Origin of the sequence: Pseudorhizobium banfieldiae, assembly GCF_000967425.1 — a bacterium.
Taxonomy (GTDB): domain Bacteria; phylum Pseudomonadota; class Alphaproteobacteria; order Rhizobiales; family Rhizobiaceae; genus Neorhizobium; species Neorhizobium banfieldiae.
The window spans coordinates 1250339-1469245 of record NZ_FO082820.1 but is presented as its reverse complement, the minus strand read 5'-3'; the positions used below and the strand labels follow the sequence as shown (position 1 = coordinate 1469245).

The window sequence follows — 218907 nt, the reverse complement described above, 5'->3', positions numbered from 1 at the left end:
GACGGGGAGAGGGGTTGGTCGTCGAACTGCCCCTCATAGGCCTGGCTTGCTGCCAGCCGGTCGGTGAGGCCGGGCAGCGTCAGACCGCCGATGATGGTCTTGGCGGTCGGCATCCCGACCCAGAGTTCGCGCGGCGCGTTGATTGCGCCACGATAGATTTCCTCGGCGATCGCCTCCGGCGCGAAGACGGGCGCAACCGGCCGCGGAGCATGCTCCATCTTGCAGCGGGCCCAGCTGAACTGCGGCGTGTTGACCGCCGGCAGGTGGACCATGGTGAGCCGGATCGGCGAGCTGTCGTGAATGAGTTCGCTACGAAGCGAATCGATGAAGCCGCGGGTCGCGGCCTTTGCGCCGCAATAGGCGGCCTGCAGCGGGATGGACCGGTAGGCGAGTGCGGACCCGATGCAGACGATCGTGCCGTGGCCCTGCCTGCGCATGTGCTGGAGGGCCGCCATGGTGCCATGGACCTGCCCGAGATAGGTGACCTCCGTCACCCGCCTGAACTCGTCCGGCTCCACCTTGTCGGCGGGACCGAAGACCGTCACCATGGCATTGTTGATCCAGACATCGATCCGTCTCCAGGTGGCGACAACCTGGTCTGCGGCCTGCCGGACGGCCGCGGCATTGGCCACGTCGACGGGTATGGCGATTGCCTGTCCGCCGAGTGCCCTCACCTCTGCTGCGACGGCATCCAAGCGCTTTCGTCCTCGTGCCAGAATCGCCACCCGCCATCCGCGCCGGGCAAATTCCAGTGCGACGGCGCGACCCACGCCAGCCGACCCTCCGGTGATCACGACCGTGTTCCGCTCCGCCGAAATCTCCATCATCAGCCTCCTTTATGCAGCCGAAGGCTACAACGCCCAATGACACCAGATGTTCACCGGCAGCGGGCCAAGCCGGGGGCTGCCCCCGGCGCCAGGCGCGGCAGGATCGGAGATAAAAATGGCCGGCATCGGGTGCCCGATGCCGGCCTGAAGCGTCGCGATCTACGGAAGATTCTAGAACTTGTAGTTCACGCCGGCCTTGATCGCGTGGTCGCTCAGGTTGGTCTCGTTGGTCGAGGTGCCGTTGAAGCTGCGGACGTCGCCCGTGCGAGTGTAGTTGTACTCGACACGGCCGGAGATCTGGTCGTTGAACTTCTGCTCGACGCCTGCGCCCACCAGCCAGCCCGGCTTCCAGCCGTCAGGGCCTTCCGCCGTGGACGTGTCGCGCAGGCTGGTCATGGCTGCGCCGGCGGTACCGTAGATGAGCGTGTCGCCAAGCGGCGCGCCGACCTTGGCCTTTGCGGCAAGGCGGTAACGCTCCTTGAGCTCGCCACCGGGAACGTTCACTTCGGTATCGCCCATGTGGGAGAGTTCCAGTTCGCCGCCGACCACGGCGCCGCCCATTTCGGCATTGTAGCCGCCCTGGATGCCGCCCATGAATTCACTATCGCCGGAGAAGGGGCGGAGGTTATCAGAGCTCGTGCCGATATGCCCGCCGACATAGGCGCCGGTCCAGCCGCCGGACGATGCGACAGGCTCGCTGTAGGAAGGCGTCGGATCCGAATAGGTGAGGTCCGCGGCCAGGGCGGGGCTTGTGGCGAATGCGGCGACAAGCGCCAGCGCATAGGACTTTCTGGTCATGATCTACTCCATACACAGCCCGCGTGTTAACACGATGCGAGCGTTACTCAGGTTACACACACTGCGGCGGACGCGGCCGCCTCACAGCCCCGTCAGGCTGCGCCGCCGGCAGGTTCACACTGATTTTCATGAATTCTTAAACGGTCTATTAATGTCGCGCGCCCGGCAGGCGTTGTCGCGATCAACAACTGTAACAAGACCGAGAGCGCGGCCAAAGTGGCCGCGCCCGACGTTGCGTTCGGCGCGTCTGCAACCGCTACTGCAGGAAGCGCGGCACCGGCGCCGTAGCCTCGACGGAAATTCCGTTGACATGGTCGGGAGCAGCAGCTGCTTGGCCGGCATCGAGCCCGGTCGCCACGACGGAGACCCGAAACTTGCCGTCGAGCTCGCGGTCGAAGATCGCGCCGACGACGATATCGGCGTCGTCCATCACCTCGTCGCGGATCCGGCTTGCGGCCTCGTCCACCTCGAACAGGGTCATGTCGGAGCCGCCGGAAATCGAGATGAGCACGCCCTTGGCGCCCTTCATGGAGATCTCGTCGAGCAGCGGGTTGGCAATTGCCGCCTCGGCGGCGACGAGCGCGCGGCCGTCGCCAGAGGCTTCGCCGGTTCCCATCATCGCCCGGCCCATGCCCTTCATCACCGACTTCACGTCGGCGAAGTCGAGGTTGATCAGGCCCTCCTTGACGATCAGGTCGGTGATGCAGCCGACGCCGGAGAAGAGCACGCGGTCGGCGGTCATGAAGGCGTCGGCAAAGGTGGTCTTGGCGTCGGCGATCCGGAAGAGATTCTGGTTGGGGATGACGATCACTGTATCTGCGGCCCGGCGCAGTTCCTCGATGCCGGCCTCTGCCGTCTTCATGCGGCGGTTGCCCTCGAAGGTGAAGGGCTTGGTCACCACACCGACGGTGAGGATGCCGGCATTGCGGGCCGCCTGGGCAATCACCGGTGCTGCGCCGGTGCCGGTCCCGCCGCCCATGCCGGCCGTCACGAAGCACATGTGGCAGCCGGACAGGTGGTCCATGATCTCGTCGATCGACTCCTCAGCAGCGGCCCGGCCGATCTCCGGCAGCGAACCGGCACCCAGCCCCTCGGTGACGGCGGTGCCGAGCTGAATGCGACGTGTCGCCTTCGATGTCGCAAGGACCTGCGCATCGGTATTGGCCGCGATGAACTCGACGCCCTCCAGTTCCTCGACGATCATGTTGTTGATGGCGTTGCCGCCGCCGCCGCCAACACCGATCACCGCGATCTTGGGCCGCATTTCGGTGATCGTCTGTTTCTTGTCTTCCGGCATGGAGTGTCCCTTTGCGCCACAATTCCTAGTCGGCACCACCACCCGGAGCACCGAATCGATATGCACACTAAGACTGCAACAAGGCAGACGGTGGGCAAAAGGACAAGAGATCGCCCAGTTCCACAGGATCCGCCTCGGAAGGGTCAGGACCAAAAAAAGACCCTGCCTTGGGAGAGGCAGGGTCAGGACTGGAGGTCATTATCGTTCTTGTGGTGGCGGCAGGGGAAACGCCACCTCTTATTCTCAGTAGGTCCGGGCTTCGCGCTGCTCCTCGCGCCGGCGCCAGTAACGAAGGCGCATGCGGGGTGCGATCCGCTTCGCGATGAACGGCGCCACCACGAAGGAGAACACGATCCAGGCCGGCAGGAGGAACTTCATATATTCCGCCAGCGCAGGGATCGACAGAATGGCGATGGCACCGAAACCGAAAACCACCGCATTCACCATCATCGATGCGATGACGGTCAGATAGGTATTGGTCCTGATCGGTTCCATGGTCGGCCTCTTCAAGTCGTTCGACTGGAAAACCCGCGAAACGCAATAGGGTTCCACTTTTCCTTAACCGGACTGGGATAGGCTGCCGAAAATCCAATGGCATATCCGAGGCAGACGTGGCAGCACCCTCCTTTCGTTTCAAGCATTTCGACCTGAAGGGGCAGCGCGGCGGGACGGTGATCGAGGTCACCCTCAGCGCCGTCAACAACGTGCGGCTGATGACAGCCGGTAATTTCCAGCGCTTCAAGGAACTGCTCGACTTCAAGTATGTCGGCGGCGTGGCCAAGAAGTCGCCTATCCGCCTCGTGATACCCGAGGACGGTCATTGGCACCTGATCGTCGACATGGAAGGCCATCACGGTCTTGCGGAATGTTCCGTCAAGCTGACGCCGCCGGCAGCAGCCGCGACGCGCAGGGCCTCCTAGGGCTCGCCTCGCTCCTTGCGAAGCTTCGCCCACCAGTCCAGCCGCTTGCGGATCTCGCGTTCGAAGCCGCGCTCGGGCGGGTCGTAATAGACCTGTCTGCCCATCTTCTCCGGAAAGTAGTTCTGTCCCGAGAAGGCGTCCGGCTCGTCATGGTCGTAGCGATACCCCTGCCCGTAACCCTCGCCCTTCATCAGCTTGGTCGGCGCGTTGAGGATGGGCTTCGGCGGCAGCAGCGAACCATTTTCCTTCGCCGCCCGCATAGCCGCCTTGAAGGCCGTATAGACGCCGTTCGACTTGGGCGCCGTGGCGAGATAGACGCAGGCCTCCGCCAGCGCCAGTTCGCCCTCGGGTGAACCCAGATAGTCATAGGCATCCTTGGCCGCATTGCAGATCACCAGCGCCTGCGGATCAGCAAGGCCGATGTCCTCGACGGCCATGCGCACAAGCCGCCGCCCGAGATAGAGCGGGTCCTCGCCGGCATCGAACATCCGCGCCAGATAGTAGAGCGCGGCATCGGGGTCGGAGCCGCGGACGGACTTGTGCAGCGCGGAGATCAGGTTGTAGTGACCGTCCTGGCCCTTGTCGTAGACGGGGGCGCGCCGCTGGACGATCCGGGTCAGGCCTTCGGTGTCGAACACCTCGTCTGCCCGCGCTGCGCGCCAGACCTCCTCGGCGAGCGTCAGCACCGCCCGACCGTCACCATCCGCCATGCGCAGCAGGCTGCCACGGGCGTCGGGATCAAGCGGTAGCGGCTTTCCCTCCGCCTGTTCGGCCCGCTTCAGCAGTTCCTCGAGGCTCTCCTCGTCATGCGGCTGGAAGGTCAGGACACGGGCACGGGAGAGAAGCGCCGCGTTGAGCTCGAAACTCGGGTTCTCCGTCGTGGCGCCGACGAGGATGATGGTCCCGTCCTCCATGACGGGAAGAAAACTGTCCTGCTGGGCGCGGTTGAAGCGATGGATCTCGTCGACAAAGAGCAGCGTCTGGCGGCCTTCCATGCGTCGCATGCGCGCCGCTTCGAATACCTTCTTCAGGTCGGCCACACCGGAGAAGATGGCCGAGATCTGTTCGAAAGCGAGCCCCGCCTCCCCGGACAGCAGCCTTGCGACCGTCGTCTTGCCGGTCCCCGGTGGCCCCCAGAAGATCATCGAGCCGAGCGAACCGGAGGATATCATCCGCCGCAACACGCCATCCTCACCGGTCAGGTGGTTCTGCCCGGTGACTTCGCCCAGGGACTTCGGCCGCAGGCGATCGGCAAGCGGCCGGCGTCTCGCGACCTCCTCCGGAACCTGCGGCGCAAAGAGGTCGCCACTCATCGGAAGAACTGCCGGATCCGCTGACCGTCCCGCTCGATCTCGACACGCCAGAAGCCCGGATCGTCATCGAGCATGTCTTCCATGGCGCGGGTCGAAGGCACGGCAACGCCGTTCAGCGATACCACGATGTCACGCGGGCGGAAGCCGAGGCGGCTGCCCGGCGAGCCGCGGGCGACATCGACCACCACGACCCCGGTCTTCTCCGCCTCCATTCGCAGTTCCTGTGCCAGCCGCGGAGAGAGATTGGCAACACGCAGACCGGCAAACGGATTGCGGCCCTCCAGCAGCCGTTCGTCACGGGCAGGTGTTTCCGGTGCCGTATTGAGGGCGATGGAGATCTCGCGAACCCCGTTCGCGCGAACCGTCAGCGCAACTTCCTTGCCGAGTCCTGCGGTTGTCAGGCGGTAGCCGAGCGCATCGGGGTGCTCGACTTCGATCCCATTGACGGCGGTCACCACTTCGCCCGGCCTCAGCCCCGCTTTGTCGGCCGGACCGCCTTCCACCACTCCGACGACAAGCGCACCACGCGCTGCCTCCAGGCCAAGCGCCTCGGCGACGTCGGATGTCACCGGCTCGAAGCGTGCGCCGATATAGGGCCGCTCGAATGACTCGTCGCCCTTCTCGGCCGCGGCGAGGAATACCTTGACCAGATTGCCGGGGATGGCGAAGCCGATACCGTTCGAGCCGCCGCCGCGCGAGAAGATGGCGGTGTTGATGCCGATCAACTCGCCGTTCATGTTCATCAGCGCGCCCCCCGAATTACCGGGGTTGATCGAGGCATCGGTCTGGATGAAGAAGCCGAAATCTCCGGGCGTGACCTGGTTGCGCGCGAGCGCGGAGACGATGCCGCTCGTCACGGTCTGCCCGACGCCGAAGGGATTGCCGATCGCGAGCACCAGATCGCCCACCTCAACCGCATCGGAATCGCCGATCGGCAGGACAGGAAAATCGTCGCGTCCACTCACCTTCAGCACCGCGAGATCGAGGCTTTCGTCCTTGAGCAGTACTTCGGACGCAAACTCGCGGCCGTCGGCGAGCGCGATCCGGATATCATCGGCGCCCTGGATGACGTGATGATTGGTCACGACGAGCCCATTGTTCGATACGATGACCCCGGAGCCAAGCGACGATTGCTTCTCCGTGCGGTTTGGCATGCGCTGGCCGAAGAACTGCTCGAAGAAGGGATCGCCGGCGAATGGGTTCAGCCGCTGGACGACACGCTCGGCGTAGACATTCACCACAGCTCCGGCTGTCTGCTTGACCAGAGGCGCGAAGGACAGCTGGACTTCAGTCTGGCTCTTTGGCACCGCCTTCTCTGCCTGCGCATGGGCCGCGACGGGTTGAAGGAGCAGAAAGGCAGCAAAACAGGCCGACAGGCCCATCCGAATGGTCAGCATGTGATTCCTCGCTTCGAATTATCGTCCCGATTTGTAGCGCCGCAGGCTAGAAAGGAAAGGTGGCTGAACGAGGATAGGCGCCGCCGGCACGATGTCTGCGCCGCGAGGTGATGAGCCTGATGTGGGGCGCCGTCTGTCGCCTTGCGACTAGCCCGACAAGCAGAAGGCGGCGACTGCTGCGGCCAGCAATCCGCCCACACCGACGAAGGCGAGACTGCGCCGGCGGTCCTGGCGGGAAGACGCCCCGCCGGAATAATCGAAGCGCTCGTAGACCACGTTCTTCATCGGCAGACCGAGGTCGAGCAGCGTGTCGGAGACAGCGGAAACCATGCCGCCCGGACCGCACATCAGCGCGACGCAGCCCTTCGGGTCAAGCCCCTCGAGGAGCTCTCCAAGGCGGGCATGATCCAGGCGACCGACCGCCCCATCCCAGCCGGCTGGGCCTTCTTCGCTGATCAGCAGCGTCTTCAGGTCCAGTACGGCACCGGCGGCTGCAATCTCATCGAGACAGGCGAAGTTGGCCGGTGCCCCGACGGCATAGGCGACGCGCACCGGCCGTCTGTCGCGGCGCGCCACCATGTCGCGCAGGATGCCGACGATCGGCGCGATCCCGACCCCACCGGCAACCAGCAGGACCGCATCGCCGGGATGAGCCTCCAGCGCAAACTCGCCGTACGGCCCATCGATACCGATGGGCGTGCCGGGCTTCAGGCTGCCGATCTGGCTCGTGAAGTCCCCCACCTCCTTGATGATCAGGCTGATGCCCGGGCGGCTCGGACTGTCGGCGATGGAGAAGGGATGATCGAGCAATGGGAATCGCCTGTCGCCCTCCGTCATCCAGACGAACTGGCCAGCGTGATAAGCAAGTTGCGGCGTTCCCGGGTCAGGCTGGATATCCAGCTCCCACAGGCGGTCGGCGCGGCGGGTCACCGCCTTGAGGCGCCACGGGTTGCGGTGCAGTTTCAGCCAGCGGTAGCCGTAGAGGGTCGCAAGCACGATGATGATCACGCAAGCTACCCCTAGCCAGTAGACCCCGACCGGCCCCGTGGCGGCGAAGCGCCCGGTACTCACTGCATGGTGCAGCCCTCCCCCGATCGCTATCGCCCCGAGAACCAGATGCGTGCCCCTCCACAGCTCGTAGCGCCATGGGAGACGATTGCGCAACGCAGACGACAGGACCAGCATCACGAGCGCAATCCAGGCAACAACACCGCTTCGGTAATGTGGCAGGGTCAGATAGGCGGTGAGACGTTCCCGTCCGAAATGCTGGCCGTCGAGCCAGGTTGGCGTGACATAGAGGATGGGATGGAGAACGACAGCGAGCAGGATCCACCAGGCGGCCATCTTGTGAAAGGCCATGATCTTGTCGATGCCGAGCCGGCCGGAGACGACCTCGAAACGCCCCGAAGTGACGAACTGTACCGCCATGGCGGCGACCGCGCCCATGCCCAGCGCCGCCGCCAGCCTCTCCAGCGGATCCGCGGGTGCCACATGCGCGACCAGCGAAAGCGCGAGCGGCGTGGCGCAAAGCCCAACGTAGATCGCGGCAAGAATGCCTGCCGGCAGACGGGGAAGCCTTTGAGTGGACGAATGCGTCGCAGAAGGTATGGCTGGCGATACGGTGTCTGTCATCGGTTCCTCCTTCCGGCTCTTGTAGCAGCCGCCTACGCTGCGGAATTGATCTCGGTCATATGCAGGCAAGGCATGCTGGTCCACTGTGCTAGCATCGCCACGACATGCTACCGAGGAGGATCCCATGACGCCGCGAAGACTGGCGCAACTGTTCACTGTTGTTTCTGGCCTAGCAACACTTCTTGCATCGCTGTTCGCCAGCCTTCCTGCGCGGGCGGACGAGGAGGCCCCGGTCACCCGACTGATCGAGGAATGGCTCTCGTCACCGCATGGCAACTATCATTCGCGCTCCTTTACCTACTGGAACAAGGAAGGCGAGGTGCCGACGAACTGCGCCACCTGTCACTCGGAGACAGGTTTCCACGACTTCCTCGGCGTCGACGGCAGTGCCGCTGGGACAATCGACCGGGCGGGGGTGATCAACTCACCGATCGGCTGTGCCTCCTGTCATACCAGCCAGGCCCATGCGCTCGATTCCGTCCGGTTTCCCTCCGGCGTCGAGGTCACCGGCCTCGGCAACTCTGCCACCTGCACCGTCTGTCACCAGGGCCGTCAGTCCGGTGCAGCCGTGACCAAGGCGGTGGGGCAACTCCCGGAGGATGATGTCTCCGCCGATCTCACCTTCATCAATATCCACTATGCCGTTGCAGCCGCCACGATGCATGGCGCAGACACGGCGAGCGGCTATCACTATCCCGGGAAGACCTATGCCGGACGCTTCCAGCATGTACCGAGCGCCAACACCTGTGTCGCCTGTCACGACCCGCATACGACAAAGGTGGCGGAAGACAGCTGCATGAGCTGCCACCGCGGCGTCGGCAACACTCGCGACATCCGGACCCGGCATACCGACTTCGATGGCGATGGAAACATCCAGGAGGGTGTGCACGGCGAGATCGCCACCCTGCATGGAAAGCTCTACGAGGCGATCCAGACGTATGCCAAAGCGATCCTCTCCTCACCGTTTGGCTATGCCAAGGGCAGGAACCCCTACTTCTTCAGGGACACGAACGGTGACGGCGAGATCAGCGACGACGAGGCGGTGCGCGGCAACCAGTACAGGTCATGGACCCCTCGCCTCCTGAAAGCGGCCTACAACTATCAAGTCGTGAGCAAGGACCCCGCCGGTTATGTTCATAACCCCGCCTATCTGCTGCAGTTGCTGCACGACAGCCTGGAAAGCCTTTCATCAGCGGTCGAGGTCGACATGGCAGCCTTCCGCCGCCCGTGAGCTGTCACGAAAAGACCGCCTGCTTGATGCAGGCGGTCTTCAATGCTCGTCTTGGGGGTTGATGCTTATTCCGGCAGGATGCGGACAGCACCCTTGTCGGCGCTCGCCGCGAAGGCCGCATAGGCCTTCAGCGCCGTGGTGACATTGCGCCGCCGCGGGGCGACGGGTGTCCAGCCGGACTTGTCCTGCTCTGCACGGCGGTGCGCAAGTTCGGCATCGGAGACCGCAAGATTGATGGTGCGGTTGGGAATGTCGATCTCGATCATGTCGCCTTCCCGTACCAGGCCGATCGCTCCGCCCTGGGCAGCCTCAGGCGAGCAGTGGCCGATCGACAGGCCGGACGTACCACCGGAAAAGCGGCCGTCGGTCACCAGGGCGCAGGCCTTGCCGAGGCCCTTCGACTTCAGGTAGCTGGTCGGATAGAGCATTTCCTGCATGCCCGGCCCACCCTTCGGACCTTCATAGCGGATGACGACGACGTCTCCTGCCACCACCTCGTTGTTGAGGATCGCCTTGACGGAGGCATCCTGGCTCTCGAACACGCGCGCCGGACCGGTGAACTTGAGGATGGATTCATCCACGCCAGCCGTCTTCACGATGCAGCCGTTGAGCGCGATGTTTCCGTAAAGCACCGCCAGCCCGCCTTCCTCAGAGAACGGGTTCTTGACGGAGCGGATGACGCCATTGTCGCTATCGGTGTCCAGTTCATCCCAGCGCGAGGACTGAGAGAAGGCGACCTGCGTCGGGACCCCACCCGGTGCTGCCTTGAAGAAGTTCCGGACCGTCTCGCTGTTGGTGCGGGTGATATCCCAACGGTCGATCGCGTCGCCGAGCGTGGCTTCATGCACAGTGTAGCACTCGCGGTTGATGAGGCCGCCGCGTTCGAGTTCGCCAAGGATGCGCATGATGCCGCCGGCGCGGTGAACGTCCTCCATGTGAACGTCGCTCTTGGCGGGCGCAACCTTCGACAGGCATGGGACGCGGCGCGACAGCCGGTCGATGTCGTCCATGGTGAAATCGACGCCGCCTTCATAGGCGGCTGCGAGGATGTGCAGCACCGTATTGGTGGAACCGCCCATGGCGATGTCGAGCGTCATGGCGTTCTCGAAGGCTTCCTTGGTGGCGATGGAGCGCGGCAGAACGCTCTCGTCCTCCTGCTCGTAGTAGCGGCGGGCGAGATCGACGATCAGGTGCCCAGCCTCGACGAACAGGCGCTTGCGGTCGGAATGGGTGGCGAGCGTGGAGCCATTGCCCGGCAGCGAAAGGCCGAGCGCTTCCGTGAGGCAGTTCATCGAGTTGGCCGTGAACATGCCCGAGCACGAGCCGCACGTCGGACAGGCGGCCTGCTCGATCGCCTGAACATCGGCATCGGAAATCGAGTCGTCAGCCGCGGCGACCATTGCATCGACGAGATCGAGCGCGACCGTCTTGCCCTGCAGAACGACCTTGCCCGCCTCCATCGGTCCGCCGGAAACGAAGACTGCGGGGATATTGAGCCGCATCGCGGCGTTCAGCATGCCGGGGGTGATCTTGTCGCAGTTGGAAATGCAGACCATGGCATCGGCGCAGTGGGCGTTCACCATGTATTCGACGGAGTCGGCGATGATCTCGCGCGACGGCAGCGAATAGAGCATCCCGTCATGGCCCATGGCGATGCCGTCATCCACCGCGATGGTATTGAACTCCTTGGCAACCCCACCGGCCGCCTCGATCTCGCGGGCAACCAGTTGGCCAAGATCCTTGAGGTGCACGTGGCCGGGGACGAACTGCGTGAAGGAATTCACCACCGCGATGATCGGCTTGCCGAAATCACCGTCCTTCATGCCGGTCGCGCGCCACAGGCCGCGCGCACCAGCCATGTTGCGGCCGTGGGTCGTGGTTCTGGAACGGTAGGCGGGCATAGGTTCTCTTCCTCGGTCATGTTCTTGGAACGCATCTGGCACGGGCAGCACCCGGCAGCTTTGTCATTTTCCTACTCCAACACCCGAAAGGTGTCACTATCAGGGGAGCGGAAAACGGTACTCTGCGGTACGCCTCACGCGAATGTGCCTCTCGTTCTGTTGACTGACGCTGTGAAACCAATCTTCAGCGCGCTACGTATAAGAAGAAAATAGCTCCCAGGGAGACCGTCATGCCTGCCTATCGCCCGCCCCGCATCAGCGCCTCGGAGATCACGCCCCGCGAGGTCTACATGTCGCGCCGGAAGTTCATCGGAACCGCCGCTGCCGGTGTTGCGATGCTGGGGGCCGGATCGGCAATCGCGGCCCCGCTCGCGGCATCGACCAGTCAGTTCTCGACCGACGAGAAGCTCACACCGAAGGAAGCCGTCACCACCTACAACAACTTCTATGAGTTCGGCACGGGCAAGGGCGACCCGTCGGAGAAGTCGCAGCACTTCAAGCCGCTGCCATGGTCGGTGAAGGTGGACGGCATGGTCGGCAAGCCGAAGGAATTCGGCATCGAGGAGCTGATGAAGATGCAGCTCGAGGAGCGCGTCTATCGCCTGCGCTGCGTCGAAGGCTGGTCGATGGTGATCCCATGGATCGGCTTCCCGCTTTCGGTGCTCCTTGACCAGGTCGAGCCGCTCGGCAGCGCCAAGTACGTCTCCTTCGAGACCGTTGTGCGGCCGGAAGAAATGCCCGGGCAGACCGGCCTCTTCCAGCCGCTCGAATGGCCATATATCGAGGGGCTGAGGCTCGACGAGGCCCGTCACCCGCTGACCATCCTCGCTGTTGGCCTCTACGGAGAGACGCTGCCCAACCAGAATGGCGCTCCGATCCGGCTGGTCGTGCCATGGAAGTACGGCTTCAAGAGCATCAAGTCGATCGTCAAGATCTCGCTCGTCGAGGAGCAGCCGGAGACCACCTGGAAGAACTCCAACGCGCGTGAATACGGCTTCTATTCGAACGTGAACCCCGAGGTCGACCATCCGCGCTGGAGCCAGGCGACGGAGCAGCGGATTGGCGAAGGCGGCTTCTTCAAGGTCGCCAACCGTCCGACCCTGATGTTCAACGGCTATGGCGAGGAGGTCGCCAGCCTCTACGAGGGGATGGACCTCAAGGCGAACTACTGATGGCCGGCATTCCCGCCCTGCCCCGCCGCCTGCACGGGCCCAGCATCTGGGCGCTCTATGCCATCGGCCTCGTGCCGGCCGCCTGGAACTTCTACCTCGGCGCAACCGGTGGCCTGGGCGTCAATCCGGTCAAGACGTTCGAGCACCTGCTCGGCATATGGGCTCTGCGCTTCCTCATCGCCACGCTTGCAATCACACCCCTGCGGGACGTCCTTGGCCTCAATTGGCTGCGCTACAGGCGGGCGCTGGGCCTGCTCGCCTTCTACTATGTCCTAATGCACTTCAGCGTCTGGCTGATCCTCGACCGCGGGCTCGATTTCGGCTCGATCGGTGCCGACATCGCAAAGCGCCCCTACATCACCATCGGCATAGTCTGCCTGGCCTGCCTCCTGCCATTGGCACTGACCTCCAACAACTGGTCGATACGCAGGCTGGGGCAGAGGTGGAACGGGTTGCACCGGCTGATCTACCCGATCGCACTGGGTGGCGCGCTGCACTATTTCCTGGCGGTCAAATCCGTGACGCTGACACCCTTTGTCCACATCGCCCTCGTCGCCTTGCTGCTTCTCTACCGACCGCTACGCAAGCCATTCCTGAACTGGAAGCGAGGCAGTCCGCGCCTGGCGCGCGCCAGCAGATGACGAAAAAGGCCGGGCATTTCTGCCCGGCCTCCAATCTTTCCGCGATACGGGCTACCGATTAGGCAGCTTCGGCTGCCTCAGCTTCAGCGGCAACGCGAGCCTTGTCGGCCTTACCCTTGGCATCGACATCGCGCTCGACGAACTCGATGACGGCGAGCGGGGCGTTGTCGCCCTGGCGGAAGCCTGCCTTCATGATGCGCAGGTAGCCGCCGTTGCGGGTCGCGTAACGCGAGGCGATCGCATCGAACAGCTTGCGGACGGCGTCCTGGTCCTGGATCTGCGAGATCGCCTGACGACGGGCGTGCAGGTCGCCGCGCTTGCCGAGCGTGACGAGCTTCTCGACGATCGGACGGATTTCCTTTGCCTTCGGCAGAGTGGTGACGATCTGCTCATGGGTGATGAGCGAAGCCGCCATGTTGGCGAACATCGCCTTGCGGTGGCTTGCGGTACGGTTGAGCTTGCGGCCGGCTTTTGCGTGGCGCATGTCTGGTCTCCTTCACTTGCAGGCATTCGCCTGCAGTCTGACTTGTTAGTATTGGTCTTCGTAACGCTTGGCGAGATCTTCAATGTTCTCCGGCGGCCAGGCGGGAACTTCCATGCCAAGATGGAGGCCCATGGATGCCAGAACTTCCTTGATCTCGTTCAGCGACTTGCGACCGAAATTCGGAGTGCGCAGCATTTCCGCCTCGGTCTTCTGGATGAGATCGCCGATATAGACGATGTTGTCGTTCTTCAGGCAGTTCGCCGAACGGACCGAAAGCTCCAGTTCGTCGACCTTCTTGAGGAGCGCCGGGTTGAAGGCCAGTTCGGTAACGGCTTCTTCCTCGACATCCTTCTGCGGCTCGTCGAAGTTGACGAATACGCCGAGCTGGTCCTGAAGAATGCGGGCAGCGAATGCTACCGCGTCTTCGCCGGTAACCGAGCCATCGGTCTCGATGGTCATCGTCAGCTTGTCGTAGTCGAGAACCTGTCCTTCACGGGTGTTCTCCACCTTGTAGGACACTTTCTTGACCGGCGAATAGAGGCTGTCGACCGGGATGAGGCCAATCGGCGCATCTTCTGCACGGTTACGCTCGGCCGGGACATAGCCCTTGCCGTTGTTGACCGTAAACTCCATGCGAATCTCCGCGCCCTCGTCGAGGGTGCAGATGACGTGGTCGGGGTTCAGGATCTCGATGTCGCCAACCGTCTGAATGTCACCAGCGGTTACGGCACCGGGGCCCTGCTTGCGCACGACCATGCGCTTTGCGTCGTCGCCATCCATCTTGATGGCGATTTCCTTGATGTTGAGCACGATGTCCGTCACATCTTCCCGAACGCCGGGGATGGAGGAGAACTCGTGCAGGACGCCGTCAATCTGGACCGCGGTGACAGCAGCACCGCGCAGTGACGAAAGAAGAACGCGGCGCAGAGCGTTGCCGAGCGTCAGGCCGAAGCCCCGCTCAAGCGGCTCTGCAACCAGCGTTGCCTTGGTACGACCGGACGAGGTGAACTCCACCTTGTTCGGCTTGATCAGTTCCTGCCAGTTCTTCTGGATCATGTTTTAAACCTTCCGTTCGTTGCCACCATCCAATCGTGGCAACCGAGCATGAGAAGCACCGAGTTGGGCATTGCCATTCGGCGGTACGGCAAAACCGCCAGACTTCGACGGGCGAAGTAAGGCGGTATTACGCAAGTTCAATGCGATCGGCCCGAAGGCCCGCCGCATCCGACTTAGACGCGGCGCTTCTTGCGCGGACGGCAGCCGTTGTGCGGGATCGGCGTCACGTCACGGATCGAGGTGATCATGAAGCCGGCAGCCTGCAGGGCGCGCAGAGCCGATTCACGGCCAGAGCCCGGGCCGCAGACTTCGACTTCCAGCGACTTCATGCCGTGCTCCTGAGCCTTCTTGGCGCAGTCTTCGGCAGCGATCTGGGCGGCGAACGGGGTCGACTTGCGCGAACCCTTGAAGCCCTTCGCACCTGCCGACGACCAGGCAATCGCATTGCCCTGTGCATCGGTGATGGTGATCATCGTGTTGTTGAAGGTCGAATTGACGTGGGCAACGCCCGACGTGATGTTCTTGCGTTCGCGACGGCGGACGCGGGTGGCTTCCTTGGCCATGGTCTTCCTTTCGTTGATCTCGTCACCGCCGTAGTTCCAGCGGCTCCACCGGGACCGGACCGAGATCCGGCACCAAACTCAAAAAGAGGCCAGCGACGTGGCGCCAGCCTCCCCTCACCCGGAAACTCCGGGAAATTACTTCTTCTTACCGGCGATTGCCTTTGCCGGACCCTTGCGGGTGCGGGCATTGGTGTGCGTGCGCTGACCGCGGACCGGGAGGCCACGACGATGACGCAGGCCACGGTAGCAGCCGAGGTCCATCAGACGCTTGATGTTCATCGAGGTCTCGCGACGCAGATCGCCTTCGACCTGATAGTCGCGGTCGATGGTTTCGCGGATCTGCAGGACTTCAGCATCGGTGAGCTGATGAACGCGACGATCGGCCGGGATACCAACCTTCTCGACGATTTCTTGTGCGAATTTCGGGCCGATCCCGTGAATATACGTCAACGCGATAACGACGCGCTTCGCAGTCGGGATGTTGACGCCAGCGATACGTGCCACGTCTATTCTCCTTGCGTTCCAGTTGCCATCCGGCAAGTGGTACTTCTTCCATGAGAGCAGCCGATCGAAGGCCGCCAGTTCAAATCCGAAACAAGTCAAAGGACCGGACCCGGATACCCTCGTCGGGACGTCCGCACCGATCGCATCAATGTCGCGAGTTGGCGCGGTGTTAGCGGAATCGGTTAAAAAAAGCAACCGGCCCCGCCAAGATTCTTTAGGGGCAACCGCCGCTCAGAGCGCAGCGAGCACCTTTTCGATTTCCGCCGTCACGGCGTCCATCTCGGCCATGCCGTCCACGGACTTCAGCTTGCCCTTCGCATAGTAGTAGCCGATCAGCGGTGAGGTCTCCTTGTAGTAAACCTCGAGGCGCTGGGTCATCGTCTCCGCATTGTCATCGGGGCGACGCTTGAAGTGAGTCGAGCCACACTTGTCGCAGACACCTTCCTTGGCCGGAACCTTGTCGGTGTCATGGTAGACGGCGCCGCACTGGGCGCAGGAATAGCGGCCGGACACCCGGCGTATCAGCTCCTTGTCGTCGACCTTCAGCTCGATGACTGCCGAAAGGTCCAACCCCTTCTCCCGCAGCATGCTTTCAGTGGCGTCTGCCTGGACGAGCGTCCGCGGAAAGCCGTCAAGAATGAAGCCGTTGGCGCAGTCTGGCTGGTCTATGCGTTCCGAGACGATGGCGATGACGATATCGTCGGAGACGAGCTTACCTGCGTCCATGACCGCCTTGGCGCGTTTGCCGACGTCAGTCTCGGCGGCTACGGCCGCACGCAGCATGTCACCGGTGGAGAGCTGGGGGATACCATGCTTCTCCACGATCCGCTGGGCCTGGGTCCCCTTACCCGCGCCCGGCGGCCCCAAAAGAATCAGTCTCATCGTCCCCTCTTTCCTCCACGCAATTTCGACTTCTTGATCAGGCCCTCATATTGTTGGGCAATAAGATGACCCTGGATCTGAGCGACCGTGTCGAGGGTTACACTGACCACGATCAAAAGCGAAGTACCACCAAGGGCTAATGGAACGCCGGTGCGGGCGATCAGGAGCTCGGGCAGCACGCAGACAAAGACGAGGTAGGCAGCGCCGACGACGGTGATACGCGTGAGGACATAGTCGATATACTCGGCGGTCCGCTCGCCCGGACGAATGCCGGGGATGAAGCCGCCGTGCTTCTTCAGGTTGTCGGCGGTGTCCTTCGGATTGAAGACGATCGCCGTGTAGAAGAAGGCAAAGAAGGCAATCAGCAGGCCGTAAAGAACCATGAAGGCCGGCTGGCCGTGGCCGAGTGCCGAGATGATCGTCGTCGCCCAGCCGGGCATTTCAGAATTGCCTGCGAAGCCTGCAGCCGTCGCCGGCAACAGGAGAAGCGACGAAGCGAAAATCGCCGGAATAACGCCCGAAGTGTTGAGCTTGAGCGGCAGGTGCGACGTATCGCCCTGGAACATCCGGTTGCCAACCTGGCGCTTCGGGTACTGGATCAGCAGGCGGCGCTGCGCACGCTCCACGAAGACGATCAGCATGATCACGGCGATCGCGACCACGATGACGGTCAGGATGAGCGCCGTCGACAAAGCGCCGGTTCGGCCGAGTTCCAGCGTGCCGGCGAGTGCCGTCGGCAGAGCGGCGACGATGCCCGCGAAGATGATGAGCGAAATGCCGTTGCCAATGCCGCGCGCGGTGATCTGCTCACCGAGCCACATGAGGAACATCGTACCGCCCAGAAGCGTGACGACCGTCGAGATGCGGAAGAACCAGCCGGGATCGGCGACAATGCCCTGGCCGCTCTCGAGCCCGACAGCAATACCGTAGGCCTGCAGCGTGCCGAGAAGAACGGTGCCGTAGCGGGTGTACTGGTTGATGACCTTGCGGCCCTGTTCGCCTTCCTTCTTCAACGCTTCCAGCGTCGGAACGACGGACGTCATCAGCTGCACGATGATCGACGCGGAAATATAGGGCATGATGCCGAGCGCGAAGATCGCCATGCGCTCGACCGCGCCGCCGGCAAACATGTTGAAGAGGCCAAGAATGCCGCCAGCCTGGCCGCGGAACGCTTGCGCATAGGCCTCGGGATTGAGCCCGGGTAGCGGGATATGCGTACCGAGGCGGTAGACGAGCAGCGCGGCGAGCGTGAACCACAGCCGCTTCTTGAGATCCTCAGCCTTGGCGAAGGTCGAGAAATTGAGGTTGGAGGCAAGTTGTTCCGCTGCAGAAGCCATGCATCTCTCCGCCTGACCAATTCCGGCGGCGGAAATCCTGCCGGGTCCGGAATGCAGTCCAAATTCAGTTTCAGATAACGGGCGGGAATCGCTGGTGCGATCGGTGCCTCACCCTGTTTTCCGTATGGTTCCGGAATGCGCCGGCCTGGCGACCGGTCCCGGAATCGTGAGGCTCACATATGGGAGCAAAATCGCCCGGTGTGAAGCACTCCGGGCGATCTTAAACGGTTTATTCCGCGGCTGCGGCTTCCGGAAGCTTGATGGAGCCACCGGCCTTTTCGATCTTCTCGACAGCAGCCTTGGAGGCGCCGGCGGCTTCGATCGTGACCTTGGCCTTGAGCTCGCCGCCGGAGAGGATCCGGACGCCGTCCTTCGGGCGACGGATGATGCCGGCAGCCTTCAGGGCAGCCGCATCGATCGTGGCCTTCGGGTCAAGCTTCTTGGCATCGATCGCCGTCTGGATACGGCCGACGGAAACCGTCACGTATTCCGATGCGAAGATGTTGGTGAAGCCGCGCTTCGGCAGACGGCGGTAGATTGGCATCTGGCCGCCTTCGAAGCCGTTGATGGCAACGCCGGAACGAGCCTTCTGGCCCTTGACGCCGCGACCGCCGGTCTTGCCCTTGCCAGAGCCGATACCGCGACCAACGCGCTTGCGATCCTTGACCGCGCCTTCGTTGTCTTTGATTTCATTCAGTTTCATGATGACTTCCCCCGTCTCACTTCTCGTCGACGACGCGAACGAGATGCTGGACAGCACGGATCATGCCGCGAACCGAAGGAGTATCCTCCAGGGTGCGGACCCGGTGCATCTTGTTGAGGCCCAGACCAACCAGCGTCGCACGCTGAACTGCCGGACGGCGAATGGGCGAACCGATCTGCTCGACCGTGATCGTCTTTGCTTCAGTCTTCTTCGTAGCCTTAGCCATGGGTCAGACTCCTCTTATTCTTCAGCAGCGTTGCCGGAGGCAGCGCGGCGAGCCTGGAGCGTTGCATACTTGAGGCCACGCTGGGCTGCGACGTCCTTCGGATGGACCTGATGCTTGAGGGCGTCGAAGGTAGCGCGAACCATGTTGTAGGGGTTCGACGAACCGGTCGACTTCGCGACGACGTCATGAACGCCGAGCGTCTCGAAGACCGCGCGCATCGGGCCACCCGCGATGATACCGGTACCGGCCTTGGCAGCGCGCAGAAGCACCTTGCCGGCACCGTGACGACCATTGACGTCGTGGTGCAGCGTACGGCCATCGCGCAGCGGAACGAAAATGAGATCGCGCTTGGCAGATTCGGTTGCCTTGCGGATCGCTTCCGGCACTTCACGTGCCTTGCCGTGGCCGAAGCCTACGCGGCCCTTCTGGTCGCCAACGACGACGAGGGCGGCGAAGCCGAAACGACGGCCGCCCTTAACAACCTTGGCAACGCGGTTGATCGCGACCAGCTTGTCGACGAATTCGCTATCGCGCTCTTCGCGGTTCTGGCGGTCGTCGCGAGAACCTCTTCTTTCTTGTGCCATTGTCCTTTTCCTTTTTCTTTTCCGGGTGCAATCGGCAGATTACAACGTGATCCGAATACGGATCGGGGTGCGGATAACCGCATTTCGCCCGGAACCGATGAAGGCTCCGGGCGAAATTCCTTAGAAGCTGAGACCGCCTTCGCGGGCAGCTTCGGCCAGTGCCTTGATGCGGCCGTGGTAGATGAAGGCGCCGCGATCGAATACGACCTCCTTCACACCGGCCTTGGTCGCACGCTCTGCGACAAGCTTGCCGACAGCGGCGGCGGCTTCAACATCCGCACCGGTCTTCAGCTTCGAGCGCAAGTCGGCGTCGAGCGTGGAGGCGGCAGCAAGCGTGCGGCCGGCCACGTCATCGATGACCTGGACATAGATGTTCTTCGACGAGCGATGAACCGACAGGCGCGGACGGCCGTTGGCGACCGCCTTAATCTGGCGGCGCACGCGGCTCGCGCGCTTTGCAAGTGCTTCTTTCCTGCTAGCCATTTCGCGTGATCCTTACTTCTTCTTGCCTTCCTTGCGGACGATCCGTTCCTCGGCGTACTTGACGCCCTTGCCCTTGTAGGGCTCCGGACCGCGGTACTCGCGGATTTCCGCGGCTACCTGACCGACCTGCTGCTTGTTAATGCCGGTGACGACGATTTCCGTCGGCTTCGGCACGGCAATCGAAATACCCTGCGGCGGTTCGTAGACCACGTCGTGGCTGAAACCGAGTGCCAGCTGCAGGTTCTTGCCCTGCAACGAGGCACGATAGCCGACGCCGTTGATCTCGAGCTTACGCTCAAAACCGTCCTTCACGCCCTTGAAGATGTTCTCGATCATCGTCCGCGACATGCCCCACTTGGAGCGGGCATCCTTGGAATCGTCGATCGGGGTCACCGAAACGGCGTTATCGTTGAACTCAACCTTCACTTCGTCATTGGCGACGAAGAAAAGCTCGCCCTTCGGGCCCTTGGCAGTCACTTTCTGGCCTTCAACAGAGGCCGTAACTCCAGCAGGAACCGGAACGGGTCTTTTACCGATACGAGACATTTTGTTATCCTGTCTGTTCGCTATGGAGATCCCTGCCCTGTCTTAGAAGACGGAGCAAAGAACCTCGCCACCAACGTTCTGTTCGCGAGCCTGGTGATCGGCCATCACACCCTTCGGAGTCGAAAGGATGGTGATGCCGAGGCCGTTCGCGACCTGCGGAATGGACTTTACCGAGACGTAGACCCGGCGGCCCGGCTTGGACACGCGGCCGATCTCACGGATCACCGACGCGCCTTCGTAGTACTTCAGCTCGATTTCGATCTCGGACTTGCCGTTACCGTAGTCGGTCTGGGAATAGCCGCGGATGTAGCCTTCGGCCTGCAGCACGTCCAGGACGCGAGCGCGCAGCTTGGAAGCCGGCGTCGTGACGGAGGACTTGCGACGGGCAGCGCCGTTGCGGATACGGGTGAGCATATCGCCCAGGGGATCAGTCATGGTCATCTAACGATCTCCTTACCAGCTCGACTTGACGATGCCCGGCACCTTGCCGAGATTGCCCAGCTCACGAAGCGCGATACGCGACATCTTGAGCTTGCGGTAGAATGCGCGCGGGCGGCCCGTGACTTCGCACCGGTTACGGATGCGGGTCTTGGAGCCATCGCGCGGCAGCGAGGCGAGCTTCAGGGTTGCCTGGAACCGCTCTTCGATCGGCAGTTCCTGGTTCATGATGGTTGCCTTCAGGGCAGCGCGCTTGGCGGCCTGCGTGGCAACGGTCTTGCGGCGGCGCTTGTTCTTTTCGACTGCGCTAGTCTTCGCCATATCGGAGTTCCTTTTCTACGCTCGTCGTTACGGTTACTGACGGAACGGGAAGTTGAACTCTGTAAGCAGAGCCCGGGCTTCGTCGTCGGTCTTGGCCGTCGTGCAAACGATGATGTCCATGCCCCACATCTGATCAACCTTGTCGTAGTTGATCTCCGGGAACACGATGTGTTCCTTGATGCCCATGGCGAAGTTGCCACGGCCGTCAAAGCTCTTCGGATTCAGGCCGCGGAAGTCGCGAACGCGCGGAAGCGCGATGTTGACCAGGCGGTCCAGGAATTCATACATGCGCGCGCCGCGCAGGGTCACCTTGGCACCGATCGGCATGCCTTCGCGGACCTTGAAGCCAGCGATGGAGTTGCGGGCGCGGGTGATGACCGCCTTCTGACCGGAGATTGCGGCCAGGTCAGCAGCAGCAACGGTGGGCTTCTTGGAGTCGGCAGTCGCCTCACCCACACCCATGTTGATGACGATCTTCTCCAGCTTCGGGATCATCATCTCGTTGCTGTAGGAGAACTTCTCCTTCAGAGCGCCACGGATCCGGGAAACATATTCAGTCTTGAGCCGCGGCTCGTACTTTGCCTCAGCCATCGATCACATCTCCCGTACGCTTGGCAACTCGCACCTTCTTACCGTCGACAACCTGGAAGCCGACGCGGGTCGGCTTGCCGTCCTTCGCGACGATCGCGATGTTCGACAGATGGATGGATGCTTCCTTGTTGATGATGCCGGCTTCCTGCGTCTGCGTCTGACGCTGGTGGCGCTTCACCATGTTTACGCCGCGCACAACGGCGCGGTCTTCCTTCGGCAGGACCTGCAGGACTTCGCCGGTGCGGCCCTTGTCCTTGCCAGTCAATACGACAACGTTGTCGCCCTTGCGGATCTTTTGCATCGCTATCGCTCCCTTACAGTACTTCTGGAGCCAGGGAGATGATCTTCATGTGGTTCTTGGCGCGAAGTTCGCGCGGAACCGGTCCGAAGATACGGGTACCGATCGGCTCTTTCTTGTTGTCGATGAGGACCGCCGCGTTGTTGTCGAAGCGGATGACGCTGCCGTCGGCACGACGGATGTCCTTGGCGGTACGCACAACAACCGCCTTCATCACGTCGCCCTTCTTCACGCGGCCGCGCGGGATCGCTTCCTTGATCGAAACGACGATAACGTCGCCGATCGAAGCGTACTTGCGCTTGGAGCCGCCCAGCACCTTGATGCACATGACACGACGTGCGCCGGAATTATCCGCCACGTCGAGGTTTGTTTGCATCTGAATCATGTCAGGTCGCCTTTTTCTAATGACCGGAACGACCGGGCGCGCGAACGCCCCGATCCGGCTTATGGACAGAATTTCATTGTGCGCGGGATGGATCTTGCCAAGGTGGTTTCCTGTTAAGGACCTTCCCTGCGCTCAAAGCAAAAGAACGCTCGTTGCCGAGCGTCCTGCGCCGATGGCGTGCTTCATACAGATATTTGCGCCAGAAGCAAGGCCCCGGCGCAAATTCGTCTGGAATCAAGCCTGGGCGGATACAACCGTCCAGCGCTTATCCTTGGAGATCGGCGCGCATTCCTGGATGGAAACTACGTCACCTACCTTGTACTGGTTGTTCTCGTCATGCGCCTTGTACTTCTTCGAACGGCGGACCGTCTTCTGAAGCAGCGGGTGCGCGAATCGGCGCTCGACGCGGACAACAACGGTCTTCTCGTTCTTGTCGGAAACTACGACGCCCTGCAGAATGCGTTTCGGCATATTGTTCTTCCTTAAGCCTTGGCTTCTGCCGCCTTCTGGCGGGCAATGGTTTTCAAGCGGGCGATGTCCTTGCGAACTTCGTTCACTCGCGAGGACTTCTCGAGCTGGCCGGTGGCCTTCTGGAAGCGCAGGTTGAACTGCTCCTTCTTGAGCTCAGCAAGCTTGTCCTTGAGTTGGTCGGCCGTGAGGGCGCGAACGTCTTCGGCTTTCATCCTAGCCTCTCCTTACTCTGCGATGCGCTGAACGAAGCGGGTCTTGACGGAGAGCTTGGCCGAACCGAGGCGCAGAGCCTCGCGAGCAATCTCTTCCGACACGCCGTCGATCTCGAACATCATCCGACCAGGCTTGACCTTGCATGCCCAGTATTCGACCGAACCCTTACCCTTACCCATACGGACTTCGGTAGGCTTCGCGGTGACCGGAACATCAGGGAACACGCGGATCCACACCCGGCCAGCACGCTTCATGTAACGCGTGATGGCACGACGGGCCGCTTCGATCTCGCGTGCGTTGACGCGGTTCGGTTCCTGAGCCTTGAGGCCGAATTCGCCGAAGGCCAGCTCGTAACCGCCCTTGGCCACACCCTTGATGCGTCCCTTGAACTGCTTCCGGAACTTTGTACGCTTTGGCTGCAACATTTTCTTACTTCTCCGAGCTTATCTTTCGCCAGCGTTGATCAAGCGTTTTCGCGTTCGCGGCGACGATCGCCACGTTCACGGCTTGCCGGACCCTGTGCATCGCCTTCCAGCGCACGGCGTTCGGAAGCCATCGGATCGTGCTCCAGGATCTCGCCCTTGAAGATCCAGACCTTGATGCCGCAGATGCCGTAGGCGGTTTCAGCTTCGGCCGTACCGTAGTCGATGTCGGCGCGCAGCGTGTGAAGCGGAACGCGACCTTCGCGGTACCATTCCGTACGGGCGATTTCCGCGCCGCCAAGACGACCGCCGCAGGTGATCTTGATGCCTTCGGCGCCAAGACGCATTGCAGACTGAACAGCGCGCTTCATGGCGCGGCGGAAGGCCACGCGACGCTCGAGCTGCTGGGCGATCGACTGGGCAACCAGCGTCGCATCGACTTCCGGCTTGCGAACCTCGACGATGTTGAGGTGCGTTTCGGAAGACGTCATCTCGGAAAGCTTCTTGCGGAGCTTTTCGATGTCGGCGCCCTTCTTGCCGATGATCAGGCCCGGACGAGCGGAGTGGATCGTCACGCGGCACTTTTTGTGCGGACGCTCGATGACCACCTTGGCGATACCGGCCTGCTTCAACTCGGACATCAGATACGCGCGAATCTTCAGATCCTCGTGCAGCAGCTGGCCGTATTCGGCATTGTCGGCGAACCAGCGGCTATCCCAGGTACGGTTGATGCCGAGGCGGAAGCCGATCGGATTGATTTTCTGGCCCATTATGCGGCCTCCCCTTTTTCCTCGACTTCGCGAACGACGATCGTCAGGTGCGCGAACGGCTTCTCGATACGAGATGCACGGCCGCGACCGCGAGCGTGGAAACGCTTCATGACAATCGACTTGCCGACGTATGCTTCCGATACGATCAGGCTGTCGACGTCGAGGTCATGGTTGTTCTCGGCATTGGCGATTGCGGACTCGAGAGTCTTCTTCACCGTGCCTGCGATGCGCTTGCGGGAGAATTCCAGCTCAGCAAGCGCGCGGTCGACCTTCTTGCCGCGGATCAGGGCGGCAACGAGGTTCAGCTTCTGCGGGCTGACGCGGAGCGTGCGGGCAACGGCTTGCGCCTCGTTGTCCTTCAGCCGGCGTTCGGTCTTTGCCTTCGCCATCGTTACTTCCTCTTCGCCTTCTTGTCCGCGCCGTGACCGTAGTAGGTCCGGGTCGGAGAGAATTCGCCGAACTTGTGGCCGACCATGTCTTCGTTGACCGAGACCGGCACGTGCTTGCTGCCGTTGTAGACACCGAAGGTGAGACCGACGAACTGCGGCAGGATCGTGGAGCGACGGCTCCAGATCTTGATCACTTCACTGCGGCCGCCTTCACGAACCTTCTCAGCCTTCTTGAGAAGATAGCCGTCAACAAACGGGCCTTTCCATACTGAACGAGCCATTCCTGACTACCTCTCTTACTTCTTGCGCTGATGGCGCGAACGCATGATGAACTTGTCGGTCGACTTGTTCGAGCGCGTACGCTTGCCCTTGGTGGGCTTACCCCACGGGGTGACGGGATGACGGCCACCCGAGGTGCGGCCTTCACCACCGCCGTGCGGGTGGTCGACGGGGTTCATGACGACACCGCGGTTATGCGGGGTCTTGCCGCGCCAGCGGGTACGACCAGCCTTGCCGTCGTTGATGTTGCCGTGGTCCGGGTTGGAGACGGCACCAACGGTCGCCAGGCAGGAACCCGGCACCAGGCGCTGCTCGCCCGAGTTCAGGCGCAGGATGGCCATGCCCTGGTCGCGACCGACGAGCTGAACATAGGTACCGGCGGAACGTGCAATCTGCCCGCCCTTGCCCGGCTTCATCTCGACATTGTGGACGATCGAACCGACCGGGATGTACTGCAGCGGCATGGCGTTGCCGGGCTTCACGTCGACAGCCTTGTCGGACGCGATCACCTTGTCGCCGGCAGCGAGACGCTGCGGAGCAAGGATATAAGCCAGCTCACCGTCCTCGTACTTGACGAGGGCGATGAACGCCGTGCGGTTGGGGTCGTATTCCAGACGCTCGACCGTGCCTTCGACGTCGAACTTGCGACGCTTGAAGTCGACCAGGCGGTAGGTACGCTTGTGACCGCCGCCGATGAAGCGGGCGGTGATGCGGCCGAGGTTGTTGCGGCCGCCGCTCTTGGAGAGACCTTCCGTCAGCGCCTTGACCGGCTTGCCCTTGTGGAGACCGGACCGGTCGACGATGACCAGCTGGCGCTGGCTCGGAGACGTCGGGTTGTAGCTTTTCAATGCCATTGTTCTTTACCTCAGAGTCCGGTGGAGACGTCGATGGTCTGGCCTTCGACCAGCGTGACGACGGCCTTCTTCACGTCCTTCTGCTTGCCAATAAAGCCGCGGAACCGCTTTACCTTGCCCTTGCGGACCAGCGTGTTCACGGCCTTGACCTTCACACCGAACAGCGCCTCGACGGCAGCCTTGATTTCCGGCTTGGAAGCATCCTTGGCAACGTTGAAGACGACCTGGTTCTGCTCCGATACCAGTGTCGACTTTTCGGTGATCGCCGGCGAGACGATCACATCATAGTGGCGAAGATCGGTCACTTGAAACGCTCCTCTAGAGCTTCCACCGCAGCCTTGGACAGCACGAGCTTGCCTCGACGCAGGATGTCGTAAACATTGATGCCCTGAACCGGCAGAACATCGACGTTCGGGATGTTCTGGGCGGCGAGCTTGAAGTTGTTGTCGAGTTCGGAGCCACCGATGATCAGCGCATTGGTGAGGCCGAGCGACGCGAACGAACCGACAAGCGCCTTGGTCTTGGCTTCGGCAGCAACCAGATTGTCGATGACGATCAGGTCTTCAGCCTTCAGCTTGGCCGAGAGGGCGTGGCGCAGCGCCAATGCACGAACCTTCTTGGGAAGATCGTGAGCATGGCTGCGGACGACCGGGCCGTGAGCCTTGCCACCGCCACGGAACTGGGGAGCACGAGCGGAGTGGTGACGAGCGCGGCCCGTACCCTTCTGCTTGTACATCTTTGCACCGGTGCGGGAGACTTCCGAACGGTTCTTGATCTTGTGGGTGCCCTGCTGCTTCTTGGCAAGCTGCCAACGAACCATGCGGGCGAGAATGTCTTCACGGGGGTCGAGGCCGAAGATCTCATCCGAAAGGGAGACCTTGCCAGCGTCTTTACCCTCGAGGGTCTTGACGTTGAATTCCATGTGCTTGGCTCCCTTACTTCGCAGCCGACTTGACGGCGTCGCGAACAACGATCCAAGCGCCCTTGGAGCCGGGGACGGCACCCTTGACGAGGATCAGGCCGCGGCCTTCGTCGGTAGAGACAACTTCGAGGTTCTGGGTGGTGACGCGCGTCTGGCCCATGTGACCGGCCATGCGCTTGCCCTTCCAGACGCGGCCCGGATCCTGGTTGGAACCGGTCGAACCATGCGAACGGTGCGAAACGGACACACCGTGCGTGGCCCGCAGACCGCCGAAGTTGTGGCGCTTCATGGCGCCGGCAAAACCCTTACCGATCGAGGTACCAGTTACGTCCACCAGCTGGCCGGCTTCGAAGTGCGAAGCCTTCAGCTCGGTGCCGACATCGATCATGTTGTCTTCGGAAACACGAAACTCGACGAGCTTCGACTTCGGCTCGACTTCGGCGACGGCAAAATGGCCGCGCAGCGCCTTGGTCGTGTTTTTCACCTTGGCCGTGCCGGCACCCAGCTGAACAGCCGTGTAGCCGTTCTTTTCCTTGGTGCGATGAGCAACGACCTGGCAGTTTTCCAGCCGCAATACCGTTACCGGGATATGTTCCCCAGCGTCGTTGTAGACGCGGGTCATTCCCACTTTCTGTGCAATTACACCCGAACGCATCGGTTCAATCCTTCTCACTCAGCTCGAGGCAGCAGCCTCAGAGCTTGATCTCAACATCGACACCAGCGGCGAGATCGAGCTTCATCAGCGCGTCTACCGTCTGCGGTGTCGGATCTACGATGTCGAGGAGGCGCTTGTGCGTGCGCATCTCGAACTGCTCGCGGCTCTTCTTGTCGATGTGGGGGGACCGGTTAACCGTAAACTTCTCGATTCGGGTCGGAAGCGGAACGGGGCCCCGGACACTAGCACCGGTGCGCTTCGCCGTCGACACGATCTCGCGCGTGGAAGCGTCGAGAATACGATGATCGAATGCCTTCAGGCGAATGCGGATATTTTGGCCGTTCATTCGACGTTATCCTTGTTCTTCGTTAGCCACATGCACGCAATACGGCACGGGTTTTTCTTTCACCTAAGGCGGACCACCGGTTTCAAAGATCGAAGGGGACACCGGGGCGCGGGATCCCTTTCCACTCTCCGGGCCGATTGGCCCACCTTATTGTTGATTGCAGTTCCCTGCCCCATTCGAAGCAGGGGCAAATCGCGCTCGCGCGCCATTTGCTACATTTTCATGTCATAAGCAAGTCGCCACCGGCGTCTTGCTTAAAGATTCTGCCACCAAAGGCGCAGAGCAGCCCTGCGCCTTTGGCAAACCATTACTCGATGATCGATGCGACGATGCCGGCGCCGACGGTGCGGCCGCCTTCGCGGATGGCGAAGCGCAGCTTTTCTTCCATCGCGATCGGAACGATCAGCTCGACGTCAACCGTGACGTTGTCGCCAGGCATGACCATTTCCGTGCCTTCCGGAAGCGTCACGATGCCCGTCACGTCCGTCGTGCGGAAGTAGAACTGCGGACGGTAGTTCGTGAAGAACGGCGTATGACGGCCGCCCTCTTCCTTCGTCAGGATGTAGGCTTCTGCCTTGAACTTCTTGTGCGGCTTGACCGAACCCGGCTTGCAGAGAACCTGACCACGCTCGATGCCGTTGCGGTCGACACCGCGAAGCAGCGCGCCGATGTTGTCGCCGGCCTGGCCCTGGTCGAGCAGCTTGCGGAACATCTCGACGCCCGTGCAGGTCGTCTTCGTCGTCGGACGGATGCCGACGATCTCGATTTCCTCACCGACCTTGATGACGCCGCGCTCGACGCGACCCGTGGCAACCGTGCCGCGGCCCGAGATCGAGAACACGTCTTCGACCGGCATCAGGAACGGCTGGTCGATCGGACGCTCAGGCGTCGGGATGTAGGCGTCGACAGCAGCCATCAGCTCGCGGATCGCGTCTTCACCGATCTTCTTGTCCGAATCTTCCAGGGCAGCAAGAGCCGAGCCCTTGACGACCGGAATGTCGTCGCCCGGGAAGTCGTAGGACGACAGGAGTTCGCGCACTTCCAGCTCGACGAGTTCGAGAAGTTCTGCGTCGTCGACCTGGTCGACCTTGTTGAGGAACACGACGATCGCCGGAACGCCAACCTGACGGGCGAGCAGGATGTGCTCGCGGGTCTGCGGCATCGGGCCATCGGCAGCCGAGCAGACCAGGATCGCGCCGTCCATCTGGGCAGCACCGGTGATCATGTTCTTCACGTAGTCGGCGTGGCCGGGGCAGTCGACGTGCGCATAGTGACGGTTGGCCGTCTCGTACTCGACGTGCGCCGTCGAGATGGTGATGCCGCGCGCCTTCTCTTCAGGAGCGGCGTCGATCTGGTCATACGCCTTGAACTCGCCGAAGTACTTCGTGATCGCTGCCGTCAGCGACGTCTTGCCATGGTCAACGTGACCAATCGTGCCGATGTTGACGTGCGGCTTCGTCCGCTCAAACTTGCTCTTTGCCATTTCCGGCTCTCCGTTCTTTAGCCCCTTGCGGGAGAATGTTCTATGGGTTCAGAGGGATACCCCGGTCACTTCTGACCGGAGTACTTTGCCTGGATTTCCGTTGCCACGTTGGACGGGACCGGAGCGTAGTGGTCGAACACCATCGAGTACTGCGCGCGGCCCTGGCTCATGGAGCGCAGGCTGTCGACGTACTTGAACATGTTCGCAAGCGGCACGTGCGCGTTGATGACAATCGCAATGCCGCGCTGTTCCTGGCCCTGGATCTGACCACGACGGGAGTTCAGGTCGCCAATCACGTCGCCGACGTAATCTTCCGGCGTGACAACCTCAACCTTCATCATCGGCTCGAGAAGCTGGGCACCAGCCTTCCTGGCTGCTTCACGGAAGCAGGCACGTGAGGCGATTTCGAAGGCAAGAACCGAGGAGTCGACGTCGTGGAAGGCACCATCGATGAGGGTCGCCTTGACGCCGAGCATCGGGAAGCCAGCCAGCGGACCAGAGGACAGGACGCTCTCGATACCCTTCTGGACACCGGGGATGTATTCCTTCGGAACTGCACCACCGACGATCTTGGATTCGAAGACGAAATCTTCGCCGTCCGGGTTCGGTTCGAAGACGATCTTGACGCGGGCGAACTGGCCGGTACCACCGGACTGCTTCTTGTGCGTGTAGTCTTCTTCCGTCTGGCGTGTGATCGTTTCGCGATACGCAACCTGCGGAGCACCGACGTTGGCTTCTACCTTGAACTCACGACGCATGCGGTCGACGAGAATGTCGAGGTGAAGCTCACCCATGCCGGCGATGATCGTCTGTCCGGATTCCTGGTCGGTCTTGACGCGGAAGGACGGGTCCTCAGCTGCCAGACGGTTGAGCGCGAGGCCCATCTTTTCCTGGTCGCCCTTGGACTTCGGCTCGATCGCGATCTGGATGACCGGCTCGGGGAACTCCATGCGCTCGAGGATAACCGGCTTCAGGGGATCGCAAAGCGTGTCGCCCGTCGTCGTTTCCTTGAGACCAGCCAAGGCAACGATGTCGCCTGCAAAGGCTTCTTCGATGTCTTCACGGCTGTTGGAGTGCATCTGCAGCATGCGGCCGACGCGCTCGCGCTTGTCCTTGACCGTGTTGAGAACCGAAGAGCCCTTCTCGAGCTTGCCGGAGTAGACACGGGTGAAGGTCAGCGAGCCGACGAAGGGGTCGTTCATGATCTTGAACGCCAGCATCGAAAGCGGCTCGGAGTCGTCAGCGTGACGCTCGATCTCAGCTTCGGTCTTGAAGTCGATGCCCTTGATCGCCGGAATGTCGAGCGGCGACGGCAGGTAGTCGACAACCGCGTCGAGGAGCGGCTGAACGCCCTTGTTCTTGAACGCGGTACCGCAGAACATCGGGTGGAACTTCACGTCGATCGTGCCACGGCGAACGAGTGCGCGGATCTTGTCGTTGTCCGGCATGTCGCCGTTCAGGTAGGCTTCCATCGCTTCTTCGTCGATCTCGACAACCGTCTCGATCAGCTTCTCGCGATATTCCTCGGCCTTTTCCTTCATGTCGTCCGGGATCTCGACGACATCCCAGGCAGCGCCCAGGGACTCGTCGCGCCAGACGAGCGCGTTCATCTCGATCAGGTCGACAACGCCCTTGAAGTCGCTTTCAGCGCCGATCGGCAGCTGCATGACAACAGCCGTCGCGCCGAGGCGGGTCTTGATCATCTCGACCGAGCGGTAGAAGTCGGCGCCGGTCTTGTCCATCTTGTTGCAGAAGATCATGCGCGGAACATGATACTTCTCGGCCTGGCGCCAGACGGTCTCCGTCTGCGGCTCTACGCCGGCATTGGCGTCCAGCAGGGCGATCGCACCGTCGAGAACGCGCAGCGAACGCTCGACTTCGATCGTGAAGTCGACGTGGCCGGGGGTGTCGATGATGTTGAAGCGGCGCATCTTGCCGTCGCGACCCTTCCAGAAGGTCGTGGTGGCAGCGGACGTGATCGTGATGCCGCGCTCCTGCTCCTGCTCCATCCAGTCCATGGTGGCTGCGCCATCGTGGACTTCGCCGATCTTGTGCGACTTGCCCGTGTAATACAGGATACGCTCGGTCGTCGTGGTCTTGCCGGCGTCGATATGCGCCATGATACCGAAGTTTCGGTAGTCTTCGATTTTATATTCGCGAGCCATAGGACTGCCTTTCGAAATTCGATCGGATGAAGATTACCAGCGGTAATGCGAGAAGGCGCGGTTGGCGTCGGCCATCTTGTGCGTGTCTTCGCGCTTCTTGACGGCGCTGCCGCGGTTGTTGGCGGCATCCATCAATTCACCCGAGAGGCGATCGATCATCGTGGTTTCGTTGCGCTTGCGGGCTGCGGCGATGAGCCAGCGGATCGCAAGAGCCTGACGGCGCTCCGGCCGAACATCGACCGGAACCTGGTAGGTTGCACCACCGACGCGGCGCGAACGGACTTCGACATGCGGAGCGACGTTGTCGAGAGCCTGGTGGAAGATTGCCAGGGGCTCCTGCTTCGCCTTGTTCTGCACGGAGTCGAACGCACCATAAACAATGCTTTCAGCCACGGACTTCTTGCCGTGGAGCATGATGGCGTTCATGAACTTGGTGACGACCAGATCGCCGAACTTCGGGTCCGGGTTGATCTCACGCTTTTCTGCACTGTGACGTCGGGACATACTTCTCGTCTCTCAAGAGTTGCAGGCGCTTTATCACGCGGAGAACCTCGCGCAGCGCCGAATAGAATGAAATCCGAAGGATTACTTCGGACGCTTGGCACCGTACTTGGAACGGCGCTGCTTGCGGTTCTTGACACCCTGGGTATCGAGGACGCCGCGGATGATGTGGTAGCGAACACCCGGCAAGTCCTTGACGCGGCCGCCGCGGATCATGACCACGGAGTGCTCCTGAAGGTTATGCCCCTCGCCCGGGATATAGCCGATGACTTCGAAGCCATTCGTCAGGCGGATCTTGGCGACCTTACGCAGAGCCGAGTTCGGCTTCTTCGGGGTCGTGGTGTACACGCGGGTGCAAACGCCGCGCTTCTGCGGATTCTCCTGCAGAGCAGGAACCTTGTTGCGCTTTACCTGTGCCTGACGCGGCTTGCGGATCAGCTGGTTTACGGTAGGCATATAACCATCCCTTGCAAAATCTTCTTCCAAGCCCTTTCGGGCCAATCTGATGCCGTCTCCGGCGGCGACACACACATTCATGCGCAAAACGTGGCCCTATCCGAAATCCGGATGGACCACAGAAGGCAGAGGACGCATTCCTCATGCGTCATGCGTGCAGCATTCGTGTCTTCAACGTGCGTCTGGAACCGCGTTTGAGACGTACTCCGGGACGAGTCGTTCCGGACGGACAAGCCTCACGTCGCTTCCGATGGTGGGGCGTTTACTGTTTTAGCCCCTCCCCGTCAAGACCGAGGCGGAAAATAATGGCTTTCAGCCCTTCCAAGCGCCGGTCGACGACATAAAGTTAAGACTTCACCCCGCATTGCGCAAGCGAGTGGGCGCAGTCCACCTTCGATACTTTGCGAAGCCCCGCGATGCGCCTACCATCCAGCCAACGGGGACTCAAGGTGAGTCCCGCCCGACAAGTACCCAACGGAGTTCAGTATGGTGACCGCCCCCGACAACGATAACAATCTGGAAGGACCAATGGTGTTCATCATCATCGGCAAGGCCTATGAGAGCAAAGACATGCAGGGTATTGACCTGCACATCATGCTGCAGGCGCCGGATGACGATTCCGCCGTACGCGAGGCGCTGAACGCCCTGTCGGAAGAGGGTTTCGTGGAAGCAGACCTGGACCAGATCGGCGTGCTGCAGGAAGTGCCGCTCGAAGAGCCGCACGCTTCCGCCTATCAGGGTGCGCTCGAGGGCGAAGTTGCCATTATCCGTTTTGCCCCATGAATCAGGAGCACCCGCCGGCGCGCCGGCGGGTGCTCAACTCATTCAAGCAGCATTTTCCCTTACTGGGAGGACGGGATGATGCTGATTGGCCTCGGGGTTTCGGCCGTCTCGGCCGGAAGGATCGGATAGGTGATTTCCGGAACCCTGCCTGTCAGCGAATTGAGGAACGCCACGATCAGGTCGATTTCCTCATCGGCGAGATTCTCGCCCAGTTGCGATTCACCCATAATCGCGACCGCCTGCTTCAGATCCCATACCTTGCCTGAGTGGAAGTATGGCGCGGTAACGGCGATGTTGCGCAGGGGCGCTGCGCGGAAGACGTAGGAATCGTCCGCCGTTTCCGTGACCATGAAGCGCCCTTGTCGTTCTCCGGGAGAACATCGGCGCCCGGTCTTTCGACCAGACCGAAGGGATAGTAGCCCTCACCACCGACGTTGATGCCGGCATGGCACGCGGTGCAGCCCTTGTCGATGAACAAGGACAGCCCCTGCTTGGCTTCCGTCGTCATCGCATCGTTGTCGCCATTCAGGAAGGCATCGAAGGGTGCAGGCGTGATGAGCGTCGCCTCGAAGGCTTCGATCGCCTTGGCAAAGTTGTCGAAGGTGACCGGATCTTCCTCATCCGGAAAGGCCGCCTTGAACCAAGCGACGTAGTCGGGCATCGACTTCAGCATCGCAATGACGTTGTCCGGCGTGTTGGCCATTTCGACTCCAGCCTGGACCGGCCCCTTGGCCTGGGCCTTGAGATCGTCGGCGCGGCCATCCCAGAACTGGGCGATGTTGAAGACCGCGTTCAGCGCCGTCGGCGAGTTGCGCGGGCCCTTCTGCCAGCCGTGGCCGATCGAGGTCTCAAGGTTATCGTCCCCGCCCGTCGCCAGGTTATGGCACGAGTTGCACGAGAAGACGCCGGATGCCGAGACGCGTGGGTCAAAGAACAGGGCCTTGCCCAACTCGATCTTTTCCGGGGTGATCTTGTTGTCCCTGACCGAAGGAATCGTCGAAGGCAGGGGTTTGAACAGTTCGAGCGCGGTTTCCCTCAGATCTTCGGGAACCGGCTCGGCTGCGATTGCGGCTGTCGCCAGCAAGACGCCAAGGGCGACCGACGACATGAGCTTTTTCATTTGAGTCTCCGTTCTTGAGTGAACATGACTCAATCTAGAAGGCTTCCAAGGTAGCGCCTTGCCATAGGTCAACACTTCAGAGGTCGCTAATGCTCCATCGGCTCCAGAATGCGAAAACGCCCGGATGAACCGGGCGTTTTTTGTTCTTCAAACAGGTGATTACAGCACCGATCACTCGGCGGGCGTGTTCTCGCCCGACAGTTCCTGCAGCATCGGCGTTGCGGCCGAAGCACCCGAGCTCTTGCGGCGCTCCTCGAGGATGAGGTCGTCGCGCGAGGTGGCGATACGGCGGATCTGGGTCATGGTGCCGCCCGTACCGGCCGGGATCAGGCGGCCGACGATGACGTTCTCCTTCAACCCCTGCAGCGTATCGGTCTTTCCGGCGATCGCAGCTTCCGTGAGAACCTTGGTGGTTTCCTGGAAGGATGCGGCCGAGATGAACGACGGCGTCTGCAGCGATGCCTTAGTGATGCCGAGCAGGACAGGTTCGCCCGAGGCCGGCTTCTTGCCTTCCTCGACCAGCTGATCGTTGACGTCGTCCAGTTCAATCCGGTCGACATTGTCACCGACGATATACTGACTGTCGCCTGCATCGGTGATTTCCACCTTCTGCAGCATCTGACGGACGATGACCTCGATGTGCTTGTCGTTGATGACAACGCCCTGCAGTCGGTAGACTTCCTGGATCTCGTTGACGAGGTAGGAAGCCAGAGCTTCCACGCCCTTGATCGCCAGGATGTCGTGCGGCGCAGGATTGCCGTCGAGGATGTAATCACCCTTCTCGATGTAGTCGCCATCCTGAAGGTGGAAGGGCTTGCCCTTCGGGATCAGGTATTCGACCGGCTCGACACCGTCTTCGGCAGGCTCGATCATCACGCGACGCTTGTTCTTGTAGTCGCGGCCTAGGCGGATCGTACCATCGATCTCTGCGATGATGGCGTGATCCTTCGGGCGACGAGCCTCGAACAGTTCGGCAACGCGCGGCAGACCACCGGTGATATCCTTGGTCTTGGCGCTTTCCATCGGAACACGCGCAAGGACGTCACCCTGGCTGACCTTCTGGCCCGGCTCGACGGACAGGATCGCGTCGACCGACAGCATGAAGCGGGCTTCGCCACCACGGGCGAGCTTCATGATGTTGCCGGACGCATCCTTGATGACGATCGCAGGCTTCAGGTCGGTACCGCGCGGCGTCGACCGCCAGTCGATGACCTGACGCTTGGTGATGCCGGTCGATTCGTCGGTCGATTCGGAGACGGAGATCGAATCGACCACGTCTTCGAACTGAACGGTGCCTTCGACTTCCGTCATCATCGGGCGGGTGTAAGGATCCCACTCGGCCAGACGCTGGCCGCGCTTGACCTTGTCGCCATCGTCGACGAACAGCTTGGAGCCATAGGCCACGCGCTGCGAAGAACGCTCAACCCCGCGCTCGTCCAGAATGGTGATGGCCATGTTGCGGCCCATCGCCACCAGAACACCTTCCGAATTGCGGAGGATGTTGCGGTTCTTGATCTGGACGGTGCCCTCGTAGGAGGCTTCGAGGAACGACTGGTCAACAACCGTTGCCGTGCCACCCAAGTGGAACGTACGCATGGTGAGCTGCGTGCCCGGTTCACCGATCGACTGTGCAGCGATGACGCCGACGGCCTCGCCCATGTTGACCGGCGTACCGCGTGCAAGGTCACGGCCGTAGCAGACAGAGCAGACGCCCGTCTGGACTTCGCAAGTCAGCGCCGAACGGATGCGGATCGACTGGATGCCAGCCTTCTCGATCTCGATGACATCGGGCTCGAGGATCATCTTGCCGGCATCGACGATCCGCTCACCCGTGACCGGATGATCGATGTCGTCAAGCGCCGTACGACCGAGGATGCGGGCTCCCAGCGACGCCACGACCTGGCCGGCATCGACGATGGCCGTCATCGTGAGGCCCCTCTCGGTGCCGCAATCGACCATGTTGACGATGCAGTCCTGCGCGACGTCGACGAGACGACGGGTCAGGTAACCGGAGTTCGCCGTCTTCAAGGCGGTGTCTGCGAGACCCTTACGGGCGCCGTGCGTCGAGTTGAAGTACTCGTTCACGGTCAGGCCTTCCTTGAAGTTCGAGATGATCGGCGTCTCGATGATCTCGCCCGACGGCTTGGCCATCAGGCCGCGCATGCCGCCCAGCTGGCGCATCTGGTTCGGAGAACCACGAGCACCCGAGTGCGACATCATGTAGATGGCGTTCATCGGCTTCTGGCGGTTGGTTTCCGGATCGAACTCGACAGCCTTAATGCGGGCCATCATGTCTTCGGCAACCTTCTCGGTCGCCTTGCCCCAGGCGTCGACGACCTTGTTGTACTTCTCGCCCTGAGTGATCAGGCCGTCGTTGTACTGCTGCTCGTATTCCTTCACCAGAGCTTCAGTGTCACCGACGATCTTCACCTTGGTTTCAGGGATGATCATGTCATCCTTGCCGAAGGAGATGCCGGCCTTGCAGGCATTGGTGAAGCCGAGCTGCATGATGCGGTCGCAGAAGATCACCGTGTCCTTCTGGCCGCAGTGACGGTAGACCGTGTCGATCATCTTGGAGATGTTCTTCTTGGTCATTTCCTGGTTGCAGATGTCGAAGGGTACGTTCGGGTTCTTCGGCAGAAGCTCACCGATGATCATGCGGCCAGGGGTCGTCTCGTAGATCTTCGAGACGGGCTTGCCGTTCTCGTCGACCGTCTTGAAGCGGCCCTTGATCTTGGCGTGCAGGGTGACGACCTTGTTCTCCAGAGCGTGATGCAGTTCGCCCATGTCAGAGAAGGCCATGCCTTCGCCCGGCTCGTTCTGGTTCTGGATCGACAGGTAGTAGAGGCCGAGAACCATGTCCTGCGACGGAACGATGATCGGCGCGCCGTTCGCCGGATGCAGGATGTTGTTCGTCGACATCATCAGCACGCGGGCTTCGAGCTGGGCCTCGAGCGACAGCGGCACGTGAACGGCCATCTGGTCACCGTCGAAGTCGGCGTTGAAAGCCGTGCAGACGAGCGGGTGCAGCTGGATTGCCTTGCCTTCGACCAGGATCGGTTCGAAGGCCTGGATGCCCAGGCGGTGCAGCGTCGGTGCGCGGTTCAGGAGGACCGGATGCTCGCGGATGACCTCATCAAGGATATCCCAGACTTCCGGCTTTTCCTTTTCCACCAGCTTCTTGGCCTGCTTGACGGTCGAGGAGTAACCCTTGGCGTCGAGGCGGGCATAGATGAACGGCTTGAAGAGCTCGAGCGCCATCTTCTTCGGCAGGCCGCACTGGTGCAGCTTCAGTTCCGGACCGGTCACGATGACGGAACGGCCGGAGTAGTCGACGCGCTTGCCGAGAAGGTTCTGGCGGAAGCGGCCCTGCTTGCCCTTGAGCATGTCGGAGAGCGACTTCAGCGGACGCTTGTTGGCGCCGGTGATGACGCGGCCACGACGGCCGTTGTCGAACAGCGCGTCCACAGATTCCTGCAGCATGCGCTTTTCGTTGCGGATGATGATGCCCGGAGCGCGCAGTTCGATCAGGCGCTTCAGACGGTTATTACGGTTGATGACGCGACGATAGAGATCGTTCAGGTCAGACGTCGCAAAGCGGCCGCCATCGAGCGGGACCAGCGGACGCAGGTCCGGCGGGATCACCGGCACGACCTTCATGATCATCCATTCCGGACGGTTGCCGGACTCAATGAAGTTCTCGACGATCTTCAGCCGCTTCATCAGCTTCTTCTGCTTCAGATCCGACGTGGTATCGGCAAGCTCGGAGCGCAGATCACCAGCGATCTTGTCGAGGTTCATGGAGGCGAGCATCTCGTAGATTGCCTCGGCACCGATCATGGCGGTGAACTGATCTTCGCCGAACTCGTCGACGGCGATCATGTACTCCTCTTCGGAAAGAAGCTGGTTCTCCTTCAGAGACGTCAGGCCCGGCTCCGTCACGATGTAGTTCTCGAAATAGAGAACGCGCTCGACATCCTTCAGCGTCATGTCGAGCAGCGTCGAGATGCGCGACGGAAGAGACTTCAGGAACCAGATATGGGCAACCGGAGCGGCGAGCTCGATATGGCCCATGCGCTCGCGGCGAACGCGCGACAGCGTGACTTCAACGCCGCACTTTTCGCAGATGATGCCCTTGTACTTCATGCGCTTGTACTTGCCGCACAGGCACTCGTAGTCCTTGATCGGGCCAAAGATGCGGGCGCAGAAGAGGCCGTCACGCTCGGGCTTGAACGTACGGTAGTTGATGGTCTCCGGCTTTTTGATTTCGCCGTAGGACCAGGAGAGAATCTTCTCGGGGCTCGCGATCGAGATACGGATCGAATCGAAGTGCTGTGCCGGCACCTGCGGGTTGAAAAGATTCATGACCTCTTGGTTCATGCCTATCTCCTTACGGGGCAAACGCCCTCAACTTGCGATCATGACCTTCCCAATTCCCGGGACGGAAAGTCTGTCGCTCAAAATGGTCATAGCCGCAGAATGCGGCGAAACTTCCCCTGCCCTTTCAGCTCTGGCCGAACGGGAAGAGAGCGGCGCGCGCCAGCCTGTAGCGCGCGCCCTGTCGGAGATTATTCGGCCGCGTCCGGCAACTGGCCTGCCTCGGCGTCAACCTTCGAGTTTTCAAGCTCGACGGAGAGGCCAAGCGAGCGCATCTCCTTGACGAGAACGTTGAAGCTCTCCGGAATGCCGGCCTCGAAGGTGTCGTCGCCGCGGACGATCGCTTCGTAGACCTTGGTACGACCAGCCACGTCGTCCGACTTCACGGTCAGCATTTCCTGCAGCGTGTAGGCGGCGCCGTAAGCCTCGAGAGCCCAGACCTCCATTTCCCCGAAGCGCTGGCCGCCGAACTGCGCCTTGCCGCCCAGCGGCTGCTGGGTCACGAGCGAGTACGGACCGATCGAACGGGCGTGGATCTTGTCGTCCACGAGGTGGTTCAGCTTGATCATGTACATGTAGCCGACGGTCACCTTGCGGTCGAAGGCCTCACCCGTACGTCCGTCGTAGAGGACGGACTGGCCGGACGAATCGAGGCCTGCCTTGCGCAGCATGTTCGAAACGTCAGCTTCATGCGCACCATCAAAGACCGGAGTGGCGATCGAAACACCGCGCTTGGACTGCTCGGCGAGCCGAACGAGCGAGTCATCGTCGAAGCTTGCGACTTCGTCGTTGGCCACGCTGGCATACACGTCCTTCAGCTCACGCTTCAGGTCGCTGATGTCGTTCGACTTCTTGTATTCCTCGAGCATCTCGCCGATGCGCTTGCCCATGCCGGCGCAAGCCCAGGCGAGGTGCGTCTCGAGGATCTGGCCGACGTTCATGCGCGACGGCACGCCGAGCGGGTTCAGGACGATGTCGACATGCGTACCGTCTTCGAGGAACGGCATGTCCTCGACCGGAACGATGCGCGACACGACGCCCTTGTTGCCGTGACGGCCGGCCATCTTATCGCCCGGCTGGATCTTGCGCTTCACAGCGACAAAGACCTTGACCATCTTCATGACGCCCGGAGGCATTTCGTCACCGCGCTGGACCTTCTCGACCTTGTCCATGAAGCGCTGTTCAAGGCGCGACTTGGATTCATCGTACTGTGCCCGCAGAGCTTCGATCTCGCCCTGGACCTTCTCGTCCTCGACGGCGAACATCCACCACTGCGACCGCGGGTACTCCGAGACGACGTCGTTGCTGAGCTCGACGCCCTTCTTGAAGCCCTTCGGGCCTGCGACCGACTTCTGGCCACGCAGCATGTCGATCAGACGACCGTAGACGTTACGGTCGAGGATCGCCTGCTCGTCGTCGCGGTCCTTGGCGAGCTGCTCGATCTCCTCGCGCTCGATCGCCATGGCGCGTTCGTCCTTCTCGACGCCGTGGCGGTTAAACACACGCACTTCGACGACGGTGCCGAAGGTGCCCGGCGGCATGCGCATGGAGGTGTCGCGGACGTCCGATGCCTTCTCGCCGAAGATGGCGCGCAGAAGCTTTTCTTCCGGCGTCATCGGGCTTTCACCCTTCGGGGTGATCTTGCCAACGAGAATATCGCCCGGCTGCACCTCGGCACCGATGTAGACGATGCCGGCTTCGTCGAGGTTCTTCAGCGCTTCTTCCGATACGTTCGGAATGTCGCGGGTGATTTCTTCCGGACCAAGCTTGGTGTCACGCGCCATCACTTCGAATTCCTCGATGTGGATGGAGGTGAACACGTCGTCGGATACGATGCGCTCGGAGAGCAGGATCGAGTCTTCGTAGTTGTAGCCATTCCAGGGCATGAACGCGACGAGCGCGTTACGGCCGAGGGCCAGATCGCCGAGGTCGGTCGAGGGACCGTCCGCGATGATGTCACCCTTGTTCAGAACGTCACCGACGTCGACCAGCGGGCGCTGGTTGACGCAGGTGTTCTGGTTCGAACGCTGGAACTTCTGCAGGCGATAGATATCGACGCCGGAACGGCCGGCCTCGAGATCTTCCGTGGCGCGAATGACGATACGGGTCGCATCGACCTGGTCGACCACGCCGCCACGACGGGCAGCAATGGCAGCACCGGAGTCACGCGCGACGACCGGTTCCATGCCGGTACCGACGAACGGAGCTTCGGCGCGAACCAGCGGCACGGCCTGACGCTGCATGTTCGAGCCCATGAGGGCGCGGTTGGCGTCGTCGTTTTCCAGGAACGGAATGAGAGCGGCGGCGACCGAGACCAGCTGCTTCGGCGAGACGTCCATCAGGTTGATGGTGTCGCGCGGGGCAAGCATGACTTCACCGGCATGACGGCAGACGACGAATTCCTCGACGAAGGAGCCATCGCTTGTCAGTTCCGCATTCGCCTGGGCAACGTAGTACTTCGCCTCTTCCATGGCCGAGAGGTAAAGCACGTCGTTGGTGACCTTGCCGTCGACGATCTTGCGGTACGGGCTTTCGATGAAGCCGTACTTGTTGACGCGGGCGAAGGTCGCAAGCGAGTTGATCAGACCGATGTTCGGGCCTTCCGGCGTCTCGATCGGGCAGATACGGCCATAGTGGGTCGGGTGAACGTCGCGAACCTCGAAGCCTGCACGCTCACGGGTCAGGCCACCCGGGCCAAGAGCCGAAAGACGGCGCTTGTGGGTAATTTCCGAAAGCGGGTTCACCTGGTCCATGAACGGCGACAGCTGCGAGGAGCCGAAGAATTCGCGGACGGCGGCAGCAGCCGGCTTGGCGTTGATCAGGTCCTGCGGCATGACGGTGTCGATCTCGATCGACGACATGCGCTCCTTGATCGCACGCTCCATGCGGAGCAGGCCGAGACGGTACTGGTTCTCCATCAGCTCGCCGACGGAACGAACACGACGGTTGCCGAGGTTGTCGATGTCGTCGATCTCGCCCTTGCCGTCACGCAGCTCGACCAGCATCTTGACCACGGCCAGGATGTCTTCCTTGCGAAGCGTGCGGACGGTGTCCGGAGCGTCGAGGTCGAGACGCATGTTCATCTTCACGCGGCCAACGGCGGAGAGGTCGTAGCGCTCCGCATCGAAGAACAGCGAGTTGAACATGGCTTCGGCCGATTCCATGGTCGGCGGCTCGCCCGGACGCATGACGCGGTAGATATCGAAGAGCGCTTCCTGACGGTTCTCGTTCTTGTCCGCGACGAGCGTGTTGCGGATATAGGCACCGACGTTGATGTGGTCGATGTCGAGGATCGGGATCTCGGTAAAGCCGAGGGCCATCAAGTCCACCAGGTTGCCCTTGCGTTCGCCGGACTTGGCATCGACTGCCATCTCCAACTCTTCGCCGGCTTCCATGTAAACTTCGCCCGTTTCCGGATTGACGATGTCTTCAGCAACGAAGTTGCCGACGAGGTCTTCGTCGCTGGCGCGGAGGGCCTTCAGACCCTTGTCGGTCAACTGACGAAGGAGGCGCGGCGTGAGCTTCTTGCCGGCTTCCACGACCACTTCGCCGGTGTCGGCGTCGATCATGTCGGACAGAGCCTTGGCGCCCTTCAGCGTCTCGGGCTGGAACGGAATCCGCCAGCCGTCGCCATCACGGACGTAGTCGGACTTCGTGTAGAAGGTCGACAGGATCTCTTCGCCGTCCATGCCGAGCGCCATCAGCAGCGACGTCGCCGGAATCTTGCGGCGGCGGTCGATACGGGCGTAGACGATGTCCTTGGCGTCGAACTCGATGTCGAGCCAGGAGCCACGGTACGGAATCACGCGGGCGGCGAAGAGCAGCTTGCCGGAAGAATGGCTCTTGCCCTTGTCGTGGTCAAAGAACACGCCAGGCGAACGGTGCATCTGCGAGACGATGACGCGCTCGGTGCCATTCACGATGAACGTACCGTTGTCGGTCATGAGCGGCATGTCGCCCATGTACACGGACTGTTCCTTGATGTCCTTGATGGACTTCGCGCCGGTATCCTCGTCGATATCGAAGACGATCAGACGCAGCGTCACCTTCAGCGGCGCGGCATAGGTGAGATCGCGCTGGCGGCACTCCTCGACGTCGAACTTCGGCGGCTCGAATTCATAGGAGACGAATTCCAGCATGGAGGCGCCGGAAAAGTCGGTGATCGGGAACACCGACCGGAAGACTGCGTTCAGACCTTCGTCCGGACGGCCACCTTCTGGCTCTTCCACCATGAGGAACTGATCGTAGGACGCCTTCTGGACCTCGATGAGGTTCGGCATCTCAGTGACTTCGGGGATCTTACCAAAAAACTTGCGTACGCGCCTGCGACCATTGAACGTAAGGGTCTGAGCCATCGTCGCTCCTTCAAAAATGCATCCGGGCCTACAACGGACGGGATTCGCTGGCCAGTCGATCCCGTCAACATGGGTGTCAAACTCGTCCCGCTTTTCGAACTGCCGGCCGGATTGCCGAGCCTTTCGAACGGGGACCATCCTCTTGAGAACCCATTACCCAAAAGCCGTTTCACGGGCTTTTGGGTAATAAGTTCAGGGGAATGAGCGATGGGAGAGGACTGTCGTCCCCTCCCGCCGTATTCCGATATTACTTAACGTCGACCTTGGCGCCGGCGTCCTCAAGCTTCTTCTTGAGGTCAGCAGCTTCAGCCTTGGAAACGCCTTCCTTGACAGCCTTCGGGGCGCCTTCGACGAGGTCCTTGGCTTCCTTGAGGCCGAGGCCGGTGATGCCACGGACTTCCTTGATGACGTTGATCTTGTTGGCGCCGGCATCCGTGAGGATGACGTCGAACTCGGTCTTTTCTTCTTCGGCTGCAGCCGGAGCAGCACCACCGCCAGCAGCAGCAACAGCTACCGGAGCAGCGGCAGAAACGCCCCACTTTTCTTCGAGCATCTTGGACAGCTCAGCAGCTTCCAGGACGGTCAGCGAGGAGAGGTCTTCAACGATCTTTGCGAGATCAGCCATTTTCATATTTCCTTTTGTGTTCGGTTCGAACTGGTTCGATGATTACAGCGAAAAACCGCCTTACGCGGCTTCGTCCTTCTTTGCGTAGGCCCCAAACACGCGAGCAAGCTGAGCTGCCGGTGCCTGAACAACCCCAGCGATACGCGTTGCCGGCGTCTGGATCATGCCCAGCAGCTTTGCGCGCAGCTCGTCCAGCGAAGGCAGGGTCGCAAGCGACTTGACTGCATCGGCGCTGAGCGTGGTTGCTCCCATGGAGCCGCCCAAGACAACGATCTTGTCGTTGGTCTTGGCGAAATCCATGACGACCTTCGGAGCGGTGATGGGATCTTCGCTGTAAGCGATGAGCGTCTGACCCTTGAACAGGTCCGACATCCCTTCCGACTCCGTGCCCTGAAGAGCGATCTTGGCCAGACGGTTCTTCGCGACTTTGACGGTGCCGCCAGCAGCGCGCATCTTCGAACGAAAATCGTTCATCTGCGCAACTGTGACACCAGCATAGTGGGCCACGACAACCGAACCGGAAGCCTTGAAGACTTCGTTCAGCTCCGTGACAAATTCGCGCTTTTCCGCTCTTTCCACTGTCTGTCTCCAGTTGACGGGACCGCAATCCTGCAGGCCCCATCGGTTTGCCTTTGCCCCAAGGGATCTCTCAATCAAGATCCCAAGCGACGCTTGAGGATCCTGTCCCCTCGCACTGTCGCCGAAGCGGCTCCAGGCACAAGGCACACAAGGCTCGAACCGAACATCCAGACGCGATGTCTGCGATGAAATCCGTTCTTACCCGTCTCATGCAGGCAAAGTGATTAAGGACGAACCACCTGCAATCTCGGACAGGAAATCCAGGTTTCCCTGGACATTCCCGGCCCCTAAGGACCGGGAATTCTTTGCCGGAGCCACAAGCGGCTCCGCTTGTTCGTCTTAGGCCGTAACCGTCGACGGATCGATCTTGACGCCCGGACCCATGGTCGAGGAGATCGCCACGCGCTTGACGTAGTTACCCTTGGCGCCGGCGGGCTTTGCCTTCATCACGGCATCAGCGAAAGCCTTGATGTTCTCTTCGAGCGCCTTGGCGTCGAAGGAGGCCTTGCCGATGCCGGCATGGACGATCCCAGCCTTCTCGACACGGAACTCCACGGCGCCGCCCTTGGAAGCCTTGACGGCCCCTGCGACATCCATCGTGACCGTACCGACCTTCGGGTTCGGCATCATGCCGCGCGGGCCGAGCACCTTGCCGAGACGGCCGACGAGCGGCATCATGTCAGGCGTGGCGATGCAGCGATCGAAGTCGATCTTGCCGCCCTGGACGATTTCCAGCAGGTCTTCCGCACCGACGATGTCGGCACCGGCAGCCTTGGCTTCATCAGCCTTGGCGCCACGGGCGAAGACGGCGACGCGCACATCGCGGCCCGTGCCGTTCGGCAGGTTGACCACGCCGCGGACCATCTGGTCGGCGTGACGCGGATCGACGCCGAGGTTCATGGCGATCTCGATGGTTTCGTCGAACTTGGCGACTGCCCGTTCCTTGACGAGGGAAATCGCATCCGACAGCGCGACCAGCTTGGTCGGATCGATGCCTTCGCGGATCTTCTGAATACGCTTTGCGAGCTTAGCCATGATCAAGCCACCACTTCCAGGCCCATGGAGCGGGCGGAGCCCTCGACCATTGCCATTGCGCCTTCGATGTCGGCTGCGTTGAGATCCTTCATCTTGGCTTCGGCGATCGTACGCACCTGGGCCTTGGTGATGGTGCCGGCCTTGCCGCCCTTGCCGGGCGTCTTCGAACCGGACTGGATCTTCGCTTCCTTCTTCAGCCAGTAGGTTACCGGCGGCTGCTTCATCGCGAAGGTGAAGGACTTATCCTGGTAATAGGTGATGACGCACGGAATCGGCATCCCCTTTTCCATTTCCTGCGTGGCGGCATTGAACGCCTTGCAGAATTCCATGATGTTAATGCCACGCTGACCAAGTGCGGGGCCAATCGGCGGGGACGGGTTTGCCGATCCTGCCTTGACCTGCAGCTTGAGCTGGCCTGCAACTTTCTTAGCCATTTCTCTCTGCCTTTCTACTCTGACCGGTGTCCCGGCCAATGACTGCCGGCAAGGCCGGCGGCTGCGGTTGCGTGGTCGGATCGGTTAAGGCCCGGCTTCAGGCCGCCGTCTCCCACGCGGTTCGGAGAGTTGCCCCTCCTTGCGATCAGACCTTCTCGACCTGACCGTATTCCAGTTCAACCGGGGTCGCGCGACCAAAGATCGAAACCTCGACCTTGAGGCGCGAGCGCTCCTCGTCGACATCCTGCACGGTGCCGTTGAACGAGGCGAACGGACCGTCGGATACCCGAACCTGCTCGCCGATCTCGAAGCTGATCGAGGACTTGGGACGCTCGACGCCTTCCTGGACCTGGCCCAGGATGCGCTCGGCCTCGAAATCCGGGATCGGGACCGGCTTCGAATCGGACCCGAGGAAACCCGTCACCTTCGGCGTGTTCTTGATCAGATGGTAGGCTTCGTCGGTCAGGTTCGCCCGCACCAGCACATAGCCGGGGAAGAACTTGCGCTCCGAATCGACCTTGCGGCCGCGACGGACCTCCACCACCTTCTCGGTCGGCACCAGGATCCTTTCGAACAGATGATCAAGGCCCTTTTGGCGCGCCTTGTTCTCGATGTCCTCGGCAACCTTCTTCTCAAAATTCGAATATGCGTGGACGATGTACCAACGCGCCGCCATCTTCATCTCCACAATCAATTGCCGATGTTCAGCACAAGGCCGATCAGCCAGCCGATAAGCTGGTCAGCAGCAAAGAAAAACAGCGCAGCGAATATGACCATCAGTAGGACCATCGCAGTGGAGATCATCGTCTCCCGGCGCGAAGGCCAGGTAATCTTGGAGGCCTCGGAGCGAACCTGCTGCAGAAACTGTACTGGGTTGGTCTTGGAAGCCATCGATGTCCACGCCATTACGGCACGTAAAGCTGATCTCGTTCAGCCCCACGCACCGCGTGTCTGTTTTGCCCTACATAGACTCCCATTCCCGCTTTCACAAGAGGGAATCGATGTCCGATGAAATTCGCCAGCCGCACGACCGACAGCCCCGCCCTTCGACGCCGCCGCGACGGTCCGCGCAGCGGAAGGACTGGCAGGGGCAGCCGGGCTTGAACCGACGACCTGCGGTTTTGGAGACCGCCGCTCTACCAACTGAGCTATACCCCTTGATCATCCCCGCGACGCATCGTGCCGCCGGAACAGGCGGGTTAATATTCAACTTGCGTGGCAATGACAAGCATTATTCGCGGCAAAAAGCCCCTGCCCCGGACTTTCTTCCCTGGCCCGAGGTCACCGCCCGGTGAAGCACCTCGCGCGGCCCGCCCCAACGAAAAAAGCCCCGCCGTTGCTGGCGGGGCTTTCGTATTTCCCGTGAGGGATAAGTCGATTACTCGATGATCGAGGCGACGATGCCGGCGCCGACGGTGCGGCCGCCTTCGCGGATGGCGAAGCGCAGCTTTTCTTCCATCGCGATCGGAACGATCAGCTCGACGTCAACCGTGACGTTGTCGCCCGGCATGACCATTTCCGTGCCTTCCGGAAGCGTCACGATGCCCGTCACATCCGTCGTGCGGAAGTAGAACTGCGGACGGTAGTTCGTGAAGAACGGCGTATGACGGCCGCCCTCTTCCTTCGTCAGGATGTAGGCTTCTGCCTTGAACTTCTTGTGCGGCTTGACCGAACCCGGCTTGCACAGAACCTGAACCACGCTCGATGCCGTTGCGGTCGACACCGCGAAGCAGCGCGCCGATGTTGTCGCCGGCCTGGCCCTGGTCGAGCAGCTTGCGGAACATCTCGACGCCCGTGCAGGTCGTCTTCGTCGTCGGACGGATGCCGACGATCTCGATTTCCTCACCAACCTTGATGACGCCGCGCTCGACGCGACCCGTGGCAACCGGTGCCGCGGCCCGAGATCGAGAACACGTCTTCGACCGGCATCAGGAAGGGCTGGTCGATCGGACGCTCAGGCGTCGGGATGTAGGCGTCGACAGCGGCCATCAGTTCGCGGATCGCGTCTTCGCCGATCTTCTTGTCCGAATCTTCCAGTGCAGCAAGAGCCGAGCCCTTGACGACCGGAATGTCGTCACCCGGGAAGTCGTAGGACGACAGGAGTTCGCGAACTTCCAGCTCGACGAGCTCGAGAAGTTCTGCGTCGTCGACCTGGTCGACCTTGTTGAGGAAGACGACGATCGCCGGAACGCCAACCTGACGGGCGAGCAGGATGTGCTCGCGGGTCTGCGGCATCGGGCCATCGGCAGCCGAGCAGACCAGGATCGCGCCATCCATCTGGGCAGCACCGGTGATCATGTTCTTCACGTAGTCAGCGTGGCCGGGGCAGTCGACGTGCGCATAGTGACGGTTGGCCGTCTCGTACTCGACGTGGGCCGTCGAGATCGTGATGCCGCGCGCCTTCTCTTCAGGAGCGGCGTCGATCTGGTCATACGCCTTGAACTCGCCGAAGTACTTCGTGATCGCTGCCGTCAGCGACGTCTTGCCATGGTCAACGTGACCAATCGTGCCAATGTTGACGTGCGGCTTCGTCCGCTCAAACTTGCTCTTTGCCATTGAATGCTTCCTGTGGACTGATGTGGACCCGGCGCGCGGGTTTGGTGTGGCCGTTTAAGGCTTTCGCTCAAGATGCGCAAGACATAATTGCTTGCGGCCTCGGCTGCGGAGAAGGAGAGCTCACCGTCGCCTGCGCGGGGGTGCTAGGGGCGGGCCGCCAGAACCTTGAAGCCTTCAGCTTCGAACAGGGCGCCCGCCTCGGCTGACTTGAGAAATTCGAGGCAATCGGCCGAAGCCGAACTTCCGCCGTCCTTCAGCAATGCCACTGGATAGACTATGGGCGGATGGGTATGCTCGGGAAAGGTTCCCACCACGGCGACGCCCGGATCCGCCTTCGCGTCGGTCCCGTAGACGATGCCGTAAGGGGCTTCCCCGCGGGAGACATATTGGAGGGCGGCGCGAACATTCTCTGCCCCGGCAACTCTCGATTCGACCACATCCCACACACCCAGCGCCTGCAGGGCAGCCTTGCCATAGCGGCCAGCCGGAACGGCATCCGGCGAAGCCATGGCAAGCCTGCCATCACCGAGGAGGCCCAGAAGGTCGAAGCCTGGAGCGATTGTGACGCTCTCCGCGCCGCTGGCTGCGATCAGAACGATACGGTTGCCGAGAAGATCGGTGCGGCTGCCGTCCTGGATGAGATCCCGTTCCTCAAGATAATCCATCCATTCGGCATCCGCTGAGATGAAGACATCCGCGGGCGCACCTGCTTCGATCTGCTTGGCGAGTGCCGAGGTGGCGGCATAGGAAATGCTGGTCTGGATACCGCTTTTTCGGGTCCACGCTGCGCTCACCGCGTCGAGCGCGTTTTTCATGCTGGCCGCCGCGAAGATGGTAACGCGCTGCTGCGCCGCCGCCGGCGCCGCAGGTGCCAGCTGGAGGGAGAGGATGGATATGAGGACGGCGAGAACACGGCCAACAATCCGCTTAGTCGGCATAAAGCTCCCACCCCTGTTCTTAGACTGTGACGCCGCGCCACCTTATGGGGCATCCACGGCGGACGGAAGGCCTCATCCACCGTCCATCGGCCAAATGCCCACCGCAAGATGCGCCCATAGACCGAGCGCTGCGAGTGCAACGGCGGCCGATATGAGCAGCCTGCCACGGCCACTCCTCACAAGGCGAAATCCGAGCTCGGTCGAGAGCCAGCCGGTGCCCAGAAGGGCCGCCGCCGCCGCGAAGTCTTCCGCGCCCCAGTTCACCTCCGAAGTGAAGCGCATGGCGATCATCGGGACGAGCAGCACCAGAGCCGAGAGGATCAGGAATACCATCCGATACCGGCTTCGATGCCTTTCAGATTGAATATGCTCCTGCATCACGCCCTCCATCCAACGCCAAAGCGTTGGACACTCCTGTGGCAAATCCAAGGAATCGCCGCAAACAAGCAGCAGAAGACATGTGGTCGTACACTGGAACCGTTATCTATGGGGAAGCTGGAGCGGGTAGCGTGCTACCAACTTCCTCCGGAAAGCCCGGAAACGTGGGATTTTCCCACCAATGATTTTCGATTTGTGTCCTGACGCAGGTACTGGTTTGTGTCCTGAAGTTTCGGCCGAGATCGAACCCTGAAACGCAAAAAGACCCCGACGCCGAAGCGCCGGGGCCAAGTCACTCCTTGGGAGGAGCAGGGAACTATTCAGCGACGACGGGCGAGCCGCCGCGCTTCTCGCCACCACCTGTCACCAGGCAGCGCGTTTCACCGGACACCGCATACTGGACGCCCCCTCCTTCTGGAGGCGGGCATCCAAGGCGGGAATCGGAATACGACTTCCACGTCCGCATGGACTCGGTCATCTCAACGACGTTGACGGAGACGCCGATGTAGAAGCCGATCAGGATGAGGATGACCGCTCCGATGGCGATCGACAGCCAGCCCTTGTCGAACTGGAGCCCCTTGGCGGTGAGGTTCGGGCTCGCCTGCATCAGCGCAAAACCGACGGCATGGCATGCGCGGCCGAAGTTGGCAGAGGCAGATCCAATCCAGTCGGGTGGCTGGCCGGCTGCGGCCCACAAGAGACCGTAAGCGCCAGAGAAGACCGACCCGAAGGAGATCAGGAACACGCCATAGATCGCCAGGTGGCTGCCTCTCCCCCTGCCCTCAGGGTCTGAGCTGCGCCATCTCTTCACGACCACCAGGTACGTCTCCGGGGCGTACTCGAGCATTGCCAGGGTGGCGGAAACGAGCAGCATCAGAGCGCATGCGATCGACAGGTAGGGGTTGGTTACGAACGGGGCGAAGATCCAGTAGGCGGCTACGAGGGACAGGGACGCCATGAGCAGATAGTTAGGCTTTTGTTCTTGCGCCACGGTTGGCCTCCAGCATTATCATTGCCTGCGTCATGTTGTTGAGCACCCGGTTGGTCGACTCCGAGACCTGCACATTCTGTCTCACCTCGCCAGCCAGCTCCTTCGTGACTTCCTCCAGCCTCTCCCTCTCAGCGGCAAGGGCGCTCGAAATACGGCTTCTGTTCTTGGCGAGCGTCCGCCCACCGACGAGTTTCTCGAAGAAGGAGGACAAGCTCATTGGTGACGCATCCTCTCCTTGACGAAGTCGAACAGCCTCGACGTCGTTTCGTGGTGGGTTCTAGCGAGCTCGAACATCTTCGCCACATGCTCCCCGGTTGATCGGATCTGCTCAGTGTTGGCGCTGACGATTGCCCGGGTCGAGGCCCCCTCGTCGGCGTACTTGCGCACGTCCTCGAGGTGGTTGGCCTGAGACTGCGTCAACTGCTTCAGAAGAGACTTCGCCCACAGGAACAGGGCGACGATCCCCGCCAATGCCAGCACCAGCAGGGAACCGAGGAGAGGGTCATAGTCGACCAGGGTCTTTGTTGCATGGAGGACAGACGTCTCATCCATCGGTTAGCTCCTTACCGCTGGAGGCTGCCCTCAGCCTACCTTATCGCCTGTGTTCCGAGGAGATCCGGAACCTTACTCATGATGATTTCGCGCAGCGCTTCGGAGTGGACGCCGAGCTTGTCCAGCGCGTCGGGGTTCTTCTCCTCGACGTAGCGCATGGCCTCATCAATAACCGCGCCGGCGACATGCGCCCCTGCCGGGAGACCCGCCCTTACCAGAGCGTACTTCAGGGCGTTCGCTGCCGACTGATGCAAGGCATCCCGCAGCTTCGCCTCAAGCGCAGCCTTCTGGTTTTCGTCGCTCACCTTCAACAGCGCGATGAGCCGGGCACTCAGCCAGGCGACGAGAACCGGCCCCACTGTCGAGATGAGCAGGACAATGACGGGCTGCACGATGGTCCAGATGTCGTACCAGACCGAGGACGGGGAGATGACAGGCTCCGCGTCAACGACCTGAGAGAATGCCGGCCACGCCACGAAGGCAGCGAGAGACAGCACGATGCAGAGAACGGCGATATGAAGGGGGTGACGCATGGTCTCAGTTCCTTGCTGCGGCCCGAGCGCTTCTCGTGGCCTGGATGAAGTCGGCGTAGGCGTTGGCGACGATCAGCGGGAGATCCTCAGCCTTCACACCGTCGGGGTCGTTGCACACCGCAGCGAGGGCGCCGTAGGCAACCTCGACCTTGGCGACGGTGCGGGGCGACCACTCTCCCGCCACGGAGGCAACCACGAAGGCGGCGTAGGTGGCTTGGGAGATCCGGCAGGTGGTGGCCACGTTGTTTTCCAACGAGCCATCCAGTGTGGTGCAAGCGGACAGCGCAAGCGCCGCCGTCGCCACCAGTGCGAGGTTTTTCATGTCGGTGTTCCTTTTGAGCTGAGTCAGCGAGCCAGCGTCGAAAGCTGGTCCTTGCGGACATCGAACGAGGGGCATGCCTTGGATGCGTACTCATTGTGCCCGCTGACCTTGCGGACCGGGAACTTGGCTGCGAGCTGCATGGTGAGCCACAGCAGGGAGGATCGCTGCGCGTCGGTGCGCGTGTCCTTTGCCTTCTGGCCGTCGGCCGCGAGCCCACCGATGTAAGCGATGCCGACGGTGCCGGTATTCCGGCCGCTGACATGGGCGCCGACCTGGCCGATGGGTCTGCCGGCTATGACCCGTCCGTCCCGGTAGACCAGAAAGTGATAGCCGATGTCCGACCATCCGCGCTGCTTGTGCCATGCCCGGACGTCGTCGACCGTGAAGTCTTTCCCCTCCGGCGTGGCCGTGCAGTGGACGATGACTTCCTCGATAACGCGGGACGTGTCGAGGATCCTCACGCTCTTGGCGTTCGGCGGCGGCGCTGGCGAGACAGAGGTGGGCCCCGTCTCTGGTACCGGGGAGACGATCGCCCCCTTCGCTGGCTCCGGCCTGCCTGGCTTCAGCGGTGCCACGGTCTGCTTCAGGGCGGCGAGCGTCTGAGGCCCGACCTTTCCGTCGACAACCAGACCGCTCTTCTCCTGGAAGTGCCTGACTGCCTTGTCCGTCTTGCCGCCGAAATCACCGTCGACCGTCAACTTCGGCTTGGCCGGGGTCTTGTTGAGGAGCGTCTGCACCTCCTCGACTGCCTTGCCCTTCGAGCCGAGCTTGAGAAGCGTTGCCATAGTTCACCTTTGAAAAGAAAAAGCCCCGGCGGTGAGGCACGGGGCTTAATGACAGGGTCGCTGCCCGCCCTGGGTGGAAGGAGGGCGGGCAGCAGATCACGGTCGCTCGTGACCGCTCATTCCCAAAGCTGACGTGTCGGCCTGGGCTGAGGTGCTTGTACGGTAGCGGCCGGCAACTTGATGGTTACGCCGGCGGGCAGGACAACATCGAGAAGGACGAGGTGAGGGTTCAACTCGTAGATCTCTTCGGTGTGCTTGGCGTGAACGCCGAACCTGGCGTAGGCGACAGCGTCGACAGTGTCGCCGTCCATGGTCACGTAGATCGTCGACCCATCCGCAGCCGTGAGGAACCGGTCCTTCATTCGTCTCCGCCCTCCTCTGAGGTTGTGCCGCACTGGAGCGTGTTGGTGTACGGGGATCCGGAGCTGAAGTTGTGCGTCACGGTCCGGATGCGCCACTCCCCATCCACCCGCGTGCGGCATCCGGTGACGTCGGCCCATGCCTCAGCCATCGCGAACGGATCTCCGTCTATGGTGAAGGTCGCCTCCCCTTGCATTCGGGTGAGCTCCTTCGCCTGCGACTCCGCTGCCTCCTTGGCTTCCGCCTCGTTCTGGAAGGCGCTCCGGATCAGGAACTTCGGCCCCTCGAGTCCGGTGGAGACAGAGACAGATGCGCGCTCGTTCTTGTCGCGGTCGTAATAGGTGGCCTCCACCTCGCTGTGCTTCGGCTCGTCCCTCTCGGTCACGCTGTAGTCGAGGAGATTGTACCCCTTGGCCACCCTGATGCGATCGAGTTGCGCGCCGCTGGCGCTTCGCCCTGCCCCCTTGATCGCCACCACCAGGTTCATGGCCTTGACGGTGACGGAGGCGTTGATCTTTCCGCTGATGCGGGTCAGGAACTCAAGGCCGTCTTCTTCGGCCTGCGCCTCATACTGGTTTTCGATCGCCTTCAGCTTGCTGTCCATCTTGAGGGTGAGACCAATGCTCGAGGCCACCTCCTGAAAGATGTCGCCGTAGGTGGGGAAGTCCTTCTTCGGGTACGCCTTCGGCTCGCGCTGCTTGGCGAGGGACTTCGCCGCTACAGACTTGGCATCGACCGAGATCTTCTGCGGCCAGCCGGTGTAGGTGACGCTGTCGACGATGAAGAGACCGAAATCCCTGAGGTTCCCCTCGTAACCGCCGATAGGGTTGAGCACGACGCCGGTGCGCGGTGCTTCGACGCTGCCGTCGATGTCGTCGATCTCCAGCTGCAGCGTGTCGGCCGACAGGCCTTCGCTGTCAGTGATCGTCATCGTGATGCCGACGCCACGGAGATTGTCGGTGACGTCCTTCCCGTCAGCTTTGATGTAGAAGACGGGAGTGGGCATCAGAAACCAAGCCTCAATGACAGACTGAAGTTGATGCCGGCGACCGCCGCCTGGATGGCGAGCGACCGAGCCGGCGATGGGTCTTCACGCATAAGCGACAGGTTGGCGACGACCATGCACGGCGTGCCGTGGGTGTCGAAGATCGTCTCCTCGTCGTCGATCGAGATGGCCGTCCACATCCCGAAGATGTTCATGCCGTTCCCGTTGATGTGAACCAGTGGCAGCGGCGTCAGCGCGTTGACCGCCTGTCTCACCGCTGCCAGCTGGGTCAGGCCGCGCTTGTTGAAGTGATGGGGGTGGAAGGTGGACTCGAGGTTGATCACCTCATTGCCCGGGCCGAGCTTGTGGAGAGGAGGAGTCGCCCCGATAACCGGCTGCGGCTCCACCCGTGGCTGGACGGACCGCCGGATCGTCTCGACCGAATAATTCGGTACCGTGAACCGGTACGGTCCCCATGCCATCAACATCACGTTTCTCCATACTTCATGCCGCCAAAGGCGGTCTGCTCTGCCCTGCCGAGAAGACGATCGAGCTCGTCGATGATGGTCTTGGCGTCGTCCTTCGTAGCCCCACCCTTGAGGTGGAAGTGGTTGGTCATCTGAATGACGCGGCTGCTTCCGCCTCCGCTCCGTCCCGACTGCCAATCCCTGTTGGACGTGATGTGCCCGTCCTGCGTAGGTGTGAAGGGCTCCGGCCCTTCCTCGCCGACCAGGTACGTCAGCCCCTTCTTGACTGGCCCACCCTTGGCTCGAGCCCCATCAATGCCGTTGTCGTTGCTGCCCTGAATGTTCGGCACCGCCACCGGCTCATTCCCACCGGTCACGAAGTTGATCGCATTATCGATGGTGATGCTGCCGATGGCGGCCCGTATCCTGCCAGGGATGCCTCGCACCCAGCCCATGAACTCCTCGAACTTGGCGACGGCGCCGTCCCACAAAGACTGGATCATCTGGAGGCCAGCATCGTAAAGCTGCTGCCCCTCAGCGATGAGGTCGTTCTTCATGCGGACGAAGCCGTCCTTGCTCTCGGCGATGAAGCGGTCGAGTCCGGTATGGAAGTCGGTCACGAGACCGTTCCACCATTCCTCGAAGTTGAACCACCCGCCCTTCATGCGGCTCCAGAGATCCTGGAACTGCTGTATGTTGTGCTCCATCGCCACGACTTCGCTCTCGATGAAGGCGGCGAAGCCCTCCCCGTGCGCCTTACCAGCGGCAGCCGCATCGAACTCGTGGGTCTTGAAGATGCTTCCGAGCAGCTCCTTGGCTTTCTCGATCGCATTCAGCGTCCGCGGCCCCAACGATTCCTGAAGAGCCGGGCCGAAGTTCTTCGCCCATATCATCAGGTTGTCGAAGTTGAGGTAGGCCAGGTACGCAAGGCCACCGGCCACCCACGCCAGCGGGTTGACCACCAGCGCAGCGACGGTCGCGATCCCCGACAGCGCGAAGCCAAGGGGCGCCAGCGCAGCCGTAGCCATGACGGCATAGGTGCCGATCTCGAGAGCTTCAGGGTTGACCTTGGCGAGGTTGTTGAGCGCCGCGGCAAACTTCTCAAGCCCATTCGTAACCGTGTCCAGCACTCCGGAGTCGGCGGCTGCCCGAAGGACACCGAACAAGGCGGAGTCCATACGAGCAACGGCGCCGACGACGCCCTGCATTCGGACGTCGCTCATCGCTTCGCTGAAGCCGCCGGCGTTCTGCCGGATGTTATCGATCCAGCGACCGAGATCATCCGAGAACAGGGACAGCGTTCGGGCGCCTTGGCGAACGTCGAAGATCTTGAAGAAATCCGAGACCGCGATGTTTGCCTTCTGCATGTCCTCGATCAGCCGCTCGACGTCGAGGTTTTCCCCGAAGGAATACATGACTTCGCGCACCGCTTCCGAGATCACCTCGGCAGACATGGTGCTGTTGTCGCCCACCGACTTGGTGATAGCTTCGGTGATCTGCCGGACCTTGACTGCCGTGCTCTCGCTGGTGGCGAGGATCTTGTCGATCTCGGCCGTAGCGCCTCGAGCATCGAGGCCACCCACCTGCAGGGCGTTGACGACGTCGCCTGAGGAGATTTCCTTGGATCGCTCGAGGTAGTCGGCGAGATCGATGTTGTAGTTGGCCAGCGCTGCCGCCGCCATCTTCGTCGGCCGCACCATGCGGGTAAACATCGCACGGATCGAGACGCCGGCTTCAGATGCCTTGATACCCCGGCGAGCCTGGATGACGAACATGGACGCCAGCTGCTCGATGTCGATTCCCAGCGCGGCTGCCGACGGAGCGGCGTACTTGAACGCCTCCGTCATCTGCTCGACGTTGGAGTTCGTGATGTTCGCGGCATAGGCGATCGTGTCGGCCGCCCGCTTGGCGCTTTCCTGCGCCTGCTCCAGCGTCGCCATCGGCATCTGCATGGAGGTCATGACGTTGGTCAGCTTGTCGGCCGCTTCTTCGGTGTCGTAGTTGCCGGCAATGGCGAAGTCGACGGAGGTCGGCAGAATCCCGTGCACCTGTTCGTGCGTCATACCGGCCTGCACCAGCTGGTTATAGGCCTTGGCGATCTCGCCTGCGTTGCGCGGCGACTCCTTGTCGATTGTGGTGACGAGATCCGTGACCGACTGGCGGAACGCCTTGCGGGTCATCTCGGTACCGTCTGCCAAGTTGAACAGATCGCGCTTGCCAAAGCGGCGACCTTCGATTTCGTTGAGGACGTCTTCCATGTCGTAGATGGCGCGTCCTGCCTTGGTAAGGCCGATGGTCATCGCAGCGCTGGCAACTGTCATGTCACCAGCGTTGCGACGCAGGGACCGGCCCGCTGCAGCCACGGCGCGCGCTGGCGCCATAGCTACGGTCCCGGCTGTCTTGATGGCATTATCGACGCCCCTGAGAGCGCCAACGATGCCCCTCGCGGGACCGGATACCTGGTCGACGAGGGTAAGGACGAGTTTAGCTTGTCTGCTTGCCGCCACCGGTCAGGATCCTCTTCAGGTTTTCGATGCTGGTCTGTTGCGTGATCTCGAAGATCTGCACGGCCCTCGGGTACCAGACGTTGACCAGCTCAAAGAACTCCATCTCTAGGAGGTCGCGGTATCCGAAGTGGAGGACGTGGGCGACGACTGCTGCGTACTCGTCCCATTCTCGGAAGTCGGCTCGTCCCCCGCCCGCAACTTCCGTGGAAGAAAATCCCGGATGGCTTCCATGAGGGTGGCATAGTCATCGCCGTCGAGCGCGCGGATGATTGCTTCCGGTGCATCGGAAAGGATTCGGGCGAGGCCGACGTCCTCGTCCTTCGTGCCACCGAGCTGCGCGATCGCCTTGAAGTCCGGGCCTACCGCACGGCGCACCGTGATTTTGTCCCAGGTCTTGCCGTCGTACTCGAGCGGCCATTCGAGGGGCACCTCCCGGGTGCGCTCCTGCTTGCTCGCGAATTTCGGTGCAGCTGGGGCGGATGCTTCCGCCTCAGCCTGCTGTGTCTGGCGAGCTTCCACCCTCGCGAGCTCCTCAGCCGACAAGGCCTTGGTGCGTCCTACGACCGTGTTCATTTCACACTCCTGTTGGGGTTAGCCTCAGCTTGCGTAGCCGAGCGCTGCGTTGACTTCCGAGAGCTGGTTGACGCCGTTGACGATGCGCTTCGGCGGCCAGACCTGGAGTTCGTGGATGACATCGGTGTCGGCCTCGTAGCGGAAATACTTCACGCCATTGACGACGAACTCGATGCCGGACTTCTCACCCCTCTGCCACCGGTCGCGGGTGCCGCCGTTGATGGCGCCCTCGACAATGCAGACGTGAGCCGCGATGCCGCCGTCCTGCTCACGCATGACAGCACCGCGGAAGGTGATGCGGGTGGTCTGGCCAGGTGCCAGGGCCATCTTCTTCATGACCTCGACGTTGTGGCCGGCCATCTTCACGGTGATCTCGAGCGCTTCGATCGCCGCCATGGGCAGCGTTGCGCCGAGATCCTGACCGCCCCCACGGTACTCCTGCGTCATGGGGGTCGGGATGGGGAGCTCCACCTCCTCGGTGTCGATACCGAAGTCGACGCCGTCTACGTACATGGTGAAGCCCTGCAGAATGTGCCGCATGGAAATCTCTCCTTATGGGCTTGAGGATCAGGCGGCGGTCAGAGACGTGCCGGCGATGCGGGAGATCTCGCGGATGGCGTTCTGAGACAGGGTCTCGTAGTAGCCAGTGTTCCGCGAGAACATGAAGGTGATGTGCTCGATCGGAGCCGGCGCCTCAGCATCGTAGGAGATGTAGAGGTGCCCGGAGGCCCACGTCTCCTTCGTGTTGAGGCCGGGATCCAGCCACACCCGGCCGCCAAGGGTGGCGCCCAGGGCTGCCCAGCGGCGCAGCGCCGAGTTCACCGTCTCCGCAATGTCGACCAGCACCTGCACGCTGAAGGGCTTGTCGATGAACGGTTCGGATGCCCGTTCGATGGAGTCGATGATCGTGTCGTGCGCGCGGCGGACGGACCAGAACTGCGCGAGCGGATCCGACGAAGGAACCCGGTTGCCCCACAGCTTGAAGCCGCCGGACGGAGCGCGGACGATGGCCGCCACCGCATTCCGGTTAAGGAGCTGCGACTCCGCGGACGGGTCCATGATCGAGTGCTCGATCGGCCGCGATGCGCCAACGATGCCTTCGATGACATGGTTCGACGGCGAGACCCAAAAGCCCTCGCTGTAGTCGACCCGCGCCTGAAGGCCGGCGACTCGAGCAGATGCCGGCTGCGCCACCGCAGCGCCATCCTTGAAGACCTTCGCCATCGGCTCGACGATCAGGAGGCGGTCGGTGTCGTAGTCCCCGCGATCAGAGATGGCGGCGGACGTGCTTGTCGCTGGGGCGTCTTTGATCACGCCGGCGCGGAACTTGCGGGCCAGAGACAGCGCCTCGACGGTGACCGGGTTGGCCACGCTGCCGAGAGTCGCCGTTGCTGTCGCTTGCGTCGTCGCGCCGCCACCGGTCAGGGTGACCGTCGGTGCGACGGTGTAGCCGAAGCCGGGCTTGGTGATGACGATCTCCGTCACCTTTCCGGTCTCGCTGTTGATGACCGCTTCCGCCTCAGCGCCGCTACCGTCGCCGGTGATCGTCACCGTCGGGACGCTGGTGTAGCCGTCGCCTCCAGACCCACCGACTGCGATGGACGCGACGCCGTCCGCCGGCCGCTGCGAGGTAAAGCCAGGCGCGACGATCAGCTTCGGCGTCAGGCCGTGGTCAGCCTTGGCGGCGCGCAGCGCGTGCATGCCGGTCAGGGTGGCCGAGTTGCCGACGATGTTGCTGATGGTTTCCCAAATGTCCTCGCCTTCCTCGACGCGGACGACGAGCACGGTCTGAGAGACACGGCCCGCCTGGTCGAAGATCCCTTCGATCGCATCGAGCAGCGTGCCAGTCTCGCCAAGCCCGGTCACCGGGCCGTTGCTGCCATACACCGGAACAACCTGGTTAATCGGCCAGAGCGTGTCGCTGGCGTCCGGCGCCGTGCCGATGAGGGCGATGATGCCCGTGTCGATCGTCTCCACCGGGCGGGGTCCGTTGTTGCGCTCGATGGTCTCCACGCCGTGCAGAAAGATGTCGGCCATGTTCAGTTCCTCTCTTGAGCCCGCAGACGCGGGGTGTTGAAAACCGCTTGCGGCGGGCATGAAAAAACCCGCCTCAGTGGGCGGGTTCTGTGTTCGGGTTACTCTCTCTCGAGCAGCTGGTCGGTTCGCGGCTCCCCAAGGACGCCGACGAGGATCGTCCTCCATTCATCCCACAGCGCCGTGTCCGGCCTGAGTGAGACTGCTGAGTTGTAGGACTGGCGGAACCTGACGCTGGCCGCGTTGTATGCCACGTCGACCGCTTCCGCTTCCTCGTCCGTCATCCTCATCCAAGGAGTTTCCTTGTTGATGTAATAGGGAGCCGGAGGAGCAGGAGGAGCAGGTAGGATTTGTCCGCCCTGGAAGATCATGCCGGCAGAGAAGTCGCCCGGTGAGGCCCCATCGATGCCGAGCACGGTCTTATCGCGAGGAACGATCCTAGAGGGATCAACTTCGACATTGATAACTCTGCCCTCCGGGTCGACCACGAGCCAGACCGCATGAGGCGACTTAACAAAGGCCCCCTTTGGCCCTAGCTCCACCAGCTTGCCGATGCCGGCTACCTTTCCCCTTTGCAGATCGTACCAGTCATGGCCGTGCTCATTCCTGAAGAATGCGTAGGCCGCGACGTCGCCCTGATAGGGCGTGAAATGTCCGTAACTTTTGATCTTCATCGCAATCCCCATCATCCGCTAAATGCAACCCAGCCCCGAACCGGGTCATAGGCCTGAAGGTACGCACAGTGGATGTGGCTAAGCTCCCATGGGTTGGCTGTCCCGCCAGCGGTCGTAACCCCGTCCATAACAATCCCGCTGTAGCGATATACATGCGTGCCGCTGCCAAGGGTGACGCTGAAATGACCCGTCTTTCGGAAAGCCAAGTTCGCAACCCGGTCGTTTGCCCACGCGAGCGCACGGTTCTCGATCCGGTCACTCAGGTGACCCAACTGCTGGGTCCATATCCCGCCGCCTGTGTCGATGTAGAAGTGCACCTGCCCGCCCTGGTCCCGGTAGATCAGGCGGCCATTAGCATCGACGTACAGCTCACCCACCTTGACGTTGGGATGATGGAGGCGGACCATCGGGTTGACTTTGGAGATGAGCAGGTTCCCCGTCATCTCGTCGCCAGCTTTCGACACCTTCCCATTCATGGCCGCTGTGTTCGTTGCGGCGAAGTTCGGGTCGTTGTTGATCGCCGCCGCTATCTTCTTCAGCGTGTCGAGCGACGAGCCAACGCCGTCCCTCAGGCTCGAGACGATCGAACTGAGCTGGGCCGCCAGCCCGGTTATGTCACCTACGCCATGCTGGTGGTTGCCGATAGCAGCCGCCGCTGACGACGGCCTCCACCGGCCATCCACCCCTTTGACCAGGACGTAGTTCAGGGCCGCGTCTCCAGCCCCCTCCACGTCCTGAAGGTCGTCGAGCGAGAACGGCTTGTCCTTCGGCATCTTGTCTGCCAAGGCCTGCTCGAGGCCAGTGATGTCCGGGATGCCATGCCCGTGGGTGGAACTAGCTTTCCCACCCAGGGCTGTTTGGAGGGTGAAGAGGATGGCGTCGACCACATCCAATGCGTCCATGAGCCGGTAGAACTCATCGTCCACATCAGCCGAGGTGTCCGGCTTCGGAATGTTGAAATGCTGGGTGTTCGCCATCTTCCTACCTTAGAAAATACCGGCGCCGAGATCGCCGACGATCAGCCGGGCAGCCGGTCCCCCGGTGCCTGTGATCCTCAAGCGAGCGGTGGTGCCGGTAAGGCCCGTCTCTTCATGCTTCCGCTCCACCCAAAGGGGGAACGCAAGCGCTTCTGTTTCATCGAGAGGCAACGTCACCCACGGACCATCGTCGATCGAGTAGTCCATGGTCACCGTGGCGCCGCCCGGCAGGTACGCCTTGTAGTAGGCCGCAATCCTCACCGCCGTCCCCAGGCTGAAGGCCCGGGTGATGTAGGTAAGGCCCGTCGATATCTCCCCGGCCACCAACTCTACAGGAGCGTAGAGGATGGGAGAGAGCTTCGAGGTGCCCGTCAGGACTGCCCGCAGCTCCACCGTCTCCGTCAGGTACTCCGTCAACTGGAGGATCTGGAACGGAAGCAGACGATAGATCGTCCCGTTCGGCCTCTCGACCTCGAAGACGACGCTGCAGCCGGCACCCGGCAATTCGACAGCCGCGCGGACCTGAAGGTCAGAGCAGTCGACGAGATCGTAGGTGCCGAGATCGACGGTCTTGGTGGTGACGGGATAGCGTGCCGCAACGATCCGGAAGGCAAGCGCCTCATCCTGGTGCGCCGTCCACGTCTCCGCATTGACTGAGGAGAAGCGCGGGCCGGTCACATAGGGATGCGACGTCACCCTCTTCTGCTGGTCGGCGTCGAAACCACCCAGCGCCGCGAGCGATACCGAGTGGTCGCTGTCGTCGGTCTTGATGACGAAGGCGTGCCTGCGGTCCGGGGCGGAAGTTACCGGCAGAGTGTACCGGGCTTCCAACCACGTACCGGCCGCGACGCCAGCCATAGGAACCAGAGCTTCAGCGAAGATCTCCAGCGTCGGGTAACCGTTGCTGATGGACACTTGGTCGACCAGCAAGTGGTTCCCTTCATCGCCGACGTGGCAGATGTGGAAGTCAACCCCCACGACCTGGCGCATCTCGGGAACGGCGAACATCTGAGCCTGCGGATCGGAGTTCCCGCCGACACCGTCAGACTGGTTGTTGTTGTTGCCCCACTGCTCGACGAAGCGCTCGACGCGCGGCGCCGTCCAGTTGTTGATCGTCGTGACACGACGCATGACGTCGATGGCGATCGTCCCCTGTCCGGTGAACATGGCTGTCGCCTCTGTCTCCCCTTCGCCGATGGCACGAACGACCTTGCTCCCCGCAGTGACGTTCTCAGGGATCGTGAACGTCCCGGCGATGACGCCGTTCGCATCGGCTGTCTGCGTCCCTGCCGGCTTCACGTCGATCCCGTCGAACGTCAGCGTCTCGAGGATCTCACCCGCTCCAAAACCGGAGATGGTGAAGTCCACTTCGATCTGCCGCAGGAACTGGAGGAGTTCCGACCTTTGATCGACCAGCTGCGTCTCCGTCGTCGACGTCTGCAGCGGGCCGCCGTCGGTGCGGGTGCCTCGGTTGAACTCGAGCGTTTGCGCCGATGTCCAATCGGTGCGGCTCTCCGTCCAGAAGTCTGCCGCAGGCGAGAGCTTCATGGTCCCCGGCAAGGGGATGAAGTTCGCATACGGATTGATCTTCTCACACGCGGTCTTCAGCTCCTGGCTGACGATGACCTCTTCCGTCCAGTCGAGCATGACCGGATCCGCAAGCGGCGCCATGTAGAAGGTCGGCGTGATCGAAAGCTGAAGCATGCCATTGCCGATGGCGCCGGACTGCATCTGCCCCTGATCCCGATAGGTGTCGTCTATGAACGGGTCGACGAACATCCCCTTCTTGGCGACAGGCTCCTTGGCGTCGATGCCGCTTTTCAGCCGCTCGAGCTGCACGAGCCTGTCGATGTCGATGATGCGGTTGAAGTACCGCCACATCTCCGCATACGGCAGGGACCGCACGCCGTCATTGATGACGATCGGGGTCGACATCCAGTTATTGATGACCTGGCACAGCGCCAGAACATCAGCCGGTACCGTTGGCTCTTTCGGGTTCGACCGCGCAGGTATGCCCTTGATGTAGATCGGGGCGCCATCCTGCCGAAGGCCGATGCGGTCGATCCGGGGCAGCTTCTGCGTATAGGAGACGATGATGTCTCCGCCTGTCGCCCCATTCGCGACGGTGATCTCAGAGTCCGTGGCCGACGTCGGGGCAACCGCGTCCCGGTACCGGTAGGTAACCGTGTACGTCGAACCGCTGACCGGCTCCGGGCCACCCGGTGCCCAATCAACCGAGTTATTGACCCGGTTCCAGCTGGTCACCGCGTCGAAAGTCGTAGCCCCCTGCGTAACCGACAGAATCGCAATAACGCTTGTGTCCGGGAGAGCATCAGCGCCGTGCGCGATCGCTCCTCGAGTCACCGTGACCGTCTTCTCCTTCGTCAGGAGGATCGAGTTGATGACGCCGATGGGGGCGAAGTCGACGCTGAAGGTGTAGCTCGCCCCGCCGGGATAGACATGGGTCTCTCCGGGGATTGCCCCCTCTTCCCACACCTCTTCCTCTTCGTACCGGAGCGCTGCGTACCGGGTGCGCTTGAAACCGTTGATGTTGGCCTCGCCCTCCTCGATCGCGAACAGCTGCTTTCCACCGTTCGCCCCCAGGGCGGTCACCCTGTTGCCGGTCACGATGTAGTTGCCGTTCGGTCGGTCGTAGATTGCCAGCTGCTGCATGACCGGCTCGAGCATTGACGGTCCGGTCTGGTCGAGGATGGTGCCGTCCTGAAGGACATACACCGCATAGAACTGGCCTTCGCCCTCATCCCCTTCGAGGGCCCATGCGATCGAGCCCACTTCCCGCGCCGCGCCCGGCTCCCCCTCAGCGAGAGAGCCCTGCACCAGGCCGAGAAGAGACGGATCGTCTTCGTGAGTGACGTAGCTTTTGGTGAGCCGAACGCCGATCTCGACGCGGCCGACCATCGGGACCGACGAAAGGACCGCTTCCTCGACAGGGAAGACGTCGCCGTTGACGTAGATCTTGCCGGAGGTCAGCGTGACCGTACCGGCGGCAACGTCTACAAAGCCATCGGCTCGTTCGATCCTGTCGCCGTCGCTGGCGATCAGGCGCCCCACCCGGGCCGAGCGTTCCCGCTGGATTGTCTGGAGGTCGTTGAGCTCCGCCCCTTGGATGAAGCGGCGCTCGCCATGGAAGACGACGCCCTGCAGTTCCTGTTTGCCGGTGGCGCGGTCATAGGCGAGTGGCAAGCCGCTTTCGTGCTCGTACATGAGAACCTCTCAGGATGGGATGAGCGCCGCCCCGGGTCAGGCGACGCTGTGATTTCAGTCCGTGATCTCCCACTCAAAGCTGACATCGACGCCAGGGTTGACGTCGAGGTAGACCTTGAATGTGCCGCCGGTCACCTCGGCGCGGGGGATCCGCCACTTGGAGGCGGCCCCGAGACTCGTGATCGGCGTGATCTTGATGCTGCCGACCGGCGGGGTGATCTGCAGGAAGTGCGAGATGGTCTGCACGTTCGCCGCAGCGGGGATGACGAACGTCCCCCTGTTCGACGTGGCAAAGCCCTTGTTGCCTCGGATCCTGTTGCCCGTGCCGACCAAGTCGATGTTCTTCGCGATGGCGGCGTTCTTGATGTCGTTGCCTTCTGCCGTCCAATCGCTGGAGTTATTCAGCGTTGCGATGGCCTTCTGCATCACGCCATACGGGTCGGTGATCTTGTTCCGGCGAGCCGATACATCCGTGCACGGGTTGGTGGCGTCGCCAATGCCGCGGATGGCGATCGGCGCGCCCTTGATCTTGTTGTCGTTGGTCGTTCCGTCGCTGGCGCGGGAGATGTTCATCCCGTAGGAGCCATGCCCCTTCATGTTGATCCGGTTGCCGTCCGCCGCGAAGTCGTAAACCGGCTCGTTTTCGCTGCCGATCTGGATGCCTGCGCTTTCGGGCAGCACTTCCTGGTCGAGCTCGATCGTATTCCGGCAGACTGAAACATCTTCGGCGAGGGTCACATTGACCAGCTTGGCGACCTGGTCGGTCGGAGCGCCGTCCAGCGTGATCATGTTCTCGTCCACCATGACCTTCTTGATCAGGTGGCCGACCTTGCCGGTCACGCGGACAGCTTCCAGCCGGCCGTTGGGGTTGTTTACCCTCTTGCCGAAGCCGGAAATCTGGTTCTTCGTGACCATGACCTCGCCGATCCTCTCGGGACCGTCGTAGATCTCGACGACGATTGCGGTCGTATCGGAATGGTCACAGATGTTGCCGATGACGGTCGTCTTGCCGACAGGGCCAGGCACCGCCTGCGTTGTGTTGACGTAGACGCACCGGGCGTAAGTGCTCCGAAGGCGGTTCATGCCGATGACGACGTTGCCGGCGAAATCAGCCTCACCGGACACCGAGACGCAGTCATCGCCGGACTCGATGTCGTTCCCGGTGAAGGTGCCGCCGCGGGATGAGAGCAGCTTGAAGCCGTCTCTGTTGATGCCCTCTGTTCTGACCCGGTTCTCGGTGATCATGAAGTCCCGGCAGCCCCAAATGAGTGCCGCGAACTCCTTGGTGTCCTTGATGCCGATCCCCTCGATCGTGAGGCCGGCAATGTCATGGGCGATCAGGCCATGGTGGCCCTTGATCGGCTCGTCATTCACATAGTTTCCGGTGATGCCGAAGCGGCGGAGTGTGACATCCTCCAGCCCCGTGCCCTCGGAAGAGAGGACGTCGTCGTTGACGGCCGGGTCGAGACTCAGGAAACTGTTGTCGTACCCGTACCCTTCGATCGTGGTCTTGGTCCGGTACTTCACACCTCCCGATAGGTAGTGCTGATGCAGGCGGACCAGCCCGCCCTTGTAAACGGCCTTCTGAACGGGGATCAGATCGTCCGCCGACAGGTCGCCGGCTGCCCCGAAGTCGACGGCATAGTAGGCGCCATCGCGCCGCCGGACATTGAGCTTCACGCCGCCGGAGCTGGTGAAGTCCAGGTCGAACTCCGTCGCATCAGGGGCGACCACGTCGTAGGATGCGCCAAGGCGCGGGACTTCCACCACATCGCCGGGGCCGACGGGCAGCCGCCCAGGGGCGACGCCATAGGAAAACAGCACACCCAGGTTGGCGAAGGACGGCGAGGCAAGAATGCCGACGGACCGCCTCAAGGCGGAAAGGACGGCGTGCGCTTCCCCTGTGACCGTCTCGTTGCCGGCCATCATGTCTTCGAGGTAGGCAGCCAGTGGTCCGTGATTTGCGGCCATGTCAGGCTCCCTTCAGGATGTAGCTATTGTCGGCCTTGGTGATCGGCGAGCCGTCGGCCTTGGTGAGAAAAGCAGGCACGCCTGCCGTCTTGACGGTGCTGCCTATCCGGCCGACCGCCCCGGTAATTCCAATTCCAAGCATGGGTGCCTCCGGTTAGAGGACTGGAGCGATGTGCAGCACGCCGTCGACAAGGTCACGGATCGCTGCGATCCGCTGGCCGGTGGTGATCTGCATGTGGAATTTCTCGCCGGCCTCGAGCGGGATCCCCGTCTCGTCCGTGATCGTCGGCGTGCCCGTCTCGGCCACCGCTGCGACGTACATCTTCTCAGATGCGTGAAGCAGAACCTCGCCGGCGATGATGGGCGAGCTGAGAACGGTGGTGTCGCTCACGGGCATGCTTGATGCAGCGCCGTATGCGCGGGTGCCAACCTTCTTCAGCAAGGCCTCAAGAACATCGGCGAGGAGCTCGTTGGCCAAGTCCTGCTTTTCACCCTTGGCGGGGTCCGGGTTGGGGGTGAATGGCTGCTTTACAAGATCAGCGTCCAAGATCTGAAAGGTAGGCATCAGGAGTCGTCTCCTAGAAGAGGCAGCAGCTGTATGTTCGCCACCGTGTTGAAGGACAGCTTCGGCGTCGGGACCAGCTCCATGACCTCCGCGAGGAGCGGCAGGTACTGGCTGTTCTGCGTCCGGTGGAAGCTGAGTGTCGGAAGGTTCTTCGAGTCGAAGTCGAGGACGAACTTGATGTGGTCCCTGACGGTGCGCCGCAGAGGGATCTCCACTTCTTTTAGCGCTATGGCGTGGCCGCCAACGAGCTCGTCAGGTTCGAGCCAGAGCTTGCCCGGCTTGACACCAGGTGCCCGGCTCGCCCCTACCGTGATCTCGACAGACGCCGCCACGACGTCTTCCGCGTCGCCGAAATCTGTCATGGCGTCGATATAGACCATGCGACCGTCGGTAACGGCGTCGTAGTTCTGGTCGCCCACCGAGTACCTGCCCAAAGCCCGCTTGTTCACCGGGCGGACTGCGCGGCATCGGCGGTGGCCGATAACCTCCCCGTCCTCATCACGGAACGTCACGTAGAGGGTCCGGTTGACGAACCATGCCGCCATCAGGATGCGCCGCTGATTGGTCGGGGTGTCCGCCCATGGGAAGGTGGCTGTCAGCCACGGATACTGCATCAGCACCCACTTGAGGCCTTCCTCCTCCGGCTCGTCGATCCAGTTCCCGATGGCGGTCCCTTCGATCTGCGATAGTGCATGCTCGATCTCAGTAACGCGGCCGAAGGACCACAGCGTCCCGGCCGGCGTGACTGAGATGCCGCTCTCGAAATCGAGCATGCACTCATCCAGCCTCGTGCTATCGGCCTCTGCTGCAGTCACATCGTACTGGTAGACGCCCCGGCGAAGCTGAGATCTCTTAGGGAGAGACAGCCGAGTGACGCCCTCAATCCGCTCGAGGTCCGGGAAGTCGTTAAGTGGCAGGCTGCCGAACCGAAGCTGGGTGCTGTTCCAGTAGGCCCGCCCGTGCCATGCGTCCTCGAGGGTGGCCGTGTACCCAAGCCACCCAAGGCCCTGGTAGACTGAAGCCGGCGTCCCGCGGATGCGCTGCCAGTCTATCCCGCGCCTCCCCACCACGAGCTCATAGGCGTTCGGGATGTATGGCGTCAGTTCCCCAAGGCCGTACTCGTAAACGAGATACGGAAGGACGGAGGGCGGCGGGTTTACCTTCGCCGTCCTGACTGCGTCAGCGCCGGCAGAGAGAGCATCCCAACGCACCGAAAATGCTGCTTCCGACGATTTCTCGAAAAGGCCTGCGTTGGCCGGAAGCAGCGATGCCATCAGAAAGCCCGTCCTCTGTTGTTGAGTGTTATCGTGCCGATCGCGATTGCCTCGGATGGCGGCGCCACGACGTCACCGACGGGCGAGATCGGCACGACCTTGTGGACGCCTCCGATCATCAGCTTGGACGTCCACCAGCTTTGCGTGAGATCCTTGCCTAGCGACTGATGCAGCGCCCACTGAGCCCGTAGGTTCTCCGCCGCTGCATTCCTGACTGCGTCCGATGCGTCAGGGAGGAGCCAGATGTCCGCCTCAAGGTTGACTGTCGTCTGCACGGCCGACGCCACAACGATGGTGTCGTTCACCATCTTCACCGCCGGATCCTGCAGGGCCGCGTCCACAATCGACACGAGCTCCGGCGACGCCACGCCGCCCGGGTCCGTCGAGAAGATTGCGACATGGATCAGCGGGCTGCGACCGACGGTGTAGACGATCGCGTCCTTCACCCTCGTATCAGCCGTCATGGCCACGTACTTGTAGCGAGGCTCGGTACCGCCGGTTGAGCGCCCCTGAATTGCGAGGATGATTCTGGCGACGAACCTGTCGTCCCTTTCGCCCACCAACCTCAGGACGTCATAGAAGGCGCCGAGATTGTCGAGATCTGCGCCCGTGGCGAAGGCGAGAAGCGTCGCCCTCAGCGCTTCATTGATGCGGGCGCGCAGCTTTGTTTCGCGCGCGCTCTCACTCTCGTTGATGATCATGAACGGGTCAGTCTCGAGGAGCTCGAGATTGTAGTCCGGCAGATCTATTTCAGGGTTGGCCAGCTTGACCGCCGCCCATACCGCCTTGAACTCGACCGTCGCCCTGGCGACGTAAACCTCATAGTCGAGCTCCTCGATCGACCTTGGCGGGGGGAGCGTCGAGAGGTCGATGGTTGAGTTTGCCAACGCTCGTTCCTTTCAGGGTTATGTTGGAGCGAGAGCGATCTGCCCATCATTCTCCGTGATAGCGAAGGCGACCTCCGTCAGCTTCGGGTTGCTGTAGTCGCCCAGGTGGCCGTTCTCGAAGAACACCCCGCTGACCAGAAGGAGGAGGCGACCTGGCGTACCAGCGTCGAGGCTGGTCCTCAGGAGAACGAAGCCGGGCTCGCCGTACTCGCGGCCTTCCACCTTCCGCGGCTCAAGCGCCTCGGCCACGCTGACGTAGATGTCGATGATGGTCTCTTCGTTCTGCGGCCTGTCGATCAGGCGCATGAGGCGCCCACCGAACCCACGGCGCTGGACGCGCTCATTGAGCTCGGTGGAGATGATGGTGGAAATGCTCTGGACGCAGTGCGCCCATCCGAGAAGAGGGCGGCCTGTCTGCTTGTCTAGGCCTACCCTCGTCATCAGCGAGTCCTTTCCACCTTCCCGTTGCCGGTCTTCATGTCGAGCGTTGCCGGGTCAGGCTCCGCCTTCCGTTCGGCCTTCGCCTTCTCGGCGGCCTCCTTCTCGATGATCTGCCCGGACTGAACGAGGTACTTGGCCTCGTCGTCGGTCAGCTCGCCGACTGACCGGCCCTTGATGCGGTGGGCCCCGTTGATCCAGCCGGTGACATTGGCGACGTAAGACTTCTTCATGGTGGTTTCCTTTCGTGGCTTCAGGACTCGAAGTCCGGCAGATCCACGGTCTGGCCGGCGAGCTCGTGGGTGCAGTCGTTGAGGAACTGGATCTTCCCGTCGGTGACGAACGAGTGGCAGACGATCCGGCGGGTTTGCACGCCGTTGACCTTCCCGCTCATGATCGCTTCGTGTTCCTCGTCGGTCAGGGGTTCGTGGCCCTGCACCAGTATCGAAGGTCGGAAGGTCGGCCTTTCAGGGTCTCCGTTCCAGGACCATCCGGGGCCATCGCCTTCCCCCACCCGTATCTGGTGCGCGCCGTCACAACCGGGGCACCAGAACATCAGGTGGTTCGTCGTCGGTCTCCGCAGTTTGCGGGAGAGATCTGCCATTTCGATTTACCTCTAGTGCGGCCCGACGGTGTCTGCCCCCCCCGGGACCACGCCGCCATGGACGTGGGTGCTTCCCACGTTGAGGCCGTCATGTTCCTTCACGCCGCCGAACTGCTCGACGCCGTTGCCGGTCACCTTGTAGGAGACGCCGTCGACGTCCACGAAGAGACCCTCTTTAGTGAATTTCAGGGTGGCCCCGCCGACCGAGAAGAAGAAGCCTTCACCCGTGTGAGTGATCACGGCTTCACCGATCGACGTGCGCTCCTCGGCACCCTTGTCGTGCGGCTGCTTGACGTCGTCCGTGTAGCCGCCTGGCATGATGAACGAGCGGCTGATGTCGCCGCCCGGGCAACACAGCACCACTCGCTGGCCAACCGACAGCGGCGTCCACCGGTTGACCTCGCCCGCCTGCTGCAGGGACGGCACCAGGGGAGACAGAACACCGTGGGCGTTGACGATCGCGCGGCCGGTCTCGTGGTCGACCTCGACGACGCTCCCTTCGCGGAAGACGTTGTTGAGCCGCGTCTGCTGGCGGGACACCACCTGCTCGAGTCGCCGTATCCGCTCGATCAGCCGATTGAATGCGGCCATTGCACGGGAGGTCATGTCACCCTCCCGTGTTGAGCGTGAACGTCAGGTTTGCCGGCAGCATCACCTGCGGCCCTACCGGGCGCCCGAGCCTCGCCGATGTATCGCGGCTGTAGCCGAAGGCCTGCATGTAGCGCTCGTTCGGCGTCTTGGTGGCCGGTGAGGTCATTGCTGCCCGGATGTCGATGATCCGGTCGGCATAGTCCGGATGCTGCTCGGCCCTGTCGAGGAAAGCGGCGATCTGCGGCGGGATGGTGCCTTGGATGTTCTCCCGTATCGTCTTCATTTCCAGCGTGATCTGGCGCGCAGCCAGCCGCTGGCCGCCTTCGATCGATGCGCCGCGCCGGCTGATGACGTTCTCGACACCCGGGCAGATGTAGTTGAAGGCGTCGGAGGCCTCTGTCCCCTCGCCCAGCGCGCGGAAGATCTGCGTCTCGAAGATGTCGAGCGACGTCTCGATCTCGCTGTCGGTGAAGGGGCATTCCAGCTTGTAGGGATCCGCGGTGGACTGGTCCTGCGCCGTCTGCACGATCAGGAGCTCGAGCGTCACGGTCATCATCCGCGACTTGTGGCCGGCGGGCGCCTTGCTCCAGTGGTCCTTGTCGTAGTCGGTGTAGACGACGCAGCACGGGAACGCCCGGTCCTTCGCCATGTCCTCGACCGGCTCGATCTTGGAGTCGAAGATGTTGGGCCCGGCCAGCGTGGGCCATGGCGCCGCCATGTAATTGTTGAGAGCGGACACGACAGCGAGCCGCGAAACGAGGCGGTACAAGCTCATGCCTGCGCTCCTATGGTGATCAGCATCAGGACCATCCGGGACAGCCCATCGCGTTGAGACGAGCTCACCTGAAACTCAGGGAGGTCGGGATTGAGCGGGAAGGAGATCAGGTCGCCCTGCTTCGGCTCCCAATCTGCACTCGGCCAGTATTTCCGGTCGATCGACAGCTGCGGGTCTCGTCCAATCTGGAGCGCACGGAGGTCGTTCGCTTCACGGTAGGACTTTCGGACACCCAGCTGGATACCGTACTCGGTGGAGACATAGTCAAAGATCCCTCTCGGCATCGGGCCGGGAACCTCAGCGCCGCCAACCACGACTGTAAGCGGCAGCGCCACCCTGTCAGGATCCGGCCCGGGTCGTCCGTTCGGCGTCCCCTTCATCGGGGTGAACGTGAACGGGATCGCGTTGACGGTATCGACCGCCCTGCTCGTCAGACGGTCAAGGCGGTCGAAAATTGCCATAGGATTGAACCCTTACTTCTCGGTTCGCTTGTCCGACGTTGTGTCGATGCGCTTGGCGGCGTCCTCGAAAACCTTGTCGGTCTTCTCGGTGTCCTTGTCCTTGGCGGCAGGCTTGTCTTCCTCGATCAGGCCGGCCTTCAGGTAGCCCTTCGCCTTGTCCTCGGAGAGGCCATTGACCTCGGCGCCTTCACGGACCGGCTTGCCGTCGATCATGGTGTCGATCTTGGCGCGGTACTTGGTCGTCATTGGCGTGGTTCCTTGTGGGATTGCGGCAGCCGTGTTTCAGGCCGCCGACAGTCGGTTAGAAGTTGTCGTTGAGACGGACCAGGCCAGAGCCCGACGGGTTGGCTGCGGCTGCAGCGGCGACGCCGATCTTGGTATTGTCCGTTGCAACAGTTGTGGCGATGCCGGTCGCATCCATGTAGATGGCGGCACCCATCGTCCACGCCTGAGCCGAGACCTTCGGCAGTTCGTAGACCTCGCCGAGCGCGAGCTCATACTGCTCGCCTTCGGCAGCGCTCGTGGCGGCCACGCCGATGATGAGGCCAACCTGTACGAGCTGGCCACTGACAACGCCGCCGGAGGGGGCGACCGCGGTCAGAACCTTGCCCGGCTGAATGAAATTGCGCATTGGGGATCTCCCGTTTTTCGCGAATTGAAAAGCGCCGGTGGTTAGCCGGCGCTTGGTGGGGTTGGGCCTTCAGCCTGGGCTTACTTGGCGATGCCCGGGTTCTTGTAGGCGAACCGGTAGTCAGTCAGGCCGACGCCGAAATCATGGGCGATCGTGTACTCGACACCTTCGACGTCGAAGCCGATGCGCTCGTTAGTCCGCGGGGTTTCCGCGCCGAGCAGGTGCAGGTAGTGGATGCCGCGGCCCATGGTCGATGCGGCGTCTGCGAACAGGAACCACGCTGCAAGCGTGATCTTGTCGAGGCGATGCTCGTAGACCGGGACCAGGGAGCGGATCGCCTGCGGCACGACATCGCCGATCTGTGTCGGCACGGTGATGCCGGTGATCAGCGTCTGAGCCGCGATCTCAAGGTCAGCGCCGGTGAAGAGATACTTCGGCGTGACATTGATGGACTCGCCATCGAGATCCTTCTGCTGACGGAACGCAAGGCGAGCTGCCTTGAGGGCGTCCATGTCGAGCGTAGAGCCGGCGGCGGCGAGGTTCTTGTGGTCGGCATGGAACAGGCCCTTGCCGTCCTTCAGCTTGGCGTTGTCGATGATGGCGCCCCATACGACGTCGCCTTCGAGCTTCGCTGCTTTCAGACCCCAATTCGCGACGATCTGCATGAAGGCGTTCAGCTGGTCGTTGATCAGCATCTCACGGGTAAACCCGATCTTGCGACCATACGACTGGAGCTTCATGCCCTCTTCCGACTCGCGAACGGTGCCGGCAACGAACTCGCCGTGCTCGTTCTTCAGCTTCAGGTCCGGAGCCGAACCGATGTCGAGCACCTTCGTTTCACGGAAGTCCGACAGGAGCTGCTGGGTCGCGAAGAGCTGGAACGTGTTCTCGTACCGACCGTAGGCATTCAGCAGGGTCTGGCGGGTGATGTCCCCGAGAATGATCGGGAAGTCACTGGTGCTGTGCAGAGCGCGGGATGCCACGTCATGGATGTTGCCACGGGTGCTCTCGCCGCGCATGCGCAGGAGTTCCTTGACAATGTCCATGGTGCCCATCGAACGCCATTCACGCGCGCCGTCTTCTAGATTGTCGACGATGCCGGAGCGATGCAGGATTGCATTGGCCACCATGTTGCGGGTGGTTTCCTGGGCGTCCTGCATTCCGCGAGTCTCCACATGCGGGAAGGTCGGCGACTGGTTCTGGCGGGCGATCATGATGTCGAAGGCCGCACGCCGGAAGTCTTCGACGCTCATGTTGTCGTCAATCGCCCTGCGGACCGTCTCGTCATCGTCCTTGATCCCAGCCGAACGGGCCAATTCCTTGATCTCGTTCTGACGCTTCCGGTCTGCTTCAACGGCTGCACGGGCGATGCGAGCCGCGTCAGCCTCATTGAGGCCTGCGGCCTGCTGCTGCGAGCCGTTGCCGGCCGCGCGGGTCCGGGCTTCTTCGTCGTCAGCTGCGCGGCGAGCGGCGTCCTCAGCATCGGCACGCTTCTTCGCATCTTCCTCGTCCTTGCGGGCCTGCTCGTCCTGCTGATCGAACAAAGCCAGAAGACGCTTGCTCAGAGCTTCGTCCGTCTCGTTCGCATTGCGGGAGAGGCCTACACCAAGGGCCAGAGCGTCGAGCTGTTCACCCTTGTACGTCTTCGCGGCATCGCGCTTATTCATCGGTCGTTCCTCGTCTGTTGCAGCCGCGGCTGCGTTGGGTGCTTCCTGCCGGACCAGGACGGTTTGAATGTCGTCGCCCTTGGGCTCGGACCGTGACGTTGCTCCGGAATCTGCCGGTATCGGGACCGCGGAAAACTCCATGGGTTCCCAATCGACTGCCCTCAGGGTCGGCAGCTTTCCGTCCGCCCCTTCGGTTTTCTCGTACCGGTGGATCTTGTAGCCAACCGAGATCGGGAGCGGGTGCCCGTCCCTCAGATCCTGCAGGATCTCCTCGGCTCGCTGCTTCTTTGAAAAGCGGATGCGGGCGTACCCCTTCCCCCCTTCGATGCGGAGAGTGCCTGGCACAACGGTGCCCAACCTCGAGTCCATGGACCAGCGTTCATGGGTGTCGAGGAGAGACATGGCGTTGAAGCGGTCCGTGCGGATCGCCTTCTTGTCCACGACGAGCTCTTCCATGTAGTACCCCTCATCATAGGAGTACCGCTTCACTGCTGCGCCGGTCGTCCAGCAGACTTCGACCGAGCGGTCGTCCTCGTCCAGAGTACCGGCCCGCACCTCGACCTCGCTTCTCAGCGTCATCGGGATCCGGATCTCTTTCTCAAGAGCCTTTCGGATAGCCTCAGGCATTGCCCTCTCCGTTTTCCTTCCCTTCGGCAGAGGGGCCCTGCAGCTGTCCGTTGATGGACACCTTTCGGGGATCGCTGTCGAAGATCAGTTTGCTTTTCGTCTTGTCGACTTCGGTGAACCACTCGTCGAACTCGGCCAGAACCGTTCTCGGGTTTCGGCCCGTCCTCGCGATGACTTCCTGCGGCGTGCGTTTGCCCATCCGCATTTCCAGAAGGTCGGCGCGAGCGTCGTCGAGGCGGGTGATGCTCTCGAACTCCGGCGGGGTCCACTCGGCCTTGACCTCCCAATCGCGGGGGATCTTGCCGGCGTCCTTTGCCGTATCGACAAACCAGGAGTAGATCACATTGAAGTTCGGGATCAGCGTGTGCCACTGCATCCCCTCGACGAAGCCCTTGTACTCCAGAAGCCCCAGCTTGCCGGAGGCGAAATTCGCCTGGCTGTAGTCACCTGTCAGCAACTCGTAGGGCAGAAGCGCGCCGGCCGCGATGTCGCGGTGGCGTGTCCGGATGTAGGCCTCTATCCCCGCCGAGATCGCCGGAGTGTTGAACTTGATGTCCTTGCCGCCGTGCAGGACGCCGAACATCCCAGGCTCCATCCTCTCGAACGGATAGCCATAGACGTCGGTGACCAACGCGCCTTTAGGGTTTCGTTCGCCTACCGGTAGAGATGGCTCCTCCAGCCCGACGTTCGGATCCTCGAGGGGGTTCTCGTCCTCACCGGGAATCACCATTCCCACCATGCAGGACTCGACTTTCTTTCGGATGTTCTCCGCCAGAATGTAGTCTTTCAGATCCTTGAGGTCGGTGAGGACTGAGTGCATCCAAGGCACACCGTGCACTTGGTTCTCGTCCGCCTCGTACAGGTGAATGATTTCTTCGGCCGGCACGAACTTGCTGCCATAGGGACCCACCATGAACACGCTTGACGACGGGTTGTAGGGGAACATCCAATAACCGCGACGACGCCCGATCGCATCGAACTCGACGCCCTGGATGACCTTGTTGCCGGGGTTGGTCCCGACTGCACCGACCTTCCCCCAATCGCATTGATCCGCATTGAGGAGCTCGATCTGGAGGGGTACCGGCAGCCCGTCCTCAGGTCGACGAAGGCGCTTTCTGGCGTAGACCTCGCCGTCCTGCACCATCATCTTCGCCATGATCTTACAGCCGCCATAGAAGTCGGTCTGCATGCCTACGAAGGCGACCTTGATCCATTCATCAAAGAGATCATTGACTTTCTTTGCCTTGTCACCGTCAGCATTGTCTCCAGTGACTTTGGCTCGAGGCGTGATGCCGAAGCCGACCATGTGGTTGGCGTGGACATTTACGATCTTCTTCGCGAGCGGATTATTGCGGACAGCATCGCGCGATCGGTTCCGAAGGGTCTTGCCGCTACGGCCGATTTCAGCGTCCGCGCTAGTCGCCTGAGAGTACCAGTTCGCAGCAAGCCGGCCGACCGATGCACCTTCATACCCGCGTGTCCCTCCTTGTAGGATCTCCATCCGGCGACGATGCGCGGCGCGCTCTGCGCCACGCTTCGGGCTGAAGTAACCGACGGCCCTGTCGATAAGATTTGCCATCAGCGGTACCCCCCACCGAACGTCGTAAGGATGACCCGCCTTTTCGGCCGGATGACAATGCTGCCCTCCAGCTGGTCGATGATCTTCTTCATCTCGACGGCAGAGCGGTAGGTGACGTCCCGTTCCCGGAACCGGACACGAGACGCGCCTGAGAAGTAGGCCTCCTTCAAGTCCTTGAGGAGCGATACCTTCTCCTCAAGGGTCAGCGTTTCGATGACGATCTCGGCCATTACCAGATGCTCTCTCTCTTACCGCCCCACAGGCCGGAGCGTTCGCCCCTCTTTGGAGGTGGCTGGCGCGGCGGCGTCTCTGGATCGGTCTGTTGCGGGGTTTCAGGTCTGGCCGCCCGGCGCGTTGCCGGTGGACCGTCTCGCAGCTTTGCCAGGTTGAGGATCATCGCAGCGGCAGCCTGCATGGCCTCACAGTCGAGGAAGTGGTTGAGCTTGGACTTGGCTACCCACTTGACCTTGCCGCCGGGCGACTTGATCCGGACTTCGGAAACGACCTGCTTGCAGTAGTCCTCGGTAACGTCTTCCGGCACGAACCATGCGCCGGGGGCGTCCTTCTCCCACCGGATCTTCTGCTGCACCCACGACTTGAAATAGTCCGTGTCGAGCCGCAGCAGCTCGAGGCCCTTCTTGTACGTCTTGCCGTTGATGAGCACGTCGATCATGTTGGCCACGATCGGCTTGCGCATGCTGGTTGACGCGCCCTTGGTCGCCCGGACTAGGTTCGGGAACCGGCGCGCGAAGGCATAGACCCGGTGCTCCGGAACCACGAACTTCTTGCCAGGGCGGAAGCCGGAGTCGATCAGCGCTAGGCGGATCGGGATGCCGTCGTAGGTATCCGTCACCACGTTGGCGAGCGTATCCCACACCTCCTGCTCCTCGGTCGGTCCGTAGATCTCGGCCGCTTCGACAAGCCAAGAGGTGCCGCCGGCGCCCCACCCGCGGATGGTGTAGACCAGCCTGTCCTTCTGGACGTCACAGGTGAGCGTCAGGATACGAGCACCTTCAGGGACATCGCCCATCTGGTAGTCGTCTGCGCACTTCTCGACTTCCGTCCAGTCCGGAGCGTTGCCGCCGCCGGGAGTGTAGAGCTCGCCGAAGCCCTGGTTCTTCACCGTCTGGATGTCACCGGGGTTGCCGGACCGGACAGCTTCGACGTAGCGCTGCGCTCTCTCACCCCACGAAACGAAGGGTGAGCACAGGCCGGACACCCAATAGCTGAGGGTGGTTGCTTCAGGCGGAGGACCGTTGACCGTCCCATCGGGGTCGATCGACTGGCCGGGAGCGACGTAGACGCCGCGGTTGTTCATCCACTCCTTCGTCAGCGTCTCGCCGTCGGGCGATGCTTCGTGCTCGTAGATGATGCACCCTTCAGGACAGATGAGGTGCGCAGTGTTCTTTGCCATGATCGGGGTGGATGGCAGCTCCCTCCCCTTGCCGTCTTTCGGCTTGTCCCACCCAAGGCAGGCAAACCGCGGGATGAAGAACGTCCCGCAATGTGGGCACGGCCATGCCCAATGGTACCTGGTGCCGGTGAGCCAGAGCCGCCAGATGGTCGACTTGATCTCGTCCGGGTCGCTGTCGGCCCAAAACTCAAGGCCGCTCTCTGGATCCGTCTCCACCTCAGTCGCCCCCTCACTTGGCGTTGACGTGATGGCGTGCACGAAATCCGCGTAGGTATCGCCGCGGGCGTCGATCAGGCCGACCGGGTTACCCTGGCCCTTCAGCTCCTTCATGAGCTCGTCCGCCTCGTCCGTCAGCGCGAGGCCGAACGGATCCGATTTCATGGCACCGGTGGAGCCGCCGTGCGCCAGACGAAGCGGCACGCCGTTGACCAGCTTGCGCGTCTTTGTCTGCCGGCTCTTGGCGGCCATGCGATCGGCGAGGACAGTCGTCGTCAGGAGCTCGTCGATGCGAGGCTCCCATTGCTCGGTGATGAACCGCTTCGACGGCCCGACATAGAGCGTCGGTACCGGTGCGGTGTCGAGCCGTTCCCCGATGATGTCGAGGAAGGACTCCGATTTCCCTGACTGCGCGGACACCACCATGACGACGCGCTTGTGGGTGCGCCCATGCACGGCCATCGTGAAGGGCACCATGTACGGCGTCTTGTAGGGGTTGCGCGGACCAGGATGGCCAGCTGTTTCGGGATAAACTCGCTCGGCTTTCGCCCACTCAATCGGCGTCGTCCTCGGCCTCGGCGTCAGGATCTTCTCTACCCGAGCGAAGAGCTTCCCGCTTTTTGGCGAAACGATCCGCGAGCCGGAGCCTCTCACTATCGAAGATGTCATTCAACCTTTGCCGCTCCCGCGGCACTCCCGTGATCTGCGCCGGAAGTCCGTTGAGGGACGCAACGAACATACCGGTCACCTCGTCGATGACGCCTAGAGCCTCGTCGAGCTCGATCAGCGTTCGGTCCTTCCGCTCGCGGTTGAGGCGCTCGGTCAGGGCCTTTTCCTTGCGGAGCTCGTCCAGGCTTTCGTTGCCCGTCTTCTTCGTGACGCCCTCCTTGAGGAAGGCGGCATAGGCCTGGAACACAGCGGTCGGATCGAACCGCCCTCTGCCCAGCGATGGGATGGTTCCGTCTTTCACGAGCGATTGAAGCCATCGCGGGGTGACCCCGAGAACGGCGGCCATGCCCTGCGTCGACATCACCACGCCAGCGAGATCGTCGCGGGGCTTCTCAGCCTTCGGCTTCTTTTCGGCCACCGGCTTCTTCGGTGCCGGCTTGCGGGTGGACGACTTTTTCGGCGGCGCCGTCTTTTCCGTCCGGGGTGCCATGTCAGAACCTCATCAGCTTGGTGAGCCTTTTGCCGACGTGCCGCTCGAGCAACGCCGGGCCGTGTCTCAGGAAGACATCCAAGGAATCATCCTTCGGGATCTCCTTCATCAGGGAAGGACCGAACAGCCGGCGGACTTTGCCGTACCTCGTTCCCGAAGGAGCGAAGCGCCCGTCTGCCCCTCGGGGCTGCCCAGGCTTCGAGCCATAAGTCCACAGCGCTTTCGGAGCGCGACTTGACGTCCCGGCGCTCGGTGGCCGCATCGCGAAAAACCCGGTCCCGGTCGCGAACGACCGTTTGAAGACGCGCGGGTTGTTCCACACTCCCGACCTCACTGTCCCTCGGTCAGAAGTTACGCGGCCGGCGTTCATGCGGCGGGCAGCACGACCGCTGCTCTTCACCGACATGAGCCCCTTATACTGCTCGATCTTCGCGCCGCCTTTGACGCCGAAGATCTCGTAGCTGAGTGTCTTCTTGCGGGGGATGCCCCTCGTGCCGGCGACGACATAGCTGCCGTAGTTGCCTGGCTTCAGCGCCATCTGCCGCTGGACCGTCTTCTGGTTGATCGTCTTCATCCGGCGACCGGCGTCGATCACACCACGGTGCAGCTCAGTGCGCCCGCGATCGTTGCTGAGGTGCCTTGCCATGTCCCTCATCCTCAGGACCAGGAACAGGTTGGTGCCGCGCTTCACGATACGCATCGTATTCGCCACCCCTCAAACGAAAGCATTATTCTACAGTTCGCCCCTGCGCGATGGGATCTGCGCAAGATCATTTCTATCCGCCCCGTGGGATCACCCCATTTCGTTGCGCGGTTTCAGCAAATTCATTCCCCGCGCATCGCCACCTTCGCCAGGAATTTTTCGCGAATCCGAACCCTCGAAATGAAAAGCCCGGAACCGCTCAAATACTGCGCTGCCGCCGACCCGCGGTGGGCCGCCCCCCTTCCGGAAGAACCTACCCGTGGGGCCTCTCAACGCCTTGATTTGCAAGGCTTTTCACGCTCTTTCGCTTTGAATGACGCTGGAACGCCTTGTCCGGCATGGTCCGGCATGGGTGGCAATGGCCATCAGGTAGCCAGCTGGCCAGCGGCAAGGCGTGGCGAAAGGTCTAGCCGGGGATGGCCAGTCGCAAGCGGCACGCCTTCAGGTGAGCAGGTGAGGGGATGAAGCGTCGCGGCGTCTAGGCGCAATCCGACGTTCTGGAATGCTGTGTGACTCGTTCCGTTGTTCCACGCAATAGCCAGCTGTCACGCCTTCCCCTCTCTCCTCTCCTCTCCCTCTCTCCCTTTGCGGGGATTGGTGGCGGTTGTTCTGGGGCGAGTGCACTGGAGAATCGCCACCGGTTTTCTCCGGCAATGGGTGGCCAGTTTGGCCAGCATGGCAGGGAGTTAGCCAGGCATTGAGCCAGGCACTAAGCCGGGGACAAGCTCAGAGGCAAAAGCAAACGCCTTTTATCGTTTGTTTTCAGCGAATTAGGCTATCCGATTTGCCCGATTTTCTGGCCTGTTTTTGGCCAGCTGTAATGAGCTGAGACGACGCAAAGGCGATACGATTTGAATTTTTTATTTGCTGCAATTTCAATGCGATAACGGGCCAAACGGTATTTTCTGTATTTTTCCGGTTGTTTTCAATTCGTATCGTATTATCTTGCTCACAACGAAACGCGAATGTTTCGGGCTTTGGACGGTTCCGGCTTCGTCGGTTTCGTCGGTTCTTTGAAAACAAGATGACGGTTTTCCGCCCTAGCCTTCTAGGTGCACTGGTTTCGTGACTTGCTTTGCAAGTGTGGAGACAAGGGATTGAAGAGGCAAAGGGAGCAACGGAAAGCGCGGTTACGAAGAGGGCAACCGTGAGGTGATTCGGCATGACAAAGCCGGATTGCAGCACATAGGGAAGGACGCGCGACAGGGAGCGGACAACAAATCACCTGTATCGGGGAAGGTTCCGGCTAAAGCGATCCAATGCGAGACTGCAAAGTTGAGTGTGTTGGGCAATCGTTGGTGGGAGAACTGGCAAAGCATGTAACCATGCACTGAGGGAGCAACGGACTTGCTTCATAGGAATAGCCAGAAGCACGACAGCGGCGAAAATGCCGTAGGTGGCGGAAAGATACTCGGCAAAGCCTCATTGGCTTCAGTGCTGCAAACCTCAACCGATACAGGCATGGTCAATCCAAGCGATTGAAAACCGAAAAATTCGACAAGTTTCTAAGGCCACCGGACTCCCTCTGGTGGCCTTTTCACGTTTCCAGCTGCAAAGCCTCTTTTGGCTTTTCAGGTGCAAACGGCACTAACCCGGCAATCATGCCAACGATGGAGATTAAGATCATGACCAAGTTTGTTGTTCTCACCGGTTCCAAGCTCAACAACGCAATCAAGGGCTTTGTGAAGGCCGCCGCGACGTTCACGGAAAAGGAGCACCAGCTGGCCTATTCGGCATTGAACCATGTCGAGCTGCACAATGATCCGAAGTACCTGAACGCGCTTTACGCTGTCACTCCGGCGAACTATCGCCGCGGACTGGTTTCGTGGTCGACCGCTTTCGGCAAGGTCAAGTTTGACGACAAGGCGCGCGTTTTCGAGTTTGCCAAGGGCAAGAAATCCGACATGGCGCAAGCGATGGAAATCGCACCGGCGAACTACGAAAAGGCCACGAAGGGCAAGCCAGCGGCTGCATTCGACGAGGTCAAGTACCTCGAGTCCGTCGTCAAGAAACTGGAGGAGAATGGCGGTTCGCCGCGCGTTCTGCAGGCTGTCAAGGGCGCCTTGACGCTGGCGAAGACTCCGATCGTCGCTGCACCTGCCAAGGCTCCGAAGGCCGCACCGGCCGCCAAGACGGAGGAGATCCAGAAGGCCGCCTGAAAGCATCTGCGGCTCATAAGATGACCGCCGGAGGTGGGGACATGGTTCCCCACCTTTGCGCGTTCCTACGTGAGGGCCAGGCACTGGCCTTGACGCGGCAACGCGCCGGAACCCGCAACTATGCGACACAAGGAGACCTGCAATGAGACCGCAAAGGCCGGAGTCCGTCCTTCGCCCGGACGCACCACCACCGTTCCGCCATCCGTATTTCGCGACGCATCGCGACGAACAGGCCGATGCTTTCCGCGACGAGGTGGGGGCTATGATCCTTCGTGACGACGCCTTCCGCGCTCGCCTATCCCGCGCTCGCATTCTGGAGGCAGTCCATTGATCCGGTTCCTCAACGTGTCCACCATGAGGGTGGGCGGCATCCGCTTCCTGAAAATCGGCCGCCTGACGTTCTCGTTCTGCGTATCGTCGAGCTATCGGCCGGTCGGGCAGCGCCCGGTTCGCCAGATCCACCGCACCGTGCCGGGCGCTGCCATCCGCTTCGTGCAGTATGCGGGAGCGCTTGCGCTCCTGCTGCCCTCTCCCGCGCTCGCCTATCCGGACACCGTCCTGATCGGCATCGGCTGCCAAGGCCAGCAAGGCGAGATCTACCGCCTGCACGAGGACGAGTTCCCGCAGTGCCAGGCTATCGCCCCGATCGACGTCGACCTCGTCCCCGCTTGCCCGCTTGCGGACCTGCTGCCCACCGATGGCAACATCGAGGCTTGCACCGGCCGCCCGTGGCACGAGTAGCCGTCACCACCCCCGCAATCATGCGAACCTGAGGAGATCCCCGTGAAAAAGCCCATCCCCTACACCTACGTGGTCGCGCGCCGTCGCCGCCGCACCGGCAATCGCTGGTGCTTGGCGGTGATGCTGCCCGGCGGCCTTGCCTCGACGCTGGACACATTCGCCAGCCGCAAGCGCGCCATCTCGACCGCAAAGCTGCTCGCCTATGGCGGCGGCCATGTCGAGGTGCGCCCGTGAAGCCGCGCCGCCGCACCATCCGCGTCGAGCCCATCGTGAGGCCGCGCATGTCCGACCTGCTTGACTCCGGCTTCGTCTGGAGCGTCGCAATCGTCGCGCTCATCCTCGCCATGTGGGTGGCCGCCTATCGTTGGGCGGAATATCTGCGCGTCCTCGAAGCCGCCGCGCGGGTCTAGCCGTAATCCACCGCCCCGATCCACCTCGCACGGAGATCCGCCATGCGCGGGGAACCTAAAGCCCCGCACCAATACCACCGGCTGGACCTATAGCGCGATCCGTTCCAGCCCTCGCACCCGGACGCGCAACCCCTTCCCGCAATCATGCACAAGGAGAGACCATGACCACGCCCTCGAAATCAGACCGCGACGACTTCGCCGCTTTCTGCCGCAACGCGACCACCGCGCAGCTTTCCGAGATCATCCGCCGCGAAACCATTGCCGGACGCGACGAGTACGCCGCGGTTGCCCGCGAGGAACTCAACCGGAGGATGGGCTGATGGCCGTCACTGTCACCGTCACCGTCCGCAACGACAACCCGGACACGATCTGGAACAAGCTGGCCGCACGCCTTGGCCGCGAGCCCACCAGCGCTGAAGCTCGCGACGAGGTATTCCGCATCCTCAGGGAGGCACGCAATGGCTGACCTCATGCGCCCGATCGTCAACCTCAACGGCACCAGCCGCGACGCCCTCGTGGAGGCGCGCATTGCCGTCCGGCAGGATCTTCGCTCCGTCATGACCTCGCTCGGCGAGACGGCACCCAATGGCCGCGACTACATCGGCGAGCCTGACGCATACCAGCGCGACCTGGCCGTCTATCGCAGCCGCTTCGCCATCATCGACGCCCTCTACAACCAGCTCGGCGACGAAGCCCTCGCAATTCAGGGAGACTGACATGAACGCCGCACGCGCAGCACTCACCCGCGCCGTCAACCGCGCCATTGCGGGAGGTGCCCCCGTCTACGTCAACCAGCCTGCCCTCGCGCTTGTGCCCGAGATGGGCGACGTCGAGGACGAGCAGACCGAGTTTTCCTTCGACGGACTGTCCGACCGCGCCAAGGAAAAGGCGCGCGACGACTATCGCGCCACGGGCATCGACTACGACTGGTGGGACTCGATCTATGAAGACGCCGACACCATCGCCGCCATGATGGGCATCCAGATCAAGCGCAAGCACCACACGCTTGCCAGCGGTGCCATCATCAGCGGTCCGCAGATCTGGTTCTCCGGCTTTTCCTGCCAAGGGGATGGCGCGTGCTTCGAGGGCAACTGGTACCCGGTCAAGGATCCTATCGGCTCCCTGACCGCCGTCATGGAGCACGCCCCGCTCGACACGAAATTGCACGAGATCGCGCTGGACCTGGCCGACTTCTCCGAGCGATGCCTGGGGCTCATCCCGGATCTATCCGTGCACGTCGAGCACTCCGGCAGCTACTACCACTCAGGCTGCACTCGCATCGAGGTCTATCGCGACGACGATGACCGCGACTTTAGCGGACTGCAGGCCATGGTATGGAGAGCTATGCTCGTAAAGCACCGCCTCCTCCGCCTTGAGTTTGAATCCGAGGTCAAGGCCACCCTCCGCGCCTTCATGGACTGGATCTATGAGCAGCTCCGGCAGGAGGACGAATACCTCATGTCCAATGAGGCGGTCGACGAAGCCCTCGCCGACTACACCTTCGACGAGGAAGGGGAGATCGTCGGATGAACCCGGACCGCCTCCGCCACCTGTTTGGCAATATCACCCCGGACAACCTCGCTCCTGACGCCTACATCGACTGGACCGTCTACGACTCCAAGCCCAAGGGCATGCGCCGTTGGTGGCGGCTTTCCTACGACGTCCAGCACCGGACTTTCTACGCCACGCTCTATCGCGCGGACGATAACGAGGCGTCCTTCGACCACGAGGTTCCGCTTCCGCACAAGCTGGTAGACTTCCTCGTATCCCTCCTCCCGCCGGAGGAGATCGCAAGGGCAACCCGCGCCTCGCTTGTTGCCTGACTTCTCCCCACGCATCCGTGCGTGTAGGATCGCCCTCGCATCCAGAAGGAAACCCTATGAAGCTGAGACCCCTGATCCTGTTCATCGCGCTTGCGGAATGTGTCGCAGCTCTCGCGCTTCGCCGCATGGGACTCGAGTACGTCGACCTCCTCATCGGCGCGGCCATCACCGTCCTGATTGCGGAGCTGCTACGCCCCGCCTGACTCTACCGACTTCACCCCGCCAATCATGGCACCCAACGGAGACTGACATGAACGCTATGACTCCCATTGCACCCGCCGCCACCGCTTCCCTGTCCACCCGGGCAATGCTGGTGAGCCTGTCCATCTCGCAATGGTCCGGCCGCCGCCTCGACCGCGAGATCACCGACGAGGTGAACCAGCAGCACAACGCCGCGGCCGACGCCGGACGCTACAATAAGCTGCTCCTGCCCAAGGAAGCGCTCGAGCCGATCGTCAAGATCGTCAGCGCCACGCGCACCGACTTCCTCACGCGCACCCTGCCGTGGATGGACAACGGCAGCCGCATCATGGCAGCCGAGGCCTACCTCGCCCACATGGGCTGGATCCGCCAGCAGAAGGTGAAGTTCGATGACGCGGTCAACGACTTCCTCGCCAAGTATCCGGGCTATGTGAATGATGCTCGAGTCCGCCTCAATGGCATGTTCAAGGACGAGGATTACCCGGACGTCGACACGCTGCGCGCCAAGTTCTCGCTCGACTGCAAGGTGATGCCGGTCCCCTCCTCCTCCGACTTCCGCGTCGACATGAGCGAGGCGCAAGCATCCATCATCCGCGCCGACATCGAGGAGCAGCTGACCAAGGCGACCACCGCCGCCGTGCAGGACGTCTACAAGCGCGTCGCCGACGTCGCCGGCCGCATGGTCGAACGGCTGAATGCCTACAAGCCCGCCAAGGGCAAGGGCGACAAGGCCGAGGGCATCTTCCGGGACTCGCTGGTCGAGAACGTCCGCGACCTGATCAAGATCCTGCCCGCCCTCAACATCACCGGCGACCCGAAGCTCGCCGCCATGGCCGAGCAGCTGAAACCGCTGGCCGAATACGATGCGTCCGTCCTTCGCGAAGACGAGGGCAAGCGCCGCGACGTGGCCGCCGAGGCACAGTCGATCCTCGACACCGTCTCCGGCTTCCTCGCCTGATCCCAATCCTGCCTGGCCCGCACTGCCGGGCAGGGTTTCACCCTGAGGACCAACAGCGAACGGAGGTCGACATGAAGTAATCCCTTATTCCGCCGCACACACGAGGGGGGCGCTCATCATCCAGGTGGCGTCCCCTTTCTCTCGCAATCATGCACCACAGGAGAACGACATGCCCTCCCCCTCCATCGTGACACTCAGTTGCGGATGTTTTTTCCGTGGTCGCGAGTTCGTCCAAGACCCCAAGTGTGACGAGCACCCCATCCTTGGCGATGAAGATGACGAGGATGAGTGGTCCTGCGAAAACTGTGGCGAGACTGCCATGGACGGAGGCGACCGCTGCATCACTTGCGGGTGCGAGATAGTCGAGACTGCTTGCTGCGACGCTTGCGGCCGCACGTTCGCGCTCGATGAGCTAGACGCCAAGCCGACCATCAACAGCCGGCTACGCCGCACTAGGCAGCGAGAGGGCCAGCTGATGATGCTCTATCGTGCAGCTGCTCGCGGCTACGATTTCGATAGGCTGGAATGCCGCCAGTGCTACGGCCCCGGCTACCTCGCCATCCCCTAAACTTTCACCCCAGCAATCATGCACGACAGGAGAATGAAATGGGCAAGCTGACACAGCCGCCTCCTCCGCAAACTCGAATGCTCATCATCCCGGTGCTCGGCGCAACCGAGGAACGGCTCGTCACCATCGCCGGCAAGTCCTCCAATTACGAGGCGCTGAAGCGCGCGATGGCCGGAGTTTTCGACGAGCCTTTCGAGCATGTGGCCGTGCTCTTTGAGGGCAACCGTAGGGATATGTTCGTCGGCGAGACGTCGAGCATCAACGGTCGACACATCCGCAACATCAGGGGCACCGCGATCTACCGCAACAATGCGCTGACCCGCGAGCCCGGGCTTGATCCTGAGTCCATCCCGGCCATCTCCGGCCCGGTCGTTCTCTTCCCTGACCGCATCGTCTGGACGTGACCCATGAAGGGCGCGCTCTACGGTCCCTACGCCCGGCAGATCACCGGCACCAAGCTGAAGTTCTGGTTCGCCTTTGACGAGGAAGAGACCGGCCTCACCCACCGCTACGAGGTGCACGTCGACACTTTCGAGAAGCGGGTCAAGGCACGTCACCGTCCGGTCTATCCCGGTCGGGTGCCCACCCACTCCAGCAACTTCAACGACTACCTGATACCGTCCAATTTCGACGAATATCCGAACCTCGCTTTTCCCCGCTTCCCCCGGGACAAGCTCGCTCTTGCAGCGCAGACGTTGCTTTCCCCTGCCGACTTCGCCGACCTCACAAGGGTGCGGCTACTCGGCCAGCTACCAACCCCGCCACGCATGGCACACCAAGGAGACAAGACATGCACATCGGCACAGCTGTTCTGAACCTTCAGGATTATCTCGACGGCAACACACCGGCTTTCCTGTGGGGACCGCCCGGCATCGGCAAGTCCCAGGCCACGGCGCAGATTACCAAGGAACGCAAGTGGGGACTGGTTGACTTCCGCGCATCCACCCGTGACTCGGTCGCCCTCATGGGTCTGCCGGATCTGCACGGCGACACTACTAAGTGGAAGGTGCCGGACGAGTTCCCGCAGGTGGAGCGCGATGGCGAGGAAGGCATCCTCTTCCTCGACGAGTTGAACGCCGCGCCTCCCTCGATGATGGCCGCCATGTTCGGCCTGGTTCTCGATCGCAAGGTTGGCGACTATACCCTGCCGCCTGGCTGGCGTGTGGTGGCAGCCGGTAACCGCCAGTCGGACCGTGCCGCAGCACAGCGCATGCCGACGGCGCTCGCCAACCGCTTCGCTCACATCGATGTGGATCCGGACCTCAGCCCGAACCACGACAACGTCCACCTCATGCACTTCAGCAAGAAGGGCGTCGACCCGATCGGCATCGCCTTCCTGCGCTTCCGTCCGGAGCTGATCCACAAGATGCCGGACACGCCAGACCAGCGCGCCTTCCCGACGCCCCGGGCATGGGAGGAGGCATTCAAGTACATCAAGCCGAGCGAGCAGGCAGACAAGGAGAGGAAGACCAGCCGCCGCTATTCTCTGGTCAGCGGAATCGTCGGCGATGGTGCAGCGGCAGAGTTCGAGGGCTTCGTCCGTGTCTATCAGGGGCTGCCGTCGCTCGACCTGGTGCTCGCCAACCCGAACAGCGCACCGCTGCCGGAGGATGTCTCGGCCCGCTTCGCCATCGCCGCAGGTCTGGCACGCAAGGTCGACCAGCGGACGCTGGCCAATGCCGACGCCTACATGAAGCGGCTGCCGGCGCGCGACTTCCGCATCATGTTCATGGTCGATGCGGTGCGCCGTGACCCGGGCCTGTCCCACACGCAGGCCTTCATCAACTGGTCTGCCGAAAATCAGGACGTGATCATTGGCTGAGGAACGGGAGACAGCCGCGTCGATCGTGTGGCTGCTCGGTCCCATCAAGGTGAAGGCGAAAGACGACAAGATCGTCTTCACCTTCGCCGGCCGCACGACGGGAGGTGAGGTTCGCAAGTTGAGCCTCATCTACCACGCCCATACGAGACTGTTCGGCGCCTCCAACGGGGCGGCGCCGAACGAGGGCCAATGGAGAAAGCTCCAGCAGCCCGGCGATCTCTTCGGGCTTGGCCGTGAGGTCAACGGCAGCGGCAAGCTGAGGGACTTGCTCAAGTCCCAACTCACCCCGGAACAGGTGGCGCGCTGCGTCGCCCTGTCCCTCACCCACGGGAGGAAATGATGCCTATCATCCGCAAGGTGTTTGGCCCGTTCCATCCGGAGCAGACAGCCCCGCGCTCTCCATCCACCACGGATCTCCGCTGGTACTTCAACGGCATCCGCGGCGACAAGACGACTGCCCATTGGGTGCTGGTCTTCGACCCTCGCAAGCGCAAGTGGTCGGCCAGCAACATCCCCATCGGCGAGCTCGACGGAAAGCGCAACCGATCCGGTCTCGCCCAACTCGGCATCCCGCGGGAGGTGAAGAACGAGGACGTTCACCCCGACGCATGGCTCGACGACTCCCCCGTCATGGAAGGGACGATCTCCAGCATCCTGAAATCGAAACTCTCACCGGAGGACATCGCAAAGGCGATGGCCTTGGCATTAAGGATCAAAGCCTCATGACCACCGGCTTCAATGTCCGCAAGCGCGGCGAATACCGATGGGAGGTCACCGACCGCCGCAAGAAGTCGGCGCTGCAGGTGATCGACATCACCTACGACCCGAGGAAGCGTGCCTTCAGCGGCACGGCCAAGCGCCGCTACACCAAGGTCAGCCCCTGGCAGAAGGAGAAGCCGGTCACCCCCGCGCAGATCGAGCTGGCCAAGCGTGCTATCGGCCCGGAGGAGGTGGCGCGCTGCATCGCCGCATCGCTGGCTGATAGTCGCTCTTCCCTACCGGATCCGGCACCCGCGACGGCGGTCGCCTCACCTTTCGGCGACTTCCTTTACCGATAACGTGACGGCCTGCCCCATCACCCCACCCCAATCAAGGAGAACCGCAATGGCACAGCCCAAACTGTCGCCGGCCGACAAGATGCTCGCCGCGCAGACCTCGCTTCTGTGGGACCACCCATTCTTCGGCGTGCTCAATGCGCAGCTGGAGATGATCGAGGTCGAGCCCGACCACCCGCAGATCGACACGATGGCAACCGATGGCCGCCGCCTGTGGTGGAACCCGAAGTTCGTCGAGGATCTGACGGTACCCGAGGTCGTCTTCGTCCGTGCCCACGAGGTCATGCACAATGCGCTCGAGCACCACATCCGTCGCGGCCACCGCAAGCCCGGCCGCTTCAACGACGCATGCGACTACGCCATCAACGGCGAGCTCGTTGCCTGCGGCGTCGGCAAGATGCCGAAGATCGGCCTGATCGACCCGCGCTACACCGGCCTGTCTGCCGAAGAGATCTACCGTCTGCTCGACGACGAGAACGATGGCGATGACTCGAGCGAAGGACAGGGCGACAGGGGCGGCTGCGGCACCACGGTTGACGGCTGCCCGCAGAACGACGAGGCAGCCAAGGCAGAACTGCAGGCCGAGATGCAGACGAAGATCCGGCAGGCAGCCATGGTTGCCAAGGCAGCGCAAGCCGGCAAGCTCCCGGCTTCCCTCTCCCGCCTGATAGACGAGCTGCTTGCTCCCAAGGTGGACTGGCGTGCGGTGCTGCGGCGCTTCATCGACGAGTCCATGACGAGGGACTTTGCCTGGCACAAGCCTAACCGTCGGATGATTCCGCACGGCATCATCACCCCGGGCCTGATCTCGGACGGCGTCAGCCACATCGTGATTGCCGTCGACACATCCGGCTCGATCGACAACGACATCCTGAAGGACTTCGCCGCAGAGGTGAACGGTGCCTATCAGGAAGGCGCGGTCGACAAGCTGACCGTGATCTATGCCGACGCCTCCGTTGCCCGCATCGACCAGTTCGAGAACGGCGACGAGCTCACCATCAACCCCGCCGGCGGTGGAGGCACGGCCTTCTCGGATACCTTCGAGAAGATCACCGACCAGTTCCCAGACGCTCGAGCCTGCATCTACCTCACCGATATGGGAGTCTATGACTTCGGCGATGAGCCACCCATGCCGGTGCTGTGGGGTGTCTATGGCCGCTCGTCGAAGGACGTCGCCACGCTATCGCCGCCGTTCGGCGAGTGCATCAACATCAGCATCTAACCCGCCACCTATGGCAAGAAGGAGACGCAACATGGACCAGGAAGTCTGGATCACCCTCCGGTTTAAGGGTGAAGCAAGTGCCGATGCAGACAGTCGGAAGATCGCAGAGAACCTGCTCACCTCGCTCGAGAATTTCATTGAGGCTGGCGGCCAAGGCCACGGCTTCATGACCACACAACGAGGCGACGTTCTCGAGATCGAGGAGGAGGCTTCGATCTACGGCAACAATAGCGAAGCGGAGGGCGCGTGACATGCCCAAGTTCAAAGCACCCAACGGCATGCCGATCACCTGCATTCTGGAGAAGGTGCCCTGCATCGTCGGCCTCGAGTCCATATCGGAGGACGGGACGGAGGTTGAGTACGACGGCAACGGCAGCGACGTCATTTGGGACGAGCAGAAGCCGGTCAAGCGCGGCGGCAGCTTCGTCTTCCTCGACGAGGACGGCGAGGAATGGACCTTCGATCAGCTCACCAAGGTGGAGGAGTGACATGCCCTCCATCGGAGACCTCGTTCTAGCAGATGCACAGGAAAGGCTTCGGGACAGGATCAACGAGCGCTCTATGCCTCTCGGCTGGGCTATCTTCCACTGCGACGGCTCCGTAAACGCTGAGTACCAGCTCCAGAAGGACGACGAGGCGCGCATCTTTCCCGACGACGACGCTGTTTGGGACCACGTTTGCTACGAGGCGGACAAGAACCCGGGCGGCCTGGAAGCTGAGGCTTTGGACTGGCTCAAACGCAACAGTCCGGACGAGTACCGCTACATCATGGCGGCCGCCCCGCGGGGCTGCCTCCCTCTCTCGTAAAACACCAGCCAACCATGGCACGCAGGAGAACAATCATGGATGACGAACGCGAACTGATTGGCACCGAGGTATGGGTCTGCATGACCATCTACACCCCTGCCAACACCGAGGAGGAGGCAGCTCTTGCTGTCTCTACGGACTACGCGGGGTCTCTTGAGAAACCGGACACCCTCGACATGCTGGACGGCGTGGACATCCCGCTCGAAGGTGAAGACTTCATCTCCTCTGCCATCACCCTCTACGGTCTGGCCGACGATTCCGAGCTGCTGCCGACGGGATCGAAGGCAGAGCTTGAACGGCTGCGCGCGGAGAAGGCCATGGTCCTTTCCGTCATCGAGGAGATCCTCCCCGGCTGCATTGATGAAGGGCGCTGGCTCGGGCCGGACGGCGAGGAATGCGAGGAGCATGACGAGGGCGCAGACTGGTACCGGTACACTGAGGAGGAGCAGACAGCCTGGCTGGCTTCAGTCGGCAGCTCTCTTCTCGATCTGCGCACCAAGCTGGAGACTCAGTGATGCCTCTCGCGATGAAAACCACCCAACGGGGCTTCGTGGTCGCTGAGTTCGTCGATCGCTCCGGCGTGTCCTGTAGCCTGCAGGAGTCCTCACTCGCCAACGAGGCGTCTCTTTGGCTTGGCTGCGACGACGCCGACCCGAAGATCCTTCTGCCCGACCGAGGCTGGACACAGCACCCCTTCCTGCCTGGCACGGTATTCAACACGCGGATGCACCTCACGCAGGACATGGTTAAGGATCTCCTCCCATACCTGCAGCACTTCGCGGAACACGGCGATCTTCGGTTACCACCCGATGGCTGACCCAACCTTGGAGCTCGACTTGAACTATTGGAATGTCAGGAAGGACGGGCAGCTCGTTCTCAGGCCAAACGTCCGCCCCGCGGGGATCTATGTTTCATTCGACCCGCTCAAGCGGTTGTTCTTCCGGCATGAGGTTCACCCCATGAGTCGCCCGGCATCGCAAGATTACTGGACGCCGTTCTCGCCCGACCGCATCGACCCGCGCGCCGTAGCGGAGGCCACTGCCTACAGCATCATCAAGGGGCGCCCGTAAGCGCCCCCTGAAACACCCCGCACCCATGCGAAAGGAAGAGACATGACCATCGATCGTGAAACCCTCCTGAACCTTGTCCAGAAGATCGTTGCCGAGCACGAGTCTGGCTACGACGACGACACCCTGGTGCATTTTGCCGAGGTAATCCTGACCAAGCCGGAGCCCGAGCGCTTCGCCAACCGCCGCACCTACACCTACGCCCAGGTTGAAGGAGCGCTCTGCGTCTACGAGTGGATGCTGGACTCGAGGGCTACCAACAAGGACATCGACGACTGGTTTGACGGGGTCGGCAGCCCCGGCATGCGGATGATTTCCATCCAGGCTGGCGACATCTGCGACCGCGCATGGAAGCTGATGGAGGCCATGGGCTTTGACTTCATTGGCGCCTACGACTTCGAGTTCGTGCCGAGCATCTGTGCCAAGCTGGATTGGGATGCCCTCTGCAATGACAACCAATTCGATAAAGGGCGGTATGACCCGGACCTGAAACCCTTCATTGTCGCCATGATCGCTGCCGATCGGTCCCGCAACAGCGACCCCATGCGCCGCAACTTCAAAAAGGTGGGCCCCGGTCCCGACGACTACATTGCCGCATGCCGTGCCGAAGCCGAAAAGCAGTGGGGCTATGGCGACCTGGTCACGGACCATGCCGAGCGGGTGACGCAGGCCATGGAGCAGGACGAGGATCCCGCCGAGTTCGTCAAGTGGCTCGGCGAGAAGTACAACCTCACGCCCCGGTCCGATTGGGCTGCGTGATGCGTACCTACATCGTCGAGGTCAAGCTCAAGCTGACCATCCAGGCGGACAACCCCGGCCTCGCAACCACGGCAGTGGCCGATGAGTTCGTCCGCCACCTAAAGGACCACAACTCCGCCCTGTTGAAATTCGGGAAGGTTGAGGCATTCTCCTATCCGGCTGAACATTCACCGCCATAGGAGACCTCCATGCGTACCGTTGGACTTGCCCTGCTTGCCCTGTCTGCAGCCATGCCGGCTTCAGCCTATGCCGACACCGCCGACTTCGCCTTCCTCGTCCAGCAGAGGGTGACGGCGATGGAATGTCCCGGCTACCCCGCCGACCCGATCGCCATCAACGACGCCATCATGGCGGAAGGCAAGCGGCTCGGCTGGTCACGGCAGGAAACCATCCGCGAGATGGAGGGGCGCCGGCTCCACCAGGTGGCGAGGCACAAGTCCAACCCTTCCGGCTACTGCCGGCAGGCCACCGATATGGAGGCAGCCAACAAGCACCGCCTCCGAAACTTAGGGGTCCGCCCCTAAACCAAAGGCCGGGCCAAGCGCCCGGCTTTTTTTCATGACCACCCCCGCAATCATGCGACCCAAGGAGATGAGACCCATGAACGCCATTGCGAACATCGCCGCCACCGTATCGACGGCATCACTGGATTATTCGGTTTTCAAGAAGGCCGTGCTGAACGCCACCAAGGTGATCGACAAGCGCAACACGATCCCGATCCTGTCGACCATGCTGATCAAGGCGACCCGCAACGGGGCGCTGGTCACCGGCACCGACTGCGACATGATCACCACCACCTTCGTGCCTGGCAAGGTCGAGTCCGACTTCGTTGCCCTCGTCGATGCCCACAAGCTGAAGGCGGTGATGGACAAGGTGAAGGATGCGGCCGACATCAACTTCGTGCTGGACGGTGACCGCCTTGTCGCGTCGATCGGCAAGCTCAACCTCACCCTGCAGCAGACGCACCAGGAGGAGAACTTCGTCAGCGAGCTCGGCTTCAGCGCGAAGCTGAAGCAGTCGAACTGCGCCTTCGTGCTGCCGTCGGCAACGCTCGCCACCATCCTCGCCAAGATCGAGTTCGCCATCTCGACGGAGGAGACCCGCTACTACCTGAACGGCGTCTTCATGCACATCAACGAGATCCGCGACAAGCTGACCTTCGTCACCACCGACGGCCATCGTCTCGGCTGCTACGAGATGGACGTCCCCGCAGGGGCCGGCGCCATGCCGGGCAAGGGCGTCCTCATCCCCCGAAAGACGGTCGGTGAGGTGCTGCGCATGCTGAAGCGGAAGGGCTGCCCGGAGGACACGCTCATCCGGGTGACGGACAGCGCCATCTCGTTTGCGATCGGCGAGGACGAACTGCTCGAGTCCAAGCAGATCGACGGCACCTTCCCCGACTACCGCCGGGTCATGCCGACGGCGAACAAGAACCGCCCGTCCATCCACACGGCGCCCTTCATCGACGCCCTGAAGCAGGCATCGGCCGTCATGACGGAGCGCGGCAAGGCGGTGAAGCTCACCTTCCGACCCGGCCACCTCATGCTCACCTGCCGCGATCCAGAGTTCGGGACCGCGTCAACGGAGATCCCCGTCTCCTGCGACTTCGAGCTCGAGGTAGGATTCAATGCCGGTTACCTGCTCGACATCCTCGGGCAGATGGACGGCGGCACAATGATGGAGCTCGAGGATGCCGGCTCACCCGGGGTCATCAAGGACGGCGCGCTCGAGGGCATCACCTATGTGCTGATGCCGATGAGGGTGTGACCATGAACCCGGACCGTCACTTCTGGATGGGATTGCTGGCGATCGCAGTGGTCGCCATAATTGTCTACCTCGCGCCCTCTCCTTGAGGGGGTGTCCAACCTTTCGGAGACCCGCCATGAACAGCATGAGATATGGACGCGCCGCCATCGTTCGGTGCGCAGCGATAGGCATCGCAGCCTGGCTTGCGTTCGGCGGCAGCGCCGTCGCTGGACCGCGTGCCTGGTACTACACGTCAGTCTACACGGCGCCTCTCCATGAGGCCGACATCAACCTCGCCAAGCTGGAGGAGGTGAACAAGTCTGTGAACGGCTCCATGGTGTGGGTGGCGGATGGGAAGCTGGACACCTGGACCATCGGCGGACGGCAGGGTGACTGCGACGACTTCGCGGTCACCAAGCTGGACCGCCTGGTGAAAGCCGGTATCCCCGTCACCTCGATGAGGCTCGGCCGCGGGAAAGCGCTCGGCCAGAAGCACATGGTCCTCATCGTGTTCACTACGTCTGGCTGGTACGTCCTCGACAACCTGTCGGATGGCATCTACCGGAACAGGGGGCGCTTCAAGCCGGTCAGCCGGCAGAAGACGCCGACCCCGATCCCGCAGGGGTAGCTGGTATGGACATAATTAACGCAACCAACTTTAAGATAGAGGTGCGCTGCCCTGAGTGCTCGTCCTCGGACGTCGTCATGAACGGGCTCTCCATCATCGGCTGGAGGGTGTCCGTCGACAAGGTGACTTGCCGCTCGTGCGGCTTCGAGCAGGGTGGGTGGCGCAGCGCTTCGCAGCCCAACCCAACTCGGAGACACGACATGCCTATGGACAAGAAGCATCGCGGGCCATGGCGCCCTACCACACGCCTCAAGATGCTGGTGGGGGCCGGGCTCTTTTGCTTGGCCGCATGGTACGGCTTCTACAAACTACTGTTCTAGGGGCGCTGCGGCGCCCCTTTCCATTCCTGCAATGTTCAACAAAGGAGACGGGTGATGACACATCAACCGAAGTGCCATGCGTGCGCCGAACGTCGCCGCTCCCCAACGGGAGGGGCGCGTGGCCTCGTCGTGGCAGTGCAGTGCCATGAGTGCGGCATCCACTACGGCATCCCGGTCAACAAGGCGGCAGAAGCACTGCAGCGGATCCGCGACCGCCTCGACGGCAAGTGGTACGATCCGCACGGCGATCTCGAAAGCGACATCCGCAGCGTCTTTCGCAAGCTGGACGGTGTCGCCGAAAGTTGACCCACCCCACCCTCAATCATGAACCAAGGAGAACACTGAAATGACAGACGATACACGTCAGCGCACCTTCATGTCGCTGGTCGAGGCCTACGGCCAGGAGCCCTCGGTGTACTGGTACGATCAGATCCATAAGCGGTACCTTCAGGACTGCGAGATGGCTGCCTCTCGCGTGCCCCTCATCCCCATCACCGGGCCCGTGGAAGTCTATGCCAATACCCCTCACGAGCGAGTGGTGTCCGGCAACGCACCCAACCCTGCCGTCGGGGTGCGGGTGGAACCTCACGCTGAAGAGGACGACGTTTCTTCCACTGCGAGAGGCGGGAGCAGCACCGGCTACCATCCGGCTCGCGTCGTCACTCACGGCGCATCGAAGGACGGCGGTCTCGTCACCACGAACATCCCTCACCCCGGGTCGGGGTCGACCATCACGGATGCGGCGGTGGAAGCCGGCGCCATTGCGCTGGCCGGCGATGAATGGAGCAGCGTCCATGACAGGCCGCGCTTCCGCGATGAGGCCAGGGCCGTCCTGGAAGCATCTCTCCCAGCAACCCAATCATTCCGGTCTGGATTATCCTCCTTGAGCCGGGGCTGGGTCCGCCAGCTCGTCGCCGAACTGGAGCAGGCCACGCAACATACCGCCCCCCATGAGGGCGTCTATCTGTGGTGGGCCGGCAAGGGGAGACTGCACCTCGACCATGAAGCGATCGCCGCAATCATCGAGGCGATCAAGCCGCTCGTCACTCCACCTCCCGTTCCACATATGTGTGCGAGCGATGGCTGCGAGAAGCCCGCAACCGAGCGCTTCGAAGCAGGTGGCGTTGGGTCCGTTTACTGCGCCGATTGCGCTGCAAAGGTGGCTGCAATCGCCAGCGCTCCCGTGCCGAATGTGGATCTGCCTTACATCTGCGATGCCTGCTCAACCGGCACGGTCAGCGGGTGCCAGTGCCACCCATCACCCCTATCGAGGGAGGGTGGTCCGCCTACCGGCATTGCCCGCGAGGCCTATGGCGTGAAGATCCCCTTCGTCGTCGACTGCCTGCGTCACTACGCGAGGATACTTCGCCACAGCCTGATCGATGCCGCCGGCCACTACTTCCCGACCGACATTGAGGAAGCGGCCGACATGATCGAGGCAGGTGACGTAGCCCTCCTCGAAGCAGCAGAGAAGGTCGTCACCTCCCTCGCCTATACCCCGGAGCGGATTGCCGCGATGGAAGAGATGCGCGCTGTCGTCGCAAAGCTGAAGGAAGAATAAGGGCGGCGCAAAAGCGCCTCCCCCACCCCCTCAATTATGAGCACACGGAGAACACCATGACTGTCTCGGTCACCGACGACATCGTATCCCTCGTTGCCTCGAACGCACCGGTCGCCATCGGTGTGTCGGGCGGTAAGGACAGCCAGGCGGCAGCGATCGCCACCTTCCACTACCTGAATGCCCTCGATCATAAGGGGCCGCGCATCCTGGTCCATGCGGATCTCGGCACCGTCGAGTGGGACGATAGCTTGCGCGTCTGCCAAGAGCTGGCCGACCACCTCGAATGCGATCTCGTTGTCGTCCGACGTAAGGCAGGTGGCCTGATGGAGCGCTGGGAAAGCCGGTGGCTGTCGAGCAAGACGCGCTACGAGACGTTGAGCACCGTCACCCTCGTCCCCTGCTGGTCCACACCGGCCATGCGATTCTGCACCTCCGAACTGAAGACGCACGTCATCATGGCGGATCTGAAATCGAGGTTCAAAGGACAGAAGATCCTCAATGTGATCGGCGTCCGCCGAGAAGAGAGCGCGGCCAGGGCCCGCATGTCGGTGGCCGACAGCGATGCCGGCGGCCAGGTCTGGACGTGGCGCCCGATCATCGAGCTCACCACCGACGATGTCTTCGGGATGATCGATCGCTCCGGCCTCACTCCACACCCGGCGTACCGCGTCCACGGAATGACGCGGGTGTCCTGCCGCTTCTGCATCATGTCGAACATCGCCGACCTCACGGCTGCCACGGCAGTACCGGAAAGCCACGAGCTCTATCGCCGCATGGTCCGCCTCGAGTCCGAGAGTGGCTTTGCATTTCAGGGGTCACGCTGGCTGGGCGACGTCGCTCCTCACCTCCTGACTTCCGACGAACGGGAGGCGCTGCAACTGGCTAAGCATCGAGCCACGCTGCGCAAGGAGATCGAAGGGCAGATCACCAAGCCCATGCTCTACGTCAAGGGCTGGCCCACCCGCATGTTGACGAATGATGAGGCAGAGATCCTCGCCTCCGTCCGAAATCAAGTCACCGAGATCTACGGCTTCACGTCTCACCACCTCACTGTCGACAGCATCCACGAGCGCTATGCGGGGCTACTCGACGAGAAGGCCCGCAAGGAAGCCGCCTGAAACCCGCCGCCCATGGCACCAAGGAGAACATCATGAACGCACTGGTCCCCACCCACACCGTCGAACAGGTCTGCGCCTTCCGCGACGAGGCCATACGCCACTACGAGCTCGCCTTCGAGAAGATTGAGGAGGCTGCCAAGGCCGTCGCCCAAGCCAGCGCGCTTTGGGAAGCCGCTGCACCTGGCAAGCCCGGCGACTGGTCGGACAGCCGTGAAGAGATCAGCCATTTCCACAACGCGGTCAATCTTCCTGACCGCGATCGCTACCTACGCACTGCTCGCCGCTTGATCGACGTCACTGTCTGGACCCACGTCATAGACATGGCCGGCATCGAGCAGCTGATGGACGCGCAAGCGAAGAAAGAGCTGCGGTCGCAGATGAAGTATGTTCCCGAACGCAGAGGTCGGGACGGTGAGATCATCAATCAGGACGAGATCGACCGGATGCTGCCGCCTGTCACCCCGGAGAACATCTACGCTACGCTCGACCGCTTCCAGGGCGACGCCGAGATGATCTTCCGCCGCGGCATCGTCAACGTCTTCACGAAGCTGGACCGAAGGTTCCGCTCACATGACGGGTTCAAGGTCGGCTCTCGCATGATCCTCGATTACATCGTGGATCGTGATGGCTGGTTCAGGAGCTTCGGCGGCAAGGTCGATCTTCTCTACGACGTTGAGCGCACATTCCTGGTCCTCGACGGCAAGCCTGCAAAGGCGAAGTATGCCAGCATCGTTGCCAAGATCGACAGGGAAAGAACGAGCCGCTTCACGCCGCACCAGAGCGAGCATGAGGGAGACTATTTCCGGATCCGCATCTTCAAGAACGGCAATGCCCACCTGTGGTTCACCCGCAAGGATCTCGTCGAGAAGATCAACAAGATCCTGGCCGAGCACTATGGCGAGGTGATCGGCGACGGCATGACGAAGGAAGAGGATCCCCTCAAGAACGTCAAGACGACGCCGGCCCGCTACTTCGGCTTCTACCCGACGCCTGACTCCGCAGCCGACAATCTGATCAGCAAGATCTCTCTCCTTCGGAAGAAGGAGGAGCCGCAGCTGCGCATCCTCGAGCCGTCGGCCGGCACCGGCAACCTCGCCCGTCGCTGCATCACCACCCCTGCCGCCTTCGACAACTGGTCGGGTGGCCGCGATCGCTACATGAACGAGTACCGCTTCGACAATCTCGTCGATTGTATCGAGGTCCAGCCGCACCTGGCACACGAACTTCAAGCGGCCGGCATCTACGGGCGGGTGACCTGCGCTGACTTCCTCAAGGTGCAGCCGGATCCGGCCCGGCTCTATGACCGCATCGTCATGAACCCGCCCTTCGACCGGGAGCGTGACATCGACCATGTCGTCCACGCGCTCGACTTCCTGAAGCCCGACGGTTGCCTCGTCGCCATCATGTCGGCGGGCACGGAGTTTCGGGAGACGAAGAAGTCGATCGCCTTCCGCGAGCTGATGGCCAAGATGAAGGCGGAATGGCAAGACCTCCCGACCGGCTCCTTTGCCGAGGTCGGCACTTACGTTAACACGCTGATGATCAGAGTCTGGAAGGATGGCCGCAAGCAGAACAGCATGCGGTGGTAACCCCGTTGAGTGAAGCAAGGAAAGTCATGAGCAACAAACCCGCATCCCGCCTTATCGCCAAGGCACTCCCCCGCGGCGATCGCTTCGCCGCACAATTCGCCTTGCCTGGCCTCGTCCCGGATCTCGTCCGGGATAGTGGCGGGGTGAAGCTCTTCCCGACTGAGGCGGCAGCCGAGTCCGCTGCCAAGGACGCGGTCATCCGCCTCTTCGACAGCCGCACGGTCGACACCCGCAAGGCTGGTGGCTACGTCCGCCTCACCGGCGCCGAGCTCGCAGTTTTGCTGGACGAGATCAACATCACACCCACCTATTTTGCGGAGATCGTGGGGGTGCCTCAGGCCCGGGTTATGAAATGGTTGGACGGAGAGCAGGACATCCCGCACTCCGTCCACGTAACCGCCAGGCTCATCGCTCACAGCGAGGAGAACTTCCGCATCGCCGAGACCATCACCGAACAATGCCAGGAGAAGACATGAGCACCAACCACTTCCGCATTTGGGTGGCCCGCATGGGCTTTAACCAGAAGCAGGTCAGCAAGGCGGCCGGCGAGATCGGCATCGACAGCGCCACCACCGCCAGCCAAACTTTCACCGGCCGCCGTGAGCTTACGCTCGCCGAGAGGCTGGCAATGTCAGCAGTGCGAGCTGGTTTGCAGCCTTGGACTCCTGACTACGACGACGAACTGATGGCGGGAAAGCAGGAACCCCGTCCGGCCACCGCTGCATGAAATCGTCTTCGGCCATGTAGCCGAGCACGACCCCCGTCCGGTCAAGCGCGTAATGCAAAGCATGCAGGGTCTTCAGCCTTCGCTTTGCCAGGGTCTCGCGCTTCACGGCGCGGGACTCCCTCTCCGGCCCGAGATCGAGCCATTCATCCATGAACACTACCGCCTCCATCATCGGGTAGATCCACGGCTCCGGCATTCCCTTGCGGATCTTGCCGATCAGGTTGATGCAGTCCAGCTGGTAGCCCCTTATGTCGGTCGCCACACCGCCACCGCCGCCCGTCCCCTCCAGCGAGGGAGACTTCAGTCCCTTTACCTGCGCACCATTGACGAGATCGCGGAAGCGCAGCGCCGTGTGGAAGCGCATGCCACCCATGCCGGCGTCGTCACCCTCAAGCTCGAGCTCGCCGCGCGACACCAGATACTCAACAGGACTCGAGCTTGCATTGAGGAAGGTGACGGCGTCGTTCATGTCGAGCATCAGGTGGTGGCTGTTCTCGCCCCGCGGCTTCGGCGCGTCGCCCACGTCGAGCGCGTTCATGACCCGGCTGACGGACTGATACATCCGGGTCCGCATATCCTCCCTCTCCTCGTCCCTGCCGTAGAAGGCCACGAGCGGCAGGACGCCCCGCGGCGCCTCATCGGCACTGGCCTTGGCGCGTTTCAGCCTATCGAGAATGCCCTGTCCGGTTGCCACCGTTGCTACTCCTTGCCTTGCGCTGCTTGCCCTGCAGCGGGATGATCTTCATCGGCACCTTGTCGAGGATCCCGCCGTCGATCGGCTTGCCGTCCTCCCCGAACCTGACCGAAGCCAGCTCGTCCAGTGCCGCTTGCCTCTGCCCGTCCGTCATGGCCGAGCGATTGGCGAAGGGTGACCGGGTGACTATACCCGAGATCTGCTTCGGCCGCTTCAGCAGCACTGCCGCAATCTTCGGCTCGGACATGCCGATCAGCCACAGCACCCATGCTACGTAGACGGTTCCGTCAGCGTGTTTGGTGACTCGTCTCGCTGCTCGCTTGGTTTCCTTGGTCCGCATCTCTGTCTCTGCCCCTTGTATGCCACGGTGATCACCCTGGACTTTCCCTTCTGCCTCAGCACCGGCTTGAAGATTCCCTCCGCCTCGCTCCTCGTTTCCCCTGCCACCTCGCCGTCCCGCACCAGGTGCCCATTAACGTAGCGGCAGAGGTGGGTAAGCAGGGAGCGCAGCGCCTCAACCTCGTTGCCGAAGATGATCGGTCTCCCCCCTTCCTGCAGGATGGGCTTCAGGTCGCCGTCGCCGGCGGTTCTCAGCTTTGCGATATAGCCGCCGGATCTGAGCTGCTCCGTATCGAAATCGAACTGGTTCATGGTCCCCTCCTCACAGATCTGCAGGGTCAAATTCTTCGTCGGGCAGGAACGACGTCTGCGTCGCCATCTGGTCCTTGAAGAGGGTGAGCTTGCCGTCCCAATCGAAGATGTGCCGGTCGCGCGGCGAGCCGAAGCGATCCTTCAGTTTATAGACCTCGATCTTGCCTTCGCTCGTTCTGAGCTTTGCCTGATAATCCTCGGCCGCCTTCCCCTTGTTGGTCATGGGCGGGTTGCGCTTCAGCCAGTCGTTGCGGTTGAAGTTGGCGAGCATGATGTCGGCGTGTTCTTCCAGCGACCCGCCGTAGAAATCCTCCATCTCCGGTTCCGGTTGCTCCTTCTGGCGTGCCGCCTTGGTGAACTGGCAGAGCCCGATGACGGTGCAGTCGAGATCCTTGGCCAGCGCCTTCAGGTCACGCGCGTTTTCATAGGCCCTCTCCACCGGGTCCATGCGCGTCTTGGTCTGCCGCTCGACCAGCTTCAGGTGGTCAACGCAGAGGAGATCGAGGCCGAACTTGCGCTTGTGGGCATAGGCCCGGCTGCGCACCTGCTGGATGGTCATCTTCGACGGCGAGACGATGGTCAGCTTGCGGTCGGCGAAGTGCTTCTGCGCCGCCACCATCGCGTCGATCTGCTGCTCGTCCAAGCCCCGGAGGATGTCGCGCATGGAGACGCCCGTCTGCCCGGCGATCGAGCGTGCTACCAGCGACTTGTTGTCCATCTCCAGCTCGAACAGCGAGGTCGGGTGCACAGTGCTGGAGAACAGCATCTGCTGCATGGCCATCGCCGTCTTGCCGGATCCCGGCGCCCCGCCCCACAGGATCAGCGAGCCTTGCGGGAAGCAGCCGACCATCTTCTCCAGCCCGATGAGGCATGGACGCAGCGCCATGCCCGAGCCTGGGGCCGACGCCGACTCGTAGATCTGCCGGATTGTGCCAGCGACGGTCGACTCGTATTCGATTGCGGCCGACCGTGAGATGTCAGCCAGACGCTCGGCGGCACGGTCGACGATCTGGTCTGGATCGTAGGCGAGATTGCCCGCCGACTTGATCATGTTCTCAGCCAGCGCGATCACCTTTCGGCGCGTGGCGGACGCCCGGAGCTCGAAGGCGTAGTCGCGCAGCGGGATCCCTCCCTCCTCGCGGGAGGCCACATGCAGGAGCATGGATGTGTATGCCTCCGGGTCGTTGCCCCCGCTGAGGCTGCCGATGCGGCCGGCGACGATCGGGACGCGGATGGCCCGCCCATCACAGGCGAGCTCATGGATGATGGCGAAGATCTTCTGGTGGTCCTCGGATCCGAAGAGATCCATGGTGAGGATGTCGCTGACGTGCCAGTAGTTCTCCTCATTGAGGAGGATGCAGCCGAGCACCAGCTGCTCGATCTTGTTGTTACCGATATTGGACTGTGCGGAATCGTTGCTCATCTTTCTTTCTCTGTACCCATACGTCTAGCCAGTCGTCGGGCTCCGGGGATGGGAAGAGGACAGCCTCCACCCCCTCTTTTCTCGCCCGCTCCTGGAGTTGCTTCGCCGCTGCAATGCCCGGCGGATCCATCAGGTCGCCGGTTCGCTTGTTGAGGCGGTGGCGATCGCCATCCGCGTAGATCTCGAGGCGCTTCACGCCTTCCGGGATTTCGAAGTTGATCATTCCTGAGGTGGACAGGGTGGCCCACACCGACGCCTTGCTGCTGGTCAGCAGCGCAACGCCAAGTCCTGTCTCGATGCCTTCGGTGAGCCTCAGGGTCTCGCCGACCGGCCCGAGCCTCACCGCCCCGCCAACGGCAGGGCCCAGCCCGAGCTTCACCTTCTTGCCGTCCGCGTCCTTCAGGACCGTGCCGTCCTGACGCAGGAAGATCCGCCACACGGCGGTGAGCTTCCGATTCCTGGACTGCACCCCGCCGATCAGGGCCGGGTACCGCTCGTCCCCTAGCTTCAGGCCTGGGTGAAACCGAAGGCTCGGCATCCACTCGGTGCCTTCCGGGAAATCCGTGATCTCGATCGAACGGGACCGCAGGTATTCCTCCGCCAGCGTGCCGGCGATCGGCACCGCGCCCTGCCAGATGGACCGCACGGTCTCCGCCTTGCGCTCCTGCTCCCGCTGGTTCTGACGCTCGCGCTGCTGGTCGCGCCTCTGTCGGTCAGCCTCGCGCTTCATGCGCTCGCGCTTTTCGGTGGGCGATTCCTCACGGTCCGGCAGGCCGACGCCAGCGAGCGACGCCACCATCTCGATTGCCCGGGGGAACGAGACGCCATCAAGATCCATGAAGAACCTGAAGTGGTCGCCCGACTGGCCGCAGCCGAAGCAATGGTACCGCCCCTTGCGGTCCTCGCAGTGGAAGGACGGGCGGCTCTCGCCATGAAAGGGGCAGCAGCCCCAATAATCACCCTTCTGAGGTCTGGTCTTCGCCCGGTCCCAGGTTACACGGGTGCCCACCACGTCCGAGATCGAGATCCTGTCCCGCAGGTCGTTGATGAACTGGTCTGAGAACCGCATGCTAAAGCCCCATCTCCTCGAGGAAGGCGTCGAGGCCTTCGGGCTTCTCGTCAGCCGTCAGGTGCTTCTTGATCTCCACCCAGGTGGCGTCGATGCGGCGCCCCCACATACCCATGACCGAGTGGACCTTCTGGAGCTTGAGCTCGTCGGTCGTTTTCATCCGGCGGCGGTCCCACTTGCGGTACTGCCTCCACGCAAACTTGAAATCTTCGCGCAGCTGCTGAGGCAGAGCCTTGAAGCACTTGCCGCAGATCATCTCGTCGGGAAACTTCGCCGCATCGGCCGTGCGTCGGCACTTCGGGTTGATGCAAGGGGTCCGCCCGCTCACAGAAAACTCTCCTGCTGGAACGACCGGCCCTTATCGAAGGCATAGTCGGGCTCGTGGATGATGCGCAGCGCGTCCAGCATGCAGAGCGCTTCGGCTTCGTCCTCCGTGTTGTAGGACCAGCCGTTCTTATCGCAGTAGAGCTTGGCCTGGAGCTTCAGCCACTTGCTCTTCTCGGCCTGCTTCAGCGCCTTCATGTTATCCGGCACCCGCATTTTGCCGTGGGTCTTTGAACGCCACGTCGAGATCGCCATGAGCTCCGGCTCGCGCAGCCCCATAGTGTGGCAGAGCGTTTGCGCATGGGTGGGCCAGCCAGACGAGAACATCACCTGCTGCGCGTCGATCGCCGATTTGCCGTTCTGGCCGTGGTCGACGATGGTCATCAGCTCGATCCCGACCAGAGGATCAGGGAGTCCTGTGAGGGTACGCTTCAGGTAGGTGATGAACTCGGCATAGGCGGCGCCCGGAGATTTCTGGTTGAAACGCCAGGTGCCGTGCCGGATCTTCTCTCCGCCGGCGAGGCAATAGGCAAAACCCATAGTCCTGCCAGGGTCGAACACGAAGTAGCTGCCGGGCGCTGTGCTCATGCTGCCACCTCGGCGTCGAACTTGGTCGCCTCATTGCCGAAGCCGTGCCAGCCAGGGCGGCTCTCTCGGGTGAAGACGTCTGCACGTCGCGCGTGCGGCATTACCCTGTCACAGAGCGTATAGAACTCGTCAGGCTTGCGGCTGTGCTGACGAGCAACCCCGTCGAAAACTGTGTGAGGCACGTAGGACTGCTTGGGATTTCCGAGTGTCCCAACGACGACCATTTCGCCCGTCGAGCGCACGCGGTACCCGGTCCCGACGCGGACCTTCCCTCTAACGGTGGTCTTCCGCCAGACCATGTAGGACTTGTACTCAAACCCCCATGCCTTGACGCAGTCGATAGCGAAGGGGAGCTTCGGGGCCGTGGCCCAAAGGTATAAGAGGCAGTTCATTGACGCGAGCTGCCCGACCGGCAGGCCGAGGATCTGCTCATCGGTCATCAGGTCGTAGTGAGCTTGGGCCGACTTTTCGATGCCCTCATCGCTGTAAAGGTCGAACCCCCACGGCGGGTCGATCACGAGCATCTCATAGTGCAGAGGTAGCAGAGGGTCGAAAAACCAGGCGCTCAACTCTTAATCCCCACGGCTTTGAACACGTTCTTTTCCATTTCCATCAGCGCCCTGTTGATGCGGAGGTCGAACCAGATCATCCGGTAGCGGATGTCCTCGCCCGGCCGTGGGAATGTGATCAGACGCATGAACAGCTTGACCGACATCATCCCCTTGGCCTTGTTGCAGCGCTCGCAGGCGGCGACGATGTTGTTGCGGTGGTCGAGGCCACCAGTCGCTCGGGCTATGACGTGGTCCCGGGTGACGTTCTTGTAGGTGAGGCGGACGAGGCAGTATTTGCACCGCCCGTCCTGCTTCCTCAGCGCCGCCTCGCGATCAGCTTTCGCGAAGGCGGCTTCCAGCTTCCGCTGCTGGTATTGGGTGGCCCGCCCGTGCCTCATGACACATGGCCATCAGCGCTTCGGCGCCTCTCGATCAAAACCCGGGGTCTGCCCGTTATTGAGGATGATCCGGTTGACGTTCGGGACTTCCTCAAGGCGCTGGTCGTCGAACCACTCCGCCTCTGCGCGCTTGGCAGGATCAGCGCTCTTCGGCTGCAGCAGTGTCTGGTTGCAGCCGGTGATGTAATCGACGTGGCCTGTCGCCACGCCCTGAAATCCAGTGATCTTGTCCCTGTAGGTTTTGCCGATACTGTCGTGCATTACACTTCTCCTTGTGGTGGCATTCTCGCCGGGGTGACTGCCTGTTGGCCGGGTCAGTTCGGGCTGACTGCGGCGGCGAGGTCTTTGTTGATGAAGGCGTGGCCGTCGTTCATGCCCTTCTGCCACGACTGGAACTCGGGGCTGCCGGGCTGGTACGGGTTGCTCCCGCTCTTGCGCAGCATGCCGGCGGCCTTGCCTTCTTCGTAGGCGCGGTCTTCCTGCGGCGTGCGGTCCTGGTCGAGCAGGCTCATCTGGCGGCCGAGCTGGTGGCCGAACAGTTTTGCGATGCGGATCTTGTTCTCGAAGTCGGCGATCACCTGGCCGACGTCCTTGTCCTCGAGCGTGAAGGCAAACTCGACATCCTTCTTGGAGAAGCCGAGATCCTTCAGCCGCTTGTAGATTGCACCCATGTCGCCCTTGGTCCCGGCCATGGTCGACTGCAGTTTCTTGAGGTCTGCGAACCCCTTCATGAACTGCTGGTCCTCGTAGAGCTCCTGCTCCGTCTTCTCGTTATGGTCCCTGCTCATCATCTCAACCTCTTCAGACTGGATCGTGCTTGTTGATGCCCAGCCGCCGGCACGCCTCGGCGATCGGGACTCCGCTCTTCAGGAGTTCGAAGTATTGCGGCTCCAGATGAGCCGGGACGTGGAAGCCCCGACGCGCCGCCTTGTAGGATGGGAGATGTTTGCCGATGACGAGCTGGTTAGTGGCGGACTTCTCCGCCTCCTGCTCCCGCAGCTTGGCCAGTCGCCGCGATACCTGGGGATGGTTGATGCCCATCTCCTTGGCGATCGAGCGGTGCGACATGCCCGATTTCACCATCGCCAGGAGAGCCTTGTCGCTCTCCCTGTCCCACTCGAATGGCTTCCCCCTAACCATCCCCTGCCACCGCCTTATTCAGCGGCTTCTGCAGGGTCGGGGCGCCTCATCAGGACATCAGGGACGGGCATTGAGTAACGCTTCGCCAGCTGGTCGATAAGGATGATCTCCGGACCAGTGCACTCCTCCGGACCCTTGTCCTCGATACGCCACATGGTGGCGGAAGAGATCGCAAACCGCTTGGCGAACTTCGCCTGGCTCTCACCCAACACGTTCCGGATGAATTTCACCTGATCGCCGGTGAGCTTAACCTGAAATCCATCATTGACTGGTTCACTGCACGTCATTTAAATTCGCTCCGTTTTGATGTAATTTATACGGAGCGAAGGCAATCGATGTCAATACGCAACGTATCGATTTTGTGAGGAGTAGTACGATATGAAGTCGGAACCTGGAAAGCGGCTGCGCGAAGCCCGCAAGAATGCAGGGTATAAGTCAGCTTCCGTGGCCGCACGGATGCTTGGGTTTAACCCTGTTTCATACACAGCGCATGAAAATGGCGGCCGGGCATTCGATGCCGACAGGGCGAGAGATTATGCCAATGCGTTCGGAGTATCACCTTCGTGGCTTCTCTACGGAGAGGCTGATTCGTCTCAAAATGGGGAAGCAGAGCGCTCTCCCTCTTCAGTAAATCTCCACAAAGAAGAACCTACCGTGTCCTCCGCCGGGAAGAAGGCCTTTCTGGCTTCATTGGATGTGTTTGAGTTGGAGGAGTTTTGGGAGATGCCGGACGTTTTCATCAAGGACAGACTGAGGATAGGGGAGCAGCGTGCCCGCGTCCTAGAAGTACTCGGGGATTCGATGTACGACCCGAACAATCCTACGGCGCCTGGGTCCATGTACCCGGGCGACCGGGCGATCGTCGACCTGGACGACGTACTCCCGACACCGCCTGGTGTCTTTGCTGTCCATGATGGCATCGGGGTCGTTATCCGCATCGTCGAAACAATCCCGCACTCCAAGCCGCCGAAGCTCCGCCTCAGCAGCCGCAATCCGCGGTACGCAACTCACGAGTGCGAGACCCACGAGGCCGGTATCGTCGGGCGGATAAAAGCAAAAGTCTCAATGCTTGTCTGATCTTGGCAGGGGCGCGCGATTTTTTTCCGGGCCCCTGTCTACCTCAACCATGAGGGGTATGAGCAAGGATTTCAGCATCATTGCCTCTCCTCCCTCTACCTCTTCAGCCCCAAGATTTTTCTGTTTTGCTTGATGGAGAGATCATCGTGATGCCCACAAACCAAGAACCCCGCCTTGACGAAAGGCGAGCTTCCTGGAGTGGAAGGGGTATCTTGCCCGACCGAGCCGACCACCGCTTATCCCACAGGTGACGGCGTCCACGTCCGCCTCACCACATCAGCCTCTTTTTCGGGGACGTCCCCGTCGATCAGGGCAGGCTGCCAGCTTTCGCCGCCAGAGACCCTTTGAGCCAGATCGAATCCCGTTCTTGCTCTGAACCTACAGCATGGGCGAACCGGTCCGCGTCATATCCATGCTGCAGACTGATCGAATTGATACGCTTCGCTTGAAAAAGTACGTGGATGTAGTATGTTCCCACGCACTGGATCAGGCCGCGAAACCATTCATCCAGTCTAAGCCCCGACCTCCTTCCAAGAGGTGCGGGGCTTCTTCATTTCTGCTCCCCGCACCCGCCCTCTGTCAATGCGTCATGTATTTTTTCATGCCCGTATTGACACGATCTATTCATTCCGTATCATTTACTTCAATACGGCGTGAATTTTCGCACTTTCGAGGGCATCATGAAAACTCAAGAGCAGATCGACCGGAGCAAGATCGTCGTCCTCACGGAAGAGACGGCCGATGCGATCCGTAGCTGGCACCGCGGCGAATCACTGACCGAAAGACAGGCCAACCTGATCCACCAGGCTGGCCAGCAGACGCTGGCGAGAGCGCTTGGGGCACAGCTGTGACCCCGGAGCAGGAAGAGGCCGCCGGCTTCGCGATCTACAAGCAATTCATCCGCCACAGCTTCGGGAACCTGATGCCCAAGGGCAACGACGTGAGCGGCAAACCCATCCCGGAAACACCGGAGGAGGCATGCGTCCGTCGTTGGCGGCGCCTGCCGGAGAAGACCCGCGAGCAGTTCATCGCGGAAGGCAGAGCAGCAATCCGAGCTTACGAGGCAACACAATGAAAATCGTTCAGCTGACGGCTGAGAACATTAAGCGGCTGGTCGCCGTCGACATTACCCCCGACGGCAACCTGGTGGAGATCACCGGCAAGAACGGCCAGGGCAAGACCTCCATCCTCGACGCCATCTGGTGGGCGCTGGACATCAACAAGGTGGTCCAGAAGAAGCCGGTGCGCGAAGGCGCAGAGAGCGGCTACATCAAGCTGGATCTCGGCGAGTACATCGTCACCAAGAAATTCAAGGTGAAGGATGACGGCGACCACACCATCACGCTGACGGTGCAGAACAAGGACGGCGCCAAGTTCGGTAGCCCGCAGGAGCTGCTGAACAGCTTCATCGGCGATCTCACCTTCGACCCCCTCGCCTTTTCCCGCATGAAGCCACGCGAACAGGTCGTTGCCCTGCGCGCTCTGGTCCCCGGCTACGACTTCGCAGCGGCGGACAAGGCCAACCAGACGGACTTCGATGCGCGCACCGACGTCAACCGCACCATCCGGGATCTGAAGCCACGTATCGAGAGCATCGTCGTGCCTGACGATACCCCGGCCGAGCGGATCCGCGCTGACGAGCTGATGGCCGAGCTCCAGCAGGCGATGGACCACAACGCCAAGATCGACACGGCAGCGCGTAACCGCGTCAATCTCGAAGAGCGCATCGCGCGACTCGAGGAGGCCGTCTCGTCGAAGCGGGAGACGATCAAGACCCTGGAGCGTGAAATCGTTTCCCTCGAGCAGGACATCGAAGAGCTCCGCGACGAGGTGGACGGCGCGGTCGTGACCGGCGAGAAGATCGATCTCGAGCCTATCCGCCTGCGCATCACCGAGTCCGAGGAGATCAACCGCCGCGTCGATCGCCGACAGCAGAAGGAAGCCCTGCAGGCCGAGCTGAAGGCCGCCGAGGAGAAGAGCGACGCGCTCACCAAGGCGATGGAGAAGCGCAAGGCGGAAGCTGCCAAGGCCGTTCGCGATGCGGATCTCCCCGTCCCTGGCCTCGAGCTCACCGAGGACGCCGTCCTTCTCAACGGCCAGCCCTTCAATCAGGCGAGCGATGCAGAGCAGCTGCGCGTGTCGATCGCTGTCGCCGGCGCTATGAACCCGAAGCTGCGCGTCATTCGCGTTCGCGACGGTTCGCTTCTCGATGCCGACTCCATGGCCGCGCTGAAGGAATATGCCGACGAGCGTGACCTTCAGGTGTGGGTGGAGACGGTCTCCTCCGGCCGCGAGAGCGCCGTCGTCATTGAGGACGGCATGGTTGCCTCGTTCAAGGAGGCGGCGGAGTGAAGACTTATCTCGACTTCAAGGCCAACGAAGACGGCACCTACACCCTCCCGCCCGGGATCTACTTCGATCTACCCGAGCACATCTACCACGCCGACACGGCGCTTGGGTCCACCTCCATCAAGGATCTCGCGAGCAAGCCATGCAAGTGGCAGTACGACCGGCTGCGTCCGGTCAAGGAGGTGGAGCCCGAGCACCTGAAATGGGGCCATGCCTGGCACTGCCGCGTGCTCGAGGGCAAGGCGGCATTCGAGGAGCGCTACGCCAAGCCGCCGAGCCCGAAGGATTATCCGGACGCGCTCAACACGGTCGACGACATCAAGGAGTTCCTTCGCATGCACGGCCAGAAGGTCACGGGCAACAAGCCGGACCTGATGGCGCGCGCCAAGGAGGTCGATGACTGCCCGCCCTTCTTCGACGAGATCCTTGCGCGCTGGCATTACGAGCACCCGGACTACGTCGAGCTCACCGAGCGCCAGGTGCAGGAGATAGAGGACGCCGTTGCGAACATGCAGCGGGATCCGGTGCTTACTTCCGTCATGGTGGCCGGCTCTCTGATCAACGGCGCGGCCGAGATGTCCATCATTTGGGTGGACGAGAACGGCATCCGCCGCAAGGCCCGCTTCGACTACTCGCTCGCCCCCATGGGCAACAGGGTGAAGTCGCTGATCGTCGACCTCAAGTCCTTCACCACCTTCAAGGGCGGCAGCGACGAGGAAGCAGCCATCCGCAAGGTCTATGACATGGCCTACGACCTGCAGGTTGGCACCTACATGGACGGCTACTTCGCCGCCCGCTCGCTCCTGGAGCAGGGCATGGTCTTCGGCGACCCCCCTCCCGGGGACTACCTCAAGAACTTCTTCCATTCGGAGGGTGTGGATTGGGTGTGGGTCATGATGCGCCGGGACAACGCCATGATCCCGATCACGCTGTCGATCGACACCGAGGACAAGATGTTCGACCACGCCAAGCGCGTAGTGGCGGACGCCCTCGAAACCTACCGCACGTACATGGCCCTCTTCGGCCCGGACCAGCTCTGGACGCCGCCGCCAAAAATGCCGCTGCGGCTCAACCACACAGTCATGCCCACCTACAACCGAGGGATCCAGTATGAGCAACCAAATCACCGTTAGCCCCGTGAACCCCGCCCCTCTGCTGGAGGGGCTTCGTGCGGATCTCGCGCCCCTTCTGCAGGAAGCCGGCCAGAGCTTCGACCGCCTGCGGACCGTCTTCATGACGGCGGTGCAGCAGAACCCGGACATCCTCTTGTGCTCAGAGGACTCCATCCGGCGCGAGATCCGCAAGTGCGCGGCCGACGGCCTTGTCCCCGACAACAAGGAAGCCGCCATGATCCCCTACAAGGGGGAGCTGCAGTACCAGCCGATGGTGCTCGGCATCATCAAGCGGGTGAAGGAGCTCGGCGGTGTTTTCAGGATCGACTGCAAGCTCGTCTACAAGAACGACGAGTTTGTGCTCGACGAGGCCGATCCGAACTCGCTGTCGCACAAGTCCAACCCATTCGCCTCCGCAGAGGAGCGCGGCCCGGTCGTGGGTGGCTATGCGGTATTCCGCGACGAGGCTGGCAACGTCATGCACCTCGAGACGATGTCGCTGGAGGACTTCGAGCGGGTGCGCAAGGCATCCAAGGCCCCCAACAGCCCGGCATGGCGAGACTGGACCAACGAGATGTACCGGAAAGCCGTGCTCCGTCGCGGCGCCAAGTACATCGCGGTCAACAACGACAAGATCCGCGCACTCCTGGAGCGCCAGGACGAGCTCTTCGACTTCACCCAGCCAAGGATGACCGAGCGGGTCAATCCTTTCACGGGCGAGGTCATCGACGCCAGCGCCACACCGGCCCTCGAGCATCGACAGCAGATGGGGATGAACCTCCAGAACGACGGGGACCGAGTACAGGAGCCCCGCCAGCAGCGGAACGACAGTCGAGACGGTGGCAAGGACCGCCGGCAGCCAGAACGCTCGCCTCAGGGCAGCTCTGAGCCGAAGCAGGCAGACAAGAAGCAGGACGAGAAGCCGCCCGAAACCAAGCCGGACACTCTTCCTGAGGTTCCCGACTTGATGATTGCCAAGGGAGACGAGGCCAAGGCGCTCGAGGCAGTCGAGAAGATCCTTGCCATCGCCCTCAATGCCGAGCTCGACGCCCCCGCCCGTCGCGGAGTCCTGAAGTCAGCCGCCCCTTCGTGGAAGGAGCAGACGCCGGAGTACCTGCACCCACTGGTGAGGGCCTGCGTCGATGCCACCGATTGGGCGATCAAGAAGGATGCCGCCGGCGAGCCCTGGTCGGCCGACCACGCGGTCTTCGTCCACAAGGTGAAGACGCTCCTCGAGGTCGAGAAGCTGAACATCGGCAAATACCCGTCCTGAAAAAAAATCTGCGCGGCGCTCATCCCCGGGGCGCCCGCACCCCTCATTATCGACAAGTACAAACGAGGAACGAACATGACCAGTGCATTTTCAGAAGGAGCCATGTCGCTGTTGGCGGAGCTCCAGTCGGCAGAGCGCAAGCACGAGCTCGTGCAGCGTTTCATCAAGGAGGGCGGGGTCCACAGGCTCTCTCTCAGCGTCGATCATCCTGACCCAGAGGTGAAGGCCGCGATCGAAGCGATCGCAGCGCGCAACATCCCGGCCGAGCTCCTGCTCAAGGGTTTTCTTCGGTTCTCGATGGATGAGGTCAACGCCTCGCGAGACGCCTTGTGCTGCTACACAAACCCTCAGCCGGTCGCAGCAGCCCCGAAGGTAGCGGCATGAAGATCCGCGTCCTCGATTTCGAAACCACCGACCAGGCCGACGAGAAAGCCAAGGGCAAGACGGTTGGTATCGTGGAGATCGGCTTTACCGATGTCGACGGCATCACCGGAGAGGTGAGTCCCACCGAATCGTACCTGGTCAATTCCGGCATTCCGATCCCGCCACAGGCGCGCGCCGTCCACCACATCAGCGACGACATGGTGAAGGACGGGCTGCCACCGGACGAGGCCTACCGGCTTTTGATGGCGCACATGGAACCGGGTGACCTGTTCTGCGCCCACAATGCCGCCTTCGAGCGGACCTTCTTCGCCGGCGGCGTGCATGCGTGGATCTGCACGATGATCTGCGCAAAGCACCTGTGGGAGGAAGCGCCGTCCTATTCCAACCAGGCCCTCCGTTACTGGCTGGACATAGATCGGGACATGCAATGGCCGACCATCGCGATGCCTCCGCATCGTGCCGGTCCGGACTCCTACGTCACGGCGCACATCCTCTCCCGGATGATCAGCACTCATCACCCCTCGTCCCTCCTCCAGCTGACGAACACTCCGGTCCTGCAGAAGCGCGTGATGTTCGGTGAGAAGCACCGCGGTCAGCTGTGGGCCGACATGGATCGCGGCTTCCTCGAATGGGTGCTCTCACCCGGCAAGAACTTCGACGAGGAAACCAGGAGGACCGCCCGCCACTGGCTGAACAAGCAGAGCGGATTGTCCGGCACACCCTTCGCATAAGGAGACCTGAAAATGCGGCAAGACTTCAAGAAGGGGGACATCGTCTCAGTGCAGGCCGAGTTGAAATACGGCTCCGACAGCATGGGCAACGTCACCCTTTCATTCCACGGATACCAGACCGTCACCATCGACCAGGGCCAGGTGTCCATGGTGCGGCCCTTTTGGGTGAAGGACGACAAGGCCGTCTACGAAGGGCCCGCCGATTCTCCTGAGCACTACCCCAAGATCGAGGTGACCGTCCTCGCCACCAGCGAGGATCTCGTCTGGATCAAGACCCCCGCCGGGAAGACGAACGTCGTCTTCGCCATCGATCTTCAGCGCATCGAAGAAAAACACGGAACGGAGGAATAACCGTGAGCACCACCTACAAGACCATCACGAGAGAGCTCGGCGACGAGAACCAATACTACGTCGCCGAGGACAGGGTCACCGAGGAGCAGATCAAGGCCGGGGATGATGACGGTGTCGTCTGCCTCTGCCTGTCGCCCGATGCGGCCGACACGATCGCACGGCTCCTCACCAACTACAGTCGCGCCGGCGGCACTATCTGAGGAGGCGGCGATGACCCGGGCGGTGCGCAAGAAGATCCCCGACAAAGTGAAGCTCATAGCGGCGCTCAAGCGCATGGGGCTCACGATCGAGCAGGTCCAGTTCGACCACAACCCTGCTCTCGCGCTCCGCCCGATCAACCCCCTGACAGGGGACACGATCCCGCCGGCCAATGATCCGGACCACATCGAGCTTCTGATGATCACGGAGCACCAGAAGAAAACCTACGGCAAGAGCGGCGAGAAGGTGGTCACCACGGCAGGCAGCGACATCGGCAACATCGCCAAGGTCCGCCGCCTGACGCAGCAGCAGGAAGAGGCCCGTCGCCGGATGCTGGCGAAGGACCAGGGCGAGAAGCCCGAGTGCACGAAAAGCAAGTGGCCGAAGAGGCCATTCCCAAAGCGGCAGAAGAAAGGAACCTGAAGCATGGGGGCGAATGAAAAGACAGAGACGGTCACGTTCCGAGTCCGCGCGGCGAACGGCGGATACATGGACATCGACGCATGCAACCCGAACCAGGCGCGCGAGATCTTCAAGGCTCGCTACCCGAAGGTCGGCATCACCAAGGTGAAGCGGCTGAAGGAGGGGGCAGAGCAATGATCTGGATCCTCTTCGTCGTCGGGCTCATCGCAGCGTCTATCGGCATTTATCAATTTGATGTCCAGCAACTCCGGTGGGCGCGAAACCAGGGGCTCTTCCTCGCGCTCGTCGGACTCGTGGTCATGGTGGCCGCAGCACATTTCGGAGGCGCGCTGTGACCAAGCCTCTCCGTTCAATCCAGATGCTGTTCTGCCGGATCGACATCGGTTCGGATTGGATAGCCACCCACTTCCCCGACGGCACAAGCTACGGCGCAGAGCCTCAGATGACGGCAGAGTACGTCGCTCTTGCGCAGCGCTGCGGCTATGGCGGCGATGTCCTCCGCTATGCCCACGAGCATGAGATCGCCCACGCCCTGATCGGCGAGGTGGTCTATCGCGGCCCCTCTCGAGTTGTTTGGGGCTGTGCTCACGGCAAGTACGCGCCGTCCGTAGAGATCCTTGCCGAGGAGGAGCTGTGCATCAGCCTCCAGGCATTCGCACGCGCCGGCACCCTGCCCGGTTCCAGTGCACCAGGCTTCGACTGGTTTGCCCTGCGTTACCGCTTCCTTCAACTCTGCGACGAGGTTTCACCATGACGCACAAGACGACCGACGTGCCCCCAATGACCGTCGTTGGGGCCAGCACGATTCTCGAGAAGACAGGGCCATTCCTCCACCACTTCAAGGTGAGGAAGAAAGAATACAACGAGGAGCTCGCCCGCTACCGCGCTAGCGCACCGACGTTTCTCGGCAGCCTCTCCGGCGACGAGCTCCGGCACAAGATCGACCGCTGCCATGACCTGACTGAACTCGCAATGCACTCGGTCGACAGGAAAATCCTGATCAGCGCCAGGGATCTCCGGATGGTTCAGCACCTTTCTCCAGATGATGTCGACTATGCCATCTCCGGCCTACGCCACCTGGCGGATGAGAGGGAGAAGCGCGCCGAGAAGGACGCCCAGGCTGCCTTGCAACGTGCGGCTCGCTCACGAAAGCGCAAGAGGATCGCATGGACGGTCTTCGCGATCGCCGTTGGCCTCGCCTGCCTCTCCATCCCAATCCTGAAGGGCGTCTTCCAATGAGCGACAATCTCCAAGCCAAGCCCTTCGGCCGCAAGGAGCTCGAGCCCTGCTGTGGCTGCGGAAAGGGCGTCCTGCACACCGGCGACATCCACTTCTACGAGGTGGAGATCACGCAGTGCATCGCCGACGTCCGCAGTATCCGTCAGCAGCACGGACTCGAGACGATGATGGGCAATCCTACGATTGCAGCTGCCTTCGCGCCTTCGACCAATGTGGCCCAACGCATGCCGAGCGTGCGCAAGCTGCTCTGCTCCAACTGCGCGCTGCTCAAGGACATCCCGATCACTCAGATGATGGAGGGCTGACCCATGGGAGCGATCACCAATCAGGACCGCGCCGCCATCCGCAAGATCTTCCGCAAGACCAAGGAGGAGACGGACCGGATTATTCGGCAGCGCGGCCAGCCATCCGTCGAGCAGATGCCGAACATCATCGCCTCGCAGAACGCGCTGCGCTCCTGCATCGAGGTCATCATCAACGAGTGCGCGCCAGTCGACGAGCTCTACTTCGGCGAACTGGCCATCCGGATGGCCTCCTACTTCGTCAGCGGCGTGCCCGTGGAGCGCCAGGTCGACCTCCTCACTGCCGTTATCGAAGGCCTGCCCCCTGCCCATGCCCGTCGGCTCCGGGAGGGGGTTGTCATCAAGACTGGCTGGGTCACCGACGGCGTCAACCACCCGAACATTCCCGCGGAGAGCGACATTCAATGAAGAAGTTTCTGGTCGCCGACCTGCTCTGCGGAGCGGGCGGCTCGTCTACAGGTGCAGCGCGCGCCTTCCGTGAGCTCGGGCTCCAGATGGAGCTCGTCTGCCTCAATCACTGGCCTGTCGCGATCGACACGCACCAGCGGAATCATCCCGAAGCACGCCACTACGTGCAGGACATCGCCACCGTCCGCCCTCACCTGATCGTTCCAGAGGGATACCTCGACCTCCTGATGGCGTCACCAACCTGCACCTACCACAGCGTCGCTCGAGGCGGGAAACCTACCAGTGACCAGCAGCGGTCGGATCCGTGGCACATCATCACCTGGCTGACCGAGCTCCGGGTGAAGCGGATCATCATCGAGAACGTGTGGGAGTTCATTAATTGGGGACCGGTCGACCACCGCACCGGAAAGCCGATCAAGTCCCGCCGCGGCGAATACTTCCACGCATGGATCGAGACGATCAAGCGCCTGGGGTTCGAACCGGAATGGCGCAAGTTGAACGCGGCCGACTACGGCGACGCCACCACACGGCAGCGCTTCATCCTCATGGCTCGCTCGGACGGGCGAAAGGTCAGCTGGCCGATGCCCACCCACAAGAAGCGTAGCGAGGTTTCGCAGGATCTGTTCACGGATGAAAAGCCGTGGCGTCCGGCGGCCGACATCATCGACTGGAACCGAAAGGGCCGGTCCATCTACAATCGCAAGAAGCCGCTCGCCGCCAAGACGCTGGCCAGGATCCACGCCGGCGCCGTCAAGTACGGGTGGCCGGAACCGTTCATCGTCGTGCTGCGGAATCACATGGCCGCGCAGGGCATCGACGTCCCGCTTCCGACCATCACCGCTTCGGGTACCCACATCGGCATCGCCGAGCCTGTCGTCATCTCTCCGCGCCACGGCAAGGAAGGGGCCGGTCCACGTCCTCGCGGCGTCACCCAGCCTCTGCCAACCCTTACGGCGGGAGGAAGCCAAGTTGGCGTGGCCGAGCCGGTCATCGTGAATATGAAGGGGAAGTCCACGGCCTCCAGCTCGCTCGAGCCCTTGCCTACACAGACCGCCCACGCGGCGCATCTGTTTTCGGCCGAGCCTATCGTCCTGTCGCAGCACAATAGCGGCGCTCCTCGGTCCACGGAGGATCCTCTTCCGACCATCACGACGGGCGGGGCATCATCCGAAGGCCGGCCCGGCTGTGCACGCCCCATGCTGGTCGAGCCGTTCATCCTCTCTCAGGCCGCAGGCGGCGCACCGCGCGGGGTAAGCAACCCCATCCCGACACAGACGACGGGCGGCAATGGCGGGGCGCACGCCCTGATCTCCCCCTACTACGGGTCGGGATCCGGCGAGACCTGCATCAGCGCCAACGAACCGCTTCCTACGGTCACAGTGAAGGGGCGCTTCGGGATGGTGGTGCCAGTCACCCACACCAGCGGCGGGCCGTCGGCGCGCGACGTCGACACGGATCCAATCCCCACGCTCACCACAGCCAAGGGCGGCGAGTTCGCCCTGGTCGAGTCCGCAGACGGCGAGCTCCAGTACGACATCCTCTTCCGGATGCTCGAGCCGCACGAGCTGGCGGCAGCGATGGGCTTCAATGACGAGGAGTCCACCTACGAGTTCGCCGGCACCAAGACGCAGGTCATCAAGCAGATCGGCAATGCCGTCTCTGTCGCGAAGATGAAGGCCTGCGTCGGCGCCATCATGGCAGACGCGGTACCGCCGCGCGCTGCGCAACCAGCAGAGTTCAAGGAGGCAGCAGAGTGACCCAGCAATTCACCCACGCCGGCATCATGCCGGTCAAGCCCATGGAACCGGAGTCCACCGGCATCACCAACCAGGAGCGCATGGTCATCGACATGCTCGTCGGTGCTTGGAACGCCTTCTGCGAATTGCCGATGGAGCACGGCGACGACCAGGTGGAGTTTCGCCACGGCATCCACCGGCTGCAGGAGAAGATCCTTGCACGGCCGACACGGCGCAGCCTGAAGGCAGAGGTCAGGAGGGTGTCGATCCGATGATTCAGCCGCTGTGCCGGTATTGCGGCAAACCACTGAGGAAGAGCGTTGTCACGGTGGCTCTTAACTCCCGGCAGCCGAAGTGGAGGGGTGGTATCAGCCGCCCTGACCGCCCCTCCTCAAAGGAGGAGGCGCAGCGGCTTTTCAACGAGGTGATCGTTTCTCTCCGCTACGGAGAAGATGAGAGAGGCCGGTATGTATCAGAAGTCGGCCTTTGGGACGGGGTCACCTATCGAGACAGGTTCTTCTGCAAGGGCGAACACGCTCAACAGTTCGCCTATTCCGCCCTGAATTACGCTCCAACTCTCGGGACTGCCTCCTATCACGAAGCACTGAAGGCCCAGCAAGAAAAGGAGCAGTCATGACCACCTGCGCCAACGGCCACCCCATGGAGTTCATTGGCGGGCGCAACTGCGGATGTCACCCCGACGCCACCTGTTCACTCCCCGTCTACACCTGCCCCGTCTGCAAAGACTCAGACTACGGCGACAACCAAGAGGCTTCTGACATGAAGGCATCGTGCCCCGACGTCGAGGAGTGCAAGGTGAAGGCCAACCCATACGGTGGCCTGCCAGGTCTCCACCTAACGCGCGCTGAGTTCGAAGCGCTTGACGAGTACAGCGCCACCCTCCCCACAGGAACCACCCCAGGGAAGCGGTGGCGCCGGCATGACGGGGCCTACGATCCTGATTGCGAAAACCCCTTCTGGCTGATCGGAGAGTACGACCCGGACGACGATGGCAAGGGGCCCAGCATCAAGATCAACTGGTACATCCCCGTCATCAGCGTGGCTGCACCGCTAACAGGGAGCGCACAATGAAAAGCCTACTCGACTTCCGCAAGACGGGGCCGACCACCTACGGCAACCCCATCACGCTCGACGAGCTTTGGGATAGGGCGGCGGCACTCGGCAGGGTGACCGTCGATCACAGTCTCTCCCAAGGCCAGTACGTCCAGATCCGGTTCGAGCGAAAGTCCGGGACGATGGTTCAGGCTCGAGGCCATCACACCGAGATCCGCGAGGCGTTCCGCCTTGCGATCCAGGAGGCTGTCGACCTGGGGGCGGCCCCATGACTCAGCCCCTCCCCTACATCTTCCGCTGGAACAGGCAGGGGAGGAAGGGCCAGCCCTGCGAAGTGCTGATCCGCACCAACGTCATGAACACCCGGCTGGTGAGGTTCGCTGACGGATACACCATGGTCACCAGCGGTAACGCTCTAAAGAAAAACCCGGAGGCACAACCGACATGACGCAAACCGCATGGGGCGAGCCAACGTGGACGGAGCCGGAGCCTGTCCACCTCTACGGTGGTGAGGACTCCGACATATTCCCTGGGTACCGCTCGCGCTACGTGGTCGGCAAGGCTGCCATGGGCTGCGTGTGCTGGTACCAGCCAGAGGGACCATACTACGCACTGACGCAGCTGCGGCGCCTTGGCTGCGTCGGCGACATCGACACGGCGAAGAGCCTGGTCGAGGAGTTTTCCGTCCTCGAAGTCTTGAAGTGCCCGACCCTCGGCAACGCCTAACGCCTACCCCCTCCAAGTATGGAACCAGAGAGATGAACCAGCAGATCACCCCCGAACGGATAGAGCGAGCCCTGGACAGGGTTGCCGAGATCATCGTGGACCTGAAGGACGGGCAGAAGTGCCTGCCGATCTACGAAAGACTCGAGGCCGAGCTGAAGGCCATGCGCGCGGCCGAGAACACCATGGCCTCAGTCATGCAGCGCGTCAGAGGATCGAAGGGTCGCAAGGCAGGGCGACCGCTGCCATCGCCTCGAGCTTGAGCGCGAGCGAACCGCCCTCGCCGTATTCGGGCCTGTCGATCGCATGGCCCATGAGGATCCTCCTCACCTCGTCGTCGACCTTCACGTTCTTCATGCGGTCCTCGAACGAATGGCGGAAGGAATAGACGGTCGTCTTGACCGATTGCCTCAGGTGGTTCTCCACCATGTACTTGTTGATGGCAGCGGAGAAGTTGCCCTCCTTGTCCCGGTACCGCGGGAAGCCCTTCGGAAATCTCCTCAGCGCCTCGAGCGCGATGCCGGTCACCGGCACCACACGGATCGACGTTTCGGTTTTCACCTCGCGCGGATCCTCGGGGTCGTCGTCAGGTTCAATCTTGATGTAGGGGATGTTGCTCTGGAGTTGGATGCGGTCTGCGGTCAGGTTGCAGATCTCGCTGGGTCGGGCGCCGACATTCATCATGATGAGCAGAATCGCTCGCGCCTCGTCATTCAGGCCGGCCAGAGCGCCGGGCTTCAGGATCTTGTCCGTGATCCATTCGGTCGTGAAGGGATGCCGCTTGCGCCGGCGCTTCGCCTTGTCCTTGAACCGCAGCCCCTCGAACGGGTTGACGCGGTCCTCCTGCTTCATGTGGGAATAATACTCCCGGTACAGCACGCGCATATCCCCCAGGCGGCGGTTGCCGATGTCGGGCGTGTGCGTGGGCCTGCCTTCCTTCGGCGCGATCCGCTCGAGCCAATGGTTGTAGTAGCGGCGGGCATCGTCGCGGGTGATCTCGTCCATCGCCATGTCACCCATGACGGAGATGAAGTGATCCTTCGACCCCTTCTTCACCGACAGCCACTTCGCCCTCTGGCCTGCGCTCTTGCCGGAGATCTGGTGCGGCGTGATCTCTTCCTCGTAGACCTTGAAGGCATCCGACACCGTAGCGGCCGGAGCTGACACCGTACCCATGACGGCCTCGACGACAGGCTTCGGCGTCGACGGGGAGAGGATGGCCTCCACCCTTTCGAGCAGCGCCACGAGGGGAGCATTCGCGAGATCCGCGGACGGCTGATAGGAGAAGCCCATCGCCTTCGCTCGCTTGATGGCGGTCAGGTACCGGTTCTTTGCCGCCTCCTGATCCTCGCCGCAGAGCATAGATGCCCAACGGTCATCGTCCGCCTTTTCGTACAGGTCGCGAATCGTCCGGGCCCGGGCGAGGTCCGTCGTCTTGAGCGAGATCTTGACGGTGTGGCCGCGCTCGTCGATGTCGGCAAGCTCCGTCGGCACCCGCCGGCGATAGTAGTAATTGCCGCCGACGCACAGCAGATACCGATCGAGATCGTGCTTCGACTTCCGGTGACGTCCCATCCCCAGCCGCGCCTTTGTGTCCTAATAAATGTCCACGTTAGTGTGCTGAAAATTTCGTTTTGATCAAGCTGCTTCAGATCGCTTCAGCCGAAAGCCTTGATTTGCAGGGAATCTGGCGGTCGATAAATGCGGCGAGCTGGAGCGGGTAGCGGGAATCGAACCCGCGTATTCAGCTTGGAAGGCTGCTGCTCTACCATTGAGCTATACCCGCGGGGTGGCCGATCCGGTGACGAATGGTGGAGGGAGTTGGATTTGAACCAACGTAGGCTGAGCCAACGGATTTACAGTCCGTCCCCTTTAACCACTCGGGCATCCCTCCATTAATCCGTCGGGATCGTAACCAAGCTCGCTAGATCGATGCGCCGGGCTTCGATCTGCGCCGCGTATATGACGGCCCGCTCGCCGTCTGTCAACACGCGTCAGACCTCAATTCCGTGAAAAAAATCCCGCCTCCTTCGAGGCTTATCGCGGGTGTCACGACTATGCTGCGGAAGCTGCCAAGGCTATAAGGCCGCATGAGCAAGAATGATAAAGACGACAAGTCCGGCCGCGACAGCCACTATGCCACGCTTCGACGGGCGGTAAGGGATGCGAAGCGGGAACGCGGCGAAATCCCGACCCCAGACCCGCGCAAGAACCGCCGCAAGGACGTCGCCTGGGCGCCTCCCCAGCTTCAGCCCGACCAGGTCTTTCTCTACGGTCTGCACACGGTGCGCGCAGCGCTCGCCAACCCGCAACGGCAACTCATCAGGCTTTCGGTCACGCAAAACGCGCTGGCGCGCCTCGACATGGGAGATACTGAGGCCCTCCCCTGCCCGGCCGATCTCGTCCAGCCTCAGGACCTCGACAGGGTGCTGGGCCCGGATGCCATCCATCAGGGGGTGATGCTGGAGACGCGGCCGCTACCCGTCCGGCGGCTTGAAGCCTTGAAGGACAGCCCTCTCCTGCTGGTGCTCGACCAGGTTACGGATCCGCATAATGTCGGGGCCATCATGCGCTCTGCCGTCGCCTTCGGGGCCGGCGCACTTGTCACCACTCAGAGACATAGCCCGGTGGAATCCGGCGTCCTTGCAAAATCGGCCTCAGGTGCACTGGAACTCATTCCCCATATCCAGGTCACCAATCTTGCCGATGCACTGAACGAACTTCACGCGCTCGGCTTCCAGACCGTCGGCCTCGATTCGGAAGGCCCGCAGCCGCTGGAGGAAACCCTTGCCGGAGACAAGATCGCCCTGGTCCTGGGGTCCGAGGGCAAGGGCTTGCGCCACAAGACGCGCGAAACCGTCACTGCGCTTGCGCGCCTCGACATGCCGGGGGAGATCAAGTCGCTCAACGTGTCGAACGCCGCAGCGGTCGCCCTTTACGCTACGCGGATGTATCTTGCCCGTAGTAGATCGTGAACCCCGCGAACCTGCTGTGACTGCTGGTCGCAAATGGGCCTGTACCTTGTGACAAGGAAGAGCCAGGAATTGCGCGAGAGCCGGCAGCACCATGACGAAGCTCATTGATCTCTTCACATCCGCTGCGCTCGATGCCGGCCGCGCGATCATCGAGGTTTACCGGGCGGGCCCCACAACCAGCTACAAGGCCGATTGCTCCCCGGTGACGGAAGCGGACGAGCAGGCCGAGCGCATCATTCTCGAGGTGCTTCGTCAGGCTGTTCCCGACATCCCGGTCATTGCCGAGGAGGCGGTTGCCGCGGGACGCATACCGGCCATTGGCGCCGGCCCCTTCATCCTGGTCGATCCGCTTGACGGCACGAAGGAGTTCATTGCGGGCCGCGAGGAGTTTACAGTCAACATTGCCCTCATCAGGTCCGGTGTGCCGGTCGCGGGCGTCGTCTACGCCCCCGCGCTCGGCATCGCCTATACGGGCGATGGTGATGAGGCGTGTCGACTGGCGATCGGGGCAGACTTCGGTGTCGACGCGAGGAAGTCGATCCATGTTCGTGAGGCCGCTCCTTCGATGGTCGCGGTTGCCAGCCGTTCCCATAGCACGCCGGAGACGGAGGCGTTCCTGAAGGCCAACAATATTGCGGAGACCTGCGCGATCGGATCGTCGCTGAAATTCTGCCTTGTCGCCGAAGGGCAAGCGGACATCTACCCGCGGCTCAGCCGTACTATGGAGTGGGATACGGCGGCCGGCGATGCCGTGCTCCGCGCGGCCGGTGGCGCGACCACGACGCTGGACGGAAAGCCCCTCGTCTACGGGAAGACGCAGCAGACGGACAGTATCGACTTCGCCAATCCCTATTTCATCGCCCGGGGTGACTTGCAGAAGGGCAAGCTTGTCACCTGATCCGTCTTACCAACAGCAATTAACGGCGAGCGCAGCCGCGCCTCACTCCGTCTGCCCGCCGCCGAACCTGCTGATCAGAACATCGCGCATCCTGTCCATGGATGGCTCCGGCGCCTGCGGCGAGGGTGTCATGCCGATAGAGAAACCGTCGGCCTTGAAACTGTCGACGAGGGCACGGTCACGGCTGACGATGTGGATCGGTACGGATCGCGATGCATCCGGGCCGGTGATCAGCGCGGCGGGCTGATGGTCGCCCAGGATCACGAACACGGCGTCCCGGCCGAAATGGCTGATATAGGATCCCAGAGTTTCCAGCGCGTAGTCAATCGTCGCGATATAATGCCGACGAACCCGATCCTGATCGGCCCACACGACCGCCGGTGGATCGCCACTCTCCGCCTGGCCGTCGAAGGTCGACCCATCGCCGACTGAACTCCAGTCGACAAGCCGGGGGATCGGCGTCCATGGAGCATGGCTCGATATGAGCGCGATCTCCGCCATCACAGGCACGCCCGCGTCCCTTGCCGGCGAGCGGGCGAGGCTTTCGAAGGCAGACAGGGTGTACTGGTCCGGCATTGTCACCCAGTTGAACGGCTTGCCGCGGTAGCCCAGGTCCTTTGCCGCCAGGATCTCGTCGTAGCCGTAATAGGCAGCCTCCGGCCAATCCATGGTGATAGCAGGCATGATGGCCACCGTTCGCCACCCGGCATCGCGGAACATCCGGTTGAGGCTCGGCCGGTCACTGGTCATCAGCCGGTCATAGCGCGCCTGGCTATCGGTCCAGAGACCCGAGAGAAGGGTGCCATGAGCGAGCCAGCTGAGACCCGCCACGGTCGGTGACCGCGTCCAGCCGCTCGCAGATGCGAAGCCGGCCTCGGAAAGCTGCAGCTCGACGCCCTCGAGCCTTGGGCCGATCATCGGGCTGTAGCGCGGATCCTCGATCGCGCTTCGCCCGTAGGATTCGACGAAGACAAGGATCAGGTCCCGCCCTTTGATGCGCTCGAAGGACGGCGCTCCGGCGGGATATCCCGCCTCCTCATGCAACTCCGCCTCAAATGCACGGATGTCGGCAACCGATCGAGCCACCAGAGCCAGCCGCTCTCCGAGATAGTCCGACACGCGCAGCTGAGCCACAGGATCAGAGCCGGCGCGGACATTCGCCGTCTGCAGCACGACGCCGGCGACCAGCAGTAGCGCGAATACCGCAACCGCTGTCCTTCGGACTTGGTCGGACAGGTTCGTGATCCGGATGCACGCCCAGGAGAAGGCCAGCACCAAGGCAGCCAGGGAAGCGACGGCCCCGCCGATCGAGACGGCCGCAGTCAACGCGCCGAGGGAGCCGGACAGCAGGTTCCATCCGTCAAAGATCATCTTCAGGTCGAGATAGGGATTGAAGCGGCGCTGGAATGCCGAGAGGACAGCAAGATCGCCGATCTTGAGAAACAGAAGGCAGAAGACCACGGTCGTCGAGAGAACCGCCACCCCAATGGCCATCCTCCTCGGCAGCAACAGCAAGGCGAGAGCCAGTAGCGGTATCTCGATCGGCAGACGCAGGGTGCGGGTGAACTGGATGCCGCCCGGCGTATCTGGCATGGCGCACGCGAAGAAAGAAACCGCGACGAAAATCGTCATTGCCAGGGCGGCTCGCCATCCACGAATTTGGTGTATCGTGCCGGTCCGGTTCATCCGAACGCTCCTCCCGCTCGTATACTACCCCGAGCATCACTCCACCGGAGCAGGATCATGAACGACGAAGGAGGCAATCGACAGCCATGCGAATACTGAAGGTGGTCGCGATGGCTGCAGGTCTCCTGCTTCTGCCTCTCCTCGTCCTTGCGGTCGATCCTGCGAGCCTCGCCGAGGCTCTCGCAGGCGTGCCGCCAGGCCATGCACTCGTCGCCATCATCATCGTCCAGGTCCAGATCCTGCTTTCCGCGCTGCGCTGGCACTTTACCGCCTCCCGGCTCGGTCACCCCATGCGGCGAGCCACTGCCATACGGGAATACTATCTCAGCGGCATCCTCAACCAGACCCTGCCAAGCGGCATCGCCGGCGACGCCGTCCGCGCATATCGCAGCAGCGGCGACGCCGCTGGTGATTGGAAGCGGGCAACCGCAGCTGTCGTGCTGGAGCGGCTCTCCGGGCAGCTCGCGTTTCTGTTGCTCACGGTCCTGGGATTGCTGAGCTGGGTGGTGCTGTTGCCGCAGGACAGCATTCCGGACCTCTGGGCACTGCTCGGCGCCGGGTTGGCGGGCGTCATCGCAATCGTAGCGGCGTCTCTTCTGGTTAAACCTCTCAGGGCGTGGAGTATCCAGCACCTCCCTGACCTTTCGGCGGTCTTCTGGAAAGACCGAGCCTTCGCGATCCAGGGCGGACTGAGCATTCTCATCGTGACAAGTTACGTGGCGATTTTCCTCATTGCATCCGATGCGGCTGGCGCACCACTGCCGCTGGCCGGAGCGTTTGCGATCATTCCGCTCTGCCTGCTGGCGATGCTGGTTCCAGTGGGTATCGGCGGGTGGGGAAGCCGCGAAGCGGCCGCAGCGGTGCTTTGGCCGCTCCTGGGATACACGAGCGCCCAGGGCCTTGCTGCGAGCCTTCTTTACGGTGCCTTCTCGCTTGCCGGTACCGCGCTTCCAGGCCTGATGGTGTACGGCGCGTCCGCACTTGGCGGCTGGAGGCGGGGTGCAGGAATCGCCCGATGAGATCACGTCGCCAACCGGGCATAGACATCGCCTGACGGATCTCCCGGCGTCAGCGAAGAAATTCCATCGAGAATCGTCGCGGCGTCCTGCCATTCTTCGTTCGCAAAGCGGTGTCTCTCGCCGACCACCCGATTGAAGCGGTAGCTGCCGAGCCTCTCAAGCAATCCGATCGCTTCAAGCGCGATTTCGGGAAGTGCCGGAATATATTCGAACGCGACGAGGCGGATCGGGCTTGAAAGTCCGCGGAGGATCTCGGCCTCGGCACCTTCGACGTCGATCTTGCAGAAGGCCGGAATTCCATATTTTCCGATCAGCCGGTCCAGCGTCGTCATGGGGACGGCAACCTCTCGGTCCCAGACGACATCGCGAAACCCCTCGGCATGGCTGACACCCTCTATGAAGCGGTCCGATACGGTGGAGACGGTGGGATGACGACGTGAGATGCGCAACCTTGCCTCACCTTCCGTCGCGCCCACGGCCGCACGCTCGAATCCCTTCCAGCGGCTGGTGAGATGCTTCTCGATCATGTCGGCAAACACGGGCTGCGGCTCCACGGCCACGACCTCTGCCCCCAGGGACAGCAAGGTCCTGCTTCGGCTGCCCACATGCGCGCCGATATCGAAGACAATATCGCCGGGCTTGATGATCCCGCTGTAGAACCGCCTCAGTTGCACCCGGCGCCAGGGCTGGCCGTAGTAGACCACCAGCGAGCGCGCGACACCGATTGCCGTATCAAGGCCTGTGGCGGCGCTCACCTTCCCACCTCTGGATCGCGCAGGAGGTAGAGGCAGTCGACCGCGAACGAGTAGATGAGCAAGAGGAGCGCAACAGCCGCCAGCCAGACGGAGATGGGTGCCATCACCCCGGGAACGAGGATCAGGCAGAGCGCGGCAACCTGCACCACACAGACAAACTTGCGCCGCAGCGATGGCGGCAGAGGTGCCGTCAGACTGGGCACGAAGTACTGCGCCATCATGAAAGCGTAGCGAAGCAGGCCTATCAGCACGACCCACGCCCCCGCCTTATCGAGGATGAACACGGCGGCTGACAGGCAGAGGATAAGAAAGGCATCGACTTCCATGTCGAACCTTGCGCCAAGTTCCGACTCCTGCCTCTGGAGGCGTGCGAGGTACCCGTCGAAGCCATCCAGCGTAAGCGCCACTGTCACGAGGAGCACGAGGGCCCAGGAGGCATTTTCAGGCGCATTGGGCACGATCACTGCGGCAGCGACCAGGCTGACGATCGCCGATCTGATTGCAGTCACTGTGTTCGCGAGACCGAAGCTGTCAAAACGGTGCCGGTGCAGGCTTCCGATCACAAGGAAAAAAATGACAAGAAGCAGCACGGCAGCGGCAATGACTGTGGCGCTGCCTAGCGACAGATGGAATGAGATCGCCGAGTAGGCAACAATCGAACCCAGAAAGACACCGCCAAGCACCGCCAGAGCGTTCACACGAAGCGCGTGGGACGGTCCGGCTGCCGCAGCCGAGATCCGAATGGCGGATGCCTCCTTTGACCACATCATGCCTACTCCGCTGCCAGAAGGGCCTCGATGTCCAGCATATGGCCGGCCCGATCCTTCTTCGTCTGCAGATAAGCCGCATTCTGCACGGTGACCTCTCCCGTTACCGGAACACGGCTCTCCACCCCTATACCTGCGCTACGAAGGGCGGCGATCTTCGTCGGGTTATTGGTGAACAGCACGACCTTCTCTATGTGCAGCAGTCGCAGCATCGCCACTGCTGCCTCGTAGCGGCGATGGTCGACATCATAGCCGAGTTCGGCATCGGCATCGATGGTGTCGAGCCCGCGGTGCTGGTACCCGTACGCGCGCATCTTCGCGCCAACACCGGTGCCCCTTCCCTCCTGGTCGAGATAGAGAAGCACGCCGCCGCCCGCAGCCTTCATGGAGGCGAGACCATTGCGCAGTTGGTCGCCGCAGTCGCACTTGAGCGAGCCGCAAAGATCGCCGGTAACACATGAGGAATGAATGCGGACCGGGACCGGGCGCGCCAGATCTGGATTGCCGACGACGATGGCGATCTGGTCCTTCTGGGCCAATCCCCCGCGGAAAACCACGAAATGGGAATCGCCTAGGTCCCTTAGCGGCACGCGGGTGCGGACAACGATCTCAAAATTCTGGCGCGCAGTGCCGGCCCCTTCCAGAAGAGAGTGATCGAGCTTGCAGCAGGCAGCGAAGTGATGCTCGGCTCCCGTAACGTCGGCACAGACCATGGCAGGCAAGAGCAGCGCCAGACGGGCAAGCTCAGCGGACATGCTCATCAGTCGGTCAGCCGTGTGCCACTCGTCGGGTGCCGATGCCCCAAGCCCATAGGCCAATTGCGACGCCTGCGCGAAGGAAATGCCGGCAAGCGGAACAGCAAGGTCCTGGGCGGCACCCGGCATGAGGCGCATTGCACGATGTGACGTCAGCAGCAGCGAATGCCTGTCACCCACCGCATCGGCGAACTGGTCGTAGACAGCCGGTGCCACGCTATCGAGCGCAAGGGCAGCAAGACTGCGTGAGCCATCGCTGAGCAAAACCGGGCGGCCGTAGCGCAATTCCGCAACTGCACGCTCGACCTGAACTGCGGGCGAGGCAACCTGAAAACCCTGTTCGACGAATGACATCGCTGAAAAATCCTTCCCAAAAACGTTCAGTGCCAAGCTTTACGCGCAGAGCCCTTGGCCGGATCAATCACTTATTCGGCACCGGCAGATCCCCGCCGACGTCTTGTCAGATCGCCTGCGCAGGACAAGATAACGCGCTCAGCACGGTTCGGGTCCTTGAGCGTCGCCGAGGTTGAAAGCCACACCCCACTGGGTGCCCAAGATGGTTGCAGGCGACGCTGGCGACCCAGCGCAAGCGCGGTCCCAAGGCCGGCGTAAGAGGAGAGACGGATGAACTTGGGTGCCTCGCCTGCGGAACGTGCTGAAATAGACTCTGCTCGTGCCCTTTGGCTCACGGCCGCTGGCGCATGCGAGCTGAGGCATGAGCCACTGGAGCCGCCCCTCCCTGGCCAAGCCCTCGTACGCACGCTCTTCAGCGGCATCAGCCGAGGCACGGAGAACCTCGTCTTCAGCGGCCGCGTACCCGTCAGCGAATTCGAACGCATGCGTGCACCTCACATGGCGGGCGAGTTCCCCTTCCCGGTCAAGTATGGTTACTCGCTCGTGGGAAAGGTCGAGACGGGCAGCGCGCCCATGGCCCGCCAGTTCGTCTTCTGTCTCTATCCGCACCAGGATCTCTGCGCGATCGATGAATCCGAGTTGCTTGTCCTTCCGGACGGGTTGCCGCCGGAACGGGCCATACTGGCCGCGAACATGGAAACCGCCCTCAACATCGTCTGGGATGCAAATGTCCAGCCGGGCGACCGTGTCGCCATCTTCGGTGCCGGCGTGGTCGGCACGCTGGTAGCGCACCTGACATCACGGATCTGCGGCACCGAAGCCGTGCTGATCGATCCCAATCCCGCACGGCGAGCGCTTGCCGAACATCTTTCCCTGGACTTCTCGACGGGGACTACCATGGCTGGAGAATTCGATGTGCTGGTGAATGCGTCGGGATCGGCGGAAGCACTTGCGCAAGCGATCGGGCTTGCCGGACAGGAGGCTCGCATCGTCGAGGCAAGCTGGCACGGCAACGAGCCCGTCAGCATCCCGCTGGGCGGAGCCTTTCACGCTCGCAGGCTCACGCTTGCCAGTTCGCAGGTCGGTTCGGTATCCCCGAACCGGCGCGTTCGGTGGAGCCCCGCGCGTCGCCTCGCCAAGTCCCTCGACCTGCTGCTCGACGACCGGCTGGACGCGCTGATCTCCGGCGAGACGCCTTTCTCGGAGATCGAAAGCGCCTATCCCGCCATCCTCGCCAATCCGGATACCCTCTGCCACCGTATCCATTACTGAATAGTCACGGAGTTTCAGAAGCATGTTCGCCGTCGAAGTCCGCGATCACATCATGATCGCCCACAGCCTTCCCCGTCCCGTTTTCGGCCCTGCACAGGGCATGCACGGCGCCACCTTCGTGGTCGATGCCGCCTTCTTCACACGCGATGTGGACGAGAACGGACTGGCAGTGGACATCGGCGCCGCCACGACAGTTCTCCGGGAAGTCCTGGCGCCGCTCAACTATCAGAACCTCGACGAACTCCCCATGTTCGCGGGGAAGGTCACCACGACCGAAGTCATCGCCAAGCACGTCTTCGACCAACTGGCGACCGCAGTCGCGGGCGGAAAGCTCGGAGAAGGAAGCCACCGGATCTGTCGGTTGAAGGTTACCCTGCACGAGTCGCACGCCGCACGCGGGTGGTACGAGGCCGACCTTTGAGCCGGACAATCGCTTTCGCCTTCCCGGGCGATCTGGCGTTGAATACCGGCGGCTATGCCTATGACCGGCGCGTCACAGACGGTCTTCGCAACTGCGGCTGGGACGTTCAGTGCCTGCCCCTCGGTGATGGGTTTCCCAATCCCTCGCCGGAAGCCAAGGCACGGGCGGAGGATCTGCTATCGCGCTTGCCAGATGGCGCGCAGGTCGTGGTCGACGGTCTCGCTTTCGGTGTGCTCGACACATGGGCCGAACGCGAGAGCAAGCGTCTGCGAATCGTCGCTCTCGTTCATCATCCCCTCGCCCTCGAGACCGGCCTGGACGCCGAGCAGCAACAAGATCTCGCAGCAAGCGAGCGACAGGCACTTGCCTGGGCGGAACATGTCATCGTGACGTCGCCGATGACGGCGCGGGAATTGACATCCAGCTACAACGTCCCATCCGAGAAGATCACCGTAGCCATACCAGGAACCGGACCCGGGACTCCCGCCAGATGTGAAGGTGAGCCGCCACATATCGTGTCAATCGGCACGCTCATCCCGCGCAAGGGCCATGATGTCCTGATCGCAGCGCTCAAACGGATCGAGCACCTTTCCTGGACTGCCACCATTGTCGGTAGTCACAACCTCAGCCCCAGAACGGCGCGGGAAATCGAGGAGCAGCTGGCAGAGAGCGGCCTTGCCGAGCGCGTCAGCCTTGCCGGCGAAGTGGCCGATGTCAGGCCGATACTGGCGAGCGCCGATATATTCGCCCTCGCGAGCAGGTTCGAGGGCTATGGCATGGTGTTTGCCGAAGCCCTTTCCCACGGCCTGCCCATCGTCGCCTGCCGCACCGGCGCCGTTCCCGACGTCGTGCCCGAAGAGGCGGGCATACTGACCGGCGTCGATGACATCGATGCCTTCGCCGCGGCACTCGGTAGCCTCGTGACGGACAGGGGAATGCGGCGGCGCAAAGCCGAAGCGGCACGACATGCGGGCGCTCTCTTGCCGAACTGGAACAGGACCGTCGGCATCATCGCCGACAGATTGGAGACACTTCCGTGAGCGGTTTCGACAAGGACTGGCTGGCGCTGAGAGAAACGGCCGATCAGGCCGCCCGCGACATGGGGCTGGTGGAGGAGCTTGCGACTTATCTCCAGGGAATGGACCGTCCGTTCATCCTCGATATCGGCTGCGGCACAGGCTCAACCCTGAGAAGCCTTCAGGATCATCTCCCCCGTTACACCGGGTGGCTTCTGCTCGACTATGACCCCGTGCTCCTGGAGGAGGCGTCGCGGCGGGCCGGGACGAGTGCCAATGTCGCGTTTCGACAGCATGACCTCAACGACATCGCTGGCCTTACCTTGGACGAGGCAAGTGTCGTCACGGCGTCGGCGCTCTTCGATCTTTGCTCCGAAAAATTCTGCGCGGCGCTTGCGGACCGCCTCGCAGCGGCCGGCTGCGGCCTCTATGCCGCACTGAACTATGATGGCGTCATGCGCTGGTCGCCAGAACATCCGCTCGACGGGCAGATGACCGACCTTTTCAACCGCCACCAGCGGACCGACAAGGGGTTCGGGCCGGCACTCGGACCCGACGCCACCGCATGTCTTGCCGGACACCTGAAGGCTCGCGGGTTTATCGTGACGACGGCCGAGAGCCCGTGGCGGCTGGACGAGAGCAGTGCTGCTCTGCAGGCAGAGTTCCTGGGAGGCTTGCGTCAGCCCCTTCTGGAGGCGTCGGAGCTGCCGGACACCGCGATCGGCGAGTGGTTGGAGTTTCGGCTAGCGACGATCGGCACGCCGGGGGCCTCATGCCTGGTTAGCCACCGCGATCTCCTCGCCCTGCCCGGCTGAGGCTTCGCTTGACCGGAAAACGCAGTCGAACAGGATGTCGCTACCGAGATTGTAGACATCCGTGGCGGGGCGATGGGCACCGGCAAGCTTCTCGATGGGCGGCAGGCTGATGCCCATCGGGCCTGAGCCGATGATGATTGGGGAGATGGCGACGTGCAGCCGGTCGACAAGGCCGGCGTCGATGAAGCGGGCGATCGTCCGCGCACCGCCTTCCACCAGCACGCGGTTCAGGTTTCGCGCCCCCAGTGCGTCGAGGATGTCGCGGGGATCGAGGCCGCCAGCCTTTGGCTCCAGGTTAATGATGTCGGCATTTGGAAGTTCGGCACCGGATGCGCTCGCGCTTCTGAACACGATCACAGGTGCACCGCCGTCATGGAACAGGCTTTCGGCTCCCTTCAACGTTCCGTGGCAATCGACGATCACCCGAACCGGCGACAAACCCTTGACCATCCTGACCGAGAGGCTTGGATCGTCGGCGATGACGGTTCCAACTCCGACGATCACGGCGTCCACCAGTGCCCGGCATCGATGAAGATGCGCCAGGCCGTCCTCGCCTGAGATGTCGCGGGCGTCGCCTGCCGGTGTCGCAACCCTGCCGTCGAGTGACTGGCCCACCTGCGCCAGCACGAAGCGGCCGGGTGCATTGGCTATCGGGCCATAGAGGCGGTATGCAAGGTCACCGACGACTGCCTCCCCGGTTCCCTGCCGGAGGGCCAGCAGCCCCGACCACGTTGCCTCGCTCATTTCCAGATTGAACATCCCGCTCCCTAAAGCATCCTGTACAGCGTGTTGTCGCGCCGTATCACATGATGAAGCAGCACCGCGCCGATATGCAACGCGAAAAGCGCCAGAAGGCTCCATGCGCTGACCTCGTGAATCGCAGACAGCGTCCATGCGATGTCGGGAGACTTGCCGAGCGGGCTCCAAACCGGCACGAGCCCGAACCAGATGAGCGGGAAACCGTGGGCATTGGTGGCGAGAAAGCCGCTGATCGGCATGACGATCAGGAAGACATAGAGCAAGGCGTGAACGACTGTCGCTGCGACCCGTTCGACCACCGGCCCCTCGCGTTGCGGCGTGCGCGTAACCAGCTTGTTGCCGACCCGCACCAGCATGATCCACAGGACCAGAAAGCCGAGGCTTTCGTGGACCAGATAGAAGTCGAGCGTCACTTCCTTCTTCGTGAACTGGATGAAAAAGCCGAGCGGCCAGGTTGCGAGCACCAGCACCGCGACGAGCCAATGAAGAATACGCGAGGTCGTAGGATACCGCTCGACGCGGATGATCGCTTCGGCGGGGCGAGCGGGATCGGCGGGCATGCGGACGTCATCGGTTCTGGACACGGCGGACCTCCAACGGGCCGGCCGCTCCGGCGCCTAACCCGATTGGCACCGAGACCTGCAGAGCCCAGTGCAGGCAGTTTCAGGCGAGCCAGCCGCAAGCGCAACCAAAAAACTGAATCCGGGATCTGAAGAGAAAAATGGTGCCCCCGGCAGGGTTCGAACCCGCGACCCCCTGATTACAAATCAGGTGCTCTACCAACTGAGCTACAAGGGCAATCCAGTGCAGCGGGAGTTAGCATATTCTGCTTTCGTGTAAAGCGCAAAAACCAGAAAGAGAACGCCGATCGTGTCGAACCCGAACCTGCCGTACCGCATCCTGCAGGCAAAGCCCTTGTCGAAAAAGGAATTTCTCCGCTAGGTATGCCGGCATCACGAGGGTTACCCATGTCGAGTACAGCCAGCAGCCTCTCCTTTTGCGCTTCCTCTGCACCGGAGGCGATGGCGGCCCGAGACGAACTCATCCGGATCTACGGCAACAGCCCGGTCGAGGAGGCGGATGTTATCGTCGCGCTCGGCGGCGACGGCTTCATGCTGCACACGCTGCACGGGACTATCAATTCCGGCAAGGCCATCTATGGCATGAACTGCGGGTCGGTCGGCTTCCTGATGAACGACTACCGCACCGAGGACCTGCGCGAGCGGATCGATTCGGCCGTCGAGAACGTGCTGCATCCGTTGCAGATGAAGACCACCAATGCCGACGGCACGAGTTCCATCGCGCTTGCCATCAACGAGGTCTACCTCTTCCGGCAATCCTATCAGGCCGCGAAGCTGCGGGTGGAGATCGACGGTCGCGAGCGACTGGCGGAGCTCATCTGTGACGGGCTGATGGTCGCGACCCCTGCGGGTTCGACCGCCTACAACCTTTCCGCCCACGGGCCGATCCTGCCGCTGGAGGCGCCGCTGCTGGCGATGACGCCGGTCAGCCCCTTCAGGCCCCGCCGCTGGCGCGGCGCACTCCTGCCCAATCATGTGCAGGTGGACATCCACATCCTGGAGCCGGAGAAACGCCCGGTGAACGCCGTCGCCGACAATATGGAGGTGAAGTCGGTGCTGCGTGTTCAGGTGGAGCAGTCGGAGGAGATGACGGCGCGCATCCTCTCCGATCCCGACCACACCTGGTCGGACCGGATCCTGGCCGAGCAGTTCAGCAACTAAGGCAGAACGGAAAGGGCGCCCTTAGGCGCCCTCTCCTATTCGCTACGTCAACGTAGGTCAGTCCACGTCAGCAACGGCGGCATCGGGCTTACCGCTGATCCGGTGCGCCAGGGCCGCTTCCATGAACTCGTTGAGGTCGCCGTTCAGGACGTCATCGGGAGCAGAGCTCTCGACGCCGGTGCGAAGATCCTTCACCAGCTGATAGGGCTGGAGCACGTAGGACCGGATTTGATGGCCCCAGCCGATATCGGTTTTGGAAGCGGCTTCGGCATTGGCGGCCTCCTCGCGCTTCTTCAGCTCGGCCTCGTAGAGGCGGGCGCGCAGCATGTCCCATGCTTTCGCACGGTTCTTGTGCTGCGACCGCTCCTGCTGGCAGGCAACGACGATTCCCGTCGGGATATGCGTGATGCGGACGGCCGAATCGGTCGTGTTGACGTGCTGCCCGCCGGCACCCGATGAGCGATAGGTATCGATGCGGCAATCGCTTTCGTTCACCTCGATGTTGATCGAGTCGTCGATGACGGGATAGACCCAGATCGACGAGAACGAGGTATGGCGCCGCGCGTTGCTGTCATAAGGCGAGATACGGACCAGCCGGTGAACGCCCGATTCGGTCTTCATCCACCCATAGGCATTGTGGCCCTTGACGAGGATCGTGGCCGACTTGATGCCGGCTTCTTCGCCTTCATGGACCTCCAGAACCTCGACCTTGTAGCCCTGGCGCTCGGCCCAGCGGATATACATGCGAAGCAGCATGTTGGCCCAGTCCTGGCTTTCCGTGCCGCCGGCGCCGGAATGGACTTCGACATAGGTGTCGTTGGAATCAGCCTCACCGGAGAGCATCGCCTCGACCTGCCGTCGATTGGCCTCCGTCCTCAGCGCCTTCAACGCGTCCTCGGCATCCTTGACGATTGCCTCGTCGCCTTCCTCCTCGCCCATCTCGATGAGCTCGATATTATCGGAAAGCTGCTGTTCCAGCGCCCGCACACCGCTGATGGAATCGTCGAGCTGCTGGCGCTCGCGCATCAGTTTCTGTGCCTCGGAGGCGTCGTTCCAGAGGTTTGGATCCTCTGCCTTGTTGTTCAACCAGTCCAGTCGTCTTACCGCCTGGTCCCAGTCAAAGATGCCTCCTCAGCAAGCTTACGGCCTGCTTGATTTCGTCGACTACACTGATGATTTCAGCCCGCATGGCTTGCTTCTTGCTCTCTTTCGGAATTGGAAGACGGGGTGGACATAGTTGCGCCGGCGGCGGATGTAAAGGCCGCGCCGGCATGCATCATATCCGGGGTTAGAACAGGCCGGCTGCGCCCGACGTCACTGCCTGATGGGCCTGCGGCGAGGTCTCCATGATCTCTTCCGGCGGCAGGTATTCGGTATCGCCGATCACCGCGAATACATCCGCGGGGCCAGTACCGGGCTTGAACGCCTCGACGATCGTGTCGGGCTCGCCCTCAAAGGCCATCATGCCCGTCGTGCGGTTGACGGGGATGAACTGCATGCCCTCCGGCACGTGGAACTTCTCCGGCGGCGTGCGCTTGACCGCTTCCTCCATGAACTGCGCGAAGACAGGGGCGGCGAGCGAACCACCGGTTGCCCCGCGTCCAAGCGGTGCCGGCGTATCGAAGCCGATATAGACGCCAGCGACGAGGTTCGGCGTGTAGCCGACGAACCAGGCATCCTTCTCGTCATTGGTGGTGCCGGTCTTGCCAGCAACCGGACGATCGTCGATCTTGATCTTACCGGCCGCGGTTCCGCGCCTTACCACGCCCTCCATCATCGACGTGATCTGGTAGGCCGTCATCGGGTCGAGAACCTGCTCGCGGTTGTCGACGAGGATCGGCTCGTCCTGCCCCGTCCAACCCGAGGCGTTGCAGCCGTCGCAGGTGCGCTCCTCGTGGCGGAAGATGGTCTTTCCATAGCGATCCTGGATCCGGTCGATCACGGTCGGCTTGATCTGCTTGCCGCCGTTGGCAAGGACGGCATAGGCGGAGACCATGCGCAGAACCGTGGTCTCGCCGGAGCCGAGCGACATGGCAAGAACTGGAAGCATGTCGTCATAGATGCCGAAACGCTCGGCATATTCGGCGACGAGTTCCATCCCCATGTCCTGAGCCAACCGGACAGTCATCTGGTTACGGGACTTCTCGATGCCGAGCCGGAGGGTCTGCGGGCCGGCGGAGCCGCCGCCGTAGTTTTCTGGTCGCCACACCTTGCCACCGGCCACCATCTCGATCGGCGCATCGAGGATAACGGAAGCGGGCGTATAGCCGTTGTCGAGCGCGGCGGCATAGACGAACGGCTTGAACGACGAACCGGGCTGACGCATCGCTTGGGTGGCACGATTGAACTCGGACTGGGCATAGGAGAAGCCGCCGACCATGGCGAGAACGCGACCCGTATTCGGGTCCATCGCCACGAAACCGCCCTGGACCTTCGGCGGCTGGCGAAGGCGATAGGCGCCCTCTTTGTCGGCCAGAGCCTCGACGAAAACGACGTCGCCCGCCTGCAGCACACCTTCGGGTGACTTGGTCGCCTTGCGCTCGCCCTTGGCGTCGCGGAACGCCCACTTCATGTCCTTGGCAGCGATGACGCCTGTCTCACGCCCTTCGCCCACCTTGCCGCCCGCATCCACCGAGGGCTGCAGCACGATGTCGACTTCCTCGGAGGAAACTGCCTTCACCATGGCGAGCTTCCATTCCGGCACGTCACGAAGACCCGGGACCTTGGCAAGTTCCGTGGCCCAGTCGCCGGCCGCGTCTATCTTTGTGACCGGGCCATGGAAGCCGCGGCGCTCATCATATTCGACCAAGGCGCTGTTCAGTGCTTTGCGCGCCAAGACCTGCAGGTCCGGGTCAAGTGACGTCCTGACCGAAAGCCCCCCTCCATACAGCGTATCGTCACCGTATTTTTCGATGATCTGGCGCCGAACCTCTTCGGCGAAGAAATCGGACGCGAAGAGGTGCGTGCCGCCGCGGCGCGGCTGGACGCCTAATGGTTGCTTCTTCGCCTCATCCGCATCGGCACGCGTCACGTAGCCGTTTTCCGCCATGCGATCGATGACCCAGTTACGGCGCTCAATCGCGGCCTGTTCCTTGCGGAACGGATGGTAGTTGTTGGGCCCCTTCGGCAGAGCTGCGAGATAAGCTGCCTCGGCGATCGTCAGCTCCGTCACCGACTTGTCAAAATAGGTGAGCGCTGCGCCGGCGATGCCATAGGAGTTCAGGCCGAAGAAGATTTCGTTCAGATAGAGTTCGAGGATCTTGTCCTTCGAATAGGTCTGCTCGATGCGGAAGGAGAGAATAGCTTCCTTGATCTTGCGATCGATGGTCTGGTCGTTGCTGAGCAGGAAGTTCTTCGCGACCTGCTGCGTAATCGTGGACGCGCCCTCAGGGCGGCGGCCGGACGCCAGGTTCTGGAAGTTGTTGACGACGGCGCGTGCAAGGCCAGCCGGGTCGATGCCGGGGTGATTGTAGAAATTTTTGTCCTCCGCAGACAGGAAGGCTGCCTTGACGCGATCGGGAACCGCCTGGATGGGCAGGAAAAGTCGCCGCTCGCGGGCATACTCTGCCATCAGCGCGCCGTTGCCCGCATGAACACGGGTCGCGACGGGAGGCTCGTAGGCACTGAGAACCTCGTAATCCGGCAGATCCCTGGCGACGCCGACGAGATACACCGCGGCGACCACGGCGACGCCCAGGAACAGGACCGACGCCAATCCAAAGAAATACCCGATAAGTCTGATCATATTGAAGCTACCGCTCGGCTTTCACTCGGTGCCCGGACACCATCGCATGATTACGGGGCTTTTGCACGCTGATCCGGCCAGCGCAAGTCGACAATGGTTCGCCAGTCGATTCACACCCCCGGCCCATCGGGACTAACGGCGGGAATGTGAGCAAAATAGGGCTCTTGAGCCCAATCTCTCGGGGAAAACGGCGCATGTGGCAGACCGGCATCAGGCCTCAACCACCGCCCGCAAAGACGCGGTCCCTGTAGCGCAGGACAGCATCGACCAGGAGGTCGCTTACCTTCGCGCGCCATTTCTCGTCCGCCAGCAGCTTCTCGTCCTCGGGATTCGACAGAAAACCGAGCTCGAGAAGAACGGAGGGAATGTCAGGCGCCCTCAGAACCTGAAAACCCGCATAGCGGTGGGCGTTGTTGATGAGCCCCACCTGCCCCTCAAAAGACTGGATGACGTTGTTGGCGAGCGTGACGGAAAGCACCTGCGTCTCCCGTCGCGTCAGGTCGAGCAGGATGTCGGCAACCTCGGGCGGCTCGTCCTTGAGGCTCACGCCCGCCAACTGGTCGGAAAGGTTCTCACGCGCTGCAAGGTTTTCCGCCATGCGGTCCGAGGCGCGGTCCGACAGAGTATAGACGGTCGCTCCTCGAATATCCTTTTGACTGAGCGTATCGGCGTGCAGGGAGAGAAAGAGATCAGCCCCCGCCTGGCGGGCAAGTGTGACCCGCTCCGAGAGGGAAAGGAAGCTGTCGCCGTTCCGCGTCAGGACTGCCCTCACTCCGGGCCTGTCGGCAAGCCGCTCGGCCAGAGCCTGTGCGAATGCGAGAGTGATGGCTTTTTCGGGCGTCTTCGTAACAGCGCCGATCGCTCCGGTGTCTATCCCGCCATGGCCGGCATCCACAGCCACGACGAAAGACCCGTCATCCGCCTGCGATGCGACCTCATCCGGCATTTGACCGGTGCCGCCCTGCCAAGCCTGCTGACCGACCAGCTTCGCAAACACGTCAGGAGTTGTCATCTCGGCATCGAGCACAAGCCGGAACTCCCCATTCTCCCCTTGCTGCACTTCTGCAAGGCTGAGCTGGACCGGACGCTCGGCGGTCAGGACAATCCGCGCGCTTTCTTCATCCATCGCCCCGTAGCGGATATCCTCAAACAATCCCCGAGCCGCAAGGTCTTCGCGGGGGAAGCCGAATGCCGTGGCCGGCAGATCGACGACCACCCGTTGCGGCGAGTCGATATAGTGGACGGAGAAGTCGGGCTTTTCCTCGAAATCGATGACGACGCGCGTCCTGGCTTCATCCCCGGCAATGCGGGCGGCAAAGGCGAGCAGCGGCCGCGAGCTACCCGTCTCGGCGAGCACCGGGGACGGGACGAGCGCGGCAAGCAGCAAGCCGATGGCCATCACAGCGATTGAACCGATTCGCACAAACAACTGCCTCTCCTGCACCCCGTATCCCGCCTGCTAGCGCATGACGATGCCGATCGCCCTGCCGACGACCGGAATTCGCATCGAAGGACACCACGATGGTCCCTCGACATCTGGCCCGCCAGCGCTGGCGAATCAACCACTTCCAGTAGCCTTCTCATTTAATCCACAATAAGGCGGCCCTGGCTTTTCCCTTGCTATTATGTCGCAGAAACCATACAAGGCGGATGAGGACTAAGGTGTTGACGGGATAGTCTTCCGGCAGGCCTGCCAGCCCCAGGGACCTGGCGCCGAAACCGGACAGTCATCCGCCGTCTGTACACTTTGATCCTGATACGCAATCTTCCCGGCAGTGGCCGGAACAATACCGGATGGCATGCCATCCACGCTCACATGGAGCACCTCACCGGGCCTCGAGCCTAAGCTATCGTCGTTCTCGTTTGGACTTTTATGTTGCGGCAAGTGTTTCAGAACCGGGATACCCTGAGGGAGCCAGAAGCTCTGTCAGCCGTCCGGGCGTCGTCGCAAGCGCATCCTGCGGGAACCAATTTTTCCGGCGCAATCACCATCCTGCATGAAAGGCCTGTCCGTGCGGCAGGCTTTTTTGCACCTGCTCGGCTGCGCCGAGGAGCAGAATATACATGGCAGACAAAATGCTCATCGACGCGTCTCACGAAGAGGAGACGCGGGTAGTCGTCGTTCGCGGCAACCGTATCGAAGAATTCGATTTCGAATCCCAGCACAAGAAACAGATCCGCGGCAACATCTATCTGGCAAAGGTGACGAGGGTTGAGCCCTCGCTTCAGGCCGCGTTCGTCGATTATGGCGGCAACCGCCACGGCTTCCTGGCTTTCGCTGAGATCCATCCCGACTATTACCAGATCCCTCTCGCCGATCGCCAGGCGCTGATGCAGGCCGAGGAAGAGGAACAGAAGAAGATCGCCGAGGACGAGGCCAGCGACCCGGCCGACGCCGCGCAGCCGCAGGCGGACGATGCGGCGCTTGACACTTCGCAAAGCGAAGCCGGCTCCGAGGCTGCCGAGGCCAGCCCCGGCGATGAGGTCGCCGCCGAAAAGCCGAAGGCCAAACCGCGCCGCAGCCGCTCGCGCAAGAAGACGGCGGAAGCCGAAGCATCCGAGGTTGCAGAGCGCAGCGAAGGCACAGACGAGGACAAGGACACGCCGACTGAAATGGCGGCGATGGTCGAAACCGATTCGATCTCCGAAGACGTCCGCGGTCGCCGTCACTCCGACGATGACGACAGCGATGATGGCGAGAAGGAAGAAATCGAATCGGTCGGCGCCGAAGATGCGATGGAAGAGGTTCCCGATCGCGTCGTCCGCAAGCCCCGCAAACAATACCGTATCCAGGAAGTCATCAAGCGCCGCCAGATCCTGCTAGTACAGGTTGCCAAGGAAGAGCGCGGCAACAAGGGCGCGGCCCTAACGACCTATCTCTCGCTTGCCGGCCGTTATTCGGTGCTGATGCCGAACACCGCGCGCGGCGGGGGCATTTCCCGTAAGATCACCCAGCCGCAGGACCGCAAGCGCCTAAAGGAAATTGCCCGCGAACTGGAAGTGCCGCAGGGCATGGGCGTGATCGTCCGCACCGCCGGCGCCAACCGCACCCGCGTCGAGATCAAGCGCGATTTCGAATACCTGATGCGCCTGTGGGAGAACGTCCGGACGCTGACGCTCAATTCCACCGCGCCGTGCCTCGTCTACGAGGAAGGCTCGCTCATCAAGCGGTCGATCCGCGACCTCTACAACAAGGACATCTCGGAAATCGTCGTTGCCGGCGAAGAAGGCTATCGTGAAGCCAAGGACTTCATGAAGATGCTGATGCCGAGCCACGCCAAGGTGGTCCAGCCTTACCGCGACCTGCATCCGATCTTCTCGCGCTCGGGCATCGAAGCGCAGCTCGACCGGATGTTGCAGCCACAAGTGACGCTGAAGTCCGGCGGCTACCTGATCATGAACCAGACCGAGGCGCTCGTCGCCATCGACGTCAACTCCGGTCGCTCGACCCGCGAGCACTCCATCGAGGAAACCGCCCTCCAGACGAACCTTGAGGCGGCCGAGGAAGTCGCACGCCAGCTTCGCTTGCGCGACCTCGCCGGTCTGATCGTCATCGACTTCATCGACATGGAAGAAAAGCGCAACAACCGCGCTGTCGAGAAGAAGCTCAAGGACTGCCTGAAGAACGACCGCGCCCGCATCCAGGTGGGCCGCATCTCGCACTTCGGCCTGCTCGAAATGTCGCGCCAGCGGATTCGTGCCAGCGTGCTGGAATCGACCACGCAGATCTGCACGCACTGCGGCGGCACCGGCCATGTCCGGTCCCAGTCGTCGGTTGCGCTTCATGTGCTGCGCGGCGTCGAGGAGCACCTGCTCAAGAATACCACTCACGACATCACGGTGCGCACCACGCCCGAGACCGCGCTTTATCTACTCAACCAGAAGCGCAACACCGTCGTGGATTACGAGAAGCGTTTTGGCGTGTCGATCTACATCGAGTCCGATGAGGGAATCGGCTCCAGCCACTTTGCCATCGACCGCGGCGAGCCGGTGGAGAACCCCGTCAGGATCGAAAGCCTGATGCAGTTCGCCGCCTTCCCCGTGGAGGAGGACGATGACGACATCGTCATCGAGGAGGATGAAGAAGACGAAGAGGCGGGCAATGCCAACGCTGCCCCGGCTACGGCTTCCTCGGCCCAGGGCGAAGAGCAGAACGGCCGCAAGCGCAAGCGTCGGCGTCGCCGGCGCGGCGGCAAGGGTGGAGACCGCCAGGAAGGCGTAGCCGCTTCAGAGGCCGACGATGGGGACTCGGATATCGAGGAAGGCAGCGATGCGGATGATTCCGAAGCCGGCACCGAAGCCTCCGAGGGTGCGGAAGGTGATGAAAACGGACGCCGCAAGCGCCGCCGCCGGGGCAAGCGCGGTGGCCGGCGCAACCGGCCGGAGGACGGGATGGAGACATCCGCATCTGACGAGACCGATGCCTCGGGCGATGAGTCCGGCGCCGAGGACGAGGCAGTTCCTGAGGTAGCCGCGACGGAAACCCCGACCGGTGAAACGGCGGCTGCGGAAACCGCCGCTGCAACCGAGGTGATGGAGGGAGTACCTGCTCCCGCCAAGCCCCGCCGGAGCCGGAAAAAGGCAGTGACTGCTGAAGTCACGCCCGCCGAAGCCGAACTTGAGATCGTTGCCGAGGCCGCAGAGCCCGTAGCCGAAGCGAACATTGCCCCCCAGGTCGATGCCGCTCTTGGCGAGGAAGCTCCGCAAGCCGATGCTCCGTCGGAAGAAGAACAGAAGCCTGCGCGTGCCAATCGGGCGTCCAACATCAGTTCATCGGACCCCGTGGTGAAGAGCTCGGAGCCTGCCGTTGATGAATCGGACGGTGAGCCGCCGAAGCCGAAGAAGGCCGGCTGGTGGCAGCGACGCGGTTTCTTCTGAGACTTTCCCCGTCCTCGCTAATCAGATGGCCGCCTCACGGCGGCCATTTCCTTGAATGGCGTCGGCAACGCAGAAGTGATCGTCAGTAGCCGGAACGTATCTGTTTTTTTGTTCCTGTAGCGACCGCGCTTGGCTTAGCTTTGCCCCAAATCGCGGATATTCCCGCCGCAACACCCATCTCACGAGGTAGATCCATGCTTGCCCGCTCCAAAACCTTAGCACTCGGTTCGATGCTGATGACCGCATTGTGGCTGACACCGGCGCTCGCTCTCGAGGAGGATGAGAAGAAGGAGATGGGGCAGTTCATCCGCGAGTATCTGCTTGAAAATCCGGAAGTCATGCTCGAGGTTCAGGCTGCCCTTGAGGCGAAGCAGCAATCGCAGCGCCTGGAGCAGGCTGGCCAGGCGGTTGCCGCCAATCACGACGCGATCTTCAATTCGGAGGACGATATTGCGCTTGGCAATCCCGATGGCGACGTCACCGTCGTGGAGTTCTTTGATTATAACTGCGGCTACTGCAAGCGGGCTATGGCAGACATGGAAAAGGTCCTTGCTACAGATCCAAAGGTCCGATTCGTTCTGAAGGAACTGCCGATCCTCGGGGCGGATTCGCTCGATGCGCATCGTGTCTCCAATGCCGTACGTCTCATCGCTCCTGAAAAATACGGCGAATTCCACCGTGCTCTGCTTGGCAGCACCGGCACGGCCACAGAGGAAAGCGCCATCAAGGTCGCGGCAGCCCTCGGGATCAGTGAAGCGGACATCCGTAAGTCGATGGCAGAGAACCCCAATGACCAACTCGTTCGCGATGCCTACACACTGGCCACCAACCTCGGGGTGACGGGTACGCCGACCTACATTGTGGGCAATGAGGCCCTGTTCGGGGCCGTTGGCGACGATGCGCTCCAGGAGAAGATCGCCAACGTCCGCGCCTGCGGAAAAAGCACCTGCTAGCCTCCAATTGCAGAACCGATGCACACAGGGAAGCCGGGCGTTTCAGGCCGCGGGGGCTTTTCCTCGCGAGTCTTGGGAGCTATAGGTGGCGCTCAATTCTGATGGAACATCGAAAAGATGAGCAAGACGGTCTTTGTCCTCAACGGGCCTAATCTCAACATGCTCGGCAAGCGCGAACCCGGCATCTATGGCGGCAAGACGCTGAAGGACGTGGAAGCCGACTGCATTTCCGCTTGCCGCGAGCTTGGACTGGACGTGGACTTCCGTCAGAGCAACCACGAGGGCGATCTAGTCAGTTGGCTGCATGAGGCGGGCGAACACTCGGTCGGCGTGGCGATCAACGCCGGCGCCTATACCCACACGTCGGTTGCCTTGCACGATGCCATCAAGGCAATAACGGTGCCCGTGATAGAAGTGCACATTTCCAACGTTCATGCGCGCGAGGAATTCCGTCATCACTCGAGGATCGCGCCGGCATGCAAGGGCGTGATCTGCGGCTTCGGCCCGACCAGCTACATCCTGGCGCTGCACGCCTTGAAAAGCATCACTGACTGACAAGATAACAGAACAATAGGAATTGCCATGTCTGAGAAGAAGAACGGTATCGACAAGGGATTGATCCGCGATCTCGCGAACATCCTCAACGACACCGACCTCACCGAGATCGAAGTCGAGCAGGACGATCTGCGCATCCGTGTCTCCCGCGCATCGGCAACGCATTACGTTCAGGCGCCGATCGCCCACCACGCCCCTGCTCCCGCAGCAGCGCCCGCCGCGGCCGCCGCAGCGCCGGCAGCGGCAGCGCCAGCCGCCCGTGACAACAGCAACGCGGTCATGGCCCCCATGGTCGGCACCGTCTACCTCTCCCCGGCCCCGGGTTCCCGCCCGTTCATCGAAGTCGGTGCGACGGTCAAGGAAGGGCAGACCCTTCTCATCATCGAAGCGATGAAGACCATGAACCAGATTCCCGCCCCGCGCTCCGGCAAGGTGACGGAAATTCTGATCAACGATGCGCAACCGGTCGAATACGGCGAGCCGCTCGTCGTCATCGAATAGGACCGCCAATGATCTCGAAAATCCTCATAGCCAATCGCGGCGAGATTGCGCTTCGCGTCCTGCGCGCGTGCAAGGAACTCGGCATCGCGACCGTCGCAGTCCATTCGACTGCGGACGCCGATGCCATGCATGTACGGCTGGCCGACGAGAGCGTCTGCATCGGCCCAGCGCCGTCGCGTGACAGCTATCTCAACATCCACCAGATCGTCGCGGCCTGCGAAATCACCGGCGCGGACGCCGTTCACCCAGGCTACGGCTTCCTGTCGGAGAACGCCAAGTTCGCCGATATCCTCGAGGCGCATGGCATAACCTTCATCGGACCGACGGCCGAGCATATCCGGCTGATGGGTGACAAGATCACCGCCAAGCAGACGGCAGTCGAACTGGGAATTCCCGTCGTTCCCGGATCGGATGGCGAGGTGACATCGGAGAACGTGCTGGAGACGGCGCGCAAGATCGGGTTTCCGGTGCTGATCAAGGCTACGGCTGGCGGCGGCGGCCGCGGCATGAAGGTGGCCAAGACGGAGGACGATCTTCAGGAGGCCTTCGATACGGCACGCTCGGAAGCCGCAGCCGCTTTCGGTAATCCGGCCGTCTACATGGAGAAGTATCTCGGCAAGCCGCGGCACATCGAAGTGCAGGTCGTTGGTGACGGGGAAGGCAATGCCATCCATCTCGGCGAACGCGACTGCTCGCTGCAGCGCCGCCACCAGAAGGTCTGGGAAGAGGCAAATTCCCCTGCCCTCAACGTCGAGCAGCGGATGAAGATCGGCCAGATCTGCGCCGACGCCATGAAGAAGATGAAATACCGGGGCGCCGGGACCGTCGAGTTCCTCTACGAAAACGGCGAATTCTACTTCATCGAGATGAACACGCGTCTTCAGGTCGAGCATCCGATCACCGAGGCGATCACCAACATCGATCTGGTTCACGAGCAGATTCGTGTCGCTTCCGGTGCCGGCCTTTCGGTGACCCAGGATGAGATAACCTTCTCGGGCCACGCCATCGAGTGCCGCATCAATGCCGAGGATCCGCGCACCTTCGTGCCGTCGCCCGGCACTATCACGCATTTCCACGCCCCCGGTGGGCTCGGCGTGCGCGTCGACTCGGGTGCCTATGCCGGATACAAAATCCCGCCCTATTACGACAGCCTCATCGGCAAGCTTATCGTGCACGGCCGTACCCGGGTGGAGTGCATGATGCGTCTGCGCCGGGTTCTCGACGAGTTTGTCGTGGACGGCGTGAAGACGACCCTCCCCCTTTTCCAGGATCTGGTGTCCAATCAGGATATCGCCAACGGCGACTATGATATCCATTGGCTGGAACACTATCTGGCGCATCACAAGGCGCATTAGGAGGGACATGGTCGGGCGGCGCGGCAGATATTATCCGGCAATCACACCGGATATCCTTCTGCGCGCCTATTCCATCGGCCTTTTTCCGATGGCGGAATCCGCGGACGACCCGGAGATCTTCTGGGTCGAGCCGGAGGTGCGGGGTGTACTCCCCCTCGACCAGTTCCACGTCTCCCACAGCCTTGCCAAGAAGCTGCGCAGGGAACCCTTTGACATCCGCTTCGACAGCGCGTTTGAGCAGGTCATCGAAAAATGCGCCGAGCCTGCCGGAGACCGTCCGAGCACCTGGATCAACGCTACCATCCGCAAGCTCTATTGCGAGCTTCATGCCATGGGCCATGCCCATAGCGTCGAGGCGTTCGAGGGCGCAGAGCTCGTAGGAGGGCTTTACGGCGTATCCCTCGGCTCTGCCTTCTTCGGCGAGAGCATGTTCTCCCGGCAGACGGATGCCTCAAAGATCTGCCTGGTACATCTGGTCGAGCGACTGAAGGCGGGAGGCTTCACGCTGCTCGACACCCAGTTCACCACCGAGCATCTCAAGACCTTCGGCGCCATCGACATCCCGAAGGACAATTACCTGGAGAAGCTGAAGAATGCGGTGGAGTCGCCGCATCTGAAATTCTAGGTTCAGTTCGTGGCTTCCGGAGCCGGAACGTCCGATTCCTGCTTGCAGCCGGTCAACCAGACGTCATAGATCGGATGCTCCACGGCGTTGAGGCCCGGGCTGTCTGCGAACATCCAGCCGGTGAATATCCGCCGGATCTTGCGGTCGAGCGTGATCTCGTCCACTTCGATGAAGCCGTCCACCCTTTGCGCTTCCGTCTCGTCGCGCGAATAGCAGACCTTCGGCGTTACCTGCAGCGCGCCATACTGGACCGTTTCATCGATATAGACGTCAAAGGTTGTGATGCGACCGGTGATCTTGTCAATGCCAGCGAAGACCGCGACGGGATTGGAGATGCGAGCCGCCGAGACGGAAGTGACGCAAGACGCCGACGCAGCCGCTGCAAGAAGGCAAATGGTCAGCTTGCGCATGATACTCGTCATGGATGATGGTCCCATTCTGCGTCGTGCCTTACGGCTCCCAAGGCGGCCCCAAGGCGCATCTCCGGCCTAGAGGCCGAATGTGGCCAAAACAGGTGTCAGCTTCCCGGGGTCCAGGCGTCGTAATCGCCGGTGACGCGAGGGCGTTCGCCGGCACCTGCAAGCGAGCCTTTGGGCCGGTAGGCGCCGGAAGTACCGGTGAGATTAGGCTTGTGCGCCTTCTCCCATTCACGCGGCTGGTAGTTCTCCTGGGACGGCGCAACATTGGTGCGATGGTGCATCCACCCATGCCAGCCCGGGGGGATCGCCGATGCTTCTGCCGGACCGTTGAAAATGACCCAGCGGCGCGGCACCCCGAAGGAGGTTTCGGGACCTTCGTAGTAGACGTTGCCGAATTCGTCCTCGCCGATCTTCTTGCCGGAGCGCCAGGTGAAGAAGCGCGTTCCGATCGTCTGTCCGTTCCACCAGGTGAATATCTGCAGCAGGAGATTTTTCATGTTCTTCGTCAGCTCTGGCAAAGGCATTCGCACGGCGTGCGACCGAGGATTTGTCCGACCGCTTATGCAACCTGCGGCGCGCCATGTCCAGCGATTCCGGTTGGCGCGAGCCGCTTCAAAGCTTCATCTTGAAGCCGAAATGGCTCTTCGCGAAACCGAGGCGCTCGTAGAAGCGGTGCGCATCCTGCCGCGCCATGTTGGACGTGAGTTGCACCAGCCGGCACCCGCGGCGCCTCGCTTCGGAGACCGCGTAGTCTATCATCATGGCACCAATCCCCTTGCCGCGCGTGTCGGCGCGAGTCTGGACCGCCTCGATGACCATGGAAAGGCCACCTCTGCCCGTCAGCGTCCGGTTGAACATGATCTGGAACGTACCGACGACTTCACCGCCGCGTTCGGCCACGAAAAGCCGCTCGTTGGGCGAGAGATCTATCGCGGTGAACGCCTTGAGGTAATCCTCGTAGGCATCCGAATCGGTGGTGTCGCCGTGACCACCCACGGCGTCGGAAGCGAAAATCGCGATGAGAGCTGGAAGGTCGCTTTCGCGGGCCTGCCGGATCACAACATCCTTCTGCACAAGTCCGCTCACAGGCTCCGAAGGGACTTCTCGAGAACGACCGCGGGCAGGCCGGAGTTAGGTCCGCCCCATTCCTCCATGCGATCCACCTCGGAAAAACCCAGCCGTTCATAGAAGGAGATCGCGCGGAGGTTCTGCAGGGCTACCTCGGTGCGCATCACCTCCGCATAGGGAAAACAGGTTTCCAGTTCGGCGAAGATGTCGCGGCCGATGCCGTCACCCTGGCAGGATGGCCTGACGTAGAGCTGGTGCAGCATCACCGTCTTTTCCATCTTCGGGTACATGGCCGCATAGCCAAGCCCGCCGAGCTCCCGACCATCGTCTGCGAGCAGGAATTCGCCGTCCTTCCGGACGATCCTGGCGCGGATGGCTGCAGGGGAGTGCCAGCTGCCGATCAGTTGCGTAACCTTCTCGGGACCATAGAACGGGTCGTAGGAGGCATGAAAGGTCGCTGCGAGAAGGGCGCGGATCTGCTCCACGTCTCCTTCTGCTGCTGTGCGGACAAAGAAGACCATGCGGCCTATTCCTCGATCCCAAGCTTCGCCTTCACCAATGCCTGGACCGCCTGCGGGTTGGCCTTGCCTCCAGTCGCTTTCATCACCTGGCCGACGAACCAGCCGGCCAGTGCAGGCTTTGCCTGTGCCTTGGAGACCTGATCCGGATTGGCCGCGATGATCTCGTCGACGGCGGCCTCGATGGCGCCCGTGTCGGTCACCTGCTTCATGCCGCAAGCCTCGACGATGTCGGCCGGGTCGCCGCCTTCGCTCCAGACAATCTCGAAGAGGTCCTTCGCGATCTTGCCGGAGATGGTCTCGGCCTTGATGAGGTCGATGATGCCGCCGAGCTGAGCGGGTGAAACCGGAGTCTCTTCAATGGCTTTGCCGGCTTTGTTCAAGGCACCCAGCAAGTCATTGATGACCCAGTTCGCAGCCGTCTTTCCGTCGCGGCCGGCGGCCACTGCCTCGAAGTAGTCGGCGATCGCCTTCTCCGACACGAGCACAGAGGCGTCATACACAGAGAGGCCGAGCTCGCGCACGAAGCGCTCCTTCTTGTCGTCCGGCAGTTCGGGCAGGTGCTGCTTCAGTTCTTCGACGAAGGCGTCGTCGAACTCGAGCGGCAAGAGGTCCGGGTCGGGGAAGTAGCGGTAGTCGTGCGCCTCTTCCTTCGACCGCATGGAACGCGTCTCGCCCTTGTTGGGGTCAAAGAGCCGGGTCTCCTGGTCGATGCTGCCGCCGTCTTCCAGGATGCCGATCTGGCGGCGTGCCTCGTATTCGATGGCCTGACCGATGAAGCGGATGGAGTTGACGTTCTTGATCTCGCAGCGCGTGCCGAAGGGCTCGCCGGGGCGGCGAACGGAGACGTTGACGTCGGCGCGCATGGAGCCCTCGTCCATGTTGCCGTCGCAGGTGCCGAGATAGCGAACGATCGAGCGGAGCTTCGTCATGTAGGCCTTGGCCTCGTCCGAAGACCGCATGTCGGGCTTGGAGACGATCTCCATCAGCGCCACGCCAGATCGGTTCAGGTCGACGAATGACATGGTGGGGTGCTGGTCGTGCATCGACTTGCCGGCATCCTGCTCCAGGTGCAGGCGCTCGATACCGATTTCCACATCCTCGAAATTGCCCTGCCGGTCGGGCCCCAGAGAGATCACGATCTGGCCTTCGCCGACGATCGGGTCCTTGAACTGCGAGATCTGGTAGCCCTGCGGCAGGTCGGGATAGAAGTAGTTCTTGCGATCGAAAACCGAGCGCTTGTTGATCTGCGCTTTCAGACCGAGCCCGGTACGGACGGCCTGCCGCACGCATTCCTCGTTGATGACGGGAAGCATGCCGGGCATGGCGGCGTCGACGAGCGATACGTTCGCATTCGGATCCTTCCCGAACTCCGTCGAGGCGCCCGAGAAGAGCTTCGACTTCGACAGCACCTGCGCATGCACCTCCATGCCGATGATGACTTCCCAGTCCCCCGTGGCACCGGGAATGAGACGCTTGGGGTCGGGCGTGCGGACATCGACAATGGTCATGGAATGCTCTTGGAATGGTCTTGTTGGGGTAGTTGGTGAGGTAGAGCAAATGGGGCGGTGGCGCAAGCGGAAGTGCCCAGGCGGCTAAACGCCGGGGCCGTAGTTATCTGCCGGCTCCTCGACGAGCAACTTGCTCAGACCAACCGATTGCACCTCGCGGTCGAGCTTCGGTGAATAGGCAGCGGAAAGCCAGTTTATCCGGTAGCCACGATTGGCGAAGAACGAGACGGCCTCCTCATTGAGCGCATGGGTCTCGACCCGGGCGCTGTCGAATCCTTGGCGGACGATGTCAGCCTCGATTGCCGAAAGCAGCGCACTCCCAAGGCCCTGATGCTGGAACTGCGGATCGATCCAGAAGTCCGTGATCAGTTCGTCGAGCTTTTCGCGTGCCGCCCAGCCAGCCACGCTGCCGCCCGAATCGAGGACAGTTATCGTCAACCAGCTTGATCGCGTGAAATTTCGGAAGGCTTCACGGGCGCTGCTGCGCATGTCAGCGATACCGCCAATGGAGGCCATGGCCTTTTGCCATGCGCGAAACCCTACTTCCGCCAGTACCTCTACCTCGTCTTCGCGGGCATTGCGGATGGTGCTCATGGCTGCTCCAGGTGGAAGCCCAGTAGAGCATTCGCATCGCCATTTTTCCAGCGCTCTTAACTGGCCGGACGAACCAAAATCCGCTCCGTCCGTTTCATCAAAGTCGATGCTCTCGCTGACGGTGCTGGAGGATAAAGGTGGATTATCGTAGTCTGCTCGCGCAGATCGAAAGCGGGTTGGACCAGTTCTTCTGGGAGAGGTGGGGATTCTACCAGATCGGCTTGATCGCTACGGCCTTCCTGATTTCGACCCTTCTCGCCCGCCGACTCGAGCCGACGATCGAGGCCAGGGCCCGCACCATACGCGGCAATCCCGATCTGCTACGGCTGGTCATCGCGCTGATGCGCAGAACCAGATGGCTGCTCTTTATCGCCTGGTTGTCCCTGTTCGCCACACTGGTACGGCAAAGCGGCGGCCCGCTACATGCCTGGCTGATCTCGAAGGCTCTCGTTCTTGCCACGGCGTGGCTGATCGTGTCCGTCCTGACCCGCATCATCCGCAACCGCTCCATGGCACGGCTGGTAGCCATTGCTGTCTGGACCTACCTAGCCCTTCATCTTCTGGAACTTGACGATCCGGTGGCGCAACAGCTCAATGCCGTTGCGGTGAACCTCGGAACGATCCGGCTCTCGCTCCTTTCGGTTCTGAAGGGGCTGGTCGTGACGGCGGCCTTGATCTGGGGCGCGATATTCCTGGGCAACATCGCATCCAATCGTGTGGAACGCTTTGATGCCGTTTCTCCAGCCTTTCGGGTACTGATCAGCAAGCTGATCAAGATCGGCCTTATTCTCCTCGCCGGTGCCTTGGCACTTTCGGCCACCGGAATCGACCTGACGGCACTGACCGTGTTTTCCGGCGCGATCGGCGTAGGATTGGGCTTCGGTCTGCAGAAGGTGGTATCGAACTTCATATCGGGGATCATCATCCTCCTCGATAAGTCCATCAAGCCTGGAGACACCATATCCTTGGGTGACACGTTCGGCTGGGTTCGGGATCTGCGAGCTCGATTCGTGTCCGTGATCACCCGCGACGGGAAGGAATACCTGATCCCCAACGAGGACTTTATCACGGAGCAGGTCGTCAACTGGTCCTTTTCCAACCAGTATGTGCGGGTGGATGTGGATTTCGGCGTTGCCTATTCCGCGGACCCCCATGATGTCGTACGCATCGCCATCGAGACCGCCAAAGCCACGCCGCGTGTAACGGATTACCGCGCGCCAGTCTGCTGGCTCACCGCCTTCGGAGCCTCGTCTCTGGACTTCAAGCTGCGCTTCTGGATCGCGGACCCATCAAACGGCATCACCAACGTGAAGGGTCAGGTCCTGATGTCGCTTTGGGACGCCTTCAAGGAGGCGCGGATCGACATCCCCTTCCCGCACAGGGAGATCATCATGAAGACGCCAGTGGAGGTGGCACTCCGGCAGGAAGCAGCTGGAGAAGGCGGCTCCGACTGCCACTTATAGTGCAAGGCCCTGCGCAGGAAGCTCCGTCGAAGATCCTAATCTACCACCACTTCTTCGGCGTGAAGCGGCCGGCGGCCTGTTCGATGACATGCGCGGTCTTGAACAGCGTCTCTTCCTCGAACGGCTTTCCGATCAGCTGCAGGCCGAGCGGCAGGCCCTTGTGGTCGAGACCGGCGGGAACGGCAATGCCCGGCAGGCCCGCCATGTTCACCGTCACAGTGAAGATGTCGTTGAGGTACATCTTTACCGGATCGGCAGCGAGATCCTCGTCGGCGACGCCGAAGGCGGAGGATGGGGTGGCGGGCGTCAGGATGGCATCGACGCCAGCATCAAAGACCTGCTCGAAATCGCGCTTGATAAGCGTGCGGACCTTCTGGGCCTGCAGGTAATAGGCATCGTAGTAACCGGCCGAAAGCACATAGGTACCGATCATGATGCGGCGCTTGACTTCCTTCCCAAAGCCGGCGGCGCGCGTCTTCTCGTACATGTCGACGATGTCCTTGCCGTCGACGCGCAGGCCGTAGCGGACACCGTCATAACGGGCAAGGTTCGAGGATGCCTCCGCCGGGGCAACGATGTAGTAGGCAGGCAGCGCGTACTTCGTGTGGGGAAGCGTGATGTCGACGATTTCGGCGCCGGCGTCCTTCAGCCAGGCGATGCCCTGCTGCCAGAGCTTTTCGATCTCCTCCGGCATCCCCTCGACCCGGTACTCCTTCGGGATGCCGATGCGCATGCCCTTGACCGACTGGCCGAGCGAGGATTCGTAGTCCGGAACCGGCAGATCAACGGAGGTGGTGTCCTTGGCATCGACGCTTGCCATCGACTTCAGGAGGATTGCGGCGTCGCGCACGTCGCGGGCGATCGGTCCGGCCTGATCCAGGGAGGACGCGAAGGCGACGACGCCCCAGCGCGAGCAGCGGCCATAGGTCGGCTTAATCCCAACGGTTCCGGTGAAGGCTGCCGGCTGGCGGATGGAGCCGCCGGTGTCGGTCGCGGTGGCGCCAGCGCAGAGATGCGCGGCAACGGCAGCGGCAGACCCACCGGACGAGCCACCCGGCACGAGCTGCTGATTGGAGCCTTCCGCCCGCCAAGGATTGATCACGGGGCCGTAGTAGGAGGTCTCGTTGGACGAGCCCATCGCGAACTCGTCCATGTTGAGCTTGCCGAGCATCACGGCGCCGTCGTTCCAGAGATTCTGGGTGACGGTGGATTCATACTTGGGCTGGAAGCCGTCAAGGATGTGCGAGCAGGCCTGGGTGTGAACGTCACGCGTGCCGAACAGGTCCTTGATGCCGAGCGGAATGCCTTCGAGCGCGCCGGCCTTGCCGCCGGCAAGCCGCTCATCCGACGCCTTGGCCATCTGTAGCGCCTTTTCCGGCGTTACCGCGACATAGGCATTGATCGCCTCGTTTGCTGCCCGGATGGCGTCGACATACGCCTGCGTCAGTTCGACGGCCTTGATGTCCTTGGCCTTAAGCTTGTCGCGTGCTTCGGCAATGGTGAGGCTGGTGAGTTCGGTCATTTTATCTATCGCTCAGCGGGTATGTCGGGAATGGTCGGAGGACAGCAGGTGCGGCTACTCGACGACCTTCGGGACGAGGAAGAAATTGCGATCGGTGGCTGGTGCGTTCGCGACGATATCATCGGCCTTGCTGCCATCGGTGACGTCGTCGGTGCGCTTGCGCATGACCATCGGCATCACCGACGTCATCGGCTCGACACCCGTGACGTCGACTTCGCCAAGCTGTTCAACAAAGCCGAGGATGCCGTTCACTTCGCCAACCATGCGCTCCGCCTCGTCATCGCTGACGGCGATGCGGGCAAGACGCGCGACGCGCTTGACGGTGGCGAGATCGACGGACATGGCATTGGCTCCGGGCAAGAATTTCCTACCGCTATAATGGCCACGTCCGCCGTTCGCAACGGGGAAGCGGATAATCAGAAGCTGAGCGTCGCGCCCGTCGCCGGCGCTTCCACGCGGGTCCGCGTGCCCTCCATCCCCTTCACGAACTTCTCCGCCGTCTGGTCGATGATCGGGAAGGAACCGTAGTGGCAGGGGATTGCATGCTTGAAGTCGAAGAAGCGCTGGCACGCCAGCGCTGCAACGGCGCCGCCCATGGTGAACCGGTCGCCGATCGGCACCAGGCCAATATCCGGCTGATGCAGTTCGTTGATCAATCCCATGTCGGTGAAGATGTCGGTATCGCCCATGTGCAGCACGGACGGCTCGTCGTCAAAATGCAGCATGAGGCCGTTTGCGTTGCCCAGGGAATGGGAGACGCCATCCTCGGTGATCTGCGCAGAGGAATGGTGCGCCTGCGTGAACGTCACCGTGAAGCCGTCAAAGGAGATCGTGCCGCCGGTATTGCCCATGTCGACCTTCGCCACGCCCTTCTTGCCGAGCCAGGCCGCCAGATCGGCATTGGCCAGAACAACGGCACCGGTTTCCTCTGCGAGTGCAATGGTATCCCCGACGTGATCACCATGCCCGTGGGTAAGAAGGATATGGCTGATGCCTTCGGCTGCGTCCTTGGCATCCAGGCCGGCAAAGGCCGGATTGCCGGTGAAGAACGGGTCGATCAGGATCTTCGCCTTGGCCGTTTCGATGCGGAAGGCGGAATGGCCTAGCCAGGTGATCTTCATGAAAAGTCTCCTCGTGCGTGATGCGAAAACTGGCGGGAATGCTAAAGAGATATCCCACCGGCGCCCAATTGGAAGCGGCGCCATGCCTGTTTCTACGCAAAGGATGCAAAACGGATGACGGTGCTGACGATCGAGGAACTGGCTGAAACGCTTCAGAATAGCCAGGCGATCGCGGGCCTCGACCTGGGCACGAAAACCATCGGTATCGCCATGTCCGACCTCGGTCGCCGTTTTGCCTCGCCGAGGCCCGTCCTGAGGCGCACCAAGTTTACGAAGGACGCGGAACTGCTGCTGGCCTTTGCGGAGAAGGAAAAGGTCGGGGCCTTCATCATCGGCCTGCCCATGAACATGGATGGGTCTGCGGGGCCGCGGGTCCAGGCAACGCGGGCGTTCGTCCGTTCGATGGGAGACAAGACTGCCCTACCCTTCGTCTTCTGGGACGAGCGCTTGTCGACGGTGGCAGCGGAGCGTGCCCTGCTGGAAATGGATGTCTCGCGGGCGAAACGCGCCGAACGAATCGATTCGGCGGCCGCGAGCTTCATCCTTCAGGGAGCCCTGGACAGGCTTTCCTCGCTTGGAAGAGAATCTGAGGCCGATCGCTCCTGACGTGCGCGCCACCAGGCAGCAATCTTCCTGCGGCGCCGGAAGGCGATGATCGCGAAGACGATGAGGCTGTCGACGATGATCGCACGCGCCACCAGCGGCGGAAGATCTTCGGCCGGTATACCCAGAACGGAGCTATAGACTTGGAAGACGAGATCATGGGTCTCGCGCGTCAGCATGAAGAAGCCGAAGCTGAGGTCGTAGTAGGATAGTCCGTACCAGCTGCCGAGCAGCAGGATTGGTCCGCCCCATAGAATCAGGAACCACTTCATGCGGTCCTCCTTCCCGGCTGTACGAGGTGAAACTCCACCGTCGGCAGCCATCTCAACAAAGCCATCAGGCTCAGCAGGATCGCGGGGATGGCAATATCCAGCGCCAGCACCGCGAAAAACATCGTCATGATGCCCAGCAATGCGCGATCCGAAAGTTGGGTTCCCTGCAGCAACGGCTCGCCCTGCCCATGGTTAACGATTGGTTAACCCAACTTAGGCCTCTCGTTCGGGAGAGCAACGCAAACCCTCACCTATGGTTAACGCCCTGTCCGATCTGTGGACAAACCGTATTCCGACGCCGGATGGTGGGTGAGTCTTCAGCCGCCGCCGCCTGACCAATTGACTGACCGGCAAATTTGGACAAGTGTACAAATAATGCGAGCAAACGTAAAAGAGACCCTCCTGCGAAACGCCGCCATGCTGTTCTCCCGCAGCGGCTACAATGCTGTCTCCCTCCGCGACGTGGCCAAGGCGGCAGGCGTCAATGTGGGGAGCCTGACCTATCATTTCGGCTCCAAGGCAAACCTTTTGCGGGAGATCTACGAGCGCCACACGCATCCCATGAACGCGCGGCGCCTGGAGCTTCTCGGGGAAGCGCGGCGGATCAGTGATCCCGACGAGCGCCTGATGGCGATCCTGCGAGCCTACGTGGTGCCGGCATTTGTCTCCTCTTCCGACGGCGACGGGGGCGGAGCGGAGTTCACCCGCATGCGGGCCGTTCTCTCCGCCGAAGGCAATCCGGACGCGCAGGCGATCATCGCCGATGCCTTCGACCAGACCAGCCGGACCTTCATCGAGACGCTGGCAGAGTGCGTGCCGGGTGCGTCGCTGGAAAGCCTCGTCTGGCGCAGCCAGTTCCTCCTCGGCGGTCTCTATTACGCCCTCATCAATCCCGAGCGCATCACCCGCCTCTCCAATGGGGCGGTGGACGGCAACGACCGCGACGCTGCCATCGAGCATCTTGTCGAGGCGACCTATGCCAGCTTCAGGAGCCTCTCGGAAACGGCATCGGTGGTCGTAGCTGCCGACAACAAAACTATCAGGAAAGCGAGTATCTGAATGACCTCTGCCCCGTCTCCCAAGGACCAGCAGAAGCGCAAGCCTAGCTTCACCGCGCCGGCGCTGAGCTGCGACGCGCATTGCCATGTCTTCGGCCCCGCCGCCGTATTTCCCTATGCGCCTGACCGGCGCTACACGCCACAGGATGCGCCAAAGGAGGCACTGGCTGCACTGCACGAGCGGCTCGGCCTGGAGCGGGCCGTGATCGTACAGGCAAGCTGCCACGGCACGGACAACCGGGCGATGCTCGATGCCATCGCTTGGCGCCCGGACAGCTACCGGGGTGTCGCCATCGTGGATGACACGTTCGATGACACGGCACTGCAAGCGCTCCACGACGGAGGCGTTCGCGGCGTCCGGTTCAACTTCGTCAAGCATCTGGGCGGCGCGCCGGACATGGCCCTTTTCGGCCGCGTCATCGACCGCATCAAGGGGTGCGGATGGCATGTCGTCCTGCATCTCGACGCGGTCGATATCGTGCCCCTCTCCGACATGATCCGCCGGCTGCCCGTACCCTTCGTGATCGACCACATGGGACGCGTCGAGACGGCTCTGGGGACGCAGCAGCCGGCATTCCAGTCCCTGCTGGAGCTCGCTCGCCGCGAGGACTGCTGGGTCAAGGTCTGCGGCTCCGAGCGGATCTCCCGTTATCCCTTCGATGCGGCCATTCCGTTCGCGCGGGCGCTGGTGGAGGTTAGCCCCGAGAGGACGCTGTGGGGCACAGATTTCCCGCATCCCAACCTGAAGGAGCCGGTCGACGAGGCGGATCTTCTCGACCTCGTTGCCCGGATCGCGCCGAGCGGGGAGGAGCGGCAGAGGCTGCTGGTCGACAATCCAGCCCGGCTCTACGGTTTTACAACCTGAACAAACACACCTGGAGGAGGAAGACATGACGAAGACAACGACGAAGCGGACGGGGATTTTCCGACGCACGATGATCAAGGCATTGCTGCCGGCCATGCTGCTGGCGACGGCAGCTCCTGCTGTCGGCTGGGCACAGGAAAATTACCCGGAGCGCGACATCACGCTCGTCCTTCCCTTCGGTCCCGGCGGCATTGCCGACATCACGTCGCGCGTGGTTGCCGAATCGCTCGGCAAGAAGCTCGGCAAGCAGATCATCATCATGAACCAGCCGGGCGCGGCAGGTTCGGTCGCGGCAAGGGCAGCGTTGAACGCTCCGGCAGATGGCTACACCCTTGCACTTCTCTCCAACGGCACGGCGATCAGCGTGCCGCTCTTCGAGAACCTGCAATTCGACCCGATGAAGGATTTTGTCCCGGTCTCCAGCCTTGCCTATTTCGACTTCGTCTTCGTGGCGAAGAAGGGAGGAAAGTTCTCGACGCTGGCCGATGTCCTTGCGGCAGCCAAGGCAGAGCCCGGTATGCTCAACGTGGGCACGATCAACGTCGGCAGCAGCCAGAACCTGGCGGCGGAACTCTTCAAGTCCACGGCCGGGATCGACTTCACCATCGTGCCCTACAAGGCGACGCCGGATCTCCTCGTCGCACTTCTCGGCGACGAGCTGGACGTCATCATCGACAGCCAGACGGCGCTGAAGGCGGCGCTGGAACAGGGACAGGCGGTTGCCCTGGCCTCCTCCGGTCCTGAGCGTTCGAAACTCCTGCCCGATCTAGCAACCGCGCAGGAACAGGGCGTCGAAGGCTTTGACGTCACCTCGTGGAACGCGATCTTTGCGCCAACAGGCACGCCTCCGGAAGTGGTGGAGAAGCTGAATGCGGCGCTTGTCGAGGTGCTGGCCGATCCGGCGGTCCAGAAGCGCTTTGCCGAGCTTGGCGTAGAAGCGCGTTCGAGCACGCCTCAGGAAATCGGCGACCGGCTCGCAGCCGACATCGAGAAGTGGGGCGCCGTCATCGAGAAGGCCGGCATCCCGAAGCAGTGAGCTTTCCCAGGAGACGGTGTGGCGGCCACCGTCTCGACCTGGCCCGGGAGATGGATATCAATCCTCTTCCGGGCCTTTTTATCAGCCGTAGATGCCGCGCACCAGACGACGGATGGACGCTACGACTTTGTCCCAGTCCTTGTCGCTTCGGAGCGGCAAGCCCGCAAATTCACCCGTTACCACCGACGAGATCACCAGATGCTGGATGGCTGCAAACAGAATGCCGTTGGCCGTTGGCGCATCCATGCCCTTCGGGGCCGAAAGGCTGCCCCGCATCCGGTCGAGCCATTTCGCCAGCGCCCGGGAGCGCGCCTCGGCAAGGCGGCGGACCTGCGGCGTATCCTTCGAAACCTCCCAGGCGATGATCTTGCATATGAGCGGATCGCTGCGCAGGGCGTCCATGTAGAGAAGCGACAGCCGCTCCATCAGATCCCCATAGGTCAGAACGAACATTCCACCCGTGTCTTCGGGAATCCGTTCCTTGACCCAGTCGCCCAGATCGGCACCGATGGCATCGAGAAGACCGTCCAGTCCGCCGTAGTAGCGGTAGATCAACTGCTTGTCACAGCCGGCACGCCGCGCGATCGCATTGATGCCGAACCCCTGGAACCCCTCCTCCGCCAAGAGGTCACGCGCAGCGTGGAAGATCGCTGCTTCGGTCTGCGCACGATTCTTGACGCGCTTCTCCGGCAGGGGATCAACGAAAGCTTCCTGTACTGCAAGCATGACCGGCACTCCAACTCGTTGTCTGCCGATAAGCGGCCCGGCAGCCCCGCACAATGAGCGCTCGTTCTCCATTCACAGAAACCGTAGGATTGCATCCGCGCCAACCGGCAGATAAGCCTCGGTGCCTTCTTGCCGACAGCCCTCCGAACTGGCCCTCATGCTGATCATCTTCGAGAGTATCCTGCCGATCTTCCTCCTGGTCCTGCTCGGCGTTGCGCTGAAGCGCAGCCCGCTCATCAACGGGACCTTCTGGGAGGGGCTTGAACAGTGTGGCTACTATGTCCTGTTCCCGGCCCTGCTGTTCCACACGCTGGCGACAGCCGATTTTTCGAGCATGGAGATCAGCGCCATTGCGGTTACTGCTGCCGCGGCCGTGGTGGCGATGTGCGGGCTAGTGCTGGCGCTCTGGCCGGTCTTGAGGCGGATCGGCGTCCCCGCCTCTGCATTCAGCTCCGTCTTCCAGACTGCCACCAGATGGAACGCCTTCATAGCGCTGGCTATCGCGCAGAAGATCGCGGGAGACTATGGGCTGACCGTCGTAGCATTGGTGATGGCGGCCATCATTCTGCCGATCAACTTCATCAATGTCGGCGTGCTGTTGAGGTTCTCCGGTGCCCAGATGGGCTATGGCACATTTGCCTTGCGTATCATCACCAACCCGATGATCATCAGTTGCCTGCTCGGCGTCCTCGTCAACCAACTCGGCATTCCGATCTACGCGCCTTTGATGACCACTATAGACCTCGTGGCGCGTGCAGCGCTGAGCCTGGGGCTTATCGCCGTGGGAGCTGGCCTGCGTGTCTCGGATGCGCTGAAACCGCACCCGCTGGTGCTGTTCTCGACGGCGCTGAAACTCGCCTTCTTTCCCGTCGTGATGGTCGGAGCCGCGCTGATGGCCGGGGTTACCGGGCCTACGCTCACGCTGCTCGGTTTGAGCGCCGGCGTGCCGACGGCCATGAACGGCTATATCCTGGCCAAGAAGATGGGGGGCGATGCCGAGCTTTACGCGGCGACGGCGACGGTACAGACCGTCTTCTCCTTCCTCACCATTCCGCTTGTGCTGATGGCGGCCGGTCAGTTCGCTGCCGGATAGAGAAGGTCAACGATGTAGGACGCATCGAAGCGGGCATCGAGCATACCATAGGTCGAGCGCCAACCGCCGGCGAGACGCGTTTCCAGGAAGGCGTCCGCGATCTTGCCCGCTCCGAGCCGCGCCAGTTCGGCTGCACCGGCGGCAAGCGCCAGTTGCTCGACCAGAAGGCGCGCCGCCCCCTCGTCCGTCTCGCAGAGCGCCATGGCTGCCCGCAGCACCTCGATCGTTTTGCGGCCTGAAGCGCCAAGGTCGCGTTCAAAGCCGGAGAGGACGAGATCGAAGAGGTCCTTGCCGCGAGACAAAACGCGCAAGACATCCAGCGCCATGACGTTGCCGGAGCCTTCCCAGATCGCGTTGACCGGTGCCTCCCGGTAATGCCGCGCCACCGGGCGCTCCTCGACGTATCCATTGCCGCCGAGGCACTCCATCGCCTCGTAGATCAGCGACGGCGCGATCTTGCAGTTCCAGTACTTGATGACCGGCGTCATGACGCGGGCGAAGGCTGCGTCCGCCGGGCTGCTTGCTCCGCGGTCAAAGGCGTCGGCGAGCCGGAAGGCGAGTGCTGTCGCGGCCGCAACATCAAGCGCCATGTCGGCCAGAACCCGCGTCATCAGCGGCTGGTCGATAAGGTTCTTGCCGAAGACGGTGCGGCCGCGGCAGTGGTGGACCGCTTCGGCCAGCGAGGCGCGCATGATGCCGGCCGAAGCCAAGGCGCAGTCGAGCCGCGTCAGGGTGACCATGTCGAGAATGGTGCGTATCCCAGCGCCCGGCTCGCCCAGCAGGTAGCCGAAGGCATCGGTGAACTCGACCTCAGAGGAGGCGTTGGAGCGGTTGCCGAGCTTGTCCTTCAGTCGCTGGAACTGCAGCCCGTTGGCCGAGCCGTCCTCCAGCAAGCGCGGAACGAGGAAGCAGCCGATGCCCTCGTTGGTCTTTGCCAGCATCACGAAGGCGTCGCTCATCGGGGCGGACATGAACCACTTGTGCCCGGACAGACGATAAATGCCCTCGCCCACGCGCTCTGCGGTGGATCGGTTGGCCCGCACGTCCGTGCCACCCTGCTTCTCGGTCATCCCCATGCCGAGCGTGATGGCATTCTTCTGCAGCGCCGGCCGGTTGGACGAATCGTATTTCCTCGACAGTATCTTCGGTGCCCATTCCTTCTGGACACGCGGCGAGGCCATGAGGGCAGCGACGGAGGCGCTGGTCATCGTCAACGGGCAGAGGTGGCCGCATTCGAGCTGCGCCGTCAGGTAAAAGCGGGTGGCGCGCGCCTTGTGCTCGCTCCCCTTGGCGTCCGCGATGCTCTCCCAGACTGACGAGTGCAGCCCGATTGACATGGAGCGGCGCATCAGCGCGTGCCATGCGGGGTGGAACTCCACGACATCCAGCCGCTCGCCGCGGGGTCCGTGGGTGCGAAGCTTCGGCGGGCTTTCGTTCGCCATACGCGCCAGTTCCTGTGCCTCCGGCGAGGTGGCGTAGTGGCCGAGCGAATCGAATTCCTCGCGCAGGCTGCGGTGCAGACCGGCGGTCAGATCAACAATCAGCGGGTCAGATCGATAGGCATTGATGCCGGACCAGGGCTGGGGCTGGTTCAGTTCGGCAAGCTTTTGTTCGGTCCGGCTATTCTGTGTCATGCTTGGCTTCTAGCCCGTTTCTCTGAAAAATGCATGAGGATGAACAGACTTTTCCCGCCCCTTCGCTTGCCGGTTTCCCGGTCAGTTATTATAGACGCCCGAACGCAAGCGGAGACGCCTCATGGTCTTCTTCCCTCACCGCCACCTCCTCGGCATCAAGGGCCTCACAGAACAGGATATCACCTATCTTCTGGACAAGGCCGACGAAGCCGTCCAGATCAGCCGGCAGCGGGAAAAGAAGACCTCGACGCTGCGGGGGCTGACCCAGATCAACCTGTTCTTCGAGGCCTCCACGCGCACCCAGGCCTCCTTCGAACTAGCCGGCAAGCGGCTGGGTGCCGACGTGATGAACATGTCCGTCGGCAATTCCTCGGTAAAGAAGGGCGAAACGCTGATCGATACGGCGATGACGCTGAACGCCATGCATCCCGACGTGCTGGTGCTGCGGCATTCTTCGGCCGGTGCGGCGGCCCTTCTGGCGCAGAAGGTCGCCTGCTCCGTCGTGAACGCCGGCGATGGCCAGCACGAGCACCCGACGCAGGCGCTGCTCGACGCACTGACGATCCGCCGCGCAAAGGGCAAGCTGTCGCGCATCATCGTCGCCATCTGCGGCGACGTCCTGCATTCCCGCGTGGCCCGCTCCAACATTCTGTTGCTGAACGCCATGGGAGCGCGTGTGCGCGTCGTTGCACCGGCAACTCTCCTCCCCTCGGGCATCGCGCAAATGGGCGCCGAGGTCTTCCACTCGATGGAGGAAGGTCTGAAGGATGCCGACGTGGTGATGATGCTGCGTCTCCAGCGCGAGCGCATGTCGGGCTCCTTCGTTCCCTCGGTCCGCGAGTACTTCCACTTCTATGGCCTGAACGCCGAGAAGCTGAAAGCTGCCAAGGAGGATGCTCTCGTCATGCACCCTGGCCCGATGAACCGCGGGGTGGAGATCGCTTCGGAGGTCGCGGACGGTCCGCAGAGCGTGATCGAGCAACAGGTTGAAATGGGGGTCGCGGTGCGCATGGCGGTGATGGAGACGCTGCTTCTCTCGCAGAACCAGGGGGCACGGACATGACGCGCTCCCTCGTCCTGAACAATGCCCGCATCATCGACCCGTCCCGGAATCTGGACGAGATGGGATCCATCATCATCGGCGATGATGGCCGTATCCTTGCCGCCGGCGCCGAGGCTCACAACCAGGGTGCACCGGATGGTGCCGAAGTTCGCGACTGCAACGGGCTTCTGGCCGTTCCCGGCCTGGTGGATGCGCGTGTCTTCGTCGGCGAGCCTGGGGCAGAACACCGCGAGACGATCGAGTCGGCCAGCCGCGCCGCTGCTGCGGGTGGTGTCACATCCTTCATCATGATGCCCGACACCGATCCTGTACTCGACGACATCGCGCTCGTTGAGTTTGTGAAGAAGACTGCGCGCGACACGGCGATCGTCAACGTGCACCCCGCCGCGGCCCTGACGAAGGGGCTCCACGGCGAAGAAATGACCGAGATCGGCCTGCTGCAGCAGGCGGGTGCGGTCGCGTTCACCAATGGCCGCCATGCGCTGCCGGACACGCTCGTGCTGCGCCGGGCCATGACCTATGCACGGGAATACGGCGCCGTCGTCGCGCTCGAGCCCCGGGAGACCTACATCGGCAACGGCGTCATGAACGAGGGCCTGTTCGCCAGCTGGCTCGGGCTTGCCGGCGTGCCTAAGGAAGCGGAAATCATTCCTCTCGAACGCGACCTCAGGATCGCCGGCCTGACGCGGGCGAAATATCATGCCGCGAAGATCTCGGTGCCGGAATCGGCCGAGGCGATCCGGACTGCCCGCGGACGCGGCACAAACGTAACCTGCGGCATCTCGATCAATCACCTCTGCCTCAACGAGAACGACATCGGCGAGTACCGGACCTTCTTCAAGCTCTCGCCACCGCTGCGCGCCGAAGACGATCGCGTCGCCATGGTCGAGGCGCTGGCCGACGGGACGATCGACATCATCGTCTCGTCCCACGACCCGCAGGACGTGGATACGAAACGCCTTCCCTTCGCCGATGCCGCCGATGGAGCCGTAGGCCTCGAAACAATGCTGGCCGCCGCGCTGCGCCTGCATCACTCGGACCACGTCCCTCTCATGCGCCTGATCGACGCGATGTCGACGCGCCCGGCGCAGATCTTCGGGCTCGACGCCGGCACGTTGAAGCCGGGCGCAAGGGCCGACATCACCCTGATCGACCTGGACGAACCGTGGATTGTCTCTAAGGATGCTCTGCTGTCCCGGTCGAAGAACACGCCCTTCGAAGATGCCCGCTTTTCCGGACGCGCGATCGCGACCTATGTGGGCGGCAAGTGCGTCCATTCGCTGTGAGGAGGCGAGCCGGTGAATGAACTTCTGAACTGGCAGATCGCCGCAGGTGCGGCGGCCGCTTCGATTGCCCTCGGCTACCTCCTCGGCTCCATCCCCTTTGGTCTGCTGCTGACACGGATGGCAGGTCTTGGCGACATCCGCTCCATCGGATCAGGCAATATCGGTGCGACCAACGTGCTGCGCACCGGCAACAAGAAGCTCGCGGCCGCGACGCTCCTCCTCGACGCGCTGAAGGCGACCGCTGCCGCGCTCGCTGGCTATTATATCGCCGGCCCGGAAGCCGGGCTGCTGGCCGGCTTCGGCGCCTTTCTCGGACACCTTTTCCCCGTCTGGTTGGGCTTCAAGGGTGGCAAGGGCGTGGCGACCTATATCGGCATGCTGCTCGGGGTTGCTCCGGTCTGGGTGCTGGTCTTCGCCGTCGTGTGGCTTACCGTCGCCTTCATCAGCAAATATTCGTCACTGTCCGCATTGGTTGCAACCCTTGTGATTCCGGTTGCATTGTGGATAGTAGGCAGCGAAAAGGTTGCCCTTGTCATGGCGATCATGACGGCAGTTTCCTGGTGGCGGCACGAGACCAATATCAAGAGGCTTCTGGCGGGCACGGAAGGCAAGATCGGCCAGAAGGGATAGCGATGCCTGACGGCGGCGCAAGACGACAGGGAATTGCGCTCACCGACAGGCAAAGGATCGCCTGGCTCCGCCTCATCCGCAGCGACAATGTCGGGCCGGCCACCTTCCGCGACCTCATCAACCACTTCGGCTCCGCCGAAAATGCGCTTGCCATGCTGCCGGAACTGTCCAGCCGCGGCGGCGCCTCCCGCACCATCCGCATCGCCTCGAAAGAGGATGCCGAACGGGAACTGGATGCGGCCCGCCGCCATGGTGCCCGCTTCGTCGGCATAGGCGAGCCCGATTATCCGCCGGCGCTCAGGCAGATCGATGGCGCCCCACCGCTTCTTGCGGTGATGGGACATTCGCCGGTGGCGTTGAGGCCGTCGGTCGGGATCGTCGGCTCTCGAAATGCCTCGATCAGCGGTGCGAAGTTCGCAGCGATGATCGCCCGCGACGTCGGCCGCGTCGGCTACGCCGTCACCTCCGGACTTGCCCGCGGCATCGACACTGCCGCCCACCGGGCGAGCATGGAAACGGGCACGATCGCAGTGCTTGCCGGGGGACTGGATCAGCCTTATCCGCCCGAGAATGTGCCGCTCCTGAAGGAGATCATCGCGGGTGAAGGACTTGCCGTTAGCGAAATGCCCTTCGGATGGGAACCGCGGGCGCGCGACTTCCCGCGCCGGAACAGGCTGATCGCGGGCATTTCGCATGGGGTCGTTGTCGTCGAGGCCGCGCAGAGGTCGGGTTCGCTTATTACTGCAAGAATGGCGGGAGACTTTGGTCGACTTGTCTTTGCTGTCCCCGGATCGCCACTGGATCCCCGATGCCGCGGCACGAATGCACTGCTGAAGGAAGGCGCGATCGTTACCACGTCATCCGAAGATGTTCTCGAGGCGCTGGCCCCTCTCGCGCGGCTCGAAGGCCACGGTGAGACGATGATCGAGGAGTCGGGTGATGATGACGGAGCTGCGGCGCTTCTTCCGCCCGACGACAGCGACCGCGCGACAATCATCTCATCCCTCGGCCCGAGCCCGGTCGAGGTCGACGACATCATCCGACATACAGGCTTGTCCGCGTCGGCCGTCTATCTTGTGCTTCTGGAGCTTGATCTTGCGGGGCGGCTACATCGTCATGCCGGGGGTCTTGTCTCGCTCTCCATGAGCGACTGAACGTGGTCGTCGGCCCGCATGGACGTCGCCCGCTTCGACATAGGCCATCTCGATCAGGTAGCAGAGCATGTCCGCCCCTTCCTGGCGTGCAACCTGATGCAGTTCACCCAGCATCTGACGGATGTAGGCGATCGCCTCCTTGTCCTCCAAACCGGCACGATCCGAACGCATGGTTGATCCCGTTGCCCCTGCCATCCAGTGGATGAACTACCTTTGATGGAGACAGGATAAAGCATTTATCTTGGATTGCAATCTTAAGTACAATCTCCTCTAGGTTGCATTGCGTTGTAGTGCTTAAATTGGCTTCAGCACTTGACCACGGCTCAAACGCCATCCATGTCGGAACCAACATCCGGTCGGGAACCTGTCCCGGCGTCCGGAAATGCACCATGCAGAGAAACTCCATGAACGTTGTCGTCGTCGAATCTCCGGCCAAGGCCAAGACCATCAACAAGTATCTCGGGCCCGGCTACAAGGTTCTCGCATCCTTTGGTCATGTTCGCGACCTGCCCGCCAAGGACGGATCGGTTCTTCCAGACCAGGACTTCGAGATGTCCTGGGAAGTCGACAGCGCGTCACAGAAGCGCATCAAGGACATTGCCGACGCGGTCAAGGGATCCGACGGCCTGTTCCTCGCGACCGACCCTGATCGCGAAGGCGAGGCCATTTCCTGGCACGTTCTCGATCTTCTCAAGAAGAGGCGCGTGCTGGGGGACAAGCCCGTCAAGCGCGTCGTCTTCAACGCCATCACCAAGAAGGCCGTCCTTGACGCCATGGCCGCGCCGCGGGATATCGATGCCCCGCTTGTGGACGCCTATCTCGCCCGCCGCGCCCTCGACTACCTTGTCGGCTTCAACCTGTCGCCAGTCCTATGGCGCAAGCTGCCAGGTGCCCGCTCGGCCGGCCGGGTGCAATCCGTCGCCCTCCGCCTCGTTTGCGACCGCGAAGCCGAAATCGAACGCTTCGTTTCGGAAGAGTACTGGAATATCTCCGCACTGCTCAGCACCCCGCGGGGCGATCAGTTCGAGGCTCGACTGGTCTCCGCCGACGGCAAGCGGCTGCAGAACCGCTCCATCAAGACCGGAGACGACGCCAATCGCCTCAAGACCCTGCTCGAAGGAGCGAGCTACGTGGTCGAAAGCGTCGAGGCAAAGCCGGTCAAGCGCAATCCCGGTCCGCCCTTCACCACATCCACCCTGCAGCAGGCCGCCTCCTCCAATCTCGGCTTCAATGCCTCGCGAACGATGCAGGTCGCACAGAAACTCTATGAGGGCGTAGACATCGGCGGCGAGACGGTCGGTCTCATTACCTATATGCGAACCGACGGCGTACAGATGGCACCGGAGGCGATCGACGGCGCGCGGCGTGCTGTCCAGGAGCAGTTCGGGGATCGATACGTTCCTGAGAAGCCTCGCTTTTATTCCACCAAGGCAAAGAACGCCCAGGAAGCCCACGAAGCGATCCGGCCCACCGATTTTAACCGCACCCCGGAGAAGGTGCGTCGCCACCTCGACGCGGACCAAGCGCGTCTCTACGAGCTGATCTGGAAGCGCGGCATTGCCAGCCAGATGGCATCTGCCGAGATTGAGCGAACAACGGTCGAAATCCTGGCGGATAACAATGGCGAAAAAGCTGGGCTGCGCGCGGTCGGCTCGGTCATCCGGTTCGACGGCTTCCTCGGCGCCTACATGGATCAGCGCGAAGAGGGCGACAAAGGCGAGGACGACGACGAGGACGGCCGCCTGCCGGAGATCAACGCCCGCGAGAAACTCGACAAGAACAATGTGAATGCAAGCCAGCATTTCACGGAGCCGCCGCCGCGCTACTCGGAAGCGTCGCTGATCAAGAAGATGGAAGAGCTCGGCATCGGCCGCCCATCCACCTATGCAGCAACGCTGAAGACCCTGAGCGACCGGGAATACGTGACAACGGAAAAGCGCAAGCTCATCCCGCAGGCCAAAGGCCGACTGGTGACGGCCTTCCTTGAAAACTTCTTCACCAAGTATGTGGAGTACGATTTCACAGCAGATCTGGAGGAAAAGCTCGATCGGATTTCGGCGGGCGAACTCGACTGGAAGCAAGTTCTGCGGGACTTCTGGAAGGACTTCTTTGCCCAGATCGAGGACACCAAGGAACTGCGCGTCACCAATGTGCTCGATGCGCTCAACGAGGCGCTTGCACCGCTGGTGTTTCCGAAGAGGGAGGACGGCAGCGACCCGCGGACCTGCCAAGTCTGCGGCACCGGGAAACTCTCACTGAAGCTCGGCAAGTACGGTGCGTTCGTCGGTTGTTCCAACTATCCCGAATGCAACTTTACGCGCCAGCTTTCGCAGGAGGGCGCCGAAGCAGAAGCGAGCGGCCTCAACGAGCCGAAGTCACTCGGCGCCGACCCGCATACCGGTGAAGAACTGACGCTTCGCTCGGGGCGGTTCGGGCCCTATATTCAACGTGGTGAAGGCAAGGATGCCAAACGTTCGTCGCTGCCGAAGGGCTGGAAGCCGGAGGAAATCGACCACGAAAAAGCGCTCGCGCTCATCAACCTTCCACGCGACATCGGCAAGCACCCCGAAAGCGGCAAGATGATCTCCGCCGGCCTTGGTCGCTATGGTCCATTCCTTCTACATGACGGCACCTATGCCAATCTCGAAAGCGTCGAAGACGTCTTCACGATCGGCCTCAACCGCGCCGTAACGGTCCTGGCAGAGAAGCAGAGCAAGGGGCCTGGCGGCCGTGGGCGCGGAACGCCGGCGGCCTTGAAGACGTTGGGAGATCACCCCGACGGCGGCGCCATTACCGTTCGCGACGGCCGCTATGGTCCCTACGTGAACTGGGGCAAGGTCAACGCCACGCTGCCGAAAGGCAAGGATCCGCAGGCGGTGACGCTGGACGAAGCTCTGGCACTGATCGCCGAGAAGGGTGGCAAGGCGGGCTCCGGCAAGGCCAAAACCACCAAGGCAAAGGCGGCAACGGGAACGAAGAAGACGGCCGCCAAACCAAAAGCTGCAGCCAAGCCGAAGGCCCCGGCAAAGACGGCCACGAAGGCGAAGAAGACCGGAACGTGACAAGAGACAATCGGGACAGACCCGCGCCAAGAAACCGCAAGGCCAATGCTCCCTCCTCCGGCGGACCGACCATCATCCACGGGGCCGTGCCGCCGCGCGAGGTCTTGCTCGAATTCATCGCCGAAAACCCGGATCGGGCATCCAAGCGGGAGATCGCCAAGGCCTTCGGGCTGAAGGGCGAGGCACGGGTGGAACTCAAGGATCTGCTCAGGACCCTGGAGGACGAAGGCCTCCTGAAGAAGAGCCGCAAGTCTCTTTCGCGCCCCGGCGCCCTGCCCCCGGTGACGGTGCTCGACATCACCACCCGCGACAAGGACGGGGAACTGATCGGCCGGCCGGCCGAATGGCCCGAGGACCAGGGTGCAGCACCGGCCGTGCTCATCCGCCAGCCGTCAGAGCGCAAAGGCAAGACCTCGGCTGCCGGCCTCAACGACAGGGTGCTCGCCAAGATATTTGCCAATAAGGATCGTAGCGGCCCCGCCTATACTGCTCGCGTCATCAAGATCATCGACCGACGCAGGGGTGCTCCGCTCGGCGTGATCCGGATGATGGAGGATGAAGCTCGCCTCATGCCGATCGACCGACGTGGCGAGGAGATGCTGATCGAACGCGACGGCATGGGCGATGCGAAGGATGGCGACCTGGTCGAGGTCGAAGTCGCCCGCAGCGGTCGATTCGGGCTGCCTCGCGCCCGCGTCCTGTCGGTCGTCGGCTCGGTTGGGTCCGAAAAGGCGATCTCGATGATCGCCATCTATGCCCATGGCATCCCCCATGTCTTTCCGCAGGCGGTCCTCAACGAGGCCGAGGCGGCGCGTCCCGCGACCATGTCCAAGCGGGAGGATTGGCGCGATGTTCCGCTGATCACCATCGATCCGGCCGACGCCAAGGATCACGACGACGCGGTCTATGCCGAACTGGACACCTCGCAGGATAATCCGGCCGGAGTGATTGTCACCGTCGCGATCGCTGACGTCTCCTGGTACGTCCGCACCGGCTCCGCGCTTGATCGCGAGGCGCTGAAGCGCGGGAATTCGGTCTACTTCCCTGATCGGGTCGTACCCATGCTTCCGGAACGCATCTCCAACAACCTCTGCTCTCTGCGCGAAGGCGAGGATCGACCGGCGATCGCCGTCCGTATGGTCTTCTCCAAAGAAGGGCGTAAGGCTGGCCATACCTTCCATCGCATCATGATGAAGAGTGCGGCGAAGCTCTCCTACCAGCAGGCCCAGGCGGCGATTGACGGCAAGCCCGACGACAAGACCGGACCGTTGCTGGAGCCGATCCTGAAGCCGCTGTGGCACGCCTATGCGACGCTGAAGCGCGGTCGCGAGCGGCGGCAGCCCCTCGAGCTCGACATGCCCGAACGGAAGATCATCCTCAAGCCCGATGGCACCGTTGACCGAGTCTTCATCCCCGATCGGCTGGATGCCCACAAGCTCATCGAAGAGATGATGATCCAGGCGAACGTCGCCGCGGCGGAAACGCTGGAGAAGAAACGCCAGCCGCTCGTCTACCGCATCCACGACGCGCCGGCGCTATCGAAGCAGGAAACCCTTCGGGAATTCCTGGCAACGATCGGCCTCTCCATGGCAAAGGGTGGGCAGCTACGGGCGAATTCCTTCAACGGCATCCTCGCACGCGCGCTGGATACACCGCACCAGACCATGGTCAACGAGATGGTGCTGAGATCCCAGAGCCAGGCGATCTACAGCCCAGAGAATATCGGGCATTTCGGCCTGAACCTGATGAAATACGCCCATTTCACCTCCCCGATCCGGCGTTACGCCGACCTGATCGTGCATCGCGCGCTGGTCGGCTCGCTCGGGCTGGGCGAAGGCGGCATCACGCCGGAGGAGGAGGCGATCCTCGACGATATCGCCGCCGAGATCTCTACCTTCGAGCGAAGGGCGATGGCAGCCGAGCGCGACACCGTCAACCGGCTGATCGCCCATCACCTGAGCGAGCGAATCGGCGAAGAGTTTCAGGGCCGCGTCTCCGGCGTCACAAAGGCCGGTCTGTTCATCACCCTGCCGGACTACGGAGCAGACGGCTTCGTGCCAATCTCGACGCTTGGCATTGACTATTTCATCTACGACGAAGCCCACCAGGCGCTGACCGGCGAAAAATCCGGGCTTGGCTATCAGCTCGGCGATGCAGTCGAGGTACGGTTGGCCGAAGCGATCCCCCTCGCCGGTGCCTTGCGTTTCGAAATGCTGAGCGAAGGCCGGAAAATGCCGGCGGCGACACGGTCTTTCCACAAATCCGGGCGAAGAGATCGCAATCAGCGGCGCGCGAAAGCCGGCACCCGACCCCCGCGTGGCCGATAGGAGCAAGCATATGCAACGACAAGCCGAGCAGCCGGTCCGGTTCGGAGGGGCGCACCAAGAAGAGCGCCCCCTGATGCGATCCATCGGGCGCGGCATGAAGGGTACCTGCCCCAATTGCGGGAGCGGGCGCCTGTTTCGGGCCTTCCTCAAGCCGGTGGACGAATGTTCGGTCTGCGGGGAAGAGATCCACCACCACAGGGCGGATGACCTGCCGGCCTACCTCGTCATCTTCGTGGTCGGCCATGTTCTGATGACCGGCTACATGATGGCGGACATGGTAATCCCGCTGTCTCCGTGGATCCATCTGGCGATCTGGATCCCGCTCGCAGTCCTGGCGGCGCTGCTAACCATTCAGCCGATCAAGGGCGGTGTCATCGGTCTGCAATGGGCGTACCGGATGCACGGATTCGGCGGCGAGGCAGGAGAGCGACCCGCTGCGGATCACGGAGACCGACATCATTGAAACCGGCTGTGGTCGCGCCCGCACCGTTCGCGATCGACGAACCGTTGCGGAAGAACACGGAGAAGCTGCGTCCGAAGGATGCCAGCACCATCATTCTGCTGGACCGACGCCAGGGGACGCCCCGCTTCCTGATGGGACGGAGAGGTGGCGGCCACGCCTTCATGCCCGACGTCTACGTCTTTCCGGGCGGCCGGCGGGACCGTCACGACTACACCCTGCCCTACCAGCGTGACCTTCACCCGCTTGTCACGAAGCGGCTTCTCTCGGGAACGGCAACACGTACCGGACCGGCGACCGTGCGTGCCCTTGCACTGGCGGCGCTCCGCGAACTGCGTGAGGAGACGGGGTTGAGCACCGGCGACGCGGCCGACCTCGTGCCCCTGCGTTACGTGGCGCGTGCGGTAACGCCACCCGGGAATGTAAGACGCTTCGATACACGTTTCTTTCTGCTGCCTGCCGACGAAGCCGGCATTGCCCCGGCCCCGCTTCAGGATACCGAAGAATTGCAGGATCTGCGCTGGGTTGGCTTTTCCGACCTTGCGGAGCTCAAGGTGCCGCAGATCACGCGCGCGGTGCTGGAGGATGTGAAATTGCTGCTTGAGAGCGATCCTGCCCTCCCCTATGGACTGCCTGTACCCTATTACTTCATGCGCCATGGACGGTTCGTCCGGACCGAGCTCTAGAGGCACAAGATGTCCCGTCCACAGAACGACCTCAACGGCCATGTCGAGGAGATACACTGGCCGTCGCTATTTGCGGCGATCTCGGCAATCAGCGCCGTGGGGATCGCCATTGGCCTTGGCCTCCCCCTCCTCAGCATAATCCTCGAGAAACGCGGCATCTCGTCGACCATGATCGGGCTGAACTCGGCCATGGCGGGTGTCGCGGCCATGATCGCCGCACCGATCACCACTCGGCTCGCCCATGATTTCGGCGTCGCCCGGACCATGCTGTGGGCGGTGATCGTGTCGGCCGTCAGCGCTCTCGGCTTCTACTATGCCAGCGCCTTCTGGATGTGGTTTCCCCTGCGGTTCGCATTCCACGGGGCAACCACGACGCTGTTCATCCTGTCCGAGTTCTGGATCAATGCAGCCGCCCCGCCCCGCCGCAGAGGCCTCGTACTCGGTATCTATGCCACAGTTCTGGCGGTGGGGTTCGCGATGGGCCCGCTCCTGTTTTCGGCCATCGGTAGCGACGGAATCCGGCCTTTCCTGATCGGTGCCGGCGCCATCCTGATCGCGGCGGTTCCAATCTATATCGCGCGCAATGAGAGTCCCGTTCTGGACGAGAAGCCCGAGCGACACTTCCTGCGCTATATCTTCCTTGTGCCCACGGCGACAGCCGCCGTCTTCGTCTTCGGTGCGGTGGAAGCGGGAGGACTCTCGCTGTTCCCGATCTATGCGGTGCGGACGGGGTTCAGCGAGGCCCAGGCAGCCCTGCTCCTCACCGTGATGGGTATCGGCAACATGGTCTTCCAGATCCCGCTGGGCATGTATTCCGACCGCCTTCGCGACCGGCGGCCGCTTCTCGCGCTCATGGCGCTGACGGGCCTCGTCGGCTCGCTGCTCCTGCCGTTGCTGATCGAGGACTGGCTGCTGACGGCAGTCGTCCTGCTGTTCTGGGGCGGTTGCGTCTCCGGCCTCTATACTGTGGGCCTTGCCCATCTCGGCTCGCGACTCACCGGCGCCGACCTTGCCGCCGCCAATGCAGCCTTCGTCTTCTGCTACGCCGTCGGCACCGTGGCCGGGCCACAGGCGATCGGCGCAGCGATCGACATCACCGGCAATAACGGTTTCGCCTGGGCGCTCGCCTCCTTCTTCGGCCTTTATGTCGTTCTGTCGATGGGACGGTTCCTTTTTAGACCGAAACGGACTTGACTTTTCGGGCGCGATTTGTACTTTCGCGCCAGATTTCGCCGTGGACACCATCCGGCCGTCCGCGGCTTCATTTTTCCTAAAGGCAGAACACCATGGCGAAAGCTACGACCATCAAGATCAAGCTGCTGTCGACGGCGGACACCGGTTTCTTCTACGTGACCAAGAAGAACAGCCGTACCTTCACGGACAAGATGTCCAAGACCAAGTACGACCCGATTGCCAAGAAGCATGTCGAGTTCAAGGAAACCAAGATCAAGTAAGATCCTGGTATCCGGCAGAACGAGGCGCGCGCCGTAGGGTGACGCGCCTTTTTTGTAGTCTCATGATCCAAGCCAAAAAAAGCACCGCTTTCCTTGAAAGCGGTGCTTTTTTATTTGGGGGTCGACCGACTGCAATACGGCACGAGGAACCGAGACATGCAATCGATCGACCGACCCCACGACCCAGGAGATGCGGCGGACCTGAGCATCATGGGGTATCTTTCGTCTCTAAAAATCGCGCAAACTACCAAGGAAATCAACCGAATCTTGCCGATTCGATAAGCGAGTTCCAATATTGGTTAAAATCAGCCGTAGTGGAGGCGCGCCATTCGATGAATAACGGAGATTCGACTGGTCAATTTATCTGGTATTCTTGGCACGGAGACAGAACTTTTCGCCAGCAGGAGCGCAAGACGCTAGCTCAATTAGTGGCTAACCGGCGGCCTGCGCAACCTTGCCAGGGCTCGCTTCAGGCTGCGGCTGCGACCACCCTGTTCCTGCCGCTGTTCTTCGCCTCGTAGAGTGCCCTGTCCGCTTGCTTCAGAAGCTGCTCCGGGGTCTCTGCCGCAGCCTCGTTGGAAGCGATGCCAAGCGAAGCAGTGACGCTGATGGCCTGCCCCGTCGAGCGAATGACGAAGGGCTGGTTCTCGATCAGCCCGCGGAGTCTTTCGGCGATCATGCCGGCCGCTGCGGCATCGGTGTCAGGCATCACCACCACGAACTCCTCCCCGCCATACCGGCAGGCGAGATCCGCTCCCCTGACCGTCGAGCGGATACGTGCCGCGAACTGCCGGAGAATGTCGTCTCCGGCGTCATGGCCATAAGTGTCGTTGATGGTCTTGAAGCGGTCGATGTCGGTGATGCAGATGGACAGCGCCCGCCCTCGAGCCGCGGCACGATTGAACAACGTCTTCAAATGATTGTCGAGGTAGCGGCGGTTATGCAACCCGGTCAATGCGTCCGTGACCGCAAGTTCGATCGTCTGCTGAACGCTGACGCGAAGACGATCGTTGTAGCGCTTGCGCTTGATCTGCGTGAGGCAGCGGGCAACGAGCTCGTTCGGGTCGACCGGGCGCATGATGTAGTCGTTGACGCCGAGGTCCAGAGCCCGGACGATCAGATCCTCCTCACCCTGCTCCGTGACGATGAGCAGCGGCAGAAAGCGGGTCCGTTCCAGCGACCTCAGCTGCGAGCAGAGGCGTAGCGGATCATAGTCGTCAAAATTGGCGTTGACGATCACGAGATCGAAGCTGTTCTCTGCTGCCTCGAACAATGCCGCCTGCGGGTCCGACATCGCCATGACCTCGGCGATCGGCTTCAGCGCCTTGATGAAGCGCTCCTGCGAATTTCCACGGCTGTCGACCAGTAGAACCTGTCCCGGCTCGTCCCGGCCGTCGGTGCCTTTGAGCATGTCCTCGATGCCGACGTTCTGAGCGGTGTCGGCACGAATGCGCAACTCGTCGCTCAAGGTCTTCAGGCGCACGAGGCTCTTCACACGGGATATGAGCTGAAGATCGTTGACCGGTTTCGTCAGGAAGTCGTCCGCGCCGGCCTTGAGGCCGCGAACGCGATCGGCGGGCTGGTCCAGCGCTGTCACCATGACGATCGGAATATGCGCAAAGCGGGGATCGGCCTTCAGCCGTTCGCAGACTTCGAAGCCGCTGAGGCCGGGCATCATGATGTCCAGCAGGATGAGGTCGACATGCGTATGCTCGCAGATCGCCAACGCCTTGAAACCGTCCTCGGCCGTCAGGACATCGAAGTATTCAGCAACCAGCCGAGCCTCGAGCAGCTTGAGATTCGCGGGCACATCGTCAACCACCAGGATCCGCGCGGTCATGTCGTGTGCTCCGGTCTCATGCGTCGCCCAGATATGTCTTAATGGTCTCGATGAACTTCGGAACCGATATCGGCTTCGACACATAGGCTTCGCAGCCACCCTGGCGGATGCGTTCTTCATCGCCCTTCATCGCGAAGGCGGTCACGGCTATGACCGGGATGATATGCAATTCATCGTCTTCCTTGAGCCACTTCGTGACCTCGAGGCCGGAGACTTCAGGTAGCTGGATGTCCATCAGGATGAGGTCCGGGCGATGCTTGCGGGCGAGTTCCATCGCCTCCAGGCCGTTCCGCGTCTGGATGGTTTCATAGCCGCAAGCCTCGATCAGATCGCGGAAGAGCTTCATGTTCAGCTCGTTGTCTTCGACAATCATGACCCGCTTGGGCATGTACCCCGTCCCTGATCCTGCCTTGCAAGCCCTATTTCAGCATATAAGCTCGCGCACGGCCGATTCCATCTCCGTCACAGTGTTCGACGGTACGGCCATTTGGTTGAAAAAGAGGTAACCATTTCCGGGCAATGCGACACGATCCCAAAAACGTTTCGGTCGGGCGGGACGCCGCGGAGCAGACGGCCGTAGCCATTCTCGGCTGGCTTGCCTCCGAACCGGACATGCTGGGGCGCTTCCTTTCCCTGTCGGGGCTGGAGGCAGGGCAACTTCGCCAGGCAGTGCACGATCCCGATTTCCTCGCTGGGATGCTTGATTTCGTCATGGCACATGAGCCCACGCTCCTTGCCTTTTGCGAAGGAAGCGGCACGAAGCCGGAGGCGGTTGCCGCCGCCTGGCGCCACTTCTCAAAGCCCGGCCTCGACTCCGGCCAGTACTAAGAAGCGCGTTCCGGTGTGGACGGATGAAGAGCGCCGTTGAGATTCTATTCGGCCAGGCATAGATTGCGGATGTTCAACTTCTGTTCCATCGATGACGCATTCGCCCGAGACGAAATCCGGCTTCTGTCGCGACTGCCTCACCGAGCAGAAGGCAGAATTGCGCCGCTGCAATAAATGCGGAAGTCCAAGGCTATTATACCACTCTGAACTTTACGACCTGACGATCGCGCATATCGATTGCGACGCCTTCTATGCGGCCGTCGAGAAACGCGACAATCCCGAGCTCGCAGACAAGCCGGTCATCATTGGTGGTGGAAAGCGCGGCGTTGTCTCCACGGCCTGCTACATTGCGCGCATCAACGGAGTGCGATCGGCAATGCCGATGTTCAAAGCACTGGAGGCGTGCCCGGATGCCGTCGTCATCCGCCCGAACATGGAAAAGTATGCACGGGTCGGCCGCGAGGTACGGCAGATGATGCTGGAGTTGACGCCGCTCGTTCAGCCACTTTCGATCGACGAAGCCTTTCTCGACCTCGCCGGCACGGAGCGGCTGCATCACGACCCGCCGGCACGCATCCTGGCCAAACTCGCCAACCGCGTCGCCGCAGAGATCGGCATCAGCATCTCGATCGGGCTCTCCTACTGCAAGTTCCTGGCCAAGGTTGGATCCGACCTGCAAAAGCCGCGGGGCTTCTCCGTCGTTGGGCGGGAGGAGGCATTGGCGTTCCTCGCGCCACGACCCGTGACGACGATCTGGGGCGTCGGCAAGGCCTTCAATGCCACCCTCGAAGCCGACGGCATCCGGACGATTGGCCAGTTGCAGACAATGGAGGAAGGTGATCTCATGCGGCGCTACGGTTCGATGGGACAGCGCCTCTATCGCCTCGCGCGCGGCATCGACGAGCGGACAGTCCATCCCAATGATCCGGCCAAGAGCGTTTCGGCGGAGACCACATTCTTCGACGACATCTCCCGCCAGGAAGACCTCGTCCCGATCCTGCGCCGCCTGTCAGAGAAGGTCTCGTCTCGGCTGAAGAAACGCTCCATCGCCGGCCAGACCGTCGTGCTGAAGCTCAAGACCGCTGACTTCAAAAGCCGCACGCGCAATCGGCGGCTCGAGGACCCCACACAGCTCGCCGATCGCATCTTCCGCACGGGTCTCTCACTGCTGCAACCCGAAACCGACGGCACGCGGTTCCGCCTCATCGGCATCGGCGTGACTGACCTTTGTGATCCAGAACGGGCGGATCCCCCAGACCTCGTGGACCGCGACGCCGTCCGTCGCGCCGCAGCGGAGGCCGCCATGGACCGGCTCCGCGACAAGTTCGGAAAGGCCGCCGTGGAAACGGGCTACACGTTCGGTGAACGTCGCCGGGATCACTGAGATGTGATCGTCCGGCATAGCGACTACCAATCGTTACAATCTCCGGCAAATCTTCCTTAATTCGAAGCTGCTAATCTCGCCGCTCAGTATTGCGTAAAGAGGTTGTCCATGCTGCGTCGTCTCGCGTTTGGTCTCGGACTGATGTCCGCCACCATGCTCTCCCATCCCGCCTTTGCCGAACTCGCCCACACGCTGCAGATCGTCGTCTCCAAGAACAACCAGTCCATGACCGTCTACGACGGTGCCAAGGTGGTCTCGACCACGCGCGTCTCCACCGGCAAGGCAGGGCATTCCACGCCGAGCGGGATCTTCTCGATCCTCGAAAAGCGTCGGTATCACGAGTCGAACATCTATTCGAACGCACCGATGCCATTCATGCAGAGACTGACGTGGTCCGGCATCGCGCTTCACGAAGGCCATGTGCCCAACTACCCGGCCTCGCACGGCTGCATCCGCCTGCCTTCCGGTTACGCGAAGACGCTTTTCGGGATGACGGAGCGCGGCTTCCACGTGATTGTTTCCGACGCGCCGGTGGCACCGGCGCCGATTGTCCATGCCAACCTCTTCCTCCCGCTCAAGCCCCTGCCCTCCGAACCACTGATGTCGGACATCGAATTGCGGCCGACCGTGAAGCGCCAGACGTCGGAAGCCTATGAGGTGGCCATGGCGGACCACACCACCGACCCGACCCTGACCGGCTCGATCGAACCGCAGGACACCACACCCTTGAAGATGCTCATCAAGAGGCGCGAACTGCGGGAGACGGTGTCCGACGTCCAGGCGATGCTGAACGATCTCGGCTTCGATGCCGGTGCGCCCGACGGCCTGATCGGCACAAAGACCCAGGCGGCAATCGCAGGCTTCAAGCGGTGGAAGAGCCTCCCGGCGGGATCGGCATTGACCGAGGATTTCCTGTCGGCGCTCTATCGCTCCTCCGGTAAGCAGGAGCCCCCAGCTGCGCAACTGCTGGTACGCCGCAACTTTGCGCCGCTGTTCGAGGCGCCCATCGGCCTGAAGAATCCGGAGATCCCCCTCGGCACGCACTTCTTCACGGCGAGCAATGTCGATCGCGGCAGCGAGCGGGCCGACTGGCATGTGCTTACCCTGCCGAACCTCCTCACCACGAAAGAGCGGCAGCGCATGAATATCAGTCTCCACGCCTCGGCCTCTTCGGCATCCGACGCGCTCGATCGCCTCGACATCCCGGACGACTTACGAGAGCGCATCGCCACGCTGCTTGCTGATGGAAGCTCCCTGACCATAACGGACGAAGGTCTGGGTCCGGAGACCGGCAAGGGCACCGACTTCATCACGCTGACGCGCTCCGAGGCGAAGGTGGCTGAAGCACGGCCAGCCGTTGAAAAGCCGAAGAAGGTGCGACAGAAGCCGCGGCGCGTCTATCGCAACGGCATCGGCCTCTACTGAGCGTCGCTATACGAGTTCGACCTCTAGGACCCCCGGCGCCGCCCTGAGGGCGGCGGCAATCTCCGGCGAAATCCGGAATTTCTCCGCGAGCTCCACCTCGATCTCGCGCTGGCCATCATCCTTGATGACGATGAAGGAGACCAGCCCGTCCCCCCTTGCATTAAGGTGACGCGTCACCGTCTTCAGGGGACCCGAATCCCGTACATAGACCCGCAGCGCCTTCTGCATTCGTACCGACTGCTCCTCCAGGGACGCGGCCGTCTGGATGCGAAGGCCGATACCCTCGGGACGCTCATCGGCCTGTACGGTGATCACCAGGGATTTGCCAGGCTCGAGAAGGTCACGATACTGCGCCAGCGCTTCGGAGAAGAGCACTGCCTCGAACTGACCTGAGGCATCGGAGAAGGTGACGATCCCCATCTTGTTGCCGGTGCGGGTTTTGCGCTCTTGGCGTCCGGTCACCGTTCCTGCAAGTCGCCCGGCAGTCGCGCCCTTCTTCACGGCAGCGGAGAATTCCGCAAAGTTCTGGACGCGCATCTTCGCCAGCACATCGCCATAGGAATCAAGCGGGTGGGCGGACAGGTAGAAGCCAAGAACCTGGTACTCCCGCATCAGCTTCTCCGAAGGAACCCAGGGCGAGAAAGGCGGGAAAATCAACGTTTCAGGACCTGCTGCGGAGGATGATCCGAACATGTCAGACTGGCCGCTCGTCTTGTTTTCCTGCGCACGCTGCGCATAGCCGATGATGCGGTCGAGGCCAGCAATCATCTCCGCCCGATCCCGCCCGAAGCAATCGAAGGCACCGGCGCAAATAAGGCTTTCCAGCACGCGACGGTTGATCTGCTTCGGGTCGATCCGTAGGCAGAAATCCTCGATCGAGGCGAAAGGCCTGTCGCCCCTAACCTCGACGATGTGATCGACTGCGGCCTCGCCGACACCCTTGATGGCCGCCAGGGCGTAGAAGATTCTGTTGTCGTCGGTCTCGAAACGGCGGAACGAGGTCTGCACCGATGGCGGCACGACCGTAATGCCGAGGCGGGCCGCATCCTGCCGGAAGTCGTTCAGCTTCTCGGTGTTCGCCATATCGAAGGTCATCGACGCGGCCAGGAACTCGGCGGGATAGTGGGCCTTCATGAAGGCCGTCTGGTAGGAGACGATGGCGTAGGCGGCGGCGTGCGACTTATTGAAGCCGTAGTTGGCGAACTTCGCGAGCAGGTCGAAGATCAAGTCAGCCTGCGGCTTCGACACGCCATTCTTCATGGCACCATCGACGAAACGTGCACGCTGCTTGTCCATCTCCTCCTTGATCTTCTTGCCCATGGCGCGGCGCAGAAGATCGGCTTCGCCGAGCGAGTAACCCGACAGGACCTGGGCGATCTGCATCACCTGTTCCTGGTAGACGATAACGCCCTGGGTTTCCTTCAGGAGATAGTCGATCTTCGGATGGATCGACTCGATCTCCTCTTCGCCGTGCTTGCGGGCATTGTAGACCGGAATGTTCTCCATCGGGCCGGGGCGATAGAGTGCAACGAGCGCGATGATGTCCTCGATGCAGTCCGGCCGCATTCCGATCAGCGCCTTGCGCATGCCGGCACTTTCCACCTGGAACACGCCGATCGTCTCGCCACGGGAGAGCATTTCGTAGGTCTTCTCGTCATCCAGTGGTATCGAGGCGAGGTCCACGTGGATGCCGCGCTTGGAGACGTAGTCGACCGCAGTTTTCAACACGGTCAACGTCTTCAGCCCGAGGAAGTCGAACTTCACCAGGCCTGCCTGTTCGACCCATTTCATGTTGAACTGGGTGACCGGCATGTCGGAGCGCGGATCGCGGTACATCGGCACGAGCTTGGAGAGCGGCCGATCCCCGATCACGATGCCGGCGGCGTGCGTCGAGGCGTGCCGATAAAGTCCCTCGATTTTCTGGGCGATGTCGAGAAGGCGTGCAACCACGGGCTCCTTCTCTGCCTCTTCCTGCAGCTTGGGCTCCTCCTCGATCGCCTTGGAGAGCGGCGTCGGATTGGCTGGATTGTTCGGCACCAGCTTGCAGATCCTGTCCACCTGGCCGTAGGGCATTTCGAGCACCCGACCGACGTCGCGCAGCGCCGCGCGGGCCTGCAGCGATCCGAATGTAATGATCTGGGCCACCTGCTCACGGCCGTATTTCTGCTGGACGTAGCGGATCACCTCTTCGCGCCGGTCCTGGCAGAAGTCGATGTCGAAGTCGGGCATCGAGACGCGTTCCGGGTTGAGGAAGCGCTCGAACAGCAGCGAGAAGCGCAGCGGATCGACGTCCGTGATCGTCAGCGCATAGGCGACAAGCGAACCGGCGCCTGATCCACGGCCCGGACCAACGGGAATGTTGTTCTGCTTCGCCCATTTGATGAAGTCTGAGACGATCAGGAAGTAGCCTGGGAACTTCATCCTCTCGATGACGCTCAGTTCGAAGTCCAGGCGCTTACGGTAGTCCTGCTCCGTATAGCCGGGGCTGAGGCCGAGCGCCGCCATTCGCCGTTCGAGGCCCTCCACCGATTGCCGTCGCAGTTCCTCTGCCTCGGCCCGTTCGGCTTCCTCCGGATCAGCCGTCGCACCCGTGAAGCGTGGCAGGATCGGCTTGCGGGTATCGAGGATGAATGAACAGCGCCGGGCGATCTCCACCGTGTTGTCCAGCGCTTCCGGCAGATCGGCGAAGAGTGCCGCCATCTCGGCACGGCTCTTCAGATAGTGGTCCGGGGTCAGCCGGAAGCGGCTGTCGTCGGACACGATCGCATTGTGGGCCACCGCCATCAGAGCGTCGTGGGCGTCATAATCGTCGCGCGACGGGAAAAAGGCTTCGTTGGTGGCGACCAACGGCAGATCGAACTCGTAGGCAAGGCTGACGATCTTGTGCTCGTGGCGACGGTCATAGGCGCCGTGGCGCTGCAGTTCCACATAGAGCCGGTCACCGAACGCCTCCCTGAGGCTGAGGAGCCGCGATCTCGCCTGACTGGAATTGCCTTCGCGCAGCGTGACGTCGATCGGACCGCCGGACGCCCCGGTCAAGGCAATCAGTCCCTCGGTCCCCGTGTCGTCGAGCCAGGAGCGGCGGATATGCGTGCTGGCATGGCCTTCGCCCCCGAGATAGGCGCGACTGACGAGGTCCACCAGCCGCTCGTAGCCGTCAGCCGTAGACGCCAGAAGCACGATCGCCGGCAGCTTCGTCATCTGGTTGCCACGACGATCCTCGGCCTGATCCTCCATGTCGATGGAGACCTGGCACCCGATGATTGGCTGAAGGCCCTCACCGATGGCCTTCTGCGCGAATTCCAGCGCGACGAAGAGATTATTGGTGTCCGTGACGGCTATCGCCGGCTGACCATCGGCCACAGCCTTCGCAAGGATCTTCTTGAGCGGCAATGCGCCTTCGAGCAGCGAATAGGCGGAATGAACCCGCAGATGAACGAACCGAGGCGAAGGCTCCCCGTTCGTTGCACCAGTGGTTTCCATCTGCTCGGCCATCGCTGTCTCTCACCTCATGAATCAGGTGATTTTCCGGCGCGGAGCGTTCCAAGTCCAGCTCGGACTTACGTCGTCAACGGATATTCCTGCGGCTCGCTTACATGGCCAGCATGAGCATGGAAATGCTCGCGACGAAGGTTGCTATGGAAGCGAATGCGGCAATGTCCCGAATAAGATCAGTCATGGTCGTCTCCCTTGTTCCTCTATGTTGTTATTTTGTTCTGTTTTTGTACTCCTCGTCAAGAGAAAAACGAAACAAGAACAGAATGGCCACCGTCGCCGGCAGCCTCGGTAAACAGAGGGTTAAGAGAGGAGTTAGAAGCCGACGACCTTGCCGCCGTCGATCGTTACCCGACGATCCATCCGGGCGGCGAGATCATGGTTGTGGGTTGCGATCAGGGCCGCAAGCCCCGACTGCTTCACAAGCGCTTCCAGCGCATCGAAGACGTATGAGGCCGTTTCGGGATCGAGGTTGCCGGTCGGTTCGTCGGCCAGCAGGACGCGAGGGGCATTGGCGACGGCACGGGCGATCGCCACGCGCTGCTGTTCGCCGCCGGACAATTCGGCCGGGCGGTGTTCGCCACGATGTCCGATGCGCATGTAGTCGAGAAGCTGGCTTGCCCGCTCCTTGGCCTCCCGCTCGGGAAGCCCCGCAATCAGCTGCGGCATCATGATGTTCTCGAGCGCCGTGAACTCTGGGAGCAGGTGGTGGAACTGGTACACGAAGCCGATCTCGCTGCGGCGGATGGCGGTGCGATCATCATCCGGCAATCCATTGCAGGCATGCCCGCCGACGAAAACCTCACCGGCATCCGGATGCTCCAGCAGTCCCGCCAGATGCAGAAGCGTGGATTTTCCCGTTCCTGACGGCGCCACGAGAGCGACGATCTCGCCACTGTGCAGCTCAAAGTCCGCACCCTTCAGGATGGAGAGCGTGGTCTCGCCCTGGCCGTAATGTCTTTCGACACCGGAGAGCTTCAGGACTGTCTTGCCTGCCATGACGGATAAAGTCCTATTCGTATCGGAGGGCCTGCACCGGATCGAGCCGCGAGGCCCGCCAGGCGGGGAATATGGTGGCAATGAAAGAGAGCGTCAGTGCCATCAGCACCACCGACAAAGTCTCGCTGAAGCTCATCTCAGCCGGAAGCTGGCTGAGGAAGTAGAGCTCGGGATCGAAGAGCACCGTGCCCGACAGCCAGGAGAAGAACTGCCGGATCGATTCAATGTTGAGGCAGACGATGACGCCGAGAACGACGCCGGCGAGCGTTCCGACGGTTCCGATCGCCGCCCCTGTCATGAAGAAGATCCGCATCACCGCGCCGGAACTTGCGCCCATGGTGCGCAGGATGGCGATGTCGCTTCCCTTGTCCTTCACCAGCATGATGAGCCCGGAGATGATGTTGAGCGCTGCCACCAGCACGATCAGCGTGAGGATCATGAACATGACGTTCCGCTCGACCTGCAGCGCCGAAAAGAACGTCTGGTTCCGCTGACGCCAGTCGGTGATGTGGATCTGGCGACCGGCGGCGGCTTCCACCAGCGGACGCAACCCGTCGACACCTTCGGGATCGTTGACGAAGAGCTCGATCGACTGCACCAATCCATCGGCGTTGAAATAAAGCTGCGCCTCCTCCAGCGGCATGAAGATCATCGTCGCGTCGTATTCAGACATGCCGATTTCGAAGACGCCTGATACCGGGTAGGATTTGACCCTTGGATTGACCCCCATCGGCGTCACGTCGCCTTCGGGTGAGATGAGGGTGATGTCATCGCCTGCAGTGATCCCTAGCGATGCAGCAAGCCGGGAGCCGACCAGAACGCCCTGCCCCGAAGCAAATCCGATAATGTCGCCCTGCCGGATGTTGGTCGCGACCTCGCTCAGCTTCTCGAGGTCTTCCGGCCGAACGCCGCGCACCAATGCGCCGGAGCCGGCACCGGCGCGACCGGAGGCGAGTGTCTGGCCCTCCACCAGCGGTAGCGCAATCCGCACACCCGGCACGCCCTGGAACTTCGCCGTAAGGTCGGCATAGTCGGTAAAGGGCCCGTCCACCGGCTGCACGATCATGTGACCGTTGATTCCGAGGATGCGCGAGATCAGTTCGGTACGGAAACCGTTCATCACCGCCATGACGATGATCAGCGTGGCTACGCCCAGCATGATGCCGATGAACGAGAAGCCAGCGATCACCGAGATGAACGCCTCCTTCCGCCGGGAGCGCAGGTAGCGCCACGCCACCATGCGTTCGAAGGCCGAAAACGGACCGGCAGACGGGCCGCGGCCTTCGATGTTCGTCTGTCCCTCTGCGGTCACGCTCGCCATTCTTCCGTCCCTAGCCTTCACTCGTCGTCCTTCAGGCTGCAGCGCCCTCAGCCGGCCAGCCTGTTCATTGCCGCTTCCAGCGTCATCACCTCGCGGGCCCCGGTCTTGCGGTCCTTGACCTCGACTTCGCCGTTTGCCGCCGAACGCGGGCCGATGATGACCTGGACCGGCACGCCGATCAGGTCCGCTGTCGCGAACTTGGTGCCGGCGCGGTCATCCGTATCATCATAGAGGACATCCTTGTCGGCCTTGCCCAGGCCTGCGTAGAGGTTCTCCGAAAGCCGGTCGCAGGCTTCGTCGCCCGGCTTCATGTTGATGACCACGACATCGAACGGGGCGACGGAGGCCGGCCAGATGATTCCGTTCTCGTCATGCGAGGCTTCGATAATGGCGGGAACAAGGCGCGTCGGGCCGATGCCGTACGAACCCATGTGTACGGGATGCTCCTTGCCATCCGGCCCCTGCACCTTGGCCCCCATCGGCTCGGAATACTTCGTGCCGAAATAGAAGATGTGGCCAACCTCGATACCGCGCGCAGACAGACGGTCACTTTCGGGGATCGCATCGAACGCCGCGGCATCGTGCATTTCCGACGTCGCCGCGTAGAGCGAGGTCCACTTGTCGAAGATGGCCTGCAGCCCAGCGATGTCGTCGAAGTCGGTGTCTTCGGACGGAATTTCGAAATTGACGAAGTCCTTGTGGCTGAAGACTTCCGACTCGCCCGTTTCGGCGAGGATGATGAATTCGTGGCTATGATTGCCGCCGATCGGGCCCGTATCGGCACGCATCGGGATGGCCCGTAGCCCTAGCCGTGCGAACGTGCGCAGATAGGCGACGAACATCTTATTATAGGAGTGGATTGCATCCTGCTGCGTCAGATCGAAGGAATATGCATCCTTCATCAGGAACTCGCGCGAACGCATGGTGCCGAAGCGGGGGCGGATCTCGTCCCGGAACTTGAGCTGGATGTGGTAGAGGTTCAGTGGCAGGTTCTTGTAGGACTTGATGTAGGAGCGAAAGATGTCGGTGATCATCTCCTCGTTCGTCGGACCGTAGAGGAGCGGCCGTTCCTGTCGGTCCTTGATGCGCAGCATTTCCTTGCCGTAGTCGTCGTAGCGGCCACTCTCCTGCCAGAGTTCGGCTGACTGCAGCGTCGGCATCAGCAGCTCGATTGCGCCGGAGCGGTCCTGCTCCTCACGAATGATCCTGTTGACCTTATCGAGGATACGTTTGCCGAGCGGCAGCCAGGAATATATGCCCTGGCTCTGCTGGCGGATCATCCCGGCCCGCAGCATCAGACGGTGAGAAACGATTTCCGCTTCCTTGGGGTTTTCCTTCAGGATCGGCATAAAGTAGCGGGATAGGCGCATGGAATGTTCCGAGGTTTCGACGTCCCCACCGGGAATCGCGGTTTTGAAGCTGGTTGGCTGCGTTCATAGCGGTTTCGCCGGGCCATGGAAACCCGCTCGGAGGTCCGTCCCCTCAAGTTGAAGGGAGGCGCTTGCCGACCGAAAATGTAGAGGGGAAAAGCGGATTTGTGACAAAGCTGCGACACTTTCGTCAACAACAAAATAATGTTCCAGTGTAGCAAAAATGCAAAAAAAGCAGGTGACAAGGCCCATTCTTTGGGCTAGCTTCAGCCCATAAAAGAGGCAAGGAGATCAAATTCTTGCCGACCTCGCGGTCAAGTCTTGGGAGGATCAGATCTTAGGCGCGCTTGTCGCAGCCCCGGAAACGGTAAGGATCACGCGAAACTGGAAACAAGGCCTCACGGCCTTGTTTTTTTTTGCTCGCATCCTGGCTCCTAACCGAACTCCGGAACTATCCGAGGAAGATTGCCGAGGCTGATGCCAAAATAGTTCGAGGCTGCGAACCAGGCCGCGTAGATTGCCGCCGATATTACCGTCGTCAGAAGAAGGACGCGCCCTGCACGAAACTGCGCCGGCGCACTCTCCACCGTCCCCAGAGTCACATCCCCTTCGTCACCCTGCGAGCGCATGCCAAGCGGAAGCACGGCGAAAAGCGTGATCCACCAGATGATGAAGTAGACGGCGAAGAATGAAAGAAACGACATCCGGGGCTTCCCTGTGGGCTCTGCGCTTATAGCGACAAACCCCAGCGACCTCAAACCTGCCGGGACGGACGGAGTGTCACACCTCCTCGAGTTCTACCAGCGTCCCGTTGAGGTCCTTCGGGTGCAGGAAAAGCACCGGCTTTCCATGCGCCCCGATCTTCGGATTGCCGTCTCCCAATACGCGCAGACCACTTGCCTTCAGCTGATCACGGGCAGCCAGGATATCGTCCACTTCATAGCAGATGTGGTGCATGCCTCCCGAGGGCGACTTCTCCAGGAAGGCGGTTATCGGCGAGTCGGCGCCCAGCGGCTCCAGCAGTTCGACCTTGGTGTTTTCCAGTTCGACGAAGACCACCGTCACCCCGTGTTCCGCAAGCGCCTGGGGCTGCGAAACGCGCGCACCAAGCATGTCCCGGTAGGTTGCCGTCGCCTGTGCCAGGTCCGGCACGGCAATGGCGATGTGGTTGACCCGACCGAGCATAACGTCCTCCTAGACCTTCTTGACGAAAACCGTGACCACCGGCTTCTTGCCCCACGCCTCGTTGGCGGCCGCGCGCACGGCCCGACGGATCGCTTCGCGCAGTGTCTCAAGGTCCTTGCGGCGGGCGCGCGGGATGCTCTCCACCGCACCAAGCACGGCGTCGTACAGGGTGTCCTCCATATCCTCGCCCTCCTCGTCGAACTCCGGCAAGCCGAAAGCGACAAGATCGGGATCACCGAGGAAATCAAAGCGGCTGTCCAGAAGCACGTTCACCGAGACATGGCCTACATAAGCCAGCTTGCGGCGGTCGCCGATGCCCATCTCCTCCAGGTCGCCGATCAGCTTTCCATCCTTGAAGATCCGCCCATGCGGCACCTGATCGATGACCTCGGCAGGGCCCGGCGCAATCCGCAGCATGTCGCCGTTGCGCACGCGCGGGATGTTCGGAATGCCCGCCTGCGCGCCAAGTTCCGCCTGCGCGGTCAGGTGCGCTGCTTCTCCGTGAACCGGCACCAGGATCTGCGGGCGGGTCCACTCGTACATCTTTACGAGTTCGTTGCGGCGCGGATGGCCGGACACGTGTACCAGCGCATCGGCGTCGGTGATGATATGAACGCCCTGGTCGATCAGGCCATTCATGATCTCCAGGATTGGCTTTTCATTGCCGGGGATCGTCCGCGACGAGAAGACGACAGTATCGCCAGCCGCCAGCGACACATTGCGCATCTCGTCCCGAGCGATCTTGGCAAGCGCCGCCCGAGGCTCGCCCTGGCTTCCGGTCAGGACCACAACGACCTTGTCGCGGGGAATGTAGCCATATTCATCTTCAGCGATGAACGGCTTGATCCCCTCCATGAGGCCGATATCGCGGGCCACGTTGACGACACGCTTCATGGAACTGCCGAGCAGCAGGACCTCGCGGCCCGCCGCATGGGCGGCATGAGCGATGGACCGGATGCGGCCGACATTCGACGAGAAGGTGGTGATCGCCACCCTCCCCTCGGCATTCTCGATGATCTTCCGCAGCCCCTCGGAAACTTCCTCCTCGGAGGGAGAAATGCCTTCGCGGTTGGCATTTGTGGAATCGCACATCAAGGCGAGCACGCCTTCGTCTCCAACGGCGCGAAAGCGGGCCTCGTCCGTCAACGGCCCCAGCGAGGGCGCGTGATCGATCTTCCAGTCACCGGTATGGACGAGGTTTCCAAGTGGTGTGCGGATCACCAGAGACATCGGCTCGGGAATGGAATGATTGACCGCCAGCGCCTCAATATCGAAGGGCTCTACGGAAATCCGGTCGCCGGCCTTGAAGGGTGTCACGGGAATATCGGCGCGACTACCCTCGAAATTGCGCTTTGCCTCCAGCAGACCTGCGGTGAAGCCAGAGGCATAGACCGGAACGTTGAGGCCCGGCCACAGGTCATTCAGCGCCCCGTAGTGGTCCTCGTGGGCATGCGTGATGATGATCGCCTTGAGGTTCTCGCGCTCCTTGGCGAGAAATCGGATGTCCGGCAGGATAAGGTCGACACCCGGCAGTTCCGGACCGGCGAACGTCACGCCGCAGTCGACCATGATCCACTGGCGTTTGCCGGGCGAGCCGTAGCCATAGAGCGCCAGGTTCATGCCGATCTCGCCGACACCGCCGAGCGGCACAAACACCAGTTCTTCCTGTCTAGCCATAACGTCCTTATTCCGTTCTTGCGAAGAATACATCACCGGCTGCGATCGACAATATCTGCCCATCTCCGGTTTCGAGGCTCAGCAGCCCCTGCGCGTCAATACCCTTGAACCGTCCCGCGACCGATCGATCGGTAAGTTTCACCGTAATCTTTTCACCGACACCACAGGCGACTTCCAGCCACTTGCGGCTGATCTCCGTCACGCCCCGTCCTTCATCCCATGAATCCAGAACTGCGGCCATCTCCCTGAAAAGGCGAGCGAAGAGTTCGTCCGGAGACGCATGGAAACCATGATCCTCCAGGCGGGTGACGCCGTAGGCTGCGTCGTCCGGCATGTGACGGATATTGATGCCAATCCCGATGACGATGGCATGCCGCCCGCTGGCGAGCTGCTCACCCTCTATCAGAATGCCGCAGGTCTTCCGGCGGCGGATCAGGATGTCGTTCGGCCACTTCACCTCGACGGGCGGCGAGCCCGCCGGCAACACTGCGCTGACTGCGCCGTGGACCGCCAGCGCCACGGCGAGCGGCAATGATCCGAGACGCTCCATCGGCGCCGGATCTAGAAGGAGCAGAGACGCGTAGAGATTGCCGGGTTCGGACGTCCATGTGCGGCCCCGCCGTCCGCGGCCGCTGGTCTGGCGCGTTGCCGTCACCCAGAGATGACCGGGGTCCCCCGCCCTCGCCCGTGCGAGGCATTCGGTGTTGGTGGAGCCGACGTCGCCGAGGGCCTCGTGGCGGAACGCCTCCAGCGAGAAGCGTCCCGATGATCTCGCCATCCTCAGAAGAAGGACTTCGCCGCGGCATTTGCCGCGTTGCCGACCGGTCCGCCGAAGAGGACATAGGCGGTGACAAAGAGGCCCGACAGACCGAAGACCAGGCGAAGCTCGCCGGCAATCCGCGCAAACTCTCCCGTCGCTTCATCGAACCACATCAGCTTGACGATGCGCAGGTAATAATAGGCGCCGACCACGGATGTCAGCACGCCGATGATCGCGAGCGCGTAGAGCTTCGCCTCGATAGCCGCGATGAACACGAAGTACTTTGCGAAGAAACCGGCAAGCGGTGGGATGCCGGCCATGGAAAACATCAGCGCCGTCAAGACAACCGCCATGAAGGGCTTGGTCGAGGCAAGACCGGCCAAGTCGTCGACGTTCTCGACGTTCTCGCCCTCCTTGCGGCGCATGGCCATAATGCAGGCAAAGGTGCCGAGGGTCATGACCATGTAAATGAGCATGTAGAGGATGACGCCCGAAACGCCCGTTTCCGTGCCCGCGGCAAGGCCCACCAGCGCGAAGCCCATGTGGCCAATCGAGGAGTAAGCCATCAGGCGCTTGATGTTGCGCTGGCCGATAGCGGCGAAGGAGCCAAGCAGCATCGATGCGATCGAGACGAAGACGAGGATCTGCTGCCAGTCGGCAACGATCGGCATGAAGGCCTCGGAGACGACGCGCACGAGGATGGCCATGCCCGCGACCTTCGGACCGGCGGCGAAGAAGGCCGTTACCGGGGTCGGAGCGCCTTCGTAGACGTCCGGCGTCCACATGTGGAAGGGAACGGCTGAGATCTTGAAGCAGACGCCGGCCAGCACGAAGACGAGGCCGAAGACGAGGCCCAGCGAACGGGTTTCGGCCGACAGGACGGCGGCGATCTCGTCGAATCCGGTATTGCCGGTGAAGCCGTAGACCAGCGAGCAGCCGTAAAGCAGCATGCCGGAGGAGAGCGAGCCGAGCACGAAGTACTTCAGGCCGGATTCCGTCGAGCGCAGGCTGTCGCGGTTGATGGCGGCACAGACATAGAGCGACAGCGACATCAACTCGAGGCCGAGATAGAGCGCCAGGAGGTCGTTGGCGGAAATCAGCAGCATCATGCCGAGTGTGGCGAGAACCATCAGGACCGGGAACTCAAAGCGATCAAGCTGTTCCGAGCGGGCATGACCGACGGTCATGATCATGGCCGTGACCGAGCCGATCAGGGCGACGACCTTCATGAAGCGCGCGAAGGGGTCAAGCAGGAAGGCACCACCATAGGCCTCGCCCTCACCCGGTGCCAGAACCAGCCAGAGACCTGCGGCGATGAGCAGTGCAACTGCAAGGCCCGTCACCGTCGGCGCAGAGCGGTCGCCGGAAAAGACGCCGATCATCAGGAGCGCGAGCGCACCCACCGCCAGGATGATCTCTGGCATGGACAGTTGCAGGCTTGCGAGGAAGAGTTCAGAGCTCATGTCCGATTATGTCCTGTCTCAGTGCACGGTCAGTGCAAGGTCTTGCGCAGCCTGCAGGGCGGCGGCGTAATTGTTCACAAGCAGATCCACCGATGCGGCCGTCGCATCGAAGATCGGAGCCGGATAGACACCGTAGAAGATGGTCAGCGCCACCAGCGGGTAGAGGATCAGCTTCTCGCGTGTCGTGAGATCCATGAGACCCTTCAGGCTTTCCTTTTCCAGCGCACCCCAGATCACCCGACGATAGAGCCAGAGCGCGTAGCAGGCCGAAAGGATCACGCCGGTCGCCGCGAAGAGTGCCACCCAGGTATTGACCTGGAAGACCCCGATCACCGTCAGGAATTCGCCGACGAAGCCGGAAGTCCCGGGCAGGCCGACGTTGGCCATGGTGAAGACCATGAAGGCAACTGCATATTTTGGCATGTTGTTGACCAGGCCGCCATAGGCCGCAATCTCGCGGGTATGCAGGCGGTCATAGATGACGCCGACGCAAAGGAAGAGCGCGCCCGAAACGATACCATGCGACAGCATCTGGAAGATCGCGCCCTGCACGCCCTGCATGTTGGCGGCGAAAATGCCCATGGTCACGAAGCCCATGTGGGCGACGGAGGAATAGGCGATCAGCTTCTTGATGTCGTCTTGCATCATCGCCACCAGCGAGGTGTAGATGATCGCCAGGATCGAAAGCGTGAAGACGAAGGGAGCGAAATAGTCCGAGGCCAGCGGGAACATGGCGAGCGAGATGCGGATGAAACCGTAGCCGCCAAGCTTCAGCATGACGCCGGCCAGGATGACCGAACCCGCGGTTGGTGCCTGGACGTGCGCATCGGGAAGCCAGGTATGAACCGGCCACATCGGCATCTTGACCGCGAACGCGGCGAAGGCTGCGAGCCATAGCCAGGTCTGCAGGTTGGCGGGGAAGTTGTACTTCAGCAGCTCGACGATGTCGGTCGTACCTGCCTGCCAGTACATGGCCATGATGGCGAGCATCATCAGCACCGAACCGGCGAGTGTATAGAGGAAGAACTTGTAGGACGCATAGACGCGATCCTTGCCGCCCCAGACACCGATGATGACGAACATCGGGATCAGAGTCGCTTCGAAGAACACGTAGAAGAGGACGATGTCGAGCGACACGAAGACGCCGATCATCACGACTTCCAGCAGCAGGAAGGCGATCATGTATTCCTTCAGGCGCTTCTCGACCGAATGCCAGCTGGCAAGCACGCAGAAGGGCATGAGGAACGTCGTCAGGATGACGAACAGCATCGAGATGCCGTCGACGCCCAGGTGGTAGGAGATGCCGGTCCCGAGCCAGGGGCTCTTCTCCACCATCTGGAAGCCCGGGTTCGAATTGTCGAAGCCGATCCAGATGAAGAGCGACACGACGAAGGTGAAGACCGTCGTCAGAAGGGAGACGTTCAGGATGTTTCGGCGCCCATAGGTGCTGTCCTCACGCGTCAGCAGGAGGAGAAACACGCCGACGAGCGGCAGGAAGGTGACCGTCGAGAGAATTGGCCAGTCGGTCATTACATAGAGCTCCCGAGCATCATCCAGGTGACGAGGGCGGCGACGCCGATCAGCATCGCAAACGCATAGTGATAGAGGTAGCCGGACTGCAGGCGGACGACGCTGCGGGTCACGTCGACGACGCGGGCGGCCACGCCGTTCGGGCCGTAGGTGTCGATGACGCCGATGTCACCCTTCTTCCAGAGGAAGCGTCCAAGTGCCTTAGCCGAGCGAACGAACAGGAAGTCGTAGATCTCGTCGAAGTACCACTTGTTGAGCAGGAACTCGTAGAGCACCTTCTGCGACTCCGCCAGGCGGCGCGGCGTCTCCGGCGACTTGATGTAGAAGTACCAGGCCGTGACGAAGCCGAGCGCCATTGCGATGAACGGGCTCCACTTCACGAGCAGCGGCACGTGGTGGAACTCCTCGAGGATCTCGTTCCCCGGAAGCGTGAACAGCGCACCCTTCCAGAACTCGGCATATTCATGGCCGAAGAAGTAGCCCTCAAACAGGAAGCCGGCGGCGACAGCGCCAATGCCGAGGATATAGAGCGGCACCAGCATCACCTGCGGCGACTCATGAACATGATGCATGACATCTGCCGAGGCGCGTGGCTTGCCGAAGAAGGTCAGGAAGGCGAGGCGCCAGGAGTAGAAGCTCGTGAACAGCGCGGCAATGACCAGCAGCGTGAAAGCGAAGCCGGACGCTGCCGAATGGGAGGCATAGGCCGACTCGATGATCACATCCTTGGAGAAGAAGCCGGCAAAGCCGAGCATCGTGCCGGGAATACCGACGCCGGTGAGTGCCAGCGTGCCGATCGTCATCATCCAGAAGGTGACCGGAATGTGCTTGCGCAGCCCGCCCATGTAGCGCATGTCCTGCTCGCCATCGACGGCGTGGATCACCGAGCCGGCACCGAGGAACAGCAGCGCCTTGAAGAAAGCGTGCGTGAAGAGGTGGAAGATCGCCGCGCCATAGGCCCCTACCCCAAGCGCCACGAACATGTAACCGAGCTGCGAGCAGGTCGAATAGGCAATGACGCGCTTGATGTCGTTCTGCACGAGGCCGACGGTTGCCGCGAAGAAGGCCGTGATCGCACCGATGATCGTGACGAACAGCAGCGCATCGGGCGACAATTCGAAGAGCGGCGACATGCGCGCGACAAGGAAGACGCCGGCGGTGACCATGGTGGCTGCATGGATGAGAGCCGAGACCGGGGTGGGACCTTCCATTGCGTCCGGGAGCCACGTGTGCAGCAGGAACTGCGCCGACTTGCCCATGGCGCCCATGAAGAGCAGCAGGCAGACGATGGTCAGTGCACCGTAGCGCGTCAGCTCGAGACCGAAGATGTTGGCGATCGCCTCGCCGCCCTCGGCAGCACCTTCTGCCGGCAGGTAGCTGGCGGCGGTCGCGAAGATCGTCTCGAAGTTGATCGAGCCGAACAGCATGAAGATGCCGGCAATGCCGAGCAGGAAGCCGAAGTCGCCGACGCGGTTGACAATGAAGGCCTTCATGGCGGCAGCCGATGCCGAAGGCTTCTTGTACCAGAAGCCGATCAGCAGGTAGGAGGCGAGACCCACCCCTTCCCAGCCGAAGAACATCTGGGCCAGGTTGTCCGCCGTCACCAGCATCAGCATGGCGAAGGTGAAGAGCGACAGGTAGGCGAAGAAGCGCGGCCGATGCGGGTCGTGGTGCATGTAGCCGATCGAGTAGATATGAACGAGCGTCGAGACGGTGTTGACGACGACAAACATTACCGCGGTCAGCGTGTCGATCCGGAAGGCCCATTCGATGTCGATTCCGCCGGACTGGATCCAGCGCATAACCTCGACCTTGATAACCTCATGGCCTTCGCCGTGTGCCATCGCCACGTTGAAGAAGACGATCCAGGACAGGATCGCGACGATCACCATCAGGCCGCTGGTGACGTATTCCGAAGCCTTTGCGCCAATCGAACGGCCGAACAGGCCGGCGATCAGGAAGCCGATCAGGGGAAGGAAGACGATTGCCTTGTAGATCATGACCCGATCAGCCCTTCATCACGTTGACGTCTTCGACGGCGATCGAACCGCGGTTGCGGTAGAAGACGACCAGAATTGCAAGACCGATGGCTGCCTCGGCGGCTGCCACGGTCAGAATGAACAATGCGAAGACCTGGCCGACGATGTCGTTCAGGTAGGAGGAGAAGGCCACCATGTTGAGGTTGACCGACAGCAGGATCAGCTCGATCGACATCAGGATGATGATGACGTTCTTGCGGTTCAGGAAGATGCCGAACACGCCCAGGATGAAGAGGATGGCGCTGACCGTAAGGTAATGGGAGAGACCGATTTCCATGTCCAAATTCCTTCTTCGCCTACCTCAGAGGCCCTGGCCCGACTTCACCTTGACCACTTCAACAGCGGTCTCGGGCTTACGGGCGACCTGCCTGGAGATATCCTGGCGCTTGATATGCGTGCGGTGGCGGAGCGTCAGCACGATGGCCCCGATCATGGCGACCAGGAGCACCAGACCGGCGATCTGGAAGAAGTAGACGTAGTTCGTGTATAGCACGTCTCCCAGTGCTGCCGTGTTGGTCCGCTCCGCCGGGTTCGGGATCGGCATGGTGATGGCCTCGGCCGCCTGCGGCGTCAACACGCTACCGCCGATGACGACGATCAGTTCCGCAGCGACGATCAGGCCAACCAGAATGCCGACCGGTGCATATTGCAGCACACCTGCGCGCAACTCAGCAAAATCGATGTCGAGCATCATGACGACGAAGAGGAAGAGCACCGCGACCGCGCCGATGTAGACCACCAGCAGGATCATCGCCAGGAATTCGGCGCCCGTCAGCAGGAACAGACCGGCTGCGTTAAAGAACACGAGGATCAGGAAGAGCACCGAATGCACGGGATTGCGCGAGGAGATGACCATGAACGCCGACGCCACCGCGACGAACGCAAAGAGATAGAAGAAAACAGCCTGCAGAGCCATCGTGGTGCCTTTTCGTCTTCATCGAGGAAGAGCCCGCCCTTCCCCGCTTGATCCGGCCGCATCAGCGTACCGGGAAGTAATCTGTCCTATGCTCCACCCGCATTGCGGGTGGCTACCGTGTCAGCGGTAGGGTGCGTCCTGCGCCATGTTGCGAGCGATCTCTCGCTCCCAACGGTCGCCGTTCTCCAGAAGCCGCGCCTTGTCGTAGTAGAGTTCTTCGCGCGTCTCCGTCGAAAACTCGAAGTTCGGGCCTTCGACGATCGCGTCCACCGGGCATGCTTCCTGGCAGAAGCCGCAATAGATGCACTTCACCATGTCGATGTCGTAGCGCACCGTGCGGCGGGTGCCGTCGTTGCGGCGGGGACCTGCCTCGATCGTGATGGCCTGCGCGGGACAGATCGCCTCGCACAGCTTGCAGGCGATGCAGCGCTCTTCGCCATTCGGATAGCGGCGCAGTGCGTGCTCGCCGCGGAAGCGGGGCGAAACCGGGTTCTTCTCGAACGGGTAGTTCACCGTCGCCTTCGGCTTGAAGAAGTAGCGCATCGACAGGAAGAAGGCGCCGACAAACTCCTTCAGGAAGAGCGAACTGACGGCCTGTGTCAGACTTGCCATCGTTATTCTCCAGTGAGGCTCAGCTGGGAGCGGACCATCAGGCCCACCCCATCAGCTTGAGCACGAATGCTGTGATGACGACCATGGCGAGCGAGAGTGGGAGGAAAATCTTCCAGCCCAGCCGCATCAGCTGGTCGTAGCGGTAGCGGGGCACGAAGGCCTTCACCATCGAGTAGATGAAGAAGATGAAGATGACCTTCAGGATGAACCAGACGATACCCGGGACCCAGTTGAGGATCCAGATGTCGACCGGCGGCAGCCAGCCCCCGAGGAAAAGGATCGTCGTCAGCGAGCAGATCAGCAGGATCGCCGCATACTCGCCGAGCATCAGCATCATGTACGGCGCCGAGGAATACTCGACCATGTAGCCGGCCACGAGCTCCGACTCCGCTTCCGGAAGATCGAAGGGCGGACGGTTGGTCTCCGCAAGGCCGGAAATGATGAAGATGATGAACATCGGGAAGAGCGGCAGCCAGTGCCAGTCGAGGAAGGAGTTCGGCAGGCCCATCATCGTGCCGAGGCCGTCCTTCTGCGCAAACACCATGTCCGACAGGTTGAGCGAGCCGACGCAGAGGAGCACCGTGACGATGACGAAGCCGATCGAGACTTCGTAGGACACCATCTGCGCGGCCGAGCGGAGCGCACCGAGGAAGGGATACTTCGAGTTCGATGCCCAGCCCGACATGATCACGCCGTAGACCTCGAGCGAGGAGATCGCGAACACATAGAGAATGCCGACATTGATGTTGGCGACCACCCAGTTCTCGTTGAACGGGATCACGGCCCAGGTGGCGAGCGCCAGCGTCACTGCCACGAGCGGAGCGATCAGGAAGACACCCTTGTTGGCGCCCGACGGAATGATCGGCTCCTTGAAGACGAACTTCAGGAGGTCGGCGAAGGACTGGAACAGACCCCAAGGACCCACGACGTTCGGTCCCCGACGCAGCTGGACTGCGGCCCAGATCTTGCGGTCGGCGTAGAGAATATAGGCGATGAAGACCAGGAGGCAGACGAGAACGAGCAGCGACTGCCCGATCATCACCAGTGCCGGCCATGCGTAGGTCGAGAAAAAGGTATCGTCCATATTCCTGTTACTCCGCCGCAGCCTGGAAATTGTTGCGGGCAAGGGCCGAGCACTCGGCCATCACGGCCGATGCCCGTGCAATCGGGTTCGTCAAATAGAAGTCTTTGATCGGGGACGCAAATGCCGACTTGCTCATCTCACCGGCTTTTTGCCCCAGTGTGGCCACATCAGCGACGTTGCCGGGGGCGATCTCGTCCAGATCGGCGAAATGCGGATAGGCTGCATAGAGCTGCGCGCGAAGCGCCGGGAGCGAATCAAATGGCAGCTTCTTGCCGAGGACGTCGGAAAGAGCGCGGATAATCGCCCAGTCCTCGCGGGCCTCGCCCGGAGGGAAGCCGGCACGATTGCCCAACTGCACGCGCCCTTCGGTATTGACCCAGATCCCGGACTTTTCCGTGTAGGTCGCCGCCGGCAGGATGACATCTGCATGATGGGCGCCATTGTCGCCGTGGCTGCCGATGTAGACCGTGAACTTCGCCGTCTTGCGGGAGAAATCGAGTTCATCGGCGCCGAGCAGGAAGAGTACATCCATGCCGGTCAGCATGTCGGCTGCGTTGACGCCATTTGCTCCGGGCACGAAGTGCAGGTCGAGCGCGCCGACGCGCGATGCGGCAGTGTGAAGAACGCCGAAGCCGTTCCACTCGTCGGACAGAGCGCCGACGGAGCCGGCAAGCTTGGCGGCTGCCTGAAGGATGGCGGAACCATCAGGACGCGACAGCGCACCCTGCCCGACGATGATCATCGGGTTCTTGGCGTTGCGCAGGGTGTCGAGGAAGCTGCCGGAACCGTTGACGAGCTCGGTCAGGCTGTCCGGGCCGGAACCCAGGTATTCATATTCGTAGCGGAGGTCTCCGCCCTCACCGATTACGCCGATCGGGAAGTCGCCGCGGCGCCAGCGCTTGCGGATGCGCGCGTTGAGGACTGCAGCTTCCAGCCGCGGATTGGTGCCGATCAGCAGGAGCGCACCGGCGCGCTCGATGCCCTCGATGGTCGGGTTGAAGAGGTAGCTCGCGCGGCCGAGCGAAGGGTCGAGCGCTGCTCCGTCCTGGCGGCAGTCGAGGTTCTCCGAACCGAGAGAGCGGATCAGTTCCTTCAGCGCATACATCTCCTCGACGGCTGCAAGGTCACCGGCGATCGCGCCGATCTTGTCTGCGGACGTCGCCGAAACGGCAGCCTTGATCGCCGCGAAGGCCTCGCCCCAGCTTGCAGCCTGCAGGCGACCGTCACGTCGGACGTAGGGCCGGTCGAGGCGCTGGGTCTTCAATCCGTCCCAGATGAAGCGGGTCTTGTCGGAGATCCACTCCTCGTTCACCAGTTCGTTGACGCGCGGCATGATGCGCATGACTTCGCGACCGCGCGTATCGACGCGGATCGCCGAGCCGAGTGCGTCCATGACGTCGATCGACTCGGTCTTGCCCAATTCCCACGGACGGGCCGTGAAGGCGAAGGGCCGCGAAGTCAGCGCGCCGACCGGGCAGAGGTCAATGACGTTGCCCTGGAGTTCCGAGGTCATCGCATGTTCGAGGTAGGTGGTGATCTCTGCATCCTCGCCACGGCCGATCAGGCCGAGTTCGGAAATCCCACCGACTTCAGTCGTGAAGCGGACGCAGCGCGTGCAGTGGATGCAGCGGTTCATCACGGTCTTTACGAGCGGGCCGATGTACTTGTCCTCGACCGCGCGCTTGTTTTCCGTATAGCGGGACGCGTCCATGCCGAAGGCCATGGCCTGATCCTGCAGGTCGCACTCGCCGCCCTGGTCGCAGATCGGGCAATCCAGCGGGTGGTTGATGAGCAGGAACTCCATCACGCCTTCGCGGGCCTTCTTGACCATCGGCGTGTTGGTGAAGACTTCCGGCAGCTCGCCATTCGGGCCACCGCGGATGTCGCGCACGCCCATGGCGCAGGAGGCTGCAGGCTTTGGCGGGCCGCCCTTCACCTCGACGAGACACATGCGGCAGTTGCCCGCCACCGACAGGCGTTCATGGAAACAGAACCGCGGAACCTCGGCACCGGCTTCCTCGCACGCCTGCAACAGCGTGAAATGATCCGGAACCTCGATTTCCTTGCCGTCGACCTTCAGCTTTGCCATCGTATCACTTACGTCCTGTGCTCAATCCCGCAGCCGTGGCCGGGGAAAAATTCTTACTTCGCCAGCTTCCTGGCCTGCCCCACCCAATCATCCCGGCGGATCCGCCCGTCCAGCCCGAGCGCGTCATCGAACTTCGCGACATCGGCATCCTTCCAGGCGGCGATCTGGCTGATGCTGCTGATACCCTGCCCGTTCAGAACCTTCTCAAGCTTAGGCCCGATACCGGCGATCTGCTTCAGGTCGTCAGCTGTCGTCACCTTGGGCTTGCGGACCGCCGACTTCTTGGTGCGGGCATCCGAAGCCGGCTTCGCCTCACGCATCTTCGCCGGTTGCTTGGCGGCAGACCTGACAGCCTCGTCCGCAATGGACCTCCGTTTCGACGTCGGGGCCTTTGCGGGTTCCGGCACAGAAGCCTTGGCGGATTGCTCCGGCTCCGGCTTCGGCTCCCGCGGAGCCTCGGCTGCGCGCTCCGGTGAGCCCGCCATCCGGTTCTGCGCCTCAAGCGCACCCTGAAGCGCGCCGAAGAAAGCGCCGGCGAACTGCCCCGCAATGCTCATGCCTACAGCGGTGGCCGCGGCCATGGCCGCGGTCGACTGTGCCACCAGCGGATTGCCGGCCATGGCTTCGGCGAAATCAGCATAGGCGGAAGCCGTCGCCGGCTTCGCCGTCGTTGCCCCTTCCTGCTTTTCTTTCACCGGCTTGGCCACGTTTCTTACTCCGCTGCTTCCATGACGGCGCCATGCGCCATGGCGTTGTGCGTATAGCGATCTATGCGGGCCTCGATCTCCGGACGGAAGTTCCGGATCAGCCCCTGGATCGGCCAGGCCGCAGCATCGCCAAGCGCGCAGATCGTATGACCTTCGATCTGCTTGGAGACCTGGAACAGCATGTCGATCTCGCGCTTCTGCGCATTGCCCTTCACCATGCGCTCCAGCACGCGCATCATCCAGCCGGTGCCTTCACGGCAGGGCGTGCACTGGCCGCAGCTTTCGTGCTTGAAGAAGGCAGCGATGCGCCAGATCGCCTTGATGATGTCGGTCGATTTGTCCATGACAATCATGCCGCCGGTGCCGAAGGAGGACTTCACCTCGCGCATGCCGTCGAAATCCATGATCGCATCGGCCATGTCCTCGCCGCGCACCACCGGACAGGAAGCCCCGCCCGGGATCACGCCAAGGAGGTTGTCCCAGCCGCCGCGGATACCGCCGCAATGGCGATCGATGATCTCCCGGAACGATAGGCCCATGGCCTCCTCGAAGGTGCAGGGCTTGTTGACGTGGCCGGAGACCATGAACAGCTTGGTGCCGACATTGTTCGGGCGACCAATGGAGGAGAACCAGCCGGCGCCGCGACGCAGGATGGTCGGAGCCACCGCGATCGATTCGACGTTGTTGACGGTAGTCGGGCAGCCATAGAGGCCCATGTTCGCCGGGAATGGCGGCTTCAGGCGGGGCTGACCCTTCTTGCCTTCCAGGCTCTCGAGCAGCGCCGTTTCCTCGCCGCAGATATAAGCGCCGGCGCCGTGGTGCACGTAGATGTCCATGTCCCAGCCGTGCTTGTTGTTCTTGCCAAGAAGGCCAGCACCATAGCACTCGTCGATCGCCGCCTGCAGCGCCTCGCGCTCGCGGATGTACTCGCCGCGGACATAGATGTAGGCCACATGCGCACCCATGGCGAAGCTCGCGATCACGCAGCCCTCGATCAGCGTATGCGGATCGTGGCGCATGATATCGCGGTCCTTGCAGGTACCGGGCTCGGATTCGTCGGCGTTGACGACGAGGTAATGCGGGCGACCGTCGGACTCCTTCGGCATGAAGGACCATTTGAGGCCGGTCGGGAAGCCGGCGCCACCGCGGCCACGCAGGCCGGAGGCCTTCATCTCCTCAATGATCCAGTCCCTGCCCTTTTCGAGGATCTGCTTGGTGCCATCCCAATGGCCACGGCCCATCGCCCCCTTCAGGGACTTGTCCTTGAGGCCGTAGATATTGGTAAAGATGCGATCCTGATCTTTTAGCATGATCTATTCCACCGGTCCGCCGACACCTGCCGGCCGTTGTTATGCATCGCGCGGCCCAGGCGAAGGCCCCACAAGAATTCGCATTCCTTAAGAAGCGTCGCCTTCCGGCGTCGTCTTCTTTCGTGTCCGCTTCGGTTTCGCATCACCGGAAACAGTCCCCGGCTCCGGCGGCGCACCTTCGACGGCAGCGCCCGCGCGCTTCTTGTCCGGCTTCGGTGTCGATGCGGTTGCCGAAAGCGGCTGCTTCTCGGCCGCCTTCACACGCTTCTTCGAACCTTCCTTGTCCGTCAGCGGCGTCTTGATCGACGGATCGGCCTCTTCGGCCGTGTCGGTTGGGCGTGCGGCATCGGACGGAGGCACTGCTGCCGCAGATGCGGCTTCTGCCGGTTCCGGCTTTGGCTCGAGATTCGTCTGCGCAGGCTTGACTTCCTCGGTCAGCGTCACCGGTCCTCCGACAGGAGCGGAAAACTGGCGATCGATCTGCGGGCCTGGCGTGATCTCGTGGGGCTTGCCTGCGTGGAAACGGTCGATGATGTGCTCGAGCTGCGTCGGCGTCAGGTCCTCGTAGGCGTCCTTGAAGATCATCACCATCGGAGCGTTGACGCAGGCGCCCTGGCACTCGACCTCTTCCCAGGACAGCGTACCGTCCTCGTTGAGCTCGAAGGGCTCAGCATGGATCTTCGACTTGCAGACCTTGATGAGGTCTTCGGCGCCGCGCAGCATGCAGGGCGTGGTACCACAGACCTGCACATGTGCCCGCGTACCGACAGGCTTCAGCTGGAACTGCGTATAGAAGGTCGCCACTTCCAGGACCCGGATATAGGCCATGCCCAGCTTTTGGGCGACGTATTCGATCGCGGCCCGAGTCACCCAACCGTCCTGCTCCTGCGCCCGCATGAGAAGCGGGATCACGGCAGACTGCTGGCGGCCTTCCGGATACTTGCGGATGGTGGCCTCAGCCCAGGCAGCGTTTTCCTCGTTGAAGGCGAACGCAGCGGGTTGCACATTGTCTTCGGCCAGTCGACGAACAGACATTCTTCTTACGCCTTATCAGTCTTGGAAGCGGGCTGCCGGAAAACGGCGCCCGTGATTGCGGTTGCGGAAGCCATCAGCGATCGACCTCGCCGAACACGATGTCGAGCGAGCCAAGGATCGCCGAGACGTCGGCCAGCTGGTGACCACGGCACATGAAATCCATTGCCTGCAGATGGGCATAGCCCGGTGCCCGGATCTTCAGGCGATACGGCTTGTTCGTCCCGTCGGCGACAAGATAGACGCCAAACTCACCCTTCGGCGCCTCGACGGCCGCGTACACTTCGCCGGCCGGCACATGATAGCCTTCCGTATAGAGCTTGAAGTGGTGGATCAGCGCTTCCATCGAACGCTTCATCTCGCCACGCTTGGGCGGCACGACCTTGCCGTCCAGCGACGACACGGGGCCAACCCGGGCGTCGCCCAAGAGACGGTTGACGCACTGTTTCATGATCTTCACCGACTCACGCATCTCGATCATGCGGATCAGGTAGCGATCGAAACAGTCGCCGTTCTTGCCGATCGGAATGTCGAAATCCATGTCAGCGTAGCACTCGTAGGGCTGCGACTTACGTAGGTCCCAGGCGGCACCGGAGCCGCGGACCATGACGCCGGAGAAGCCCCAGGCCCAGCAGTCGTCAAGGCTGACGACGCCGATATCGACGTTGCGCTGCTTGAAGATACGGTTGCCGGTCAGCAGGTCGTCGATGTCGTCCAGCGTCCCGAGGAAGGGATCGCACCAGGCGCCGATATCCTCCACCAGTTCCGGCGGCAGGTCCTGATGAACCCCGCCGGGGCGGAAGTAGGCGGCATGCATGCGCGAACCGGAGGCGCGCTCATAGAAGACCATCAGCTTCTCGCGCTCCTCGAATCCCCAGAGTGGCGGCGTCAGCGCGCCGACGTCCATCGCCTGCGTCGTGACGTTCAGCAGGTGCGACAGGATGCGGCCGATTTCGGAATAGAGCACGCGGATCAGTTGGCCGCGGATCGGGACCTCGATACCGAGCAGCTTTTCGACCGCCAGACAGTAGGCGTGCTCCTGGTTCATCGGCGCGACGTAGTCGAGGCGATCGAAATAGGGCAGCGCCTGGAGATAGGTCTTTGTTTCGATCAGCTTCTCGGTGCCGCGATGCAGCAGCCCGATATGGGGATCGACGCGCTCGACGATTTCGCCGTCAAGCTCCAGCACCAGCCGAAGCACGCCGTGCGCCGCCGGATGCTGCGGTCCGAAGTTGATGTTGAAGTTGCGGACGTTGTGTTCGTTCATTCTGTCAGCTCCATGCCGAGCGGCCAAGCCGCAACGGGCGGAATGAAAAGCAGCAACCGGCGCCGAAACGCCGGTGGATCAGACCTTCGCCTTTTCGTCGCCCGGCAGGACGTAGTCGGTCCCTTCCCAGGGCGAAAGAAAATCGAAGCTCCGGAACTCCTGGCGCAGTTCCACCGGCTCGTACACGACCCGCTTGGCAGCATCGTCGTAGCGAACCTCGACGAAGCCGGTCGTCGGGAAGTCCTTGCGCAACGGATGACCCTCGAAGCCGTAGTCGGTCAGGATGCGGCGCAGGTCCGGGTGCCCGGTAAAGAGGATACCGTACATGTCCCAGGCTTCGCGCTCGAACCAGTCCGCGCCCGGATAGACGGCACAGGCCGAAGGCACCGGCTCGTCCTCGCCCACCATGACCGTAACGCGGATGCGCGTGTTCTGCCGCGGCGACAGCATGTGGTAGACGACGTCGAACCGCTTCGCGCGCTGCGGCCAGTCAACGCCGCAGATGTCGATCAGGTTGACGAAGCCGCACTGCACGTCGTCGCGCAGGAAGGTCAGCAGGGCGACGATGTTCTCCGGCGCCGTCACCAGCGTCAGTTCACCATACTCGATCTTCGAGCTGGCGATGAACTCCGGATGGATTTCAGCGATGTAGGATGAAAGCTCTCTCAGGGCTTCGCTCATGTTCTCGTCCTTGCCCTCAGCGCTCGATCGTGCCGGTGCGGCGGATCTTCTTCTGCAGCAGAAGCACGCCATAAAGCAGCGCCTCGGCCGTGGGGGGACAGCCGGGCACATAGATGTCCACCGGCACGACGCGGTCACAGCCCCGCACTACGGAATAGGAATAGTGGTAATAGCCGCCGCCATTGGCGCAGGAACCCATGGAGATGACGTAGCGGGGCTCCGGCATCTGGTCGTAGACCTTGCGGAGTGCGGGGGCCATCTTGTTGGTCAGCGTGCCAGCGACGATCATCACGTCGGACTGGCGCGGTGAAGCGCGGGGCGCAAATCCGAAGCGCTCGGCATCGTAGCGCGGCATGGACATCTGCATCATCTCGACTGCGCAGCAGGCGAGACCGAAGGTCATCCACATGAGAGAGCCCGTCCGGGCCCAGGTGATCAGCTCGTCCGTCGAGGTGACGAGGAAGCCCTTGTCGGCGAGCTCGTTGTTGATCTCTCCGAAGAAGCGGTCATCGCTGCCGATCGGCTTGCCGGTGTTCGGATCGATGATGCCCTTGGGCTGCGGCGCGACCAGGGTGTTGCCAGTATCGACTACTCCCATTCCAGCGCTCCTTTCTTCCATTCATAAATGAAGCCGATCGTCAGGACGGCCAGAAACACCATCATCGACCAGAAGCCGAACCAGCCGATCTCACCGAAGGAAACCGCCCACGGAAAGAGGAAGGCTACTTCGAGATCGAAGATGATGAACAGGATCGACACGAGATAGAATCGGATGTCGAACTTCATGCGGGCGTCATCGAACGCATTGAAGCCGCATTCATAGGCTGAAAGCTTTTCGGAGTCGGGAGCCTTGTAGGCGACAGCGAAGGGGGCAATCAGCAGGGCCAGCCCGATCACGAGGGAGATTCCGATGAAGATTGCGATCGGAAGGTAGGAACTGAGGAGTTCACTCATATTAATCGATCCTGCTTGCCGGGAGCGCGGAACGGCGCTCGGTCAGCAATGCGCGGGCAAAGCGAGCGTGCATTGCAATCGGCCCGTGACTACCCCAGCCCACGCCTTGGCGCAAGAGTTTTAGACTCGCGATTCCGTACCGAAATGGCACAGGCGCAACTGCGCACGCTCGACGCTCTTGACGAACAGCAAAGGTCGCCACTAGCGCGGCGAAAACCGGCCGAAGAAATCGAAACATCTCAGCAAAACACGGGGTTCGTGCCGGCGAACCGGAACGGGTAGACCGTTGGCGGGAGCCAGGGAGCGATCGATCCTCAGCCACGACGGCTTGACCAGCACAGAAAGAGAGAAGGGTAGTGGCGCGAGTGACGGGGCTCGAACCCGCGACCTCCGGCGTGACAGGCCGGCACTCTAACCGACTGAGCTACACCCGCGCATAATGCCTTGCGGCGATCCGACATTCCAAGGAATATCAGAAAAGTTCGAGGAAACGAATGGCGCGAGTGACGGGGCTCGAACCCGCGACCTCCGGCGTGACAGGCCGGCACTCTAACCAACTGAGCTACACCCGCGCATTTCGTAAGGGCCAAGACCCTCGCCGGAGCAGCCTCGACCGCCTCGGTTGAGCGGCTAACTAAGAGGTTCGCGAACAGGTGTCAAGCAAGTTTCAAGACAAAAGGATGAAGCTTCTCGCCTTTCTCCAGCCGGCGGCGCCCCACGGTCTTGGAAGGCCAAAAATTTTGAATTTTCGGCGAAAGGCTCTTGCGGTTTCTCGCCGATCCGCATAGATCACGCCCACCGACGCGGCGGACATGTTCCGCGACGCGAAAGGGCGATTAGCTCAGTTGGTAGAGCGCCTCGTTTACACCGAGGATGTCGGGAGTTCGAGTCTCTCATCGCCCACCATTCCCTCAGCCTGCACATCAAGAACGCTTTTGAAGCAGAGAATGATCTGCATCAGGTCGCTGGCACCTGTTCCAACTGAGAGCTGTTGGTGTCGATCATCATCCGGTTACCGCGCCAGTCGACTGCGCCACCTAGCCACCCACGCAGCCAGATCGCCGGCATCATGATGTCGCGGACCAGCATGGCTGGCAGGCTCCAGCGGGAGACGCGCCAGTTCCTGGCGGGAGCCAAAACGAGTTCGGGTACATAGATTGCCGTCGCGATTGTCGCCGCCGTGGCTGGAAGGCTGAAACCGCCGGCAGCGGCTGCCGACAGTCCGAACAGCAACGGCGGCAGGAGGCCAAGCAGCGCCTCGGGAGCGAAGAAGCCTGGGAACGTGACCCGGCGCAAGCGCGCCCATCGCCCCTGCCGCGCCCAGATCTCCCTCGCCGTACGCCGCCCGAGCGGCTGCTCAAAGGGCCAGGCCACCAGATGCACCTTTCGGCCGAGCCGATGGACGAGTTTCGTGGCAGCGGCGTCCTCGGCAATTTCCTCGCCAAGCGCCTCGATACTGCCCGCGGCATCAAGGGTCGGCTTATGCCAAAGCATGCTCTTGCCCTGTGCGAAGCCGAGGCCAAGCGCCTCACCGGCATATTGCCAGCGCGCTTGATGCGTATTGAGGAAGGCGCATTCCACTTCCGCCCAGAAACCGCATGGCCGCGACCCCAGGGGCGTCGAACACACCAACCCGGTCTCATCCACCCGCCATGCGGCAAACAGATGATGCAGATATTGCGGCGGCATGAGCACGTTCGAATCGGCCAGAACCACCCAGTCGTACCGGGCGGACCGCCATCCCTTCACGCAGTTGTTGAGCTTGGGGTTTGCGCTGACGCGCTCGTCGCCGACGATAAGCTGCGCCGTCCTCTCCGGATGCGCGGCGATCGTTGCGCGGACGAGCGGGATTGCGGGGTCATCAGGGCTGGCGACGCAGAAGATGAGTTCGTACTCGGGCCAGTCCAGGGCGAAGGCGCGAGCAATCGTGTCTCCGGAGAACTGCTCGACGCCGCACATGGGCACGACGATCGTGGTAGCAGGCTGGACGCTGATCGGCGGCGGCGATGCGCCCTTGGGCGCAAGGCGCCAAGCCGCGATGAGGATGCTGATCCAGTTCGCGCCAACGAGGACCACAGCAGCGGCGGCGAGTAGGACGACCATAAAACACTCCGGCGGCACTGGCCCCGCAAGAACGCCCCGCGGGAATCACCGTGACAGGAATGCGACATCACCACCGCTGTGTTTCAGGCAAATGACAGCGGCGCACGGGAAAGCCTCCTCCTGGATCGCCCGCTACACTTCCATTCGTGCTGCCGGTCCTTCCGGACCTCGGTCGCCACCATCAGGCAGGTTTGTCCCGCCGCCGCAACCGGCAAGCCTCACAAGGCTACGAGATCGACGCCCTCTCCCAATTCGCGGCGCGCTGCCTGCACCACGCTGTCATGGTGCGTGAAGAGAAGCGTCTGGTGCGTCTCGCTGGCGGCGGACAGCGTGCGGAGGGCCGCGGCGGTACGTTCGTCGTCGAAGGTCTGGAAGATGTCGTCGAGAACAAGCGGCGCAGGTTCGTTGCGGCGGCAATAGTCCTCCAGGAAGGCGAGACGCAGCGCGAGGTACAGCTGGTCACCCGTCCCTTCGCTGAGGCCCGATAGCGGCACCTGATCGCCCGTCTGGCGCTCAACGGCAAGCTGCAGTTCGTCCTGCTCGTCATAAAGCTGCAGAAGGCGCGAGAAACGGCCACCCGTCAGGCCTGAAAAAAGCTCCCCTGCCCGCTTCATAACCGGATCCGCCTGCCGCTCGCGATAAGCTTCCATGGAGGAGGAGAGGAGGCTCGCAGCAAGCTTCAGCACCACCCAGCGGCGGGCAAGCTCCTTGGCCTCGGTTTCGGCCGCAAGCTTCTGAAAGACGGCGCGCTCGGCGCCCACGCCGGTTTCCAATTCTCGGCGCCGGCGCTCATTGTCGGCCTTGGCAATGCCGAGCCCGTTCATACGCTCGATCAGTTTATCCTCCTCGCGTCCAAGGCGCTCGATCTCGAGCACTGCCTCCACGCGATCAAAATCCGCCAGGGCGACGCGGATCTCATCCTCCGATGCTCCATCGGCATGCTCGGCGAAACGGTCACGGCATTGTCTGAGCGCGATTTGTAGGCGGTGGCGCTCGTGCAGATCCTCCAGCACCTGCGGGAATTCGGACACCCGGCGGCCCAGGTCCGCAGCCACCGCCGCAGCCTCGGTCGCAAGTTCCGCCTCCTCGGCTGCCAGCCGCGCAAGGGAAAGTTCAAGCCGCTCCAACTGATCGGACAGCGATTCGCGCCGCTTGTTCTCATTGGTCGCCTCCAAGACCCGCTCATGTAGCAGGCCGGCTGCAACATCGGCGGGAATGGCGGCAAGGTCGGGTGCGGCCGAGGCCACCAGCCTGCAGACCGATATCTCGAAGGCCTCCATATCGCGCACCATCCCGCGAACGCGCCGCTGGCGGTTCTCGCGTTCGGAGAGAAGCCCCGGCACCGTGCGCCATGCCTCCAGCGCGGCAAGCGCCATGGGTGGATCGGCGTCCTCGGGCAAACCGACAGCAACGGCTGCGGCAGAGAACTTGCGCTGCCAGGCACTGACATTGCCTATCAATTCGCGTTCGCGCTCCTCGAGCCGGCCGATCGCCTCCTCTGCCATTGCCCGTTTCGTCTCGCTACTGCGACTGTCCAGCCATTCCTGGCCGATCTCCGACAACCTGCGCTCCAGCCCACGGCCAAGCGCCACGGTCGGGAGGGCCACTGCTGCGAGCGCCACTGCATCCGCAATCGACAGGAGGGACGGCCGCACCGCCTCCTCCCTCAGCCGCAACACCTCCATCTCGTCATGGAGAAGATCGATCTCGCGGAGTTGCCGGAAACAGTCCTCCACTGCCCGGCGCCAATCGATCATGCGTTCAGGCGCGGTTGGCTGGATACGCGACGCGCGGAAGGCATCCTCGTAGGCGGTCACGGCATCGGAGAGCACGATCTCTGCGAGTCGCAGCGCGTCACGTGTCTCCGCGAGTTCCCGTTCCAGCTCCGCCTGCCGCAGAGTCAACTGCGCATGCCGGGTGACCCGCTCGGCATCGGCAAGAGCTGCATCGGCAAGCCGGTCCGCCTGCGCCATCCCGGCTGCCAGACTATCGAAGTTAGCCGCATCGGGTGTCTTGCGGGCGATGTCGAATTGACGGTCGCGGACGACCCGGCTTGTCGCGATTTCCTCCCGAGAAACGACGGGTCCCTCGACTTCCAGCGCCGCCATCTCGCGGCGAGCTCGTGCGGCCTCTCCGTCGAGGGTGGCGAGACGTCCCTCGACCTCCTTCGCCTCGACCCGAGCCGTATCGAGCATGCGCCGGTGGGCGGAGATTTCAGCTGCATCGGGCAGCGGCGCGGAAGCAAGCGCCCGCAGGTCGGAGACAGCGGGATCGAGGCGCGCCGTGGCAGTGACCAGATCGGCTTCGAAGCGGGCAAGCTTCACCTGCAGCGCCTCCAGGCGCTGGAGTTCGACCAGATCCGGCTGCAGCGCAGCCAGTTGATCGGCCCATGGCTTCGGATCAACGAGATGCGTCGTCCCTGCCGCCTTTCGCATGTCCCGCAATGCGTCGTGATGCTCTTCCATCCGCTGGCGGGTATCCCGCAGCATGCGGTCGAGGGCCGTCCCCTCGTCCAGCAGCGAACGCAGGCGTGCAAGCTCGGCATCGGGCGGCTGACGGCTTTCCAGGTCGGAAAGGGCAAGGCCGAGACGTCGGGCCGCATCCGCAAGCCGCTGGTCGTAGTCATCCGCCTCGCCCCGAACACGGGCAATGTCCTCGCGCGCCTTGGCATAAACGCCCTTGTCCGAGTGTGCGGACATGATGGCGGCCGACGCGGCAAGCAGCGCATCCTCGACATGGATGGCGGCGATCTCGTCGCGGAGCCGTGCAAGATCGCCCTCCCCACGCCGGAGGGCTGCCTCGTTCTCGCGCATGCGCTCAAGCAGCGAGGCAAGCTGCGGCTCGAGGTCCGCCGGCTGGCTGGCCAGCCATTCGTACTCAGCAATCTGCTCCCGCTCACGATCGATTTCACGAATGATCGGGTCCAGCCGTTGCAGCATGCGCAAGTGCTCGAGCCGGCGGATGTTCTCCTGCCGCGCTGTCAGCACACTGGCCAGCTCAGTCTCCAGGTCGTTCTGCTCTGCAACCAGCTTCTTCCAGTCTCCTGATTTCAGCTCATTCTCGCGCTCGGCCCGTCGCGCCTCGTCGTGGGCGTCGAGCACCTGATAGAAAAGCCGGTCCCGGGAGCGACGCGGCGCGTAGATCGCGTCGGCCTCGGCCTCCAGGCCTTTCCGCATGTCGGCCAGGCCGGTGAGGCCGGAGGCAGCTGAGAAAAGCAGGTTGCCGATCTCGCCGCCGCTCTTCAGCATGCTGTCGCCGCCGGCGCGCAGCGACGACGAGTTCAAGCCGAAGGCGCGCTCGAAGACGTCGCGGGACAGGGTGCCGAGAAAAGGCGCCAGCGCGTCGTCGGCCAGGGCTTCCTCCGGATCGCTCGCGGCAAGAAGCGTACTCTTGCGGCCTTTGCGTCGGCGGAACTCAAGCGATGCGCCCTCACGCGAGGAAATGAGTGCGCCGATCCGAAGGCTGGCGGCGTCGCTCTTGAAACCATAGTGCGTCCGCTCCGGGAAACCGAACAGCAGGTCGGAAATTGCAGAGAGCGCGGACGACTTGCCCGCCTCGTTCGGCCCGTAGACGATGTGCAGCCGGGCATCCGGGCGAAAGAGAAGACTTCGATCGGCGAGAGCGCCGTAGCGGAGGATGTCCAGACGGTCGAAGCGCATCAGCGGGATCCTCCTGCCCGTGCGAGCAGAAGATCCCGCGCTTCGGCGAGCAGCGTTTCGGCGTCATCCCCAAGCGCCACGTCCTGTGCGCCGAGGCCGCCGGGCAGCCGCGCCGTAATCTCGGCGATCCTTGCCTGAGCCTCCGCCAGCAGTTCGACCGGCAGCGTTTCGAGCGCAAGCAGGCCGTCCAGCCCAAGGGATTGCTGACCACCCACGCCCCCTGCCCCGCTGGCATCCTCCACCCGAACCTCGACCTTTTCCAGCCAGACATCCTCGTGGCAACGGTGGCAGGCAGCCTGCGCCTCGTCCCGGAAATCCTGCGCGTGGGCAAGGAGCTCGCGACGATAGCTGCTTCTGCCCGTCAGCCGGACACGCAGCGCCAGTGGCCGCCCCTCCATCTCATCCGCAATGTTCTCCAGCGCCGTCTCGATGCGCCGGAGAATCGCCGGTAGGTCGTCCTCGGCCTCGACAACTACCGACTTCTGCGCAAAACGGGCGCTGTCGGTGATCATCCGCTCATGGGTGACTGTCCCGTCCTCCACGGAGACAAGGACCGCCCCCTTCGCCCCCTGCTCGCGAATAGAGCGCCCCTGGAGGTTGCCGGGAAAGATGATCGGAGGGTTGTCCGAGACGACCTCGTAGTCATGGACATGGCCCAGCGCCCAATAGTCGTAGCCGCGCGAGCGCAGGTCCTCGACCGAACAAGGGGCGTAGGGCGCATGGGGCTCGCGTCCCGTCAGCGAGGTGTGCAGGACGCCGATGTTGAACCAGCCTGGCTGCGGCGGTGGATAGGCCAGCGCCAGGTTCTCCGTCGCGGAGCGTTCCGCAAAGCCCTGTCCGTGCAGCGCGACCTTCAGGTGATCGAGCGTGAACGTGCCCGGCTTGTTGACGGGGAACTCGCGGACATTCGGCGGCAGCGTGATGGTCCTAGTGATGACGCTTTCCGCATCGTGATTGCCCTTCAGCAGGAAGACAGGAATTCCCGCCCGATCGAGCCGCGCCACCTCACGGTTGAAGAAGAGACCGATCTTGTTGTCCTTCCAGTCGCCATCATAGACGTCGCCGGCAACCAGGAGAAAATCGACATTCCGGTCTATCGCCTGGTCTACCAAGGCGGTGAAGGCGCGTCGGCTTGCCTCCATGAACATTTCGGCCACCGCGGCATCCTTCATCGCCAGCCCTTGGAACGGGCTGCCGAGATGCAGGTCGGCGGCATGGATGAAGGAGAAGGAGGACATCGAATCGCTTGCTTTTGTTGTGTCACCTGAGCAGGTGTTTTAGGCAAAGCGCAGGCATGGCGGAAGCATCCGCCGCACAGGCCTGTGGATAGGCATCGGAGGAAGACAATGAGACAGCACGCATTCGGCCGCACATCGTTCACCGTCAGCGAGGTCGGCTTCGGCGCCTGGCAGATCGGCGGCTCCTGGGGCGATGTCAGCGAAGCCGATGGCCGGGCAGCACTTGAAGCAGCTCTCGATGCAGACGTGACCTTCATCGACACGGCTGACGTCTATGGCGACGGACGCTCGGAGAAGATCATTTCAAGTGTTCTGAAGGCGCGCGGCGGCGAACGGCCGATGATCGCCACCAAGGCCGGCCGCCGGCTCGATCCGCACAATGCCGAGGGGTACACCAAGGCGAACCTCGAAGCCTTCATCGACCGCAGCCTCTCGAACCTCGGCGTCGACAGCCTCGACCTGGTGCAACTGCACTGCCCGCCGACGGAAGTTCTCTACCGGCCAGAGGTCTTCGGAGCGCTGGACGACCTGCGCCGGGCCGGCAAGATCAGGAACTACGGCGTTAGCGTGGAGAAGGTGGAGGAGGCGCTGAAGGCGATCGAATATCCGGACGTCGTCAGCATCCAGATCATCTACAACATCTTTCGCCAGCGACCAGCCGACCTGTTCTTCAAGGAGGCAAAGCGCAAGGACGTCGCGGTCATCGTCCGCGTGCCGCTGGCGAGCGGCCTGCTGTCCGGCAAGATCACGAGGGACACGACATTCGCCAGTGACGACCATCGCCAGTTCAACCGCCATGGCGAGGCGTTCGACGTGGGCGAGACCTTTGCCGGAGTGCCCTTGGAAGTGGGCCTGCAGGCGGTGGAAGAGGTTCGAAAGCTGGTGCCACAGGGCGCGCCCATGGCCGCTTTCGCGCTCAAGTGGATCCTGATGAACGAGGCCGTGACCGTCGTCATTCCAGGCGCACGCAACGCGGAGCAAGCGCGCTCCAATGCAGCGGCCGCGGAGCTTGCGGCCATTTCGGATGACGTGATGACCGCAACCAAGGAAATCTATGCCCGGCTCATCGCACCGCACGTTCACCAGCGCTGGTAGTTCAGCCGGAAGAGATCGAGAACGGACAAAGGCCGGTCGGCAAGCCCGGCCTTTTCTGTTATTCGCGGCCTTCAGTTGATGACATTGATGGTCACCGGGAAGAACAGCGTCTCACCCGAAGAATCGTCGACGCCATCATTGTCCGTCACGGCGAAAGCCTTGCCGGACTTGTCGAAGGCGAAGCCTTCAAGCTTGTCGACGACATATCCGTTGGTCGCAGACTTGAGGTCCGGAATGAAGTCATGGACTTCTTCCTTGGCAACCAGCGGCAACGCCTCGCCGAGCTTGGCCGGCTTCAGGTCGGCGATAGCGACGCGGTAGAGCTTCTTTAGTTTTGCCTTGTCGCCGATCAGGTTGTCGCGCTCGATGATGTAGACATGGTCGCCATGGGCGGTGATTTCCGACAGGCCGACCCAGCCTTCTTCCGTCTTCTCGAGCGGATAACGTACAGCGCCCCACTCCTTTGACGACGGCTTGTAGGAAAGCAGCTTGACGGTGCCCTTCTCGTCGTCCTTCCATTCGCGCTGGACGGCCATCCAGAGCGTCAGCTCGTCGCCCTCGCCGATCGTCGTGATCCCTTCGAGGCCGAACCGGGTCTGGCCTGCAAGCAATTCGACAGGCAAGGCAATCTCCGACTTGATCTCGCCCTTCGCATTGACGTTGTAGATGCCGTGGCCGACGAACTTGGCACTGTCACCCTCGGAAGCGAGCCAGAAGCCGCCCTTCCCGTCGAGCGCGATGCCTTCGATGTCCAGCTTCTGGGCCGGCTGGCCGCCACGCGTGATGCGGGTGACGCCCGTGATCTCGGCGGGTTTCCTGCTGGCATCGATGGTGAAGATGGAAGGCTGCATGCCATAGAAGCTGTCGCTGACGGCATAAAGGATGCCGTCCTTCTCCGCATCGCCGACGAGGCCGGAGAGCGCGCCCCAGCCGATGGGCGTGCCGTCGACGTCGTTGGACACGATGGTCGGGTATGCCTTCTCGGCTTCAGCCAGTTCGTAGATCATCACGTGCGAGCGGGCACCGCCATCCTCGCCGAGATCAACCTCGTGGGCCGAGGCGATCAGGTTACGGGCCGGGATGGCGACAGCACCTTCCGGCGAAATGCCGGACGGCAGAAGCTGCACGAGTTCCGGCTCGCTGCCTGTATCCTTGTAGACAGCCATGAGGGAGGCACGCTCCAGCAGGACGAAGAAATACTGCTGGTCGCCGAACTCGGCCGCTTCCATGCCTTCGGGTTCTATGCCCTTGCTCTTGGCCCGCTTGTCCGGGAAATGGCCGAGGCGTGCGACTTCGCGCTCCAGGGAGGTACCGGCGTCATAGAGCACCTTGCCGGAGCGGTCGAAGATCGTGAAGCCACGCGAACCGCCCTTGTAGTCGCCCTCATTGGCGACGACCAGACGATCGGTCCCCAGCCACTTCACCGAATCCGGCTCACGCGGCACGCCATCGATCCTGCCGGTAAACTCCAGTGCGCCATCGCTCCTGGTATCGACGCCGTCGAGATCGACCGTGCCGGCGGTGAAGTGGCCAGTGACCCTCGCCGTTGTGCTGTCGACGATGACGATGTGGTTGTTTTCCTGCAGTGTTACGGCGATCTCGCCGTCAGCGTTGATGTTGACGAATTCCGGCTCGGGATCTTCCGGAGCAACCGTCGCCAATCCGGTGAGATCGACGCGCTTGATGCTGTC

General features: G+C 62.1%; 250 protein-coding genes, 7 tRNA genes and 3 pseudogenes (2 of these 260 only partly in view). 101 read left to right on the top strand and 159 right to left on the bottom strand.

Annotation, left to right across the window (positions count from 1 at the left end):
- From NT26_RS07295 to NT26_RS07280, 4 genes are all read right to left on the bottom strand, one after another.
- On the bottom strand, nucleotides 1–827 hold the 5' portion of the coding sequence (locus tag NT26_RS07295; RefSeq protein WP_244467676.1) for an SDR family oxidoreductase. 187 nt of this gene lie to the left of the window's left edge; the window shows 827 of its 1014 coding nt (coding positions 1–827); the start codon lies at nucleotides 825–827; its stop codon lies beyond the left edge, outside the window.
- A 171-nt stretch (nucleotides 828–998) separates the two neighbouring features.
- Nucleotides 999–1625: an outer membrane protein gene (locus NT26_RS07290; RefSeq protein WP_052638164.1), complete on the bottom strand. Its 627-nt coding sequence runs from the start codon at nucleotides 1623–1625 to the stop codon at nucleotides 999–1001.
- A gap of 256 nt (nucleotides 1626–1881) precedes the next feature.
- Entirely contained in the window at nucleotides 1882–2922 is a 1041-nt protein-coding gene (gene ftsZ / locus NT26_RS07285) for a cell division protein FtsZ (protein ID WP_052638163.1), read from the bottom strand.
- A gap of 243 nt (nucleotides 2923–3165) precedes the next feature.
- Nucleotides 3166–3417 (bottom strand): hypothetical protein, encoded by a 252-nt coding sequence (locus tag NT26_RS07280; RefSeq protein WP_065814583.1) that lies wholly within the window; start codon nucleotides 3415–3417, stop codon nucleotides 3166–3168.
- Between the two features lie 116 nt (nucleotides 3418–3533).
- Here NT26_RS07280 and NT26_RS07275 point away from each other — a divergent pair, with 116 nt between their 5' ends.
- Nucleotides 3534–3842, top strand: a complete 309-nt coding sequence (locus NT26_RS07275) for a DUF1883 domain-containing protein (protein ID WP_052638162.1) — start codon at nucleotides 3534–3536, stop codon at nucleotides 3840–3842.
- On the opposite strand, the gene NT26_RS07270 is transcribed toward NT26_RS07275, so the two are convergent.
- The 3 genes from NT26_RS07270 to NT26_RS07260 all read right to left on the bottom strand — a co-directional run bounded on the left by NT26_RS07270 (nucleotide 3839) and on the right by NT26_RS07260 (nucleotide 8184).
- Nucleotides 3839–5155, bottom strand: a complete 1317-nt coding sequence (locus NT26_RS07270) for a replication-associated recombination protein A (RefSeq protein WP_052638161.1) — start codon at nucleotides 5153–5155, stop codon at nucleotides 3839–3841. The two genes, NT26_RS07275 and NT26_RS07270, sit on opposite strands and share 4 nt — an antisense overlap.
- A complete protein-coding gene (locus tag NT26_RS07265; protein ID WP_052638160.1) occupies nucleotides 5152–6552 on the bottom strand; it encodes a DegQ family serine endoprotease in 1401 nt (466 codons plus the stop codon). Before NT26_RS07265 ends, NT26_RS07270 begins: the two co-directional genes overlap by 4 nt.
- Nucleotides 6553–6699: 147 nt before the next feature.
- Nucleotides 6700–8184 carry a ferredoxin reductase family protein gene (locus NT26_RS07260; protein WP_052638159.1) on the bottom strand — a complete coding sequence of 495 codons (1485 nt, stop codon included), beginning with the start codon at nucleotides 8182–8184 and terminating at the stop codon, nucleotides 6700–6702.
- 124 nt (nucleotides 8185–8308) lie between these two features.
- Between NT26_RS07260 and NT26_RS07255 the strand changes: the two genes are divergently transcribed.
- Nucleotides 8309–9415 (top strand): cytochrome c3 family protein, encoded by a 1107-nt coding sequence (locus NT26_RS07255; RefSeq protein WP_052638158.1) that lies wholly within the window; start codon nucleotides 8309–8311, stop codon nucleotides 9413–9415.
- A gap of 65 nt (nucleotides 9416–9480) precedes the next feature.
- On the opposite strand, the gene ilvD is transcribed toward NT26_RS07255, so the two are convergent.
- The gene (gene ilvD, locus NT26_RS07250) at nucleotides 9481–11316 is read right to left on the bottom strand and encodes a dihydroxy-acid dehydratase (protein WP_052638157.1); all 1836 of its coding nucleotides are present in this window, start codon (nucleotides 11314–11316) and stop codon (nucleotides 9481–9483) included.
- 230 nt (nucleotides 11317–11546) lie between these two features.
- On the opposite strand from ilvD, the gene msrP reads away from it, so the two are divergent.
- Nucleotides 11547–12488, top strand: a complete 942-nt coding sequence (msrP, locus tag NT26_RS07245; RefSeq protein ID WP_052638156.1) for a protein-methionine-sulfoxide reductase catalytic subunit MsrP — start codon at nucleotides 11547–11549, stop codon at nucleotides 12486–12488.
- Nucleotides 12488–13129: a protein-methionine-sulfoxide reductase heme-binding subunit MsrQ gene (gene msrQ / locus NT26_RS07240; protein WP_052638155.1), complete on the top strand. Its 642-nt coding sequence runs from the start codon at nucleotides 12488–12490 to the stop codon at nucleotides 13127–13129. The genes msrP and msrQ overlap by 1 nt, the downstream gene beginning before the upstream one ends.
- A 58-nt stretch (nucleotides 13130–13187) precedes the next feature.
- Here the strand turns inward: msrQ and rplQ are convergent, their stop codons facing one another.
- The 31 genes from rplQ to rpsL all read right to left on the bottom strand — a co-directional run bounded on the left by rplQ (nucleotide 13188) and on the right by rpsL (nucleotide 32456).
- Nucleotides 13188–13613, bottom strand: coding sequence for a 50S ribosomal protein L17 (gene rplQ / locus NT26_RS07235; protein ID WP_052638154.1), 426 nt, complete (start codon nucleotides 13611–13613; stop codon nucleotides 13188–13190).
- Between the two features lie 45 nt (nucleotides 13614–13658).
- Complete coding sequence (locus NT26_RS07230; protein ID WP_052638153.1) at nucleotides 13659–14669, bottom strand: DNA-directed RNA polymerase subunit alpha; 1011 nt, start codon at nucleotides 14667–14669, stop codon at nucleotides 13659–13661.
- Nucleotides 14670–14842: 173 nt separating this feature from the next.
- On the bottom strand, nucleotides 14843–15232 hold the full coding sequence (gene rpsK / locus NT26_RS07225; RefSeq protein WP_007766864.1) for a 30S ribosomal protein S11: 390 nt from the start codon (nucleotides 15230–15232) through the stop codon (nucleotides 14843–14845).
- A 135-nt stretch (nucleotides 15233–15367) separates the two neighbouring features.
- The gene (gene rpsM / locus NT26_RS07220; RefSeq protein WP_052638152.1) at nucleotides 15368–15736 is read right to left on the bottom strand and encodes a 30S ribosomal protein S13; all 369 of its coding nucleotides are present in this window, start codon (nucleotides 15734–15736) and stop codon (nucleotides 15368–15370) included.
- A gap of 231 nt (nucleotides 15737–15967) precedes the next feature.
- Nucleotides 15968–16618 (bottom strand): adenylate kinase, encoded by a 651-nt coding sequence (locus tag NT26_RS07215; protein WP_052638151.1) that lies wholly within the window; start codon nucleotides 16616–16618, stop codon nucleotides 15968–15970.
- The gene (gene secY, locus NT26_RS07210; RefSeq protein WP_052638150.1) at nucleotides 16615–17955 is read right to left on the bottom strand and encodes a preprotein translocase subunit SecY; all 1341 of its coding nucleotides are present in this window, start codon (nucleotides 17953–17955) and stop codon (nucleotides 16615–16617) included. The genes NT26_RS07215 and secY overlap by 4 nt, the downstream gene beginning before the upstream one ends.
- A gap of 229 nt (nucleotides 17956–18184) precedes the next feature.
- Entirely contained in the window at nucleotides 18185–18658 is a 474-nt protein-coding gene (gene rplO / locus NT26_RS07205; protein ID WP_052638149.1) for a 50S ribosomal protein L15, read from the bottom strand.
- A gap of 16 nt (nucleotides 18659–18674) precedes the next feature.
- On the bottom strand, nucleotides 18675–18884 hold the full coding sequence (gene rpmD / locus NT26_RS07200; RefSeq protein ID WP_006728669.1) for a 50S ribosomal protein L30: 210 nt from the start codon (nucleotides 18882–18884) through the stop codon (nucleotides 18675–18677).
- A gap of 14 nt (nucleotides 18885–18898) precedes the next feature.
- Entirely contained in the window at nucleotides 18899–19468 is a 570-nt protein-coding gene (rpsE, locus tag NT26_RS07195) for a 30S ribosomal protein S5 (RefSeq protein WP_052638148.1), read from the bottom strand.
- A 120-nt stretch (nucleotides 19469–19588) separates the two neighbouring features.
- The gene (rplR, locus tag NT26_RS07190; protein ID WP_052638147.1) at nucleotides 19589–19951 is read right to left on the bottom strand and encodes a 50S ribosomal protein L18; all 363 of its coding nucleotides are present in this window, start codon (nucleotides 19949–19951) and stop codon (nucleotides 19589–19591) included.
- A gap of 12 nt (nucleotides 19952–19963) precedes the next feature.
- On the bottom strand, nucleotides 19964–20497 hold the full coding sequence (gene rplF / locus NT26_RS07185; RefSeq protein WP_052638146.1) for a 50S ribosomal protein L6: 534 nt from the start codon (nucleotides 20495–20497) through the stop codon (nucleotides 19964–19966).
- A 42-nt stretch (nucleotides 20498–20539) separates the two neighbouring features.
- Nucleotides 20540–20938 carry a 30S ribosomal protein S8 gene (rpsH, locus tag NT26_RS07180; RefSeq protein WP_052638144.1) on the bottom strand — a complete coding sequence of 133 codons (399 nt, stop codon included), beginning with the start codon at nucleotides 20936–20938 and terminating at the stop codon, nucleotides 20540–20542.
- 12 nt (nucleotides 20939–20950) lie between these two features.
- Nucleotides 20951–21256, bottom strand: coding sequence for a 30S ribosomal protein S14 (gene rpsN / locus NT26_RS07175; protein ID WP_052638142.1), 306 nt, complete (start codon nucleotides 21254–21256; stop codon nucleotides 20951–20953).
- Between the two features lie 33 nt (nucleotides 21257–21289).
- Entirely contained in the window at nucleotides 21290–21847 is a 558-nt protein-coding gene (gene rplE / locus NT26_RS07170; protein ID WP_052638140.1) for a 50S ribosomal protein L5, read from the bottom strand.
- Entirely contained in the window at nucleotides 21840–22148 is a 309-nt protein-coding gene (rplX, locus tag NT26_RS07165; RefSeq protein WP_052638138.1) for a 50S ribosomal protein L24, read from the bottom strand. Before rplX ends, rplE begins: the two co-directional genes overlap by 8 nt.
- Nucleotides 22149–22161: 13 nt before the next feature.
- On the bottom strand, nucleotides 22162–22530 hold the full coding sequence (rplN, locus tag NT26_RS07160) for a 50S ribosomal protein L14 (RefSeq protein WP_052638136.1): 369 nt from the start codon (nucleotides 22528–22530) through the stop codon (nucleotides 22162–22164).
- Between the two features lie 234 nt (nucleotides 22531–22764).
- Nucleotides 22765–23001, bottom strand: coding sequence for a 30S ribosomal protein S17 (rpsQ, locus tag NT26_RS07155; RefSeq protein WP_052638134.1), 237 nt, complete (start codon nucleotides 22999–23001; stop codon nucleotides 22765–22767).
- An 11-nt stretch (nucleotides 23002–23012) separates the two neighbouring features.
- Complete coding sequence (gene rpmC / locus NT26_RS07150; protein WP_052638132.1) at nucleotides 23013–23213, bottom strand: 50S ribosomal protein L29; 201 nt, start codon at nucleotides 23211–23213, stop codon at nucleotides 23013–23015.
- Nucleotides 23214–23225: 12 nt separating this feature from the next.
- Nucleotides 23226–23639: a 50S ribosomal protein L16 gene (gene rplP / locus NT26_RS07145; protein ID WP_052638130.1), complete on the bottom strand. Its 414-nt coding sequence runs from the start codon at nucleotides 23637–23639 to the stop codon at nucleotides 23226–23228.
- 38 nt (nucleotides 23640–23677) lie between these two features.
- On the bottom strand, nucleotides 23678–24406 hold the full coding sequence (gene rpsC, locus NT26_RS07140; protein ID WP_052638129.1) for a 30S ribosomal protein S3: 729 nt from the start codon (nucleotides 24404–24406) through the stop codon (nucleotides 23678–23680).
- Nucleotides 24406–24795, bottom strand: a complete 390-nt coding sequence (gene rplV / locus NT26_RS07135; protein WP_052638126.1) for a 50S ribosomal protein L22 — start codon at nucleotides 24793–24795, stop codon at nucleotides 24406–24408. The genes rpsC and rplV overlap by 1 nt, the downstream gene beginning before the upstream one ends.
- Nucleotides 24796–24797: 2 nt before the next feature.
- Nucleotides 24798–25076 carry a 30S ribosomal protein S19 gene (rpsS, locus tag NT26_RS07130; RefSeq protein ID WP_028735901.1) on the bottom strand — a complete coding sequence of 93 codons (279 nt, stop codon included), beginning with the start codon at nucleotides 25074–25076 and terminating at the stop codon, nucleotides 24798–24800.
- 15 nt (nucleotides 25077–25091) lie between these two features.
- Nucleotides 25092–25928 carry a 50S ribosomal protein L2 gene (rplB, locus tag NT26_RS07125; protein WP_052638124.1) on the bottom strand — a complete coding sequence of 279 codons (837 nt, stop codon included), beginning with the start codon at nucleotides 25926–25928 and terminating at the stop codon, nucleotides 25092–25094.
- An 11-nt stretch (nucleotides 25929–25939) separates the two neighbouring features.
- Nucleotides 25940–26233 carry a 50S ribosomal protein L23 gene (locus NT26_RS07120; RefSeq protein ID WP_052638122.1) on the bottom strand — a complete coding sequence of 98 codons (294 nt, stop codon included), beginning with the start codon at nucleotides 26231–26233 and terminating at the stop codon, nucleotides 25940–25942.
- Nucleotides 26230–26850 carry a 50S ribosomal protein L4 gene (gene rplD / locus NT26_RS07115; RefSeq protein WP_052638119.1) on the bottom strand — a complete coding sequence of 207 codons (621 nt, stop codon included), beginning with the start codon at nucleotides 26848–26850 and terminating at the stop codon, nucleotides 26230–26232. Before rplD ends, NT26_RS07120 begins: the two co-directional genes overlap by 4 nt.
- Before the next feature lie 13 nt (nucleotides 26851–26863).
- Nucleotides 26864–27505 carry a 50S ribosomal protein L3 gene (rplC, locus tag NT26_RS07110; RefSeq protein WP_052638117.1) on the bottom strand — a complete coding sequence of 214 codons (642 nt, stop codon included), beginning with the start codon at nucleotides 27503–27505 and terminating at the stop codon, nucleotides 26864–26866.
- 37 nt (nucleotides 27506–27542) lie between these two features.
- A complete protein-coding gene (rpsJ, locus tag NT26_RS07105) occupies nucleotides 27543–27851 on the bottom strand; it encodes a 30S ribosomal protein S10 (RefSeq protein ID WP_003547547.1) in 309 nt (102 codons plus the stop codon).
- Nucleotides 27852–28158: 307 nt separating this feature from the next.
- Nucleotides 28159–29334 (bottom strand): elongation factor Tu, encoded by a 1176-nt coding sequence (tuf, locus tag NT26_RS07100; protein WP_052638114.1) that lies wholly within the window; start codon nucleotides 29332–29334, stop codon nucleotides 28159–28161.
- 65 nt (nucleotides 29335–29399) lie between these two features.
- A complete protein-coding gene (gene fusA / locus NT26_RS07095; RefSeq protein WP_052638112.1) occupies nucleotides 29400–31499 on the bottom strand; it encodes an elongation factor G in 2100 nt (699 codons plus the stop codon).
- Between the two features lie 33 nt (nucleotides 31500–31532).
- Nucleotides 31533–32003, bottom strand: coding sequence for a 30S ribosomal protein S7 (rpsG, locus tag NT26_RS07090; protein WP_052638109.1), 471 nt, complete (start codon nucleotides 32001–32003; stop codon nucleotides 31533–31535).
- A gap of 81 nt (nucleotides 32004–32084) precedes the next feature.
- Nucleotides 32085–32456, bottom strand: coding sequence for a 30S ribosomal protein S12 (gene rpsL, locus NT26_RS07085; RefSeq protein ID WP_003507760.1), 372 nt, complete (start codon nucleotides 32454–32456; stop codon nucleotides 32085–32087).
- 486 nt (nucleotides 32457–32942) lie between these two features.
- On the opposite strand from rpsL, the gene NT26_RS07080 reads away from it, so the two are divergent.
- Nucleotides 32943–33239: a hypothetical protein gene (locus NT26_RS07080; RefSeq protein WP_052638107.1), complete on the top strand. Its 297-nt coding sequence runs from the start codon at nucleotides 32943–32945 to the stop codon at nucleotides 33237–33239.
- A 59-nt stretch (nucleotides 33240–33298) separates the two neighbouring features.
- Here the strand turns inward: NT26_RS07080 and NT26_RS07075 are convergent.
- The 49 genes and pseudogenes from NT26_RS07075 to NT26_RS06845 all read right to left on the bottom strand — a co-directional run bounded on the left by NT26_RS07075 (nucleotide 33299) and on the right by NT26_RS06845 (nucleotide 80180).
- Nucleotides 33299–34359, bottom strand: a pseudogene (locus NT26_RS07075) (cytochrome-c peroxidase).
- A 171-nt stretch (nucleotides 34360–34530) separates the two neighbouring features.
- Nucleotides 34531–38739: a DNA-directed RNA polymerase subunit beta' gene (gene rpoC, locus NT26_RS07070; protein WP_052638105.1), complete on the bottom strand. Its 4209-nt coding sequence runs from the start codon at nucleotides 38737–38739 to the stop codon at nucleotides 34531–34533.
- 188 nt (nucleotides 38740–38927) lie between these two features.
- A complete protein-coding gene (gene rpoB / locus NT26_RS07065) occupies nucleotides 38928–43091 on the bottom strand; it encodes a DNA-directed RNA polymerase subunit beta (RefSeq protein WP_052638103.1) in 4164 nt (1387 codons plus the stop codon).
- Nucleotides 43092–43338: 247 nt separating this feature from the next.
- Entirely contained in the window at nucleotides 43339–43716 is a 378-nt protein-coding gene (gene rplL / locus NT26_RS07060; RefSeq protein ID WP_052638101.1) for a 50S ribosomal protein L7/L12, read from the bottom strand.
- 60 nt (nucleotides 43717–43776) lie between these two features.
- On the bottom strand, nucleotides 43777–44295 hold the full coding sequence (gene rplJ, locus NT26_RS07055; protein WP_052638099.1) for a 50S ribosomal protein L10: 519 nt from the start codon (nucleotides 44293–44295) through the stop codon (nucleotides 43777–43779).
- A 339-nt stretch (nucleotides 44296–44634) separates the two neighbouring features.
- Complete coding sequence (gene rplA, locus NT26_RS07050) at nucleotides 44635–45330, bottom strand: 50S ribosomal protein L1 (RefSeq protein ID WP_052638097.1); 696 nt, start codon at nucleotides 45328–45330, stop codon at nucleotides 44635–44637.
- Between the two features lie 2 nt (nucleotides 45331–45332).
- On the bottom strand, nucleotides 45333–45764 hold the full coding sequence (gene rplK / locus NT26_RS07045; protein WP_052638095.1) for a 50S ribosomal protein L11: 432 nt from the start codon (nucleotides 45762–45764) through the stop codon (nucleotides 45333–45335).
- A 145-nt stretch (nucleotides 45765–45909) separates the two neighbouring features.
- The gene (gene nusG / locus NT26_RS07040; protein ID WP_052638093.1) at nucleotides 45910–46440 is read right to left on the bottom strand and encodes a transcription termination/antitermination protein NusG; all 531 of its coding nucleotides are present in this window, start codon (nucleotides 46438–46440) and stop codon (nucleotides 45910–45912) included.
- Nucleotides 46441–46454: 14 nt separating this feature from the next.
- Nucleotides 46455–46655, bottom strand: coding sequence for a preprotein translocase subunit SecE (gene secE / locus NT26_RS07035; RefSeq protein WP_052638091.1), 201 nt, complete (start codon nucleotides 46653–46655; stop codon nucleotides 46455–46457).
- 191 nt (nucleotides 46656–46846) lie between these two features.
- Nucleotides 46847–46922, bottom strand: a tRNA-Trp gene (locus NT26_RS07030).
- Between the two features lie 220 nt (nucleotides 46923–47142).
- Nucleotides 47143–48320 (bottom strand): annotated as a pseudogene (tuf, locus tag NT26_RS07025) (elongation factor Tu).
- 143 nt (nucleotides 48321–48463) lie between these two features.
- Nucleotides 48464–49258, bottom strand: a complete 795-nt coding sequence (gene modA / locus NT26_RS07020) for a molybdate ABC transporter substrate-binding protein (protein WP_052638089.1) — start codon at nucleotides 49256–49258, stop codon at nucleotides 48464–48466.
- 72 nt (nucleotides 49259–49330) lie between these two features.
- Nucleotides 49331–49636 carry a hypothetical protein gene (locus tag NT26_RS07015; RefSeq protein WP_152338592.1) on the bottom strand — a complete coding sequence of 102 codons (306 nt, stop codon included), beginning with the start codon at nucleotides 49634–49636 and terminating at the stop codon, nucleotides 49331–49333.
- Between the two features lie 316 nt (nucleotides 49637–49952).
- Nucleotides 49953–50627, bottom strand: a complete 675-nt coding sequence (locus NT26_RS07010; protein WP_152338591.1) for a hypothetical protein — start codon at nucleotides 50625–50627, stop codon at nucleotides 49953–49955.
- Nucleotides 50605–50844, bottom strand: coding sequence for a hypothetical protein (locus NT26_RS07005; protein ID WP_052638084.1), 240 nt, complete (start codon nucleotides 50842–50844; stop codon nucleotides 50605–50607). The genes NT26_RS07010 and NT26_RS07005 overlap by 23 nt, the downstream gene beginning before the upstream one ends.
- On the bottom strand, nucleotides 50841–51179 hold the full coding sequence (locus tag NT26_RS07000; RefSeq protein WP_052638082.1) for a hypothetical protein: 339 nt from the start codon (nucleotides 51177–51179) through the stop codon (nucleotides 50841–50843). Before NT26_RS07000 ends, NT26_RS07005 begins: the two co-directional genes overlap by 4 nt.
- A gap of 35 nt (nucleotides 51180–51214) precedes the next feature.
- A complete protein-coding gene (locus NT26_RS06995) occupies nucleotides 51215–51712 on the bottom strand; it encodes a hypothetical protein (protein WP_052638080.1) in 498 nt (165 codons plus the stop codon).
- A gap of 4 nt (nucleotides 51713–51716) precedes the next feature.
- Nucleotides 51717–52034: a hypothetical protein gene (locus tag NT26_RS06990; protein ID WP_052638078.1), complete on the bottom strand. Its 318-nt coding sequence runs from the start codon at nucleotides 52032–52034 to the stop codon at nucleotides 51717–51719.
- A gap of 23 nt (nucleotides 52035–52057) precedes the next feature.
- Entirely contained in the window at nucleotides 52058–52819 is a 762-nt protein-coding gene (locus NT26_RS23065) for a peptidoglycan-binding protein (protein WP_082077650.1), read from the bottom strand.
- Between the two features lie 116 nt (nucleotides 52820–52935).
- Nucleotides 52936–53181: a tail protein X gene (locus NT26_RS06980; protein ID WP_052638076.1), complete on the bottom strand. Its 246-nt coding sequence runs from the start codon at nucleotides 53179–53181 to the stop codon at nucleotides 52936–52938.
- The gene (locus tag NT26_RS06975; protein ID WP_052638074.1) at nucleotides 53178–54185 is read right to left on the bottom strand and encodes a phage late control D family protein; all 1008 of its coding nucleotides are present in this window, start codon (nucleotides 54183–54185) and stop codon (nucleotides 53178–53180) included. The genes NT26_RS06980 and NT26_RS06975 overlap by 4 nt, the downstream gene beginning before the upstream one ends.
- Nucleotides 54185–54646: a phage tail protein gene (locus tag NT26_RS06970; protein ID WP_162197782.1), complete on the bottom strand. Its 462-nt coding sequence runs from the start codon at nucleotides 54644–54646 to the stop codon at nucleotides 54185–54187. The genes NT26_RS06975 and NT26_RS06970 overlap by 1 nt, the downstream gene beginning before the upstream one ends.
- Nucleotides 54647–54651: 5 nt before the next feature.
- Nucleotides 54652–57012: a phage tail tape measure protein gene (locus NT26_RS06965; RefSeq protein WP_052638070.1), complete on the bottom strand. Its 2361-nt coding sequence runs from the start codon at nucleotides 57010–57012 to the stop codon at nucleotides 54652–54654.
- A 103-nt stretch (nucleotides 57013–57115) separates the two neighbouring features.
- Nucleotides 57116–57241, bottom strand: a complete 126-nt coding sequence (locus NT26_RS23280) for a hypothetical protein (protein WP_280136228.1) — start codon at nucleotides 57239–57241, stop codon at nucleotides 57116–57118.
- Nucleotides 57242–57243: 2 nt separating this feature from the next.
- Complete coding sequence (locus tag NT26_RS06960) at nucleotides 57244–57711, bottom strand: phage tail assembly protein (RefSeq protein ID WP_052638068.1); 468 nt, start codon at nucleotides 57709–57711, stop codon at nucleotides 57244–57246.
- A gap of 24 nt (nucleotides 57712–57735) precedes the next feature.
- Nucleotides 57736–58251: a phage major tail tube protein gene (locus NT26_RS06955; protein WP_052638066.1), complete on the bottom strand. Its 516-nt coding sequence runs from the start codon at nucleotides 58249–58251 to the stop codon at nucleotides 57736–57738.
- Between the two features lie 27 nt (nucleotides 58252–58278).
- Nucleotides 58279–59748, bottom strand: coding sequence for a phage tail sheath subtilisin-like domain-containing protein (locus NT26_RS06950; RefSeq protein WP_052638064.1), 1470 nt, complete (start codon nucleotides 59746–59748; stop codon nucleotides 58279–58281).
- A 98-nt stretch (nucleotides 59749–59846) separates the two neighbouring features.
- Nucleotides 59847–60419: a hypothetical protein gene (locus NT26_RS06945; RefSeq protein ID WP_152338590.1), complete on the bottom strand. Its 573-nt coding sequence runs from the start codon at nucleotides 60417–60419 to the stop codon at nucleotides 59847–59849.
- An 11-nt stretch (nucleotides 60420–60430) separates the two neighbouring features.
- Nucleotides 60431–61396, bottom strand: coding sequence for a phage tail fiber repeat family protein (locus NT26_RS06940; protein WP_052638061.1), 966 nt, complete (start codon nucleotides 61394–61396; stop codon nucleotides 60431–60433).
- Between the two features lie 9 nt (nucleotides 61397–61405).
- Nucleotides 61406–64621 carry a DUF4815 domain-containing protein gene (locus NT26_RS06935; RefSeq protein ID WP_052638060.1) on the bottom strand — a complete coding sequence of 1072 codons (3216 nt, stop codon included), beginning with the start codon at nucleotides 64619–64621 and terminating at the stop codon, nucleotides 61406–61408.
- Between the two features lie 54 nt (nucleotides 64622–64675).
- Nucleotides 64676–66592, bottom strand: coding sequence for a glycosyl hydrolase family 28 protein (locus NT26_RS06930; protein WP_052638059.1), 1917 nt, complete (start codon nucleotides 66590–66592; stop codon nucleotides 64676–64678).
- A 1-nt stretch (nucleotide 66593) separates the two neighbouring features.
- Nucleotides 66594–66734, bottom strand: coding sequence for a hypothetical protein (locus NT26_RS22720; RefSeq protein WP_156157136.1), 141 nt, complete (start codon nucleotides 66732–66734; stop codon nucleotides 66594–66596).
- 12 nt (nucleotides 66735–66746) lie between these two features.
- Entirely contained in the window at nucleotides 66747–67157 is a 411-nt protein-coding gene (locus NT26_RS06925; RefSeq protein ID WP_052638058.1) for a hypothetical protein, read from the bottom strand.
- Nucleotides 67157–68431, bottom strand: a complete 1275-nt coding sequence (locus tag NT26_RS06920; RefSeq protein WP_052638057.1) for a phage tail protein — start codon at nucleotides 68429–68431, stop codon at nucleotides 67157–67159. Before NT26_RS06920 ends, NT26_RS06925 begins: the two co-directional genes overlap by 1 nt.
- A complete protein-coding gene (locus tag NT26_RS06915) occupies nucleotides 68431–69318 on the bottom strand; it encodes a baseplate J/gp47 family protein (RefSeq protein WP_052638056.1) in 888 nt (295 codons plus the stop codon). Before NT26_RS06915 ends, NT26_RS06920 begins: the two co-directional genes overlap by 1 nt.
- An 18-nt stretch (nucleotides 69319–69336) precedes the next feature.
- Nucleotides 69337–69759, bottom strand: a complete 423-nt coding sequence (locus NT26_RS06910; protein ID WP_052638055.1) for a GPW/gp25 family protein — start codon at nucleotides 69757–69759, stop codon at nucleotides 69337–69339.
- Nucleotides 69759–69989 carry a hypothetical protein gene (locus NT26_RS06905; RefSeq protein ID WP_052638054.1) on the bottom strand — a complete coding sequence of 77 codons (231 nt, stop codon included), beginning with the start codon at nucleotides 69987–69989 and terminating at the stop codon, nucleotides 69759–69761. The genes NT26_RS06910 and NT26_RS06905 overlap by 1 nt, the downstream gene beginning before the upstream one ends.
- A 20-nt stretch (nucleotides 69990–70009) precedes the next feature.
- Nucleotides 70010–70360, bottom strand: coding sequence for a ubiquitination-like system serine protease family protein (locus NT26_RS06900; protein WP_052638053.1), 351 nt, complete (start codon nucleotides 70358–70360; stop codon nucleotides 70010–70012).
- Between the two features lie 12 nt (nucleotides 70361–70372).
- Nucleotides 70373–70966: a phage baseplate assembly protein V gene (locus NT26_RS06895; protein ID WP_052638052.1), complete on the bottom strand. Its 594-nt coding sequence runs from the start codon at nucleotides 70964–70966 to the stop codon at nucleotides 70373–70375.
- A 1-nt stretch (nucleotide 70967) separates the two neighbouring features.
- Complete coding sequence (locus NT26_RS06890; RefSeq protein WP_052638051.1) at nucleotides 70968–71726, bottom strand: hypothetical protein; 759 nt, start codon at nucleotides 71724–71726, stop codon at nucleotides 70968–70970.
- Complete coding sequence (locus NT26_RS06885) at nucleotides 71723–72187, bottom strand: hypothetical protein (protein WP_052638050.1); 465 nt, start codon at nucleotides 72185–72187, stop codon at nucleotides 71723–71725. Before NT26_RS06885 ends, NT26_RS06890 begins: the two co-directional genes overlap by 4 nt.
- Before the next feature lie 12 nt (nucleotides 72188–72199).
- Nucleotides 72200–72433 carry a hypothetical protein gene (locus tag NT26_RS06880; RefSeq protein WP_052638049.1) on the bottom strand — a complete coding sequence of 78 codons (234 nt, stop codon included), beginning with the start codon at nucleotides 72431–72433 and terminating at the stop codon, nucleotides 72200–72202.
- 55 nt (nucleotides 72434–72488) lie between these two features.
- Nucleotides 72489–72818, bottom strand: a complete 330-nt coding sequence (locus NT26_RS06875; RefSeq protein ID WP_052638048.1) for a DUF2190 family protein — start codon at nucleotides 72816–72818, stop codon at nucleotides 72489–72491.
- 80 nt (nucleotides 72819–72898) lie between these two features.
- The gene (locus tag NT26_RS06870; RefSeq protein ID WP_052638047.1) at nucleotides 72899–75112 is read right to left on the bottom strand and encodes a prohead protease/major capsid protein fusion protein; all 2214 of its coding nucleotides are present in this window, start codon (nucleotides 75110–75112) and stop codon (nucleotides 72899–72901) included.
- Complete coding sequence (locus tag NT26_RS06865) at nucleotides 75105–76691, bottom strand: phage portal protein (RefSeq protein ID WP_052638046.1); 1587 nt, start codon at nucleotides 76689–76691, stop codon at nucleotides 75105–75107. The genes NT26_RS06870 and NT26_RS06865 overlap by 8 nt, the downstream gene beginning before the upstream one ends.
- Nucleotides 76691–76921, bottom strand: a complete 231-nt coding sequence (locus NT26_RS06860) for a phage head-tail joining protein (RefSeq protein ID WP_052638045.1) — start codon at nucleotides 76919–76921, stop codon at nucleotides 76691–76693. The genes NT26_RS06865 and NT26_RS06860 overlap by 1 nt, the downstream gene beginning before the upstream one ends.
- Entirely contained in the window at nucleotides 76921–78798 is a 1878-nt protein-coding gene (locus tag NT26_RS06855; RefSeq protein ID WP_244467675.1) for a terminase gpA endonuclease subunit, read from the bottom strand. Before NT26_RS06855 ends, NT26_RS06860 begins: the two co-directional genes overlap by 1 nt.
- 76 nt (nucleotides 78799–78874) lie before the next feature.
- Complete coding sequence (locus NT26_RS22715) at nucleotides 78875–79480, bottom strand: hypothetical protein (protein WP_052638044.1); 606 nt, start codon at nucleotides 79478–79480, stop codon at nucleotides 78875–78877.
- 1 nt (nucleotide 79481) lies between these two features.
- Nucleotides 79482–80180, bottom strand: a complete 699-nt coding sequence (locus tag NT26_RS06845; RefSeq protein WP_052638043.1) for a hypothetical protein — start codon at nucleotides 80178–80180, stop codon at nucleotides 79482–79484.
- A gap of 1628 nt (nucleotides 80181–81808) precedes the next feature.
- Here NT26_RS06845 and NT26_RS06840 point away from each other — a divergent pair.
- The 36 genes from NT26_RS06840 (at nucleotide 81809) to NT26_RS06675 (ending at nucleotide 101213) form a co-directional block, all read left to right on the top strand.
- Nucleotides 81809–82342 carry a hypothetical protein gene (locus NT26_RS06840; protein WP_052638042.1) on the top strand — a complete coding sequence of 178 codons (534 nt, stop codon included), beginning with the start codon at nucleotides 81809–81811 and terminating at the stop codon, nucleotides 82340–82342.
- A gap of 142 nt (nucleotides 82343–82484) precedes the next feature.
- Nucleotides 82485–82673 carry a hypothetical protein gene (locus tag NT26_RS06835; protein ID WP_052638041.1) on the top strand — a complete coding sequence of 63 codons (189 nt, stop codon included), beginning with the start codon at nucleotides 82485–82487 and terminating at the stop codon, nucleotides 82671–82673.
- Entirely contained in the window at nucleotides 82670–83083 is a 414-nt protein-coding gene (locus tag NT26_RS06830) for a hypothetical protein (RefSeq protein ID WP_052638040.1), read from the top strand. Before NT26_RS06835 ends, NT26_RS06830 begins: the two co-directional genes overlap by 4 nt.
- 42 nt (nucleotides 83084–83125) lie before the next feature.
- Entirely contained in the window at nucleotides 83126–83317 is a 192-nt protein-coding gene (locus NT26_RS06825) for a hypothetical protein (protein WP_052638039.1), read from the top strand.
- Between the two features lie 47 nt (nucleotides 83318–83364).
- On the top strand, nucleotides 83365–83493 hold the full coding sequence (locus NT26_RS23275) for a hypothetical protein (RefSeq protein ID WP_280136227.1): 129 nt from the start codon (nucleotides 83365–83367) through the stop codon (nucleotides 83491–83493).
- A 161-nt stretch (nucleotides 83494–83654) separates the two neighbouring features.
- Nucleotides 83655–83813 carry a hypothetical protein gene (locus NT26_RS22710; protein WP_156157135.1) on the top strand — a complete coding sequence of 53 codons (159 nt, stop codon included), beginning with the start codon at nucleotides 83655–83657 and terminating at the stop codon, nucleotides 83811–83813.
- Nucleotides 83813–83959 carry a hypothetical protein gene (locus NT26_RS22705; protein ID WP_156157134.1) on the top strand — a complete coding sequence of 49 codons (147 nt, stop codon included), beginning with the start codon at nucleotides 83813–83815 and terminating at the stop codon, nucleotides 83957–83959. The genes NT26_RS22710 and NT26_RS22705 overlap by 1 nt, the downstream gene beginning before the upstream one ends.
- The gene (locus NT26_RS06815) at nucleotides 83952–84209 is read left to right on the top strand and encodes a hypothetical protein (RefSeq protein WP_052638037.1); all 258 of its coding nucleotides are present in this window, start codon (nucleotides 83952–83954) and stop codon (nucleotides 84207–84209) included. The genes NT26_RS22705 and NT26_RS06815 overlap by 8 nt, the downstream gene beginning before the upstream one ends.
- Nucleotide 84210: 1 nt before the next feature.
- Entirely contained in the window at nucleotides 84211–85023 is an 813-nt protein-coding gene (locus NT26_RS06810) for a hypothetical protein (protein WP_052638036.1), read from the top strand.
- Complete coding sequence (locus NT26_RS06805) at nucleotides 85020–85316, top strand: hypothetical protein (protein ID WP_052638035.1); 297 nt, start codon at nucleotides 85020–85022, stop codon at nucleotides 85314–85316. Before NT26_RS06810 ends, NT26_RS06805 begins: the two co-directional genes overlap by 4 nt.
- 56 nt (nucleotides 85317–85372) lie before the next feature.
- Nucleotides 85373–85519, top strand: coding sequence for a hypothetical protein (locus NT26_RS22700; protein ID WP_156157133.1), 147 nt, complete (start codon nucleotides 85373–85375; stop codon nucleotides 85517–85519).
- A gap of 47 nt (nucleotides 85520–85566) precedes the next feature.
- The gene (locus NT26_RS06800; protein WP_052638034.1) at nucleotides 85567–86475 is read left to right on the top strand and encodes a hypothetical protein; all 909 of its coding nucleotides are present in this window, start codon (nucleotides 85567–85569) and stop codon (nucleotides 86473–86475) included.
- A gap of 169 nt (nucleotides 86476–86644) precedes the next feature.
- Nucleotides 86645–87043 (top strand): hypothetical protein, encoded by a 399-nt coding sequence (locus NT26_RS06795; protein ID WP_052638033.1) that lies wholly within the window; start codon nucleotides 86645–86647, stop codon nucleotides 87041–87043.
- A gap of 38 nt (nucleotides 87044–87081) precedes the next feature.
- Nucleotides 87082–87447 (top strand): hypothetical protein, encoded by a 366-nt coding sequence (locus NT26_RS06790; protein WP_052638032.1) that lies wholly within the window; start codon nucleotides 87082–87084, stop codon nucleotides 87445–87447.
- Between the two features lie 3 nt (nucleotides 87448–87450).
- A complete protein-coding gene (locus tag NT26_RS06785; protein ID WP_052638031.1) occupies nucleotides 87451–87858 on the top strand; it encodes a hypothetical protein in 408 nt (135 codons plus the stop codon).
- On the top strand, nucleotides 87834–88865 hold the full coding sequence (locus NT26_RS06780; protein WP_052638030.1) for an AAA family ATPase: 1032 nt from the start codon (nucleotides 87834–87836) through the stop codon (nucleotides 88863–88865). Before NT26_RS06785 ends, NT26_RS06780 begins: the two co-directional genes overlap by 25 nt.
- Nucleotides 88858–89205 carry a hypothetical protein gene (locus NT26_RS06775; RefSeq protein WP_052638029.1) on the top strand — a complete coding sequence of 116 codons (348 nt, stop codon included), beginning with the start codon at nucleotides 88858–88860 and terminating at the stop codon, nucleotides 89203–89205. The genes NT26_RS06780 and NT26_RS06775 overlap by 8 nt, the downstream gene beginning before the upstream one ends.
- Complete coding sequence (locus NT26_RS06770; RefSeq protein WP_152338589.1) at nucleotides 89202–89591, top strand: hypothetical protein; 390 nt, start codon at nucleotides 89202–89204, stop codon at nucleotides 89589–89591. The genes NT26_RS06775 and NT26_RS06770 overlap by 4 nt, the downstream gene beginning before the upstream one ends.
- Nucleotides 89588–89923, top strand: coding sequence for a hypothetical protein (locus tag NT26_RS06765; RefSeq protein ID WP_052638027.1), 336 nt, complete (start codon nucleotides 89588–89590; stop codon nucleotides 89921–89923). Before NT26_RS06770 ends, NT26_RS06765 begins: the two co-directional genes overlap by 4 nt.
- Before the next feature lie 46 nt (nucleotides 89924–89969).
- Nucleotides 89970–91142, top strand: a complete 1173-nt coding sequence (locus tag NT26_RS06760; RefSeq protein ID WP_052638026.1) for a vWA domain-containing protein — start codon at nucleotides 89970–89972, stop codon at nucleotides 91140–91142.
- Nucleotides 91143–91173: 31 nt separating this feature from the next.
- Nucleotides 91174–91392, top strand: a complete 219-nt coding sequence (locus tag NT26_RS06755) for a hypothetical protein (protein WP_052638025.1) — start codon at nucleotides 91174–91176, stop codon at nucleotides 91390–91392.
- A gap of 1 nt (nucleotide 91393) precedes the next feature.
- A complete protein-coding gene (locus NT26_RS06750) occupies nucleotides 91394–91630 on the top strand; it encodes a hypothetical protein (protein ID WP_052638024.1) in 237 nt (78 codons plus the stop codon).
- Between the two features lies 1 nt (nucleotide 91631).
- Entirely contained in the window at nucleotides 91632–91949 is a 318-nt protein-coding gene (locus NT26_RS06745) for a hypothetical protein (protein WP_052638023.1), read from the top strand.
- Nucleotides 91950–91984: 35 nt separating this feature from the next.
- A complete protein-coding gene (locus NT26_RS06740; protein ID WP_052638022.1) occupies nucleotides 91985–92464 on the top strand; it encodes a hypothetical protein in 480 nt (159 codons plus the stop codon).
- A complete protein-coding gene (locus NT26_RS06735) occupies nucleotides 92464–92766 on the top strand; it encodes a hypothetical protein (protein ID WP_052638021.1) in 303 nt (100 codons plus the stop codon). Before NT26_RS06740 ends, NT26_RS06735 begins: the two co-directional genes overlap by 1 nt.
- On the top strand, nucleotides 92759–93019 hold the full coding sequence (locus NT26_RS06730) for a hypothetical protein (RefSeq protein ID WP_052638020.1): 261 nt from the start codon (nucleotides 92759–92761) through the stop codon (nucleotides 93017–93019). The genes NT26_RS06735 and NT26_RS06730 overlap by 8 nt, the downstream gene beginning before the upstream one ends.
- 42 nt (nucleotides 93020–93061) lie before the next feature.
- On the top strand, nucleotides 93062–93775 hold the full coding sequence (locus NT26_RS06725) for a hypothetical protein (RefSeq protein ID WP_052638019.1): 714 nt from the start codon (nucleotides 93062–93064) through the stop codon (nucleotides 93773–93775).
- Entirely contained in the window at nucleotides 93775–93954 is a 180-nt protein-coding gene (locus tag NT26_RS06720; RefSeq protein ID WP_052638018.1) for a hypothetical protein, read from the top strand. The genes NT26_RS06725 and NT26_RS06720 overlap by 1 nt, the downstream gene beginning before the upstream one ends.
- A gap of 9 nt (nucleotides 93955–93963) precedes the next feature.
- On the top strand, nucleotides 93964–94299 hold the full coding sequence (locus NT26_RS06715) for a hypothetical protein (RefSeq protein WP_052638017.1): 336 nt from the start codon (nucleotides 93964–93966) through the stop codon (nucleotides 94297–94299).
- Between the two features lie 76 nt (nucleotides 94300–94375).
- A complete protein-coding gene (gene dnaN, locus NT26_RS06710; protein ID WP_052638016.1) occupies nucleotides 94376–95542 on the top strand; it encodes a DNA polymerase III subunit beta in 1167 nt (388 codons plus the stop codon).
- A gap of 115 nt (nucleotides 95543–95657) precedes the next feature.
- On the top strand, nucleotides 95658–96149 hold the full coding sequence (locus NT26_RS06705; RefSeq protein WP_052638015.1) for a transglutaminase-like cysteine peptidase: 492 nt from the start codon (nucleotides 95658–95660) through the stop codon (nucleotides 96147–96149).
- A gap of 374 nt (nucleotides 96150–96523) precedes the next feature.
- Nucleotides 96524–96775, top strand: a complete 252-nt coding sequence (locus tag NT26_RS06695; RefSeq protein WP_052638013.1) for a hypothetical protein — start codon at nucleotides 96524–96526, stop codon at nucleotides 96773–96775.
- Nucleotides 96776–96815: 40 nt separating this feature from the next.
- Complete coding sequence (locus NT26_RS06690) at nucleotides 96816–98030, top strand: hypothetical protein (protein ID WP_052638012.1); 1215 nt, start codon at nucleotides 96816–96818, stop codon at nucleotides 98028–98030.
- Nucleotides 98031–98086: 56 nt separating this feature from the next.
- Nucleotides 98087–99148, top strand: coding sequence for a phosphoadenosine phosphosulfate reductase domain-containing protein (locus NT26_RS06685; protein ID WP_052638011.1), 1062 nt, complete (start codon nucleotides 98087–98089; stop codon nucleotides 99146–99148).
- Nucleotides 99149–99180: 32 nt separating this feature from the next.
- On the top strand, nucleotides 99181–100737 hold the full coding sequence (locus tag NT26_RS06680; protein WP_052638010.1) for a DUF4942 domain-containing protein: 1557 nt from the start codon (nucleotides 99181–99183) through the stop codon (nucleotides 100735–100737).
- 26 nt (nucleotides 100738–100763) lie between these two features.
- Nucleotides 100764–101213 (top strand): hypothetical protein, encoded by a 450-nt coding sequence (locus tag NT26_RS06675; RefSeq protein WP_052638009.1) that lies wholly within the window; start codon nucleotides 100764–100766, stop codon nucleotides 101211–101213.
- A 129-nt stretch (nucleotides 101214–101342) separates the two neighbouring features.
- Here the strand turns inward: NT26_RS06675 and NT26_RS06670 are convergent, their stop codons facing one another.
- Genes NT26_RS06670 through NT26_RS06610 form a run of 13 tightly spaced genes read right to left on the bottom strand, consistent with a single transcriptional unit; the run spans nucleotide 101343 to nucleotide 108589 of the window.
- The gene (locus tag NT26_RS06670; RefSeq protein WP_052638008.1) at nucleotides 101343–102158 is read right to left on the bottom strand and encodes a hypothetical protein; all 816 of its coding nucleotides are present in this window, start codon (nucleotides 102156–102158) and stop codon (nucleotides 101343–101345) included.
- Nucleotides 102130–102405, bottom strand: coding sequence for a hypothetical protein (locus tag NT26_RS06665; RefSeq protein ID WP_152338588.1), 276 nt, complete (start codon nucleotides 102403–102405; stop codon nucleotides 102130–102132). The genes NT26_RS06670 and NT26_RS06665 overlap by 29 nt, the downstream gene beginning before the upstream one ends.
- Before the next feature lie 23 nt (nucleotides 102406–102428).
- Entirely contained in the window at nucleotides 102429–102809 is a 381-nt protein-coding gene (locus tag NT26_RS06660; protein WP_052638006.1) for a hypothetical protein, read from the bottom strand.
- A gap of 10 nt (nucleotides 102810–102819) precedes the next feature.
- Nucleotides 102820–104232, bottom strand: coding sequence for a DnaB-like helicase C-terminal domain-containing protein (locus tag NT26_RS06655; protein ID WP_052638005.1), 1413 nt, complete (start codon nucleotides 104230–104232; stop codon nucleotides 102820–102822).
- Nucleotides 104198–105301, bottom strand: a complete 1104-nt coding sequence (locus NT26_RS23115; protein WP_052638004.1) for a CHC2 zinc finger domain-containing protein — start codon at nucleotides 105299–105301, stop codon at nucleotides 104198–104200. The genes NT26_RS06655 and NT26_RS23115 overlap by 35 nt, the downstream gene beginning before the upstream one ends.
- Nucleotide 105302: 1 nt before the next feature.
- Nucleotides 105303–105629 (bottom strand): hypothetical protein, encoded by a 327-nt coding sequence (locus NT26_RS06645; protein WP_052638003.1) that lies wholly within the window; start codon nucleotides 105627–105629, stop codon nucleotides 105303–105305.
- Entirely contained in the window at nucleotides 105626–106213 is a 588-nt protein-coding gene (locus NT26_RS06640; RefSeq protein ID WP_052638002.1) for a hypothetical protein, read from the bottom strand. The genes NT26_RS06645 and NT26_RS06640 overlap by 4 nt, the downstream gene beginning before the upstream one ends.
- Nucleotides 106210–106782: an MT-A70 family methyltransferase gene (locus NT26_RS06635; RefSeq protein ID WP_244467674.1), complete on the bottom strand. Its 573-nt coding sequence runs from the start codon at nucleotides 106780–106782 to the stop codon at nucleotides 106210–106212. The genes NT26_RS06640 and NT26_RS06635 overlap by 4 nt, the downstream gene beginning before the upstream one ends.
- Nucleotides 106779–107162 (bottom strand): HNH endonuclease, encoded by a 384-nt coding sequence (locus NT26_RS06630; protein ID WP_052638001.1) that lies wholly within the window; start codon nucleotides 107160–107162, stop codon nucleotides 106779–106781. The genes NT26_RS06635 and NT26_RS06630 overlap by 4 nt, the downstream gene beginning before the upstream one ends.
- A 12-nt stretch (nucleotides 107163–107174) precedes the next feature.
- Nucleotides 107175–107423: a PI-PLC domain-containing protein gene (locus NT26_RS06625; RefSeq protein ID WP_052638000.1), complete on the bottom strand. Its 249-nt coding sequence runs from the start codon at nucleotides 107421–107423 to the stop codon at nucleotides 107175–107177.
- Nucleotides 107424–107476: 53 nt separating this feature from the next.
- Nucleotides 107477–107953 (bottom strand): hypothetical protein, encoded by a 477-nt coding sequence (locus NT26_RS06620; RefSeq protein ID WP_052637999.1) that lies wholly within the window; start codon nucleotides 107951–107953, stop codon nucleotides 107477–107479.
- A 10-nt stretch (nucleotides 107954–107963) separates the two neighbouring features.
- Complete coding sequence (locus NT26_RS06615; protein WP_052637998.1) at nucleotides 107964–108302, bottom strand: hypothetical protein; 339 nt, start codon at nucleotides 108300–108302, stop codon at nucleotides 107964–107966.
- Nucleotides 108303–108316: 14 nt separating this feature from the next.
- A complete protein-coding gene (locus NT26_RS06610) occupies nucleotides 108317–108589 on the bottom strand; it encodes a helix-turn-helix domain-containing protein (protein ID WP_052637997.1) in 273 nt (90 codons plus the stop codon).
- A 91-nt stretch (nucleotides 108590–108680) separates the two neighbouring features.
- On the opposite strand from NT26_RS06610, the gene NT26_RS22315 reads away from it, so the two are divergent.
- The 25 genes from NT26_RS22315 to NT26_RS22680 all read left to right on the top strand — a co-directional run bounded on the left by NT26_RS22315 (nucleotide 108681) and on the right by NT26_RS22680 (nucleotide 121945).
- A complete protein-coding gene (locus tag NT26_RS22315) occupies nucleotides 108681–109379 on the top strand; it encodes a helix-turn-helix domain-containing protein (protein WP_082077647.1) in 699 nt (232 codons plus the stop codon).
- A gap of 680 nt (nucleotides 109380–110059) precedes the next feature.
- On the top strand, nucleotides 110060–110230 hold the full coding sequence (locus NT26_RS22695) for a hypothetical protein (protein ID WP_156157132.1): 171 nt from the start codon (nucleotides 110060–110062) through the stop codon (nucleotides 110228–110230).
- Entirely contained in the window at nucleotides 110227–110454 is a 228-nt protein-coding gene (locus NT26_RS22940) for a hypothetical protein (protein WP_052637994.1), read from the top strand. The genes NT26_RS22695 and NT26_RS22940 overlap by 4 nt, the downstream gene beginning before the upstream one ends.
- Nucleotides 110451–111731 carry an AAA family ATPase gene (locus NT26_RS06590; RefSeq protein WP_052637993.1) on the top strand — a complete coding sequence of 427 codons (1281 nt, stop codon included), beginning with the start codon at nucleotides 110451–110453 and terminating at the stop codon, nucleotides 111729–111731. Before NT26_RS22940 ends, NT26_RS06590 begins: the two co-directional genes overlap by 4 nt.
- Nucleotides 111728–112861, top strand: a complete 1134-nt coding sequence (locus NT26_RS06585) for an exonuclease family protein (RefSeq protein WP_052637992.1) — start codon at nucleotides 111728–111730, stop codon at nucleotides 112859–112861. The genes NT26_RS06590 and NT26_RS06585 overlap by 4 nt, the downstream gene beginning before the upstream one ends.
- Complete coding sequence (locus NT26_RS06580; protein WP_052637991.1) at nucleotides 112839–114113, top strand: recombinase RecT; 1275 nt, start codon at nucleotides 112839–112841, stop codon at nucleotides 114111–114113. Before NT26_RS06585 ends, NT26_RS06580 begins: the two co-directional genes overlap by 23 nt.
- 75 nt (nucleotides 114114–114188) lie before the next feature.
- Nucleotides 114189–114497, top strand: coding sequence for a hypothetical protein (locus NT26_RS06575; RefSeq protein ID WP_152338587.1), 309 nt, complete (start codon nucleotides 114189–114191; stop codon nucleotides 114495–114497).
- On the top strand, nucleotides 114494–115228 hold the full coding sequence (locus tag NT26_RS06570) for an exonuclease domain-containing protein (RefSeq protein ID WP_052637989.1): 735 nt from the start codon (nucleotides 114494–114496) through the stop codon (nucleotides 115226–115228). The genes NT26_RS06575 and NT26_RS06570 overlap by 4 nt, the downstream gene beginning before the upstream one ends.
- A gap of 12 nt (nucleotides 115229–115240) precedes the next feature.
- Nucleotides 115241–115579 carry a hypothetical protein gene (locus NT26_RS06565; RefSeq protein ID WP_052637988.1) on the top strand — a complete coding sequence of 113 codons (339 nt, stop codon included), beginning with the start codon at nucleotides 115241–115243 and terminating at the stop codon, nucleotides 115577–115579.
- Nucleotides 115580–115581: 2 nt separating this feature from the next.
- Nucleotides 115582–115779 carry a hypothetical protein gene (locus tag NT26_RS06560; protein WP_052637987.1) on the top strand — a complete coding sequence of 66 codons (198 nt, stop codon included), beginning with the start codon at nucleotides 115582–115584 and terminating at the stop codon, nucleotides 115777–115779.
- A gap of 10 nt (nucleotides 115780–115789) precedes the next feature.
- Entirely contained in the window at nucleotides 115790–116200 is a 411-nt protein-coding gene (locus tag NT26_RS06555) for a hypothetical protein (protein WP_244467673.1), read from the top strand.
- Nucleotides 116201–116203: 3 nt separating this feature from the next.
- Nucleotides 116204–116377 (top strand): hypothetical protein, encoded by a 174-nt coding sequence (locus tag NT26_RS22690; RefSeq protein WP_156157131.1) that lies wholly within the window; start codon nucleotides 116204–116206, stop codon nucleotides 116375–116377.
- Nucleotides 116374–116535 carry a hypothetical protein gene (locus tag NT26_RS22685; protein WP_156157130.1) on the top strand — a complete coding sequence of 54 codons (162 nt, stop codon included), beginning with the start codon at nucleotides 116374–116376 and terminating at the stop codon, nucleotides 116533–116535. Before NT26_RS22690 ends, NT26_RS22685 begins: the two co-directional genes overlap by 4 nt.
- Nucleotides 116532–116954 carry a hypothetical protein gene (locus NT26_RS06550; RefSeq protein ID WP_052637986.1) on the top strand — a complete coding sequence of 141 codons (423 nt, stop codon included), beginning with the start codon at nucleotides 116532–116534 and terminating at the stop codon, nucleotides 116952–116954. The genes NT26_RS22685 and NT26_RS06550 overlap by 4 nt, the downstream gene beginning before the upstream one ends.
- On the top strand, nucleotides 116951–117439 hold the full coding sequence (locus tag NT26_RS06545) for a hypothetical protein (RefSeq protein ID WP_052637985.1): 489 nt from the start codon (nucleotides 116951–116953) through the stop codon (nucleotides 117437–117439). The genes NT26_RS06550 and NT26_RS06545 overlap by 4 nt, the downstream gene beginning before the upstream one ends.
- Nucleotides 117436–117744 (top strand): hypothetical protein, encoded by a 309-nt coding sequence (locus NT26_RS06540; protein ID WP_052637984.1) that lies wholly within the window; start codon nucleotides 117436–117438, stop codon nucleotides 117742–117744. The genes NT26_RS06545 and NT26_RS06540 overlap by 4 nt, the downstream gene beginning before the upstream one ends.
- Nucleotides 117745–117747: 3 nt before the next feature.
- Nucleotides 117748–118149, top strand: coding sequence for a hypothetical protein (locus NT26_RS06535; protein WP_052637983.1), 402 nt, complete (start codon nucleotides 117748–117750; stop codon nucleotides 118147–118149).
- On the top strand, nucleotides 118146–119906 hold the full coding sequence (locus NT26_RS06530; RefSeq protein ID WP_052637982.1) for a DNA cytosine methyltransferase: 1761 nt from the start codon (nucleotides 118146–118148) through the stop codon (nucleotides 119904–119906). Before NT26_RS06535 ends, NT26_RS06530 begins: the two co-directional genes overlap by 4 nt.
- Nucleotides 119903–120160: a hypothetical protein gene (locus NT26_RS06525; protein ID WP_152338586.1), complete on the top strand. Its 258-nt coding sequence runs from the start codon at nucleotides 119903–119905 to the stop codon at nucleotides 120158–120160. Before NT26_RS06530 ends, NT26_RS06525 begins: the two co-directional genes overlap by 4 nt.
- A complete protein-coding gene (locus tag NT26_RS06520; RefSeq protein ID WP_052637981.1) occupies nucleotides 120157–120522 on the top strand; it encodes a hypothetical protein in 366 nt (121 codons plus the stop codon). The genes NT26_RS06525 and NT26_RS06520 overlap by 4 nt, the downstream gene beginning before the upstream one ends.
- A gap of 143 nt (nucleotides 120523–120665) precedes the next feature.
- Nucleotides 120666–120977 carry a hypothetical protein gene (locus tag NT26_RS06515; protein ID WP_152338585.1) on the top strand — a complete coding sequence of 104 codons (312 nt, stop codon included), beginning with the start codon at nucleotides 120666–120668 and terminating at the stop codon, nucleotides 120975–120977.
- Nucleotides 120974–121231, top strand: coding sequence for a hypothetical protein (locus tag NT26_RS06510; protein WP_052637979.1), 258 nt, complete (start codon nucleotides 120974–120976; stop codon nucleotides 121229–121231). Before NT26_RS06515 ends, NT26_RS06510 begins: the two co-directional genes overlap by 4 nt.
- A complete protein-coding gene (locus tag NT26_RS06505; protein WP_052637978.1) occupies nucleotides 121228–121407 on the top strand; it encodes a hypothetical protein in 180 nt (59 codons plus the stop codon). The genes NT26_RS06510 and NT26_RS06505 overlap by 4 nt, the downstream gene beginning before the upstream one ends.
- Nucleotides 121404–121685 (top strand): hypothetical protein, encoded by a 282-nt coding sequence (locus tag NT26_RS06500; protein WP_052637977.1) that lies wholly within the window; start codon nucleotides 121404–121406, stop codon nucleotides 121683–121685. Before NT26_RS06505 ends, NT26_RS06500 begins: the two co-directional genes overlap by 4 nt.
- A 32-nt stretch (nucleotides 121686–121717) precedes the next feature.
- Nucleotides 121718–121945, top strand: coding sequence for a hypothetical protein (locus NT26_RS22680; protein WP_152338584.1), 228 nt, complete (start codon nucleotides 121718–121720; stop codon nucleotides 121943–121945).
- Here NT26_RS22680 and NT26_RS06495 read toward each other — a convergent pair.
- From NT26_RS06495 to NT26_RS06485, 3 genes are all read right to left on the bottom strand, one after another.
- A complete protein-coding gene (locus NT26_RS06495) occupies nucleotides 121890–123257 on the bottom strand; it encodes a DUF6538 domain-containing protein (protein ID WP_052637976.1) in 1368 nt (455 codons plus the stop codon). The two genes, NT26_RS22680 and NT26_RS06495, sit on opposite strands and share 56 nt — an antisense overlap.
- Nucleotides 123258–123394: 137 nt before the next feature.
- Nucleotides 123395–123468 (bottom strand) — tRNA-Gly (locus NT26_RS06490).
- A gap of 23 nt (nucleotides 123469–123491) precedes the next feature.
- Nucleotides 123492–123576 (bottom strand) — tRNA-Tyr (locus tag NT26_RS06485).
- A gap of 196 nt (nucleotides 123577–123772) precedes the next feature.
- Between NT26_RS06485 and NT26_RS06480 the strand changes: the two genes are divergently transcribed.
- Complete coding sequence (locus tag NT26_RS06480) at nucleotides 123773–124657, top strand: TrmH family RNA methyltransferase (RefSeq protein ID WP_052637975.1); 885 nt, start codon at nucleotides 123773–123775, stop codon at nucleotides 124655–124657.
- A gap of 91 nt (nucleotides 124658–124748) precedes the next feature.
- Nucleotides 124749–125555, top strand: a complete 807-nt coding sequence (cysQ, locus tag NT26_RS06475) for a 3'(2'),5'-bisphosphate nucleotidase CysQ (RefSeq protein ID WP_052637974.1) — start codon at nucleotides 124749–124751, stop codon at nucleotides 125553–125555.
- Nucleotides 125556–125597: 42 nt separating this feature from the next.
- On the opposite strand, the gene NT26_RS06470 is transcribed toward cysQ, so the two are convergent.
- Nucleotides 125598–127241 carry an LTA synthase family protein gene (locus NT26_RS06470; RefSeq protein ID WP_052637973.1) on the bottom strand — a complete coding sequence of 548 codons (1644 nt, stop codon included), beginning with the start codon at nucleotides 127239–127241 and terminating at the stop codon, nucleotides 125598–125600.
- An 86-nt stretch (nucleotides 127242–127327) separates the two neighbouring features.
- Here NT26_RS06470 and NT26_RS06465 point away from each other — a divergent pair, with 86 nt between their 5' ends.
- On the top strand, nucleotides 127328–128260 hold the full coding sequence (locus NT26_RS06465) for a lysylphosphatidylglycerol synthase transmembrane domain-containing protein (RefSeq protein ID WP_052637972.1): 933 nt from the start codon (nucleotides 127328–127330) through the stop codon (nucleotides 128258–128260).
- A 2-nt stretch (nucleotides 128261–128262) separates the two neighbouring features.
- On the opposite strand, the gene NT26_RS06460 is transcribed toward NT26_RS06465, so the two are convergent.
- Genes NT26_RS06460 through ribA form a run of 3 tightly spaced genes read right to left on the bottom strand, consistent with a single transcriptional unit; the run spans nucleotide 128263 to nucleotide 130891 of the window.
- The gene (locus tag NT26_RS06460; protein ID WP_052637971.1) at nucleotides 128263–129015 is read right to left on the bottom strand and encodes an FkbM family methyltransferase; all 753 of its coding nucleotides are present in this window, start codon (nucleotides 129013–129015) and stop codon (nucleotides 128263–128265) included.
- Nucleotides 129012–129785, bottom strand: coding sequence for a CDP-alcohol phosphatidyltransferase family protein (locus tag NT26_RS06455; RefSeq protein WP_244467672.1), 774 nt, complete (start codon nucleotides 129783–129785; stop codon nucleotides 129012–129014). The genes NT26_RS06460 and NT26_RS06455 overlap by 4 nt, the downstream gene beginning before the upstream one ends.
- 2 nt (nucleotides 129786–129787) lie before the next feature.
- Nucleotides 129788–130891: a GTP cyclohydrolase II RibA gene (gene ribA, locus NT26_RS06450; protein WP_052637970.1), complete on the bottom strand. Its 1104-nt coding sequence runs from the start codon at nucleotides 130889–130891 to the stop codon at nucleotides 129788–129790.
- Between the two features lie 270 nt (nucleotides 130892–131161).
- On the opposite strand from ribA, the gene NT26_RS06445 reads away from it, so the two are divergent.
- From NT26_RS06445 to NT26_RS06430, 4 genes are read left to right on the top strand one after another with little or no spacing between them, the layout of a single operon-like run.
- On the top strand, nucleotides 131162–132163 hold the full coding sequence (locus NT26_RS06445) for a zinc-dependent alcohol dehydrogenase (RefSeq protein ID WP_052637969.1): 1002 nt from the start codon (nucleotides 131162–131164) through the stop codon (nucleotides 132161–132163).
- 22 nt (nucleotides 132164–132185) lie between these two features.
- The gene (locus NT26_RS06440; RefSeq protein ID WP_052637968.1) at nucleotides 132186–132584 is read left to right on the top strand and encodes a 6-pyruvoyl trahydropterin synthase family protein; all 399 of its coding nucleotides are present in this window, start codon (nucleotides 132186–132188) and stop codon (nucleotides 132582–132584) included.
- Complete coding sequence (locus tag NT26_RS06435) at nucleotides 132581–133624, top strand: glycosyltransferase family 4 protein (RefSeq protein WP_052637967.1); 1044 nt, start codon at nucleotides 132581–132583, stop codon at nucleotides 133622–133624. Before NT26_RS06440 ends, NT26_RS06435 begins: the two co-directional genes overlap by 4 nt.
- Nucleotides 133621–134415 carry a class I SAM-dependent methyltransferase gene (locus NT26_RS06430; protein ID WP_052637966.1) on the top strand — a complete coding sequence of 265 codons (795 nt, stop codon included), beginning with the start codon at nucleotides 133621–133623 and terminating at the stop codon, nucleotides 134413–134415. The genes NT26_RS06435 and NT26_RS06430 overlap by 4 nt, the downstream gene beginning before the upstream one ends.
- Here the strand turns inward: NT26_RS06430 and NT26_RS06425 are convergent.
- From NT26_RS06425 to NT26_RS06415, 3 genes are all read right to left on the bottom strand, one after another.
- Nucleotides 134371–135174: a RibD family protein gene (locus NT26_RS06425; RefSeq protein ID WP_052637965.1), complete on the bottom strand. Its 804-nt coding sequence runs from the start codon at nucleotides 135172–135174 to the stop codon at nucleotides 134371–134373. The two genes, NT26_RS06430 and NT26_RS06425, sit on opposite strands and share 45 nt — an antisense overlap.
- 8 nt (nucleotides 135175–135182) lie before the next feature.
- Nucleotides 135183–135734, bottom strand: a complete 552-nt coding sequence (locus NT26_RS06420) for a cytochrome b (RefSeq protein WP_052641919.1) — start codon at nucleotides 135732–135734, stop codon at nucleotides 135183–135185.
- Nucleotides 135735–135896: 162 nt separating this feature from the next.
- A tRNA-Thr gene (locus NT26_RS06415) sits at nucleotides 135897–135972 on the bottom strand.
- A gap of 170 nt (nucleotides 135973–136142) precedes the next feature.
- Between NT26_RS06415 and NT26_RS06410 the strand changes: the two genes are divergently transcribed.
- Nucleotides 136143–136916: an NAD kinase gene (locus NT26_RS06410; RefSeq protein ID WP_052637964.1), complete on the top strand. Its 774-nt coding sequence runs from the start codon at nucleotides 136143–136145 to the stop codon at nucleotides 136914–136916.
- Nucleotides 136917–136973: 57 nt separating this feature from the next.
- On the opposite strand, the gene prfB is transcribed toward NT26_RS06410, so the two are convergent.
- From prfB to NT26_RS06395, 3 genes are all read right to left on the bottom strand, one after another.
- Nucleotides 136974–138105 (bottom strand): peptide chain release factor 2 gene (gene prfB / locus NT26_RS06405; protein ID WP_139346164.1). Its coding sequence is split into 2 segments (ribosomal slippage): nucleotides 136974–138035 and nucleotides 138037–138105, totalling 1131 coding nucleotides; the frame shifts between segments, so codons are not numbered across the junction.
- Between the two features lie 99 nt (nucleotides 138106–138204).
- Nucleotides 138205–140661, bottom strand: coding sequence for a penicillin-binding protein 1A (locus NT26_RS06400; RefSeq protein WP_052637962.1), 2457 nt, complete (start codon nucleotides 140659–140661; stop codon nucleotides 138205–138207).
- A gap of 217 nt (nucleotides 140662–140878) precedes the next feature.
- Nucleotides 140879–142060, bottom strand: a complete 1182-nt coding sequence (locus NT26_RS06395; protein ID WP_052641917.1) for an N-acetylmuramoyl-L-alanine amidase — start codon at nucleotides 142058–142060, stop codon at nucleotides 140879–140881.
- 665 nt (nucleotides 142061–142725) lie between these two features.
- Between NT26_RS06395 and NT26_RS06390 the strand changes: the two genes are divergently transcribed.
- The 6 genes from NT26_RS06390 (at nucleotide 142726) to aat (ending at nucleotide 149528) form a co-directional block, all read left to right on the top strand.
- Entirely contained in the window at nucleotides 142726–145539 is a 2814-nt protein-coding gene (locus NT26_RS06390) for an Rne/Rng family ribonuclease (RefSeq protein ID WP_052637961.1), read from the top strand.
- A gap of 194 nt (nucleotides 145540–145733) precedes the next feature.
- On the top strand, nucleotides 145734–146492 hold the full coding sequence (locus NT26_RS06385; RefSeq protein ID WP_052637960.1) for a DsbA family protein: 759 nt from the start codon (nucleotides 145734–145736) through the stop codon (nucleotides 146490–146492).
- Between the two features lie 117 nt (nucleotides 146493–146609).
- A complete protein-coding gene (gene aroQ, locus NT26_RS06380) occupies nucleotides 146610–147047 on the top strand; it encodes a type II 3-dehydroquinate dehydratase (protein ID WP_052637959.1) in 438 nt (145 codons plus the stop codon).
- 27 nt (nucleotides 147048–147074) lie between these two features.
- On the top strand, nucleotides 147075–147548 hold the full coding sequence (accB, locus tag NT26_RS06375) for an acetyl-CoA carboxylase biotin carboxyl carrier protein (RefSeq protein WP_052637958.1): 474 nt from the start codon (nucleotides 147075–147077) through the stop codon (nucleotides 147546–147548).
- An 8-nt stretch (nucleotides 147549–147556) separates the two neighbouring features.
- Nucleotides 147557–148903: an acetyl-CoA carboxylase biotin carboxylase subunit gene (gene accC, locus NT26_RS06370; RefSeq protein WP_052637957.1), complete on the top strand. Its 1347-nt coding sequence runs from the start codon at nucleotides 147557–147559 to the stop codon at nucleotides 148901–148903.
- Nucleotides 148904–148910: 7 nt separating this feature from the next.
- Entirely contained in the window at nucleotides 148911–149528 is a 618-nt protein-coding gene (gene aat, locus NT26_RS06365) for a leucyl/phenylalanyl-tRNA--protein transferase (protein ID WP_052637956.1), read from the top strand.
- A gap of 2 nt (nucleotides 149529–149530) precedes the next feature.
- On the opposite strand, the gene NT26_RS06360 is transcribed toward aat, so the two are convergent.
- The 6 genes from NT26_RS06360 to NT26_RS06335 all read right to left on the bottom strand — a co-directional run bounded on the left by NT26_RS06360 (nucleotide 149531) and on the right by NT26_RS06335 (nucleotide 153638).
- Entirely contained in the window at nucleotides 149531–149965 is a 435-nt protein-coding gene (locus NT26_RS06360) for a DUF2155 domain-containing protein (protein ID WP_052637955.1), read from the bottom strand.
- Nucleotides 149966–150045: 80 nt separating this feature from the next.
- A complete protein-coding gene (locus NT26_RS06355; protein WP_052641915.1) occupies nucleotides 150046–150444 on the bottom strand; it encodes an NADH:ubiquinone oxidoreductase subunit NDUFA12 in 399 nt (132 codons plus the stop codon).
- A gap of 115 nt (nucleotides 150445–150559) precedes the next feature.
- On the bottom strand, nucleotides 150560–151033 hold the full coding sequence (locus NT26_RS06350; protein ID WP_152338583.1) for a GNAT family N-acetyltransferase: 474 nt from the start codon (nucleotides 151031–151033) through the stop codon (nucleotides 150560–150562).
- The gene (locus NT26_RS06345) at nucleotides 151030–151536 is read right to left on the bottom strand and encodes a GNAT family N-acetyltransferase (RefSeq protein WP_052637954.1); all 507 of its coding nucleotides are present in this window, start codon (nucleotides 151534–151536) and stop codon (nucleotides 151030–151032) included. Before NT26_RS06345 ends, NT26_RS06350 begins: the two co-directional genes overlap by 4 nt.
- Nucleotides 151537–151541: 5 nt before the next feature.
- The gene (gatB, locus tag NT26_RS06340) at nucleotides 151542–153044 is read right to left on the bottom strand and encodes an Asp-tRNA(Asn)/Glu-tRNA(Gln) amidotransferase subunit GatB (RefSeq protein WP_052637953.1); all 1503 of its coding nucleotides are present in this window, start codon (nucleotides 153042–153044) and stop codon (nucleotides 151542–151544) included.
- An 84-nt stretch (nucleotides 153045–153128) separates the two neighbouring features.
- On the bottom strand, nucleotides 153129–153638 hold the full coding sequence (locus NT26_RS06335) for a GNAT family N-acetyltransferase (protein ID WP_052637952.1): 510 nt from the start codon (nucleotides 153636–153638) through the stop codon (nucleotides 153129–153131).
- Between the two features lie 137 nt (nucleotides 153639–153775).
- On the opposite strand from NT26_RS06335, the gene NT26_RS06330 reads away from it, so the two are divergent.
- Nucleotides 153776–155101: a mechanosensitive ion channel family protein gene (locus tag NT26_RS06330; RefSeq protein WP_052637951.1), complete on the top strand. Its 1326-nt coding sequence runs from the start codon at nucleotides 153776–153778 to the stop codon at nucleotides 155099–155101.
- Between the two features lie 40 nt (nucleotides 155102–155141).
- On the opposite strand, the gene gatA is transcribed toward NT26_RS06330, so the two are convergent.
- The 3 genes from gatA to NT26_RS06315 all read right to left on the bottom strand — a co-directional run bounded on the left by gatA (nucleotide 155142) and on the right by NT26_RS06315 (nucleotide 157744).
- Nucleotides 155142–156623, bottom strand: coding sequence for an Asp-tRNA(Asn)/Glu-tRNA(Gln) amidotransferase subunit GatA (gatA, locus tag NT26_RS06325; RefSeq protein WP_052637950.1), 1482 nt, complete (start codon nucleotides 156621–156623; stop codon nucleotides 155142–155144).
- Nucleotides 156624–156677: 54 nt separating this feature from the next.
- On the bottom strand, nucleotides 156678–156965 hold the full coding sequence (gene gatC / locus NT26_RS06320; RefSeq protein WP_052637949.1) for an Asp-tRNA(Asn)/Glu-tRNA(Gln) amidotransferase subunit GatC: 288 nt from the start codon (nucleotides 156963–156965) through the stop codon (nucleotides 156678–156680).
- Nucleotides 156966–157039: 74 nt separating this feature from the next.
- Complete coding sequence (locus NT26_RS06315) at nucleotides 157040–157744, bottom strand: metal-dependent hydrolase (RefSeq protein WP_052637948.1); 705 nt, start codon at nucleotides 157742–157744, stop codon at nucleotides 157040–157042.
- A gap of 114 nt (nucleotides 157745–157858) precedes the next feature.
- Here NT26_RS06315 and ruvX point away from each other — a divergent pair, with 114 nt between their 5' ends.
- The gene (gene ruvX / locus NT26_RS06310) at nucleotides 157859–158350 is read left to right on the top strand and encodes a Holliday junction resolvase RuvX (RefSeq protein ID WP_052637947.1); all 492 of its coding nucleotides are present in this window, start codon (nucleotides 157859–157861) and stop codon (nucleotides 158348–158350) included.
- Here ruvX and NT26_RS06305 read toward each other — a convergent pair.
- Both NT26_RS06305 and NT26_RS22675 read right to left on the bottom strand, forming a co-directional pair.
- Nucleotides 158290–158619, bottom strand: a complete 330-nt coding sequence (locus NT26_RS06305; RefSeq protein ID WP_052637946.1) for a DUF6105 family protein — start codon at nucleotides 158617–158619, stop codon at nucleotides 158290–158292. The genes ruvX and NT26_RS06305 overlap by 61 nt on opposite strands.
- Nucleotides 158616–158792, bottom strand: a complete 177-nt coding sequence (locus NT26_RS22675) for a hypothetical protein (protein ID WP_156157129.1) — start codon at nucleotides 158790–158792, stop codon at nucleotides 158616–158618. The genes NT26_RS06305 and NT26_RS22675 overlap by 4 nt, the downstream gene beginning before the upstream one ends.
- Before the next feature lie 202 nt (nucleotides 158793–158994).
- Here NT26_RS22675 and NT26_RS06300 point away from each other — a divergent pair, with 202 nt between their 5' ends.
- The 3 genes from NT26_RS06300 to NT26_RS06290 all read left to right on the top strand — a co-directional run bounded on the left by NT26_RS06300 (nucleotide 158995) and on the right by NT26_RS06290 (nucleotide 161578).
- Complete coding sequence (locus tag NT26_RS06300; RefSeq protein WP_052637945.1) at nucleotides 158995–159678, top strand: TetR/AcrR family transcriptional regulator; 684 nt, start codon at nucleotides 158995–158997, stop codon at nucleotides 159676–159678.
- Nucleotides 159679–160542: an amidohydrolase family protein gene (locus tag NT26_RS06295; RefSeq protein WP_052637944.1), complete on the top strand. Its 864-nt coding sequence runs from the start codon at nucleotides 159679–159681 to the stop codon at nucleotides 160540–160542.
- 70 nt (nucleotides 160543–160612) lie between these two features.
- Nucleotides 160613–161578 (top strand): Bug family tripartite tricarboxylate transporter substrate binding protein, encoded by a 966-nt coding sequence (locus NT26_RS06290; RefSeq protein ID WP_425287747.1) that lies wholly within the window; start codon nucleotides 160613–160615, stop codon nucleotides 161576–161578.
- An 81-nt stretch (nucleotides 161579–161659) separates the two neighbouring features.
- On the opposite strand, the gene NT26_RS06285 is transcribed toward NT26_RS06290, so the two are convergent.
- Nucleotides 161660–162304 (bottom strand): TetR/AcrR family transcriptional regulator, encoded by a 645-nt coding sequence (locus NT26_RS06285; RefSeq protein WP_052637942.1) that lies wholly within the window; start codon nucleotides 162302–162304, stop codon nucleotides 161660–161662.
- A 157-nt stretch (nucleotides 162305–162461) separates the two neighbouring features.
- Between NT26_RS06285 and NT26_RS06280 the strand changes: the two genes are divergently transcribed.
- On the top strand, nucleotides 162462–163397 hold the full coding sequence (locus tag NT26_RS06280) for an AEC family transporter (RefSeq protein WP_052637941.1): 936 nt from the start codon (nucleotides 162462–162464) through the stop codon (nucleotides 163395–163397).
- Here NT26_RS06280 and NT26_RS06275 read toward each other — a convergent pair.
- Nucleotides 163379–165031 (bottom strand): acyl-CoA dehydrogenase family protein, encoded by a 1653-nt coding sequence (locus NT26_RS06275; protein ID WP_052637940.1) that lies wholly within the window; start codon nucleotides 165029–165031, stop codon nucleotides 163379–163381. The two genes, NT26_RS06280 and NT26_RS06275, sit on opposite strands and share 19 nt — an antisense overlap.
- Before the next feature lie 121 nt (nucleotides 165032–165152).
- Between NT26_RS06275 and NT26_RS06270 the strand changes: the two genes are divergently transcribed.
- The 4 genes from NT26_RS06270 to dprA are packed head-to-tail and all read left to right on the top strand — an operon-like array spanning nucleotide 165153 to nucleotide 169164.
- Nucleotides 165153–166094, top strand: a complete 942-nt coding sequence (locus tag NT26_RS06270) for an aspartate carbamoyltransferase catalytic subunit (protein ID WP_052637939.1) — start codon at nucleotides 165153–165155, stop codon at nucleotides 166092–166094.
- Nucleotides 166091–167380, top strand: coding sequence for a dihydroorotase (locus tag NT26_RS06265; protein WP_052637938.1), 1290 nt, complete (start codon nucleotides 166091–166093; stop codon nucleotides 167378–167380). Before NT26_RS06270 ends, NT26_RS06265 begins: the two co-directional genes overlap by 4 nt.
- Before the next feature lie 12 nt (nucleotides 167381–167392).
- Complete coding sequence (gene plsY / locus NT26_RS06260) at nucleotides 167393–168010, top strand: glycerol-3-phosphate 1-O-acyltransferase PlsY (protein WP_052637937.1); 618 nt, start codon at nucleotides 167393–167395, stop codon at nucleotides 168008–168010.
- Nucleotides 168011–168012: 2 nt separating this feature from the next.
- Nucleotides 168013–169164: a DNA-processing protein DprA gene (dprA, locus tag NT26_RS06255; protein WP_052637936.1), complete on the top strand. Its 1152-nt coding sequence runs from the start codon at nucleotides 168013–168015 to the stop codon at nucleotides 169162–169164.
- On the opposite strand, the gene NT26_RS06250 is transcribed toward dprA, so the two are convergent.
- On the bottom strand, nucleotides 169117–169335 hold the full coding sequence (locus NT26_RS06250; protein WP_052637935.1) for a hypothetical protein: 219 nt from the start codon (nucleotides 169333–169335) through the stop codon (nucleotides 169117–169119). The two genes, dprA and NT26_RS06250, sit on opposite strands and share 48 nt — an antisense overlap.
- Nucleotides 169336–169568: 233 nt before the next feature.
- Here NT26_RS06250 and topA point away from each other — a divergent pair, with 233 nt between their 5' ends.
- From topA to rpmG, 6 genes are all read left to right on the top strand, one after another.
- Complete coding sequence (gene topA, locus NT26_RS06245; protein WP_052641911.1) at nucleotides 169569–172226, top strand: type I DNA topoisomerase; 2658 nt, start codon at nucleotides 169569–169571, stop codon at nucleotides 172224–172226.
- On the top strand, nucleotides 172223–174553 hold the full coding sequence (gene rnr / locus NT26_RS06240) for a ribonuclease R (RefSeq protein WP_052637934.1): 2331 nt from the start codon (nucleotides 172223–172225) through the stop codon (nucleotides 174551–174553). Before topA ends, rnr begins: the two co-directional genes overlap by 4 nt.
- A gap of 10 nt (nucleotides 174554–174563) precedes the next feature.
- Nucleotides 174564–175016: a DUF983 domain-containing protein gene (locus tag NT26_RS06235; protein WP_052637933.1), complete on the top strand. Its 453-nt coding sequence runs from the start codon at nucleotides 174564–174566 to the stop codon at nucleotides 175014–175016.
- Nucleotides 175013–175699: an NUDIX hydrolase gene (locus tag NT26_RS06230; RefSeq protein ID WP_425287727.1), complete on the top strand. Its 687-nt coding sequence runs from the start codon at nucleotides 175013–175015 to the stop codon at nucleotides 175697–175699. The genes NT26_RS06235 and NT26_RS06230 overlap by 4 nt, the downstream gene beginning before the upstream one ends.
- A 9-nt stretch (nucleotides 175700–175708) precedes the next feature.
- Nucleotides 175709–176893, top strand: a complete 1185-nt coding sequence (locus NT26_RS06225) for an MFS transporter (RefSeq protein WP_052637932.1) — start codon at nucleotides 175709–175711, stop codon at nucleotides 176891–176893.
- A gap of 92 nt (nucleotides 176894–176985) precedes the next feature.
- Nucleotides 176986–177153: a 50S ribosomal protein L33 gene (gene rpmG / locus NT26_RS06220; protein WP_052637931.1), complete on the top strand. Its 168-nt coding sequence runs from the start codon at nucleotides 176986–176988 to the stop codon at nucleotides 177151–177153.
- Nucleotides 177154–177622: 469 nt separating this feature from the next.
- Here the strand turns inward: rpmG and NT26_RS06215 are convergent, their stop codons facing one another.
- Both NT26_RS06215 and NT26_RS06210 read right to left on the bottom strand, forming a co-directional pair.
- The gene (locus NT26_RS06215; protein WP_052637930.1) at nucleotides 177623–178993 is read right to left on the bottom strand and encodes a PleD family two-component system response regulator; all 1371 of its coding nucleotides are present in this window, start codon (nucleotides 178991–178993) and stop codon (nucleotides 177623–177625) included.
- Nucleotides 178994–179009: 16 nt separating this feature from the next.
- A complete protein-coding gene (locus NT26_RS06210; protein ID WP_052637929.1) occupies nucleotides 179010–179381 on the bottom strand; it encodes a response regulator in 372 nt (123 codons plus the stop codon).
- Nucleotides 179382–179512: 131 nt separating this feature from the next.
- Between NT26_RS06210 and NT26_RS06205 the strand changes: the two genes are divergently transcribed.
- The 3 genes from NT26_RS06205 to NT26_RS06195 all read left to right on the top strand — a co-directional run bounded on the left by NT26_RS06205 (nucleotide 179513) and on the right by NT26_RS06195 (nucleotide 182630).
- The gene (locus NT26_RS06205; protein ID WP_052637928.1) at nucleotides 179513–179821 is read left to right on the top strand and encodes a DUF3572 domain-containing protein; all 309 of its coding nucleotides are present in this window, start codon (nucleotides 179513–179515) and stop codon (nucleotides 179819–179821) included.
- A 91-nt stretch (nucleotides 179822–179912) separates the two neighbouring features.
- Entirely contained in the window at nucleotides 179913–181205 is a 1293-nt protein-coding gene (locus tag NT26_RS06200) for a DNA polymerase IV (RefSeq protein WP_052637927.1), read from the top strand.
- A gap of 108 nt (nucleotides 181206–181313) precedes the next feature.
- Complete coding sequence (locus NT26_RS06195; RefSeq protein ID WP_065814516.1) at nucleotides 181314–182630, top strand: L,D-transpeptidase family protein; 1317 nt, start codon at nucleotides 181314–181316, stop codon at nucleotides 182628–182630.
- A 6-nt stretch (nucleotides 182631–182636) separates the two neighbouring features.
- Here the strand turns inward: NT26_RS06195 and dnaE are convergent, their stop codons facing one another.
- The 25 genes from dnaE to NT26_RS06070 form a co-directional block, all read right to left on the bottom strand.
- Nucleotides 182637–186125: a DNA polymerase III subunit alpha gene (gene dnaE, locus NT26_RS06190; RefSeq protein WP_052637926.1), complete on the bottom strand. Its 3489-nt coding sequence runs from the start codon at nucleotides 186123–186125 to the stop codon at nucleotides 182637–182639.
- A gap of 315 nt (nucleotides 186126–186440) precedes the next feature.
- Nucleotides 186441–187124 (bottom strand): ABC transporter ATP-binding protein, encoded by a 684-nt coding sequence (locus tag NT26_RS06185; protein WP_052637925.1) that lies wholly within the window; start codon nucleotides 187122–187124, stop codon nucleotides 186441–186443.
- Between the two features lie 13 nt (nucleotides 187125–187137).
- A complete protein-coding gene (locus NT26_RS06180) occupies nucleotides 187138–188445 on the bottom strand; it encodes a lipoprotein-releasing ABC transporter permease subunit (protein ID WP_052637924.1) in 1308 nt (435 codons plus the stop codon).
- A 47-nt stretch (nucleotides 188446–188492) separates the two neighbouring features.
- Nucleotides 188493–189815 carry a proline--tRNA ligase gene (proS, locus tag NT26_RS06175; protein WP_052637923.1) on the bottom strand — a complete coding sequence of 441 codons (1323 nt, stop codon included), beginning with the start codon at nucleotides 189813–189815 and terminating at the stop codon, nucleotides 188493–188495.
- 434 nt (nucleotides 189816–190249) lie between these two features.
- Nucleotides 190250–190519 carry a DUF1467 family protein gene (locus NT26_RS06170; protein ID WP_052637922.1) on the bottom strand — a complete coding sequence of 90 codons (270 nt, stop codon included), beginning with the start codon at nucleotides 190517–190519 and terminating at the stop codon, nucleotides 190250–190252.
- A 76-nt stretch (nucleotides 190520–190595) separates the two neighbouring features.
- On the bottom strand, nucleotides 190596–191000 hold the full coding sequence (mce, locus tag NT26_RS06165; protein ID WP_052637921.1) for a methylmalonyl-CoA epimerase: 405 nt from the start codon (nucleotides 190998–191000) through the stop codon (nucleotides 190596–190598).
- Nucleotides 191001–191009: 9 nt separating this feature from the next.
- Entirely contained in the window at nucleotides 191010–192677 is a 1668-nt protein-coding gene (locus NT26_RS06160) for a ribonuclease J (RefSeq protein ID WP_052637920.1), read from the bottom strand.
- A 7-nt stretch (nucleotides 192678–192684) separates the two neighbouring features.
- Nucleotides 192685–193455, bottom strand: coding sequence for a biotin--[acetyl-CoA-carboxylase] ligase (locus NT26_RS06155; RefSeq protein ID WP_052637919.1), 771 nt, complete (start codon nucleotides 193453–193455; stop codon nucleotides 192685–192687).
- Between the two features lie 2 nt (nucleotides 193456–193457).
- A complete protein-coding gene (gene nuoN, locus NT26_RS06150; protein ID WP_052637918.1) occupies nucleotides 193458–194900 on the bottom strand; it encodes an NADH-quinone oxidoreductase subunit NuoN in 1443 nt (480 codons plus the stop codon).
- A gap of 18 nt (nucleotides 194901–194918) precedes the next feature.
- On the bottom strand, nucleotides 194919–196430 hold the full coding sequence (locus NT26_RS06145) for an NADH-quinone oxidoreductase subunit M (RefSeq protein ID WP_052637917.1): 1512 nt from the start codon (nucleotides 196428–196430) through the stop codon (nucleotides 194919–194921).
- On the bottom strand, nucleotides 196430–198430 hold the full coding sequence (gene nuoL, locus NT26_RS06140; protein ID WP_052637916.1) for an NADH-quinone oxidoreductase subunit L: 2001 nt from the start codon (nucleotides 198428–198430) through the stop codon (nucleotides 196430–196432). Before nuoL ends, NT26_RS06145 begins: the two co-directional genes overlap by 1 nt.
- A 7-nt stretch (nucleotides 198431–198437) precedes the next feature.
- Complete coding sequence (gene nuoK, locus NT26_RS06135; RefSeq protein ID WP_052637915.1) at nucleotides 198438–198746, bottom strand: NADH-quinone oxidoreductase subunit NuoK; 309 nt, start codon at nucleotides 198744–198746, stop codon at nucleotides 198438–198440.
- Nucleotides 198747–198770: 24 nt separating this feature from the next.
- The gene (locus NT26_RS06130) at nucleotides 198771–199385 is read right to left on the bottom strand and encodes an NADH-quinone oxidoreductase subunit J (protein WP_052637914.1); all 615 of its coding nucleotides are present in this window, start codon (nucleotides 199383–199385) and stop codon (nucleotides 198771–198773) included.
- A gap of 120 nt (nucleotides 199386–199505) precedes the next feature.
- Nucleotides 199506–199997, bottom strand: coding sequence for an NADH-quinone oxidoreductase subunit NuoI (gene nuoI, locus NT26_RS06125; RefSeq protein WP_052637913.1), 492 nt, complete (start codon nucleotides 199995–199997; stop codon nucleotides 199506–199508).
- A 37-nt stretch (nucleotides 199998–200034) separates the two neighbouring features.
- Nucleotides 200035–201081 (bottom strand): NADH-quinone oxidoreductase subunit NuoH, encoded by a 1047-nt coding sequence (gene nuoH / locus NT26_RS06120; protein ID WP_052637912.1) that lies wholly within the window; start codon nucleotides 201079–201081, stop codon nucleotides 200035–200037.
- 7 nt (nucleotides 201082–201088) lie between these two features.
- A complete protein-coding gene (gene nuoG / locus NT26_RS06115) occupies nucleotides 201089–203170 on the bottom strand; it encodes an NADH-quinone oxidoreductase subunit NuoG (protein WP_052637911.1) in 2082 nt (693 codons plus the stop codon).
- A gap of 53 nt (nucleotides 203171–203223) precedes the next feature.
- Nucleotides 203224–203877, bottom strand: coding sequence for a hypothetical protein (locus tag NT26_RS06110; protein WP_052637910.1), 654 nt, complete (start codon nucleotides 203875–203877; stop codon nucleotides 203224–203226).
- A 5-nt stretch (nucleotides 203878–203882) separates the two neighbouring features.
- On the bottom strand, nucleotides 203883–205187 hold the full coding sequence (nuoF, locus tag NT26_RS06105) for an NADH-quinone oxidoreductase subunit NuoF (protein WP_052637909.1): 1305 nt from the start codon (nucleotides 205185–205187) through the stop codon (nucleotides 203883–203885).
- Between the two features lie 87 nt (nucleotides 205188–205274).
- Entirely contained in the window at nucleotides 205275–206222 is a 948-nt protein-coding gene (gene nuoE / locus NT26_RS06100) for an NADH-quinone oxidoreductase subunit NuoE (RefSeq protein ID WP_082077643.1), read from the bottom strand.
- A 73-nt stretch (nucleotides 206223–206295) separates the two neighbouring features.
- On the bottom strand, nucleotides 206296–207486 hold the full coding sequence (locus NT26_RS06095) for an NADH-quinone oxidoreductase subunit D (protein WP_052637908.1): 1191 nt from the start codon (nucleotides 207484–207486) through the stop codon (nucleotides 206296–206298).
- A 78-nt stretch (nucleotides 207487–207564) separates the two neighbouring features.
- Nucleotides 207565–208167 (bottom strand): NADH-quinone oxidoreductase subunit C, encoded by a 603-nt coding sequence (locus NT26_RS06090; RefSeq protein ID WP_052637907.1) that lies wholly within the window; start codon nucleotides 208165–208167, stop codon nucleotides 207565–207567.
- Nucleotides 208168–208183: 16 nt separating this feature from the next.
- Complete coding sequence (locus NT26_RS06085) at nucleotides 208184–208765, bottom strand: NuoB/complex I 20 kDa subunit family protein (protein ID WP_052637906.1); 582 nt, start codon at nucleotides 208763–208765, stop codon at nucleotides 208184–208186.
- A complete protein-coding gene (locus NT26_RS06080) occupies nucleotides 208756–209121 on the bottom strand; it encodes an NADH-quinone oxidoreductase subunit A (RefSeq protein ID WP_052637905.1) in 366 nt (121 codons plus the stop codon). Before NT26_RS06080 ends, NT26_RS06085 begins: the two co-directional genes overlap by 10 nt.
- Nucleotides 209122–209478: 357 nt before the next feature.
- Nucleotides 209479–209555 (bottom strand) — tRNA-Asp (locus NT26_RS06075).
- A 61-nt stretch (nucleotides 209556–209616) separates the two neighbouring features.
- Nucleotides 209617–209693 (bottom strand) — tRNA-Asp (locus NT26_RS06070).
- Nucleotides 209694–209951: 258 nt separating this feature from the next.
- Here NT26_RS06070 and NT26_RS06065 point away from each other — a divergent pair.
- Nucleotides 209952–210027: transfer RNA gene (locus NT26_RS06065), tRNA-Val, on the top strand.
- A gap of 51 nt (nucleotides 210028–210078) precedes the next feature.
- Here NT26_RS06065 and NT26_RS06060 read toward each other — a convergent pair.
- The 3 genes from NT26_RS06060 to NT26_RS06050 all read right to left on the bottom strand — a co-directional run bounded on the left by NT26_RS06060 (nucleotide 210079) and on the right by NT26_RS06050 (nucleotide 216121).
- Nucleotides 210079–211224 carry a ceramide glucosyltransferase gene (locus tag NT26_RS06060; RefSeq protein WP_052637904.1) on the bottom strand — a complete coding sequence of 382 codons (1146 nt, stop codon included), beginning with the start codon at nucleotides 211222–211224 and terminating at the stop codon, nucleotides 210079–210081.
- A gap of 218 nt (nucleotides 211225–211442) precedes the next feature.
- Nucleotides 211443–214883: an ATP-binding protein gene (locus NT26_RS06055; RefSeq protein ID WP_052637903.1), complete on the bottom strand. Its 3441-nt coding sequence runs from the start codon at nucleotides 214881–214883 to the stop codon at nucleotides 211443–211445.
- Nucleotides 214883–216121, bottom strand: a complete 1239-nt coding sequence (locus NT26_RS06050; protein ID WP_052637902.1) for a metallophosphoesterase family protein — start codon at nucleotides 216119–216121, stop codon at nucleotides 214883–214885. Before NT26_RS06050 ends, NT26_RS06055 begins: the two co-directional genes overlap by 1 nt.
- A gap of 108 nt (nucleotides 216122–216229) precedes the next feature.
- Between NT26_RS06050 and NT26_RS06045 the strand changes: the two genes are divergently transcribed.
- Nucleotides 216230–217216: an aldo/keto reductase gene (locus NT26_RS06045; RefSeq protein WP_052637901.1), complete on the top strand. Its 987-nt coding sequence runs from the start codon at nucleotides 216230–216232 to the stop codon at nucleotides 217214–217216.
- Nucleotides 217217–217287: 71 nt separating this feature from the next.
- On the opposite strand, the pseudogene NT26_RS06040 reads toward NT26_RS06045, so the two are convergent.
- Nucleotides 217288–218907, bottom strand: a pseudogene (locus NT26_RS06040) (esterase-like activity of phytase family protein) (it continues 560 nt past the right edge of the window).

What these genes read in the sequence shown, in the direction of transcription:
- NT26_RS06995 (WP_052638080.1), bottom strand. Translation starts at nt 51,712, where the DNA reads ATGCGTCACCCCCTTCATATCGCCGTTCTCTGCATCGTGCTGTCTCTC.
- mce (WP_052637921.1), bottom strand. Translation starts at nt 191,000, where the DNA reads ATGCTCGGTCGGGTCAACCACATCGCCATTGCCGTGCCGGACCTGGCA.
- gatA (WP_052637950.1), bottom strand. Translation starts at nt 156,623, where the DNA reads ATGACCGAACTCACCAGCCTCACCATTGCCGAAGCACGCGACAAGCTT.
- ilvD (WP_052638157.1), bottom strand. Translation starts at nt 11,316, where the DNA reads ATGCCCGCCTACCGTTCCAGAACCACGACCCACGGCCGCAACATGGCT.
- rpsC (WP_052638129.1), bottom strand. Translation starts at nt 24,406, where the DNA reads ATGGGCCAGAAAATCAATCCGATCGGCTTCCGCCTCGGCATCAACCGT.
- NT26_RS06050 (WP_052637902.1), bottom strand. Translation starts at nt 216,121, where the DNA reads ATGTCCTCCTTCTCCTTCATCCATGCCGCCGACCTGCATCTCGGCAGC.
- NT26_RS06080 (WP_052637905.1), bottom strand. Translation starts at nt 209,121, where the DNA reads ATGAGTGAACTCCTCAGTTCCTACCTTCCGATCGCAATCTTCATCGGA.
- NT26_RS06535 (WP_052637983.1), top strand. Translation starts at nt 117,748, where the DNA reads ATGGGAGCGATCACCAATCAGGACCGCGCCGCCATCCGCAAGATCTTC.
- NT26_RS06970 (WP_162197782.1), bottom strand. Translation starts at nt 54,646, where the DNA reads ATGGCATGGGGACCGTACCGGTTCACGGTACCGAATTATTCGGTCGAG.
- NT26_RS06925 (WP_052638058.1), bottom strand. Translation starts at nt 67,157, where the DNA reads ATGCCTACCTTTCAGATCTTGGACGCTGATCTTGTAAAGCAGCCATTC.
- rpsG (WP_052638109.1), bottom strand. Translation starts at nt 32,003, where the DNA reads ATGTCCCGACGTCACAGTGCAGAAAAGCGTGAGATCAACCCGGACCCG.
- gatB (WP_052637953.1), bottom strand. Translation starts at nt 153,044, where the DNA reads ATGACCATTGTCGATGTCCGCACGCCCGACCCCAAGCGTCTCATTCCC.
- NT26_RS22315 (WP_082077647.1), top strand. Translation starts at nt 108,681, where the DNA reads ATGAAGTCGGAACCTGGAAAGCGGCTGCGCGAAGCCCGCAAGAATGCA.
- NT26_RS06950 (WP_052638064.1), bottom strand. Translation starts at nt 59,748, where the DNA reads ATGGCCGACATCTTTCTGCACGGCGTGGAGACCATCGAGCGCAACAAC.
- NT26_RS22700 (WP_156157133.1), top strand. Translation starts at nt 85,373, where the DNA reads ATGAAGCTGAGACCCCTGATCCTGTTCATCGCGCTTGCGGAATGTGTC.
- NT26_RS06280 (WP_052637941.1), top strand. Translation starts at nt 162,462, where the DNA reads ATGCTGATCATCTTCGAGAGTATCCTGCCGATCTTCCTCCTGGTCCTG.
- nuoF (WP_052637909.1), bottom strand. Translation starts at nt 205,187, where the DNA reads ATGCTAAAAGATCAGGATCGCATCTTTACCAATATCTACGGCCTCAAG.
- NT26_RS06495 (WP_052637976.1), bottom strand. Translation starts at nt 123,257, where the DNA reads ATGGGACGTCACCGGAAGTCGAAGCACGATCTCGATCGGTATCTGCTG.
- nusG (WP_052638093.1), bottom strand. Translation starts at nt 46,440, where the DNA reads ATGGCGGCGCGTTGGTACATCGTCCACGCATATTCGAATTTTGAGAAG.
- NT26_RS06295 (WP_052637944.1), top strand. Translation starts at nt 159,679, where the DNA reads ATGACCTCTGCCCCGTCTCCCAAGGACCAGCAGAAGCGCAAGCCTAGC.
- NT26_RS06170 (WP_052637922.1), bottom strand. Translation starts at nt 190,519, where the DNA reads ATGTCGTTTCTTTCATTCTTCGCCGTCTACTTCATCATCTGGTGGATC.
- NT26_RS22705 (WP_156157134.1), top strand. Translation starts at nt 83,813, where the DNA reads ATGGCCGTCACTGTCACCGTCACCGTCCGCAACGACAACCCGGACACG.
- rplK (WP_052638095.1), bottom strand. Translation starts at nt 45,764, where the DNA reads ATGGCTAAGAAAGTTGCAGGCCAGCTCAAGCTGCAGGTCAAGGCAGGA.
- NT26_RS06905 (WP_052638054.1), bottom strand. Translation starts at nt 69,989, where the DNA reads ATGAAGAAGTCTTACGTCGCCAATGTCACCGGCTGGATCAACGGGGCC.
- NT26_RS06300 (WP_052637945.1), top strand. Translation starts at nt 158,995, where the DNA reads ATGCGAGCAAACGTAAAAGAGACCCTCCTGCGAAACGCCGCCATGCTG.
- NT26_RS06270 (WP_052637939.1), top strand. Translation starts at nt 165,153, where the DNA reads ATGGTCTTCTTCCCTCACCGCCACCTCCTCGGCATCAAGGGCCTCACA.
- NT26_RS06715 (WP_052638017.1), top strand. Translation starts at nt 93,964, where the DNA reads ATGCGTACCGTTGGACTTGCCCTGCTTGCCCTGTCTGCAGCCATGCCG.
- NT26_RS06620 (WP_052637999.1), bottom strand. Translation starts at nt 107,953, where the DNA reads ATGATGAGCAGGGACCATAACGAGAAGACGGAGCAGGAGCTCTACGAG.
- NT26_RS06770 (WP_152338589.1), top strand. Translation starts at nt 89,202, where the DNA reads ATGATGCCTATCATCCGCAAGGTGTTTGGCCCGTTCCATCCGGAGCAG.
- proS (WP_052637923.1), bottom strand. Translation starts at nt 189,815, where the DNA reads ATGCGCCTATCCCGCTACTTTATGCCGATCCTGAAGGAAAACCCCAAG.
- secY (WP_052638150.1), bottom strand. Translation starts at nt 17,955, where the DNA reads ATGGCTTCTGCAGCGGAACAACTTGCCTCCAACCTCAATTTCTCGACC.
- NT26_RS06865 (WP_052638046.1), bottom strand. Translation starts at nt 76,691, where the DNA reads ATGGCAAATCTTATCGACAGGGCCGTCGGTTACTTCAGCCCGAAGCGT.
- rpsH (WP_052638144.1), bottom strand. Translation starts at nt 20,938, where the DNA reads ATGACCATGACTGATCCCCTGGGCGATATGCTCACCCGTATCCGCAAC.
- NT26_RS06610 (WP_052637997.1), bottom strand. Translation starts at nt 108,589, where the DNA reads ATGACGTGCAGTGAACCAGTCAATGATGGATTTCAGGTTAAGCTCACC.
- NT26_RS06505 (WP_052637978.1), top strand. Translation starts at nt 121,228, where the DNA reads ATGACTCAGCCCCTCCCCTACATCTTCCGCTGGAACAGGCAGGGGAGG.
- NT26_RS06890 (WP_052638051.1), bottom strand. Translation starts at nt 71,726, where the DNA reads ATGAGCTTGTACCGCCTCGTTTCGCGGCTCGCTGTCGTGTCCGCTCTC.
- NT26_RS06530 (WP_052637982.1), top strand. Translation starts at nt 118,146, where the DNA reads ATGAAGAAGTTTCTGGTCGCCGACCTGCTCTGCGGAGCGGGCGGCTCG.
- dprA (WP_052637936.1), top strand. Translation starts at nt 168,013, where the DNA reads ATGCCTGACGGCGGCGCAAGACGACAGGGAATTGCGCTCACCGACAGG.
- nuoI (WP_052637913.1), bottom strand. Translation starts at nt 199,997, where the DNA reads ATGGCAAGTCTGACACAGGCCGTCAGTTCGCTCTTCCTGAAGGAGTTT.
- rpsL (WP_003507760.1), bottom strand. Translation starts at nt 32,456, where the DNA reads ATGCCTACCGTAAACCAGCTGATCCGCAAGCCGCGTCAGGCACAGGTA.
- NT26_RS06895 (WP_052638052.1), bottom strand. Translation starts at nt 70,966, where the DNA reads ATGACCTCCCGTGCAATGGCCGCATTCAATCGGCTGATCGAGCGGATA.
- NT26_RS06395 (WP_052641917.1), bottom strand. Translation starts at nt 142,060, where the DNA reads ATGGCCATCGGCTTGCTGCTTGCCGCGCTCGTCCCGTCCCCGGTGCTC.
- NT26_RS06225 (WP_052637932.1), top strand. Translation starts at nt 175,709, where the DNA reads ATGTCCCGTCCACAGAACGACCTCAACGGCCATGTCGAGGAGATACAC.
- NT26_RS06210 (WP_052637929.1), bottom strand. Translation starts at nt 179,381, where the DNA reads ATGCCCAAGCGGGTCATGATTGTCGAAGACAACGAGCTGAACATGAAG.
- NT26_RS06510 (WP_052637979.1), top strand. Translation starts at nt 120,974, where the DNA reads ATGAAAAGCCTACTCGACTTCCGCAAGACGGGGCCGACCACCTACGGC.
- NT26_RS06745 (WP_052638023.1), top strand. Translation starts at nt 91,632, where the DNA reads ATGCCCTCCATCGGAGACCTCGTTCTAGCAGATGCACAGGAAAGGCTT.
- rpsK (WP_007766864.1), bottom strand. Translation starts at nt 15,232, where the DNA reads ATGGCCAAGGAAGCCACCCGCGTCCGCCGTCGCGAACGCAAGAACATC.
- NT26_RS07255 (WP_052638158.1), top strand. Translation starts at nt 8,309, where the DNA reads ATGACGCCGCGAAGACTGGCGCAACTGTTCACTGTTGTTTCTGGCCTA.
- NT26_RS06345 (WP_052637954.1), bottom strand. Translation starts at nt 151,536, where the DNA reads ATGGTCTTCTTTGTCCGCACAGCAGCAGAAGGAGACGTGGAGCAGATC.
- rplE (WP_052638140.1), bottom strand. Translation starts at nt 21,847, where the DNA reads ATGGCTGAGGCAAAGTACGAGCCGCGGCTCAAGACTGAATATGTTTCC.
- rpmG (WP_052637931.1), top strand. Translation starts at nt 176,986, where the DNA reads ATGGCGAAAGCTACGACCATCAAGATCAAGCTGCTGTCGACGGCGGAC.
- NT26_RS06680 (WP_052638010.1), top strand. Translation starts at nt 99,181, where the DNA reads ATGAACGCACTGGTCCCCACCCACACCGTCGAACAGGTCTGCGCCTTC.
- NT26_RS06470 (WP_052637973.1), bottom strand. Translation starts at nt 127,241, where the DNA reads ATGAACCGGACCGGCACGATACACCAAATTCGTGGATGGCGAGCCGCC.
- NT26_RS06955 (WP_052638066.1), bottom strand. Translation starts at nt 58,251, where the DNA reads ATGCGGCACATTCTGCAGGGCTTCACCATGTACGTAGACGGCGTCGAC.
- NT26_RS06520 (WP_052637981.1), top strand. Translation starts at nt 120,157, where the DNA reads ATGATTCAGCCGCTGTGCCGGTATTGCGGCAAACCACTGAGGAAGAGC.
- rplF (WP_052638146.1), bottom strand. Translation starts at nt 20,497, where the DNA reads ATGTCTCGTATCGGTAAAAGACCCGTTCCGGTTCCTGCTGGAGTTACG.
- NT26_RS23275 (WP_280136227.1), top strand. Translation starts at nt 83,365, where the DNA reads ATGTCCGACCTGCTTGACTCCGGCTTCGTCTGGAGCGTCGCAATCGTC.
- NT26_RS06630 (WP_052638001.1), bottom strand. Translation starts at nt 107,162, where the DNA reads ATGAGGCACGGGCGGGCCACCCAATACCAGCAGCGGAAGCTGGAAGCC.
- NT26_RS06755 (WP_052638025.1), top strand. Translation starts at nt 91,174, where the DNA reads ATGGACCAGGAAGTCTGGATCACCCTCCGGTTTAAGGGTGAAGCAAGT.
- NT26_RS06555 (WP_244467673.1), top strand. Translation starts at nt 115,790, where the DNA reads ATGACCCGGGCGGTGCGCAAGAAGATCCCCGACAAAGTGAAGCTCATA.
- nuoL (WP_052637916.1), bottom strand. Translation starts at nt 198,430, where the DNA reads ATGATCTACAAGGCAATCGTCTTCCTTCCCCTGATCGGCTTCCTGATC.
- NT26_RS06275 (WP_052637940.1), bottom strand. Translation starts at nt 165,031, where the DNA reads ATGACACAGAATAGCCGGACCGAACAAAAGCTTGCCGAACTGAACCAG.
- NT26_RS06730 (WP_052638020.1), top strand. Translation starts at nt 92,759, where the DNA reads ATGGCTGACCCAACCTTGGAGCTCGACTTGAACTATTGGAATGTCAGG.
- accC (WP_052637957.1), top strand. Translation starts at nt 147,557, where the DNA reads ATGATCTCGAAAATCCTCATAGCCAATCGCGGCGAGATTGCGCTTCGC.
- NT26_RS06805 (WP_052638035.1), top strand. Translation starts at nt 85,020, where the DNA reads ATGAACCCGGACCGCCTCCGCCACCTGTTTGGCAATATCACCCCGGAC.
- rplV (WP_052638126.1), bottom strand. Translation starts at nt 24,795, where the DNA reads ATGGCGAAGGCAAAGACCGAACGCCGGCTGAAGGACAACGAGGCGCAA.
- NT26_RS06705 (WP_052638015.1), top strand. Translation starts at nt 95,658, where the DNA reads ATGAACAGCATGAGATATGGACGCGCCGCCATCGTTCGGTGCGCAGCG.
- rpsJ (WP_003547547.1), bottom strand. Translation starts at nt 27,851, where the DNA reads ATGAACGGCCAAAATATCCGCATTCGCCTGAAGGCATTCGATCATCGT.
- gatC (WP_052637949.1), bottom strand. Translation starts at nt 156,965, where the DNA reads ATGTCCGTCGATCTCGCCACCGTCAAGCGCGTCGCGCGTCTTGCCCGC.
- NT26_RS06445 (WP_052637969.1), top strand. Translation starts at nt 131,162, where the DNA reads ATGAACTTGGGTGCCTCGCCTGCGGAACGTGCTGAAATAGACTCTGCT.
- NT26_RS06690 (WP_052638012.1), top strand. Translation starts at nt 96,816, where the DNA reads ATGACAGACGATACACGTCAGCGCACCTTCATGTCGCTGGTCGAGGCC.
- NT26_RS06500 (WP_052637977.1), top strand. Translation starts at nt 121,404, where the DNA reads ATGACGCAAACCGCATGGGGCGAGCCAACGTGGACGGAGCCGGAGCCT.
- NT26_RS07005 (WP_052638084.1), bottom strand. Translation starts at nt 50,844, where the DNA reads ATGAGCTTGTCCTCCTTCTTCGAGAAACTCGTCGGTGGGCGGACGCTC.
- aat (WP_052637956.1), top strand. Translation starts at nt 148,911, where the DNA reads ATGGTCGGGCGGCGCGGCAGATATTATCCGGCAATCACACCGGATATC.
- NT26_RS06060 (WP_052637904.1), bottom strand. Translation starts at nt 211,224, where the DNA reads ATGGTCGTCCTACTCGCCGCCGCTGCTGTGGTCCTCGTTGGCGCGAAC.
- topA (WP_052641911.1), top strand. Translation starts at nt 169,569, where the DNA reads ATGAACGTTGTCGTCGTCGAATCTCCGGCCAAGGCCAAGACCATCAAC.
- NT26_RS06655 (WP_052638005.1), bottom strand. Translation starts at nt 104,232, where the DNA reads ATGAGCAACGATTCCGCACAGTCCAATATCGGTAACAACAAGATCGAG.
- NT26_RS07215 (WP_052638151.1), bottom strand. Translation starts at nt 16,618, where the DNA reads ATGAGACTGATTCTTTTGGGGCCGCCGGGCGCGGGTAAGGGGACCCAG.
- NT26_RS06740 (WP_052638022.1), top strand. Translation starts at nt 91,985, where the DNA reads ATGGATGACGAACGCGAACTGATTGGCACCGAGGTATGGGTCTGCATG.
- NT26_RS07015 (WP_152338592.1), bottom strand. Translation starts at nt 49,636, where the DNA reads ATGCAGGAGCATATTCAATCTGAAAGGCATCGAAGCCGGTATCGGATG.
- NT26_RS06130 (WP_052637914.1), bottom strand. Translation starts at nt 199,385, where the DNA reads ATGGCTCTGCAGGCTGTTTTCTTCTATCTCTTTGCGTTCGTCGCGGTG.
- NT26_RS06390 (WP_052637961.1), top strand. Translation starts at nt 142,726, where the DNA reads ATGGCAGACAAAATGCTCATCGACGCGTCTCACGAAGAGGAGACGCGG.
- NT26_RS06975 (WP_052638074.1), bottom strand. Translation starts at nt 54,185, where the DNA reads ATGCCCACTCCCGTCTTCTACATCAAAGCTGACGGGAAGGACGTCACC.
- NT26_RS06735 (WP_052638021.1), top strand. Translation starts at nt 92,464, where the DNA reads ATGCCTCTCGCGATGAAAACCACCCAACGGGGCTTCGTGGTCGCTGAG.
- NT26_RS06385 (WP_052637960.1), top strand. Translation starts at nt 145,734, where the DNA reads ATGCTTGCCCGCTCCAAAACCTTAGCACTCGGTTCGATGCTGATGACC.
- ftsZ (WP_052638163.1), bottom strand. Translation starts at nt 2,922, where the DNA reads ATGCCGGAAGACAAGAAACAGACGATCACCGAAATGCGGCCCAAGATC.
- NT26_RS07270 (WP_052638161.1), bottom strand. Translation starts at nt 5,155, where the DNA reads ATGAGTGGCGACCTCTTTGCGCCGCAGGTTCCGGAGGAGGTCGCGAGA.
- NT26_RS07000 (WP_052638082.1), bottom strand. Translation starts at nt 51,179, where the DNA reads ATGGATGAGACGTCTGTCCTCCATGCAACAAAGACCCTGGTCGACTAT.
- rpsN (WP_052638142.1), bottom strand. Translation starts at nt 21,256, where the DNA reads ATGGCGAAGACTAGCGCAGTCGAAAAGAACAAGCGCCGCCGCAAGACC.
- NT26_RS06860 (WP_052638045.1), bottom strand. Translation starts at nt 76,921, where the DNA reads ATGGCCGAGATCGTCATCGAAACGCTGACCCTTGAGGAGAAGGTATCG.
- rplX (WP_052638138.1), bottom strand. Translation starts at nt 22,148, where the DNA reads ATGCAAAAGATCCGCAAGGGCGACAACGTTGTCGTATTGACTGGCAAG.
- rplO (WP_052638149.1), bottom strand. Translation starts at nt 18,658, where the DNA reads ATGAAACTGAATGAAATCAAAGACAACGAAGGCGCGGTCAAGGATCGC.
- nuoN (WP_052637918.1), bottom strand. Translation starts at nt 194,900, where the DNA reads ATGAGCTCTGAACTCTTCCTCGCAAGCCTGCAACTGTCCATGCCAGAG.
- NT26_RS22680 (WP_152338584.1), top strand. Translation starts at nt 121,718, where the DNA reads ATGAACCAGCAGATCACCCCCGAACGGATAGAGCGAGCCCTGGACAGG.
- NT26_RS06085 (WP_052637906.1), bottom strand. Translation starts at nt 208,765, where the DNA reads ATGGGAGTAGTCGATACTGGCAACACCCTGGTCGCGCCGCAGCCCAAG.
- NT26_RS06480 (WP_052637975.1), top strand. Translation starts at nt 123,773, where the DNA reads ATGAGCAAGAATGATAAAGACGACAAGTCCGGCCGCGACAGCCACTAT.
- rplA (WP_052638097.1), bottom strand. Translation starts at nt 45,330, where the DNA reads ATGGCTAAGCTCGCAAAGCGTATTCAGAAGATCCGCGAAGGCATCGAT.
- NT26_RS06400 (WP_052637962.1), bottom strand. Translation starts at nt 140,661, where the DNA reads ATGATCAGACTTATCGGGTATTTCTTTGGATTGGCGTCGGTCCTGTTC.
- NT26_RS06185 (WP_052637925.1), bottom strand. Translation starts at nt 187,124, where the DNA reads ATGGCAGGCAAGACAGTCCTGAAGCTCTCCGGTGTCGAAAGACATTAC.
- NT26_RS06930 (WP_052638059.1), bottom strand. Translation starts at nt 66,592, where the DNA reads ATGGCCGCAAATCACGGACCACTGGCTGCCTACCTCGAAGACATGATG.
- rplN (WP_052638136.1), bottom strand. Translation starts at nt 22,530, where the DNA reads ATGATTCAGATGCAAACAAACCTCGACGTGGCGGATAATTCCGGCGCA.
- NT26_RS06900 (WP_052638053.1), bottom strand. Translation starts at nt 70,360, where the DNA reads ATGGCAGATCTCTCCCGCAAACTGCGGAGACCGACGACGAACCACCTG.
- NT26_RS06290 (WP_425287747.1), top strand. Translation starts at nt 160,613, where the DNA reads ATGATCAAGGCATTGCTGCCGGCCATGCTGCTGGCGACGGCAGCTCCT.
- NT26_RS06285 (WP_052637942.1), bottom strand. Translation starts at nt 162,304, where the DNA reads ATGCTTGCAGTACAGGAAGCTTTCGTTGATCCCCTGCCGGAGAAGCGC.
- NT26_RS06250 (WP_052637935.1), bottom strand. Translation starts at nt 169,335, where the DNA reads ATGCGTTCGGATCGTGCCGGTTTGGAGGACAAGGAGGCGATCGCCTAC.
- NT26_RS06545 (WP_052637985.1), top strand. Translation starts at nt 116,951, where the DNA reads ATGACGCACAAGACGACCGACGTGCCCCCAATGACCGTCGTTGGGGCC.
- NT26_RS06980 (WP_052638076.1), bottom strand. Translation starts at nt 53,181, where the DNA reads ATGAAGGACCGGTTCCTCACGGCTGCGGATGGGTCGACGATCTACGTG.
- NT26_RS06960 (WP_052638068.1), bottom strand. Translation starts at nt 57,711, where the DNA reads ATGAACACGGTCGTAGGACGCACCAAGGCCTTGTCGGCTGAGGAGCTC.
- rplQ (WP_052638154.1), bottom strand. Translation starts at nt 13,613, where the DNA reads ATGCGCCACGCAAAAGCCGGCCGCAAGCTCAACCGTACCGCAAGCCAC.
- NT26_RS06815 (WP_052638037.1), top strand. Translation starts at nt 83,952, where the DNA reads ATGGCTGACCTCATGCGCCCGATCGTCAACCTCAACGGCACCAGCCGC.
- NT26_RS22685 (WP_156157130.1), top strand. Translation starts at nt 116,374, where the DNA reads ATGATCTGGATCCTCTTCGTCGTCGGGCTCATCGCAGCGTCTATCGGC.
- NT26_RS06420 (WP_052641919.1), bottom strand. Translation starts at nt 135,734, where the DNA reads ATGCCCGCCGATCCCGCTCGCCCCGCCGAAGCGATCATCCGCGTCGAG.
- NT26_RS06305 (WP_052637946.1), bottom strand. Translation starts at nt 158,619, where the DNA reads ATGAAGTGGTTCCTGATTCTATGGGGCGGACCAATCCTGCTGCTCGGC.
- NT26_RS06465 (WP_052637972.1), top strand. Translation starts at nt 127,328, where the DNA reads ATGCGAATACTGAAGGTGGTCGCGATGGCTGCAGGTCTCCTGCTTCTG.
- secE (WP_052638091.1), bottom strand. Translation starts at nt 46,655, where the DNA reads ATGGCTTCCAAGACCAACCCAGTACAGTTTCTGCAGCAGGTTCGCTCC.
- NT26_RS06590 (WP_052637993.1), top strand. Translation starts at nt 110,451, where the DNA reads ATGAAAATCGTTCAGCTGACGGCTGAGAACATTAAGCGGCTGGTCGCC.
- NT26_RS06265 (WP_052637938.1), top strand. Translation starts at nt 166,091, where the DNA reads ATGACGCGCTCCCTCGTCCTGAACAATGCCCGCATCATCGACCCGTCC.
- NT26_RS06205 (WP_052637928.1), top strand. Translation starts at nt 179,513, where the DNA reads ATGCGACACGATCCCAAAAACGTTTCGGTCGGGCGGGACGCCGCGGAG.
- dnaE (WP_052637926.1), bottom strand. Translation starts at nt 186,125, where the DNA reads ATGGCCGAGCAGATGGAAACCACTGGTGCAACGAACGGGGAGCCTTCG.
- NT26_RS06360 (WP_052637955.1), bottom strand. Translation starts at nt 149,965, where the DNA reads ATGGGACCATCATCCATGACGAGTATCATGCGCAAGCTGACCATTTGC.
- accB (WP_052637958.1), top strand. Translation starts at nt 147,075, where the DNA reads ATGTCTGAGAAGAAGAACGGTATCGACAAGGGATTGATCCGCGATCTC.
- NT26_RS06540 (WP_052637984.1), top strand. Translation starts at nt 117,436, where the DNA reads ATGAGCGACAATCTCCAAGCCAAGCCCTTCGGCCGCAAGGAGCTCGAG.
- rplR (WP_052638147.1), bottom strand. Translation starts at nt 19,951, where the DNA reads ATGGCTAGCAGGAAAGAAGCACTTGCAAAGCGCGCGAGCCGCGTGCGC.
- NT26_RS06910 (WP_052638055.1), bottom strand. Translation starts at nt 69,759, where the DNA reads ATGACGAGGGTAGGCCTAGACAAGCAGACAGGCCGCCCTCTTCTCGGA.
- NT26_RS06935 (WP_052638060.1), bottom strand. Translation starts at nt 64,621, where the DNA reads ATGTACGAGCACGAAAGCGGCTTGCCACTCGCCTATGACCGCGCCACC.
- cysQ (WP_052637974.1), top strand. Translation starts at nt 124,749, where the DNA reads ATGACGAAGCTCATTGATCTCTTCACATCCGCTGCGCTCGATGCCGGC.
- NT26_RS06355 (WP_052641915.1), bottom strand. Translation starts at nt 150,444, where the DNA reads ATGAAAAATCTCCTGCTGCAGATATTCACCTGGTGGAACGGACAGACG.
- NT26_RS06090 (WP_052637907.1), bottom strand. Translation starts at nt 208,167, where the DNA reads ATGAGCGAAGCCCTGAGAGAGCTTTCATCCTACATCGCTGAAATCCAT.
- NT26_RS23280 (WP_280136228.1), bottom strand. Translation starts at nt 57,241, where the DNA reads ATGGAGTTCTTTGAGCTGGTCAACGTCTGGTACCCGAGGGCCGTGCAG.
- NT26_RS06235 (WP_052637933.1), top strand. Translation starts at nt 174,564, where the DNA reads ATGCAACGACAAGCCGAGCAGCCGGTCCGGTTCGGAGGGGCGCACCAA.
- NT26_RS06335 (WP_052637952.1), bottom strand. Translation starts at nt 153,638, where the DNA reads ATGAGCACCATCCGCAATGCCCGCGAAGACGAGGTAGAGGTACTGGCG.
- rpoB (WP_052638103.1), bottom strand. Translation starts at nt 43,091, where the DNA reads ATGGCTCAGACCCTTACGTTCAATGGTCGCAGGCGCGTACGCAAGTTT.
- NT26_RS07290 (WP_052638164.1), bottom strand. Translation starts at nt 1,625, where the DNA reads ATGACCAGAAAGTCCTATGCGCTGGCGCTTGTCGCCGCATTCGCCACA.
- NT26_RS06160 (WP_052637920.1), bottom strand. Translation starts at nt 192,677, where the DNA reads ATGGCTAGACAGGAAGAACTGGTGTTTGTGCCGCTCGGCGGTGTCGGC.
- NT26_RS06675 (WP_052638009.1), top strand. Translation starts at nt 100,764, where the DNA reads ATGAGCAACAAACCCGCATCCCGCCTTATCGCCAAGGCACTCCCCCGC.
- rpsS (WP_028735901.1), bottom strand. Translation starts at nt 25,076, where the DNA reads ATGGCTCGTTCAGTATGGAAAGGCCCGTTTGTTGACGGCTATCTTCTC.
- NT26_RS07265 (WP_052638160.1), bottom strand. Translation starts at nt 6,552, where the DNA reads ATGCTGACCATTCGGATGGGCCTGTCGGCCTGTTTTGCTGCCTTTCTG.
- rpoC (WP_052638105.1), bottom strand. Translation starts at nt 38,739, where the DNA reads ATGAACCAAGAGGTCATGAATCTTTTCAACCCGCAGGTGCCGGCACAG.
- NT26_RS06920 (WP_052638057.1), bottom strand. Translation starts at nt 68,431, where the DNA reads ATGGCATCGCTGCTTCCGGCCAACGCAGGCCTTTTCGAGAAATCGTCG.
- NT26_RS06760 (WP_052638026.1), top strand. Translation starts at nt 89,970, where the DNA reads ATGGCACAGCCCAAACTGTCGCCGGCCGACAAGATGCTCGCCGCGCAG.
- NT26_RS06615 (WP_052637998.1), bottom strand. Translation starts at nt 108,302, where the DNA reads ATGGTTAGGGGGAAGCCATTCGAGTGGGACAGGGAGAGCGACAAGGCT.
- msrQ (WP_052638155.1), top strand. Translation starts at nt 12,488, where the DNA reads ATGGCCGGCATTCCCGCCCTGCCCCGCCGCCTGCACGGGCCCAGCATC.
- rplB (WP_052638124.1), bottom strand. Translation starts at nt 25,928, where the DNA reads ATGGCATTGAAAAGCTACAACCCGACGTCTCCGAGCCAGCGCCAGCTG.
- NT26_RS06990 (WP_052638078.1), bottom strand. Translation starts at nt 52,034, where the DNA reads ATGAAAAACCTCGCACTGGTGGCGACGGCGGCGCTTGCGCTGTCCGCT.
- NT26_RS22710 (WP_156157135.1), top strand. Translation starts at nt 83,655, where the DNA reads ATGACCACGCCCTCGAAATCAGACCGCGACGACTTCGCCGCTTTCTGC.
- NT26_RS06795 (WP_052638033.1), top strand. Translation starts at nt 86,645, where the DNA reads ATGCCCTCCCCCTCCATCGTGACACTCAGTTGCGGATGTTTTTTCCGT.
- rplL (WP_052638101.1), bottom strand. Translation starts at nt 43,716, where the DNA reads ATGGCTGATCTCGCAAAGATCGTTGAAGACCTCTCCTCGCTGACCGTC.
- NT26_RS06565 (WP_052637988.1), top strand. Translation starts at nt 115,241, where the DNA reads ATGCGGCAAGACTTCAAGAAGGGGGACATCGTCTCAGTGCAGGCCGAG.
- NT26_RS22695 (WP_156157132.1), top strand. Translation starts at nt 110,060, where the DNA reads ATGAAAACTCAAGAGCAGATCGACCGGAGCAAGATCGTCGTCCTCACG.
- NT26_RS07260 (WP_052638159.1), bottom strand. Translation starts at nt 8,184, where the DNA reads ATGACAGACACCGTATCGCCAGCCATACCTTCTGCGACGCATTCGTCC.
- NT26_RS06095 (WP_052637908.1), bottom strand. Translation starts at nt 207,486, where the DNA reads ATGAACGAACACAACGTCCGCAACTTCAACATCAACTTCGGACCGCAG.
- NT26_RS22720 (WP_156157136.1), bottom strand. Translation starts at nt 66,734, where the DNA reads ATGCTTGGAATTGGAATTACCGGGGCGGTCGGCCGGATAGGCAGCACC.
- NT26_RS06875 (WP_052638048.1), bottom strand. Translation starts at nt 72,818, where the DNA reads ATGCGCAATTTCATTCAGCCGGGCAAGGTTCTGACCGCGGTCGCCCCC.
- NT26_RS06725 (WP_052638019.1), top strand. Translation starts at nt 93,062, where the DNA reads ATGACCATCGATCGTGAAACCCTCCTGAACCTTGTCCAGAAGATCGTT.
- dnaN (WP_052638016.1), top strand. Translation starts at nt 94,376, where the DNA reads ATGAACGCCATTGCGAACATCGCCGCCACCGTATCGACGGCATCACTG.
- NT26_RS06145 (WP_052637917.1), bottom strand. Translation starts at nt 196,430, where the DNA reads ATGACCGACTGGCCAATTCTCTCGACGGTCACCTTCCTGCCGCTCGTC.
- modA (WP_052638089.1), bottom strand. Translation starts at nt 49,258, where the DNA reads ATGCCGACTAAGCGGATTGTTGGCCGTGTTCTCGCCGTCCTCATATCC.
- nuoE (WP_082077643.1), bottom strand. Translation starts at nt 206,222, where the DNA reads ATGTCTGTTCGTCGACTGGCCGAAGACAATGTGCAACCCGCTGCGTTC.
- NT26_RS06315 (WP_052637948.1), bottom strand. Translation starts at nt 157,744, where the DNA reads ATGAAGATCACCTGGCTAGGCCATTCCGCCTTCCGCATCGAAACGGCC.
- rpmC (WP_052638132.1), bottom strand. Translation starts at nt 23,213, where the DNA reads ATGAAAGCCGAAGACGTTCGCGCCCTCACGGCCGACCAACTCAAGGAC.
- rplC (WP_052638117.1), bottom strand. Translation starts at nt 27,505, where the DNA reads ATGCGTTCGGGTGTAATTGCACAGAAAGTGGGAATGACCCGCGTCTAC.
- NT26_RS06515 (WP_152338585.1), top strand. Translation starts at nt 120,666, where the DNA reads ATGAAGGCATCGTGCCCCGACGTCGAGGAGTGCAAGGTGAAGGCCAAC.
- rplD (WP_052638119.1), bottom strand. Translation starts at nt 26,850, where the DNA reads ATGGAATTCAACGTCAAGACCCTCGAGGGTAAAGACGCTGGCAAGGTC.
- NT26_RS06580 (WP_052637991.1), top strand. Translation starts at nt 112,839, where the DNA reads ATGAGCAACCAAATCACCGTTAGCCCCGTGAACCCCGCCCCTCTGCTG.
- NT26_RS06455 (WP_244467672.1), bottom strand. Translation starts at nt 129,785, where the DNA reads ATGATGTGGTCAAAGGAGGCATCCGCCATTCGGATCTCGGCTGCGGCA.
- NT26_RS06720 (WP_052638018.1), top strand. Translation starts at nt 93,775, where the DNA reads ATGCGTACCTACATCGTCGAGGTCAAGCTCAAGCTGACCATCCAGGCG.
- NT26_RS06765 (WP_052638027.1), top strand. Translation starts at nt 89,588, where the DNA reads ATGACCACCGGCTTCAATGTCCGCAAGCGCGGCGAATACCGATGGGAG.
- NT26_RS06665 (WP_152338588.1), bottom strand. Translation starts at nt 102,405, where the DNA reads ATGTCCGAGCCGAAGATTGCGGCAGTGCTGCTGAAGCGGCCGAAGCAG.
- NT26_RS06880 (WP_052638049.1), bottom strand. Translation starts at nt 72,433, where the DNA reads ATGACGACCAAGTACCGCGCCAAGATCGACACCATGATCGACGGCAAG.
- rpmD (WP_006728669.1), bottom strand. Translation starts at nt 18,884, where the DNA reads ATGGCTAAGGCTACGAAGAAGACTGAAGCAAAGACGATCACGGTCGAG.
- NT26_RS06660 (WP_052638006.1), bottom strand. Translation starts at nt 102,809, where the DNA reads ATGAACCAGTTCGATTTCGATACGGAGCAGCTCAGATCCGGCGGCTAT.
- NT26_RS06940 (WP_052638061.1), bottom strand. Translation starts at nt 61,396, where the DNA reads ATGGCGAACACCCAGCATTTCAACATTCCGAAGCCGGACACCTCGGCT.
- msrP (WP_052638156.1), top strand. Translation starts at nt 11,547, where the DNA reads ATGCCTGCCTATCGCCCGCCCCGCATCAGCGCCTCGGAGATCACGCCC.
- tuf (WP_052638114.1), bottom strand. Translation starts at nt 29,334, where the DNA reads ATGGCAAAGAGCAAGTTTGAGCGGACGAAGCCGCACGTCAACATCGGC.
- NT26_RS06835 (WP_052638041.1), top strand. Translation starts at nt 82,485, where the DNA reads ATGAGACCGCAAAGGCCGGAGTCCGTCCTTCGCCCGGACGCACCACCA.
- fusA (WP_052638112.1), bottom strand. Translation starts at nt 31,499, where the DNA reads ATGGCTCGCGAATATAAAATCGAAGACTACCGAAACTTCGGTATCATG.
- NT26_RS06055 (WP_052637903.1), bottom strand. Translation starts at nt 214,883, where the DNA reads ATGCGCTTCGACCGTCTGGACATCCTCCGCTACGGCGCTCTCGCCGAT.
- ruvX (WP_052637947.1), top strand. Translation starts at nt 157,859, where the DNA reads ATGACGGTGCTGACGATCGAGGAACTGGCTGAAACGCTTCAGAATAGC.
- NT26_RS06200 (WP_052637927.1), top strand. Translation starts at nt 179,913, where the DNA reads ATGACGCATTCGCCCGAGACGAAATCCGGCTTCTGTCGCGACTGCCTC.
- NT26_RS06625 (WP_052638000.1), bottom strand. Translation starts at nt 107,423, where the DNA reads ATGCACGACAGTATCGGCAAAACCTACAGGGACAAGATCACTGGATTT.
- NT26_RS07230 (WP_052638153.1), bottom strand. Translation starts at nt 14,669, where the DNA reads ATGATCCAGAAGAACTGGCAGGAACTGATCAAGCCGAACAAGGTGGAG.
- NT26_RS06180 (WP_052637924.1), bottom strand. Translation starts at nt 188,445, where the DNA reads ATGGCGAGCGTGACCGCAGAGGGACAGACGAACATCGAAGGCCGCGGC.
- NT26_RS06695 (WP_052638013.1), top strand. Translation starts at nt 96,524, where the DNA reads ATGACACATCAACCGAAGTGCCATGCGTGCGCCGAACGTCGCCGCTCC.
- rpsE (WP_052638148.1), bottom strand. Translation starts at nt 19,468, where the DNA reads ATGGCACAAGAAAGAAGAGGTTCTCGCGACGACCGCCAGAACCGCGAA.
- nuoH (WP_052637912.1), bottom strand. Translation starts at nt 201,081, where the DNA reads ATGGACGATACCTTTTTCTCGACCTACGCATGGCCGGCACTGGTGATG.
- NT26_RS22690 (WP_156157131.1), top strand. Translation starts at nt 116,204, where the DNA reads ATGGGGGCGAATGAAAAGACAGAGACGGTCACGTTCCGAGTCCGCGCG.
- NT26_RS06885 (WP_052638050.1), bottom strand. Translation starts at nt 72,187, where the DNA reads ATGGCAATTTTCGACCGCCTTGACCGTCTGACGAGCAGGGCGGTCGAT.
- NT26_RS06780 (WP_052638030.1), top strand. Translation starts at nt 87,834, where the DNA reads ATGCACATCGGCACAGCTGTTCTGAACCTTCAGGATTATCTCGACGGC.
- NT26_RS06965 (WP_052638070.1), bottom strand. Translation starts at nt 57,012, where the DNA reads ATGGCGCCAGCGCGCGCCGTGGCTGCAGCGGGCCGGTCCCTGCGTCGC.
- NT26_RS06215 (WP_052637930.1), bottom strand. Translation starts at nt 178,993, where the DNA reads ATGACCGCGCGGATCCTGGTGGTTGACGATGTGCCCGCGAATCTCAAG.
- NT26_RS22715 (WP_052638044.1), bottom strand. Translation starts at nt 79,480, where the DNA reads ATGGCACCCCGGACGGAAAAGACGGCGCCGCCGAAAAAGTCGTCCACC.
- NT26_RS06195 (WP_065814516.1), top strand. Translation starts at nt 181,314, where the DNA reads ATGCTGCGTCGTCTCGCGTTTGGTCTCGGACTGATGTCCGCCACCATG.
- NT26_RS06640 (WP_052638002.1), bottom strand. Translation starts at nt 106,213, where the DNA reads ATGAGCACAGCGCCCGGCAGCTACTTCGTGTTCGACCCTGGCAGGACT.
- nuoK (WP_052637915.1), bottom strand. Translation starts at nt 198,746, where the DNA reads ATGGAAATCGGTCTCTCCCATTACCTTACGGTCAGCGCCATCCTCTTC.
- NT26_RS06840 (WP_052638042.1), top strand. Translation starts at nt 81,809, where the DNA reads ATGACCAAGTTTGTTGTTCTCACCGGTTCCAAGCTCAACAACGCAATC.
- NT26_RS07280 (WP_065814583.1), bottom strand. Translation starts at nt 3,417, where the DNA reads ATGGAACCGATCAGGACCAATACCTATCTGACCGTCATCGCATCGATG.
- NT26_RS06790 (WP_052638032.1), top strand. Translation starts at nt 87,082, where the DNA reads ATGGGCAAGCTGACACAGCCGCCTCCTCCGCAAACTCGAATGCTCATC.
- NT26_RS06155 (WP_052637919.1), bottom strand. Translation starts at nt 193,455, where the DNA reads ATGGCGAGATCATCGGGACGCTTCTCGCTGGAGGCGTTCCGCCACGAG.
- NT26_RS06410 (WP_052637964.1), top strand. Translation starts at nt 136,143, where the DNA reads ATGTCGAGTACAGCCAGCAGCCTCTCCTTTTGCGCTTCCTCTGCACCG.
- ribA (WP_052637970.1), bottom strand. Translation starts at nt 130,891, where the DNA reads ATGTCATTCGTCGAACAGGGTTTTCAGGTTGCCTCGCCCGCAGTTCAG.
- NT26_RS06575 (WP_152338587.1), top strand. Translation starts at nt 114,189, where the DNA reads ATGACCAGTGCATTTTCAGAAGGAGCCATGTCGCTGTTGGCGGAGCTC.
- NT26_RS06870 (WP_052638047.1), bottom strand. Translation starts at nt 75,112, where the DNA reads ATGCCTGAGGCTATCCGAAAGGCTCTTGAGAAAGAGATCCGGATCCCG.
- NT26_RS06945 (WP_152338590.1), bottom strand. Translation starts at nt 60,419, where the DNA reads ATGAAGATCAAAAGTTACGGACATTTCACGCCCTATCAGGGCGACGTC.
- NT26_RS06750 (WP_052638024.1), top strand. Translation starts at nt 91,394, where the DNA reads ATGCCCAAGTTCAAAGCACCCAACGGCATGCCGATCACCTGCATTCTG.
- NT26_RS07080 (WP_052638107.1), top strand. Translation starts at nt 32,943, where the DNA reads ATGGTGACCGCCCCCGACAACGATAACAATCTGGAAGGACCAATGGTG.
- nuoG (WP_052637911.1), bottom strand. Translation starts at nt 203,170, where the DNA reads ATGGCAAAGCTGAAGGTCGACGGCAAGGAAATCGAGGTTCCGGATCAT.
- aroQ (WP_052637959.1), top strand. Translation starts at nt 146,610, where the DNA reads ATGAGCAAGACGGTCTTTGTCCTCAACGGGCCTAATCTCAACATGCTC.
- NT26_RS23065 (WP_082077650.1), bottom strand. Translation starts at nt 52,819, where the DNA reads ATGGCAACGCTTCTCAAGCTCGGCTCGAAGGGCAAGGCAGTCGAGGAG.
- NT26_RS06440 (WP_052637968.1), top strand. Translation starts at nt 132,186, where the DNA reads ATGTTCGCCGTCGAAGTCCGCGATCACATCATGATCGCCCACAGCCTT.
- NT26_RS06845 (WP_052638043.1), bottom strand. Translation starts at nt 80,180, where the DNA reads ATGCGTATCGTGAAGCGCGGCACCAACCTGTTCCTGGTCCTGAGGATG.
- rpsQ (WP_052638134.1), bottom strand. Translation starts at nt 23,001, where the DNA reads ATGCCGAAACGCATTCTGCAGGGCGTCGTAGTTTCCGACAAGAACGAG.
- NT26_RS06685 (WP_052638011.1), top strand. Translation starts at nt 98,087, where the DNA reads ATGACTGTCTCGGTCACCGACGACATCGTATCCCTCGTTGCCTCGAAC.
- NT26_RS06785 (WP_052638031.1), top strand. Translation starts at nt 87,451, where the DNA reads ATGAAGGGCGCGCTCTACGGTCCCTACGCCCGGCAGATCACCGGCACC.
- NT26_RS06800 (WP_052638034.1), top strand. Translation starts at nt 85,567, where the DNA reads ATGAACGCTATGACTCCCATTGCACCCGCCGCCACCGCTTCCCTGTCC.
- NT26_RS06425 (WP_052637965.1), bottom strand. Translation starts at nt 135,174, where the DNA reads ATGTTCAATCTGGAAATGAGCGAGGCAACGTGGTCGGGGCTGCTGGCC.
- NT26_RS06810 (WP_052638036.1), top strand. Translation starts at nt 84,211, where the DNA reads ATGAACGCCGCACGCGCAGCACTCACCCGCGCCGTCAACCGCGCCATT.
- NT26_RS06570 (WP_052637989.1), top strand. Translation starts at nt 114,494, where the DNA reads ATGAAGATCCGCGTCCTCGATTTCGAAACCACCGACCAGGCCGACGAG.
- rplP (WP_052638130.1), bottom strand. Translation starts at nt 23,639, where the DNA reads ATGTTGCAGCCAAAGCGTACAAAGTTCCGGAAGCAGTTCAAGGGACGC.
- NT26_RS06045 (WP_052637901.1), top strand. Translation starts at nt 216,230, where the DNA reads ATGAGACAGCACGCATTCGGCCGCACATCGTTCACCGTCAGCGAGGTC.
- NT26_RS23115 (WP_052638004.1), bottom strand. Translation starts at nt 105,301, where the DNA reads ATGCGGTTCTCAGACCAGTTCATCAACGACCTGCGGGACAGGATCTCG.
- NT26_RS06855 (WP_244467675.1), bottom strand. Translation starts at nt 78,798, where the DNA reads ATGGTGCCCTTCACGATGGCCGTGCATGGGCGCACCCACAAGCGCGTC.